Origin of the sequence: Pseudomonas viridiflava (genome assembly GCF_001642795.1) — a bacterium.
GTDB classification, from domain to species: Bacteria; Pseudomonadota; Gammaproteobacteria; order Pseudomonadales; family Pseudomonadaceae; genus Aquipseudomonas; species Aquipseudomonas viridiflava.
Window position 1 is genome coordinate 272,113 of record NZ_LKEH01000025.1, and the last position, 168,110, is coordinate 440,222.

Consider the following 168,110-nt stretch of genomic DNA (forward strand, 5'->3'; position numbering starts at 1 on the left):
ACGCGGAGCGATGGGCACGATCAGTGTTGAGGCGGATTTGTGTATAACGCAGAGCTTGAGAACGATCAGTAAGTTTGACGGAGGCTTTGGTATGACGCTTCAGGATCAGCGAGAGAGCTGAATTGCCGGTTCGCGGCGCTCAGGTCTGTACAGAACGAAGTAATAAACCCCCAGACAGATCAACCAGCAGAACACCGCCGTCCAGAGGTTGTGCGACAGAAAGTGCGCACCCTGCAGCATGCGACCCACTGAAAAGATCGATCCCAGCGTGAAGGCCAGTATCAGCCCGGCTTTGGCCAAGCGTGGCTTGCGGTCGCGAAACATGAAGAACAGCGCGAAGAGGGTAAAACCGGTGGCGGCATGACCACCCGGCCAGCAGCGGCCGGGCTTGTCAGTCTCCGGACGCGGGCTGAGCAGTTCGCTGTAGGTTTCCTGGCCGCCGAACTCGGTCAGGCTCCAGGGGCACTGCACGGAGGTCACAACCTTGAGCGGAGTCACGAAACCGGTGGCGAGGGCCATCGACAGCACCAGACACCCCAGTTCGCGACGCCATGGCATCAGGCGCTCGACCTTGAAGGACGCAGCGAAGCTGATCATCGCCAGTACTCCAATCGCCATCACCACCTGTTTGGCGCGATCATGAAGCACGTCTTCCAGAAAGTAGCTGTGCCTGCCAATGAATGCACCGGCCGTCGGGTCAAAGGCGAGTCTGGCAAGGTCCATGTCCACGGAGGTCAGCTCCAGCAGAACCAGTATCAGGGCGGTGACGGCGGGTATGCCCAAGCATATCCAGAAGTTGAGCGGACGGGAGTACGGCGGGGAGACGGCTTTCAATATGGCAAATCCGGTTTTGGTGGAATACGTACCGCAGTCATGAATTGCGGCAATTTTGTTTCGGAGTGTGTCATGTGAGTTGTGAATTCTGGATGAAAAAATCGTTAGGCCGTTTCGGCGCTGGCCCTGACGTCCACTTCGTCTTAAGCTGCGCCAGCCCAAATTGCATATGAGAGTGCTCCATGCGAATTCTTCTGGTTGAAGACAACCGCGACATCCTGGCAAACATGGCCGATTACCTGGGCATGAAAGGCTACACCGTCGATTGCGCACAGGATGGCCTCTCGGGACTGCATCTGGCCGCCACCGAACATTACGACCTGATCGTGCTGGACATCATGCTGCCCGGTATCGATGGTTACACGCTGTGCAAACGCCTGCGCGAAGACGCTCGTCGCGACACACCGGTGATCATGCTGACCGCGCGTGACCAGCTCGACGACCGCCTGCAGGGCTTTCGCTCCGGCGCTGACGATTACCTGCTCAAGCCATTCGCTCTGTCCGAACTCGCGGCGCGTATAGAGGCTGTGCTGCGTCGTGCCCAGGGCGGCGGACGTCGCACCTTGCAGGTGTCCGATCTGATCTACGACCTCGACACGCTGGAAGTGACGCGGGAAGGGCGGATGCTCAAGCTCAACCCGGTCGGGCTCAAGCTGCTCGCGGTCTTGATGCAGAAGAGCCCGCATGTGCTGCGTCGCGAAATTCTCGAAGAAGCGCTGTGGGGCGATGACTGTCCCGACAGCGACAGCCTGCGCAGTCACGTGCACCAGCTGCGTCAGGTGATCGATAAACCGTTTTCCAAGCCGCTGCTGCAAACCGTACATGGTGTGGGCTACCGCTTGGCCGAGGGCCGGGATGGAGTTTAAACAGAGCCTTGCCCAGCGGATCATCATCGCGTTTGCCCTGATGAGTGCGCTGGTCGCCGGATCCTTTGCAATCGGCATTATTTCCACCGTTCACCTGGTCGAAGAAAAACTGATTTCCGCAGGCCTGGGCGGCGATCTCAACCGCCTGATGCTGATGGACAGCGTTAGCGACTGGAGCCATCGGCCCAAGCCTGACCAGTTGTTCTATTTCACCAACGGTCCTGGCGATTTCGACCTGCCCAAGGACCTGCGTCATCTCGAGCCGGGCTTTCACGAGGTGTTCCGCGGGCCGCTGTCCTATCACGCGATGATCGAAGTGGTCGATGGTCGTCACTACGCCTTGCTGCAGGACCAGAGCGATTTCGAAGAGCGCGAGCGCGTGCTGTTCGCGGTGGTGCTGGTGGGTTTCGTGCTCGCACTGGCGCTGGCCGTTTTCCTGGGCTGGGTGCTTGCCCGACGCGTGATGGCGCCGGTTGTGCGGCTGGCCCGACAGGTCCGTCATCGCGATCAGTTGCTGGGCCTTGCGCCGCCTCTGGCGCCTGACTACGCCGCGGACGAAGTGGGTGAACTGGCCGTCGCCTTCGACGCCACGCTGGGGCGTCTGCGACAGGCATTGATCCGCGAGCGGATGTTCACCAGCGATGTGAGTCATGAGCTGCGTACGCCGCTGATGGTGCTCGCCAGCTCCTGTGAATTGCTGCTGGAGAACCCTGCACTTGACCAGCGTGCGCGTCGGCAGGTGGAGCGCATCGGCCGTGCCTGTGAAGAGATGCGTGATCTGGTCCAGACCTTCCTGATGCTCGCACGTACCCAGCGCGAAGATCCCGCCATGACGCCCAAGGCGACGCTGGTCGGTGTTGCCGAGCAACTGATCTCGCAGTGGCGTGACCCGATAGAGGGCAAAGGGCTGAAGCTGACGTATAACCTGCCACCGGAAGGCCAGGTCTCTGACATCCGCTACAACGCAACCTTCCTTCACGCCGTGATGGGCAACCTGCTGCGCAATGCGCTGCATTACACCGACCACGGTTTCATTACGCTGACGCTGCAGTCCGAAAGCTTCGTCGTCGAGGACAGTGGTGTCGGTATCCCCGAAGAGAAACGTGAAGCCATGTTCGAACCTTTCGTGCGGGGTAACGAGCAACGTGGCGAAGGTCTTGGCCTGGGTCTGTCGCTGGTACAGCGTATTTGTGCCAACCAGGGCTGGAGCGTGAGCCTGACGCCGATGGAGCCCCATGGCTGCCGTTTCAGGGTCACGCTGGACATCGTCAAACCGTAATGCCCTTCCTGATTCGCCATGTGCAGGCCGCTCTCTGACCAGAGGCGGCTCACTTGGCACGCAAGTACCTGTAAACTCTGGAAACATTTGACCGGTCAATGTGACGTTTTTTTCACATTCAGATGACCTGACGATGACGGCGACCTGACTAATTTGGCCGCCATTAACGTCAGGAGATGCTCTCATGAGCGACCGCATTGAACTTGAGTTTTCCCGTAAGTACGACAAGGACCACGCTCGCCAGTACCTGGAAAAACATCAGGACGGTCTATGGCGCAAGTTGTCTCATTATCGTGACGAACAGTTGGCACGAAAGGCACTGCACATGGTCGGAGACCCCGGTCTGGTACTGGATCTTCCATGCGGGGCAGGTCGTTTCTGGCCTTTGCTGGCCGAGAAGCCCAATCGTTCCATCATAGGTGCGGACAACTCCGCCGACATGCTGCGAATCGCCTGTGAATCTCAACCGGCCGATGTGGTGAAAAGGGTACGACCCTTGCAGACATCTGCTTTCGCTATCGACCTGCCTGACAACGCGGTGGACAGCATTTTCTGCATGCGTCTGTTGCACCATGTCGGTCAGTCGAGTGACCGGATGGCTCTGTTACGGGAGTTTCAGCGCGTTACCCGCGACAGTGTGATTGTGTCCCTGTGGGTGGATGGCAATTTCAAAGCCTGGAAGCGCAGAAAGCTCGAGAGCCAGCGCCACAAGGAAAATGGGCAGGAAAGTTACCAGAACCGTTTTGTGTTACCGGTTACTACCGCAGAAACAGAATTTGAAGAGGCAGGATTTCGCATTCAGAAGCGAATGGACTTCCTGCCGATGTACGCCATGTGGCGAGTCTATGTATTGCGTAAAAGGTGAATAGATGGGTCTGCAGTCCTTGAAGGAACCAGTTGTAAACCCGGGAAAGAACGGGTTCAGTCACTTTTGGAGCCAGCGTGGCGAGTGGGTTGAAGAACCCAACGTGCGGCGTGGTGGTGAGAGTGGCGTGCAACGGTTGATCACGGACGATGGACAGACGCTCTACAGCAAACGGCAGACCGGTCATATCTACCGCAGCTGGTTGCACCCGTTCGGGCGCCCGACGGTACTTCGCGAGCGCGACGCCCTGGAAGGTCTGAGCAGACTGGGCGTCAGTGTGCCGCAAATCGTGTTCTGCGGCGCGGAGCGCACCGAAAACGAATGGCGCGCGCTTCTGGTGACCGAAGCACTGGAGGGATTCGAAGAGTTCGAAAAGTGGCTTGCTGCAGGTGGCCGCGAGCAGTATGGCGAACTGTTGTACGAGCAGATGCTCAGTGAAATAGGCAAAACGCTGGCCCGCATGCATTTGGGGCGTTGGCAGCACAGTTGCCTGTATATCAAGCATATTTTTGTGCGTGTCACTGGCGAGGGTGATCAGGCCAGAGCCGAAGTTGCACTGCTTGACCTGGAAAAGGGCCGTCGTCGCTGGACGGCCTACGGGGCTGCGCAGCATGACATGAAGCAATTGAGACGCCATTCGTCATTCAGTGCCGCAGACTGGCAGAAGTTAGTCTATTTTTACCAAGCGGCGTTTGGCAGCTCTATCAAAGGTTTAGAGTCATGAAGCTCGAAATGGCTAGAGGTTTGTTCGTATTCGCGGCGTTGGCGACTGCAACAGTCGCCATGGCAGCGCTTGAACAACCGGGTACGAAGATCCTGAGTGCCCAGCACGGCGAAGGGCACTGCCCTTTGCCTCGTGCAATCAAGAGTGAGGTAGCAGTGAAGCCCGATCATGATTTGCTGCTCCTGATGTACAGCCTGGCACAGGGTACTGGATCGAAAAATTGAACACTTCGTTGACCTGAAAGGCCCCTTGTCGGGGCCTTTGTCGTTTGGCTAGGGATCAATTACTGCCGAACTCACCTGATTGGCCTGTCTGTCAGGCGCTGCCAGCAGGGTGTACACGCAAGGCAGGACGATAAGCGTGAACAGCGTGCCGACTGACATACCGGTCGCGATCACCATACCGATGTCGAAACGGCTGACAGCCCCGGCGCCGCTTGCCAGTATCAATGGCACCATTCCGAAGACCATGGCCGCCGTCGTCATCAGCACCGGACGCAGGCGAATCGCCGCAGCTTCTTGCGCTGCCTCTCGCGCTGGCATTCCCTGATCCCGGCGCAACTGGTTGGCGAACTCTACAATCAAAATACCGTGCTTGGTGATCAGACCGATCAAGGTCACGAGCCCGACCTGGGTGTAGATATTCATGCTCGACACCCCCAGAAACAGCGGGATCAAGGCGCCGCAGATCGACAGCGGAACCGTCACCAGAATCACCAGAGGGTCGCGGAAGCTTTCGAATTGCGCCGCCAGCACCAGAAAGATGATCGCCAGTGCGAGCGCGAAGGTGATCCACAGGGCGCTGCCTTCCTGCACGTACTGCCTGGATGCCCCGGCGTAGTCGTACGCGAACCCTTCAGGTGCTTCTTCAGCTGCAATCTGTCTGACCGTTTCGAGCGCTTCGCCCATGCTGACGATGGGGAAACCCTGAATGATTGCCGAGTTGAGCTGCTGAAATTGATTCAACTGCCGCGGTCGTGCGCGGTCGCTGACCGTGATCAGCGTGGACAGCGCCAAGAGCTGGCCTTCGTTGTTTCTGACGTAATAGTTGTTCAGCCACCCGGGGTTGTCGCGATAGGCCCGCTCCACTTGGGCAATCACCTTGTAGCTGCGTCCTTCGAGGGTGAAACGGTTGATTTCCGCCTCGGCCAGCAAGGTTGCCAGCGTACCGCCAAGGTCCTGCATGGACACGCCCATCTGTGCGGCTTTGGCTCGGTCGATATCCACGACCACTTCCGGTTTATCAAAAGCCAGATCAATGTCCATGAAGGCGAACTTGCCCGAATCCGTCGCGCGCTTTTTGATGCGTTCGGCGACCTCCAGCAGGGCCGGATAGTCATTGGGGGTGTTGATCACGAACTGGAACGGCAGCCCTTCGCCCGTCCCGGGGAGTGAAGGCAGATTGAAACCGAAGATTTGCAGTCCGGGAATCTCCGAGAGTCTGGCCTGGACCTCGGGCAGGATCTCCATCTGGGTGCGAGTCCGTTCATTCCAGGGCTTGAGCAGGAAGCCACCGACGCCGGTCTGCACGCCATTGAAGCCGTTGATCTGGAACGATGAGTAGTACTCGGGAAACGCTTTGAACAGCGTCACGAAGCGGTCGGTATACGCGTTGATGTAATTCAGGTTGGTGGGCTGAGGCGACGTGGCCATCATGAAAATGATGCCTTGGTCCTCGTCCGGCGCCAGCTCCGATTTGGTGAACATGAGCAGCACCGGAATCAGGCACAGCACGATGATTGCAAACACGACTACCACCGGGCGGGTGTTCAATGTGGCATGCAGGATGCGCTGGTAACGCACCTTGAGCCTTTCGAAGGCCTGATCGAGCCTGTGCGCCAGGCCGCTCGGGTTTTCTTCGGGGCGCAACAGCATGGCGCACATCATGGGCGAAAGGGTCAGGGCAACGATGCCCGAGATGACCACAGCGCCTGCCAGGGTCAGGGCGAATTCCCTGAACAGCGCACCGGTCAGTCCTTCCAGAAAACCGATCGGGGCGTACACCGCTGCCAGCGTGATGGTCATTGAAACCACCGGCATCGCGATTTCTCTCGCACCTTCGATGGCGGCATCGAACGGCGTCTTGCCCTCCTCGATGTGCCGGTGGATGTTCTCGACCACCACAATGGCGTCGTCCACCACCAGACCGATGGCCAGCACCATCGCCAGCAACGTCAGCAGGTTGATCGAGTAACCCATCAACTGCATGAAGAACAGCACGCCGACCATGGAAAGCGGAATGGTGACCACCGGGATCAGCACCGAACGCAGAGCGCCGAGGAACAGGAAGACTACGACGATCACAATCAACACGGCTTCGATGAGCGTTTTCACCACCTCATGAATCGACGCCTGAATGAACAGCGTGGCATCGTAGGCGATGGACACCCTGAGGCTCGGCGGCAGCTGGCTTTCCAGCTCCGGCATGATGCGCCGCACTTCCTTGATGACGTCCAGCGGGTTGGAGCTCGGCGTACCCTTGATACCGATGTACACCGAGGGAATGCCATCGAACGAGCTGACGGTGTTGTAGTTCTCGGCACCCATTTCTACCCGTGCCACGTCACCCAGCAACACACGGCTGTCGCCATTGGTCTTCAAGGGGATAGCGGCGAAGGCTTCGACAGATTTCAGTTCGGTGGTGGCGTTGATACTGGTCACCACGTATTCGCCCTTGATCTCGCCAGCCGCCGACAGAAAGTTGTAACGACGCACCGAATCGGTGACATCGGCGGCTGTCAGGCCAAAACCGGCAAGACGCACCGGGTCCAGCCAGAGGCGCATTGCAAACACCTGATTGCCCAGAATCTCGGCCTCGGCCATACCCGGCAGCGTCGCCAACCTGGGTTGGATGACACGTGACAGGTAGTCGGTGATCTGCGGATTGTTCAATTGCGAGCTGTAAAAACTGACGTACATCAGCGCCGAAGCGTCAGCCGCCTCCTTGCTCAACACAGGATCCTCGGCATCCTGCGGCAGCTTGTTCTTCACCTCATTGGCCTTGGCCAGCAATTCGGTGAACAGCCGGTCGCTGTCAGCACCGATGCGTGCATAAATGGAGATGATCGAGAAGTTCTGACGACTCACCGAGGTCATGTAGTCGATGCCCTCGGCGCTGGCCAGGCTCTGCTGCAGCGGCTGGGTGATATAGCCCTGAATGGTTTCGGCGTTGGCACCGGGATACGCCGTCGTCACCGTGATCAGTGCATTTTCCATCTGCGGATACTGGCGGATCACCAGCTTGCTGTAAGCCTGAATGCCCAGCAATACGATCAGCAGGCTGACGACGGTTGCAAGCACCGGGCGGCGAATGAACGGGTCGGTGAAAGTCATGACGGCTCCCTGATCATTGCGCGCGGTTGGCCGGGGCGTTGCTGTCACTGGTTTGCGTGGCATCTGCGCTGATCGCGACATGAGCGCCGTTGTCCAGCTTCAACTGACCGCCACTTACCACCTGATCTCCCGCCTTGAGCCCTTCCAGAATCACCACGTTGCCCTCACGGTGTTCGCCGGTTTTGACGAAGCGTCGCTCGACCGTCAGTTGTGGTTCGTCCCGGGGATTGCTTTCAGGCTTGCCTGCCTCGGTTTGCCTGGCCACCACCACGTAAACCGAATTGCCGTAAAGGCTGTAGGTGATCGCGCTTTCCGGGACCACTACTTGGCTGGGCGCGCTGGGCAGAATGACCTGAAGGTCGACAAACATACCGGGCAGCAGTCTGCCGTCCGGGTTTGGCTGAGTGGCGCGAATCAGAACGTTGCGCGTGCTTTCGTCGACCCTGGGATTGATCGCACTGATCGTGGCGTCGAACGACTGGCCGGGATAAGCCGACACACTGACCTGCACCCGCTGCCCGACGGAGAGTTTTGGCAGGGCCTGTTCGGGCACATGGAAATCGACATAAAGGCTGCTCAAATCCTGCAGGGTCGCAATCACGGTCCCGCTGGCCAGGTAGTCGCCGACATCCACCTGGCGAATCCCGATGGTGCCGCTGAACGGGGCCAGAATCTGTTTCTTTGCCAGCGAGGCCTTGAGCTGCGCCACCGTGGCGCTGGCCTTCTTCAATTGCGCAGCCAGCTTGTCGAAGTCGCCGCGGGAAATTGCCTGATCGCCGACCAGTCTGCTGCCGCGTCCGTGTTCGACCTGTGCCAGCCCCAGGTCTGCTTCGGCAGTTCCCAGCAGTGCCCGCTCCACATCGCTGTCCAGTTGCAACAGCGGCTGCCCGACGCGAACCTTCTGCCCTGACTCGAATAGCAGCGCCTTGACCGTGCCCGCAATCTCCAGGCTCAGGTCCACACCCTGGACGGCTTTCAACGTACCGATGGCAGGCAGCCGACTTTGCCAGGGCAACTCCACAGCGTTGACCACTGCCACGCTGACCGGCGGCTTCGGCGCACTGAACTGCTGAATCTGCCGATAGATGGAAAACGCTTTGTAACCCGCGAGCGCAAGCACGACGAGCATCACAACGCCCAGCATTATCAACATGCGATGACGCAACATGCTTCACTTCCCTGGAAGATTTGAAACGCACAGGATCGCGAACGCGATCCGAACGGCAGTCTTTCAAATCTAGTTGCTAATGCGCTGTTTGGAAAAAATATAAGGGCTGAACGTCGTGAATTTCAGCTCCTGAGGAAGTTTCTTACTTTTTTAAACGACTGTTCCGGCATAACACCGTTTTCTCCTATGTCATCTTTCGTCGGATGTTTATCGAGTCATCAGAATTCGATCAATACGCCCAAGGGAAAATGGCATGGCCGGCATCTGGACGAAAATAGTGACTGCCTTGCGGGGCGGGGCAAACGAGGCGTCGAGCAGTATCGTGGCGCGACAGACGTTGCATATCCTCGATCAGGAAATCCGCAACGCCGAACAACACCTCGACGCCAGCCGCTCCAGTCTCGCGGGCCTGATGGCCAAGAGTCTTCATGCAACACGAAAGGTGACGCAGGCACGGGCACAGGTCGCTTTGCTGGTTCGCGACGCTGAAACGGCACTTGAAGCGGACGACGAAGCGACTGCTCTGGAGACTGCATCAAGGATCGGTCTGCTGGAAAAACTGATGGCCGAGGATGCCCGCATCGCGCAGGGCTATGCGACCGCTGTCAGCAGCCTGAGCGCGAGTCTGCGTGTCGGTGAGCAGAAGCTGTGGGCACTCCGGCAGCAGGTCGAAATGGTGCGGACCACAGAGTTCGTGCAGCAGGCGCAGGGCGGCTGGGCGGTATCCCGCGAGGAGTCGGCCGACAGGCTGCGAAGCGCCACGGATGCCCTGAACGATCTTCGGCAACGTCAACTGGAGACAGAGGCCCGCCTGCAGGTTCGGGAGGAATCGAGTCTTGCCGATGCCGATCTTGAACAGCGATTGCTGGATGCAGGGATCACAGTCGACACCTTCAGCGCGCAAACCGTATTGCAGCGAATAAAGAGTAATCGCGAGCAGCAGTGCGCCTGATTCGAAAGGATGTCGACATGTACCATTTCATCGATACAGCGTTGTCGTTCCCTGTGGTGATTTTCAGCCTGTTGCTGGCGATAACCATGATTTATTGGCTGATGGTGTGCCTGGGCATCCTTGACAGCGGTCCGGTCGATATCGACATGCAGGCTGTTTCAGCCTTCGACAGTGCCAGTGTCGAATCGGGTAAGGGGCTGGTTGCCCGTCTCGGTCTCACCGGCGTGCCTGCTTCCATCATCCTGACACTGATCAGTCTTTCGGGATGGCTGGTCAGCTACTTCGGCCAGCTGCTTTTCATCGACCAGTTGTCACTCGGCTTTTTCTACTACCCCCTTGGGTTTGTCAGTGGGCTTTTGGCCCTCGCGGCCGCTTCGATCTTTACCCTGGTCACCCTTCGCCTTTTCAAACCTCTCGTCAGAAAGATCAGAGGGCCGGAACCGAAGCCGATCTGTGGGCAGGTGGCGGTCGTCACAAGCCAGACCGTGAACTGCAACAGCGGACGTGCACTGATGAGCGATGGCGGCGCAGGGCTGCTGCTTCAGGTTCGTACCTTCGGCACCCCCGAAATCAAACGCAATGACCGGGTGGTGCTTCTTCAATACCTCGCAGACGAGCATGCCTATCTCGTCGTCAGCGAGTCGGAATTCAAGGGCTGAGCCCGTTATGGAGTCATACAGCATGCTGGACATGGCCATGCCATTTCTCATTATCCTCTGCGTCGCAGTTCTTGCCTTGGTCGCTTTGGCATTATTGATCAAGACCTTCTACGTCAAGGTCCCTCAGGGCACAGCGCTTATCGTCAACGATCTGTCGAGTCGCCCCAAAGTCTATTTCACCGGTGCCATGGTGCTGCCTTATCTCTACTTCATGGAAAAGATGAAGATCAGCGTCATCACCCTAGAGATCGATCGAAAAGGCAAGGGTGGGCTGATTTGCCGGGACAACATGCGTGCCGATATCACCGTGGCTTTTTTTCTGCGCGTCAACGAAACCCGTGAAGACGTTCTCAAGGTTGCCAAGGCCATTGGTGTTCAGCGCGCCTCGGACAAGTCGGCCGTCAACGAGCTGTTCAATGCGAAGTTTTCCGAGGCACTGAAGACCGTTGGCAAGCAATTCGATTTCGTTGAACTGTTCGAGGATCGCGTCCGTTTTCGCGATGAGATCGTCAACGTGATAGGTCAGGATCTTTCCGGGTATGTGCTTGAGGACGTGGCCATCGACTTCCTTGAGCAGACGCCCAAGGTTGACCTCGACCGCGACAATATTCTCGATGCGGAGGGCATTCGCAAGATTACCGAACTGACTTCCGTCCACAACGTCATCACCAACGAGCTGGAACGTGATCAGGCGCTGAAGATTCAGAAGAAGAACGTCGAAACCATCGAAGCAAGTCTGGCGCTGGAACGTCAGGAAGCCGATGCGCAGGCGCGGCAGAAGCGTGAAATCGCATCGGTGATCGCACGCGAGGAAGCCGAGACGCTCAAGGTTCAGTCCGAAGAGCATCTGCGAGCCGAGGAAGCCCGCATCGCCGCCGCGCAGCGCATCGATGTCGCAGCGGTCAATCATCAGCGTGAAGTGGATGTCGCAAACCAGAACAGCGAGCGCGTCGTCATGCTCGAGAAGGAAACTGTCATTCGCGCCCAGGCCCTGGCGCAGGTTGATCGCGAACGCGAAGTGTCGCTGAGCCGGATCGAGCGTGATCGGCAGCTTGAAGAAAAGCGTGGGGAGATTGCCAGCGTCACGCGCGAGCGCGTTATCGTCGAAAAGACCGTCGCTCAGGAAGAAGAGGCCATCACCACATTACGTATGGTCGCCGATGCGGACCGCAAGAAAACCGTGGTCGTCACCGAAGCCCAGGCGCAAGCCGAGCGCGATCTGGTGTGTCTGGTCAAACAGGCCGAAGCAGACACAGTGGTGTCGGAATACCGCGCCAAGGAACTGGTAACGCTGGCCGATGCCGACTTGCGCAAGGCCGAACGTGAATCGCAGGCTGCGATCAAGCGAGCCGAGGGCGTACGTGCCGAGAAGGCTGCATCAGGACTGGCAGAGGCCGAGGTTCGCATGCAGATCGCAGAGGCCTCCGAGCGTGAAGGGCAGGCCGAGGCGCTGGTGCTGAAGCAGCGGCTGTTGTCTCAGGCAGAAGGTGATCGTGCCGTGGGTGAGTCCGATGCAGAGGTTCGGATACAGATCGCTGAAGCCATCGAGCGCGAGGGGTTGGCAGAAGCGGCCGTATTGAAGCAGCGCCTGTTGTCCCAGGCCGAGGGCGACAAGGCCATCGGCGAGTCCAGAGCAGCGACCATCCAGGACGTCGGCGCTGCCGAAGCCGAAGTTCTTCAGAAACGTTTCGAGGCAGAAGCGGCGGGACTGACCGAGAAGTTCGAGGCGATGCAGAAGTTGACGGGCGGTGCCCGCGAGCACGAAGAGTTCCGTCTGGCTCTGCAGAACCAGCTCGATATCACCATGGCGAGCATCGCGGCCAACGAGAAGATTGCCGAGCAACAGGCCGAGGTGCTGTCCGCTGCCATGAGCAAGGCCAGCATCCAGTTCGTGGGCGGAGGGGATAACGGCGTATTCGACGCCTTCGTGAAATCCCTTTCGGTCGGCAAAGCCATCGAAGGTCTGAATCAGAGCAGCCCACTTGCCGCTCAGGTCATTCAGACCGGACTCGGGATGCTCTCCAGAGTGGCCACCGAAAGAGCGTCGGACCGCCGTCCCGACGCTCAGTAATGCCCAGGCCAGCGCCCGGTTCGTTTGCCGGGCGCTTCTTCACGACACTGACCTGCCCATCCGGATTGACCCATGTCCCAAGATCAGTTTGAAAACCCGACTCAGGAAGCGTCGAACACGGCGGTCACTGAAAGTGGGGCTTATGAGGTATTGCTCAAACGCCTGCAGGAACAGGGCGACAGCCTGTCTCGGCAGGTCGACACGCTCAATGCCCAAAGGCTTGAAGAGTTCGGGTGCAGCTCGATGGAGGTACTGGGACGAGCTCGGTTACGCACGGAAAACAGCTGCATTCCAAGAGGCATCGTGCGTGTCGGTCCCGACCTTCTGTTCGGCTACAACGTGTCGCCCGGGCTCAATGTGGCAGCCCGAATTGACGATGTGTTTGCGCTGTTCCGTCTGAGCGAGGGCGAGCAGGGTTATGAAACCCACGCTGTTGATGTGGACGGCACCTGGCTGGCCGATCCGGTGTTTCGCAGGGATTTCGAGGAGTTTTATACCTATTACCGCGATGCCCGGTTGCTGGAATTGTCCGTCTCTGAAAACCGCTTGCTGGCCAGTTTTCAGTTCGGCGAACGTCTCACGGATATCCGGGTTTTCCGCTGGTCGATGAGCGCGTCGGGCAACGAGGTACGCTACCTCGATAATCGCGGGGAGCGCGATATCGTTAACGAGCCACGTTACGATTTTGAATGGATTCAGGCGGGTAGGGAGATGATCGTCAACGATCAAACGCCCCGTATGACCATTCTTGAAAGCGTCCATATTCATCTAGAGAACGGCGAGCTGGTTGTCAGGGGCGAGAGTCCGTCAGAAACCGGGATTGAGTTGTACCGTGAGGCGCTCGCTGAAAAGAACCAGTCGCTGCCTGATGTACAAGTGGCCTTCGCCAGACTGGGTAATCTGATCCTCTTGAGTGTCCGGCCCTACAAGGAAGAGCAGTGCCGCTATCTGGTCTGCAATCTGAAGGCGCTTGCGCTGACCCGGATTGATGCGATTGGCCTCGCGTGTCAGCGTCTTCCCGACGATCACGGCATTGTATTTCCCGGAGGGCTCTATCTTCAGAACGGTGAGCACAGGCTGTTCGAGTCTGCGATGCAAGGCATGCATTTCAAGCGTCTGCTGCGCTCGCCCAACGGTGAGGATTTTCTGTACATCTTCCATGACGCGGTCGAGGGGCGTTCGGCCCTGTTCACTTACAACACCATCCGACGGCAGTTGCTGCCGCCCGTATTCAGTCATGGGTATGCGCGTCTCGAAGACGGACGCATGGTGATTTTCTCGGCTGAGGCCGAACCTGCCCGTAACCATCCTGTGCAGATCTGGCAGACCCCTTTCTTCACCGAGGATTACGCAACCGGTCAGCCGTCGAGTCATTCGTTTCTCGGCCGAATCGGCAATGCCGAATTGGTCCGCGGCATTTCCGACCTGTATGACCTTGCCAGAGAATCTGTCGCTACCAGCGCCACGGCGGCTCGTTTCAGTGCACTGGAACGGCAGGTTGCGCTTCTGTTCGACAAGTACCACTGGTTGATCCACGACAGCACGGCTTCGCTGGCATCGATACTGCGCAGCATTGCTGATACCGGCAGTTCGATAGCCGATGAATTCGAAAAAGTCGAGCACTTGCGGGGCCATTCCACCCGATTGATGCAGGAGGCGAGACAGCGTCACGTCGCGCTCGCCAGTCAATTGCGCCTGAATCGTTGCGAGGATATCCAAGGTTTTGTCGCTCGGCTGGATTCGATCACCGGCTTGCGCGGCCATCTCGTGACCCTCAAGGAACAACGCTACATTGACCTGCACGCCATCGAAGAAATGGAGCAGAGCCTGCTGGCCGAGTTTGAGCGCACCTCTGGCGATGCCGCCGACTTCATGTGCCAGGCCGAAGCACTCTTGCCCTATAGCCAGCAACTCGACGATCTGGATCGCCAGGTTCAGGCTGCTGCATCGGTGTTCGAACTGGAGCCGCCCCTGGAAAGCCTCGCAACAATGGCGACCGCTCTGGACCTGTTGTCGGGGCTTGCCAGCTCGCTGGGCATCGAGGACGCGACGCAGCGCACCGGCATTGTCGAGTCCATCTCCAGCGTGTACGCGCGCATGAATCAATCCATGGCGCATGCTCGATCCCGTCGCAAGGCGCTGGTCTCGTCCGAGTCCACTGCGCAGTTTGCTGCACGGTTTCAGTTGATAGGCCAAAGTCTGACCCATGCCCTGTCGCTGGCGAACAGTCCTCAGGCGTGTGATGACCAGCTGGCGAAATTGCTGATTCAACTGGACGAACTGGAAAGCCGCTTTGGTGAGCATGAGTCGTTTCTGAACGATGTCATGGGCAAGCGTGACGAGGTACTGGAGGCGTTCGAGCAGCACAGACAGACGCTGATCAATACCCGCCAGCGCCAGACGCAGGGGCTCATGGATGCGGCCAGTCGTATTCTGGACAGCCTGCCGCGTCGTCTTTCGGGTTGTCTGGACATCGACCGACTGAACAGCTTTTTCGCCACTGACCCGCAGGTGCTGAAGCTGCGCGAGCTTTCTGATCGTCTGCGAATCCTCGAGGACAGCGTCAAGGCTGACGACATCGAAGCACGTCTGAAGGCCGCCCGCGATCAGGCGGTGCGGGAGCAGCGGGACAAGGCCGATCTGTTCGATGCCAGCGGTACGCTCTTGAAACTGGGGACCAGACACCTGTTCAGTATCAACACCCAGGCATTGGACCTGACCCTTTTGCCCCGAGACGAGCACCTCTGGGTGCATATCACCGGCACTGACTTTCATGAGAGGCTCGACGACGACGCCATCGCGTCGTTTCGCGTCTGCTTTCAAGCCAGCCTGGAGTCCGAGTCAGACAGCATCTATCGAAGCGAATACCTCGCAGGCCAGGTGCTCGAGGCTGCGACGCAGTCAGGTATCGACCTTTCGCAGATGACGTTTGAACAACTGGAGCAGCACATCCGGCAGTTCTGCACCCCGCTCTACAAGCAAGGCTATGAAAGGGGCATCCATGACCATGACGCTGCCTTGATACTCCAGCAGGTGATGCCGTGCATGGCGGCGGCCGGTCTGTTGCATTTCAGTCCATCGGCAAGAGCGTTCGCATTGATTGCCTGGCACCTGCCAGGAACATTCGAGGCCAGGATGACGGACTTGCAGCGCCGGGCCCGGTCCTGCGCTGCGGTTCTCAGGTTGTTCAATCACCCGGATGGCATGATCGAGATTCGCAGGGACATTGCGCTGACGCTCGAGTCTTTCGCGGTGGCGACGGGTTTGCCGGTTTCACCCCTGATCGTGTCGGAAAGCGCCGAGTACCTTGCGCACGTCTTGACGCAAGACCGTCCGGTTTTCGAAATCAGTGGGCATGGCTGGGACATTCTCGGAGCGCTCGAGCGGCGTCTGGAGTCTGACGCGTGTGGAGTGGAACTGAGCGATGCGGTACAGGCGATGGCAAACGATCTGCGGGGACAATGGTTGCTCATCGGGCACTGGGTGATGGGCCTCTGCATCGACTCCGGACAGGGCGCGCTTGCTCACTTTGCGCCGGAAGCGACAGCCTTGCTGTTGCTGCGTTTCGCTGGCAAACCGACGCTACGGGTCAATACGTTTTCCGTGAACGTCCGCATTGACGGTCTTCTGGGAGAGCATCCGAGACTCGACTCGGGTTCCCTTGCGTTCTCACTGGATGATTTCTTCACGCGCCTGCGCACGCACCGTGAGCTTTTCATTCCCCAGATGCACCGCTATCAGTCGTGGCGACAATCGGTTCTGCGTCGTGAGCGTGAGGTGCTGCGCATCAACGATCTGCAGGCACGTCCTCTGACCTCTTTCGTTCGCAATCAGCTGATCAACGAGGTCTATCTGCCGCTGATCGCCGATAATCTGGCCAAGCAGATAGGTACCGCCGGAGAGGGCAAGCGCAGTGATCTGATGGGGCTGCTGATGCTCATTTCTCCGCCCGGCTACGGCAAGACCACACTGATCGAATACGTAGCGTTTCAATTGGGTATGGCGCTGGTCAAGATCAACGGGCCTGCCCTGGGCCATCGCACGAGTTCACTGGATCCTGCGCAAGCGATCGACGGGCCTGCGCGCATGGAGCTGGAAAAGCTCAACCTGGCGCTTGAAATGGGCAATAACGTCTGTCTGCTGATCGACGATATCCAGCACCTGTCACCCGAGTTTCTTCAGAAATTCATTTCGCTGTGCGACGGTTCCCGGCGTATCGAAAGCGTCTGGAAAGGTCAGACCCGAACCTGCGACCTGCGTGGCAAGAAGTTCTGCATCGTGATGGCGGGTAACCCTTACACGGAATCGGGCGAGCTGTTCAGGATCCCCGATATGCTGGTCAACCGCGCCGATGTCTACAACCTTGGCGAAGTGTCGGGTGGCAACGAAAGTGCTTTTGCCCTGAGTTACCTCGAAAACTGCATGACCTCCAATCCGGTCCTGGCACCTCTGGCCAACCGGGATATGCAGGACTTTTACCTGTTGGCCGGGCACGCTCAAGGGAAGACGTTCAGCACCAGCGATCTCAGCCATGAATACAGTGGTGCAGAAATCACCGAACTGACTGAAACGATCCGCCGCCTGATGACGATTCGGGAGGTGTTGTTGCGCGTCAACGCAGCCTACATCGACAGTGCCTCCCAGGCGGATGAGTACCGAACCGAACCACCGTTTCGTCTTCAGGGCAGCTATCGCAACATGAACAGACTGGCGGAGAAAGTATCGGCGGTCATGAACGAAGCAGAAATCAACCAGTTGATTTCAGATCACTACCGTGGCGAGTCACAGCTGCTCACCCAGGGTGCAGAAGAAAACCTTCTCAAGCTGACCGAGCTGTGCGGACGGCTGACCGAGGAACAACTCGCTCGCTGGGAGGAGATCAAAAAGACGTTCGTTCGCAATCAGCGCATGGGCGGTGATGACAAGGATGTGGGCAACCGAATCGTCGCCCAGCTCAGCGATGCCGTTGAAGGCATTCGGGCCATTGCCGATCAGGGGCGCCGCGCTTAGGCCAGATGCAGGTGGTTATCCCAGAAACCGGTCGGAAGCTCCAGCGGCGTGGCCAGCAACTCCGGTTTGCGGCAGTCGTAGAAGCGGCAGCGGCCCTGGCCGGAGGTTACGACAAAGCCGTCAGCCACGGCACCGACGCCGGCACAGTCGGGCAGCGGCGCGTCGAGTTTTACGGCACCGCTGTCCAGGTCCCAGATAAAGAAGCGGTTGCCCCGAGGTGCGGTGAGCGCGACCAGGCGCAGGTCGCTGTGTACCGCGACACTGGCGGTGTAGTGATTCATGGCGCGCAGTTGGTCTTCTGCGACCGGAAAGGGCTGGAAAGGCTGTCCTGGCCGCTTGATGGCCAGCAGCTCGGACAACTCGTGCGAGTCCCCCATGAATTGCTGTCCGGAAACAATGGTGCCGTCGCTGGCGATGCCCATGTGGCGCACGCTGTTCATCTGTTGAGACAGGGTTTCCTTGCTCAGCAGTGTGCCGTCGCGCTGCATCAGCACCAGACTGGGCTGCATGGCATTGAGATTCATCTCCACGCGGCTTTCCGCCTCGGTACGAATCCCGCCATTGGCGACCACCAGGGTTTCGCCGTCCGGCATCCAGGACACCTGATGCGGGCCGATTCCGTGGGTTGGAATCTCTGCCGAATGCACCAGTCGTTCATCGACGAATCGATACACGCCCAGCAGCCCGCGGCCTGGGTCGCGGGTATCGTTTTCGGTGGCGTACAACCATTCACCGTCGCGGTGGATGACAGCATGGCCGTAGAAATGACGATCGGGTAGAGAGGTGATGGTCTGCAGCAGGCTCCCGTCGCGCAAGTCGAGCAGGTAGCTTTCGGTGCCCGGACGCCGCGCAATGAACACCGCCAGCGGCAGGGAAGGGTGATTGATGATGTCGTGGCAGCGCTGGCCGACCTGAGTGGCGAACACTTGCGTGCCGTCCAGTCGGTAACCGACCGCGAAATGCCGGCCTTCTGCATCGTCACGGGCAGACAACAGCAGCGGCCCCTGATCCTTCTGCTTGAACAGGGTCCAGCCACCCAGCGTAAAAGCGCTGAGCACCAGACTGCCAACGGCCAGGACCTGACGTCGAAACATCACTTCACCCTCTCGATCAATCGCCGTCGTTGGCGTTGAAACCCAACTGAATGCCCAGCGCCTTGGCCAGTTCGCCTTCGTGCAGACGATGGACCGCGTTCAGGCTGTCGTAGAACGCATTGAGTTGCTGGCGTCCGGCTTCGGTCGCCAGCAAATCGGACAATGGCGGCTTGAGCTCCGCCAGCAGTTTGCGGCTGGCAGCGTAAGCCGCATCGATTTTGTCAGCCAGCGGTTTCTGCTCAGCGGGCAGCAGGCCGCGCAAGCCCTTGTTATCGACGCCGGTCCACACGGTTTCGGCGCTCGCCAGACTGGCTTCCAAGCTGCTGAGCGACGCTTTGCTGCGCCATGCATCAGCCTGGAAAGGCTGCGGCTGGCCTTTGCTCTGGCGACCCAATGGCGTACCGAGCTTTTTCTTGAGGCTGTCCAGCGCTGTCACCTGGACCCGCAGCAGCTCGGCAATGGCTTCGTGAGAGTCGGCGTAACGCTGATTCGGAAACTTGCTGAGTTGCGCGAGCATGCCGTCGTTGCTGTTCCAGCGGCTGAGGATTTCTTCGGCCAGGGTCTTCTGACGATCACCGATGGCCATCAGCAATGGGCAGTAACGGGCTTTCTGCTCGGCATTGGCCATGTCGATCTCGGCGTCAAACAGAATGTATTCGTAAGCGGACAAGCCCTGGACCACGACACTGGCCTTGGACAGCTCTTCTGCGTTGATCTGCGGCTGGGCAGTCACCAGTTGCTCGACCTGACGTCCGACCAGGTTCTTTTTGTCCGGCCAGAACTGCACCTGCCAGGCGCGGTTGCCCTCGGCCAGCGGACCGATCAGCAACGGTTGCAATTCAGCCCAGGTTTTCTGCGCTTTCAGGAAGTCCGCACGTGCCGTTGCCAGATCAGTCTTGCCCTGACAGAACGCCAGCGCACTGCTTGCCAGTTGACGGTCGGCATCCACCCAGCGGCTGTAAGTCGGCAGGATCACCTGTTTGGCGATGGCCGCAGACGTGACGGCCTGAGGGTCGGATGGCGAACAGGCACCCAAGGCGAGAGCCGCAAGGCTGGTCAGCAACAACTTGGGTCGGAACATGTCCGGCTCCTTATGCGTGAAGAAGAGGAAAAAATCACAATGAATTCAGAAAGGCCAACAGCGCCTCGCGCTGTTCGGCGTTGAACGCCAATACCTGTCGCTGTGCCGCCTGGGCTTCGCCGCCGTGCCAGAGTATCGCCTCAAGGGCGTTACGCGCGCGACCGTCGTGCAGCATCTGCGTATGGCCGTTGACTGCAGCCGTCAGGCCAAGCCCCCAGAGTGGCGGCGTGCGCCATTCGCGGCCGGTTGCCTGAAACTCGGTGCGATTATCGGCAAGTCCGTCGCCCATGTCATGCAGCAGCAGATCGGTATAAGGCCGAATCTCCTGATTGGCGAGCTCAGGCTCGGCGGCGTCTACTCGCGTCTTGAAAGACGGGACATGGCACTGTTGGCAGCCTGCCTGGAAAAACAGGTTCTTGCCCGTCAGCACCTGTGGGTCGTCGACGTTACGTCGCGCCGGAACACCCAGGTTACGCGTGTAGAACTCGACCAGCCGCAAAATGTTATCGCTGACCTCTGGCTCGCCGTCCGGACCGTTCCCGTTCGGTGCCGCCAGACAATCGGTCTGGGCCGGTGTGCAATCGTCGAAACGGCGCAGGCTGGTGGTCAGTCCCATGTCGCCGGAGAAGGCGTGCACATTTTGCTGATTGAGGTTGGGTTGTCCGGCTTTCCAGCCAAAACGCCCCATAACGACTTTTTGTTGCGCGTCGTCCCAGACCCAGTTGGCCCGCCCGGAGATGCCGTCGCCATTCTTGTCGTCAGGGTCGGCGTTGGCCAGAACGGCTTCGTCCGCAATCGCCTCCAGCAGACCGAGGCCGATCATGGGCGGCGCAATCCTTGCCGAAACATGGGTCTCGGGATGCATGGGGCCGTAGCCCAGTTGGGTGATACGCAAGGTAGGCTGACGCAACTGTACGGCGGTGCCATCTCGGAACTTCACCGTGAGCGCATCGTACTCCACGCGAACCTTGCCTTCTGGCGTGACGCCTGGATTTGCCATGTCCTGCAACTGACCGCCGTAGTTCGGTTCGGGCAGCACGCCGTTACGCTGTATCAGGTCGGCAAAGGCCGGATTGTCAGGAATCGAGAGCCTGACCAGCATCGACACGGCATTAGTGTCTCCGGCTTCGGGCGGATGGCCGCGACCATCCTTGATGTGGCAGTTCTGGCATGCATTGGTATTGAACAATGGCCCCAGCCCGTCACGCGCGGTGGTGGTCGAGGGCGCAATGACCCAAGGGCTGCGAAAGAAGCTGTTGCCCACGCTGAAGTCCAGGCGACGTACCGGCGATAGATTGGCCGACGGCAGTGAAAACGCATTCTGGTCACTTTTTTTGACGGTGGCACTGCCGCCAGACAGCGCTTCGCCCGGTTCGGCGTGCGTGAAACGCGGGGCGTCATCGCACGCGCTCACGACCAGAGTCGTGAGCAGCGCAAGAGACAGACGAAACCGCGTAGCCATACACATCCCAAAAAGAGGCGAAAATCAGGGCGTGCAAGCTTATCAGCCTCGTGCAATTTGAATAAGAGGGATTATCGTTTGCTGTCACTGAAGCAACGTGTTGTTACGAATTCTCAAGTTCAGTGACGGGGTGTGTTGCCCCCTCAGGTTTCGATTGCATACTGAAATGATCGAACACCGTCAGTCCTTTGCGAAGCGTCTTGCGCACCGCCTCGCTCTGTTCGATCAGCTCGTCGCTGGGGTGTTGCCATTGCTCGGGCGGCAAGGGCTTTGACCAGTCGAGCACGGCCTTGGGAAACGCTTTCTTTGGTAGGCGTTCTACCCAGGCGGCGATGCGGCAGGGCAGGGTCCAGCCGCTGCAGAACTGGATGAGCAGAAAGCCGAACAGGTAGCGTATGTACCAGTGATCGTAGCGGTAGCCTTTGCGGCACATGTGGAAGAACTCCACCGTGCCTTCCTCCATGTTCTCGCCCATCATCGGCAACGGCAGTGCGCTCGGGCCTTCCTCCATATAAGCGCGAATCGCCTCCCACTCGCCGACTGCCATTCCCAGTGTGTAGCTCGGCACGGTCAGCCATACGACCTGCCCGTCCGATGCGTCCCGCAGGCCGATCATCAAGGCGAACTTCTGCTGAGTACCGTATTCGGTGGCGACCATGCTGCTGCTGACGCAGGCGATGACGTCTTCCCATGGGATGAAGCGGGGCGGTTCTCCGCGCTTGGCGACGTAGGCGACTTCGCGGCGTTGACGGTTGAAGCGGGTGGGTGGGATTCTGGAGTGGGGGTAGACGGCGTGGACGAAGAAGCAAAAATACATTAGCGCCAAGCTACCAGAGATTCCCCAAATATAAGGATTTGGTAGAAATAATGTAAGAAAGACTTCAAAAACAGGTGCTCCAAACCGGAAATGATCGTCAATGCCTAGCCCTATGGATACCAGCAGAAACCAAATCACAACGGACATAACTGAACCGATACTACAACGAACTGCAAACTCAATCGTCGCGGCACCCAATCCGAAGTCTAGGTAAACTTCATTAGCATCCTGAAGAAGGCTACGGGAGCTAAACGCGGCAACACCTGTTGGAACTGGGAGTGGTGCGAGGTAGAATACTTCAGTGCCGGGTGCTACTTCAGTGTCACCCACATGTGGAAGTCGGTCGTATTTGTCAGAGGTCATTCAAACGTTCCCTTGTGATCTGTGTTGCTGGAAGTTGACGGTTCTCTACCGGTTCGTCGGTCGATGCGTTGACAGGTTTGCTTACTATGTCCATGCCAAGCGGAATGCGGTAAGTCAGGTAGCCTTCATCGGCTTTCAGATAATTTGTTACCAGTGCAGGTTTGACCGCCACACGCACAACCAGCAGCGCGTGATGGCTTTGCCAGCTATTCGGAACTTCCAGTGCAAGAATCAAGGGAGATACTGCGATTATCGAGAGCCCTTGGCGGAGGACCTCGCTGACGTCCTGTCTATCAGATACGTTATGTAACTCGGCCGACCATCGTAAAGAAGTGTCGTCGAAGCTGGCCCAAGTCAGACCGGGCAATACCAACTGCAGGCTGCGCACAGATTCGCCATCAATCTCGCGACGAATCATTGCCTTGTCGATGAAAGTGGGGCGTAAGTTAGCCTCAGCAAGCTTTTGCGCGTGAGTGGGCCAATCCCAGCCCTGAGGCTCTTTGCCCCAGAGAGAGCCGAGCAACCACCTCTGTTGGTCATCAAGATTGAAATAGTTGTAAAGCGTTTCGCCGCCTAATTGCAGCGCTGCTGAAATAAGCGCCCAAGGGTTCATGTTCATCCAAAATCGCAGGAAGCGTGCGCCTCGGGTTGCCCAGGCCATGTTGGCGACCAGTTTTCGCTCTGCTACAGGTGCTGCTCTGACCTCTCTAAGTAGGCCATATAATTCAATGCCGGCGTTGCCAGTTACTGCCGCAGTAAGAACGGTAGATCCGATATCGCCCACCAGTGCTGCTCCTGCACCGAGCTTTTCACCTGTTGTGCCAGCGCTGAGCGCTGTGTTCCATTTTTCCCAGTTGTTCAATGTTGTTCCTACAGCGCCGGTCAGGCTAAGGGGCAGGATGAATGCACCCAAACCCAATCCTAGTTTTCCCAGTCGGACGGCAAATAATCCTCCCGCTGTGCCTGCGGGGTTGGCCGCCAGCGCACGAAGTGCGTTGTCGACAATCGCGATATGTGCGGATTGATAAACTGAGAGCGCTGCTGCTATGGGAGAAAATAAGGCTCCGCCTATTATTACTATCTCCTTTGCAGACCTATTCCCCTCCGACTTCCTCCAAGCATCCAAAGCATCCCCCAAATTCCCGATCTGCAACATCATCGCCAGCAACGGAAACAAGCTGCCCTTGAACGCGCTCCCTACAGCACCCTGAGTCCCGTACCCCCTTGCCGCGCCAGCCCGATAACGCGCAATTTCGTCTTCCAGAACCCGCAACTGCGCATCGCTGATGTTCAACTTCACCCCGATGGCTCCATTGATGGGTCTGCCGGTAGGGGTGATGGCGTTCTCAAGTTCGCGGCGTACGGCGGCCAGCTGGTTGCGGGTTTGTAGCAACTGCTGCTGGATGTACTGTTTGTCGTATATCAGCTCAGTGCGTTGGGTCGGCGTCAGTGAGCGTTTGCTGCTCAGTTTGCTCAGACGGGTTCGCTCGCGTATCAGATCGTTCTCGGCCTCGATCAGGTGGTTCAGGCGCACGAACGCGTCGCGGTATTTCTGCACATCGGTTTCGTTGGCCACGTTCAGCGTGACGGCTTCCTGCTGCATGGCCACCAGCGCGCCCAGGCGTTGCGCCCGATTGTTCTGCTTCAAAAATGTGTTCAGGTGCTGACGCACTTCCGTGTCGTTCAGTTTGCTGTGCATATCCCGCAGCCACTGCTCCATACGCAGGGCGATGGACGGTATGTAGCTGGCGATGACCGCCTGATGCAGCGGCCGTGCGGCTTCAGGCAGATTCAGGCTCAGGGTCCAGTGATGGCCCATGACATGGCTGACCTTGGTGATACGGTCCTGAGCATCGGCAAGCGCTGCGCCAAAGTTTTTGATGTCATCCAGCAATTTGATCAGATCGCCCGATTTGGAGCGCAGGAACTCCAGATTCAGGCGTCCATAAAACACCGGCAGGACGTAATGCGGGTTGTCGTGAAAATAGTCGCTGACCCTTTGCAGACTTTCTTCCGTGCGGCACAGGTCGCGGGTGCAGTTGAGCTCCATGGCCAGTGCGCTTTTCAGCTGGTCAGGATGGTCCGGGTCGAAGTACCAGGCGCTTCGGTAGAGTTCGCTCTGGGTGAACAGGCTGATCCGGTCATGAGTGATGTCATCCAGTCGCTGGGTCCAGCGCCTTAGGTGCGAACGCTCCTGATTCAGGTAGCTTTGCATCTCGTCGTGACGAACGAGATCGTTGATGCCCCGGGAACCCAGCCCCACACCGTTCAGCGTGCCCTGACTATTTTCATCCAGCGCTTCGATATCCTCTTCGAGCTCCCCATGGAGCTTTTCGCCCAGCGCCGATCTCATCTGCGCCTGCTTGTTTTCCATGTCCAGCCTGGCAAACCGCTGCTGAAAGCGCTCGTTGTAATCGGCGCCCCTCCTGTAGGCATAGTGGCCGTCGGGGGTCCTGGAGGGCTCTGGCCCCAAACGCTTTTCACGGCGCCACTGGTTACGGGCGTTGATGAAGTCGTAGATGCGCGAGCGCTGCTGCGGCGTGGTCTCCTTGAGCAGCTTTGAATCGGGGTTTACCTGACGGGCATTGGTGTCGCCCACGGTCATCAGCGTGTCGATATAGGTGGCAGTGAGAAAGCGGGTTTCGTTGTTGTTTCGCTCACGCCATTCTTCTATCCAGCCGACCACGGTGTCCTGCTCTTCGGCCAGATCGCGCAGGATGCCGATGCTGTCGTCGAGCACCAGATACAAATGGCTTTTCTCGTGCAGCGGCTTGATCAAGTGCTTGAACTCGCCAATGTGGGCTTCGCGAAACAGAGGCTGATGCTCCCAGACGTAATCCTGCTGTTCTGCCTGCGAGATATCGGGTGTGGCGCATTGCTGCGCAGGCTGCTCGGCCAGTTCGGCGAGCTGCTCACTGACCTGCTTCTGGACCTTCAGGTGGACGCCACCTTTCAGGCAGTCAGCCTTTGCCAGATCGACTTTTTGCATGAAGTAGAAACGATCCGCAGCGTTGCCCAGCGCCTGGGCACATTTGGCTGCGGTCCATTGCAGTTCCGAGTAGGCAACATGCAGGACGCTGTCGTTTGGGAAGACCAGCGCGTGTTCTCCCGTGCTGTTCTGCCGAGTGTCCTGAACAACCTCCGCGCCTTTCCAGAGCAGCTTGCTCGGGACGCCGTTTTCAACCCGGTACTCATGCAGGTAGCCGGTGCGTTCTTCGATCACATACAGGTAGCCGTCCCGAAGCAGACGCAGACCCAAAGGGCGTTTGAGGCGCGCGTAAACTTTGGAATCCGGTTTGCTGCCAAGCCTTTCCACCCGTCCGTAGCGCAGTGGAAGCAACTGGATGTTGTTGGTGGGGGCAGGGCAGGTGTTCGGTCTACTGTGCGAATCGACATGTTCTCTGGCCCTGGATTCCCAGTAGGCCTTGTCCTTGGCAGGCAGTGTTTTTGGATTGTCTTGCGGGTTCATTGCGATGCTCCTTCCTGCTGCCGGGCGTCCAGCACCACGAGCCAGTGGGCCCGCTCGATGCGCTGTGAGGGGGTCAACTCAGAGGTGTCGCGCAGCAGTGCCCTGATCTTTGGATGAGCCTCCTCAGGCTGATCGGCGAGAAAGAGGACGACGTTGGCGTAATGGAAGATGTCGGCTTCACTCTTGAAGCCTTGTTCGTAGGCAGTACTGGCCAGCCTGTGCACCTGTTCGTAGCGCGTCTTCAATGACAGGTCGGGCAGGTAATCCGGAAAGAAACGGCGCAGATGCTGATCGAGGTTGACGACGGTCAGGCGAAACATGACGTCGCCCAACGCGTCGATCTGTTCGGCGCTCAAGCGATAAGGGATTTTCGGATCATGGGGCATCGATTCGCCGATGCGTTCGTGACTGCCCCACTGCTCGGTCATCCTGTCGGGTGCGTAGACATGATCGATAGGGCCGAACAGACGATTGTCGAAGTGCCCCGGATGCATGCCGAACAGGGCGTTGGCCAGTGACGTGTCCGAAAGGTTCATGTAGCAGGTCTGGCCTGTCGGCATCTCGACAAACATCAGCCAGCGCAAATGGTCGATGAGGGTTTTCCGGTCTGCCGGGCTGAACAGCAATAGCCCCCATTCCTCGCGCGCATGGTCGAGAAAGCGCGCGAGCATCGGATCATAGGGATCCTCCAGTTGAATCAGCGCAGGAGAGACGTCCAGGCTCTCGCTGAGCCGGGTCTGCAAAAACAGCATCGTGCGGACCCCGCTCAGCTCCCACTCGGCGATCCTCCTGTTCAGGTTCGGAACGCTCATGGGGTTGAGCAGCAGATAGGCATTTTTCGACCACGGCAGGTCGTGGGGACCGGTTTCAAACTCGGGCATGAGCGCGCCTTGAAGAGGGCATGAGGCGCGGATAGTCGGTGGTGCAAGAGGTGCAATCAATACGCTGGAAGAGGTTTGGGAAAGGCCCTACAGGCAGCGCTGAAAAGTCACTGGCAGGTCATGCAAATCGTGTCATCCAGACAAAAAAATGCCGGTCAGCAAGACCGGCATTTGGGTACATCCAGACAGCGACGGTGGATCAGAACTCGTGGTCAGCGTTGTCCGGGTTCAGATCGGTGATGCCCAGCTTGCCTGCGGCCTGCTCGATGGCGCCGGTCTGCTTGACCAGTGCGGCGATGGCGTCACGAACAACCTGATTGCCAGCCGTGTTGCCTGCTGCGATCAGTTGATCGAAGTGCTCGCCCTTGTTGGCATGGTCGACGATGACCTGCAGCTTGGCCTGGGTATCGTCCAGGTCGGCGCGCAGGGTGGCGTCGGTCGCAGGGTCTACCTTGGCGACCAGCGACGACAGGCTCGGGCCGCTGATTTTGGTACCGTCGGTGCGGGTGTATTCGCCCAGGTACACGTTGCGAATGCCTTTGCCGTTGTAGAAGTGCGAGTTGTGCGTGTTGTCGCTGAAGCAGTCGTGTTCGTCTTCGCTGGAGTTGGCTTCCAGCGCCACTTTCATGCGCTCGCCCGCCAGTTCACCCAGCGACAGGCTACCCATGCCGAACAGCATCTTGCGCAGACCGTCGACGCCGGATTCGGCTTCCAGCGTGGCGCGGTAGTTGTCGGCGACGCCGGCTTTCCAGTTGCCGGACATTTCTTCGAGGTCGCTGACCAGCAGGTCGGTGACGGCTTTCAGGTAGGCACGACGACGGTCATTGTGGCCGCCGGTTGCGCCAGCGCCTTCCAGGTAATCGCTGGCTGGACGGTTGCCGGCGCCAGGGCCGGTGCCGTTCAGATCCTGGCCCCACAGCAGGAATTCGATGGCGTGGTAGCCGGTGGCAACGTTGGCTTCGGAACCGCCCAGTTCATTCAGGCTGGCGAGTTTCTCTGAAGTGATCTGCTTGACGTCGACCTTGTCTTCGCCCACCTGGATTTCAGTGTTGGCGATGATATTGGCGGTTGCGCCAGGGTTGCCCAGTGCGTGCTGGTAGTCCTTGGCAACGTAGTCGATCAGGCCTTCGTCCAGCGGCCAGGCGTTAACCTGTCCTTCCCAGTCGTCGATGATGGTGTTGCCGAAGCGGAACACTTCGCTCTGCATGTAAGGAACACGTGCGGCAACCCAGGCGTCGCGAGCGGCCTTGAGGGTTTCGTCGTTCGGCTTGGCCAGGAATGCATCAACGGCAGTGCTCAGTTTTTTGGCACCGGCTTCGGCATCGCTGAAAACAGCGGAAACCATGTTCGCGTAGTTGGCGACCACAGCCTTGGCGGCGGCGTCATCGGTCTGGGCTGCGGCAGGCGTGGCGGGTGCAGCCGGTGCTGGCGCGGCGGCCGGAGCAGCAGGCGCAGCTGCGGCAGGTGGAGTTGCAGCCTTGTCCTTGCCTTCGCCACAACCGGCGAGAGAGATAGCGATGGCCAAGAGACTGGCGGTTGCCAAAGGCATACGAATCATGACGGAATCCTGCGTTCATAGGGGTGAAGGCGCAGAGCGCCCAGAAAATCTGCGACATAATGCGAAAGATTTGCATTCGATGTAAAGGCAAAACGCCTGTCGAGTCGCGAACAGCTACCCGAGAGCTTGTAACAGTCGGTTTCGGGATATTACGAGGACCGCTTTATTCGGCCGTGCAGCAGTGTGAGGCCGGTTCAGAGAATGGCGGCGTTATTGCGCTGATCCAGCTTAAGGAATGCAAGCAACTCCCGTGCGGGCAGCGGCTTGCTGTAGAAATAGCCTTGGCCCTCATGACAGCCCTCAGAGATCACATACGCTTCCTGCTCGACCGTTTCGACGCCTTCGGCAATGACCTGCATGCCCAGACTCTTACCCAGCTGAATGATCGCACGCACGATGGTTGCGTCGTCATCATCGTCGATCAGGTCCTGCACGAAACTCTTGTCGATCTTGATCTTGTCCAACGGCAGGCTTTTCAGGTAGCTCAGGGAGGAGTAGCCCGTGCCGAAGTCATCAATCGCAATCAATGCCCCGGAGCGGCGCAGGCTGAGCAGATGCTGGGCAGCCGTGGTGATGTCCTCCATCAATCCGGTTTCGGTTACTTCCAGCTCAAGGCTGCGGGGTGGCAGGCGGTAGATCTGCAACAGGTTGTTCACCACGCGGGGCAACTCGGCGTGGTGCAGCTGCACGGTGGAGAGGTTGACGGCCATGCGCAGGTCGGTGAAGCCCTGGTCGTGCCATTCGCGCAACTGCCGACAGGCCTGGTCCAGCACCCATTCACCCAGCGCAATGATGGTGCCGTTCTGTTCGGCCAGCGGGATGAACACGTCTGGCGGCACCAGGCCGTGCTCGGGGTGCTGCCAGCGGATCAGCGCTTCCACGCCGACGATCTGATGGTCTCGATAGCTGATCTGTGGCTGATAGACCATGTACAGCTGATTGCGCGGCAGGGCTTCGCGCAGGTCCTTTTCCAGTTCGCGGCGCCGACGCATCTCGCAGTCGACGCTGGCGATGTAGAACTGATAGCGATTGCGCGATCTGGCCTTGGCCAGGGTCATGGTCTGCTCGGCCTTTTGCAGAAGCTTCTCGGGGCTGTCGCCATCCTCCGGGAACAGCGTGATACCGATGGTTGCGCGCAGCCGAATGGACTGGCCATCCACAGTGAACGGAGCTTCGAGTTCATCCAGTACGTTCTGCGCCAGCTCGGCCGCTTCGTAAGGCTCTGCGATGTCTGCCTGGACCAGTGCAAACTGATCACCACCCAGACGTGCCAGCGCACCCAGTCGACCGCTGTGGGCGCGCAACCGGTCCGCCAGGGCCAGTAGCAGCTGATCGCCGGCCTGATAACTGAACTGCTCGTTGATGCCCTTGAAGTCATCCAGGCCGACACACAGCACAGCGACCCGATGCTGTTGCCGTCCGGCGTTCTCCAGAATGTTCTCCAGGCTCATCTGCAACTGCACCCGGTTGGGAAGGCCGGTCAGGAAATCGTATTGCGCCATGCGTTGCAGGTTGTTTTCGGCTTCGTGGCGCAGGTAGGTATTACGTTCGATGGAGGCGAGCAACTGGTTGGCCGTATTGACCCAGATACCCAGCTCGTTCTTTTCATGACCCTTGAGCAGGGGCAACTGATGCTCACTGGGGCGATCAGGGTTGATGGCGGTCAGGTGTTCGATGATTCGCGAGAGTGGCTTGGTCAGCAGCCAGTGATAGACCAGGTACAACACGAGACCCATCGCCAGCGCCCGCAGCACGCCGGAGATAAAAATGATCACGGCATTGATGATGAAGCCTTCGCCATAGTTGGCGGTGTCCAGTGTGATGCGCAGATCGCCATAGTATTCACTGTACGGGCTGCGTCCGACCAATTGCGTGGTAAAGCTGCGCTCCTGACCCAGAATGAGATCCGTGAGCCAGCGGGTTGAAGAGGTTTTCAGCGGTCGGTCTTTTTCGGCCAGCAGGGTTTCGTTCGGATGCCCGATGGAGGCCATGCGCACGGCATTGTCCTGAAACAGGCCTTCGATGACCTGCATGCCCATTTCCCGGTCCAGGCTGTAGACCGCCTGAGTAGAGGGGTCCCTGAACATGTCCAGAATGCGTTCGGCGTCGCTCACCACTGCCTGGCGGGTCTTGTAGGCGTCATAGACGATTTGCGCGCAGCTCAATACCACGCCGACAAAGAACGCCGACAGCAGCACCACGCGCAGCAACTTCACCGACAAGCTGTTCTTGAGTTCCAGCTTCAATGGCCGTTCCTTAATCCAAGTCGCAGGCGTATCGCCCTGTCACCCTCGAAAAACGGATGATCGAGACGGTCTAGCCCGGTTGATCCCTCTTTTCTGCGCCGCTGCCTGGGACCCACGGACTCGTGCAATCCTAGTGTGTCGGGCGGCTGCGCTTGTAACTTGAGCGTAACGCTGTAAAAGAACTGTTGCGTGATATTAGTCAGCTAACGTTTTCTGGCAATACACGACGTTACAGTTGTACATGAAAAACTGCCATATTCACGCATTTGAGTGACACATTCGCGGTGCCTTCACGATATTGAGGGGCTTGCTTCCCGTCACACGCGTGCCGAATGCAGGCAATAAAAAACCCGGCACATGGCCGGGTTCTTGATGACACTGGAAATCAGGCGGCGTATTGCTTGGCCACGAAGTCCCAGTTCACCAGGTTCCAGAACGCTTCTACATACTTCGGACGCACATTGCGGTAGTCGATGTAGTAGGCGTGTTCCCAGACGTCGCAGGTCAGCAAAGGCTTGTCACCGCTGGTCATCGGGTTGCCCGCACCAATGGTGCTGGCCAGCGCCAGGGAGCCGTCAGCTTTCTTCACCAGCCAGCCCCAGCCGGAGCCGAAGGTGCCGATGGAAGTCTTGCTGAACTCTTCCTTGAACTTGTCGAACGAACCGAACGCAGCGTTGATTGCGTCAGCCAGAGGGCCGGTAGGTTCACCGCCACCGTTAGGCGACAGGCATTCCCAGTAGAAGGTGTGGTTCCAGACCTGAGCGGCGTTGTTGAAGATGCCACCCGAGGAAGTCTTGACGATTTCTTCCAGAGTCTTGCCTTCGAACTCGGTGCCTGGCACCAGGTTGTTCAGGTTCACGACGTAGGTGTTGTGGTGCTTGTCGTGGTGATATTCCAGCGTTTCCCTGGAAATGTGCGGCTGCAGAGCATCGTGGGCATAAGGCAGTGGCGGCAATTCAAAAGCCATGGTTTATCTCCTTTCAGGTCATTTGCGGTTATCGCACGGCCGATCACGGGCGGCCGGATACAGCATGCACCGGGAGTTTTACTCTTTTGCGGCGCAGACCCCGGACTATAGCACCGGCCCTGCGGCATAACCACGCAACAACTGTGTGGGAAAGAGGTTCCAGCGTTGTCGACCCAATGGCCATGAAAATCACTCAAGCGCTACGAATCAACTGCACGGCAACGGTAAACATCATCACCGCCACCAGCACGTCCAGCAGTCGCCAGGTTGCTGGACGGGCCAGCCAGGGCGCGAGCCAGGCTGCGCCGATGGCAAGGCTCGAGAACCACAGCAGCGAGGCGCTGGCAGCACCGACCACGTAGGCTTCCGGCACGGCCTGCTGTGCACCGAGCGATCCGATCAGCAACACGGTGTCCAGATAGACATGCGGATTGAGCAGGGTCACGGCCAGCGCGCTGAGCAACACGGCGCGCCGCGACCTCATCCCGGTGGCGGCGCTGTTTTCCAGTCCCTGTGATGAACAGGCACGACGCAAAGCCTGCAGGCCATACCAGCTCAGGAATGCCACGCCACCCCAACGCGCAACGGCCAGCAGGGTAGGGTTCTGCGCCAGCACATTCGCCAGGCCGAACACTCCGGCAGCAATCAGCAGCGCGTCGCAGACAATGCACACCAAGGCCACCGGAACATGGTGCTCACGACGCAGCCCTTGCGCCAGAACGAACGCGTTCTGCGTGCCGATGGCCATGATCAGGCCCGCAGCCACCAGCAGACCGTTTAAATAGCTTTGCCACATCAGATGCGCTCCGGCAGTCAGTTCAGGTGGCGATTCTGGCGTCAGAAGCGGTATAAGGAAAACCAATAATCCTGATCGCTCATTAGGAAAACTGATGTTTGACTACAAGCTGCTATCGGCGCTCGCTGCCGTCATCGAGCAGGCCGGATTTGAACGCGCTGCCCAGGTATTGGGTTTGTCCCAGTCGGCCGTGTCCCAGCGCATCAAACTGCTGGAGGCGCGAATCGGTCAGCCGGTGCTGATCCGGGCCACACCGCCGAGCCCGACCGACATCGGGCGGCGATTGCTCAATCATGTGCAACAGGTTCGGCTGCTGGAGCGTGACCTGCAAAGCCAGGTGCCCGCGCTAGACGAGGAAGGCATGCCGGAGCGACTGCGTATCGCCCTGAACGCCGACAGCCTTGCCACGTGGTGGGCGCAGGCGGTCGGGGATTTCTGCGCCGAGCATCATCTGCTGCTGGACATGGTGGTCGAGGATCAGGACGTCGGACTCAAGCGTATGCGTGCAGGCGAGGTGGCAGCGTGTCTGTGTGGCAGCGAACGGCCAGTGGCCGGCGCACGCAGTCAGTTGCTGGGGGCCATGCGCTATCGTGCCCTGGCGTCGCCGTCGTTCATCGACCGGCATTTTGCCGATGGTGTAAGTCCTGAGAAACTGGCGCGCTCAGCAGCGTTGGTCTTCGGCCCTGATGATTTTTTGCAGCACCGCTATCTGGCTTTGCTTGGGGTCGAGGGCGGTTTCAAGCATCATCTGTGTCCCTCATCCGAAGGCTTCATGCGCATGATCGAGGCCGGACTTGGCTGGGGGCTGGTACCTGAATTGCAGGTCAGCGAGCAGATACGCAGCGGTGCACTGCGCGAACTGCTGCCTGCCCGCTACATCGATGTGCCGCTTTACTGGCATCACTGGCGCAACGGCGGCCAGTTGCTGAACCGCCTGACCGAGCATCTGGCACAAAAGTCCGGGCGCTGGCTGGTGCCGCCTGGCGGCAAGTGAGCGTCAATACGTTCATATATGAAAACAATGCGGGTAGGGTTTGTCCTGTCCCGCAGACGCGTCAATGGAGCGGTAAATGAAGATTCTGGTTACCGGCGCAAGCGGCTTCATCGGTGGACGCTTCGCGCGTTTCGCCCTGGAGCAGGGCATGAGCGTGCGGATCAATGGTCGCCGAGCCGAAGGCGTCGAACATCTGGTCAGACGGGGTGCCGAGTTCGTGCAGGGCGACCTGACCGACCCGCAACTGGTTCGGGCGTTGTGCGATGACGTGGACGCCGTGGTGCACTGCGCAGGTTCTGTCGGTGTGTGGGGGCGGCGTCAGGATTTCATGCTGGGCAACGTGCAAGTCACCGAAAACATTGTCGAAGGCTGCCTGAAACAAAGGGTGCCGAGACTGGTCCATCTTTCGTCGCCTTCGATCTATTTCGACGGTCATTCGCGCCAGGGCATCAAGGAAGAGCAGGTCCCCAAGCGTTTCCACAACCATTACGCCGCGAGCAAGTACCTGGCCGAGCAGAAAGTATTCGGCGCGCAGGAGTTCGGGCTGGAAGTCATCGCCCTGCGGCCCCGCTTTGTCACAGGGGCGGGCGACAACAGCATTTTTCCGCGCCTGCTGCGCATGCAACAGAAGAAGCGCCTGTCCATCGTCGGCAACGGTTTGAACAAGGTGGACTTCACCAGCATGCAGAATCTTAACGAGGCCATGTTAAGCAGTCTGCTGGCCACCGGTTCTGCGCTGGGCAAGGCCTACAACATCAGCAACGGCGCGCCGGTGCCGTTGTGGGATGCCATCAATTACGTGATGCGGCAGATGCAGTTGCCTCAGGTCACCCGTTATCGTTCATACGGACTGGCTTATACCGCTGCCGCGATCAATGAAGGGGCCTGCATGCTGTGGCCGGGGCGACCTGAACCCACGCTGTCGCGTCTTGGAATGCAGGTCATGAACAAGGACTTCACGCTTGATATCAGCCGTGCCATGCATTATCTGGACTATCAGCCACGTGTCAGTCTCTGGGCTGCGCTGGACGAGTTCTGCGGCTGGTGGAAAGCCCAACAATCGAGCTGAGTCGGTAGTGGCACATTGAAATATCATCAGGTGCCATTGGTATACTCGCCAGCTTTGGTTTCAACAGCTTCTTGAAGGGTTGCTCATGCGTAACGATCCATATGACGACATCGATGACGTCCCAAGCCTCAGCGCCAAGGACGACGATGATGATTTCGTGCCGGAAAAAGGCGCACGCGAGCGCACGACGGTCTACTCGCGCACAACGCCGGTGGTCAAGGTCAAGGGACCGAGCACCGGTCCGCTCTGGGCGTTGGTCGGCGCATTGTTCATCGCCTTCTGCGGACTGGGCTGGTGGAGCTTTCAGCAGGTTTCGCTGATGGAACAGCAACTGGTCGCGACGCAGGAAAGTTTTGCGCGCATCAGTGAAGAAGCGGCGGGGCGCCTGCAGGATATTTCCGGCAAGGTCGTGGCGACAGAATCGCTTTCCAGCGACGGCGAAGCGCTCAAGCAGCGGATCAAGCTGCTGGAAGCGCAACTGGAAGATCAGGACAAGCAGCGCGAAGGCGTTGAGGGCCAGCAAAGCAGCCTCGACAAGCGACTGGAACAGATGGCTGCGCAAACCACCCAGCAGCAGACCGAAAACGCTCAGCTGCAGGAACAGCTCAAGGGCGTGGTCACCGAGCTGACCGCGCTTAAGGCCGCCTTGCCTGACCTGAAAACCGCGCAGGCGGATCAGGGCAAGCTGGACACTCAGCTCAAGAGTCTGGCCGCCGATGTCGCGAGCCTGAAGAAACAGGGCAATCCTTCCGCCGCCGTCGAGCGGCTCGAACAGGACCTGATCGTGCTCAAGAGCGAGCAGGAGAATCGTCCGGCCCCTGCGGCTGCTGGCAATACCGCCGAGTTCGATGCGTTTCGTGCTCAGGTGACGCGCAACATCAATACCCTGACCAGCCAGATCCAGAACCTGTCACAACAGCTCAACGCCCGTCGTTGAAGCCATGCGCTACCGGCCGCCGTATGGGCGGTCGGTGGCGTTTTTCTTCTTCCGTACAAAAAAATCCTGCTCCCTAAATAAATATGGAATTGCTAGCAAGAGGCCCCTTTACCCTTGCGTCTCTATTTATTACATGGAGTTTTCGCAATGAAAGGAATCAATACGACACGCCCGGTCACATTGGCGGCTAATGGAACGCTCGATGAGGTGGCATCCACCTCTCCCGCAGCACTGAGCGCCGAACTGGCAGGGCCGCCCGGCAAACCGGTGGTCAAACCGCCAGTCAAGCCACCCGTGAAGCCGCCAGTCAAACCCCCGGTCAAGCCGCCAGTGAAGCCCCCGGTCGAGCCGCCTGTAAAGCCGCCAGTCAAACCTCCGGTCAAACCGCCAGTGAAGCCACCGGTCAAAGCGCCGATCAAGCCACCCGTAAAGCCGACCGAAAAACCACCCGTTGAAATGAAGATGCCTGCCGACCCTGCGCCACCTTCGCGGCTGGATAAACTGTTGAGCATCGTCAATACCGCGACCGGCGTGCTGCAACTCGTTCATCCGCTCAACAGCGTGTTCAACCCGGACGGCACCGTCACTCATCCAGATGGCACTGTTCAGAACATCGATGGCACGACGGTGCACGCCGACGGCAGCACCGAACACCCGGATGGCAGCGTTCTGCACAAGGACGGCACCTGGGTGTTTGCCGACGGCTCGGTCAATTACCCCGATGGTCGCTGGAAACATGTGGATGGCACCGTCACTGACGCAGACGGCACTGTGATTGGTGTCACGGAGCCTGTCGCTTCCAAGTGACCGGATCCGTTTCCCGAGGCAATAAAAAACCCTGACGCTCACACGTCAGGGTTCTTGTGCTGCCAAGCGCCGATTACAGGCGCGGGTAGTCGATGTAACCCACCGGACCCTTGGCGTAGAAGGTCTCCGGGTGCGCTTCATTCAACGGCGCATCGCTGGCCAGCCGCTCCGGCAGATCCGGGTTGGCAATGTAAGGAACACCCCAGGCCACTGCGTCGGCCTTGCCCTCTGCCAACCAGGCATTGGCGCTGTCCTTGGTGAACTTCTCGTTGGCGATGTACACGCCGCCGAAGTCTTTCTTCAACTGTGGGCCGAGGCTGTCGCTGGCGTCACGCTCGCGTGCACAGATGAATGCAATCCCGCGCTTGCCCAGCTCTTTGGCGACATAGCTGAAGGTTTCGGCCAGGTTATCGTCGCCCATGTCATGCAGGTCGGCGCGAGGCGAAAGGTGTACGCCGACACGGCCAGCGCCCCAGACGTCAATGGCAGCGTCCGTCACTTCCAGCAGCAGGCGGGCACGGTTTTCCAGCGAACCACCGTACTGATCAGTGCGCTGGTTGGTGCTGGTCTGCAGGAACTGGTCGAGCAGGTAACCGTTGGCGCCGTGAATCTCCACGCCGTCAAAACCTGCGGCCTTGGCGTTTTCCGCGCCGACACGGTAGGCGTCGACGATGTCACCGATTTCCGCCAGCTCCAGCGCACGTGGCGTCGGATATGACGTGATAGGGCGCACCAGACTCACATGGCCTTCAGGCTGGATGGCGCTCGGCGCAACCGGCGCTTCACCGTTCAGGTACTGCGGGTGAGAGATACGGCCCACGTGCCACAGTTGCAGGACGATACGCCCGCCAGCGCCGTGCACGGCCTTGGTGATGTTGCTCCAGCCGCGCACCTGATCGTTGGACCAGATACCGGGGGTGTCTGGATAGCCGACGCCCATCGGCGTCACGGAAGTGGCTTCGCTGATGATCAGGCCGGCCGATGCGCGCTGTACGTAATACTCGGCCATCAGCGCGTTGGGCACACGGCCTTCGTCGGCGCGGCAGCGGGTCAGCGGCGCCATGATGATGCGGTTTGGCAGTTGCAGATCGCCAATCGTGATCGGGTCAAAGATAGTCGTCATGTGTCGAATCCTCTTAATTGATCAATGAGTTGCCGGGGCCAGATCGGGGTTGCCGGTCTGACGGAAAGTAATCAGGGTGATGAGCAGCGCGAGCACTGCAAGGACCGCGGCGGCCAACGGCACGCGGGTCAGGCCCAGGCCATGGGCAATGACGCTGCCGCCGATCCAGGCACCCAGTGCGTTGCCGACGTTGAACGCGCCGATGTTCAGTGTGGACACCAGATTGGGTGCGGCCTTGCCGAAGGTCACCACGTTGATCTGCAACGCAGGCACAGCGGCGAATGCGGCAACGGCCCAGAGGAATAGGGTGATTTCAGTCGGGATCAACGCAGCGCTGGTCCAGCTCAGCGCGGTGGAAATCACGGCCATGGAAATGAACACGGCAATCAGCGTTGACGACACCTTGCGGTCGGCCATCTTGCCGCCGATCACGTTGCCGACTGTCAGGCCCAGGCCGATCAGCAGCAGCGTCCAGGTCACGCCCTGAGGGGACACGCCGGTCACATCACCCAGCAGCGGTGCCACGTAGGTGAACAGTGCAAACATCGACGCCGAAAACAAGGCGGTCATGGTCAGCGACAACCAGATCCCGGCGCCCTTGAGGGCGGCCAGTTCGGCGCGCATGTCGAGCTTCTCTTCGTCACGATTGGTGGGCAGAAAGCGGATCAGGCCGATCAAGGCAATCACGCCGATGACCGTCACAGCCCAGAAGGTCGAGCGCCAGCCTGCGTATTGACCCAATGCCGTGCCCAGCGGCACGCCCAGCACGTTGGCCAGCGTCAGACCGGTGAACATCAGGGCCACGGCAGAGGCGCGACGGTTGGCGGGCACCAGACCAGCAGCGACCACCGAGCCGATGCCGAAGAACGCGCCATGACACAGTGCAGTCACTACGCGTGCAAACATCAGCACGTCATAGTCGCTGGCCAGCGCGCAAAGCAGATTGCCGACGATGAAAATGCCCATCAGCGTGACCAGTGCTGCCTTGCGTGGCAGCCTGGCTGTGGCCATCGCCATGAACGGTGCACCGATGGCGACGCCCAGCGCGTAACCGGTCACCAGCCAGCCGGCACCGGGAATCGACACACCCAGGTCCGCAGCGACATCGGGCAGCAGGCCCATGATGACGAACTCGGTGGTGCCGATGGCGAAGGCGCTCAAGGCCAGAATGAATAGTGAAAGAGGCACGGGGGCGTCTCCTTGAAAAAGTGGATGGGTCAGGCCGGGTTGTTCAGCTCTTGCACCAGAGCCTCTACGAACGCCTGGATGGTCTCTTCATTGCGCCTGAAGAAATGCCACTGACCGACCTTCTTGCTGCTGATCAGACCGGCTCGTTGCAGGGTCGCCAGATGCGCAGAAACGGTGGACTGGGAAAGCCCGGCACGTTGATCGATCTGCCCGGCGCAGACGCCGTGCTCAATCGAGTGTTCCTGAGAGGGAAACGTGGCGCGCGGGTCCTTGAGCCAGGTCAGGATCTCTCGGCGGACCGGATGGGCCAGCGCTTTGATGATGTCGTCGAGGTCGATGGGCATGTCGTTCTCACAGGCGGTGTAGCGATATATCGCGATGGAACGAACCTTATATCTGTATTTCGCGATATACAAATATGATTTTGGACTTAGCTCATCAAGAATCGGTATATCGGGTTATATCGATATATGGACCTGAGCCTGAAAAGCGGCGTACGCTTGTCCTCATGAATTATCTGGCGCATCTCCATCTTGGCGGTCATCGACCCGCCCAATTGCTCGGCAGCCTGTACGGCGACTTTGTCAAAGGCCCACTGCCGGGGCGTTTTCCTGCGGAGCTTGAAGCGGCTATCCAACTGCATCGCAGCATTGACGCATTCACTGACAATCATCCGTTGATCAAGGCATCCATTGCCCGCTTTCCTGCGCAGCGGCGTCGCTATGCGGGCATCATGCTCGACGTGTTTTTCGACCACTGCCTGGCGCGTGACTGGCATCGCTATGCCGATCTGCCGCTGGAGGTCTTCACGCGCAAGGTTTACGGCGTGCTGGCTGCCGAGCCGCAACTGCCGGAGCGGCTAGCGTTGATCGCACCGCGCATGGCGGCGCAGGACTGGCTGGGTTCGTATCGAGAGTTCGGTGTGTTGGAGCAAGTGTTGGGCGGGATTTCCCGGCGTCTTTCAAGGCCGGAAGGGCTGGCAGGCGGCATGCAGGAACTGCAAGCGCTTTACCAACCCCTCAGTGCGGACTTCGCTGAGTTCTATCCGCAGTTGCAGGACTTCGCTCAGGCGGCCCTGGCAGGGCGCGAGACCACTTCGCTTGGTTGAGCACTTTCGCCGAACAGCGCGACCTGAACCGCTTGTTGTGCCTTGTAGGCCAGAGCGGCGCGTTCCTGATCGGCGGTCTGGATAGGCGCGAGCAAGTGAATATGCACATCGCTCTGTTCGTTGGCGAACAGGCGGCGCAGGTGCGACAGCAGGTCATCGTCACCAATGAACGGCGCAATCGGGTCAGGCTTGCCGTCGCGGGAATAGGCAATCGCGACTGGCTGAATCGCCACGCCCGCTTCGATGGCGCTGGACAGCAAACGACCATGGAACGTGCGCAGGCTTTTGCCGTCGGTAGTGGTGCCTTCCGGGAAGATCAGCAGCGCATTTCCCTGTTGCAGATGACTGCTCATCTGCTTCTGGATCAGGCGACTGTCGCCCGAACCGCGACGAATGAACAGCGTGCCGGCTTTCAGCGCCAGCCAGCCTGCAACCGGCCAGGTCCGCACTTCGGCCTTGGACAGAAACGACAACGGGGCGAGCATGCCCAGCAGAGCAATGTCAGTCCATGACACATGATTGCTGACCCACAGCATCGGCTTGCGCGGCAGCTCGCCTGTGACGGTCACACGAAACGGCAGGGCATGGGTCAGGCGCGCCATGAACCAGCGGCTCCAGCGCTGACGGCGCTCCATGGAACTGCCGACCTTCAAACGCTCCAGTACCGCAAAGGCCCCGGCAATTGTCAGCCCCAGCGCAACCACCAATAGCACTCTGACCACGCGGACATAGCCGCGTACCCGGCTCATCACACCGCCGCCTTGAAGTGACGGGCGTAACGTGGGCACAGGTCGTCGCGCTTGAGCAGGATGAACACGTCGGCGACCTGGAAATCTTCGTCCCAGCACGGCTCGCCGCAGATTTTTGCACCCAGGCGCATGTAAGCCTTGAGCAGCGGTGGCATCTCGCAGATCACGTTGCTTGGAATGTCGAGCGCGGGCAGCGGGTTCTTCGGCTCGGCGCGCAGGTGCTCGTTGCACAGGTAGCGTTCACGCAGGCGCTGCATGATCGCGTGGGCCTGAATGCCGCCGTCCTGCATCGGGATACTTGCGCACCCCATCAGGTAGCTGTAGCCGCCTTCATTCAGCACTTCAGCCAGCTCGCTCCACAACACCGCAATGGTGCCGCCGTTACGGTAGGCCGGGTCCACGCAGGTGCGACCCAGCTCCAGAATCGGGCCTTGCAGATGAACCAGCCCGTGCAGACTGAATTCCTCTTCACTGTAGAAGCGGCCCAGTGTCGTGGCCGCCTTGTGATCGAGCAATCGTGTGGTCGCCACCAGTCGCCCGGTGTTCAGATCACGTACGCCGATGTGCGAGCAATGCACGTCGTAGTCGTCGATATCCAGACCTTGTTCGGCACCGTTGAGGCGGGCGTTGAACTCCTCGCTGAACACGCTGAAACGCAAGGCCTGTGCTTCCTGCAAGGCTCGCGCTCCCGTCAGGCGCTCGGCCTGAAGACGGCGTTCAGAAGTGTTTTCACGAATGCGTGCGATCTGGGTCATACGAATCTCCATGAGCCAGCCTTACGAAATGGCCGGTCGACTGAATTGTCCAAGCGCTTTGCTGTAGTTGCAGGCTAGGGAGATGCCGTGTCATGCCCATGAAGCTTTGGTGATGGTTGTGTGACGGCCGCAGCGCGCGTGATCCTTCGCGCTCTGCGTCTGCTGCTGGAGTGACGCAGAGCGTCACGGGCTGGAGGGTTGATCCTTCTACGCAAATCTCTTGGATAAACACAAACCCCGTGGGAGGCGGCTTGCCGGCGATGGCGTCAGTTCAGTCACTGATCGGTCGCTCCAGAAAAAGCATCGCCGGCAAGCCGCCTCCCACAGTAGTCCGTGGTTGCAGCAAAACTCGGGTGCATGGGCATGATCGGCGTGCTTGAGGTCACTCTGATCGTTCCCACGCTGCGTGGTAACGCCTCCTGGGACGCTCCGCGTCCGCTGTTGAGGTGACGCGCGGAGCGTCACGGGATGCATGCCCACGCGGATAGGCACGATCAGGCATTCAGCCGCACGCTTGTCATAAACCCCTGCTACTGTGCCCGGATCATTTTGCGAGGACTCGTCATGCTGTCTCGGTTGGCTCGCTTGTTTCTGTTGGTAGTTCTGGGTGCAAACGCATTGAACGCACAGGCCGAAACCTGGCCCGGCGAGCAATGGTCTTCCCGACCGGCCCCCCGCAGCGCCGCACTCGATGCACTGGAAACCTACGCCTTCCCGCCCCGCGATGAAGCCAACCGCACAGGCGTGCGCACCGATGCGTTGCTGGTGATCCGCGACGGCGAGATCGTCTATGAGCGCTACGTCGGTGTGACCAACGCAGAAACCCCGCACCTGACCTGGTCGGTCAGCAAAAGCATTCTCGCGACTGTTCTGGGCGTGGCATTCGGGGAAGGGCGCTTTCAACTGGCAGACCCGGTGGCAAAGTTCTACAAGCCCTTTAGCACTCATCCCGACATCACCGTTCAAGACCTTATGCACTGGGCGTCCGGTCTGGACTGGCAGGAAGATTACGAATACGCGCCGCTCAACTCCTCCGTCGTCGCGATGCTGTACACCCGCGGTCGCGACGACATGGCTCGCTTCACCGCCAGCCACAAGGCCGCCACGACACCGGGCACGCGTTACCTGTATTCCAGCGGCGACAGCACCGTGCTGGCCGCAGCGTTGAAAGGCATGGTCGGAGCAGAGGCCTACCCAAGCTATCCCTGGACAGCACTGTTCGAGCCGCTCGGCATTCGCAGCGCTGTCTGGGAAACCGATGCCAGTGGTACCTTCGTAGGGTCGTCCTACGCCTACATGACCGCCCGGGATCTGGCACGCGTCGGCCTGCTGATGCAGCGTGGCGGGCAGTGGCAGGACAAACCATTGCTCAACAAGGCATGGATGGACTTTGTACTGACGCCCTTCAAGGGTGAGCAGATTCAGGCCAAGGTCGAAGTGCCCGGCGGACAGTGGTGGCTCAACCGCACGGCCGACGGAGGCAGCGGCCCTTGGCCCGATGCGCCCGCTGATACCTTCGCCGCGCTCGGCCATTGGGGGCAGGCGCTCTACGTGATCCCCAGCCAGAAACTGGTGATCGTGCGCTACGCCGATGACCGCGACAGCAGCTACGATCACGACCAGATGCTCAAACGCATCCAGGCAGCGTTCGGCAAGGAGAACGGGCAATGAGTAATCGTCGAGCGTTCATCCTGCGTCGTCCCTTCACCAGTCTGCTGCTGTTGCTGCTCGCGGCGCTGGCTGTGCTGATCTTCCAGTACCGCGTCGCCCTGCAGGCGTTTCCGACCATCATCAGCGCGTACACCGCCAAGGAATACTGCTCGTGCCGTTACGTGGTGAACAATCCCGAAGAGTACTGCCGGGCCTACGTCAAACAGTACGTGCCCAGCACGCTGATCGATGAACCCCAGCAGAAACGTGTGATCGCCAGCGGTCTTGGACGTGTCAGCATCGCCGCCTGGCAAGGGCCGCTGGAAGGTTGTCGCCTGTTGCCGGAATCGCCATAACAGACGCTGGACGAACGGAGCGGTTTGCCAGCGGTCTGACAGGCGGATAAGGTGCTTCTCAATTGCCCGCCCGGAGTCTGCATGCTCAACCTGCCTCGCCTGCTGTTGGCCCTTCTGGCCACAGCGGCGCTTCCTGCCCACGCCAGTTGGTATCTGGATAACGAGTCATCACGCCTGTCGTTCACCTCCACCAAAAACGCCGATATCGCCGAAGTGCATCGCTTTCTGGTACTGCACGGCAAGGTTGATGACAAGGGGCTGGCCGAGGTGGAAGTCGAACTGGAATCGGTCAGTACCGGCATCGCCCAGCGTGACGAGCGACTGCGTGATCAAGTGTTTCAGATAGGCCAGTTTCCCGCTGCCAGAATCAACGCCCGACTCGACATGCGCCCCATCAACGCCCTGGCGCCGGGCGCGCAGCTGGAGTTGCGCCTGCCGCTGTCGGTCAGCCTGCGTGGCAAGACCCACACCTACAACGCCGAATTGCTGGCCACGCGTCTGGATGATCGACGCTTCCAGGTCGTGACGCTCGAGCCTTTGGTGGTTCACGCTCAGGACTTCGATCTGGTGCCGGATTTCAACGCATTGCGCACTCACGCAAGTCTGTCGGCGATCAGCCTGTCGGTGCCCGTTGGCGCCGTCCTGATCTTCACGGCGCGCTGACATGAGCAGTGCGATCTTTCCGTGGCGTGAAAACAACCAGTTCAAACTGCTCATCGACGGCCCTGCGTTCTTCCCGCGCATGATTGCCGCCATCGACCGCGCCGAGCAGCAGGTCGATCTGGAACTGTATCTGGTCGAGGCAGGCGCCTGTGCCGACGCAATGGTGCGAGCACTGGTAGACGCCGCCCGGCGTGGCGTCATCGTGCGCTGCCTGTTCGACGACTTTGGCTCCAAAGCCTTCAACGCTGGCCTGCGCAAACAATTGACCGATGCCGGTGTAATCCTGCGCTTCTACAACGCGATCCACTGGCGCCGCGGCCTGCGCAACTTCTACCGCGACCATCGCAAAATATTGGTAGTGGACAAGACCCTGGCCGTGGTCGGCGGCACCGGCGTGACCGACGAATTCTGGGAACCGGACAAGGACGTGAGCCAGTGGCACGAGGTGATGGTGGAAATCACCGGCCCGCTGGTAATGGACTGGCAAGCGCTGTTCAACCGACAGTTTCACGTCAACCCGCGCCGCACCGCCTGGCGACCGAAAGAAAACTTTGGCCTTACGCACCTGCCCAACGCTCCGGTCTCCGGAGAAGGGCTGGGCCGCGTGGCCTACGCTGACTCACGTCAGCATCGCGACATCCTGCAATCACTGGTGCGCGCCCTGAACACCGGCCAGAAACGCATCTGGCTGGCGACGCCGTACTTCCTGCCCACCTGGAAAGTCCGTCGCTCCCTGCGCAGAGCCGCAGCGCGTGGCGTCGATGTGCGTTTGCTGCTCACCGGACCACGCACCGATCACCCGTCCGTGCGCTACGCAGGCCATCGTTACTACCCGCGCCTGTTACGCGCTGGCGTGAAAATCTTCGAATACCAGCCGTGCTTCCTGCACCTGAAAATGGTCCTGATCGACGACTGGGTCAGCATCGGCTCGTGCAACTTCGACCACTGGAACCTGCGCTTCAACCTGGAAGCCAACGTCGAAGCCCTCGACCCGACGCTGACGAAAGACGTCGTCGCCAGCTTCGAAAAAGACTTCGCCCTGAGCGCCGAAACCACCCTGGCCGACTGGAAAGCCCGGCCACTGTGGCGACGCGTGAAACAGCGTCTCTGGGGCTGGATCGACCGGCTGGTGGTCAACCTGCTGGATCAGCGTAACTGAAGGGAAGGGGCCGGCAACGGCCCCGCGTGCGTATCAAGCCGGCTGGACAATACTGTCGAGCGAGCGATCCACCATGGCCTTGGCCAGCTCCGCCATGTGCAACACCGCAAACACCAGATCCCGGCTCGTGCCCTCGGCGTTATCGCCCGACTCGTAAGCGGTGGTGATGATGCAGCGCAACAGGTCCGAGGCGTAGTTGAGCGCTTCTTCCTGGGTGACGGATTGGTTGATGGTGTAGAGCGCGTTTGGTGGATCGGGGATGAGTTTTTGTAGCATCTGTCTTTATCCTCGCTTGTTTAAGGAGCAGTCACCCGTCGCTACCAAACGATTGGGGTGGCGGCCGTGCGCAAGTTGGTAGACCGGCAGCCAGGCGAACCGGTGCGTCCGAAGACGCCGAGCGCACGGCCACCATAAATACAGGCCGTAAAAAAGCGCCTCACAGAGGTGGCGCATTGCGCCGGGCTAGCTCAGGTCTACCAAACCTGATCGCTGATTTTGCAGCGACCGGGCAAGCCTAGAGACCGGAGTAAGCAGGCGCAAGGGGTTGGGATTCTCTCGGAAATTTCACTCAACGGATAGAGAGGCATCCTGCTATTGGCGGCGGGATGGTGGCGTTGAGGCCATTGTTTGGCGGGTTTTGAACGATGGGCCTCATGTTCTTTCGCTGGCTGCCTTTGGAGAGGAGGGGGCCGGCGCGTTGCTCAGCTTCACCTGCATCTCCTCCAGATGCCGTGATATTTGTTGATCGCCTGGCCGCTCCATATTGTCAAAGTCCTCAGTACAAGCGGCTGAGACGTGGAGTAGAAAATGATCAAAAAAGTTATCGCTGGCGTTCTGGAAATCGCTTATCTGGAAACTGGCCCGTCCAACGGTGCCCCTGTTGTGCTGCTGCACGGATTTCCCTACGACGTGCACTCGTACGATGAGGTCGCTAGGATTCTGGCCTCCGAGGGGAAGCGATGCCTCATCCCGTATCTACGAGGGTATGGCCCTACAAGGTTTTTGAGCTCACGCACAATGCGTTCTGGTGAGCAGGCCGCAGTTGGAGCTGACTTACTGGCTTTTCTCGACGCGCTGAAAATCGAAAGCGCTGTCCTGGCTGGATACGACTGGGGTGGGCGGGCAGCCTGTATCGTCGCTGCGCTATGGCCGGAACGGGTCGATGGACTGGTCAGTTGTGGTGGCTACAGCATCCAGAATATTGCCAAAGCGCGCGAGCCGCTTTCTCCTGAAGCCGAACAACTTCTTTGGTATCAATACTATTTGCATGGCGAGCGGGGCTATAAAGGCTTGTCTGCGAACAGAAAGGAATTCTGCAAGCTCCTATGGGAAACGTGGTCCCCTACATGGCGTTTTTCGGAAGAAGATTTTGCCTCAACAGCCCTGTCTTTCAGCAATCCAGACTTTGTGGATGTAGTCACCCACTCATACCGGCATCGTTTCGGACTGGCGGATGGCGATCCAGCCTACGAGCAGATCGAATCGAGACTTGCGGCACAACCTGAAATCTCGGTGCCAACGATAGTGCTTGAAGGCCTGGATGATGCAGTTGACCCGCCAAAGCAAGACGACCCGTTTATCAGCCATTTTGTAGGCCCTTACCGCCGGAATTTCGCAAACGGAGCGGGGCATAACGTTCCGCAGGAGGCTGCTCAACAAGTTGCTGACTGTATCTTGGGGCTTGGACAGAAGGTATAGGACGTTCTTAGGTAACCGTCCGGGGAACACACCTTCCTGAGGTCATCGCTTAAGGCGATGGTGTCCGTCTAAATTTGATTGGACGCCATTTCTAGCCTTTTTAAGCGGACGCCCATGCCACAAGAACGCCGTTCCTATAAAAAAACCCACATCATCGCCGAGTGTGCGCAGGCTGACACCTCGATTACCAACGTCGCGTTGACCCACAACCTCAATGCCAACCTAGTCCATAAATATATTCGCGGGCACAGGTTGCCTAGCAGCAAGCCTCGTTCCGAAAAATATGTCAGCCCCAGACAGTGCTGGGTTGAATCTGTTAACAGATTTCTGCGAAGATCCGCTACGAAGGACACCAATATGGAAGGAGCTAGGCATGATCTGCGCATACTGTAAAAAAGACGCTCCAGCAACTCGTGAGCATGTAATTCCAGCGTTTATATATCGCTTTCAGAAAGAGTTGCAAGCTAAAGTGATTGGCTGGAGTGAAGTCGCTAACAAAATGGTAGGCGGCGAGCACCAAGTGAAAGATGTCTGTGAAAAATGCAACGGTGGAGTGCTATCCAGCCTTGACGCTTACGGAAAAGAATTTCTTATCGCCAATGGGTTCTTGACCCAGAATTACATCCAGCGCCGCGCCGAGCTTTCATATGATTATGACAGGTTAGTACGCTGGCTTTTGAAGATATCCTTCAATTCAACTCGCACTGACCAAGGCCACGTCCATTTATTTGAAAAATTCATACCTTATATTTTGAATGGTTCTCCATCACCTCAAAAGATAGATTTTGCAGTGCTGGCAACTCTAGCAGCTCCAGTAACCACTGAAGAACTAAATGGCAAATACAAAGTGTTTGATGATCTTGCAAACGGATCCGGCGTGGTGAATCCATTTTTAATGAGAATCGCCTATGGGCCTAATCAGTACGAAACATTTACATTAAGGGTGATAATGTTTGGCCCATTGACATTTTTCATGCTTATGTATGTACCAGGCGTGTCGGCTGGTGAAGCGTCCATCGAAACCAAGCGGCTATTCAAAGAGTTTTCAAACCTCACTCAGCTGAAGCCTGGAACCACGAAAGCTTTTCTGACAGCTGGCTCCACAACTTGGCTTGATTACTACGCCCTGCAGGTCGGCAGAGTCAACGCTCTCGGCACTTACGCGCCTTAATGGACATCGCTGCGGCGCCTTCTACCTAGCGCCCTAGTGTCAAAATTCGAGCTTGCCTATTGATTCCAGCGTGCATTCCCGGGTGGTAACAAAACGGTTTGCAATGAATGCGCCCTGCAAGCGTCCGGGAGACACACCTTTCTGATTGCGCCGGCGTCCTGACCTGACTGCACGTGCTCCGCGTATGACCCTAAGGACGGTGGCACATGCTGCAGTTCAGTTGTAGGATTGACGAAAAATGGTTATGGATATCCATATGAACCTTGCGACGCTAGCGTTATTCCTGCCCGCATGCTTTGCCCTGAATATGGCGCCTGGGCCTAACAACCTGCTGTCTATCAGCAATGCAACACGCTACGGATACCGCACATCATGCATGGCAGGTGTTGGTCGCTTGCTGGCGTTCGCGGTGATGATTGCGCTGGCTTCGGCAGGCTTGGCCGTAGTGTTACAAACTTCAGAGCTAATCTTCTATGGGATCAAAATAGTTGGTGCGGCATATCTTTTTTACTTGGCATACCAGTTGTGGAGAGCTGCACCGCAAGCAGAAGCTGAGTCAAAAAACGCCCCGATAGGTCTATGCGCGCTGGCAAGGCAGGAATTCCTAGTTGCCGCAGGCAACCCCAAAGCCATCCTGATTTTTACCGCGTTCTTGCCTCAATTCGTCGACCCAACGGCAGACATTGGTTCTCAGTTTACGTTGCTTGGTCTTTTGTTTTTGGTATTGGAGTGGATTGCGATTGGCATCTATGCGTACATCGGATTGCATATGCGACGTTGGTTCGCTCTGCCCCGTGGTAAGCAAATTTTCAACCGTTGCTGCGCTGGCTTGTTGTCGGCTGCCGCCTCGATGCTATTGATGACGCGTCGAGCTTGATCCGTAGTAAGCAGATGATGGTAAGCGTCTTCGACTCATTTGCGTGGTTGGATGGGTTGCCACTTATGCGGCAGCAACTGATCGATTTCACTCGCCCGCTGCGTCGGCAGGCGCGTAAGAACGTCCTTCAAATCAGCATACGGATCATGCCCATTAAGCCGCGCAGACTGGATTAAACTCATGATCGCTGCTGCCCGTTTGCCGCTACGCAGCGATCTTGCAAAGAGCCAGTTCTTGCGTCCAAGCGCCCATGGCCGTATCTGGTTCTCTGCCCAGTTGTTGTCTATGGGTACAGCCCCGTCATCGAGGTAGCGCGACAGCGTTGCCCTGCGTTTCAGGCTGTAATTCAGCGCTCTGCTGATGGCTGAGCCTTCGGGTACGAGGTAACGCTGGGCAATCATGCAAGGCGTTATGCCCGGACGCTTACTGGCTAACGGAATAAATGCAGGTGGGAGCGTTGGGCTTTTCTGCGCTTGCAGCCGAATCCATTTGTGGACGAGGTTTGCGTTGAGACTATGGCTGAGTGCGACGCTGGCAATCGAAGCGCCGGGTTGGGAACACTCCTGAATGACCTGGGCTTTGAAGGGTTTGGAATAGGAACGGCGTGTTGGCTGCATGAAATACCCGCTTAAAAAGCTAGAACTGGTGTGCACTTAAATTTAAGTGCACACCATGTCTTGGCTTTGCGGGGCTGGATAGATGACTTGGCCGGACGGTTACCGCTCAAAAGCATCTAAGGAAGCAGGGGCGACTCACTTTCCTCTCTGTGCCTGGGTCTCCGGGCCAGTGATTTCAATACTTTTCGACGCGAAGCTGACTCATTGTCTAGCCCCAGCCTGCAAGCTAATCTACGATCAGGCCAGAATGCTGGCAAATATAGTTAGGCCTCACAGGGGATATTCATGCAAGGGGAAAATTTGAGAGCCATGCTGGATGCAGATCCTCATGCCGTCCGCTTAGAACAGGACAATAACGAATACCTAGTGAGCTATCGCTTTGACACAGGCGCCGAGGTGGCGTTTGACCCTCGTACCACCACGAAGTGCTCTGTTTTCGTCAGCAAACTCCCCGAGCGTATGAAGGCCCGCCTCGGCAAAGTCACGTGCTATCCACCTGAAAACCCCTCGACTGCACTTGCCCGGGTCTCTTCTCAACTCGCAGGCGAACGACAACTGTTTAAGATAGACCTACCCTCATCTGATTCCGCTCGTGACCTACTGACGTGGATAAGGTGGGCTTGAGACCTAACAATTCATTCAAGCCGACGCCGTGACTCGAACCGGTACGAGATTGCAGATCAGTTATTTCGAATTGGGGCGCCCTCGTTAAACCCCGCTGAGGTCTTGCCGTGTCTACTCGCCAAGGCACATGAGAGGCTCCTCAATGAACCAGATTTTGGACGGATTTTAGCGGAGGGGCTTTACCGATCCTGGTCAGCCTCAATCTACGACTTTCCAGAAGTCTTGAGCCCATGCGGTTACTTCGACGATGCCTATTCATTGGCTGAGAACGGGGTATATGGGACGACCGATCAGATAACGCGCGAGCTACTTGAGTTCACCTCTCGATTCCAGAAATGCACTGAGCTTTTCAGCGCCTAAATGAAAGATGTGGGGAGAAGGCTACCAGCTGCGAGAGGCCGCTTTCGACCCAAAGCGGCCCTTCGGCAGAGATCGGCACGCGGCAGCCGCTCAAATGGGAGTTACGATATCTACGCCGAACCCTCCTGCTCTACATGGGCTATGCCTTCAACCCACTGGTTCGTGAAGCTGGGTTTCTGGCCTATAGCTGCAATATACGTGATGGTTGAACTTATTGAGGAGCGACTGCACTTTCAATAGTGAAGTCGCCCGTAGCTTTCAGCTAAGTGCAGCGTTTCAATTTGTCTACAAAACTCGAGCATATGCCCTATCTGCAAATTTCGGTTAACAGTTTGATTGAAGTTCTCAATTCGGATTCTGTGAAAGTATTGCCTGAGTCTGGGTGGTGGATGGCATTACGGATATAGGTGCTAAGGGCTTCATATGTTGTCGTGTTATGACTGGAAGGCTTTGCATGCCTTGAAGCGTCGTAGAGTTGGTGGTTTTTTATAAAGTTATCGCATGCTTTGATTGTGCCCACGTTTTCTTTGTCCTGAAGCCAACCGTAGAGTTCAATATGGTAATCATTTGAGGGCACATCGAAAGCTAGGAAGGTCGTCTCCGCTGTAGTTATCGAGGGCAAGATTGAGGGGGCGTCAATATTTCGGCAGGTGATGACATTCTGATTTTCCTCTAGGGTGATGACGATGCTGTTTACCTTATCAATCAAAGCTTCTTTAAGAACATGATCTGAATGAGTGGCGAATATGAGCTGGGCTTTTTGCTGTCCGCTTAAAGAAAATAACCCTTTATAGTAGCTCAGTATTTTTCTCTCCCACTTGGGGTGCATGCTTAGCTCCGGCTCATCTATCATAATGGCGGCGCCATCTAGGATGTTTGAGTTTCTAAGTAGAAATATGCCTCTAAATACAACCTGCTTTTCACCGGTGCTCAGTGAGTCTACGGGTATAAGCTTTCCGCTCTTGGAGAAAAGGATGGTTTTCTCGCCATCGATGTCATCTACCTTTTCATATTTCATTTTGTCAAAAAAACTGTCGAACGCACTTTTAAATCTAAATAATTTTGACGTTTGATAAAAGTCATCCCAAGACTTTGGTTTGTCGCCAAGCGCTCGGTTATCTTCTGAATAGCTAGCGTTGTCCTGATTTACTACGTCGACGATTAGCTGTTTTAGCGAGGTAAAATCCTCTTCAGCGTCTATGTCATGCTTTTTCTTGTCAAGCTCACTAGTAGTGGTTGATTTTATTTTTTGGGTTTTATAATCTGATCGCGCTTTAGAGTAAATACAGCCGTAGTGTCTTGGGTCTTTAGTTTCCGTATCTAACAGACCAGAATTGTTATTCCTGTCATGCCTGATTTTTTGAATACCTCCTCCTTCGTCTATAATATCAAAAAATGGCTTGTGCTGATTTCCGTCAGTTGTGTTCTGCGTCTTATATATCTTATCGTCAACGACGTATTCGATATAGTCGAAGTGCTCATATGGCCCAGCACTGAGAAAGCTGCTGATTGCTTCGAGAATAGTCGACTTCCCAGTCCCGTTTTCACCAGCTAGTAGGATGCTGTTGTAAGGCTCACCAGTATCGTGGTTGACAAAATCGAGAGACAGGTCACCTAGTATTGGATGTTTGTTCCATTTGACTTTTCTAAGCTTCATGCTTTGCCCCGAGAGAAGATACGTCGTGTGATTTATCGTTTGGCAAGTCCCATTCCTACAAAGGGTGCCTACAACCTCTGCAAGTGGATGGAGAGTTTTCCGGGCTGCCAGACGATTATTATGACAATCTTAGATACTTGTCGCTATGCATTCGTGTCCTACTCAGCGAACCCACCTGGTCAATTTCTCAGGGAGAGCCTCGCTCTTAGGTAAGACACTCAAAACGTTTTTGACTCTGAGTGACTGCTTCTGGCCGATAGCAGTCGGTCATAAGGAGACCGCTGCTCGCTGTGGTCGGTTAACACATCAGTCTCGGTACTTGAGGCCAATCGAGGCGCTACAGTTCCGAGATTCGATACTTCCCTGCCGATAAGGCCAGCACGCACGTTCCTTCATGCGGGGCGACTGCCGGACGATTGTCAGCTTCACCTTCTCCGGAGCCGTCCTGTCAGGAGAGAGATCGTAGGCAGCGCGAAGGGCAACGACATTGTCCGCGCCTCTTGGAATATAGTTCTGATCGTTGAATGCGGTTTGTCGAGCTGAGTTGGTTGACAGGTGTATGTCCGATGCTCGAAGCCACGATGAGTCGAGTGATTGCCTTCGCACGGTGTCACCTGCCCGAGTCGATTCCGCATCACTTCCCGCGTAACTGATCGCCTGATTCAACACAGAGTCGACGGTCGAGATTCCGCTACCGAAGTGGAATGCACCTATCGCTGCAGTACTTCCAATCGCCATACAGATGAGCACGTAAAAGATGGTGGGTTTTTGACGTGTTCGAATGACTCGTTTTGGAGCGTCGGTAATGTCCGCTATCATCTTCGGATCGTCCTTGAAGAGCTAAAATCTACCCCATGCTTCGGGCTCCGCCCGTATCGTCCACGATCAAGCTTTGAGAAGCAGGGCTATGATCCACAGCGGTATCAAGAGTGCGAGAGGAACTACAATTATAAGGATTACGCCACGGACGACGTATCTCCAACGGTAAAGCCGACTACCTTCAGGAGCGTCCCTGGCTGCTTTCCAAAAATCCCATAACTCAAATATCCTCAATAAATCTATCAGATCCCCAAGATCGATAAGCATCGATGGCCTCGTTTTATATTTATGATGCATTGGAGTGCTGAAAGTATGCTGCGGGCTGAATGAGTGCAATCTACCCATCGCCGACTCCCAGACATTCAAATCAGATGAGTAGATAATCGACTACTATTCCAGCTATTTCCAGTGCGTATGAAAAACGAATCTTCCCAACATGAATCTACTGGCAGTACAGCCTATAACCTTGCGCAGGCCCACGGTGCCCGGCCCCTGTCCGTTGATGGCTATCATCAAACGGTAGAAATGTGTGGTCGCGTCGCCTGCGGCTGGCTGTTCCGCTACAGAATCATTTGCAGCGTGGACATACCAGAGCATGATCAAGAGTCATTCGCTGGCGCTTGAGGTTGCCTGGTTGCTGACGACGGAGAGATAAGTGATCTCTCGGGTCCGATGTTCATGGACATGCTTCACATGCTGGCATAGCCCGCGTGACTACTTCTGGCTGATAGCTGCCCATCACCATTGGCCGCTATCGACCCAAAGGGGACGGTCGCGACCACCAGGGCTTGGCTGCCCGCGTGTTGACGGAGTTGGAAGTTGACGTAAAATCTTCACCCCAAAAAACGGCGTGCATAGCGAGAAGGAGCTTCGATGCAGCGGGTGATGATTATTGGTCAGCCTGGGTCGGGCAAAAGCACTTTGGCGCGTAACCTTGGCTTACGCACGGGCTTGCCAGTCGTTCATATAGACACTATCCACTGGCAGCCAGGGTGGATTGAACGAAGCCGGGACGAGAAAACGCACCTTTGTTACGAGGTCGAGGCCCGTGATCGTTGGATATTCGAAGGTGGCCATTCAGTCACTTGGGAGAATCGAATGGCCCGTGCAGATATGGTGATATGGATTGATCGTTCAGCGACGCTTCGATTCTGGCGCGTGCTGCTGAGGACGCTGATCCAGCGCGGTCGATCTCGGCCTGATCTACCGGAGAACTGCCCCGAACTGCTGGCGAACCTGCCAGAGTTCTTTAGATTCATGTGGCGGACGAATAAAACAGCGCGGGTGAAGATGCAGCAACTCGTGGCGACTGCACCATCGGCATGCCGCGTTGTTCGTCTGCGCTCTAACCGGGATACCAACACGTTTCTCACGAGCATTGGATATTCGGCGGGTCGAACTCCACGAGATTGATCGACGGCTGATAGCCTTGGTACGGAGGCTGCCGATTGTGAACGGCCGCTTTTGGCCGATTGCTGCCGTTCGTGACGGGCAGCAACCGGCCATCAACCGCAGTCAGAAAACCCAATGCCGCCGGTTAGCATTCGACTGAAATCGGCCGAAAACGCTAGCATCAACAGTGGCTGGATTGATGCTCCACACCGCCTTTCGACAAAGTTAAATACGCTCGAATTTGCCAGCTTTCCAGAAGCACACAGTGGGCGAAAGCGGGTCACCCGGATGTTATCTATTTTCTAGAGCGCTCAACTGGCCGTCACGTGTATGGAGCACCTTGTCGCAATCTTGTGTGCAGCCGCAGCAAAGTCTGTGCATTTGCACGTGACGACTACCACTGCTGCGAAGCCGATTGCCAACAGGCTGGGTCGTACAGAGCCGCTGTCAGTAATCGCTTCCTACTGCTGCGTTGTAGGTAGTTAGCAGCAGGTCGTAACCTGTACGGGCGTCGGCAAGGTCCTTGTTCAATTCCGGGGCGTCTGCACCTGCGGCCCAGTGCTGCTGAAGGCGAGCCAATTGATCGAGCCAGTCTTTGGCCGACGCGGTGGTGACGCTCCAGATCGGGGGCTTGTCGCCCTTCGCACGCAAGCGCGGCAAAGCTTTGACGAATGCGTCGGCCTCAAGTCTGGCGTTATCCAGCGACTGCTGCATCGCGAGCAATTGTAGGGGTGTCAGGCTCGCGCCGCTGCTCATGGCGTCGAGGGCGTTGATGGTCTGGCGGGCAAGCAGCATGAAGCGCAGCGTGTGCCAATGCTGGTCATGACCTGTGCTGGCTTCGATGGTCTGAAGCTGCTGAGCCCGCACCACCAACTGCGGCTGTTCCAATGCCTGGCGAAACGGGATGGACTGAATGCGCGTCTGGTCAATGAGGCGACGCAATTGTTCGTTGACCTCGGGGCTAAACTCGTTATCGAGTCCAGGTCTGAAGAACCTTTCCGCTTGCTCGGCGACGGGGCGTAGCGCCGCGTAAGTTGTTGCGTAATCGTTAGCCCTGGTCTGGGTTTCAGCAAGTTCGTCATGATAAACGCCCCCGGTATTGCAAGGCGAAGCCGCAGCGCCCTTGGGCGGGATGGGTTCGCCCGAGCCCATGCCGAACTCGAGAAACTTGAAGGCAAGCGGATCAGTTTCGCGTTTTGCGATGAGCGCGCGGTACTCGGCATAACGCTGTTCCAGAAGATCGGCGCCGTTCACCAGACAGCCGTTCAAGACTTGCACCGTTGCCCATTGCAAGCTGGCGTAGTTGCCAAACAGTTTGGGCGGCTCCGATACCCGTTTGACCAGCGTCATCATCAATACCAGTACGACAACGGCGGCGCCAAATGTGCGAGTGGTGATCATGGGCGATCCTCCTGCCAGTCTTGGGTCCCATACCACTGACTGCGGTTCAACTCGCTCGGGCAAGGCTCGAGCGTCACTTGTCGGGCGGCGCATATGCGTTGCGGCCATGCCTGCAAGCCTTGGTTCACGGGGAGCGGCGCATGTCTGGCCAGCGCTGCAGCCAGCAGCACCGAGGGCACCAGCATGCCTATAAAGGCACCGAGCAGCACTTCGTAAGTTGCGCTGCTGCACAGGCGTGACAGGGCCGAAGCACAGCGTCTGGAGAGGTCCAGTCTGTTCCACACCGCCATGAGTGTGATGATGCCGACGTAAGTCAGCATCACCCTCTCACCGAACAGAAACAGAAAGGCGCCCAGCAGCCAGATCCACAGACTCTCTCGGATCGGCAGCGGAGTAGGGCGGCGCAGGCTCAGCCAGCGGCCGAAGTGCTTGTTAATCCAATTATCGACAGGCCACAGGCTACGGCCTACAGCGTCTCCGAACCAGGCGAGGAAGCAGGCGATCACCCCGAATATAAGCACCCGAAGCAGCATGCTCAGCAGGCTGCCATAAAAGGTCTCGCCGAGCTGATACTCCTGGAACCAACTGAAACAGGCCGACGCGCCGATCAGAGCCACTGGCACCGCCATAATCGGCGGATCACGGCGTAGGGGGCGCCAGATGTCAGGGTTGAGTGAAGGCACCTCATCAAGCAATTGTGGATAGCGACTTTGCACGGTTTGATATAGAGCTTCGCAAACGTTCCAGTCCGCATACGAGAACTTGAAGCTCAGACGAACCCGGCTGTTTTCACTGAGGTCTTTGAACAGCATTCGTGCCGCGCGAGACTCGCTGGTATCAACTCGTTCAGCGAGGCGCAATTGCCGTTCGAGGAAGGTGTGTCTGTCACTGCGTTGTTGCAGCTGACTCCACCAAGGCTGGGGACAAAGGTGATCGTTGTCTTTCCAGTCCTGCTGAGCACAGATTTCGTCGAACAGGCTCTGCGACCAGACCGGAGCCTGGGCAAGCGCTATGGCCAGCCGCTCGCTCAGCCATCGCCGACCGTCCAGCGACTGCAGCCAAGGTGCCGCCTCAAGTGTGTTCGCGAGTTCAAGAAAGCGTGCGCTGTCACCGGTGGATACCGCCAGTTGTAACCAGGCACGCTCCGTCAGTCTTTCTCGCAATCGTTCGAGTGCAGATCGGGGTAAGTCTATGCGCTGCCATGGGCTCAACCATTGGAAATGTTTGATCGCCAGGTCGGTCAGTTCCAGGTCACCATCGGCCAGACAGTACGACAGTAGACCTTGTTCAAACTCCGCTTCGCAGTCATATAGGCGGGCCTGGGCCAGCCGATCCTCGAAGTTGGCTGGAGTCAGTTCAGCAAGACACTGTTCTGCCAGGCGTCGGGCGGCGAACGGACTCGCAGCCTGCGGTGACTCGCTGTGCAGCGGGTCCTGCGGGAAGTCGAGCTCTGCAGACAGCACCGGCTCAACGGGTCGTTGCGGCGCCAGCGGCTCCAGTAATAGTTCCGGCTCTTGCTCTTGTTCTTGCTGCTTCCGGTCCGCCCATTCCAGCGCCTGATCGTAGGCTTCGCGCAGACGCTGGAAACCCTCGGGATCCTCATCGGGGCGGTGGCGCTTGAGCAGTATCGCGTACTGGCGCTTGATGCTGCGTTTATCAGCGCCAGCGGGCAGGCCCATGATCGACCAGCAGTTCATTGCCATACGCCTTCTTCAAAGGCATCAAGCTGAGCCGTAATCTGCAGGCGCAACGCGCGAATGTCGTGCAGCTCCTGGGTATCGCACACACTTGAAGTGGGCGTGTCGCCCAATGCGTTCGAAACCAATCGCGCTTCGCCGTCGCGCCATGCGGCGGTCAGACGGTGAGTGGTGTCGAGGTCGAGGCCGACGATCATGTACGTTGAAGCTCCCTGATAACCTGAATGCCGCTAGTCGGCCTTTGAGGCGGCTTAGCCTAGCGGAGTTGGATCAACGACCGAAGTAAAATTGAACGCCAATAAACGCCTGGCACTGATTCAGGTGCGAAACCTTAATAACGTTGATCCGGTGTCAGATGATTTTTTCGTAGTACAGAGTGAGTAAACGATTCCAGATTCGTCGTAGCATGTATGCGCCCACCAACCCTCACAGGATATGAAGGTTTCCATGCGTCTGTTTTTCCCACTGGCCATAAGCCTGACCCTTATCGGCTGCGCTACGACTAAAACCGATATTCGCAATGAAGCAAAAATCAGCCAATACGATCCGGCCACCATGGCTCGCGTCCGCCTGATTACGGAGAACACTATTACTGGAGGCTACGTGAGTGGTCAGACCTGCGCGACATTCTTCAACTCCTTGCGTACCAAAACGCATGAGGAAGCTGGCTGGCAAGCTGCGCACGTTGACTCACCGGGTCTTTATCCTTTTCGTGCAACAGACACTCAGAACAGCGTGATCGGCATGCCTGCCAGCGAGGCGAGCAAAGCGATCAACAGTTCGTCCAGGGTGTTTGACGAGCATGTCGTTCTGGCTGGCAAGCCCCTTATCGCACAGATATATATGGGAGGATCGCAAATGTCATGCATCCCCGCGCCTGTCACGCTCATCCCTGAACCCGGCAAAAACTATGAGATGGAGTTTCAGATCATAAAATTCAGCACGTTCAAGGCCGGATGTGTGCTTGCTGTTCGCGAGCTCTCCGCTCAAGCCAATGCGACAGTTGAAACGCCACTGAGGCCACAGATTTGTGCCAATACGCTCTTTGGCTGGCAAACCTCGAATCCCAGGCCGTCACCTTGAGGTTCACTGGTTAGTTTAGAAATTCGTCCTCGCGGAACATGGGTTGAAATTTGACTGTCTCGATCTGCTCTTGAACGAGGCCTTATCTGGCAGGTGCGGCCATCCATGAGCGGTAGGAGTTTGCCAAGCGCTTTTACTCCTTGCCGCTCTGGCCACTTTATATGCCGCGATGACTATCAATGAGGTTTGACGTTTTTCATATAGGTTCGCGTTGGGTGATCCACAAGTTTTTTTGTCAATGCGTCCAGCTCCTGGCTGTGATAAAGATCCAGGCACTTCAAAAAATCAAACTTCACACCTTTTATCTCGGATTCAACCAAGGGGTGCGTGTAATCTCTTGCAAGGTACTTGGCCACCAGCGTGGTTATCAGCGCTGGACTTAGCTCCAAATCATAGTATGTCCATTCACGCATGGCGGTGACACTACTTCCCGCGTCCTTGCTCACGTCTGCGTTGTTGGCATAAGCGGTGTCTATGCATGTCGCGAGCGCCATGTCCTTATAGTTGGTTTCAAAGGTACGGTACATTCCCTCTGGCGATGAGGTAGCGGAAAGGGCAGGTGCGCTGGTTATCGCAGCTACAGAGAGGGCTACGATGGTTTTGCGTAGATGCGCCATTAAGACAGGCTCCAGAAATTTGCTTTATCGGTCCGGTAATTTACCTCGGGTTCGTTAAAGTAACAATGATCGTAACACGTGCTGCCATCGAATAATGTCGCGTGTCCACGTGCATCAAACCATCCTGATATTTCAAATATAATAATTCCTTTTTTGCTTGCTAGTGCCCCACCTCCTGAAGGCGGGTATTTGATGGTGTCGGGGTTGCCCCAAGTTTTTGTTAGGAATTCTTTTACATCATTTATACGAAAAAAATACTGCTTCCGGTCATTTCCGGATACCGTTTTGTTGTGTGTTTTCGGTATGGCCAGTCCTGTGTAATTCAAAATATAGCTCATCCTCACGGCGCAGGTATTACTCCATCTTTGTGATGGCTCAGTGCTGTTTATATTTTGCGCCACATAACCTCCAATCAATTCAGCCACTCTTTTTTCCGGCGCAATCGGGTCGTAGACACGCTGCGAGGCAGCCCAGGCAGCAGAAAAAACAGGTCGTGTCATATATTTCCTAGAACTGAGTAAAGTAGTAAAGTAGTAAAGTAGTAAAGTATCAAGGTCAGGTGTAAATTTGATTGTTGATGCGGTTCCATCCGCCAGAAATATTCCCGCCGCTGGCACCGTCAGATCTTTTCTGGAGTGTGTACGTGGTTTTTATTTTTCCATAATTCAGGCTTATGGTTTCCGTAGGGACACCGTCGTCGGCGCTCTGCGTATAGTTAGAGATAATAACTTCCTCTAGTAATACTTCAAAGTACTTGACCTTCTCTCCACCTGCCCTGTGCAAGGAAAGAACAACTTCTTTCAAATGTTTCCCTGCGCACAATGTCTCGATGAGCTTGCAACTCGACTTATCCAGAGTCTTGGTGAACGTGAAGTCGCTGAGTGACGTGCGGCCAGATGATGCACCGCCTGAAGAGCTGGCAGTCGCTGACGTACTTTGGTTCATTCCGAAAACGTACCCGGTAATCTCGATACAGTCCTTGTAACGATCATCAAGCGCTTCACCAGGTATTCCTTCGATTTTAATGTAAGCGTCAAAAGCCATTGTGGTCTCCATGGGTTGTCCGTGAGTGAGTGGTTAGCTAGTTGTATCTCGTGTCGAGCAGAAGGCTCGTGTTGTTTGGTTAATGCCGAGTTGTCGACGTCGCTGTAGACTAAATTAAGCTGAGGCTTGCTTGTGGCGATAATTATGTTGCCCACACACAGAACTGTCTCTGTATTGTGTGTGAAGTGTCCTACAGATCGTGCTTTTCTGTCGCAAGAGTGTATTGGAATCCTGTGGGCTATTGAGGTAAGTTTTGAGTAGATGCCCAGCAATAAGCTTTTTATTAATAGGTTTGTGATTAATTTGAGCGGATAAAAACGTCGTTCGCAGATGATCAGTCAGCATGCTGAGGTGGCTGGTCGGTTTTGGCCCGATCTTCCATTCTGGCCAATGATGACCGTCGAACCATCCCACCTCCCACTTATCACACACCTGTCAGGTATTGACGGGCGATAACTTTCTGGAGCAATTCCGATGGCTGATAAGCGAAAGATTTTCTGGTACGGCACGGCGGGCGATAACGTATCGAGAGCTTTTCCGGAGGCAATGACGTCATCTACGGTGGGGCGGGCTATGACTACATTGCTCCGGATCGGGGAGGTAACAACGTGGTCATCGGAGGGGCTGGGCGCGATGATTTGGTCGCCAACGGCACGACCGTCTTCCGGTATCTGTCGCTGGAAGACAGTTACCTGAGTGCAACTGGCAGCGATGAAAGTGTCGACTGGATCTCGGGCTTCAATTCGAACAGGGACCGGCTCGATCTCACGGCGCTGGGTTTCACCGGGTTGGGTGACGGCACAAACGGCACGCTCAAGGTCAGCACCGAGGGTGATTATGATCACACCTTCCTGAGAAGCTACGAGGCCGATGCAGACGGCAATACGTTCGTGCTGGAGTTTTTCGACTATGTGGACTTCAACGCTGCGAACTTCCAGCGCCTGATTAGCGGCACCGATACGGCTGACGCGATCCTCGGGACATCGGCAGGCGCCGAAACGCTGATGGGTTATGCAGGCCGTGACACGCTGTCAGGTCTGGCTGGAGACGACCGTCTGGTGGGCGGAGCGGGTGTGACACGCTGACGGGCGGGAAGGGGGCTGACGATTTTGTCTTCAGCGCCATCACGGACAGCGTTCACGCCACTTCAGGCATCCAGACGCGGGACCTGATCACTGATTTCAGCGCAGCTCAGGGCGACATCATCGACCTGGCCGGTCTGAACTTCACGGGGCTGGGCAATGGTTACTACGGCACCTTGAGGGTCGAGCCCAATGCCGCTGGCACTCAGACGATTCTGAAATCAATGGAAACCGACGCCGCTGGCAATCGATTCGAAGTGTTGTTCAACGGCGACCTCACCTCCGATCTGAACCGCAACGCCTTCGACTTCGGCAATCCCACCGGGCCGAAAGTGGTCAACAGCCTGACGCAGGATAATCTGGATGTCGTCGGAACCGCCGGGAACGACACGCTCAATGGCGGTGACTACGATGATCAAATGGTCGGGTTTCAAGGCAACGACCAGATCAACGCCGGTTCTGGTGACGACGTGATAGTGGGCGGTTATGGCAAGGACATGATCAGCGGCGGGGCAGGTCGGGATATTTTTCTCTACTACAACGTCGAGGACAGTTATCGGACGGCAGATAGCAGCTATTCAGACCTGATTACCGACTTCGAAGACGGCGACGCCTTTTATATCCTCGATATAGGCCTGGAGCGTGACGGCAATGGTTACAACGGTACGTTGAAGGTTGAATACAACGAGGAACAGGACCGTACTTACCTGCGTTCCTTTGAAAGCAACGCCAAGGGCCAGCAGTTTCAGGTGGCGCTCAGTGGCAACCATCAGAACATCCCTTTCCTGTTCGACGGGCTGTACCTGGATGAGGCGCCCATTCATATCGTCGGGGTCAATCCGGCGAAGCCTCTGGATGTATTTGGCTGAATTGGAGCGTCTGTTTTAACAACGGGAATAAATGAAAAACCCGGCTTTCGCCGGGTTTTTCATGTCTTGCTGTGCACCGTATGACTTACTGCACTTCCACCGCCAGACTGTCGCTGATCTTCTTCTGCCAGATCGCGGGGCCGGTGATGTGGACGGACTCGCCATTACTGTCTACGGCAACGGTCACCGGCATGTCCTTGACCTCGAACTCGTAGATCGCTTCCATGCCCAGCTCGGCGAAGGCAACGACCTTGGATTTCTTGATCGCCTGGGCGACGAGGTAGGCGGCGCCGCCGACGGCCATCAGGTAGACGGCTTTGTGGTCACGAATGGCTTCGATGGCGGTCGGGCCGCGCTCGGATTTGCCGATCATGCCCAGGAGGCCGGTCTGGTCGAGGATCTGACGGGTAAACTTGTCCATGCGCGTGGCAGTGGTCGGGCCCGCCGGGCCAACGACTTCTTCGCGCACCGGATCAACCGGGCCGACGTAGTAGATGAAGCGACCCTTGAGGTCGACCGGCAGGGTTTCGCCCTTGTTGAGCATTTCGACCATGCGCTTGTGCGCGGCGTCGCGGCCGGTGAGCATTTTGCCGTTGAGCAGGACGGTTTCGCCCGGCTTCCAGCTCTGCACGTCTTCCGGGGTCAGGGTGTCGAGGTTGACGCGGCGGGCCGATGGGCCGGCTTCCCAGACGATTTCCGGGTAGGCGTCCAGCGATGGCGCTTCCAGCGAGGCCGGGCCGGTGCCGTCGAGCACGAAGTGCGCGTGACGGGTGGCGGCGCAGTTAGGGATCATGCACACCGGCAGCGAGGCGGCGTGGGTCGGGTAGTCCATGATCTTGACGTCAAGTACGGTGGTCAGACCGCCCAGGCCCTGAGCGCCGATGCCCAGTTGGTTGACCTTCTCGAACAGCTCCAGACGCATCTCTTCGAGACGGTTCTGCGGGCCGCGGGCCTTGAGCTCGTGAATGTCGATGGATTCCATCAACACTTCCTTGGCCATGACCGCTGCCTTTTCGGCGGTGCCGCCGATGCCGATGCCGAGCATGCCCGGTGGGCACCAGCCCGCGCCCATGGTCGGTACGGTTTTCAGGACCCAGTCGACGATCGAGTCGGACGGGTTGAGCATCGCCATCTTCGATTTGTTTTCCGAGCCGCCGCCCTTGGCCGCCACGTCCACTTCCACGGTGTTGCCCGGGACGATGGAATAGTGGATGACCGCAGGGGTGTTGTCCTTGGTGTTCTTGCGAGCACCGGCCGGGTCGGCCAGGATCGAGGCGCGCAGCACGTTTTCAGGCAGGTTGTAGGCGCGACGCACGCCTTCGTTGATCATGTCGTCCAGGCCCATGGTGGCGCCGTCCCAGCGTACGTCCATGCCGACGCGTACGAAAACGGTGACGATGCCGGTGTCCTGGCAGATCGGGCGATGACCGGTCGCGCACATGCGCGAGTTGATCAGGATCTGGGCGATGGAGTCGCGGGCGGCAGGCGACTCTTCACGCAGATACGCCTCGTGCATGGCCTGGATGAAATCCACGGGGTGGTAGTAGGAAATGAATTGCAGGGCGTCTGCAACGCTCTGAATCAGGTCGTCTTGCTTGATCACGGTCATGCGGCGCGCTCCTCTGTAAGGACGGGAACATTCAATTACGCTATCGGCGACAGTCGGGGACTGCGGCTTGAACCAGAGCTGTCAGGGTAGCCGTAGCGGGCGCAAAAAGGCGCGGCAGTATAACCCGCCCGACAGGCCAGTCTGTACAATCGCCGTTATTTTCTGCACGGGGCGCCTTGATGCCGCATTTGCACGTCGGTGACCGCAGTTGGGCGGTCAGCGAAGCCAGTAATCTGCTCGACGCCTTGAATCAGGCCGGTGTGTCTGTGCCTTACAGTTGCCGGGCGGGCAGTTGTCATGCGTGTCTGGTGCGCTGCGTGAAGGGCGATCCGCTCGACGCCCTGCCACTGGCGCTGCCTGCTGACAAACGCCAGCAGGGTTGGCGGCTGGCGTGTCAGTGTAAGGTGGTTCAGGACCTGACCGTCGAAGTGTACGACCCGATGCAGGACGGTTTGCCTGCGACGGTGCAGAGTTGCGACTGGCTGAGCCCGACGGTGATGCGGCTGCGTCTGGAGCCGGGCAAGCCGCTGCGGTATCGCGCGGGGCAGCATCAGGTGCTGTGGACGGAGCAGGGCGTGGCGCGGCCTTACTCACTGGCGAGTCTGCCGGGTGATGACGGGTTTTTGGAGTTTCATCTCGATTGCCGACGCCCTGGCGCGTTTTGCGATCATGCGCGACAACTGCAGGTGGGCGATGGCGTGAGGCTCGGCGAATTGCGCGGCGGGGCGTTGCGTTACGACCCGGACTGGCAGGACAAGCCTTTGCTGCTGTTGGCGGCGGGCACCGGGCTTGGGCCGTTGTGGGGAATCCTGCGCGAGGCGCTGCGTCAGGAACATCAGGGCGCGATTCGGTTGATTCATCTGGCGCATGACGAGCAGGAGCATTATCTGAAAGCCGAGTTGCAGGCGCTCGCTATCAGTTGCCCGAACCTGCAGGTTCAGCTGATCACTCAGGAAACGCTTCAGGATGCACTGGCCGAGCTGCGCATGCTGTCACGGCATGCGATGGCGCTGGTGTGCGGCAGTCCCGAAAGTGTCGAAATGTTTGCCAAGCGGCTGTACCTGGCCGGGTTGCCACGTAATCAGTTGCTGGCGGATGTGTTTGTTCGGCGGGAATGATGTGACGCGCAGCCAGCGGTAAACACACGGTTCGCTGACAGACTCCGGACTGTGGGAGGCGGCTTGCCGGCGATAGCGTCAGTTCAGCCACTGATAGGGCGCTTGATAAACCGCATCGCCGGCAAGCCGCCTCCCACGATGGATCGTCCAGTCCTGAAAACCATAAAAAAGCCCCGGCTCTCGCGAGTCGGGGCTTTTGCGTGTTGCGCTGGACGTCAGACCAATGGGTCGCCGACATGCAGGATCTTCATGCCGTTGGTGCCGCCGATGGTGTGGTAGCTGTCGCCCTTGGTCAGGATGACCCAGTCGCCTTGCTCGACCAGACCGCGCTTGAGCAGCTCGTCAACGGCTGCCTGGCTGACCTGACCTGGCGGCAGGGCTGCCGGGTCGAACGGTACGGTGTAGACGCCACGGAACATCGCCGCGCGGGCTTGGGTGCCACGGTGCGGGGAGAACGCGTAAATCGGTACCGAAGAGCGAATGCGCGACATGATCAGCGGGGTGTAGCCGCTTTCAGTCAGTGCGATGATCGCTTTCACGCCCGGGAAGTGGTTGGCGGTGTACATGGCCGCCAGCGCGATGCTTTCGTCACAACGGGTGAACGAGTGGCCGATGCGGTGGCTGGAGGTTTTGCCGGTCGGGTGCTTTTCAGCGCCGACGCAGATGCGCGCCATGGCCTGGACCGCTTCGATCGGGTAGGAACCTGCCGCACTTTCAGCCGACAGCATGACGGCGTCGGTGTAGTCGAGCACGGCGTTGGCCACGTCGGACACTTCAGCGCGGGTCGGCATCGGGCTGGAGATCATCGACTCCATCATCTGCGTTGCAACGATCACCGCCTTGTTGTGGCGACGCGCGTGCAGAATGATGCGTTTCTGAACGCCAACCAGCTCGGCGTCGCCGATTTCCACACCCAGGTCGCCACGGGCAACCATGACGGCGTCACTGGCGCGGATCAGTTCGTCGAGCACTTCGTCGTTGGCAACGGCTTCGGCGCGTTCGATCTTGGCGACCAGCCAGGCAGTACCGCCGGATTCGTCACGCAGCTTGCGAGCGTATTCCATGTCGGCAGCGTCGCGCGGGAAAGAAACGGCCAGATAGTCCAGGTCCATTTCCGCAGCGAGTTTGATGTCCTGCTTGTCTTTTTCTGTCAGCGCAGGCGCTGTCAGGCCACCGCCGCGACGGTTGATGCCTTTGTGGTCCGAGAGCGGGCCACCGATCAGGACGGTGCAGTGCAGTTCATCAGCGGTTTGAGTGTCGACGCGCATGACCACGCGACCGTCGTCGAGCAACAGCTCGTCGCCCACGCCGCAATCCTTGACCAGATCCGGGTAGTCGATACCCACGATCTGCTGGTTGCCACTGGTCAACGGGTGAGCGGTGGAGAAGGTGAACTTGTCACCCACTTTCAGCTCTATCCGCTTGTCGGTGAATTTGGCGATACGGATCTTGGGACCTTGCAGGTCGCCCAGCAGAGCGACAAAGCGCCCGTGTCTGGCGGCGATTTCACGGATCAGCTTGGCGCGAGCCTTGTGCTCATCCGGGGTGCCGTGGGAGAAGTTCAGACGAGCAACGTCAAGACCCGAGAGGATCAGTTGTTCGATGACTTCCGGCGAGTTGCTGGCAGGGCCAAGTGTGGCGACGATTTTGGTGCGGCGAACGGTCATGCACAAACTCCTTAATTGAAGCGCAGCGAGAGGCTACTCCTGTCTGTCTCTTTAGTCATTGTTCCTTTGCACTACCTTGCTGCTGGCAGGCAGGGCAATCGGCTGACGGCCGGTGCTCGATCGGCCTGAAGAAATTGGATGTCGAGCCGATAAATGGCAGAGAACAGGAGAGTCCCATGCGTATTGTAACGATTGTTGTATTACTGGCTGCGGTCAGCGGTTGCACCCGTTGGGCAATGAACTCCAATCTGGATCATGCCTACCGTGCTTATCAGGAAGGCGACTGCGATCGGGTGATGCTCGACCTGTCCAAGGTTGAACGTCAGAGTCGCGAGCGGCGTTACGTCCAGCCGGAGGTCTCGATGTTGCGCGGACAGTGCCTGGAGCGTCAGAAGCTTTACGTCGATGCGGCATCGACCTATCAGTTTCTGATGAACCAGTATCCGGCCAGTGAATATGCGTACCGCGCGAAGGCCCGGCTCGACACACTGGCGCAATTGGGCCACTACCCGGCGGCGCAACCCGCCAGAACGATTCCTGCCTCAAAATAATTACACCCGATTGGATGATTGGTGTCGTATACGGGTGGATGTTACAAAGATTTGCGCTAGGCTGACTGTCAAGGGAATGAAAGAGCCTAAGGCTCTGGTCTTAAGGAGTTCCTGCGGCACTGCCATTGTTGAACGCCGCAGGATCAAAGTTCTACGTGACCATGCTCACTGGTCTCTGAAGGCGGCCTGCCATGCTAAAAGAGCGAAAAATCGAACGACACCAATTGCAGGAATATCTTCAGGTTTTCAATAGACACACCGACCGACCACTCGGTTGTCTGGGTAACGTTTCAGAAGAGGGGCTGATGCTGATCAGCAGTATTCCTCTACTGGTCGGTGCCAGGTTTGATTTGCGTGTGAAGATGCCCCGTAGTGGGGGGCTAGATACCATCGACGTCAGCGCGACGTGCATGTGGTGTCATGAAGACGAGACACCCGGCTGTTACGACTCCGGTTTCGAGCTTGTCGAGATGTCCACGGACTATCTCGAGTTGGTTCGTATCCTGCGGCAGTATTTCTGTTTCTACCCCAGCCTCGAGGCTTCGGCCTGACAGGTCAGCAGTCGGAAGAACGGGTCAGAGCGTTCCCGCTTTCTTCCAGCCAAGATAACGAGTCACCAATTGTGCGCCCAGTTCCCCTGGGCGCACGTCCACCACGTTGATGCCATGCGCGACCATCCGGTCGTGCAGCGTTGTGCGCGCGTTCAGAAAACTCACCGTTCCGCAGTAGCTCAGCGCTTCGTCATAGGTCTCGACGGGGGCCTGACGCAGACTGTCGAGCACTTCCTCGCGCAGGCTTGCAACCAGCACACGATGCCTGCGCCCCAGCTGATTGACCGCCGACAGCAGCTCATCGTCGTCTTCATCGCGCAGGTTGGTGATCAGAACCACCAGCGAGCGTCGCTTCTGTCGGGCCAGCAAATGGCGGGCGGCGGCACTGTAGTCGGCGGGTCGCTGGGTGGTCTGCAGGTCGTAGACGGTATTGAGCAACAGGTTCAACTGACCGTGGCCCTTGACCGGCGACACATAGCGGTCCTTGTCGCCAGCGAAGGTCATCAGGCCGATGGCATCGCCCTGACGCAGCGCAACGTAACCGAGCAGCAGGCAGGCATTGAGTGCGTGATCGAAATGGGACAGGTCGCCGTCCTGGCTGCGCATGCGTCGTCCGCAGTCCAGCATGAACACGATCTGCTGGTCTCGCTCGTCCTGATACTCCCGCGCAATCGGTGAGCGTTGGCGCGCTGTGGCTTTCCAATCAATCTGCCGTAGGCTGTCGCCTTCGCGAAATTCGCGCAACTGGTTGAATTCCAGCCCCAGGCCACGGCGCTGCGACTGTCGCACACCGATCTGGCTGAGCCAGTTGTCCACCGCCAGTAACTGACCGTCGTACAGCCGGGCAAAGTCCGGATAAACGCGGGTGCTGCCCGGCAGGTCGAGGCGACGTCGGGTGGACCACAGACGCAAGCCGCTGCGCAGCGCCAGCTCGCAACGTTCAAAGGTGAAATGGCCTCGCTTGAGAGGCCGCACCCGATAGCCAAGTGTGGCCTTTGTCCGTCGAGGCACTTCGATGGATTGCGGCAGGTTTTCGGACTCCAGCCCTGAGGGCAGGTGATCCATGACGCGCACTGCCAGCGCCGCGCCGCCGTCGTGTTCGATGTCCAGTCGTATCTCGTTCCAGCGACTGAGGGCCAGACTGCCCGGCAGATGACGTTGCAAGCGTGGGGAGGGCTGGCGTGTCAGGCGAAATCCGTCGAAGACACTCGCGCCCGCGAGCGCCAGCAAGGCGCCCCAATAAAGGGTGTCGAGCTGCTTTGGATAGTCGATGCCCAGCGCACTGAGTACCCCCAGCAGTACGGCGGCGCCTGCAAGCGCACCCAGCCACTTCAGCAGCAGGGGCGACGGCCTTAATACCTGTTTCAAAGGCGCGGCGCCGGAACCTGATCGAGGATCTGCCTGAGCACCTGATCCACCGATAGCCCTTCAATGTCCAACTCGGGCGACAGCCTCACACGGTGACGCAGCACCGCCAGTGCGCAGCCCTTGATGTCATCCGGGATGACGAACTCGCCGCCGCGCAGCAACGCCCTGGCCCGACCGCCACGCACCAGCGCGATGGAGGCCCGTGGACCTGCGCCCAGGCTTAGCCCCGGCCAGGTACGGGTACTGCGGGCCAGTCTCACGGCGTAATCCAGCACCTGTTCGTCCAGCGGCAGATCACTGGCAATGCGTTGCAGTGCCTGCACTTCGCGGGCCTGCATGATCACCTTGAGCGGCCGTACATCGAGCATGTCGGCCCGGGTCGAGCGCGTGACCTGACGGACCATGTCCAGTTCTTCCTGCGCCTGCGGATAATCCATGCGCAGCTTGAGCATGAAGCGGTCCAGCTCGGCCTCGGGCAACGGGTACGTGCCTTCCTGTTCGATGGGGTTCTGCGTCGCCAGCACCATGAACGGTTGCGCGATGGGCAATGCGCGGCCCTCCAGCGTGACCTGCCGCTCCTGCATGGCTTCGAGCAGCGCAGCCTGGGTCTTGGCCGGGGCGCGGTTGATTTCATCGGCCAGCAGCAGGTTGGTGAAAATCGGGCCTTTGCGCAGTTTGAACTGTTCGGTCGGCAGGTCGTAGACCGCATGACCGGTCACGTCGCTGGGCATCAGGTCAGGCGTGAACTGAATGCGGGCGAATTCACAGCCCAGGCAACTGGCCAGAGCGCGCACCAGCAGCGTCTTGCCCAGCCCCGGCACACCTTCAAGCAGCACATGACCGCCGCCGATCAGCGCCGTCAGCACATCATCGATGACGGCGTCCTGGCCGATCACCGCCTTGCGCAATTCGGTGCGCAACACCTGGGCCAGATGACTGGCGCGCTGGCGTTGCTGGGCCTGCGTGTTGGCTGCGGTGCTGGCGGCGGGTTCGGGGCTCGCCGCAACGACTGGGTCGATGCTGCCTGATGGTTCGGGCGTTTGATCGCTCATAAGGCATTCCTGAGGGTTTGCAGGTGGGCCACCTGACGGGTGAAGTCGCTGTGGGAAAGGCGTTGTTTAGGTCGCGGGCGCAACGCATCGCTGATGGCGCTGGTGGGCTGACGAGTCAGGCGGGACAGTACCTGCCACTGATCGGCGACGGCCAGTGATTCAAAGCCCGGATGAAGCTGCCGGGCGCGTCGCAGGATGTCCTGCTGCAGGCTCTTCAAGAGTACATCCTGTCCGCTGCGTCTGCGCAGAAACTCGGCGCTGGCACGCAGGTGTTCGGTCAGTTGCCGCCGGGCCTGGGAAGCAGGCAAACGGACGGGGCCTTCACGCAGGCCCACATGCCACAGCGTCAGGCCGATCAGTATCGCGAACGCGGTCAGCGCAAGAGCGAAGTGACGCAGTATCAAACTCAACAGGTTGTCATGTTCGGTTTGCAGCAGCAGGGTCACGTCACTGTCCTGGGTCAGGTACCACAGGAGCCAGGCGTTGTCGTATTTGCCGATCGAGCGGTTTTTCCACAGCTCCGCGTCGGTGAGCACAGTAATCAGGCCCTTGCCGTGACTCAGTTGCACCATGTGCGTGGCGTCGGCGCTGTTGGCCCAAGAATCGGCATGGTCCTCCGGGTCTTCCAGATGAAACGCCGGATCGAAACTCATGTAGGCCGGTGCGTCTTCATTTTCCAGATACAACCGCGTGAGTTCCGGCCACTTGGTTCTCTTGGTGGCAGGCGGTGACGCCATCAGCGGTATAGGGACCGTGGGCCGGGCCTCATCGGAATCATCCTGTGCCTTGATGTCTTTCGAGAGGTATTGGCGAATCCCGATCCTGTCGAGCAGCAGGTCGCCGCTGCGGCCTTTCTGTTCGTCCCACAGCTTCTCGGCCACGAACAGCAGGTGTCCTCCCGACTCGGCCCAGTTCAACAGGCGCTCGGTCTGTGCCGGGGTCATGTTTTCACGGTCATTGAGCAACAGCAGCGTCTGTGGTCGTTGTTGCGTGTCGGGCAGGTCGGTGAGCGCGCGGGTCATGTTGACCGGCACCGAGCGTTGCCGGAGAAAGTTGGCGGCGGCCAGATAGGGGTTGGCCCGAGCTTCCGGGGAAGGACCCTGATCGACGGTTTTTTCGTAACGCTCCAGATGACTGGCGGCGTACACGCCGACAACGAGCAGCAGGAGCAGCGCGAGCCCTGCAAGCCAGACGTTACGCCGACTCATGCCCTGGCCCCCGAACCGAACAGGCGACGCCAGCCGTCGCACAATTCCTGTTGCGACCGGGCAGGTGGCAGCCGATGACCATAAGCAAGGTTCTGCCAATGGGTGGTCAGCGTCCGGCTGAATTCATCCAGTTGGGGTTGATCGAGTTGTGCGACGCGCTCCAGCACCTGTCCCTCGGTGTCGGCATTTTTCAATGGCAGGCGGTAATCGGTCAGCAGGCGATTGAGCAGGGCGCGATACAACAGACCCAATGCTTCGCGTGGCGAGTCGGCCCAAAGCCGTTCTGCACTGGTAGCGACATCGTCGGGCAGGCTTTCTGCGTTCACTTGCAGGCCGAACAATTGTTCTGGTGTTTCCCGGTGCAGCGATGTCGGACGCGGCGTGCGAGCGACGAAGGTGCCGAGCCAGGTGCGGTAACGCCAGATCAACAGGCCGATCAGCGTCAAGGCGACAGCCCAGAGCAGAACTTCCAACAGGCTGGCCAGGGCGCTTGCCGCTGACAGCAGACGGTTGAGCCATTTGGCCAACGCGCTGCCGTCGCTCCTCTCGGCGGAAGTCGTCGCCTTCTCATCCCGCTCGGGAAAGCGCCAGCCGGCCACCGTTTTGGGGTTTTTGAACGGCGGCGCCTGCAAAACGTTGTTGATCTCCTTCCGGGCGGCTTCGCTGGTGAGTTCCTGATGAGTGAGGCGTGGCGTGTCAGGTGCTGCACTGACAATGATCGGTTCCATCTGTGTGGCGTCGGGCAATGGACAGCTGTAGGTCGGTGAATCAGCCATGGCAGACTGTGGCGCCGCTGAGAACAGCAGTCCGGCACCGATCAGCAGCATATAGGCGGTGCCCATCAGGCGCTGGCGCAGTCGCCGGAAAGTCAGTTCGATGTCCCACGCTTCAAGCACGGTTCGACGATTGAGGTAGAGCGTAAAACCGCAGGCGACGTAGATGGGTTCCCACAGCACCAGCGCCAGTGCGTAAAACAGGTTGGTCAGGTGTTCCAGCCAGTTCCAGTCGTTCTCGGTGTCGACCAGACTCAGCCATTGCCAGTCGATTTCGATCTGTTGCGGGATGAACAGGTAGAACAGGATCATCAGGCCGATCCACAGCGAGTACTCCAGATGCACGCCCACAAGCGTCAGCAGGCGAGCCGCGCCCTGGCCTTTCTGATTGAGCAGGCTGAGACGACGTGCACGCTCGTCTCCGGCGAGGTTTTCCAACTGCTGCACCGGCAACTGAAAGCTGCGGGTCAGGCTCAGACGGCGCCAGAGCAGGCTGGGGAGCAGCTGGTTTTTCAACGTGGCGGGCCAGGCTTTGAGTGCCTGTTTGAGTGTGGGCGTGTCCCCGAACAGCGCCTGTGACAGGATCATCAGCGGCAGGCGGTCGAAGGCCGGCTTGAGCCACCAGAACACAAACAGCGCAATCGAGGGATAGTCCCAGAGCAACAGGCTGAGCAGGGCGAACAGCGGCAGCGTGACAATCGCCCAACTGCTCATCAGCAACAGGCGATGCTCACGCACCATGAGGACGCCCAGGTCTATGGCTTCCCAGGAGGTACGAGGGCGAATGGCGACGTTCGATTCAGTCAGGCGCATGGGAAGTCCGCCCGGCGAATGTCAGGTAGGCACCGACCAGCATCCAGAGCGCTGCGCCCACCAGATACTTGATGAGCGGCGTCGGCCAGGTCATTGATGACCAGTAGGCTTCGATGAAGGCGGCAATCAGCAGAAACAGCATTACTCCGCCAATCAATTGCACGCTGCCTTGCGCGGCGACCCGTAACGCCTCACCGCGTGTCAGCCGGCCGGGTGCGAGCAATGCCCAACCCAGTTTCAGCCCGGCAGCCCCGGCCAGGGCAATGGCGGTGAGTTCGAACGCGCCGTGGCCGACCACGAACGACCAGAAGGTCTGGCCATAGCCAATGTCGGTCAGATGGCCTGCGACCGCTCCGATCATCAGCCCGTTGAAAAGCAGAAAGAACAGGCTGCCCAGCCCGAACAGCAAGCCGCTGGCATAGGTTTGAAAGGCAATCCCTATATTGTTCATGATGTAGTAGCCGAACATCATCCAGTCATCGTCGGAAGCGCGCTCCAGCGCCTGCCCGATGCGGCTGGCCTGCGGGTCGTACATGCTTTGCATGTCGCTCAGCTGTGCGGGGCTGACGATGCTGTAGATCAGGTCGGGGAAGCCGTAGACCAGAAGGCCCATGCCCACGAGGCTGCCGAAAAACAGCAGGCTGGCGACCAGCACGAAACGCCATTCGGCACGAACGGCTCTCGGGAAACCCGCAAGAATAAAGGTCAGGAACTGAGCGCCCAAAGCGCTGCGATGCCGGTAAAGCTGCTGGTGGCCGCGCATCGCCAGTTGATGAAGCGGATCGATGAGGTGGCTGCTGTAGCCGCGTTCCTGAGCCAGCGCCAGTTGGTGGCAGAGGCGTCGGTAGTCGGCAGGAAAGCGTTCGCTGGTCTTGGGATCGGGCTTGCCACGCTCCAGTGCGGTCAGGCAGTCCTCGAAGTGTTTCCACTCGGTTTGATGGCGGGCTTCGAACTGGGTCTGTTTCATGTCGCCCCCGTCAGGCTGCGCGCGATGCCGTTGACTTGAGCGACAGCCTTGTCGGCCGACAAGTGCAACGGCTCGACCAGAATGGCGGCCAGCTCCTGCTTACGCGCTTCGGACAGGTCACCCTGGCGCTCGGCCAGACTCAGCACGGCGCGCTGTTCCTCCAGTTGCAGGGCGACTGGCACCACGTAGGGCTCGACCGCTGGCAGGGTCGGCCGCTGCACGGGCAGATCGGTATGAACCACCAGCGTTCCGGCCGCCAGATCACCGAGGCGCTTGAAACGGGGATGATTCAGACAGCTGATGGCGCCCACGCTGTAGGCCAGAGGCAGCATGTCGACGAAACGCAGCAGGTTGCGGGTGAGCGAGGCGGCCCAGCCGATCGGTGTTCCATCGTCATTGACCACCCGCAGGCCCATGGCGCGCTTGCCGGGTGTCCGGCCCTGATCGAGGACTTCGAACAGCACCATGTACCACCAGTTGATCAGAAACAGCGCGATAGCGGCCAGCCCCATGCCGAACTTGTCGAACAACTGAAGGATTAAAAACAGTACGCCGATGACTGCGGCACGGATGCCGAGGTCAATGCCGAACGCCAGCGAACGCACCACCAGACCCGCCGGGCGAAGGATCATGTCGATGCCTTCCGGGGTCTCGATGGCGATACGGGTATCCAGCGGCGTCTGCTGCGCTGCAATCCCTTGCGAAGCGGGAGGAGATGGCATGGTGGGGAGGCGTTACCTGAAGGCGAGACCTGATGCTAGCTACCACTGCGGTGCTAAGCAACCGGCGTTGCTAAACAGTGCCTGTAAGAAAAAGTGTCGCAGGCCCACGGCGTGTTCCGATTAGCCAATCGTCTGCTTCGCACCCTACACTTCAAGGGTCTCTTGTTCAGGATCAGCCCGTGACCTCCAGCATCTTCTGGTACGACTACGAAACCACCGGTATCAACCCGCGCAATGACCGCGCGCTGCAGATGGCCGGCATTCGTACCGATGCCGAACTCAATGAAATCGAACCGCCGGTCAACCTCTACTGCCAGCCCAGCGACGACATCCTGCCGCATCCCGCCGCGTGCGTGATAACCGGAATTACCCCGGCCACGCTGGCCGAAAAGGGCTTGTGCGAAGCGGACTTCATGACCCGCGTCCATGCCCAGCTCTCCGCTCCCGGCACCTGTGGCGCAGGCTACAACACGTTGCGTTTTGACGATGAAGTGACGCGTTACAGCCTGTATCGCAACTTTTTCGACCCGTATGCCCGTGAATGGCAGGGCGGCAACAGTCGCTGGGATTTGATCGATGTCGTGCGCGCGGCCTATGCGCTGCGCCCGGACGGCATCGTATGGCCCGAAGAGGAAGGGCGCGTCACCCTCAAGCTCGAGCGTCTGACTGCCGCCAACGGTATTGAACATGGTCAGGCCCATGATGCCTTATCCGATGTGCGCGCCACCATTGCACTTGCGCGCCTGATTCGTGAGAAGCAACCCCGGCTGTACGATTATCTGTTTGCACTGCGCAGTAAGCAGAAGGTTCAGGATCAGATCCGTCTGATGCAACCGCTGGTGCATATTTCAGGTCGCTTCTCTGCGGCCCGTCATTATCTGGGTGTCGTATTACCGCTGGCCTGGCATCCGCATAATCGCAATGCACTGATTGTGTACGATCTGCATCAGGATCCGTCGCCGTTACTGGAGATGGACGTTGAAACACTCAAGCAGCGTTTATATACCCGCCACGACGCGCTGGGCGAAGGCGAGCTGCCGGTGCCGCTCAAACTATTGCATATAAATCGCTGCCCGGTGGTTGCCCCCATGAGCGTTTTGCGTGCACAGGATCAAGAACGCTTGCAGCTCGACATGACCGGTTATGAGGCGAGGGTGGCTTCAGTGACTGAAGGCCTTGAAGTTTGGCAGGAGAAACTGCGTGCTCTTTATGGCAAGGATCATTTCATCGCAAGTGAAGACCCTGAGCAGCAATTGTATGACGGATTTATCGGTGACCGTGATCGTCGTTTATGTGAACAAGTACGCGTTTCCGAGCCTGAGCAACTGGCACGTGATGCCTGGCCGTTTGATGATGCTCGCCTGCCTGAACTGTTATTTCGCTACCGGGCCCGTAACTTTCCGGAAACGCTCACCGCCGAAGAACAACTGCGCTGGCACCAATTCTGTCAGGCGCGCCTGAGCCACGCGGAGTACGGGGCTCCGAATACTTTGCAGGATTTTACGAAGGCGCTGGTGGAGTTGTCGCTTAGTGCCACGCCAGAGCAGTTGGCGATACTGAGGCAATGGCAGGATCACATTGAGTCGCTGCGCAGTAGGCTGAAAATGTGATCGGAAAAATGTAGAAGGTGAACTATAAAAAAACGCCAGCAAGCTGGCGTTTTTCAAGTCGCGGATAAAACGACCGTTGAAGCTTAGCCCAGCAGAGTGGCCCAGCTTTCAACCTCGTCACCGCCCCACTTGGCTTTCCACTCTTTCAGCGTCTTGTGGTTGCCACCTTTGGTTTCGATGACTTCGCCGTTGTGCGGGTTCTTGTACTGCTTGACCTTGCGGGCACGCTTGGTGCCGGTAGTTTTCACTGCGCCGCCACGAGGTGCCTTGTTGACTTTGGAGTCCGGATCCAGCAGAGCAATGATGTCACGCAGCGATTTTTGATATTCGCCCATCAGGGTGCGCAGTTTGCCTTCGAATTCCAGCTCGGTTTGCAGTTTGCCGTCTTGCGACAGGTTGTTCAAACGGGCTTGCAGTTCTTTGATGGCTTCTTCTGTGGCGCGGTATTCGTTGATCAGGGACATGAGGGGGACCTTATGTTGTGAAGGGTGACAGGGATACAGTGACGCAATAATAGTCAGAGGCACTGAGCAAGTAAACATTAAATAAAAGTTTTATTTGAATTATTTAGAAATATACACCGGTCCTACAGACGTGGGAACTAGATCGGTGTGCTGAACCCGACTAAATAGGGTCGCTATAAAGCCCTCATTAAATACCGGTTTTTTATTGGAGCGTCCGCTGGCATCTTGATACTGGCACGGTGCAATCTTTTTCCATCGACGGCCCGCCCCGGCGCCTGAATTCAGGCAACAGAGATACTGCAGTTTTCCTGCGCAGTCGCTAGAATAGCGCCTTTGCGAAGTTCTGGAGTTTCCCCTAATGCGCACTTTTCGTCTGGTGATTGCTTGCCCGGACCGCGTCGGCATCGTTGCCAAAGTCAGTAACTTTCTGGCGTCCCATAACGGCTGGATCACCGAAGCGAGCCATCATTCGGATAATCTCAGTGGCTGGTTCTTCATGCGTCACGAGATTCGTGCCGATACATTGCCGTTCGATCTGGATGGGTTTCGCGAGGCGTTCACGCCGATTGCGCAAGAGTTCGAGATGGACTGGCGCATCACCGACTCGGCTCAGAAGAAGCGTGTGGTACTCATGGCCAGTCGCGAATCGCACTGCCTGGCGGACCTGCTGCACCGCTGGCACAGTGATGAACTCGACTGCGACATCGCCTGTGTGATCTCCAATCACCAGGACCTGCGCAGCATGGTCGAGTGGCACGACATTCCTTATTACCACGTGCCGGTCGATCCGAAGGACAAGGAACCGGCGTTCGCCGAAGTCTCCCGTCTGGTCGGCCAGCATCAGGCCGACGTCGTCGTTCTGGCGCGCTACATGCAAATCCTGCCGCCTCAGCTGTGCCGCGAATACGCTCATCAGGTGATCAACATTCACCACAGCTTCCTGCCGTCGTTCGTCGGTGCCAAGCCTTATCACCAGGCATCGCTGCGCGGCGTCAAATTGATCGGCGCAACGTGCCATTACGTGACCGAAGAGCTGGACGCAGGGCCTATCATCGAGCAGGACGTGGTACGCGTCAGCCATCGCGACAGCATCGAAAACATGGTGCGTTTCGGCCGTGACGTGGAAAAAATGGTGCTGGCGCGTGGTCTGCGTGCACACCTCGAGGACCGCGTACTGGTTCACGACAACAAGACAGTCGTCTTCGACTGATCCGTTGTGGCAGGATCGCCCATGCGGCGCTCCTGCCAACCTCCCAGGCGGACATCTTCATGACCGACCCTCTCGACAAAGCCACATCAACTGCTCCGGCCACTCTGGGCGAGGGCTGTCTGAGTCGTTACGACCCGGATGCGCTGACGCCTGACAACGGCACCGAGTTCGAAGGCGCGGCCGAGCTGTGGCGCGAACTGCAGCAGGACGCCGAAAAACCGACCCCACCCTAGCGATCTGCGCTAGTTGCCGCGTCCAGACTTTCCAGCCATTGGATTTTGGTCATGGGCTGCCTGCCGTCTTCCAGCAGGCGCATGAGCAATTCAATCCAATAGTCGCGTGAAGACCTGTGCAGCATGTCGACAGGGTGCAGTCCAAGTCGGATGGTCGACGCCTCGCGCAGCCGATGTTCCTTGAAATCACTGTAAAGCTTCGACGCCGTGCGTCGCCATGCGCTGCGTGCGCTCCAGACCATGCCCGGCGCGTCGATCGGTGTGAAGTCGGGCAGTCTGAACAGGTGCTGCGGGTCGCTGGTGTAGCTGAGCGGCAACTGACGCAACGCTTCGCGCGTGCCCTGGCTCATCAGCCATGCGGGCGCGACAAAGCCGTGAAGCGGCCAGTCCTGACGGCGAAACATTTCGATGCCCGCTTCCAGACGTGCCAGCGCCTCCTGCGTATTCAAACCATAGAACTCGCCTTCCCACGTGTAGACGCGCCGCATGAAGTAGTCGCGAAGGATTCGTGGCGCGGGGCTGTCGTCGCAATGGTGGTAACCGTGCAGCGCCAACTCGTCGCCGCGTTCCAGGCGTTCATGCATCCGCCGCTGAAAAACCGTGTCGTCGTCCAGCGGGCTGCGTCGGTGAAAATCCGGCACCACCAGCCAGGTCATTCTGACAGTGCCCAGCTTGTCCACCGCTGCGACAAATGGCTCGTACATCGGCCAGCTGTGAGGGGCGACGTCGTGCAGCACCAGCAGCACACTGCGTTCTGATGCGGCGCGAGAGCACTCAACCATGGGCGACGGCCGAGAACCGGCTTCCCAGCACCGCCTGATAATGGTCAAGCAGCCCGCTCACCACCACGTCCCAGCTGTAATGCTCTTCCACGTAGCGTCTGGAAGCCAGGCCCATGGCATGGGCGTCATGGCAGAACAACGCTTTCACGGCATCTGCCATGGCTCTGGCATCGTTCGCTTCGCACAGCCATCCACAGTGTCCGGGAACGATTTCGGTGAACGCTCCGGCCGCGACGGCGACGACCGGGGTTGCGCATGCCATGGCTTCAAGCACCACCAGCCCGAAGGTTTCCTGATCGCCTGCATGAACCAGTGCGTCGGCACTTGCCAGCAGGCGGGCCAGATTCGTGGCCTTGCAGAAGCGATTGATCACCGTAACGTTGTCCGGCACGTTCATGGGCATGTGCGAGCCCACCAGCAGCAGGTGATAGCGCGGGCCCAGCTGTTTCATGCATGCAAGCAGCACCGGCAGGTTTTTCTCCTTGGAGCCACGCCCGGCGAAAATCAGCAGATGGGTGTCTTCGAGCAGACCCAGTTCGGCTTTCAGACCATCGTCCCGGCGCTCCGGGTTGAAAATCTGCAGGTCCACGCCAAGGGGTTGTACATGCACGTTTTCCACGCCCATGCCGATCAGCTTGTCGGCCATGACCTGACTGGGCGCAAGCACCCTGTCGAAGTTACTGTAGAGCTTGCTGATATAAGCCTGAGCACTCATGCCCATCCAGTTGCCCATGCGGTTGCTCACCAGCAGCGGAAGGTCTGAGTGGTAGAAGCCGATGACCGGCGCGTCCAGATACCGACGGGCGTCGAGGGCGGCCCAGGCGGTCAGGTAAGGATCGCCTGCTTCGATCAGGTCGGGCTGCAGGTTGTGCAGCATCTTGCGCCACGGGGCGACCCGAATCGGAAACCGGTAGCCATTGCTGAAGGGCAGGGCAGGGGCCGGAACACTGTAAATGCCGTCGGCGTGGGCCGGACGCGCACCCGGCACCAGCAGGCTGTGGCGCACGCCGGGACGGCGCCCCAGGCGCGGGTGTTTGGCATCGAGATAGGTGCGTACGCCGCCGCTGGCCGGGGCGTAGAACATCGTCATGTCGGCAATGTGCACAGCAACATTCCTCCGCTCTGAGGTCGTCTTTTCTTGACCTCCTTGAAGAATAGTTGTTCGGTCGGGATTCACCGCCTGGCGGGCAAGCGGCAGACGCCAAGAGTCGTTGAGAGCATGATGCGTCATCAGGCCTGAACAAACTGTTGTGGCAATGGCTACGCTCAAGGCCAGCGCGTCTCATGGTGTGGAGAAGGTGAAACATGCACGACTCTCAAGAAATGATTCTGGGTGCCGCTCCTGACGGGCAGCCCGTCTCTCAGGCGTTTCGTCTGGCCAATAGACACGGACTGGTGGCTGGCGCGACCGGGACTGGCAAAACGGTGACCTTGCAACGCCTGGCAGAAGCGTTCAGTGACGCCGGGGTCGCGGTGTTCGCCGCGGACATCAAGGGCGATCTGTGCGGGTTGGGGGCTGCTGGCAATCCCCAGGGCAAGATTGCCGAGCGAATTGCCGGTATGCCTTGGCTTGAGCACACGCCTCGGGCCTATCCGGTCACGTTGTGGGATATCGACGGGAAATCAGGTCATCCATTGCGCACCACGCTGAGCGAAATGGGGCCGCTGCTACTGGGCAATCTGCTGGAACTGACGGACAGCCAGCAGTCGGCGTTATACGCAGCCTTCAAAGTCGCTGATCGTGAAGGGCTGTTGTTGCTTGACATCAAGGACCTCAAGGCACTCCTCAATCACCTGCGTGACAACCCGCAGTTGCTGGGCGAAGACAGCGCATTGATGACAACCGGCTCCAGTCAGGCGTTGCAGAGACGGCTGGCCGTGCTCGAACAGCAGGGCGCCGAAGCGCTGTTTGGCGAGCCTGCCTTGCAACTGGAAGACATTCTGCAGCCTGACAGCGACGGGCGAGGGCGCATTCATCTGCTGGACGCCAGCAGGCTGGTGCATGAAGCGCCCAAGGTCTACGCGACTTTTCTATTATGGCTGCTGGCCGAGCTGTTCGAGCAGCTCCCCGAGCGGGGCGATGCCGAAAAACCGTTGCTGGCGCTGTTCTTCGATGAAGCGCATCTGCTGTTTGCCGACACACCCAAGGCCCTTCAGGAACGGCTTGAGCAGGTCGTGCGCCTGATACGTTCCAAGGGCGTGGGCGTGTATTTCGTCACGCAGTCACCCGGCGACCTGCCTGATGATGTGCTGGCCCAGCTGGGGTTGCGGATTCAACACGGTCTGCGCGCCTTCACGGCCAAGGAACAGAAGTCTCTGCGGGCCGTGGCGGAGGGTTTCAGGCCCAACCCTGATTTCGATGCCCTGAGTGTGTTAACCGAGCTGGGTATCGGCGAGGCGCTGGTCGGTACATTGCAGGACAAGGGTACGCCCGCCATGGTGCAGCGCGTGCTCATCGCTGCGCCCCAGTCGCGTATCGGGCCGCTGACGGCAGACGAGCGGGCGAGCCTGATTGCCGGCTCAGCCCTCGGCAGGCGCTACAACAAGCCGGTCGACCGTGAATCGGCCTACGAAATGCTGGCCGCGCGCAAGGTGGCCGAGCCTGACGCAACCGATGCCGCGAAAACGAATGAAAAGCCTGAAGAGAGTTTCAGCGACAAGGCCGGAGAGTTTCTCGGCGGGCTGGCCGGACAGGCCATGAAAAACGCCATGCGTCAGGCGGCGAGCCAGTTGGGGCGAGAGTTGGTGCGGGGGCTGATGGGGTCGTTGCTGGGCACTAAGAAGCGCAGGTAAAACTGACTCGCTCGGGCGGTGCAAGCGCTGCACCGCCCGAGTGACTTCAGATCAGGACAGCGCCTTGGACGCGATCCAGAACAGGGCGGCAGACAGCGCCACTGTTGCTGGCAGGGTCAGGACCCAGGCCAGAAGAATCGTGCGAACGGTGCCGCCCTGCAGGCCGCTTTTGTTCGCAACCATGGTGCCCGCTACGCCCGAAGACAGGATGTGGGTGGTCGAAACCGGCAGGCTGAACACGTTGGCCATGCCGATGGCACAGGCGGTGGTGATCTGTGCCGACATGCCCTGTGCGTAGGTCATGCCCTGCTTGCCGATCTTCTCGCCGATGGTCAGTACCACACGCTTCCAGCCGACCATGGTGCCGATACCCAGCGCCAGTGCAACGGCCAGAATCACCCAGAACGGCGCGTATTCAGTCGTACCGGTCAGGTCCTTGCGCAGCTTCTCGAGATCGGATTTTTCACGTGCGTCCAGGCCCGGCAACTTGCCGACCTTGCGCGCGGTGTCATCCAGGCACAACAGATAACGACGGACTTCGATACGGCTTTCGGACGGCATCGAATGGTAGTCGGAGACACCTTTCAAGCGGTCCAGCAGGGCGTCGATGGTCGGCTCGGTCTGTTCCGGGTTGCACGCGGAACTGGACGGCAGATCGCCTTTTTCCGCCTTGCCCATCGCCAGGTATTCGCCCAGCGTACTGCTGTTGCGCTGGTAGAACTGGCTGAGGTGCTGGGTGGCGTCGCGGGTACGTTCGATCTGGTACGTCGTGCTGTTGAGGTCCAGTACGAACTGGCTCGGCACGATACCGATCAGAACCAGCATGATCAGGCCGATGCCTTTCTGGCCATCGTTGGAGCCGTGCACGAAGCTGACCGCCATGGCGGAAATCACCAGTACCAGACGGTTCCAGAACGGCGGATGCTTCTTGTCATCCAGCTTGCGACGCTGTTCCGGGGTCTTGTGCATCTTGGACAGTGGTCGCCACCATTTCAATGCGATCAGGACCAGCCCTGCGATCAGAAAACCTGCCAGCGGCGAGAACACCAGCGAGGCACCGATATCGATTGCCTTCTGCCAGTTGACGCCATCGGCCAGCGGGATGTCGTTGATCAGGGCGTTGGCCAGACCGACACCGAGGATCGAACCGATCAACGTGTGGGAACTGGACGCCGGAATACCGAAATACCAGGTGCCCAGGTTCCAGGTGATCGCCGCTGCCAGCAGCGAGAACACCATGGCCAGGCCGTGGCCGGTATTGACGTTGATCAGCAATTCGACCGGCAGCAGGTGAACGATGGCGTACGCAACGCCCACGCCGCCCAGCAACACGCCGAGAAAGTTGAACACACCGGAAAGGATCACTGCCAGATGCGGCGGCATGGCTTTCGTGTAAATGACTGTCGCCACCGCGTTCGCGGTGTCATGAAAGCCATTGATGAACTCGAAGGCAAGAACAAAGGCCAGGGCAAGCAACAGGCTTACAAGCACCCAAGCATCTAGCCCGCTGAATAATTCGATCATGTAGATTTTCTGACCCGGTCTGAAGGGGGCGCGATTATGACAGAAAAAATACGTATCGACTTGTCGGCCTCGACCGGTGTCGCCTGAAACCAAAAAAAAGACGCATGAGCGCCGCCCCTTGGATGAGGCAGACAGGCAATGACACTTCAATTTCAGGTCGTGGTAATGCGGATCAGATCAGCGGGGCTGTTCCAGTCTGACCGTCAGGACTCCTGTTTCAGGTCCTGTTCCATCTTTTGCAATTCCTCTTTGAAAGCCTGATCCCGAAGGCTGGCTCGTTTGCGCCAGGGTTTGCGTTCCGGCTCCGGTTGCGCGGCGTAAGTGGTGATTTCGCCACCGTAGACATCCTTGAAGCGTTGCTCCTGGCGCTCGAGTTCCGCGCGCAGTTCTTCTTTAGTCACTTTATTACCTGATCGAGTCAAATGAGTTCCGGCGAAAACGCAATGCACGGCAAACATGTTCGTTCCAGTGGCTGCCCGAAAAACAGGGCAGGGAATTATGCATCAGCACATTGACTGGAAGAATCTGAACACCTTGCCGGGCCTAGCGGCTACGGACGCCGGAGGAAAACAACTGTCGTAGCGACATGTGGTTCAGGGTTGAAACGCCGGAGGTTCTGTTTGACCGCCGGTTGCAAGGGGCCCGCTACAGCGTTGTACAGGTCCGGTGCGTTGACGCGGCTGCAGCTCGAAGGCTCGTGAGAACGCGAGTCACTGCTGAAGATTTAGCCCGTCAATGGAAAGGTACTATCGCCAAGAAGTTAGGCTGCGTCAACTATAGCGGTTTGAATAATGAGAGAGCCTACTCATTTTGTACGAATGTTCCGAAGTATGGGTGAGTCATGTTTATGACGGAACTTTCATAAAGAAGAATTGACAGGCACGGACAAAAAAACGGCGTCGGAATTCAGTAAGTCCGATGGTGCGACTGTTGGATGTTTGAGGAGGGGGAGTGGGCTCGGAAATTATTCCGGCTTCCGTGTCGGGCGCACAGGATGAGCTGTAATGAAAACGGCCTTGCTTAAAGGGCAAGGCCGCTGCCTTGGACTTCTCAGTGGGTACCTGACCAGTAATTTCCAAGAAGTCACTTCGTGGCAGACCTAAAGGTATAAGTATATTTCCTACGGGTCAATTGCGATTATCGGCCATTGGTTCGATAATCGCACAAGCCGAAGGTTGATCAATGCGCTGCATGGGTCTGAAACCGCCGGTTCACAAGGCCTGAAAGGGTGTATAGAGGTTGCGGCAATGAACGACGAACTGCGTAATTCTTTTTCCTCACTGGCTCCGCCCATCGTGGCATCGCCTGCCAAGCGGATCCAGGCATTGACCGGCGATCCTGATTTCATGACCTCGCTCGCGCGTGGGCTTGCAGTGATTCATGCCTTTCAGGAGCGTAAACGGCACTTGACCATTGCGCAGATCAGCCACCGTACGGAAATTCCCCGGGCGGCAGTGCGTCGTTGTTTGCACACCTTGATCAAGCTCGGCTATGCCACCACGGATGGCCGCACCTACTCTTTATTGCCCAAGGTTCTGACGCTGGGTCATGCCTATCTGTCGTCCACGCCGCTGGCGATTTCTTCGCAGCCTTATCTGGACAGGATGAGCGATCAGTTGCACGAGGCGTGCAACATGGCCACCCTGGAAGGTGACGACATCCTTTATATAGCCCGGTCTGCCACGACCCAGCGGCTGATATCGGTGGATCTCTCGGTAGGCGGCCGACTGCCTGCGTATTGCACGTCGATGGGGCGCATCCTGCTGGCTGCGCTGGATGACGTGTCCCTGCAGGAATACCTGGATCACGTTGACCTGCAGCCCAAGACCAGTCGCACCATTCGCACACCCGAAGCCTTGCTCGAATGCCTGCAACAGGTTCGTCAGCAGGGCTGGTGCATTGTCGATCAGGAACTGGAGCAGGGGCTTCGCTCGATTGCCGTGCCGGTCTATGATGCATCGGGTCAGGTACTGGCTGCGCTCAATGTCAGCACCAGTGCCGGACGGGTAGCCCGCAGTGAGCTGGAGCAGCGTTTTCTGCCGATCATGCTCGACGCCAGCCGTGATCTGAGCACACAGTTGTTCACCTAAGCGGCAGGTTATCGATGATCAGCGAATGGGTTCGATTACCGAACAGTTAGTCGATTATCGGATTGTTTGCGGCAGGGCTCAGGCATAACCTCATTTTCATTCCGGCGCAGGTCTTCGCGCTGATCATTGAACATGATGTTGGGTTCGGAGCACCTCATGGCAGACATTCTTTCTCTACGCGATGCGGTGAAGCAACTGGTCAACGATGGCGACACCGTTGCGCTGGAAGGCTTCACCCACCTGATCCCCACGGCCGCCGGTCATGAAATCATCCGTCAGGGCAAAAAAGACCTGACGCTGGTGCGCATGACCCCCGACCTGATCTACGACCAGTTGATCGGTGCCGGTTGTGCCAAGCGCCTGATTTTCTCGTGGGGCGGCAATCCGGGCGTTGGCTCGCTGCACCGTCTGCGCGATGCGGTCGAAAAACAGTGGCCGCGTGCGATGGAAATCGAAGAGCACAGCCACGCCGACCTGGCCAACGCTTACGTTGCCGGTGCTTCGGGCCTGCCGTTTGCGGTGCTGCGCGCCTACGCCGGTTCCGATCTGCCGAAGGTCAACCCGCTGATCAAGACCGTGACCTGTCCCTTTACGGGTGAAGTGCTGGCGGCCGTGCCGTCCGTGCGCCCCGACGTGACCGTGATCCACGCGCAGAAAGCCGACCGCAAGGGCAACGTGCTGCTCTGGGGCATCCTGGGTGCGCAGAAGGAAGCCGCGCTGGCAGCCAAGCGTTGCATCGTCACGGTCGAGGCAATCGTCGATGACCTCAAGGCACCAATGAACTCCTGCGTACTGCCGACCTGGGCGCTCAGCGCAGTCTGTCTGGTGCCGGGTGGCGCGCATCCTTCCTACGCCCATGGTTACTACGAACGCGACAACCCTTTCTATCAGGCCTGGGACCCGATTGCCCGAGACCGTGAAACCTTCAAGGCCTGGATCGACGAATACATCCACGGCACGGCGGACTTCAGCGAATTCCAGAGCAAGCTGGCTCGCGCTTCGGAGGCAAAATAATGACGTACACCACCAGTGAAATGATGACCGTTGCCGCCGCCCGCCGTCTGCGCAACGGAGCGGTCTGCTTTGTCGGGATCGGCTTGCCGTCGAAGGCAGCGAATCTGGCACGTCTGACGTCTGCGCCGGATGTGGTGCTGATTTATGAGTCCGGTCCGATCGGTGCCAAGCCAACTGTGTTGCCGCTGTCCATCGGCGATGGCGAGCTGGCTGAAACGGCGGACACCGTCGTCGCCACCAGCGAGATTTTCCGCTACTGGCTGCAGGGCGGACGTGTGGATGTCGGCTTTCTGGGCGCCGCGCAAGTCGACCGTTTCGGCAACATCAACACCACAGTCGTGGGCGACTACCACAACCCGAAAGTGCGCCTGCCGGGTGCCGGTGGCGCGCCGGAGATTGCCGGGTCGGCCAAATCGGTGCTGATCATTTTGAAGCAGTCGGCACGTTCTTTCGTCAACAAGCTCGATTTCATCACCTCGGTCGGCCACGGCGAAGGCGGCGATTCTCGCAAGCGCCTGGGCCTGCCCGGTGCCGGTCCCGTGGGCATCATCACCGACCTGTGCATCATGGAGCCGGAAGAGGGCAGCAACGAGTTCGTGGTGACCACGCTGCACCCAGGGGTTACCCGCGAGCAAGTCATCGCCGCAACCGGCTGGGAAGTACGGTTTGCCGACAGCGTGGTCTATTCCGAAGAACCCACCGACGTCGAACTGACCGCTTTGCGGGATCTGGAAGCCCGGACCGCTGCTGCCCACGGTCAGGTCGCAGGAGAAGCGTGATGCGTGACGTATTTATCTGCGATGCGATTCGCACCCCCATCGGCCGTTTTGGTGGCGGTCTGTCCTCGGTACGAGCCGACGATCTGGCGGCCATTCCGATCAAGGCGTTGATGGAGCGCAACCCCACCGTCAACTGGCAAGAAGTCGACGAGGTGTTCCTTGGTTGCGCCAATCAGGCCGGTGAAGACAACCGCAACGTGGCGCGTATGGCTGCGCTGCTGGCCGGCCTGCCGACGACGGTGCCGGGCGTGACGCTCAATCGTCTGTGCGCTTCGGGCATGGACGCCATCGGCACGGCGTTCCGCGCCATCGCAACCGGCGAGATGGAATTGGCCATTGCAGGCGGCGTCGAGTCGATGTCGCGTGCGCCTTTCGTCATGGGCAAGGCTGACGCCGCGTTCTCGCGCAACATGAAACTGGAAGACACCACCATTGGCTGGCGCTTCATCAACCCGGCCATGAAAGCCCTCTATGGCGTGGACTCCATGCCGGAGACCGGCGACAACGTGGCCACCGACTTCTCTATTTCTCGAGCCGATCAGGACGCTTTCGCCCTGCGCAGCCAGCAACGCGCTGCCGTTGCCCAGGCTGCGGGCTTTTTCGAGGAAGAAATCGTGCCGGTGCGTGTGGCGCACAAGAAAGGCGAAACCGTCGTCGACAAGGATGAGCACCCGCGTGCCGACACCAGCCTGGAAACCCTGAGCAAGCTCAAGCCGGTCAACGGGACGGACAAGACGGTCACGGCAGGCAATGCGTCTGGTGTGAACGACGGGGCCGCTGCGCTGATTCTGGCTTCCGCCGAAGCGGTCAAGAAGCACGGCCTGACGCCTCGGGCGCGCGTTCTCGGCATGGCCAGTGCGGCCGTTGAGCCTCGCGTGATGGGCATCGGTCCGGTGCCTGCGGTTCGCAAGCTGGTCGAGCGGCTGGGTCTGGCGGTCTCCGATTTCGATGTCATCGAACTCAACGAGGCGTTTGCCAGCCAGGGTATCGCGGTGCTGCGAGAGCTGGGCCTTGCCGACGATGCGGCCCAGGTCAATCCCAACGGCGGCGCGATTGCCCTGGGGCACCCGCTGGGCATGAGCGGCGCGCGGCTGGTACTGACGGCGTTGCACCATCTGGAAAAGACCGGCGGTCGCAAAGGTCTGGCGACCATGTGCGTCGGTGTCGGCCAAGGCCTGGCGTTGGCCATAGAGCGTCCATAACGCTCCTTTTTCGCTTTGTTCAGCAACCCGGTTCATCGGTCTGTCTCCACGAAAAGACAGGCTGATGGCCCGGGTTGTTGTGCTTGAGGCGGCAGGGTGTTACAGATTGTGTCTTATGGACAGTTTCATTTGGGGACAATAATGACGACAACATCAAAAGCACCGCATTACACCGGCGAGGAGCGAAGCAAAAGAATCTTCGCGATTGTCGGCGCCTCTTCCGGGAATCTGGTCGAATGGTTCGACTTTTATATTTACGCCTTCTGTGCGATCTACTTCGCGCCCGCTTTCTTTCCTTCCGATGATCCGACCGTTCAGTTGCTCAATACCGCAGGCGTGTTCGCTGCCGGTTTTCTGATGCGACCGATTGGCGGCTGGCTGTTCGGCAGGGTCGCGGACAAGCATGGTCGCAAGAATTCCATGCTGATCTCGGTGACCATGATGTGTGCCGGTTCGCTGATCATCGCGTGCCTGCCGACCTACGCCTCGATCGGGGCCTGGGCACCGGCGCTACTGTTGATGGCGCGTCTGCTTCAGGGCCTCTCGGTGGGCGGCGAGTACGGCACCACGGCCACTTACATGAGTGAAGTGGCGTTGCGCGGCCAGCGTGGTTTCTATGCCTCGTTCCAGTACGTGACGCTGATTGGCGGTCAGTTGCTGGCGGTGCTGACCGTGGTCATCCTTCAGCAGTTTCTCACCACTGAGGAGCTGCGCGACTACGGCTGGCGTATCCCGTTCGTCATCGGCGCGGCGGCGGCAGTCATCGCCTTGCTGCTGCGTCGCACACTGAACGAAACCACCACCGCCGAAAGTCGCAAGGACAAGGACGCGGGCAGTATCACGGCGCTGTTCAAGCATCACAAGGCAGCTTTTATCACTGTGCTGGGTTACACCGCCGGCGGCTCGCTGATTTTCTACACCTTTACGACCTATATGCAGAAATATCTGGTGAACACCGGCGGCATGGAGGCCAAGACCGCCAGTTACATCATGACCGGCGCACTGTTTCTGTATATGTGCATGCAGCCGTTCTTCGGCATGCTGGCTGACCGTATCGGTCGTCGTAACTCGATGCTGTGGTTCGGCGCGCTGGGTACGCTGTGTACGGTGCCGATTCTGATGACCCTGAAAACCAACACCAACCCGTTCATGGCGTTTGTGCTGATTACCCTGGCATTGGCCATCGTCAGCTTCTACACCTCGATCAGTGGGTTGGTGAAGGCTGAGATGTTCCCGCCTCAGGTCCGCGCGCTGGGGGTTGGTCTGGCCTACGCCGTGGCCAACGCTGCCTTTGGCGGCTCGGCCGAATTCGTGGCCTTGAAGCTCAAGAGTGCAGGGATGGAAAACAGCTTCTACTGGTATGTCACGGCAATGATGGCAATCGCGTTCCTGTTCAGCCTGCGCTTGCCCAAGGAGCCCGCTTACCTGCATCACGATCATTGATGAGCGCTGTTTTGCAGGCATAAAAAAACCCACCGGATCCGGTGGGTTTTTTATTGGGCGTTGATCAGAACAATCGGATCAGAACAGCTGGATCGACGGCTTCTCTTTATCGATCGTTGCGGTCTGACCGGTCTTCTCGTACCAGCCGCCGCCGAGGGCCTTGTACAGATTGACCTCGCTGGTCAGCTGCGCAAGACGGTCGGTGATCAGCGTCTGTTGCGCGCTGAACAGTGAGCGCTGCGCGTCGAGGAAGGTCAGGTTGCTGTCGATCCCGATGCGGTAGCGACGCTCGGCCAGACGGTAGTAGTCCTGGTTGGCAGTGACAAAGTCACGCTGCGCCTGGAGCTGCTCGTCGTAGGTCTTGCGCGAAGCCAGGCCGTCGGACACTTCCTGGAAGGCGGTCTGAATCGCCTTCTCGTAATTGGCGACGCTGATTTCCTTCTGGATCTTCGAGTAATCCAGGCTGGCGCGCAGGCTGCCGGCGTTGAAGATCGGAATGTTGATGCTCGGCTGGAACAGCCAAGTGCCCGAACCGCCCTTGAACAGACCGGACAATTCGGTGCTGCTGGTGCCCGCGCTGGCCGTCAGGCTGATGCTCGGGAAGAACGCGGCACGTGCGGCACCGATGTTGGCGTTGGCCGCCTTGAGCGTGTGCTCGGCTTCCAGAATGTCCGGACGACGTTGCAGCAGATCGGACGGCAGGCCGGCCGGCATTTCGGTCAGCATGTCGGAGTCGAGCAACTGGCTGGCTGGCAGGTTGTCAGGCAGACCGGTGCCCAGCAACAGCACCAGGTTGTTCTGATCCTGTGCAACCAGACGCTGGTACTGCGCCAGACGGGCGCGGGCGCTTTCGACAGCGGTCCGCGACTGGCTCAGGTCCAGTGCCGAAGAAACGCCGACTTCATTGCTGCGCGAGGTCAGGCGAAAGCTTTCTTCGTAGGTCTTGAGGGTGTCCTGCGTCAGCTTGAGTAGTTCCTTATCGGCCTGCCAGGTCAGGTAGGCATTGGCAACGTTGGCCACCAGACTGATCTGGGTGCTGCGACGTGCCTCTTCGCTGGCGAAGTAGGTTTCCAACGCTTGCTGGCTGAGGCTGCGGACACGACCGAACAGGTCCAGTTCATAGGCGCTGACGCCCAGAGTCGCTGAATAGCTGCTGGTGATGGCCGACTGGCCGGTCTGCGTCTGGTCACCCGGAACGCGCTGACGGCTGCCGCTGCCATTGGCGGAAACCGCAGGCAGCAGGTCCGCACGCTGGATGCGGTACTGCGCACGGTAGGCGTCGATGTTCAGGGCCGCGACACGCAGGTCACGGTTGTTGACCAGCGCGGTCTGGATCAGGCGTTGCAGCGCCGGATCACGGAAGAACTCGCGCCAGCCTTGCTCGGCGGCAGCCATCTTGGCCGCTTCGGCCGGCGAGTACGCCGGACCTTGCGGATATTGAGCGGCGACCGGAGCTTGCGGCTGCTTGTACTCGGGGATCAGGGAGCAGCCGCCGAGAATGAACGCGGTAACTGCCAGAGAGATCAGGGACTTGCTCATTGGCCAGCCTCGGTAGTTTTGACGTGTTGCTTGTTTGATTTGTCTTTGCCTTTGAACACCGACGACACGGCGACGTAGAACATAGGCACCCAGAAGATCGCCAGGATCGTTGCGGTGATCATACCGCCGATCACGCCTGTACCGATGGCGTGCTGGCTACCCGAACCGGCACCGCTGGAGATTGCCAGCGGAACCACGCCGAGAATGAACGCCATCGAGGTCATGATGATCGGACGCAAGCGCATCCGGCAAGCTTCCATCGCCGACTCGACCAGCGATTTGCCCTGCTCATGCAGTTCCTTGGCGAACTCGACGATCAGAATGGCGTTCTTCGCCGCCAGCCCCACCGTCACTAGCAGGCCCACCTGGAAGAACACGTCGTTGGAAAGACCGCGCAGACTGGTTGCCATCAAGGCACCGATGACACCCAGCGGTACGACCAGCATGACCGCAATCGGAATCGACCAGCTCTCGTAAAGCGCTGCCAGACAGAGGAACACCACCAGCATGGACAGTGCGTACAAGGCCGGTGCCTGAGAGCCGGACAGACGTTCTTCGAACGACAGGCCGGTAAACGAGTAGCCGATCCCGGCAGGCAGTTTCTGAGCGATGGCTTCGACTTCCGCCATGGCCTGACCGGAGCTGTAGCCCGGAGCAGGGGTGCCCAGCACTTCCATGGCCGCTACGCCGTTATAGCGCGACAGCTTGGGCGAACCGTAGATCCACTCGCCGCTGGCGATGGCCGACAAGGGCACCATGGTGCCGCTGTCGTTACGCACGAACCACTTTTGCAGGTCTTCAGGCGTCATGCGGCTGAAAGCTTCGCCCTGCACATACACCTTCTTCACACGACCACGGTCGATGAAGTCGTTGACGTAACTGCCGCCCAGCGCGATGGACAGGGTCTGGTTGATGTTGGACAGGGTAATGCCCAGTGCGCTGGCCTTCTCGTCGTCCACAGTCAGTTGATACTGCGGTTCGTCGTTCAGGCCGTTGGGACGTACACCTGCCAGAATCTTGCTCTGCGCGGCCATGCCCAGGAACTGATTGCGTGCATCCAGCAGTTTCTGGTGACCGACACCGCCCTGGTCCTGCAGGTAAACGTCGAAACCGGTGGCGTTACCCAGTTCCAGTACCGATGGCGGCACGACTGCGAAGACCATGGCGTCACGGAAGCTGGCGAAGTGCGCCTGAGCCCGTTCGGCAATCTTGAACACGGTGGTCTCGGCATCACGCTCGTCCCACGGCTTGAGCATCACGAACGCCAGACCGGAGCTTTGACCACGACCGGCGAAGTTGAAGCCGTTGACGCTGAACACCGAGTTCACGCCCTTGCCTTCACCGTTCTCCTTGTCGAGCAGGAAGTCGCGCATGTCATCGATGACCTTCTGCGTGCGCTCTGCGGAAGAACCAGCCGGTGTCTGTACCTGGGCAAAGATGACGCCCTGGTCTTCTTCGGGCAGGAACGCCGCCGGAATACGGGTGAACAGCCAGATCATGCCCGCCACGATGATCAGGTACACGACGAAGGCCGGCAACTTGTGGGTCACCATGCGTTTCACGCCGTTTTCGTAGCTGACCACGCTGCGGTCGAAGGTCCGGTTGAACCAGCCGAAGAAGCCACGCTTGGGTTGGCCGTGTTTCTCCGGGTCGATAGGTTTGAGCATGGTGGCGCACAGCGCCGGGGTGAAGATCAGGGCCACGAGGACCGAGAGCGCCATCGCCGAAACAATGGTGATCGAGAACTGCTTGTAGATCACGCCTGTGGAGCCGCCGAAGAACGCCATCGGCAGCAGTACCGCCGAGAGCACCATGGCGATACCGACCAGCGCACCCTGGATCTGGTCCATGGATTTCTGCGTGGCCTCCTTCGGAGACAGATGCTCCTCGGCCATGACCCGTTCGACGTTTTCCACCACCACGATGGCGTCGTCCACCAGAAGTCCGATGGCCAGAATCATGCCGAACATGGTCAGCGTGTTGATGGTGAAGCCGAACGCGGCAAGGATGCCGAACGTACCCAGCAGTACCACCGGCACGGTCATCGTGGTGATAATGGTCGCGCGCAGGTTCTGCAGGAACAGGTACATCACCAGGAACACCAGCACGATGGCTTCGATCAGGGTGTGAACTACGCCGCTGATGGATTCCGTTACGGTCGGGGTGGTGTCATACGGGTAGACGACTTTCATGCCTGGCGGAAAGAAAGGTTCCAGCTCGCTGATGGTGGCGCGAATCGCTTTGGCTGTGTCGAGGGCGTTGGCACCCGAGGCCAGTTTGATCGCCATACCGGAAGCCGGTTTGCCGTTGAACTGTGCGTCGATGCTGTAGTTCTGACCGCCCAGTTCGATGCGCGCGACATCCTTGAGACGAACCTGCGAACCGTCAGCGTTGACCTTCAGAAAAATATTGCCGAACTGTTCGGCAGTCTGCAGGCGGGTCTTGCCGATAATGGTCGCGTTCAGCTGAGTGCCGGGAAGCGCTGGCAGGCCGCCCAGCTGACCGGTTGCGATCTGCACGTTCTGTGCACTGACCGCGGTGGTCACGTCCACAGGCGTCAACTGGAAGTTGTTCAGCTTGGCCGGATCCAGCCAGATGCGCATCGCGTACTGCGAACCGAACACCTGGAAGTCACCCACACCGGAAGTCCGCGAGATCGGGTCCTGAATGTTGGAAACGATATAGTTGGACAAGTCTTCGCGAGTCAGGCTGCCATCTTCGGCCACGAGGCCGATCACCAGCAGGAAGTTCTTCACCGACTTGGTCACACGCAGACCCTGTTGCTGCACTTCTTGCGGCAGCAGCGGGGTGGCCAGGTTGAGCTTGTTCTGCACCTGTACCTGAGCGGTGTCAGGGTTGGTACCCTGGTTGAACGTCACGGTGATGGTCATGCTGCCGTCGGAGTTACTGTCCGAGGAAACATAACGCAGGTTGTCGATACCGTTGAGCTGTTGCTCGATGATCTGTACCACGGTGTCCTGCACGGTCTGTGCAGAAGCGCCCGGGTAGGTGACCTGGATATCGATGGCTGTCGGCGCGATGGCCGGGTATTGGTTGATCGGCAGCTTCATGATTGAAAGCGTACCCACCAACATGATCACCAGGGCTAATACCCAGGCGAAGATGGGGCGGTCAATAAAGAATCTGGACATCTATCACTCACCTTTGCCAGTGGCAGCAGGGGCAGCATTGGCAGACTGGTCAGCGGTGAGGTTGGTTGCTTCCTTGACCTTCACTTCAGCGCCTGGTTTGACGTATTGCAGGCCTTCGGTGATCACGCGGTCACCTTCGCTCAGCCCTTTCTCGATCAGCCAGTAGGCACCGGTGGTACGGCTGGTCACCAGTTCACGCTGCTCGACCTTGTTGTCCTTGTTGACCACCAGAGCGGTCGGCGTACCTTTCAGGTCGCGGGTCACGCCTTGCTGCGGCGCCAGGATGGCCTTGCTGTTGACGCCAGCCTTCAGCTGAGCGTGAACGAACATGCCAGGCAGAAGCATGTGGTCCGGGTTGGGGAACACAGCGCGCAAAGTCACCGAACCGGTGGCCTGATCGACCGACACTTCGGAGAACTCGAGCTTGCCTTCCTGCGGGTATTCACTGCCATCTTCCAGGGTCAGCTTGACCGACGCAGAGTTGTCACCCGACTTCTGCAACCGGCCGCTGGCCAGGTCGGCGCGCAGTTTGAGCATGTCCGCCGAGGACTGATTGACGTCCACGTAGATCGGGTCCAGTTGCTGGATTGTCGCCATTGCGTTGGTCTGGCCATTGCTGACCAGCGCGCCCTCGGTGACAGCCGAGCGACCGATGCGGCCGGAAATCGGCGCCAGTACCTTGGTGAAACGCAGGTTGATCTGTGGGCGGACTGCAGGGCGGCCTGAGCTTCCTGGGTCGACGCCAGCGCAGTGTCGTACTCCTGACGGCTGACGGCTTGCTCATTCACCAGCTGCTTGTAACGGTCGGACATCGACTTGGCCGACTGCAGGGTCGCCTTGGCGCTGTTGGCGCTGGCTTCATAAACAGAAGGATCGATCTGATACAGCTGCTGACCGGCCTTCACATCACCGCCTTCGGTGAACAGGCGCTTGAGAATGATGCCGTTGACCTGCGGCCGGACTTCAGCCACGCGGAACGCTGTGGTTCGGCCGGGCAGTTCGGTGGTCAGGGTATATGGCTGGGCTTTCAGTGTGACGACACCGACCTCAGGGGTCTGCGGAGGCGGGGCCTCCTGCTCCTTCTTGCCACAACCGCTGAGCAGGGTTGCCAGGGCGACGGCAGTGACCAGAACGGTAACAGCTGGCTTGAATTGCATGAAGATCCTCGGGGCAGGAGCCTGTTTACTCAACAGAGTGTTGAAGTGTTAAAAAATATTTCGGCTAGATAAGTAGCATGCTAAGGAATATACTTACATTCATGGCTGTTTGTAAATACCTTCCCTGTGCAATCATTCGCCGCGAAGGGTGCCATCAGCGGGTTCGGGACAAGGCGAAACAACGGCCGCCCGGTTTTGTCTTCAGGCCGTGAACCGCACAGGTGCCTGAAGAGATTTTTTTGAGGTTGATTGCCATGGCTCGTCGCACCAAAGAGGAAGCTCAGATCACTCGCAGCCAGATACTGGAGGCTGCCGAGCAAGCGTTTTATGAGCGCGGTGTGGCTCGCACGACGCTGGCCGACATCGCGACGCTTGCCGGTGTGACAAGGGGTGCCATCTATTGGCATTTCAACAACAAGGCCGATCTGGTGCAGGCGATGCTGGACAGCCTGCAGGAACCGCTCGACGAAATGTCGCAGGCCAGTCAGGACGAAGACGAAGAAGACCCGCTGGGTTGCATGAAGAATCTCTTGGTTCATCTGTTTCATGAGCTTGCACTTGACCCTAAAACCCGTCGCATCAATGAAATCCTTTTTCATAAATGCGAGTTTACTGACGAGATGTGTGATTTCCGTCGTCAACGTCAAGAGAACGCCATTGGGTGCCACGAGCGTATTCAACTGGGGCTGAGCAATGCCGTGCGTCAGGGACAATTGCCAGAAGATCTGGATACGGCTCGCGCGGCGGTCGCTCTGTTTTCATACGTAAACGGCATTATCTACCAGTGGTTGCTGGTGCCCGACAGCTACTCACTGCCGTCGGAGTCCGAGCAATTGGTCGAAGTCTGCATGGACATGCTGCGTTTCAGCCCTTCACTGCGTGTGCCACAGCTTCTGATTGAAGGCTGACAGAATATAACGCTGTCGGGTTCCAAATGGGCACCCTTCGAATTCAATTAATTGCGGTAAACAAAAAGTTTACCGTTTGCTGACATTTGTCCGTCCGCTTATGTGTCTGCAATACGCTTTTACGGCATGGGATGACATGAGCCTGTAGGAAGTCGGTAGGACATTTCCTGAAACATGTAGCTGATTTCCCAAACTAAATTCCGTGTATTGCTCCGCTTCGAAACTCCCTTCACTCTTCGCTCCCTAATCGACATGGTGAGAGGGAAGTTGCATGTCCAGGCGAAATCTTGCGCCTATATGCGTTGAAAACAAGGACAGTTGTGCAAAAGCCCGCCAGGCGACAATCCGCCTGAGCTGCGCTGGCCGAACCTCATTCCGACGGATGGATCATCCGGACGTTGATGGCTTTGCACAAAGCTCCGCGCCGGTTGTCAGCCGGGGGAGGGCCGAATGATGCCGCAGGCTGTATTGGATTGCATGAGCCCACTGTTAAGGCTGGAGTTACAGGCCGAGCGCATTGCCGTGGACTCGGCACAGGGAATGCCGGTCGTTCGTCTGGGGCTGATCACCACGCTGTATTTCAGAAAAGGCCATACACAGGATGCGAAGCAGCGGGTGGAGGCCTGTTTTTCACGCTTCTACACGGCCTTCAAGCCGGTGCTCAAATGGCAGCTCTATAAACGCATGCGTCGTTTGACACCTTCCGGGTTCGCTTCCTGCCGACGCCAGGTGGTCCATGGTTCACCACAGGACCAGTTCGTCTGGTCGATTGCCAGCGCCACCCAGGCCGAAGTCGCCAGCTACAGCCTGTTTGTCATGAACACCTCTGAAGGGCAGGCCGACAATGATCTTTCCTGTCTGAAAATGGTATTGCCCTGGTCGTACCTGACCGAGCCCGACGGCCTTAAAAACTATGAAGGCTGGATCCGGTACCTGAGCAGCGAAGTGCAGGCCGAACATGGGTTCGGCGGTCTGGCCTGCATCCTTCCCTGTGACGGACATCAGTATCTTTCGTGGGAGTATCGGCTCGCCCAGCAGTATGTGGGGCTGATGGTCGATCCCGGACCGCATATAGAAAGCCTTCGCCTGCTGGACCATATCAAGGGTGTGGGCTGGTATACGGTTCTGGGCGAGTCTTTCGTGAGACGCCTGGGCAGCAGCGACAGGCTCCGGGCTCAGTTGAGCGGGCACAGCGATATCGTCTTCCATGCGTACAGCACCGGGCTGATGATCCGCGCCGGAAACGTCCCTGAACTGGGCGAGCGCGGTCGGCTCCCGCCTGCTTCCTATAGGGCCGTCAACAAGGTGATCAAGCCGATCCGTTTGCAGGACACCGGCAATCTTCACCCCTATCTGGCACCGGGGCTTGGCTTTACCAGGCAGACAACTGCGCAGTGGTTCGCCCGTTTTGACGAAAAGCCTCCTCAGCCGGTGGATGCCGGTCGGGCATGTCCTCAGGCGGGCTACTGGTTCAGCAATGCCAGGGCCCGGTCTCGGCGGTTCTTCAATGAAAGCGAAATCATGCCCGCGTTCGAACACCTGAAAGGCAAGAGAACCCAGTGGTTCTGGGCGGCTCAGTCGGAGTGACCGCCGCCTCGTCATCGGCCGCGACTAGTCACGGCCCCGCAGAAGGTTGTTGGGCATGGCCCAGGCAGCGGCAATACCCAGCAACGAGATGGCCGCGCTGGTGATCAGCAGGTTTCTGAAGGTCAGGGCCAGCTCGGCGCGCAAGGTCTCCAGCGCCGGGCCGGTGGCGGCATTCAGACTGTCGAGCAACACATTCCCTGAAGCGCCTTCATGGCCGATGGCCCCAGGCTCCAGCTGACCGACGCCGGTGTGCTGCAGCATGGCCAGCAGCAGGGCAGACATCAACGCCACGCCGACCGCACCGCCCAATGAGCGGAACAGGTTGGTGGTGCTGGTGGCAACGCCCATATCCCTGATGTCGACCGAGTTCTGTGTTCCTACCAGTGAGGTCGGGAACTGCATGCCTGACGCGATACCGGTCAGGATCATGAACAGACTCATCAGCACGATTGACTGCGGCGGGGTGAACGCCATGCCCAGAATCGCGATGGGCATCAGCACCGCACCGGTGGCGATCAGGGGCTTGTAACGTCCTGTCAGGGCCGTACGCCGCCCGGCGAAATAAGCACCCATCGGCATGCCCATCGCCAGAGGAAGCAGATGAAGCGCCGCGCTGTCTGCGCCACCACCGGTGACCGTCTGGTAGCGCAGCGGCATCAGCACAATCAGCGAGATGGCCTGGAAGCTGGTGAAAAATACCGTGCACCAGCAAAGCACCGCGCTGCGGTTGGCAAACAGGTGCATGGGCAACAGCGGCTCTCTGGCGCGCCTTTCATACCAGACAAACAGCGCAAGGGTCAGCAGGGCGACGCCCAGCAGCGCTTGCACCTGCACGTCATCCAGACCGTGGCCCTGGCCAATCTCGGTAATGCCCAGCAGCAAGGCAGTCAGGCCGATGATCATCAGTATCGTGCCCAGATAATCGATGATCGGTTTGCGTTGCGGAATCGGCAGCCCTTTCAGCGTGCGCCAAGCCACCACCAACGCGAATATCCCCAGCGGCAGATTGATCAGGAATACCCAGCGCCACGACAGGTATTCGGTCATCAGGCCACCGAGCACAGGTCCGGCGACACTGGCGACGGCGTACATGCTGCTGAAATAGCCCTGATAACGGCCTCGCTCACGGGGCGGAACGATGTCGGCAATAATCGCCTGACTGACCGACACCATGCCACCCGCGCCGATGCCCTGCAGCACGCGAGCCAGTACCAATTGCTCCATGCTCTGGGCCAGTCCGCAGAACAGCGAGGCCAGGGTGAACAGCCCGAGGCCGAACAGCATCAGCTTGCGCCGTCCGTACAGATCGCCCAGCTTGCCGTAAATGGGCACGGCAACGGTCAGCGAAACCATGTAGGCGGAGATCACCCAGGCCAGCAGATCGATGTCTTTGAATTGGGCGGAGATGGCAGGCATCGAGACAGCGACAATGGTCTGGTCGAGCGCGCTGAGGAACACGGCCATCATCAATGCGAAAAGAATGCTGCGGATAGCAGTGGGGGTAGGGGGAAGACTGGTCAAGGCAGAACCTGATGGCAGTGTTGACCCGCCGCAAACGTGACGGGAGATGTCTGGCCAGTCTAATCCGATAGGGGGCTAATCGATAGCTCCCTTCATATGATCAGCGATGAAATACATGACTCACTGTCTGTCATCGCAACGCGCTGAAGGTTGAGTTGGTCGGCACGCAATGGCCGAACGAGCAGCTCACGACCGTCGGTGCCTGCCGCGACAACTCAGTGCGCCAGGCACCGGCTGCATAAACACCGAGTACAGCGATAACACCTGCCACCGCCATGCACTTTCTTGTTATGGGTCTCATGTCGCACTCCTCACTTCAGTTGCAAAGCAATTTGAAAGAGCTGATTGGAGTGTAGGACAGGAATGGAGGCTGTACAGAATGCGCCAGCAACACACCGTCAGCCTTACAGGCTAAAATTCGTGCTTTCACTGATTGGCAGGTTCAAGACTGATGGCGCGCAAGGAATACGAAGAATTCGAAGCTGTATCTGCAGTAATGCCCGGCGAGGAGGGTTACCGTGCGGCAATCGCGGTCAAGGCTCGCGCCGGAGGAGCTCCGCGCTTTCACGCGGTTCTGCCGGGGCAGACGTTCAAGACCGCCCACGAGGCCGATCTGGCCGCAACCGCAGAGCTTGAGCGGCTGGCCAGCGTCGACGCCGAGGGTGAACTGGTCTGGTGATACGCCTGATCAGGCGCCCGGTCTGAACATCTTGAACAAAGCTTCAGGACCCAGCTGGAAATAATCCGCAGGTCCGCCGCCGCGCAGAATCGGCTCTGCGGCGGCCGTGTCGTAGACGCCGTCCTTGAGCAGGGATTTGGCGATATGCACCGCAACCACTTCGCCCAGAATCAGCCAGCTGGGCACCAGCTCCTTGTCGGCGCGCTGTAGCTGGACGATCTGCGTGACCTTGCATTCGAACGACACCGGCGTCTCCAGCACGCGCGGCACAGCCACGATGTGCGAAGCCAGCGGCGTCAGGTTGGCCAGTTCGAATTCACTGACGTCCGCACCGACCGGGGCGCAGGTCTGGTTCATGGCTTCAGCCAGCGAACGTGTTGCCAGGTTCCAGACGAACTCTCCGGTCTGCTCGATGTTATTCAGGCTGTCCTTGCGTCCGACGCTGCAAAAACCAATGATCGGTGGCACGTAGTTGAACGCGTTGAAGAAGCTGTAAGGCGCCAGATTCAGCTTGCCGTTGGCGTCCTGGGACGAAATCCAGCCAATGGGTCGCGGGCCGACAATCGCGTTGAACGGGTCGTGAGGCAAACCATGACCTTTGGACGGTTCATAGGAGTGAATAGCGTCTGACATGCTTGTTTCCTGATCAGCTCAATGACGGGGTTGGCTGCATAGTGCTGCGCTTTGGCAGCGGATGCCAGCCTTCAGACACTGAAAAGCCCGGCATGTGCCGGGCTTTGAGGGGTTGTGAAGCGTGTTGCTTAAGCGCGGCGATTGGCACCTACGCGGTCTGCACCATCAGCGGCCAGACGGTTTGCACCGACGTGGTCAGCACCATCGGCAGCCTGGCGGTTTGCACCGACGCGATCAGCACCATCGGCAGCGAGGCGGTTTGCACCAACGTGGTCAGCACCATCGGCGGCCTGGCGGTTGGCACCGACGCGATCAGCACCGTCGGCAGCGAGGCGGTTTGCACCAACGTGGTCAGCACCATCGGCAGCCTGGCGGTTGGCACCGACGCGATCAGCACCGTCAGCAGCTACGCGGATCGACCCGACGTTGGTGTGCTTCGTGCCGCCTTCGGCAACGACAGGGGCGTTCGACAGGTCGCTGGCAGTCACGACTGGCAGTGCGAAAGCGCTCGAAGCCAGAACAGAGAAAGCGAGGCCGAAAATCAGTTTGGTAGTTTTCATGAGGGTGTCTCCAGTTTGGGTCGGGTGAGTTGTCATCCCGGTATGGAGGCAATGCTACGCGCTGGCCGATTATTAAGAAGTTAATCGGATTGCTACCGACCATCGCTGAAAATGATAATTGGCCGGAGCGCTCTGTTTTCGGGCCTTGCAGGGCTGATGGCATCATGATGGTGCATTTTCTGAAAAATCCTGTAATAAAGGCTCTTGACAAATAAAAACAATATCTAATTCAGTGGTTTGGGCCTATTTTTCAGCCAGAATGTGCACCGCCGTGAAACACCTGGAAACATCCGGCCTCTGAATGACAGCCTGATTCGCGCCCGCAAAAAAGGGCAGCCCCGGCTGCTGGCTGCCCTTTATCACTGAGACGCGAGGTCAGTCGGTTTCGATTCGCGAGTGCTTGCGAGTATCCTTCATGAAGACATACACCAACAGCGAGCACGCGATACAGGCCGTAACGTACCAGTAGTAGCCGGTTTCCATGCCGATGCTCTTGAACCACAGCGCAATGTACTCAGCCGTGCCGCCGAAGATCGACACGGTCAGTGCGTAGGGCAGGCCCACGCCCAGCGCACGGATCTCGGTCGGAAACAGTTCCGCCTTTACCACTGCGTTGATCGAGGTATAGCCACTGACGATGATCAGCGCCGCCATGATCAGAAAGAACGCGCCCCACCAGGTCTGGATGGTGTGCAGGGTGGTGAGGATCGGCACGGTGCACAAGGTGCCCAGCACGCCGAACGCGATCAGGATCGGACGTCTGCCGACCTTGTCCGACAGCGCGCCGATCACCGGTTGCAGCACCATGAACAGGAACAGCGTCGCCGCCGAAATGGTCGTTGAGTCCGTGATGCTCATGCCGACCGTGTTCACCAGATACTTCTGCATGTAGGTGGTGTACGTGTAGAACGCCAGCGTACCGCCCATGGTCAGGCCGACCACAGTCATCAGTTCCTTGGGATGACGCATCAGCGTGCGCATCAGGCTTTCCTTGGCCTTTTCCTTTTTCTTGCGGGTGAAGGACTCGGTCTCTTCCATGCCACGACGCAGGAACAGCGCAACCACCGCACACAGCGCGCCGATGACGAACGGGATACGCCAGCCCCACGCGTACAGTTGCTCGGTGGTCAGCGTCTGTTGCAGCACGATCAGCACGCCCAGCGCGATGAGCTGGCCGGAAATCAGGGTGACGTACTGGAAGCTGGAGAAGAAGCCGCGACGTTCCTTGGTCGCCATCTCACTGAGATAGGTGGCCGAGGTGCCGTATTCGCCACCGACCGACAGGCCCTGCAGCAGACGGGCGAACACCAGCAGGATCGGTGCGCCGACGCCGATACTTTCGTAACCGGGCGTGAGGGCAATGATCAGCGAGCCGAAGCACATCAGCAGCACCGAGGCCATCAGCGCCGCCTTGCGACCCTTGTAGTCAGCGTACAGGCCCATCAGCCAGCCACCGATCGGACGCATCAGAAAGCCGACGGCAAAGATCGCAGCCGTGTTGAGCAGCTGGGCAGTGGTATCGCCCTTGGGGAAGAAGGCTTTGGCGAAGTATAGCGAGAAGGCGGCGTAGACGTACCAGTCATACCACTCGACCATGTTGCCGACCGAACCGCTGAAAATGGATTTGAGGCGACTCGAAGTGGTTTTCGGAGCAGCGGCGGTGCTCGCCGACCCCTTCGGTAGGGAGTTGGAAATTTCCATGGTGATCCTTATTCATTATTTTTAGAGGAGGCATTCAATGCCCTGACCAGTTCCATAGCAGGAGCTGTGCCACACCAGAGAGGGTTGTTTTAGAGGGGTTGAAAACGTTGGATGAGCGATAATCCGCTCATCCGGGGTGTCTGGATGAGCGGATTATTGCCGATTGCGTTGTTCGCTCGGCTAACGAGCAGGCCCAGGCCCGAAGATGATCACGGCAATCACGAAGGCAAACATCAATCCCAGCGTGAGCATCACCCATTTGCCGATGTTCCTTGAGCAGACCTCTTTGAACCGGCTCCATCCTCCGGTCTTTGTGCCGACAGCGTCCTTGATCAAAGACAGTCGATAGGGCGACAGGTAAATCCAGATCAGCAGGGCGGCAACATAAGAGGCCAGCGGTATCGGGCCCGAATGCGCGTAGAGGACGCCGACGAGCACTATCGGAATGCCGTGGGCCAGTACCATGGCCTGATAACCCGGCCAACTGAGCGACACGGGCAACACGCGTTCACTCAGCCATTTATCCGTCGATTCAAACGCGTCTCTGAACGGTTGCCAGATGGCCTGTGCGATGTAAAAAGCCGTCATCATCAGCACAGGCGTCATGACGAAACAGAAGAACAGGTCAAACCCGATGGACGTCTTGCCCGGCGGTTGGAAGTACTGCGCGGTCAGGGCGAGAGATACGCCAGCGGCATACACCCTGGCATAAGGGTTGAAACCAACCTGACGGCGCAGTTTTCGCCAGCCATGCAGGTCAGCATCCGGAAACAGTTCCAGGAGTTCCGGATGACGCTCCGACAGGTCGAAGCTCAATCGATTGCAGGCGACCCAGACGTCGTCATCGCATTCCCTGGCAATACGCAACTGCTCTCTCAGCGGGGGTGGATCGAGCAACAGTTGCGCAGCATGAGCGTCGGCGCTGTCCAGAGGACCTGACAGCAATTGCTGCTGGCGTCGGGCAAACTCCTTTTTCTCGCAGCGCTCGATCAGGTGCATCCAGAGCGAGGGTGTGCCGGAGTGTACGTCGTGTTTCCGATCCCAATCGAAGAGACCTGAAATGCGCTCGAAAAGGGAAGCGCTCCATTCATCGGTGTTGAGCAGCAGTGTCATGGTCCAGTGTTCGAGCTGGTCATGTTGATCCAGGGACAACAACCACGGTTGTTGCTCCAGCGCCTTCAACGCGTCCAGAAACTCACGCTCCTGATGCCTGGCGAGCAGGTCGCGAAACGCGGGCAACGAGCTGTCCAGAAGGGCTTGTGTCAGGCGTTGCGTCTGATGCGCCCTGAACTGCAGCTTTTGCAGGGGCGTCAACCAGTGCAACCGGACGACTGCCGCCTGAATCAGCTCCAGATGTTCGTCAGGTTCAAGCAGGCAGCGCTTGGCTAGGTGCTGCTGAAATTCGTCATCACAGCCTTGTTCCCGCGCCAGTTGGTGTTGCGACTCCAGATTCTGTGGCGTGGTCCGCATGGCCTGTTCATACCAGCTTGTCTCGACGACGGCCGGGCGCACAGGTTCGACCTTTGTCAGCGTCGGCATAAGAGGCGGTGCGACAGGCACAAGCTCCAGAGCAGGCCGATGATCCGCAGGCTCTGTGTTCCAGACGCCGGGCGTGGCGAAAAGACTGTCTTCCTCGTCGCTCTCGTCGTCTTCGACGCGATTGCGCGCCCGGTTCAGCGCCTGTTCATACGCCGTGCGCAGAGTCTGAAAGGCCGCAGGGTCATCGTCAGGCCGGGTCGTTTTCACCAGCCTTGAATATTGACGCTTGATACTGCGCTCGTCGGCGTCGCGATCCAGCTCCAGCACACCCCAACAATCCATTGTCGTCACCACTCACCTCGTTCGAAGTGGTCTGCCTGCTGTTCGAGATGTTTGCGCATCTCACCAATCTGGCGCTCATCCTGGGTTTCCAGCACTCGTTGGAACTGAGCGGCCCAGTTGCCGAGCATTTCACGCTGCTCACCCAAATACTCCTGATACAGCCGTTCCAGGCGCGCCATGAGGTGGGTGTTGACCTGCTTTTCGCGAGGATGAACCTTGAGCGCTTCCAGTACCTTGAGTCGATCCTGAATTTCGGCTGGCGTCATGACTCCGGGATTGTTTTCGATCACCAGCCTGTGACTGATGCCAGTGGCCTGGACCGACACGTCGGCCTCGAGCAGCCCGTTGTTGTCGTAGGTGAAGCGCACGTCCAGTTCGATCTCGCCTGCCTTGGCTTTGGGGACCGGGATGTTCAGCTCGCCCAGCGCAATGTTGTCTTTGACCAGTCGGCTTTCACCCTGAAAGATCCTCAGGATGACCTCGCTCTGATTGTCCGAGACCGTGTTGACGGTCTGTACCCGGCTGACAGGCACCACACTGTTGCGCTCGATGATTGGCAGGTAATGCCCGCCCTGATGCCCGTTGAAGACCCGTTGGGAAATCTCGATACCCAGTGTGTAGGGACAGACATCGGTCAGCACGATCTCTTCCAGCGCCGCATCGCGCTGTTTGAGCGCGGCCTGGATCGCAGCACCCTGAGCGACCACCTCATCGGGGTTGAGCGTGATCGACGGGAAGCGCCCGAACATGCCGGCCGCCAGCTTGCGGATCAGCGGCATGCGCGTGGTGCCGCCCACCAGCAGGATTTCATCGAGATCCGCGACGCGAATCTTTGCGTCACGCAGCGCCCGCTCGATAGGTGCGCGCAGGCGCGCCAGTAACGGGGCATAAAGCTCTGCGACCTGTTCCTGGGTAATCGTCCTGCGCCACTCGCGGTCTGCGTGACGCAGGACGAAGTCGGCAAATTCATCTTGCCCCAGCGCCTTGCGAACCCGCTCCGCTTCACGTCGCAGCGAGGGCTCGATCAGCGCTCTTGCGGGAAAGTTGGAGTCGCCCTGATGTGCGCTGACAAAATGGTCGAGCAAGGCTCTGTCGAAATCTTCGCCGCCAAGAAAGTTGTCACCCGCGCTGGCGCGGACTTCCATCACGCCGTCAAACAGCTCCAGGATCGAAATGTCGAACGTACCGCCACCCAGATCGAAGATCAGAAAGGACGTTTCGCCTTCCTTTTGATGAAGCCCGTAGGCCAGCGCCGCCGCCGTGGGTTCGTTGATCAGTTTTTCGACCTTGAGCCCGGCCAGCTCACCCGCGATGCGCGTGGCCTTGCGCTGGGCATCGCTGAAATAGGCCGGCACGCTGATAACGGCTTCGGTCACCGGCTCACCGTAGGCGCGCTCGACATCGGCCTTCAGGCTTTTGAGGACCAGCGAGGACAGCTCTTCCGGACGATAGGTATTGGCGCCCAGACGCACTTGCTGGGCACTGCCCATGTAGCGCTTGAACAGTGCGGTGGTTTTATCGGGATGAGTCTGCAGGCGCTCCCGTGCTGCCTTGCCGACCAGAATCTGGCCCTCGTCATCAAGCCCGACGACGCTGGGGGTCAGGGTGTCTCCCAGCGCGTTGGTGACCAACTCGCTTTTACCATCGCGCCACACGGCGACCAGGCTGTTGGTCGTGCCCAAATCAATACCGACAATCATGTCAAACCTTCTCCTTGCATACGGCTGTCCAAGTGCTCAAAAAGTAAAAGAATGTCCGGTCCGGGCTGAAACGGCGAGCAGTATTTCAGTCCTTCGATTCTGTGCGTCGAGACGCTGCCTTGTGCAGAAGGGTGGCGAGGTCTTCCAGCGCATAGGGTTTCTGCAACAGGTCGAAACGGTGCGATTCGTCCTGAGCGAACTGGGCGAACTCAGTGCTGTAGCCGGTCGTCAGCACGACTGGCATCCATGGGTAGCGCGTTTCGATCTCGGCATACAACTCAAGACCGCTCATGCCCGGCATGGCGATGTCCGAAAACACTACCTGGAAACTCTCGGGGTTGCCCGAAAGCTCCTGCAGCGCCTCGCTGCCGCTGGAGACCCAGACCACCTGAAATCCCAGTTGCTCAAGCATCGGGCGGGTGTAGGTGCCGATGTCCTGATTGTCTTCCACCATCAGCACGCACAGGCCGGGCAGGGCGCTCAGGGTCTGGCCTTTCTGCTCGGGAGCGATTTCATGATTCTGCGCGCTGGGCAGGCACAGCGTGAAGCGGCTGCCACTGCCCAGTTCGCTTTCGACCAGCACTTCACCGCCCGACTGCTTGGCAAAGCCAAACACCTGCGAAAGGCCCAGCCCGGTGCCTTGACCGACGCTTTTGGTGGTGTAGAACGGTTCGAAGATCAGCCCCAGTTTTTCCTTGGGAATGCCCGAGCCCGTGTCGGTCAGGGTCACTGTCACGTAGTCCCCGTCGCTCAGTGACGGGGAAAGTTCGCTGGACGGGCAGGAAGACCGTTCGACCTTGATGGTCAGGCGGCCCGAGCCTGCCATCGCATCGCGGGCGTTGACCACCATGTTGACCAGTGCCGTGTCGAACTGGCTGCCGTCGGCAAAGATGAAACACGGGGCTGCGGGCACATCGATATCGACCTGAATCCGCGACCCGGTCAGGGTGTCCATCATTTCCCCGATACGGGCGACGCTTTCGCCCACGTCGAACACTTCAGGCTGCAACGCCTGTCGACGAGCGAAGGCCAGGAGCTGGCCGGTCAGCCGTGCAGCGCGGTCCACGGTGCTGGAGATGGCCTCGACGTATTTGACCCGCCGCGCTTCGTCCAGATCAGCAGGTTTCAACAGGTCGCTGCAGGAGCGGATCACGGTCAGCAGGTTGTTGAAGTCGTGCGCCACGCCGCCTGTGAGCTGGCCGATGGCTTCCAGTTTCTGTGCCTGATGAAGCGCATCCTGAGAAAGCCTCAGGGCTTCATTGGCTTCTTCCTCAGCCTGGATGTCGCGGCCCACGGCATGGATGAACTGCTGGTCCGGCACCGCCGTCCAGGCAATCGTGCGGTACGAGCCGTCGGCATGGCGATAGCGATTCTTGAAGTGCGGAATGTTCTGGCCGTTCTCCAGCCCACTCATGGCGGTAAGCGTGCTGTCCACATCATCGGGATGCACCAGCGTCAGGAACTGGCCGCCCACAAGCGCCTGCTCGGACCAGCCCAGCGCCTGAGTCCAGGCCGGATTGACGGCATTGATGATGCCGTCGAACTGCGCCACGAGCATCAGGTCGGTCGAGAGTCGCCAGATCCGGTCGCGATCACGGGTGCGCTCCACCACGCGTTGTTCGAGCGATTCATTCAAGGCCTTCAGGGCCTCTTCAGCATCGCGCAACTGCGTCATGTCGCGGGACACGCAGAGAATTTTCTCCGGCTTTCCGTCGGTGCCAAAAATGGGGCTGACCTGCACGTGCCACCATTTGACGGTGCCCGCCATGGTCTGCGCCGAGCCCATGAAACTGGCGCTCTTTCCCGCCCGGGCTGCTTCGACTGCGGCCTTGGCTTCGAGATTGCCCTGGTTCTGCCAGAAATCCGGCCACGGACAGCCGCGGATCGCGTTGAAGTCGCTGACTTCCATGATGCGCTGACCGCCTTCGCTCATGAAGGTCAGGCGCGAGTCCAGGTCCAGCACCTTGATGCAGTCGTTGATGCTCGACAGGACCCGGTCGGTGAAGGCTTCGTTCTCGTTCTGTCTGGCCTGGGCGAGTACGTGCGCCGTGGTCTCGTTGACCCGGCAGAAAACGCCTTCGATCACGCCCGTGTTGCCGTACAGCGGCGAATAGGACAACGACCACCAGGTCAGCTCGGATTTTCCGTTACGGGTCACAGTGCGCTGGATGTTATCGGATCGGCAGCTGTGACCGGCCATCGCCTGTTCGGCCAGATAACGCACGTCTTCCCAGGCATCGCCCCAGACCGAAGCGATAGGCTGCCCTTGTGCCTGGCTGGCTGCGACAGGCAGCACGGCGCAGTAGGCGTCATTGAAGAACAGCGTGAATTCAGGTCCCCACAGCACGTACATGCTGTCCGGGCAACTGAGCATTAAATTCATTGAGGACAACAGTGCCGATGGCCAGTTGTTCCTGGTCCCCAGAGCAGACGTCGACCAGTCTGTCTCTCGGATAAGCCGACCCATTTCGCCGCCACCCAAAGGGAGGTCGAGGGGAGTATTCACGGTAGAAAATGCCCCATGTTTCGGACTGCTGAGGTTGGCTGGAGTATCAAGGTCGGCATGATGTCATTGTGCCTTTCAACTATCCAGCGATCACGACCAAAGGTGGCGTGACAGTATGCAGACCCGGTGCGTCTGGAAATGTTCGTTTCCGGCCAGACAAGTATTTTCGGCCAGTCGTCCTTCAGCTCAGGAACATTTCCCGCATGAGACCGTGACGCTGCATTTTTTCGTTGAGGGTCCGGCGCGGCAACTGCAATTCATGGAGCACCGCTTTGATATCGCCCTTGTGTCGGCTCAGCGAGGCGCGCAGGCATTGGGCCTCGAAGGCTTCCTGCTGAGCCGCCAGAGACTGTCCGGTCGGTTCGGCGTGTGTCGTCTCCACATCTGGCCGGGTCAGACCCAGGGCCTGACGTTCGGCAGCGTTGGCCAGTTCGCGCACATTGCCGGGCCAGTCATGGCTCAGCAACTGGCTCAGCCGGACCGCACTGACCACCGGGGCTTCACGGCCCATGCGCTCTGCCGCCGCACGGGCAAAATGGTTGAACAGCAACGGAATGTCTTCACGTCGTTCACGCAGCGCGGGCAAGCGCAGTTCGGCCACGTTAAGCCGGTAGGCGAGGTCTTCGCGAAAGCGTCCGGCGCGCGCTTCTTCCAGCAGATCCGGCTTGGTGGCTGCAATGATTCGCAGGTCGACGTCGATGCTCTGATTGGAGCCCAGCCGTTCCAGGCGCTTGTCCTGCAGTACCCGCAGCAGTTTGACCTGCTGCGCCATGGGCATGCTTTCGATTTCGTCGAGAAATACCGTGCCGCCGTCAGCGTATTCGAGGCGGCCGATACGCTTGCCCTGGGCACCGGTGAACGCGCCACTTTCATGGCCGAACAGCTCGGCTTCGAACAGGTGTTCAGGAATGGCAGCGCAGTTGAGGGCGACGAATGGTTTGCTGGCGCGAGGGCCGAAGTCGTGCAGGCAGCGGGCAACGAGTTCCTTGCCGCTGCCGGTCTCGCCGCGGATGATGACGTTCACCGATAGCTGTGACAGCTCAAGCACGTGACGGCGCAAGGTCTGCAGGCTGGGGGACATGCCCAGCAACTTGGTATCCAGCCGGGTGCGGGCGTCGGCCTGTTCATGCAGGCGGCGGTTTTCCAGAATCAGCTGACGCTTTTCGAGGGCGCGGCGCAGATTGCTGATCAGCGTTTGCGGGCTGAAGGGGTTTTCGAGAAAGTCATAAGCGCCTTCACGCATGGCCTCGACGGCCATCGGGACATCGCCATGTCCGGTCAGCAGGATGACTGGAAGGTCCTTGTCGACAACCTGCAGGCGTGCCAGCAGCTCAAGCCCGCTGATACCCGGCATGCGCACATCAGTGAGCACCACGCCGGGAAAGTGCTCCGGCATTTCGGCCAGGCATTCTTCAGCTCGGGCGAATACCTGGACAGTGAAACCCGACAGGGTCAGCCACTGTTCCACGGCCTGTCGGATGGGGGCTTCGTCGTCTACCACGATGACCGAGTTCAACATGCCGGGTCAGGTCTCCAGAAAGTCGTTGGGCAGGCTGAACCGGAACACCGCGCCGCTGCCGTGGTTTTCAGCGCTCAATTGGCCGCCCAGTTCATGGATGATTGCATAGGACACCTCCAGACCGAGACCCAGCCCGTCGCCAACCGGTTTGGTGGTAAAGAATGGATCGAAAATGTTGTTCAGGTTTTCGGGTGCGATGCCTTCGCCCGTGTCCACGACGCTCAGTCGCCATTGACCGTCCAGCGGCTCGATGCGTATTTCCAGGCGCGCCGGCGTTCTGCCGCGCATGGCGTCCAGCGCATTGCGCAACAGGTTGATCAGGACCTGCTCCAGGCGGATCGCATCACCGCGCACCCAGGCCGGGCGTGACAGTTGCAGCACGCATTCGACATGCTCTTCATGCAGACGTGGTTCGAGCAGCAGCAAGGCCTGATCGACCACCGTTGCCAGGTCCAGCCGTTCTCGCAGACCGGCCGGGCTCTTGCGTGCGAACGTCTTGAGGTGCCCCGTCAATGCCGCCATACGCGTCAGTTGCTGATCCACCGGTATCAGCGCCTTGCAGGCTTCCTCGATGCGGCCTTGATCCAGCAGCAGACGCACGGTCGCCAGTTGCATGCGCTGTGCTGTGAGGGGCTGGTTGATTTCATGGGCCAGCGCTGCCGACATCTGGCCCAGCGCTGCCAGCTTGGCGGACTGCACCAGACCGTCCTGCGCTGTCTGCAGATCGCGGGTGCGTTCCTGTACCAGACGTTCAAGTTCATCACGGCTGCGCTCACGCAAACGGGCCAGACGCCAGCGCTGGTAAAGGAACAGGCCGAGAAACACCAGTGCCAGCCAGATTCCGGCGGCGGCGATTCCAGCGTTACGGATGTCCTCATTGGCCAACGGTGGTTTGCGCAGCAGGTGCAGCGTCCAGTTTTCGTCCGGCAGCGGCAATGACTGCCACAGATAGTCTGCCGTGCCGTCCGGGCCATCGACGCGGCGCAGCTGGCTGTGTTCCCCGAGCTGATCGATGACCCGGCTGCGCAGCGGTGTCAGCGGTTTCTTGTCGTACTGGCGGGTGCGCAGCAGTTCGCTGCGGTTTTCGAGCGAGATGGGCTCCAGCTCCCGGTAACGCCAGCCTGGCTGGTTGGCAATGAAAACGATGCCTTTATCGTCACTTACCATCAGCAGGTCATCGCCTTGACCCCATTCCTGTTCAAGGGTGGGGAATTCCAGTTTCACCACCATCGCACCGATGAACCCGGAGGCATCGTCCAGCACCGCGCTGGACAGAAAATAACCGGGGATGCCGGTGGTCACGCCGACTGCGTAGAAACGTCCGGTGCCTTGCGCGCGGGTTTGCAGGAAATAGGGACGAAAGCCGTAGTTGTGACCGACATAGCTATTGGGGGTTTGCCAGTTGCTGGCGCCGACAGCCAGACCGTGGCGGTCCAGCAATTCCAAGGTCGATGAGTGGGCGGCAGCGTTGATTTTTTCCAGCTTCAGGTTGAGCCGGTTCTGGACATCTTCGGTAACCGGTCCGCTCAATGCCGTACGGATTTCCGGGTCCAGCGCCAACACAGAGGGCAGGGCACGATAACGTTCGATCAGGGTGTGCAGCGTGTTGGCGTACAACGCCAGTTGGCTATTGGCGCGAACGGCATCTTCCGACAGGGCATGGCGCTGCGCCTGACGCATCGCCAGTCCGGCCGATACGGCTGCGCCAGCCAGAATCAGCATCACATAAAGGGATAGGCGCCAGTAGCGATGCTTGAACGTCATGTTTCTTGCGCTGCCTGAACGTACCGCCTGGGCGCCTTCACGGGCACTCGGCTCGTGAAGGCGCTATCAGCGATTTTTACAACAGATTGAAGGTCGCCTCTTTCACGGTCTGGGAGTCCAGGCCGATCATGACCTTGAACTCGCCGGGCTCGGCGGCGTACTTGAGCTGAGCGTTGTAGAACTTGAGATCGTTCTCGCTGAGCGTGAAGGTAACGACTTTCTCTTCGCCTGGCTCGAGCATGACCTTTTCAAAGTTTTTCAACTCTTTCACCGGACGGCTGATCGAGGCGGCAACGTCGCGCAGGTACAGCTGAACGATGGTTGCACCGGCTACCTTGCCGGTGTTCTTGACCGTCACGCTGGCGGTCAGTTTGCCTTTGCGTGCCATGTTGGCGTCCGACAGCTTGATGTCCGAGACGTCGAACTGCGTGTAGCTCAGGCCATAGCCGAAGGGGAACAGCGGGCCGTTTGGCTCTTCGAAGTAGTGCGAGGTGTAATTGCCCGGCTTGCCTTCATGGTAAGGACGGCCAGTGTTCAGGTGCGCGTAGTAGACCGGCAATTGACCGATCGAACGCGGGAACGACATGGCCAGTTTGCCCGACGGGTTGTAGTCGCCGAACAGCACGTCAGCCACGGCGTTACCGCCTTCGGTGCCCGGGAACCAGGTTTCGAGCATGGCGTCAGCCTGTTCCTGCTCATCGACCAGCACCAGCGGACGGCCGTTCATCAATACCAGAACCAGCGGCTTGCCAGTGGCCTTGAGTGCCTTGATCAGGTCGCGCTGCTTGCCCGGAATGGTCAGGCTACTGCGACTTGCCGATTCATGGGACATGCCGCGGGACTCGCCGACCACCGCCACGATCACGTCGGACTGCTCGGCCACCTTGACGGCTTCGTCGATCATTTCCTGAGCCGGACGTGGATCGATTTCCACTTCCTTCTCGATGAAGTTCAGGTAGTTGAGGATGTGTTCGTTGTCACTGACGTTAGCGCCACGGGCGTAGACCAGTTTGGCCTTGTCGCCGACAGCATTCTGCAGACCTTCATACACCGTCACCGACTGATTGGGACGACCGGCTGCCGACCAGCTGCCCAGCATGTCGAGATGGCTCTGCGCCAGGCCGCCGATCACGGCGATGGTGCCTTGCTTCTTCAGAGGCAAGGTGTCGTTCTGGTTTTTCAGCAGTACCAGTGTCTTGCGTGCCACGTCGCGGGCTTCGGCGCGATGCAGGCGATCGTCGGAGTAGGTGTCGGCCGGATCATCGGCGGCCACGCCAATGCGGCCGTAAGGCGCTGCGAACAGGCCCATATCGTATTTGGCACCCAGCACTTCACGTACGGCGTTGTCGATTTCCTTCATGGAAACCTCGCCGTCCTTGACCAGACCGGGCAACTGCTCGCCGTAGGCCACGTCGTTCATGCTCAGGTCGACACCGGCCTTGATGGCCAGCTTGGCGGCCTCACGGTAATCCTTGGCTACGCCATGTTCGATCAGCTCCTTGATCGCACCGTGGTCACTGATCGTGACGCCCTTGAAGCCCCAGTCCTTGCGCAGCAAATCCTGCATCAACCAGGTGTTGGAAGTTGCCGGAATGCCGTTGATCGAGTTCAGCGCGACCATGATGCCGCCGGCGCCAGCGTCTACACCGGCGCGATACGGCGGCAGGTAGTCGTTGTGCATGCGCGTCATGCTCATGTCCACGGTGTTGTAATCGCGTCCGCCTTCCACCGCGCCGTACAGGGCGAAGTGCTTGACGGCTGCCATGATGCTGTCGTTGGCGGCAACGTTCTTGCCCTGGAACGAGCGGACCATGACGTCGGAGATGCGCGAGACCAGATAGGTGTCTTCGCCAAAGCCTTCGGAGCTGCGTCCCCAGCGTGGATCACGGGAGATATCGACCATGGGCGCAAAGGTCATGTCCAGGCCGTCGGCGCTGGCTTCCTTCGCCGACACCCGGCCGGTCAGCGCAATGGCGTCCATGTCCCAGCTTGCAGCCATGCCGAGGCTGATCGGGAAAATCGTGCGATGGCCGTGGACAACGTCATACGCGAAAAACATCGGAATTTTCAGACGGCTCTTGGCGACTGCAGCTTCCTGCAAAGGACGGTTTTCCGAGCGTGTAATGGAGTTAAACGTGCCGCCGATGCGCCCAGCAGCGATTTCCTTGAGAATCATGGGCTGCGGCATTTCACCGCTGATGCTGATGAGGCGCAGCTGACCGATCTTTTCATCCAGAGTCATTTGTTTCATCAGTTTGCTGATGAACGCATTCTTTGCCTGAAGTGTGGACTTGGCCGAGACGGCAGAAGAGGCCGGAGCGTCAACCGCCGCGGCACTTTGAGCGATCATGGAGTGACTGGCCAGACCGACCAGCAAACCTAATAAACACAGCTTATTCATCAATAAATTCTCAAGGCTTTTGTCGGCAACTCGCGTTTAATATCCGACAGCCAGTTTTTGGGTTATAGACCTTTGGCGTTATTGTTCGAGCTGGGCGCAAGAATAGTTGCTGCCCGCTTCGTTGCACGAGGGCTTTCCAGGGTGTGTACGAAAATCGTCGGTTTGATTGATTTTTGTACACATCCTCGCTCGGTCAACAGTGTCCCGTGCTCGGCATCGGCGATGGATTATGCCGGGGAACTTGTGTTTTGGCTAAGGCGGTCGTTTCAATGGTTTCAAAAAGCACCGGAGGTCAGGTTTGAAGTGCGTGTTACAGATGATGTTGTACGCGGTAATGACGCTGGGCGTGGCATTTCGTGCCCAGGCCGAGCAGCCCGCACTGGTTTTTCCGCCCATGACGGGCAGCGTCGTGGATGCGGCACAGATGCTCGACAGTCAGACGACCGTGCGTCTTGCAAAGTTGCTGCGTGCCTATGAACAGACCACCGGTGAGCGAATTGTCGTCGTCACCCTGGCGGATCTGCAGGGCGCGACGATCGAAGAGTTCGGTGCCCAGTTGGGCGATGCCTGGGATCTGGGGCGGGGCGGCAAGGCCAACAGTGCCCTGCTGGTAGTCGACCGTGAAAAGCGCAAGGTGCTCATGGAGGTCGGCTCCGGGCTTGAAGACCGGTTGAGCGATGCCCAGTCGTCGCTCATCATCAATATGCTGGTCACGCCTGAATTCAATGACAGCCGGTTTGCCATCGGCATCGAGCGTGGCGCACAGGCGATGATCACCGCGCTGGGTGGTCAGGTTCCGGATTACCCTGAACCTGCGGCCCGTCTTGCTGTTTATGAAGAGCCGCTGAGCGATTTCCGTGTCTGGCTGACGGCCATTGTTCTGACCCTCGTTGTGCTGCTGATCGTGTTCGTCAGCATTCGGCGCTCGGTCGGCCGCCTGTGCCCCGGCGAGCAATCTGCAGGCCGCAGTGGCGGCCGATTCGATGGCGGTGGTGCCTCGGGCAACTGGTAATTGACCGATTCGGGAAATGAGAGAGTCATGGCTTTATTGAACAGAGAAGAACAGCGGCAGGTGGCAGAGGCGATTGATCGTGTGGAGCAACGCACCGATGCCGAACTGGTGACAGTACTGGCCGCCCGCGCTGACGACTATGCCTACATGCCGTTGATCTGGGGCGGTCTGCTGGGTCTGCTGCTGCCCGGCACCGTCAATTACTGCCTGCAATGGTTGAGTGCCGATGAGTTGATGCTGGCTCAAATGAGCACGTTCATCGTGGTCGCGCTGATCTGCCGTATTCCACGGGTGACCGGGCATCTGGTGCCCGCTTCGGTGCGGCGCTGGCGAGCGGGCAATCTGGCGCGGCGTCAGTTTCTGGAGCAGAACCTGCACAAGACCCACGACGGAACCGGCATTCTGGTTTTCGTCAGCGAAGCCGAGCGCTACGTTGAAATTCTTGTCGACCATGGCATTGCCAGCCGTCTGCACGACGATACCTGGAAAGCGATGGTCGATGTCTTCACTCAGCAGGTCAGGAACGGTCAGATTCTTGAGGGGTTTTTAGGCTGCATTCATGCCTGCGGCGAGTTGTTGGCCGATCATGTTCCGGTCACCCATGGCCGCAATGAGCTGCCCAATCGACTGGTGGTGTTGGGTTAGGGAGACACAGGCAGGTAATGCCAAGCGCATTCCTGCCCGTGGACGGCGGCAAGACTCAATCGCTGCGCGTGATGCTGTAAATCGACTTCATGTAAGCGCTGAGTTGATCCACGTGAAGATTGACAAGAGTCGGCACTTTCAAAGCGTCGTTTTCCAGAAAACGGTAGAGCGAATCACTGAGCTTTCTGGACTGTTGAACCCAGACCGCCCTGTTATTGTCGAGACTGGCCAGTGTCGCCAGTTCTTCCAGGTTTCGGGCAATCGCCTTCGCCTCTTTTTGCGTGGTTTGAGATTCAGCCAGCAGGGTGTTGTAGCGATGGCGCAGTTGGTCACGCTCGGCGATCAGATCGGAATATTTCAGTGCATTGCTGAGCTTGCCAAGCAGCTTTTGCAGTCTTCCAAGCCCGACTTGCATCACCATGAGGTGGGGTGAGGGAATGGCAACTGTCGACAGCTCCTCCTCGGTAGGCAGCGCTTCCTTGAACACGTTTGCCAGGTTGTGCTGTTCAAACGTCTTGACCGTTTCATCCAGAAGACGACGATCTTCTGCCACGGCATTCATCCTGGCTTCCCTTGCGGCAGACTGCTGATTCAAACCATTTAATTGTTCCTGCAGTTTGCCTGTCAGGTTGCTGTCCTCGAGTTGCAATTTGATCTGCTGAAGATCGTCAGTGGTGCGTGCAATTGCTTGAGCTGCATGGGTTAAAACGTCGCTCAGCTCTACTACCTGACGAACTCGCTGGGCAGCCAGCAGCTTGAGAGCCTGGAGCTTCTGCTCTTCGCTCAGACTCTGGTCCGCCTCGATCTGCAGTTGTTTGCGGTCGATGGCCGTATGATTGAAGGTCTTCAACTGCGCAGTCATCGTGGCCAGGTGATTCACAAATTGCGAGTCGGCGGCGTTGAGCGCTGTCTTGAGTGGCAATAATTTCTCTTTCATGGCGGGCAGGAAGTCGAGCGTCAAAGACGTTATCTGTGTATGAATGTGTTGACGTGCTGCATCCATGATTGCTCTGTCAGGTGCTGCCAATTGTTCAGGTTGGGAGGTGGCAGTATTGGTGATCATGTCCATGTCCTTATGGTTATTTGTGTTGTTGGTTTGAAAACTCATCCAGCGCCTGTTCGAAGGTCAGCAACAGGTGAGTTGTAACGCCCTTTATCTCTTCCCAGGGGGTCACGACTTTTTTGAAATCAAATACGAAGTCCATTAGCGTCTGATGGTCGTTGATCGTCGCCAGTTGTCTGGCGGCGGTCATTATATAAGTGGCCAGCATGGTCCAGAGATCCCGCAGGTTCACGGCGCTCTGATGAGCATCCAGCATACGAATCTTCATGTCTTCGAACAGCACTTCCAGACTGCGTATGGCCGCCGCGAGCGGACGCTTATATCCGAGCACTTCCAGCTTGGTCTTTTTTTCGGCGACCAGTCGGTTTTTCTCACGGCGGATCGCTTCCGCCTGGGTGCCGAATATGCTGTCCGTCACAATAAGCCCGACAATCCCGCCCAGCAGCCCCAGCGTAATATTGTTTTTCGTGGTCTTGTATTCCTGATGCTTCTGATCAATATCGACGGTAAGACGATCAATCTCCTCTTCAAGTGCGATCAGATCCTCGTCCAGATCCGACCGGCTGGCCAGACGCACTTTGTCGTTGATGCCAGGGACCAGATCGACGCTCAGAACGTGAGCAAACTGTTGAATGTCGTCGGCAAGTTTCCTGGATGCCTCTCGACGCTCTTCAATCTGCACGCCCACTTTTCTCAGCGTTTCAGCCAATGACAGACAGACTGTCTTGTCTGTTTTTGTCAGTGGAGCAGGCTTGAGGCTTCTGACTGTTTCGATGGTCAGGTCGGCAACGGTCAGTTGGATTTGCTTGACGAGTTCCATCTTGTCAACGTAGTCCAGAATCTGCTTGCCCTGATTGGAAAACTCACCGGCAAACAGATCAAGTTCGAAACCCTTGGCTTTGATATCGATTTCAATGGCTGACCAGCTTTGGGCGTGCCGGTTGATTGCGCTGTAGGTCAGCAACAGGTCCTTGGGCTCAAGACCGGGAATGCCGCTGTGCGTAAACCCAAGTTGTTGTTCTACCCGGGCAAGGGTGTTGGGCAGGTTCAAGCTGTGTCTTTCGTAACGCTTGATGCTGAGAATGTCTTCCTTGGTCAGAATCAGCGCCGTCGCCCGGCCATTGTTTTGTTCATCTTCCGCCAGGGTCCTGAGAAACTCGGTGGGCGTTATCATTACCTTGGCGTGTACGGGTATTTCAGATTTATTATTTGGGTCATGCATGGTGCACGTTCCTTGTGCAAGTTCAGTAAGGGCTCACTCGACAGCCATGCAGCACGCCGTGAGTCAGCGTGTTTCACTGTAACGGCGTTTTTCGGCTATTTAATATATTTGTATAGTGACCGACGAAAAATTCGTTTTACAGGCATTGCGCCACCGCCGTCCTGTCGGCGTTCATCGTAAGAACCGAAAATAGTCATGCCTGACAGGCGTCGGCACGCTTAAAATGCATGCCTGATTTTTACGAGTCCCTGCGGGGACGCTTGAGGCACCTTTCGATGTCCGTGACACCCACCGCTTCATCCTCTGCCGCGCCGGATCATCGTGCGCAATTTCTCGGCCTGCTGGACACCAGCCTGTCCCAGAATTCTTTGATCAAGCTGGTGCTGGCCAAATACGTGGGCAGCGAAGCCGAGGTGCAGCGGGTGATCATCAAGCCGCTGACGGTCCGCGAGCAGCCTTGCCTGTCTTTCGTGTACCGCTACAAGACCCGCGACATCACCAAGAACTTCCCCCTGGCCGAAGCCGTGGACGTCATCGCTGGCCTGATTCCCGAGTCGTTCAAGAACGCGCATCTGCTGTCACTGACCGATGAGGTGCAGCTGGAATTCAGCAAGAAAGGCAAAAGCACGTTGTTCAAGAGCAAGGCGCAGCAGGAGCGCGAAGCGCCCGCCGCCGGGCATGACCGTGAGAAGAAGCGCTACCTGGAATTGACGCGCCCGTTCCTGACCGATCTTGGCGTGACCAACCGTCAGCATGAACTGATCCCGGCCATGTCGCGCAAATGGAAGCAGATCAACAAGTTCATCGAAGTGTTTTCCCACGCCTTGACGTCTTCCCCACTCAAGCTGGATCAACCGGTCAAGGTCGCGGACTTCGGTTCGGGCAAGGGCTACCTGACGTTCGCCATCCATGACTATCTGCGCAATACGCTGCAGGCGCAGGGCGAGGTGACCGGTGTCGAGTTGCGCGAGGACATGGTGACCCTGTGCAACAACGCAGCGGCGCGCCTCGAGCACCCGGGGCTGGTCTTCAAGCACGGCGATGTGCGTACCGTTGCGCCGAGCGAGCTGGACGTGATGATCGCACTGCACGCCTGCGACATCGCTACCGACTACGCCATTCACATGGGGATTCGCTCCGGCGCGTCGATCATCATGTGCTCGCCTTGCTGCCACAAACAGATTCGTCTACAGATCCAGAGCCCGACCCTGCTCAAGCCAATGCTGCAATACGGCCTGCACATGGGCCAGCAGGCGGAGATGGTCACCGACAGCCTTCGCGCCTTGCTGCTGGAAGCGTGCGGTTACGAAACCAAGGTGTTCGAGTTCATTTCGCTGGAACACACCAACAAGAACAAGATGATCCTGGCGGTCAAACGCGCCGAGCCTGTCGATCCGACTCACCTGCTGGCGCGTATCCAGGAACTCAAAGCGTTTTACGGCATTACCGAGCAGTGCCTGGAAACCCTGCTTCGGGCGGATGGTTTTCTTGGTTGAAGGTTGAGCATATTTGCCCCTGAGCGGCAGGTACACGCCGCTCTATCCGGTCTGCGCCGTCTGTATCAACGTATGCGGTCTGCGCGCGAATCCTGTTTCACGCAACGTCTGCTGATTAGTTTTACTGCATTGAACATTAAGGCCTGCACATGGATACGCTTCGCCCTTACCTCCCAGCAGACAGGGACACCTGTCTGCAAATTTTCGACTCCAACACGCCACGCTTTTTCGACCCGTCCGAGCGCGACAAATTTGCCCGCTTTCTGATTGATCCTGTGGGGTCCTATTTCGTCGTGGAGCGCGAGGGTGAAGTCCTCGCTTGCGGTGGGTATCTGGTGCTTGCCGATCCGTCGATGGCCGAACTCACCTGGGGCATGGTGTCCGGAAATCAGCATGGCAATGGCCTGGGCCGGTTCCTCGTTTTGTCCCGGCTTGACCTGATGAGGGAGCTCCCGCACGTAAGCCAGGCTTACATCAACACCAGCCAGCTGGTTCAAGGTTTTTACGCTGGCCTGGGTTTTTCGCTGACCCGCTTGAAACGGGACGGTCACGGGGTGGGTATCGACAGCGTCGAGATGACGTTGAAGTTGTAACAAAAGAAAACTTATTTATTGAGCAAGTGCTCTAAAACTCAATGTTTGCTTGGTCAAAAGCTGGACGTAAACGTTACAGCTTTCAATAGTTTGTACAAGAATAGAGAGGGCATTAAGTAACGGATGTTCTGATAAATATTTATGTGGAACGCCTGCGGACACCCACTCTCTGAATACCGTCCATTACAAATTATATGAAGCAGGCAATCATGAACGCATACAGACTTTCAACGCTTGAAATCAAGCACATGGTCGAGCAGGCGCTGTTACCTCATCGCTGCACCTGGGACGCTGCAGAGGGTGAATCCCTGACATTGACCCTGACCAATCCCGAGAATCCAGATCACGCCATTTGTGTGACGGGAATCAAACTTGATCGAATGGTATCGAGCCGTGCGCTGTCGGAGCTGGTCGGCGAAGCGCGCATGCTGATGTCCATGAACGAGAATCCGGTCGCCGGTCTGGGTTACCGACAGGCAGCTACCAAGCGCTGGTAACAGCACCAGTCATGGTGAGAGTGACAGCTGATTGTTCCTGAGCCATCAGCGTCCGGAATGAAAGATCACCGCGTGGCAAGAGACGCCTTTTGAAGTTGCAAGTGTGGATGATCGAGTTATCCACACTTGAAGGGGCGGGCAGTGTTGCGTTGGTCTTCAAATGTCGTATTTCAAACGCTGGATCCTCATCGGGCGTGCCAGCTTCGCGGACAAGTCCGCTCCTGCGGGCAACACAGCGCCCGCTCCAGATACTCATCTCGAACAGAGACGCGGCTCAACCTCCAGGTTGTCCCTGCTTCCTGTGAGGGTTATCATCGCGCCGGTCAATCTGTGATCTGACGAAGGAAAATACCTTGCTCCGTTCCAACTGGCTGCCTACGCCGCCTTAGCGCTACGCCCCCCCTCGTAACACCCTGATCGCCTTCTAGCTGCGGTCGCTTTCTGCTGCGCCTGATTGTCGGCCGCAGCGCACCTTCAACACCACTGAAAACAGACGCACCTGCATCGCCCAGCGCCCGCCGCTGCGTGTCATGCCGTGCCTGCATGGGTGAATCAATGCTTGAAAATATCAAGGCTGCCTGGCTATCGAATGTCCGGGCCGACGTACTGGCGGGCCTCGTTGTCGCGATGGCCCTTATTCCCGAGGCCATCGCTTTTTCCATCATCGCCGGGGTCGATCCCCGCGTCGGGCTTTACGCTTCTTTCTGTATCTGTACGGTCATCGCGTTTGTGGGCGGGCGCCCTGCGATGGTCTCCGCTGCCACTGGTGCGATGGCGCTGCTGATGGTGAATCTGGTCAAGGATCACGGGCTGCAATACCTGTTGGCAGCCACGCTGGTTTGCGGCGTTTTGCAGATACTGGCGGGTTATCTGCGGCTGGGCGAACTGATGCGCTTCGTGTCGCGCTCCGTGGTGACTGGCTTCGTCAATGCACTGGCCATCCTGATCTTCCTGGCGCAACTGCCGGAACTTACCAACGTCACCTGGGTGGTGTACGCCATGACCGCTGGCGGTCTGGCGATCATCTATCTGCTGCCACGGATTCCGGTTGTCGGCTCGCTGCTGCCATCGCCTTTGGTGTGCATTCTAGTGCTCACCGCGATATCGGTGTTCATGGGGCTGAAGATTCACACGGTCGGCGACATGGGATCGCTGCCCGACAGCCTGCCGGTTTTCCTGTGGCCGGATGTGCCACTGACCTTCGAGACGCTGTTGATCGTACTGCCGTACTCGGCGGCCTTGGCGGTTGTGGGTTTGCTGGAGTCGATGATGACGGCCACCATCGTCGATGACCTGACTGACACGTCCAGCGACAAGAACCGCGAGTGCAAAGGGCAGGGCGTCGCCAACATTGCCAGCGGACTGATTGGCGGTATGGCCGGTTGCGCGATGATCGGTCAGTCGATGATCAACGTGAAGTCCGGCGGCAGGACGCGTCTGTCGACGCTGAGCGCCGGTGTTTCCTTGCTGGCGCTGATGATCTTCCTCGGAGACTGGCTGGCCCGCATTCCCATGGCCGCGCTGGTCGCAGTGATGATCATGGTGTCCATCAGCACCTTCAGCTGGAGCTCGATTCGCAACCTGCGTCAGTACCCGCTCTCCACCAATCTGGTGATGATCGTCACTGTGGTCGTGGTCGTTGCCACGCATAACCTGGCGTATGGCGTCGTGGCCGGAACGCTGTTGGCGGCGATGTTCTTTGCCAACAAGATTGCGTATTACCTGGACGTCAGCTCGAAGCAAGACCCCGAATACAGCCATCGCACCTATTACGTCAGCGGCCAGGTGTTCTTCGGTTCCGCAGACCGGTTCGCCCGTTCGTTCGACCTGAAAGAATCGCTCGAAACCCTGACCATCGACCTGAGGGACGCGCACTTCTGGGACATCACCGCTGTGGCTGCGCTGGACAAAGTGGTGTTGAAACTGAGGAGTGCCGGGATCGCAGTGGATGTGATCGGCATGAACAGCGCGACCGCGACACTGGTGGACAGATTCGGCGTGCATGACAAGCCTGGAGGTATCGAGGCGTTGATGAAGCACTGAGGTATTTTGGGCCTGAAACCCACAAACGGGCAGGCCCTTTTTATTGCCCCAGCGTTGGGCGCAGGCAGAAAATAAAGCTTTTTTTCGCACCCCTGCGGTGCTGTTACAAATTTAAAGTCCATAAATACAACAAAAACAACATTTGCCACTTGACGGTTTTTTCCACCTGATCAGTAATGCGCTGGCCTGGGCGACGCGCCCATGACTTGCCGGAGCATCCCCATTGATTGAGTCAAAGCGCTTCTCCATGCCCACTGTGATTCAGGCCCGCGAGCAGCTGGACGCAGGCACAATCACGTCTGTGGCGTTGGTGGAAGCGAGCCTTGAAGCGATCAAAACCCACAATCACACATTGAATGCCTTCGGCGATGTTTATGCAGACGCCGCGCTCGAACAGGCACGTCGGCAGGATGACGAGGCAGGCGACGGTCGCGTTCAAGGACCGCTGCACGGCATCCCGTTCGGCGTCAAAGACCTGTTTTCCACGGCAGGTCTGCGGACCACCAAAGGGTCGTTGACCAGTCTGGACAGTGTTCCGCTCAAGGACGCGCCCATCATTCAGCGCCTGAAAAACGCTGGCGCCATCATTCTCGGCAAGACCGCAACCACTGAGTTTGGCTGGACAGGGGCGAGTACCTCGCGGCTTTTCGGCAACGGGCGCACACCGTGGAATCCGAGCCTGACCAGCGGCGGCTCCAGCTCAGGCTCTGCGATTTCGGTTGCGGCGCGCATGGTTCCAGCGTCTCTGGGATCGGACGGCGGCGGGTCGGTGAGGATTCCCGGTTCGTTCTGCGGGATATTTGCCCTCAAGGGTTCACTGGGACGAATTCCCACGTGGCCATGGTCTGCGACTGAAATGCTCAGCCATGCAGGCCCGATGACCCGCACCGTGCGCGATTCGGCGTTGTTGTTCGACATTCTTTCAGGGCCGCATCCGCTGGACCATCAGGCGCTCCCGGCACCAACAGAATCCTGTCTGGCGCGCTGCGACCAGCCGTTTGGAAAGCTGCGCATCGCTTACGTCCCGACGTTGTTCAATATGCCTGTCGATCCGCTTATAGCGGCCGCGGTCGAGGCTGCTGTCGAAAGGATTGCTGCAAACCTGCCAGTGGACGTGAGCGCCCTTGCGCTGGATTGGCCAGACCCGTTGGCCACCTTTGAAACGCTTTGGGTGGCCGGACGCGGCATCGTCTACGGACGCGCGCTGGCCGACAGACTGGACGAGCTTGATCCCGGTTTCGCCCGTCTGATCAAGCAGTCTGCCCGCTACGATCTTGCCGGTTATCTTCAGGCCGTCGAACAGCGTGCCGCTTTCGCCAATCGGGTGCATGCGCTGTTCGACGATTACGATCTGCTGATCATGCCGACACTTCCTGTGCTGCCATTCGATGCCGATGAGGTCGCACCGGACGGCTTTGCCGATCAGGATGGCGCCGTACCGTGGGCACGCTGGACGCCCTTCACCTATCCCTTCAACGTGTCGGGAAACCCGGCGGCAACCATTCCCTGCGGCTTTGCCCCGAACGGGTTGCCCATCGGTCTGCAGGTGGTCGGTCCTCGTTTCGCGGACGCTGATGTCCTGCAATTCTGCGCAGCCTTCGAAGCGATTTCGCCGTGGGATCAATATTTGCCACCGATGCTTGCGCAATGAACACGCCCGACATGAGCAGCCATCAGCCGCCGAAGACAGATGGGTACACTGAACGCCTTTCTTCACAACGGAATGTCAGCCCCATGCTCAATCAGCCTCGTCTGGACGAAATCATGCGCCTGTTGGCTCAGCAACAGCGCGTCAAGGCGTCCGAGCTCGCACAGTCGCTTTATGTGTCGGAAGAGACCATTCGCCGCGACTTCAAGTACCTGGAAGAAATGGGCAAGCTGCGGCGCATTCATGGCGGGGCTATTCTGCCGCAGTTGAATGACGAGCCGCCGTTGCAGGTCCGCAGTCGCATGAAGCCGCAAGCCAAGGCGAGTATCGCCAGCAAGGCGGCAGGCCTGATCAGCGACGGCATGGTGCTGTTTCTCGACACCGGCACCTCGACCCTCGCACTGGCGCAGATGCTGTCCCGGTTCAGCCGGTTGAGGATCATCACCAACTCGCTGGACATCGCTCAGGTGGTGACCCATCAAAGCGACAACCAGGTACTGGTCGCTCCCGGAGACGTGCGCCGCAACGACAACGCGTTGATCGGCCCGCACACCCTGGCGTTCGCCAGCCAGTTCAATTACGACATCGCGTTCATGGGCATCGGCGCCATCGACCTTGAACAAGGCCTGATGGATTACCACGAGCCGGAAGCCATGTTGCGGCGCACGCTGGTCAAGCATTCCAGGCAGCGCGTGATCCTTGCCGACGACGGCAAGTTCGGTCACCGGATTTTTGTTAACACCCTGCCATTCAGTGCAATCACGACCCTGGTCACGAACCGTCCGCTATCGGCTGAGTTTACGGCTCGCCTGGAGAGAGATGATGTCGACATCCTGTACTCATGAATTGCTGACGCCAGATGCCGCCGACCATGCCCGGTTCGAGGCGCTGTTCGCCGAGAGCTCGGCCATTGGCGCGACACCTGCGGGTGGTCTGCACCGGCTCGCTGCATCGGCTGAAGACGGTCAGGTTCGCGACCTGTTTTGCGACTGGCTCAAGGCGCATGACTTTGAGGTGCGCATCGACGCGGTGGGCAATATTTTCGGCCTGATGACCTTCGACCCGCAGGCCCCGTATGTGGTGTGTGGCTCGCACCTGGACAGCCAGCCAAGCGCCGGTCGGTTCGACGGGGTGTACGGCGTGCTCGCCGGGGCCGTGGCGGTTTCCAGTCTGGGGCGCCAGATGCGCGAGCGCGGAGAAAAGCCGGCCTGCAATCTTGCTGTCGTGAACTGGACCAATGAAGAGGGCGCACGCTTTCAGCCGAGCCTGATCGGCAGCGGCGTGTTCACCGGCTCGCTGAGTCTTGAGCAGGCCTGGAACAGTAGCGATGGCGACGGCATCAGCCTCAGGCAGGCGTTGCAGGATATCGGTTATCTGGGCAACGGCCCGGTCAGCCTCGACATCGCGGGTTACGTGGAAATTCATGTCGAGCAGAGCACCGCGCTGGAGAGCCGCAAGCTGTCGATTGGCGTTGTCAGGGAGACCTGGGCCGCGCTGAAGCAACGTATTCGTTTCGACGGCGAGCAGAACCACACCGGACCAACGCCCATGGCCGCGCGCCGTGATGCAATGCTCGCTGCCGCACATGCCATCGTTGCGGTGCGTGCGGAAGCCGACCTGCACGGGTTGCAGATGCACAGCTCGGTGGGGCGCGTGGAGATCTGGCCGAACTCGCCCAACGTGGTGCCGTCTCGCGTGTCGCTGCTGGCGGAACATCGCTCGCGAGACACTGAACTGCTGCGTGCAGCCGCCGAGCGTCTGAACGCCACATTGCATGAGATCGCCGACCGGACCCAGACCCGTTTCGACATCGAGAGCAGCGTGCTGCGCGCCCCCGGTGTACTTCCCGACGGCTTCGCCGAACTGGCGCATGCAGTGGCGACCGAATTGGGTCTGCCCATCACCGACAGCGCAACAGTGGCCGGTCACGATGCGATCAGCATGAACAGCAAATACCCGGTCTGCCTGTTGTTCATCCCCAGTCGTAACGGCCTTTCGCACAACGAAGCCGAGTACACCAGTGACGAGGACATGCACAACGGTTTGAAAATGCTGACTGCCTTGCTTCATCGCGCCTGCACGGCGCCGGATTCCTTTCGCTGAGGGCAGACCATGTTCAAAGACACATCACCGCTGGATCGTCTTCACATTGCATTATCGGAAGCAGGGTTGGGCGACAACCTGAGCGTACAGGACGGGCCGTCCGGCATTGCCTCGCCGTCCAGGCTGGCCACCGAGTGGCTGGGTTATCACGTCACCGACGGCCAGACTGCCAGGTACGCAAAAGTGTTGCAGGCGGACATGGCGCCCTTGATCGATGTCGAGCGCAGCGCGCAGGCCAGCGAGTGTGCGGGCCTGAGCGGCGCAGCACCTCGGTTGATCAGTGCAGACAGGGCCAACGGCGTACTGATTTTCGAAGCCCTGAGCCCGGCAGACTGGCGCTGTGCACGGCTGGACGAACTCATCGCGCCGGGGCGGCTCGAGCAGGTGTGGGATCTGAAACGCGCTGTTCATAACGGAGCCGTGCCAGATTTCATCCGCTCGCCGATGGATGATCTGCAACGCCTGCGGGTGTTGTGCACGCGGGATCGGGTTGTATTGCCGCCAGAACATGCGTGGATTGATCGATGCGTCAACATGGCCTGGGACGCACTGCAAAACCGACCCTTTCACGCAGTGCCGATCCATGGCGATGGCGTCACCAGCAACGTCATGGTGTCGCGGGACGGGAATCTGAAGCTGGTCGACTTCGATTACGGCGGCTGCATGGATGCCTGGTATGACGTCGCAATTACCTTGAATGAGCTGTTTTCGTTTGAGGCGCAGTGGCGCGAAGGCATCGAATCATGGGCAGGCAAATGCCTTGAGGTGGATTACGCCGTCTGCCGTCTGTATGCGCTGATCAACGACTGGTACTGGACGCTGTGGGGGTTCTGGGCGGGCACAGTGTCTGCCCGGTCACTCGAGTTTTCCAAGCTCGGGCAATGGACCTTTTTGCGCTGCCTGCAGAGCACCCGGGATCCGCGCCTGGAAAGCTGGCTGCGTCAGGTTGGGGAGGCGCGCGCATGAACATTTTGGGAGAAGCCATGAGTCTTCATGAACAACAACTCGAGGCGGCGGTGTCCAGCATCAGCCAGTGGCGCGGCAAGCGGATCACGTACAGGCCGGTCAGCGGCGGGATTTCCAACACCAACTGGCGCGTCGAGGTCGAGGGCGCCGATACCGCGTATTTCTTCAAGATTCCGGGGGCGGGCACCGAGATGTTCATCGACCGTCGCACGGCTCATGACGCCAGTGTCGCCGCAGCGGCAACCGGATACGGCGCGCCGGTGTTTGCGTTTCTGGAAGAGTTCGGCGTCGAAGTGTTCGAGTTCATGGAAGGCTGGCGGGCGTCATCGAACCTCGATTTTCTGCAGCGCGACGTGCGTCACAACGCGCTGCTCGGGCTCAAGGCGTTCAATGATCAGGCGCTGTTGTGCCAGACCAAGACCGTGTTCGACATGATCGCCGAACACCAGACCCAGGTGGCTGAGCTCAACGCCTTGAAACCTCAGGATGGTGCATGGTTGTCGCTGCAATACGACAGAGCGAAAGCCGCGCTGCAAGCCTCAGGCATTGATCTGGCGCCGTGCATGAATGACACGCTGGCCGGTAACTTCATGCTCAATGATCGACAGCAAGTCAGGCTGGTCGATTTCGAATACGCATCCAACAACGATCGGCACTACGAGCTGGCGCTCTGGTTTGGCGAAATGTTCTTCACCGACGAGGTGGAACTCGAATTGGTCGAAGACTATTTCGGTCGCGTCGACACCCGGACGCTGGCCCGGATCAAGGTCAATAAAGCGCTCGCGGATATCAAATGGTCCACGTGGGCGATGGTGCAGCACGCCGTGTCGCAACTGGACTTCGACTTCTACAAATACGGTGCATGGAAGCAAATGAGGGCGCGCAATGCCATCAACGATCCACGCTGGGAAACCTGGCTCAGACAGGTCTGAACCTTCGTAATACAAGACCCGACAATCACAAGATCGGGCTATTGGCGGCAACTCTTTTACTGCTTGAGTTTTACTTGATCGATTAATCGCAAGATCCAAAATTCAAGGAGTCTTCCATGGGTACTGTTTCGATTGCGCGGCCCGGGCGTGTGAAAACGCTCGTGTTCGGTGTGTACTTTTTTGCATTGTTGATGATGGCATTGTTCCCGCCGTTCTACCTTCAGGTCAGTGGCAGTACGGTCATCGTGCTGGGTATTCCGCTGCCGATCTTTTACTGGATTCTGAACGCTGCGCTGATGGGCCTCGGTCTTTGGGTGCTTTACAGGGTCGAGTCCGCCAGCGGCGAGATTCCTGAAGACGGTGACGCACAATGATCAGCACACTCGTCAATTCGGACCTGTACATCACCTTCGGGCTCATCGGCCTGTTTCTGGCCGGGATGATCGGCGTGCTGTACGCCACCAATCGCAAGAGTGACTCGTTTTCCGACTATGCTGTTGGCGGCCGTTCCTACGGGCCTTGGTACATCGCGATGTGCTACACCAACTCATGGTGGCCGGGCGCGACGTTCACAGCGTTCTTTGCACTGTCGGTCGGCGGTGCGCTGGGCTTTTACGGCATGGTGTACGCAACCCTCGGGGTCACTGCCATGTACCTGATGGCCAACCGCGCCTGGACCTGGGGCAAGCGCTTCAACCTCACCACACAACCCGACCTGCTGGGCATGCGCTTCGACAGTCCAGCGGTAAAACGCATTGCCTCGATCATCGGCATCATCTCGGTGTTCCCGTGGGTGGTGATGGGGATTCAGGCGCTGGCCACGTTGTTTCAATTCGCCAGCTTCGGGCGTTGGGGCGTGACCACCTGCCTGACGGTTGGCGTGGTGGTTATTCTGATTCGGCAGTACTGGACCGTGAGCATGGGCATGCGCGGGCTGATCATGACCGACATGTATCAGGGGCTGATTGCCTACGTGCTCTGTGCCGCGCTTTGCGTGCTGCTGTTGTTCGGTGATCAGGCGTCGTTTTCCAACCTCGCGCAATTGCCCGCCAGCATGCTGGTGATTCCGGGCGGCGCAGGCAGCACTTACGGCCCGCTGTACATGTTCAGCCTGATTTTCACCGGCGTGATCGGTTCGATGTGCTGGCCGATGAGCTTCCAGCGTATCTACACCGCCAGCGGCGTGCGCTCGGTGAAGAAGGGCACCCTGGTCACCATTCTGCTCGTCGCAGGCTTCTACGGGATTCTGATGCTGTTCGCCGCCGCCGTCAGTCAGGACCCGAACGTCGCTGCGCATCCACAGCATGGCTGGTTCCTGTCGTTGTTCGACATTGGCGGGCCGTGGCTGCTGGCGGTCGCCATCGTGATCGTGCTGGCGGCCAGCATCGGTCACGTGGACGGCTGCGTACAAGTCTGCGGCACGCAGTTCGCCAACGACCTGGCGACCTGGAACGCGCCGCGCACCGACCGGCAGAAGACCATCCTCGCCAAGGTAGGCATGGTGGTGTTCATCAGTGCTGCGTCGGTACTGGCCTACCTGACCTTCGACTATGCCCGGCTACAGCTGCTGGCGCAGATTTCCTATCAGGGCATCATCCAGTTGGCCGTACCGTTGTTCTTCGGCATCTTCTCCCGCCGAGGCAATAAACAGGGCGCGATTGCCGGCATGCTCGTGGGCATCTTCGTGGCCATCGTGCTGACGACGATCTACCCGGACGACATCCCTCAGCTGGGTTCCCTGACCAGCGGGATCATCGGGCTGATCTTCAATGCGGTGATCTTTGTCGCGTGTGCATTCGCCATCAAGCCCAGTGCTGCGGAAGTGAAGCGGGTCGATGATCTGTTCGCGATTGCTGCGCCAGCTCCCAGGGTCGGCAACGCCATTCCCACCATGAATTGATACAGGCGCGCGCCCCTTTCGGGCGCGCTCGTTCAGCGCAGTTCGACTGTTGAGAGGACCCGATGGCTTTAGCGATATTTGATCTGGATGACACCTTGATTCATGGCGACAGCGCCAGCCTCTGGAGCCGGGAAATGATGCGGCTGGGCTGGGTGGAAGACGAAGACTTTCTGAGCCTCGATCAGGAGCTGATGAACGCCTACAGCCAGGGCAAACTGGCCATGGAGGATTACATGGCGTTCAGCCTCACACCGATGGTCGGCCGTACTGTGGGGAACGTGGCCGAGGCCGTCGCGCATTTCATCAAGGCCGTCATCGATCCGCTCGTGTACCGCGAGGCCCGTCAGACCATCGCCAGGCACAAGGCGGCCGGTGACCGGTTGCTGGTGATTTCGGCGACAGGCGTCCATATCGTCTCGCCTGTTGCCGCGCATCTGGGCATCGACGAAGTGTTGGCCATCGATCTGGAAGTGCAGGACGGTCAGTTCACCGGTCTCACCGAGGGCATCCTGACCTACCGCGAAGGCAAGGTGCTGCGGCTGAGCGAGTGGCTCAGGGCACAGGACGAAATGCTGGAAGGTGCGTTCTTCTACTCGGATTCCCGGAACGACCTGCCGATGCTGAAGCTGGTCGACAACCCCATTACCGTGAACCCGGACCCGACGCTGCGGGCGTACGCGCAGGAGCATGGCTGGCCGGTGCTGGATTGGGCGTGAGTGGTGTGTTGTCCATGCAGCACTTGGGATGTGGTGGTGCCTTCCCCAGGTATCGCATCTTCTCAGTCAGTCATCTCTTATCAAACAACACGTAATCTGCTGGATGAACACGTTTTTTGTGGTTAGATGTTTGCTGCGCGACAGCGCTACGTCGAAGACGTGGTGGGGCCTCCCAATCAACTCTCAAGCCCCGCCCAGAACTTCTCTGCAAAATCCCCCAGCGGAATCATTGCCCTGAATATCCGGATTTCGGTCTGGATGTCTGGCAGGGCTATCGAACTGTGGGTGAGACGTCCCGATGCCAACTCCGGTGCCGCCAGGCTCTGCGGCAGCCAGGCGATACCCTTGGCCTGCAACGCCATCGACAGCAGCACCGCCGCCAGGTGCGAGCTGAAAACGGTTTCCAGCGCGGGATGATCAGGGTGGTTCTGCAGGTACGAGGCGATGATTCGACCCAGCCCCGACTCTGCCGTGTAGGACAGAAAAGGCACAGGCTCGCCGGGCTTCAGCTCGGGGGATTGCAAGGCGAGCAGGGCGTCGGCGCCGATCACCTTGCTGTCGAATTGCTTGCTGTCGAACCGGGGCAGTACGTTGGGATACTGATGGCAGATCAGGAACTGCACTTCACCGTTGAGCAGCAACTGCTCACACGCCGCCATGTTGTCGGAGTGAAGCCTGATGCCTTCAATCGGCGCACCGTCTTCCACCTGTCTGATCCAGGCCGGGAAGAAGGTGAACGACAGCGAGTGCGTGGCGGCAAAATGCAGCGTGCGGGTGGCCTTGCCTGCGACTTCCTTCACTTCCGCGCGCATCTGGTAGAGCCTTCGCGTCAGCTCGCGGGCGTTGTCCAGCATGCTCTGGCCCGCTTCGGTCAGCGTCGCGCCCTGGGCGGTGCGCTCGAACAACTCGACGCCCACCCAGCTCTCCAGCGCCCTGATCCGTCGGCTGAACGCTGGCTGAGTGACATGCCGTGCGTCGGCGGCACGTGAGAAATTTCCGCTCTCGGCGAGGGCGTTGAAGTCCTCCAGCCACACGAGTTCCATGGGTGATGCCTTGTACACATAGGGTGCTGCATTAATAGCATTGGCTCCGATTTCGCGTCCAGCCCTACAGTCTGTGCGTACCAACCCGGGGTTCCGGGGATAACAATCAGAGAGGACGCTCCCCCATGCGCATCGTCGAAATTCGTGAAAAAACGGTTTCCATCGCATCACCCATTGCCAATGCCTACATCGACTTTTCCAAGATGACGTGCTCGGTGGTCGCCGTCATCACTGACGTGATTCGTGATGGCAAACCGGTGATCGGTTATGGCTTCAATTCCAACGGTCGCTATGGGCAGGGTGCGTTGATGCGCGACCGTTTCCTGGCCCGCATCAGCGAAGCGGATCCCGAGACGCTGGTCGACAAGGAGCGCGACAATCTCGACCCTTTCGCCATCTGGAAAACCCTGATGACGAATGAAAAGCCGGGCGGGCACGGCGAGCGCTCCGTGGCCGTGGGCACCATCGACATGGCGGTCTGGGACGCCGTTGCCAAGATCGAAGGCAAGCCGCTGTATCGCCTGCTGGCTGACCGCTATCGCGATGGCGTGGCTGACGACAAGGTCTGGGTTTACGCGGCAGGCGGTTATTACTATCCGGGCAAGGACCAGACCAAACTCAAGGCCGAGATGCAGAGCTACCTGGATCGCGGCTATGACGTGGTCAAAATGAAGATCGGTGCCGTGCCGCTGGATGAGGACATTCGTCGCATCGAGGCGGTGCTGGAAGTGGTGGGCGACGGTCGTCGACTGGCCGTCGATGCCAACGGTCGCTTCGACATCAAGACGGCCATCGCGTACGCCGAAGCCATCAAGAAGTACAACCTGTTCTGGTACGAAGAAGTCGGTGACCCACTGGATTACGCGCTGCAGGCCGAGCTGGCCAATCACTATGAGCTGCCGATGGCGACCGGTGAAAACCTCTTCTCTCATCAGGACGCCCGTAACCTGCTGCGCCACGGCGGCATGCGCCCTGACCGCGACTACGTGCAGTTCGACTGCGCGCTGTCCTACGGCCTGGTGGAGTACATGCGCACGCTGGACGTCATGAAAGAGCTGGGCTGGTCATCGCGCCGGGTCGTTCCGCATGGCGGTCACCAGATGTCCCTGAATATCGCTGCGGGCCTGCACCTGGGCGGCAACGAGTCGTACCCGGATGTGTTCCAGCCGTTCGGCGGCTTCGCCGACGGAATTCGCGTCGAGAATGGATACGTCGGCCTGCCGGATATCCCGGGTGTCGGCTTCGAGGCCAAGTCCGAACTCTACAAAGTGATGCGGGAACTCGGCGAAGGCTGACCGGTTTTCATCATGACGCGGCCCTCCACGACAGGGCCGCGCTTGTCCTCATACAAAAACAACACTGAGGTACAGCCATGAACACAGCCACACGCTGGTACAAGCTTCTGTACGTCCAGGTTTTGATAGGCATCGTCATCGGCGGTCTTATCGGCTACCTGATTCCCGACATCGGCGCCAGGCTCCAGCCACTGGCCGACGGGTTCATCAAACTCATCAAGATGCTGCTCGCGCCGATCATTTTCGGCACGGTCGTGGTCGGTATCGCCAAGATGGGCAGCATCAGGGAGGTGGGCCGCACGGGCGGTAAGGCGCTCCTGTATTTCGAGATTGTTTCGACACTGGCGCTGGTCATCGGTCTGGTCGTCGTCAACCTGATGAAGCCGGGTGAAGGCATGAACATTGACGTCAGCACCCTCAACGTCGATGCGATCAAGGGCTATGCCCAGGCCGCCGAGTCGCAGGGCGGTGCCGTCAGCTTCTTCATGAACATCATTCCGACCACCATTGTGGACGCCTTTGCCAAAGGCATCATGCTTCAGGTGATCTTCATTTCCGTGTTGATGGGCATTGCGCTCGTGCAGTTGGGTGAGGCGGGCAAACCGCTGGTCAACATCATCGACCTGTTGTTGCAGAGCCTGTTTCGCATCGTGGCCATGGTGATGCGTCTCGCGCCGATCGGGGCGGGCGCAGGCATGGCGTTCACGATTGGCAAGTACGGAATTGGCACGCTGGTGTCGCTCGGTCATCTGATGCTGGCGCTGTACGTGACCACGCTGTTTTTCATTGTCGTGGTACTGGGCTCGATTGCCCGCTGGTCAGGCGTACCGTTGCTTACGTTTCTGCGCTATTTCAAGGACGAGATTCTGGTCACGCTCGGGACATGCTCCACCGAAGCTGTGCTGCCCAGAATGATGATCAAACTCGAAAAACTCGGCTGCAAACGCTCGGTCGTCGGGATGGTGCTGCCAACCGGTTACACGTTCAATTCGGACGGCACCTGCATTTACCTCACCATGGCGGCGATCTTCGTGGCTCAGGCCACCAATACGCCGCTGACCCTGGCGGATCAACTGGTCGTGCTTGGCGTGCTGTTACTGACCTCGAAAGGATCGGCGGGTGTGGCCGGGGCAGGCTTCGTGACGCTGGCCGCGACGCTGTCGGTGATCCCGGAAATTCCGTTGGTCGGTCTGGTACTGCTGTTGGGTGTCGACCGCTTTCTGAACGAAGCGCGTGCAGTTACCAATCTGATCGGTAACGGCATCGGCACCATCGCCATTGCCAAGTGGGACGGCGCGTTCGATCAGGCGGTGGCTGATCGGGAGATCGAGGCGATGAAGCATCCTCAGGACGTTGCGTCCGCAGCGCCGGTCAAACCTGATACCGCACACTGAAAAATGATGCTCGGCCCCGGAAGCGGGGTCGATGCAGATGCATCCAGCAACTATCCCAACTGCCGAAGAATCGCTGCCAGCAGCCCCGGAAAGCGGGTTTCAAGCTCCTCGCTGCGCAGCGAGTTCATGTGCGTGGTCCCCACATTGCGCGTTTGCACCAACCCGGAATCCCGCAGCACCCGGAAGTGGTGGGAGGCGCTGGACTTGGGTCTTTCGCCGCACAACTCACCACACGTCGCCTCGGGTACGCCTGCCAGATGGCGGACGATTTCCATACGCACAGGGTCGCTCAACGCATACAAAACGCGGTCGAGGGTGAAGGCATCGGGTTCGGGATGTTTTAGGGTTCGCATGGACGGCATGATAACGAGGGGTTTCAATTGCCGCTATATTTCGAATACTATCGAACAATCGTATTTCGACATACCGGGAGATATTCATGTCCGCGCTGTTCCAACCCTACACCCTCAAAGACGTGACCCTGCGCAACCGCATCGCCATTCCGCCCATGTGCCAATACAGTGCCGACGACGGCGTGATCAACGACTGGCACCACGTTCATCTGGCCAGCATGGCGCGTGGCGGAGCAGGGTTGGTGGTGGTTGAAGCGACCGCCGTGGCACCCGAAGGTCGAATCACTCCGGGCTGCGCGGGTATCTGGAATGACCAGCAGGCGCAGGCATTTGTTCCCATCGTGAAGGCCATCAAGGCGGCCGGATCCGTTCCAGGTATTCAGATTGCCCACGCAGGCCGCAAGGCAAGCGCCAATCGTCCGTGGGAAGGTGACGACCACATTGCCGACTCCGACGCTCGTGGTTGGGAAACCATCGCGCCGTCCGCCATCGCGTTTGGTGCGAACCTGCCCAAAGTGCCGCGTGAAATGACCCTGGAGGACATCGCCCGCGTCAAGCAGGACTTCGTCAACGCCGCACGCCGCGCCCTTGAAGCCGGCTTTGAATGGATCGAACTGCACTTTGCCCACGGCTACCTGGGGCAAAGCTTCTTCTCCGAACACTCCAACCAGCGCACCGACGCCTACGGCGGCAGCTTCGAAAACCGCAGCCGTTTCCTGCTGGAAACCCTGGCGGCCGTGCGTGAAGTCTGGCCGGAAAACCTGCCACTGACCGCCCGTTTCGGCGTCATCGAATACGACGGTCGCGACGAGCAGACCCTTACCGAGTCCATCGAACTGGCACGTCGTTTCAAGGCTGGCGGGCTCGACCTGTTGAGCGTCAGTGTCGGCTTCACCATTCCTGACACCAACATTCCGTGGGGTCCTGCGTTCATGGGGCCGGTCGCCGAACGTGTGCGTCGCGAAGCAGGCATTCCAGTGACCTCTGCATGGGGTTTCGGCACACCGCAACTGGCGGAAGAGGCGGTCAAATCGGGTCAGCTCGATCTGGTTTCTGTTGGCCGCGCGCACCTTGCAGATCCGCATTGGGCCTATTTTGCTGCGAAGGAACTCGGTGCCGAGAACGCGTCGTGGACCTTGCCAGCGCCTTACGCGCATTGGCTTGAGCGGTATCGTTAAGAGGCAGTCTTACGCGATTAATCGAGTAGCTTGATTACTCCAGAAACAAAGAAGGGCACTTAAGGTGCCCTTTTTCTTGCCTGGGAGAATCACTGGAACTCCAATCTGCGGTACTGGCGATTTCTATCAGCGGTACTCAGTATGCAGCTCGTTCAATGCCGCAGCGGCCAAAAAGCCAGAGCGTGAGGCGTATCGATGATCGGTTTTGACGCGCTCATCGATTTTGGCCAGCAGGTGTTCCGGAAGTGTCGCGTTGAATCGTACTGACTTGCCAAAATAAGGCGTCACGTCGAACTCGACCACCGCCCAGATACCGTCTTCGTAGTCGGGATTGGCCATATGAATATCAATGGCTCGCGCATCGGGGAGTGGTGCGCCATCGGCCACCAGACCTTCAAAGTGCAGCGATAACGCCTCTTTCACACTTTCCAGTGCTTCCGATACCGAGCTGCCTGCCGAAAAGCAACCAGGCACGTCCGGAACAGTTACTCCATAGTCTGAATCGGCGTCTTTATGCAGAACGACGGTGAATTTCATGAGTTGTCTACCTTTTCTCTTTGATCGCAAGGCTGTCAGCCTGACAGATCCTAAATGCCGTCACACTGAAGACGAGATGCAAGGGTGCCTCTTCTTTTCTGGCGGTCATTTCAATCCCGCTTGCTTCAATATGCTATTCATCGTTTTGATCGGTATATCGGAATCCGGGTGCTTGATCGTTACCCTTCCAGGCTTTGACGAGTGCTTGTATTGATGGTGACTACCTTTGGTCGCCACGAGATACCATCCATCATCCTCAATCGTTCTTATCATTTCCCTGCTTCGCATCACCCAAGCCTATCATTACCCAAGGTGTGTACTATACACACTAGCGATGCATTGATACACATCATACACACCGGTGCGATATTTTTTGCGATTAACGTCTGTAAGGGGAGCGGCGCGATGCCATAGAGGATTGCTCAGAAGGAGGGAGTTGTTCACACGGGAATGGCGGACCTGAAGTCCATTCTGATCCCCCGAGGCTATGGTCAAGAGGTCAGTCAAAGCTCGCGCTGGAAGCCACTCAAGCAGACACTGCCCGAATGGTCATCCAGCCCGAGTGCTCCGGTCAGAAGCGGACCGTCACACCTGCGTTCACCGAATGGAAGCGTGTGTCGGTGCCGAACTGGCCCTGATAGGACAGTCCAAGGTCGGTCTGCTTGTTCAGTCGCACCTTCGCGCCGACTTCAGTCAAGGCCGTGTCGCGGGTTTGAGAAACGCCTTGCACTTCGAAGTTCGGACCACCGGCAAAGGACTGGACGTTTCGCGGATCCAGATCACCGTAGGCGCGTCTCCAGCCCAGCGAGCCGTAAAGCTCGGTGTTGAGGTTTGCCACGTTTGCATGGGTCGATGCGCGCATGCCCACGGTCGAGAACACGGTGTTCTGCTTGTCGCTGGACACATCCAGAGCGGCCGCTCCGCCTTTTTCACGCATGTCGTCCGCGTTGTAGCGCACGTAGGAAAGCCCGGCGAAAGGTTCCAGAGACACGCTGCCGACCGGTATGCGGTAAGCCGCTTCAGTACTGGCCTGCAGCGACTGCGCGTTGCGTTTGCCGGTCAGATGATCGCTGAACCCGGCAAACGCCACGTTCCGCTCGCTTTCTAGCTTGTGCCAGGTGTAGCCGATGTCTGCACTCAGGCGCAGGGCATCGATCTGGGCACCGGTGTAGAGGCCGAGGTGGTAGTTGTCGCTGTGGCCTTCGGCATCAGTATTATCGGCGTCGAACTTCGAACGGCTATAGCCCGCGTAGACACCGCCGCGCCAATCCGGATTGAAGCTGCCGTCTGCCCCGAACAGCACACCGCCGGTGCTTTGGCTCAAGCCGTTGACGCCGTTACGGCTGTCCAGTTGAGTCCAGTTGCCGAAGGGTTGCACCCAGGCGCCGTTTTCGGCGGCTGGCGTGGCCGGCATCAGGTTGAGTGCCATGGCTGGCATGCGCACGGTACCGTTGTCCAGAAGGCCCCGCAGACGAGTGCCCAATACGCCGGACACCACCTGGCTGTTGGCGATCAGAGCCGTCGAAGTACTGCTCAGCGAGTCGCCGGACAGTTGATCAGCCGCATCACGCGCGCTGTCTGCGTCCAGAATCAGCAGGTTGTTGTACAGACGCAGGGACTCGCCGCTCTGCTGGAGTGCGCCGAGCGCGCCAGCGGTATTGAACTGATTGGAGGTCACCATGACCGTCTGGAAGATACCCGGCGCAGGAGCCGGTGTGGGCTCTGGCGTTGGTGTTGGCTCTGGAGTTGGCGTAGGTGTAGGCGTTGGCTCTGGAGTGGGAGTCGGTGTTGGTTCTGGATTTGGTGTCGGTGTCGGTTCAGGTGTAGGTGTAGGCGTCGGTTCGGGAGTCGGGGTCGGCGTTGTATTTTTCTGCTCGATGGTGAGGTTCAGATCGTTGGCCGTGCGCTGCAATCCGACATTCAGGAATGCTGAATTGGTCGCTGCCTGTGCATAGGCTGTTCCTGGCGTGGCGCCCTCGACCAGCCCACCCTGGGCGGAAAGCAGGGTGTAGGTCCTGCCGCTCTGATAACTCTGCGCCGGGTCCAGCGCGGTGACGTTGACCTGAGTTCCACGCAGGGTCGCTGTGCCGCTTACGTTGATTCGGTCTGACGCGCCGTTGCCAGCAATGTCTGCGGCATAACGCGAACCTGCCGCCATGTCCAGGTCGCCTTGGATGGCCAGCGCACCGATGGCGTTTTCACCTGGAGACAACGTGCCGCCTGACGCGACCTGAGTGCTGCCGACCTGACCGACACCGGCCAGAACGCCGCCGTCCAGCACCTGGGCACTGTTGGTGTAGACCCCGAACTCGTTGCGACCCGCAGTGCCGTTGACCACGAGAGTACCGTTGCCGACGTTAAACCGTGAAAGGCTCTGGGTAGTGGCCGTATTGCCGCGTTGGTTGACCTGGTCCACGTTCCCCGACAGCACGAGACGTCCGCCGCGAACGACGACGCTACCGGCCAATCCGGAGGTATCACCGCTCAAGGTGGTGTTTCCGTTGAACGCATACACCCGGCCCGTTCCGCTCAAGGTGTTGGCAAACTGGAGATCGGCGTCCGTATGGTTGAACGCCAGGTATCCGTTACCGGTACCAAAGCGAATGGTGGTTGCCGGATCGACTCGACCGGCGGACTGTGCCGCTCCAGCCGTCGTGGAATCGACATCGGTACGGTTGGGGTCCACTGCGACCGAACCTCCCACAGCGAGCGTGCCCCGTGTTGCCGTATTGAGATCGTTTATGGTGGTGAGGAGTATGCCGTTGGTGGCGCTCAGTTCGGCACCGTCGGACAGTGTCAGGTAAGTGCGGGTGGTGTTGCTGCCGAGTGTGAGGTCTTGTGCGGCGAGACGTGTGCCCTGGCCGGAAATGTTCACTTGATTGCTGGTGCTGCTGATGGCAGACCCCAGCGTCATTGAGTTGGTCGCCAGGACTGCACCGTTCTCAAGCGTCAGATCGCCTCTGTTGCTGAAGGCCCCGCTATTGTCCCAGCGCGTGCCTGCGCCAGATAATCTGACGGTGGAGTTGATGTCTACTGCCTCGCTGTTGATTTTGCCGCCATCATTGGCCGTGATGCTCGACTTATACACAAAGACGCCATTGGCAGTGATGTTGGCTGCATCGACCAGCGAGTTCTGTCCACTCACCAGCAGGTCCGCTTGCGAAAATCGGTTGGAATTGGCCCCAAAAACGTCACCCAGATCCAGATCCCGCACCGACACCTGGCCCCCGTTGCGGACGGTCAGATCACCCTGACCGGCACCACCGATAACGATCGTGTTACCCAGCACGAATGAGGTACGCGGCACGATCCAGCGCGAACCCGCCCCTTCGACCACAACGCTGGCCTTGGCCATGTTGACGCCCGTACTGCTGGCCCGACCAATCATCTCGCCGCCTTCACTGGTCACGGTTGCGCCATTGTTGATCGTGAGACTGGCCGTGTTGCCGTCTGTTGAACGCACTCTGATCTCGCCATCGATCACGCGGTCGCTGTTGAATGTTTCCTGAGCATCGTTAAGAACAAAGTCCGCTGCCTGAGTCTCTGGGAGCAGTGCAAGGGTAATCGCAAAAGCAAGGGGGGATATTCTGAATAAGGGGTTCATAACGACTCCAGATACTCCATAAAAGCCACGACCGTGGCTGCCAGCCTTGAAGGCATTAGCGGTTCCGTTAGGCAGATTGCCAACGGCGGAAGTATCGAGAGGCTAAGTTGTAATGGATATAGCACACATGAACTAGTAGCCACGCGCCATAGTGCGCATAGTACATCTGTACTATTGAGGCTGTTAAAAACGCTGGTTAGAGTTTTTGCCGAAGTTATAAGCCCCTTGTTATTGAATAACGGACCGCCGACCAAAACAGAGGTGAGTCCGCCAGCGGAGTGTGTGGATGAAAAGTGCAGCGTTGTTTCCGTTGATTCTGGCCTTGTCGGGGTGCGCGGGTCTTGATCAGGCCATGTCCGTCACCAACGGCGTGTTCGACCAGACCGGTGACGTGCTGAGCGGCGATTTCAGAGGGTTGATCGAAGCCAAACAGGCGACATTGACGCAGATCTGGAGCGATTGGGAAACAAACGAAGTCACTGCGAAGGAAAAGTGGGACGCCCAGACACTGATCATTCCAGGTGTTGTGCAGCGCATCACCAAGACAGGCAGCGCCATTGGCCAAAACCAGATCGCCGTCATCTTTACGGATCCGACCAATCCCAAATGTCAGGGCCAGGGTTTGACCCGTGATGACTTGCTGGTCAACAAGAAAAAGATCAGCAGTTTCAAAAAGGGTGACAAGGTTTTGATGAAGGGCGTGCTGGGAACTACCGAGTCGAAGTGGACGGATAATACGTCGTGCTGGCTGTCTTTTGACAAGGCTGAGTTTACGTTGCAGAAATAATGGGTGCTGTTGCGGCTGTGACTGGCTATATATTTTAAAAATCCGAAGAGCTATTGAGAGTCAGCAAGGCCTGAGTTTTTTCCAATAACAATGCGCGATGGATGATCGCTGCGCTACAGGCAGAGTGTCAGTGATTTTTCGGGTGTGATGAGAGGGTAAACCAGAGCCGGATCAGTCAACGTTCCCTGACGCTCGGTAGCTTCAGTGGAAAGGTGATATGGAGCGGGTAGAGGGAATCGAACCTTTATTGGACATAGACGCCTGAAAGCGTGTATCCGTGTAGTGATACCCTTCCCTAAAGAGCCCGTTTTACGGGCGAATAGCTCCCTTTTCGATTGTGCACCATGGTGCGCCTTGATACGAAGGTCGGTTGACCAGATCAGGACGCGGTACCCTTTTTTAAAATGTAATTCTCCCGCTCTAGGCGAGCGATCGGTGCTTTGCCCGTGTTCGGATCACGAGAAGACTGGATTAGGATGGGGGAGTCGTTGCCGACTTGGCTGAACAGCGAAATCACCTCGTCAACATCGATGAAGCGCAGAAAATTGTCCCTATCATGATCTGAGGTCAAGAATGCCCCCACTTAGGCTGCTTGCTTCCGAAAGCCGCCCACGCTGGTTCGATACAGGTGGGTCATGTCGTCATGGCCTGACGGGCGCGCACAGGGGGGGCAAAACAACGCCAATGACATCTGCCAGCCCCTCCGCGTACGAGCGAGCCGTAAACTGCCAAACCTCGTTTTCCAGTTCAGCTTTTCCATCGCACGCTCTCAACCAATACCCATCGGATGCAATTTTTAGCTAAATCATGCTCCGGCACCACTGACCGAGGTTGTAATCGATTGCCACACTCAGGGCTGGCTGGTGTAGCTGCAGATCAACTGCGAGATGATGGGCCCTTGTACAAACACAACCGCCGCGCTCAGCAAGGCCATGCCTAGTACCGTAGAGAGCCATGCGCGAGTACCTCCGAAGTCATGAACCTGTCTCTGCATTTTAACGACAACCAAGCCGATGAAGAGCACGTAACCAATTAACACCATGATATCCGACACCCTCGCCGTCGGGCTTTGCAAGATCGCTGTTGTGACCGCCTGGTCGTAGCTGATCGAAGTACAGTTTTGCGCCATCGCCTTGAAGCGTGCCCCGAGTGCCGGCATTTCAAACAGCTTGAGTACCACCAGCCAGCCAGAGACGTAGAAAAAGGTATTCACGCTGACCAATATCTCACGTCGGCTCCCTAGGATCCGAGCGGCCAATGCGAAACACATCCCGTAGAGCGCGACCAGCAACCAGTTAGCTACGGTCATTACCCCGGCAAACTCGATGGTGGGCGTAATGCCCGCCGACCGAGACGCTGGTAACCCCAGTAAACCCAGCCCGATCGCAACAAATATCCCAAACAACCAGGCCCGCGAGCAGATCCCGGTACGTGCTTTCATCCCATCAAAAAATGCTGTATTTGATTGGACGAGCGTCCGCGCGTCGTAGACGGATGCACATACGGTTGGCCACATTTTTTCAAGGAAAAATCCTGCTATTTTTTCCATACTGCGATCCTTATAAGGTTGGCCGCTAAACATCAGTCATGCAGGACTCCTGCCGCTGTCTCATGATGCACAAGCCCGCCGATGAGCCTGAGCACTTCAGGTTGTCCGACATGATAATTGAGTTCACTGAGCTATCCGTACCAAAAATTTGAGCCCACCTTTGCCGTCTTTGGGTTCAGGGGATAGCGGTTCGATCTGGCGTCCTTGAGGCCGATCCTTTAACCCTCTGGCGGTGCTGCTCAGCGGTGCATTCACCACCGAACCCGAACCCGAACCCGAAACGAAAACCTCAAAGACGGCAGAAGGTAGCAAACCGCACCACTGCTTCGAAACTAGAATTTCGCTTATCCTTCGAGCAGACTGGTACTAACTCAACAAAAGAGAAGCTGATGAGCAGCCAAAGCGAGGCGCTGGAAGAGTTGCGGGCAGTGATCGGTGAGCAGTCGAAGCTCCTGACGTTGATTCTCTTCACGATTTCCGAAGGGCCAGTGTTGCGCCAAGGGCAATGGTTGTCCTGCAGCTTGGAAGCTGAACAGGCCCGCGCCACGGCTGCTGTTGCCATGGGCGCCGGCCAATCTTTAGGCACCGTGGTGAAAAACTCTGGTGAAAGGGGGCTTGCTGTGAGAGACCTCTATCCTATCGCTCGAAGCGTAGTTGAGGGGTTTATCAATGCTGCATTTTTCGCGACCCAGCCTGTTCATGTTGCACAGCGGGCTCTCGCGCATATCCCTTACGCAGCCTGGAAACATTCAAATCGGGTGATCGGCTCAGGGGATTTTATGATGACCCTTGGCGATGATCCAACTCCCAAAGCAACTGCAGCTAGACTATTTCCTGATTTCGCGGGGCGAGGGCAGGACTCTTGGTGTTCGCTGGACGCCCCTTCCAGAATCAACCGGATAGGCCAGGTCGTGCAGGCTTCCGGGGGGGCATTTTTGGGGGCTTACGGTGGTATCTACTCCGTGTCCTCGGAAATCATTCATGGATCTCTCTACGGGATGAGCTACTTCATGAGCGCTTACACTGGACAGGCGCGGACAACAGAGGCGTTTCAGCGCGGAACCGAGGGGCAGATGATCGACATTCTGTCAGCCGTTGGGCATGCTGCCAGTGGTTTCATTTCAGCTTATGCAAATATTCATCGATATGGCCCGCTAGCGCTTGAAGAGCACGATTTGTTCAAAAGGCTATTCAAGGCTGCCACTGGGGACACGTGGGTGGGAGGGGATCCACGTGCTGAAATGCCATAGGTCTAGAGGCCTCCCTTTTTGAGGTTGTGGGACGCGGATAGCTAGGTCTTAACGCGTAGGCATATCGTAATCGCTCTGAGTAATTGTCGTATTTTGGTGGTTGTCCGACGTTGGCCTGTAGAAGCCAGCAAAAGATGTTGACCGGCATTCAATGTCGTGATATCAATTTATTATCGGGCTCGGGGCACAATTTAACTTTCCACTGACTATATGCGGTGGCCACTGCAAGGGTAGCTTTGCCTGATCGCGCTATACGGTTACGTTATCGATGGCGACGGTATAAGAGAAAATAGCCCCGAAACCCGGTACTATTAATGGATATCGATAGCATTTTTAAGGATTTATTTGGCCCTGGGTTTCAGAGCCTTGATGGGTTCTGCCGGCTATTGGAAGTTGATCAAAATAAACTTCTCAACTTTCTTTACAATAGGAAAGGTAGCCATTACGTAAGCTTTTCCATATTAAAGAAAAACAAGACCCATCGCTCCATTAAAGCCCCCAAGCGGGTTATGAAAAAAATTCAGCATGCGCTATTGCCGCATCTTGAGAAATTCTACTCTCCCAAATCTTCCAGCCATGGCTTCGTCAAGGGTAGGAGCGTAAAGACTAATGCTCAGGTTCATTCCAGGAAGAGATATGTGTTCAACATTGATCTGAAGGATTTTTTCGAAAGCATACATTTCGGGCGAGTCAGAAATTTATTTATGGCGCACCCATTTAACGCACCCCACAACGTTGCAACAGTGATTGCGCAGATCTGCTGCAGTGAAGGAAAGTTGGCCCAAGGTGCCCCCACCTCGCCGTTAATATCGAACATGATATGCCGTAAGCTTGATTCGCAGCTACAGGCTTTGGCAAAGACAAGTAAATGTCACTTTACACGATATGCGGACGATATCACGTTTTCCTTTACTAGCACCGCAAAACATTTGCCGAAAGACATTGTCGAAGTTTCCGAAGATGGTAGAGCAATACCGGGGCGTGAGTTAGAAGAAATCATTAGAGCCGCTGGGTTCGCCATAAACCCTGAAAAAACTCGTCTTCAGCACCGCACGCAGCGCCAGATGGTAACTGGCCTCGTCGTCAATGAGATGCCCAACGTAACGAGAGAATTCATCCGGTTAACGAGCTCAATGATCAACGCTCTCAAGAGCTATGGGCCCGAGCTGGCAGAAGCCAAGTATCTGGAAATTTTAAAGGCAAAGAACCATACGCTGCAGCCTCGACAGCTTTTGCGAACAAATGACGGTAATGGTGACTTCTTTATCAAAGTGGTCAAGGGTCGACTGAATTACATTCAAATGATTCGCGGGCGAGGTGACAAGATCTACCGTCGGCTAGCATATGAATTGACAGTTGCTCTAGGTAAAGAGAATCCTGAGTTCAAAAAGTCACCCGAGGAGATTCTAGGTAATTCGATTTTTGTCGTGAACAACATTATTAGCGAAAGTCAGGGGACAGCCTTCCTTCTGGAGGGGGTTGGCATTGTTACTAACGAGCATGTGGTGAGCGGGGTATCTAAAACTATCGCCCGTCACTCCATTTCATTTCACCGTGCCGGCGATACGAAAGAATATTCAGCAGAACTAATTCTTTCAGACAAAAAAGCAGACTTAGCTGTCTTTCGTCCCAATGAAGATTTCCGAAATATCCCTGCTTTGAAGAAGTCCGACAAAACAATCGTTCGCGCCATGGATGCGGTTTTATCGATCGGCTTTCCCAAGTATCGAGACGGGACTGCTCACTACATTGCGAGAGGGCATACTACTCAACGTCGCCGACAGGTTGATCTAGATCTCTGGTTAGTTGATTTTATGCTCTTGGAGGGAAACAGCGGTGGCCCTATGTTCAACGATTCAATGGAAGTAATCGGCGTCACAGCTAGAGGCGCTAAAAACAACATCGACGCTGCCCTTTACGGGTTCATCCCGCTAGAGAGCTTGAACAGTTTCATAAGCAGAAGCGATTTTATACTTCTGAATAGGTTGCACGACTATATGGGTAATGGATCACTAAGCCTCTTACCTGAAACTCTTGGCAAGGGGGTTTTGAGCATCACCTACCAAGCGATGCTTCGTAAGCAACGCCTTCAAGACGCTCCGGCAGCTTAATTCATGATCACTCCAAATGGGGGCTTTGGCGCGCCCCAGGCGATGAAACATCCAGTCTTGGCCTGGCCAGCTCCGGCATCCGCTCACCAACAAAGGCCAAGCACCGCCAACCCATAGCCCTGACAGTTCTGCTGTGCGATCACGCAGATCCTGTTACCACAGATACGAAGTGCGTCCAAACTTACCCAGGCCGGGTTTGAAAATGATGGCCGAGATTACCGCTGCCAGTGATCGCCTGGCGTACCATCGCCGTCCATGAATATTAGGTGGTGGGGCAGGGGCTCAAGTGTCCGATGTTTCCCAACTCGGTAAAACGCGGTGGTTTCACTCACCGCCCAGGCCTCCATGCGAGCCGTTGAATTCTCGGGACGCAGGTAGTTTGCATAGACGTAACGCAGACGGGATCCTTCAGACTTGAAATTAAGCATCTCCATAGCGTTGAGGTAATGACGGAGTTCATCCTCTGATGAGCCCCCCAACGCTTCATAGCCTACATGCACGGCACTGGGCAATCCGAGGGTCAACTGCTGCGCAGCGCGCCCCACGGTGCTTCGGAAGTGTTTAGCCTTGGCCATCGCAGCATCGAATGAGGCGCTCCGCCAGCTGACGATGCTTGCGTGATGAACCCGGTCTGCATGCAGCGGCATCCGGGTCGACGGTGTCCATTCGCCGCTGAAGCTGTGCTCGTATGAGAGGTCGTATTCACCTTTGATGAGCTCGACCATTCGGCTTGAACCGAAGTAGACGTCGTCATGGGCCATGACCAAGTCCAGATTTGTCCAGTCGGCATCCCAGATGCGGGCGATTATGTTGTCCTCTTCCATAACAAATCGCGCGCGAGGGTTTTCAATGAACCGCTCGACGTACTTGACCAGGGCATCTAGCGGATAGTCTCTCAGCTCGCGACAGAACTGCACATCAACGACCAGTCGGCGGCGCATGCGTCGAGCCAGGTCATGAATGGATTTGGCCAAAGCCTCGGCATATGCGTGTTCTTCCAGTTCGTAGCCCGAACGGTTGATCCGCTTGCACTCTACCGACCAGCGCCGTCGATCACCGCTTACGACCAGGTCGGGTGTCTTGGAACCGCCCAATTGCTCTGGTACGAACTGAACAGTCGTCCAGCCACGAGTCTTGTACGCACCTGCCACCAGAAGTTCGTAAAGACCAGCATCAGGGGTCTTTCGCCCTTTTTTGAGCAAGGTTTCGATTCGATCATCCACTCCCTCGATCTGCTGGAGGTGGGTCAGGAGGAGCCCGAGTCGGTGCAGCACCGGGGCAATACGGAAGCCTTCGGGGGCAAAGAAATTCCGCCGATCCTGAGCAAACGCGTTAGCCTGATGGATGTACCAGAAGATGGCATCGTCCTTGTCATAAAGCGGGACTTGCTCACCTTGTGCCCACTTCGTGAGGGCGCTTTCGTAGTTGGTCTGCACGGTTTCCAGACGGGCGTCCCATTGACGCTGTTCGAGCAGCGAGCGAAACCATGCGATAGCATCGAGGCATGGTTGGTCAATCCAGTCCTGTCCTTCACGTTGTGCTATCCAAAGCGGTGAGTTCATTCCTTCAGGCCCTTCCTGTGGGTGGTTCAGTGGAGCGGAAATGTAACTGACAAGCTCCAACCGTATTAGCGAACACCAGTCCAACTGACCGACACCAGATGCGAGGCACCGCTCGCCGCCCGGTTACTTTGGCGCGCCTGCATCGTCGGGTAGTACTGCCCCCACCATTTCCATGAGCATCATTTTGTGCAAATAGTACGTGATCTTCTCTGCCGAAATGAAATTAAGCAGCCCGACTGGGTCGCTGGCGAGGGTGACCATTCCAGAGAATTTCCACAGCCCGTCGATATCTGCGATCACCAGCGAGCCGCTCATGCCGTTAAACTTGTGTGGTCGATCACCAGCGACTGTTAAGGTGGAAACCTTCATCTTCCGCCAGGGGGGAACGCGTTAGAAGAGATCGGTATCCCGATCCAAACGCTGCACTGCATGTCTGAGTTGCTGGAGTTCCCAGAAGGTGGCGGTGTGGATGAGTTGGCTGATAACGTACTGCAGAACGAGCAGGCCTGGGAGTTCACTGGGTTCGTCGACAAGAGCTTTGTGAGGCGGACGCTGGTGCCGTCTGATTGTTAGTTGGTGGTTGATTATTCGTGGTTGGTTGCGCGGTGTGCTGGGTTACCGGCTTAATCCCGCCGCCTGGCTGCGACGAAGGTCTAGGGGTAGGGTGGTGGCACTTGGCTTGCCCACCCTGTCTGACCTCGCCATTATCTCTAGCTCAAGGTTTTCGCATGTTTTCGCTGGTTTTTGCGAGGTTAGAGCTGGATGGAAATGACGTCTCTCAGGCTGCTTCATCCCAGCATGATTTCAATCGGTAGCGACATGCAGCAATTTCTGGTGACTAACCGCCTTTACGAGTTCCACGTTAAGGAAGAGCTGGATTCGCTGCGTTACAACTACGGGCTTGACTAGCGACAGCAGGCGGTTGCTTCGCGCTGAAGAATGGCTGCTTTGCTGGACTCTCAGGCGTCAAAGAGTTTTTGGTTCTGAGAAAATTATATGGGGGTGAGTGTGGGGTCGTTGTTTGATTTAGGTTTTGTGCGAAATTCAAAAATCGAAAAAGAGATAGATCGGAAGTCCGTGCTGCATGGGATTTCTGCTGAAAGCATTGCTGCTTACATGGATGTACTGGAAGAATTGTTGGCGGATTACCAAGCTTGTGATGAATTTCGTACGAGGAACGCGCTTGGCGATTTTTTGAGGTGGGAAAAATACTCTCCTCGCGAATGGTTGATAAAAATGCTGTCTGAGGAGGAGCGTGATTACTGGGAGCGCTTTGTGGTTGTTCGCGATAACCTGAAAAATAATAGTTTAGGAGAGACTTATTCTCCAGCAGGACTTGTTGCGCATCTGACTCATTTTTTGGAGGGTGTTTGCGAAAAGACTTGTCTTTCGGGTGAGGTCGTGAAGGCGATTCAAGAAAAATTAAGTGGCTTTACTCGTCTTCGATATCGGTTGGAAGAGTCCGGTGGCGTAATAAATTTATATTTGACTGACCTTAACCATTTATTGTGCGTGGTGAATTCCGGTGTGGGTTATGAAAGCCATACGGAATTTGGTTTGGTTTCGATAATAGTCAATAGTGATGATGTGCTGACCTTGCTTGAAGGAGTCGCAAGGGAGACTAACGTGCTGACAGTATCTTTAAAGAATGAAAGGGGGAGATTTGAAAGGATTCAGACCCGGCACGCAATCGATTGGTGTATCGGGAGGCTTCGTACGCTGATTTGGAAGATAAACAAGGAGGACGATTTATCTCTGGGTCGAAGAGTTCTAACTGACCTGGTTGAATGCAAAGATGAGCTAGAGGTCTTTAAAAGAGCTATTAAGTATGATAATTTCCTTCAGGGGGACGGGCTTGCCAAGACAGATATAAAAAATACTCGTTTGAGGATCCGAAATATATCGTTGCGTTTCAAGGGGGTAACGGAGGATCATGAGCGGCACCATGTTTTCGAGGGGTTAAATTCAATAGAGAATTTTCTTCGGCTTCAATTTAAAATGCTCTTGCAGCGTGATGAGATGTATAGGGATGTGATTTTTTCCTTGAGTGAGATTAAGAGGAATAACACGCTTTACATTGCTTCGAATAAGAAAGGGAAAAAGGTTGAGTTCGCTTTCGGTGAAGAGAATTTGTCCGCAATGCTTGCTAGTAATTTGAAGTGTATGAATTTTCGAGTCAGCAACAATATCACGGTTCGTTGCGAGGCACTTGCTGGTAATGGTCGGTGTGATATAACTGTATATCAGGGCTCTCGCACTATGGCGATTATTGAGTGCAAGCTTGCCCGCGAGGGAGTTAGTATTGAATCTAAAGTTGTAGATGCTTTAGATCAGTTGTATGCTCGGTATAGTGAAAATGAATACGCTGATAGTGGGCATGGGATTCAGTTGTTTTTGATCGTATTTTCGCACGATCGAGTTTTTAGATCTTTGGCGGCTTCGGTCACTGAGGCGCTATGTAAATATGCGGCGCGAAATATTCTTGTCTATGAACAGTTGGGTAGCAGCGAAAATGGTGTGACTTTTTCCTATGAGGAAAAGCGAGGCGAGTTGTTCCTAAGGAAGAAGAGAGTCATCAATTTGATTGTTTCTAATCTTGAAGTTGATTTCCATAGTCGTGCTAAGGATAGAAAGAATTTGAAGCCATACAGCCTTTGAAATACTTGGTATACGAGTTACAAATTATGGTTTTATGTCCAAGGCCTTCAATGTAGTGGCTTTCCTTGGGGCCGGATCTGCAGGCGGTGTCTGGAGTCTTGCCACGAGGCTGATACCGACCAGCATTCAGTCGATGGTTAGATGGAAGCTCTAGTCACGTATCGCTCGTTGGAGCCAAGAGGGCTTGAGACCTCGCAGGAGGAGGATGCTTCCAGTGGAGGGGCGAAAGCTAAGCTTTGAGGCTGTTCTTAATGACCACCTCTGATCTCGGCCAGACAAGGCGGAAAAGACCCTATGCAATCGCGGCACTACCCGTTTGGTTTAAATTTTTCAGGGTCTCAGAGGTGGCAAGTTGGTCTCATCTGTGCTCGGAACACCGGTTTGGTCTTTTGCGGAGTAAGTCAGGATGAGGCCCGATGAAAAGGAAGCTGGAGGGGAGGGCGATTAAACGCCTTTACTCACCACATTTGTGGGTATTAGGTTGAAGTCGTGGATGCATAGGAGGCTTGCCAGCTGACGCGGCCTGGGGCACAGAAAGGCGAGGGATCAACGCTCGAAGGAGGCCTGGAGGCCAGGTAGTACGGGGCTTTGAAGGGTGTGAAAGATGGAGCGGGTAGAGGGAATCGAACCCTCATCTAAAGCTTGGGAAGCTTTCGTTCTACCACTAAACTATACCCGCATCACTAAACGTCTTTACTCACCACGGCGGCCAGTCCAATAAGAACCCTCAACTAAAGCTTGGGAAGCTTTCGTTTTGCCACTAAACTATACCCGCTCGAAGCGGCTGACTTTGTACCAGATGCAGTCGTGCATTTGAAGCGTTAATTCCTCAAAACCTGCATTTATCCGGACCTTCACCCTGGAAGCCGTCCGCCGAGTGCCGCTGTCCGTGCGCTGGCGGAGGATTCCCTGGCTCTGTCGAGCGCTGCTCTCAGAAGGCGAGGGCATGGTGGCTCTGGACCAACTGATACGCGTGACGGGACGACTCTGCCACGGCAGGTTCCGGTTGCAGGAAACTCAGCAGCGCCCGCTTCGAATCGCGGCAGGCGGCCTTGTGTTCCATGTCCAGAAAGTGCCCTGCGGCGTCGATGACGCTGAAGCTGCAGTCCTTTACGTATTTCCCGAAATGCACGGCGTCGTTGGCGGCGGTGTATTCGTCCCAGGCACCGTTCATGAACAAGACGGGTACGTTGATGTTTTTCGCAGCGGTCAGGTAATTGCCCGGATCGATCTCCAGCACCTGGCTGATGTGGTAATGCATCTGGTCGTATTCGTGCAGGTCCAGGCTGCTGATGTGACGATAGTTGAAGCGCTTGAACAACGACGGCAGGTGTTTGCCGATGGTGTTGTTGATCAGGTGGCCGACTTCGTAACGGTTGTGAGCGCCCAGGTGGATGATGCCCCGGTTCAGGTAGTCACTCATGTGCTCGTTGAGCACGGGCGAAAATGAGCTGATGACCGCGCTTTCGATGCGCTTGGGACGATGCGACAGCGCGACCAGCGCCGCAGCGCCGCCCCATGAAAACGACATGACGTGTTCGGCGTTGAAGTGGTCAATCAGCTCCAGCAGGATCTGGCCCTCCATTTCCCGGGTCAGGGGCTTTTCATGACGGTTGTGCGGTTTGGATTTTCCGGCGTACGGCTGATCGTAGAGCACGACGTTCATCGTCGGGTAGAGGTTGCGAACGGTCTGTGCAAATGACGCGGTGGTGGCCAGTGAGCCGTTGACCATGATGATGGTTTTTTCCGCGCCATCTGCGCGATAGAACTCCGTGTAAACCCGAAACTGTCCTTGTATATCAAGCACGGCTTTTTCTGGCGACATAGGTGTAACTCCTGGCGTAACAGGTATGCGTACAACAACGTTGCACGAGTTTCGTGACAGGCAGGCAAAAGCCGATTAAAGGCCCATGTCGATCCGAACGATCTGTCCGACAGGTATTGTTATTGGCGGGCAATTTGTCGCGAGTCCAATGACTCGATACGGCAAAAGGTTTCTTGGAATGGTGTCCTGACTCATCAGTCACATGTGGACTGACGGTTTGGATTCAAGCAGTGGATACTGGAACCCGCAAGTGCCATTCATAGGCTTGTCGCGCATTCCGCCGAACGGTTGTGACTTTTTCAGAATAGCTGGATTTCTGCGGCGTGCAGGGCACGGTAGCTGCCGGGCTCTAGCTCGGGGGGCAGGGACAGATCCCCCATGCGTTCGCGGTGCAGAATCAGCACCTTGTTGTCGAAGTGACCGAACATCCGCTTCACTTGGTGATAGCGACCTTCAACAATACTCAGCCGGGCACAACGAGGTCCAAGGATGGATAACTGCGCCGGTTGCGTGGTGATGTTTTCGAACGGGAAGTAAAAGCCTTCGGCAAACCTGGTTATATACCGTTCGTCGATCAACTGTTCTGTCTTGACGTAATACACTTTGGGCAACTTTGTCTGCGGCTGCGTCAAACGCCGTGACCAGTGACCGTCGTTGGTGATCAACATCAGACCTGTGGTATTGAAATCCAGACGTCCTGCAATATGAAGTTCATGTTTGTCAGGTTCATCCAGCAGATCGAGTACGGTTGGGTGTTGCGGATCCACTGTGGCACTGACGCAGCCTTGTGGTTTGTGCAGCATGAAATAGCGCGGCGCCTTGCCTGCCTGAAGGATCTCGTCGTCGAAGCCCACGCAGCTGAATTCCCGTACGTCATGGTGCGGATCGCGTGTGATCTGGCCATCCACTGTCACACGGCCGCTGACCAGTGCCAGACGCACGTCCTTGCGGTTGAAACGGGGCAGGTTACTGAGGAAACGGTCAAGACGCATGGTGATGGCGACAGGAAGGTTATGAGGGCGCACATGGTACGCGATCTAGCGTACCGGTTGGCCCAGCGCTGCCTGCTCGACACCTGCGCAGCGCGGGCACAGGCAGGCCTTGTTGCGGACTTCGTCGGGTAGCGCTTCGAGCCGTGCCGGGTCAATGGTTTCCGAGAAGCACCAGCACGGCTGGCTGGCAGTGCGCGGGTCGGCCAGGGTGCAACTGTTGCTGAAGCCGCACACCGGGCACAGGTTGGTAACAGCGTCGGTTGTCATGGTGATCTCGGAACCGGGCGAAGAGGGCAGTAAAGTCAGGGCATCTTAACAATCGTCGGCTTGACTGTCGGCGCCTTGTAGACCGGAGCCCGTTGCAGCACCGAGGCTATGGCGGCACAGCGACAGTGCACCAGCAGTATTTTGTCGTAGTGAATGCCTTGAGCCGACAGCGTATCGAACAGGTTCGAAAGCGTTGGCGATGGCATGCCAAAGCGGTTGCGCACCGTCAACACGTCCATTGGCGTGGGCGGTAGATGGCCGAGCAGCGGTGAGGCATTGGCGTTGCGCACGATGTTTGCGATGTCGCCATAGGGTTCGTTGTGAAGCGTCTGAAATTTCGACAGCGTGTAGTTCTTGAACCTGCCGGGCAGTGATGTGCCCGCCATCAGCTTGTCGGTAATGGTCAGTGGTGCGAGCGAAGGTCCGAGCGTCAACGGCGTGTTTCCAGCCGCGCTTGACGCCGCGAAAGGCAAAGTGCGCCTGCTGACGATATTGTGCAGAAAGGGGTCGACGAGTTCGTAGCCGTGGGGCGCGTAGGTACGCAGCTCGGTGCCGTTCGGGATTTTCACATTGGACGTCCAGGGCAGGTAATGGCCGTGCGTGCTCACCACCAGCGTCCTGGCCTGGCCCTTGTCCGAGGTCCAGAGCAGAAACCGGCGCCCCAGCTTCCAGGCGTGGACCGGCACGCCACCCAGGTGCGGTTTACCGACCAGGGTCCAGCGCTTGAGCAATGCCTGGGTGTGGAAGAATGTTTCCAGCCGCGTCGGCTGCCGTGACATCCACTGGCTTCGCTTGACGCTGATGACTCGGGAGGCGTCGGGCAATGGGGGAATCACGCGGGTCGCCTGACGTGAGGGTTTGATGAGCCTGTTCATCGAGCGCAACAGTTTGGGTGTCCGGGGGCCCAGGTGCATCAGCCCCAACGAAAGTAATGCCAGCAACGCCTGGTTCTTTTCCGTCTGACGACCGCCTGGCAGGTGTGCAGACGCGATGTTCAGCGAGACGATACCGATCTCGGTCGCCAGCGAGGCGATCAGTGCCGGGGTGAGCAGAATGGACATGGGGGCCAGCAGAAGCTGCAGCTGTTCAAGGCGGTCCGTCCACTCTTTCAAGGTCACCTGCCCGGACGTGACGATCCGGTCTTCGGCATCCATCAGCGCGTTCTGCTTCAACATCCGGTGCAGGAACGCGAAAGGCGAGCCGTCCATCGGACGCTTGCACAGCACGTGCTGCATGGCCTTGTAGGTGTCCGGGTTGTAGATTTGATCGGTCCAGGGACGCAGGATGGACACCGGTGGATTCGGTGCCTTGACGCCGCCCCATAACTTGAACAGGTACCCCAGTCTCTGGTGATGACGCACCGGCACGTGACGCAAAACGGCTTCGCGCCACTGGCTGTCGGCGGTGGCTACAACGAGATAGGCATTGAGTGCGTCTTCGTCAGCGCACTCGATGAATGCCTTGGGGTGCCCTGCCTGATACAGCACCTTCTGTTTGCCTGAATGCTCAAGCAGCAGCAGTCCGGTGTACTGGGTGTGCATGCCGTCGATGACCGAGCCTTGCACGTAGAAACCCAGGTCATGCCAGCGCAGGTCGTCGTGATTGGACAGGGACGCCACGACCAGGTCGAAACCGGCACGTGTCACGCGGCCCAGCTTCAGGGCAATCAGGGCCTGATGGATGAACGTGGACTGAAAAGCCTGTTCGATACCGGCCTTTTCCTGCCCCCAGAACGTGTCGATGCGTTCGGTCATCAGCGCGAGAAAATCAATCGTCCTTATGTGTTCTTCCACGGCGTAGGGATCAACTGCCAACTCAGTGTCGACCGCCCATTGACCCTGCCTCGTGGTGTCCAGAAACACCACGGTTTTGCCGCCATGATCGATGTAGCCGAGCGGCGTCTGGACCCGGTATTGGGTGACCAGCGCCTCGCTCAGGCTGATCGGTTTTTCGTGGGGCGTATGGACGTGAACAGCAGGGGTGCGGGCGTCACCCAGCGGGGTGGTCGAGGTGCCGCGCCGGTACATGAGGAATACGTGGTCGGGATCGTGTTGCAGACCATGCTGGTCACGCAAGTAGCCTGACATGAGCCGTTTGGCCAGTGTCGAGGGTTCAGGCAACTGTTTCAGAATGGACGGCTGCGACTGCCAAAGGTCCGCGCCACTGGCCAGCGTGAGACTGCGTGTGACCGGCCTCAACAGATCGAATCGATCATAGCGCTCATCACTCAGCAATTCCTCGGCGAGCAATGCCTGGGCATCGGTCAGCTCGGCAAACACATCGCCTTCGACCCGCTTCAACCCCACGGATGCGACGGTCTTTTCACTGCGCTCCAGTCGGTACGAGGCGAACGCGTAGACACCCGCGTCATTCAATGCCGCCAGAAGTTTTCCAGTCATGTGCGCCGGATCGCTGCTGATGTATTCGATGACTGTGCCACGGTTGTCCAGTACATGAATGAAGCAGTGCGAGGTCAACGTTGAACTGACCTGGAACAGCCCGGCCACTGGGTCGCCGTTGAATGTGAGCATGCGGACTTCAACCGTTTCGCCATTTGCGCGCTGTTCGAGAAGCGAGAGGTCTGTGGGAAAGTCTTTCAGACCCAACGCATCCAGCGTCAGAAAATAACCGTAGCGACTGATCTGACCCCTGGCATATTGCCGCGCCAGCGTATCCAGAAAGCCGAGTCTGGACAGTACCCGGTAGTTTTCCGTGTGCCGCGACCAGAATGTCTCCAGTGCAACGGCATAGTCCCGAGTCCAGGGTGCGTCGGCTATCAGGTTGAACATGTCCTGTGCTTTCAAGGCTGGCGCGGTATCCGACAAGGGCTTGTCTTCGAGCGTGCTCTTGCCCAGCGCAATGTAGTGCCGCGGATCGAAGCTGACGAGCGCCAGTTCGGTCAGTGACAGGCGCAGGTGGTCGTCCTCGCGCCCATCATCATGAACGGCTGGATGCGTTTCGTTGATGAAGGTGACGTGCAGTTGATCAGGGTCCAGCGTCTGGCCGGTCCTCTCTTGCAGGAGCATGGCGAGCTGCTCGCGCAGGTACTGGCGTCTGGAGGGCGGTGCGTCCATGTCCAGCTGGCAGGCCTTGAGCAGCAAGGGCGAATTGGCGATCAGCGCAAAGCCGGAACTGTTGCGCAGGGCCTTGAGTCTTTGCTCGATGGCAGCGTTCGAGTCACTCGTCGCGGGCGGTTGATCGGTGGCGGCGGGTGGCTCCGCTGAAGGGGCTGAAGCGAGAAGCGGGGTGTCGTGGGTGAAGGGTATATGAGGAGCGGTCATGGCATCTGGTCAAAGGAAATGATCAGGCACTATGTCGCACCGCCCCGGCCGATCAGACACAACTATGTATCTGATCGACACGGCGGTCGCAGACTTACAGCTGACGCAGGTAGGCGCGCCAGCCGCCCAGTTCGCTGATGTTGCGCGCACCTTCAAGGCCGTACGGCTCACAGATGAAACCGGTTTCCCATCGGCCGTCGGCGAGCTGCACCTTGCCCAGACCCAGCGGTGCTGGAATCCCGGTCAGGAATGAACCCAGCTCGGCACTCGGCAATTCCCAGACTTCCAATTCAATCGCCACGCCGCCATCGGCCACACGCACCATGCCCGGACGAAAAGGCGGGCCGCCTGCCAGTGCGTAGAGCTGATAGTCGGGTGAGCTTTGTGTGGCTTCCAGCAGGCGTGCGCCGCGCTGCTTCAGTTGTCCGTTGAGCGCCAGGCCGTCCAGATGCGCGCCGCAGACCACCAGCCGCGCCATGTCATTGCGCGCGACAGTGGTCGGCGTGGGTGGTGTGTTACCCGAGATCAATGGCAGGGCCGTGTGACGTTGGAAGGCATCGGCGAGGCTGAGCAGGTACTGGTCGGTGAAGGCGCGCCCGAACAATGTCACGCCCCACGGCAAACCGTTATCCATGAAGGTGCTGGGCACGGCGACGGCGGCGTAATCCAGCAGGTTGACGAAGTTGGTGTAGTAGCCCAGTTCGGAATTGCGCAGCACCGGTTCGGCGAGCAGCTCGGCCGATGTCATCGGGCGACCGATGCTTGGCGTCACCACGCAGTCCAGACCTTCCAGTGCCTTGTCGCAAATGGCCTTCAGTGCCTGTAGACGGTAGTGCGCGCGAAAGGTCTCGACGCCTGTGACGGCTGGCGCCTTGGCCAATACCGCACGGATCACCGGCAGTACGGCGGCAGGGTTTTCCTCCATCAGTTGCCCGGCGACGCTGTAGCGCTCGGCGACCCATGGGCCGTCGTACAGCAGGCTGGCGGCTTCGAGAAACGGTGACAGGTCAATGGTCACCGCTTCGCCGCCCAGCGCGGTCAGGTGATCGATGGCGTCACTGAACAACAGCGGCCCTTGAATGCAGCCGAAAAACTCCAGGTCTTCGGCACGCGGAACGCCGAAGCGAAACGGGCGTGGCGCGCCGAATGCGGTTGCGTCGTTCCACGCCGGGTTGCGGCGGCTGTATTCATCGCGCGGGTCGAGCCTGGCGACCAGTGCCAGCAACTGGCTGGCTTCTCTGGCTGTGGCGGTGAACAGCGATACGCAATCCTGAGTGCGACAGGCCGGCACGACGCCTGCGGTCGAGATCAGGCCTTTGCTGGCTTTGGTGCCGACCAGATTGTTCAGCGCTGCAGGCACCCGGCCTGAGCCGGCGGTATCCGTGCCCAGAGAAAAGCTGCTGACGCCCAGCGCGACCGCCAGCGACGAACCCGAGCTGGAACCGCCGGAAGGATATTCCTTCAACACGCTGTTGGGGCACGGGCCGTAGGGTGAGCGGCTGCCATTGAGACCGGTGGCGAACTGGTCGAGATTGGTCTTGCCCATCGGCACGGCACCCAGCGCGATCAGTTGCTCGACAATGGTTGCCGAGCGTTCCGGCGTGTAGGCGTAGTCGGGGCAGGCGGCGGTGGTGGGAATGCCCGCGAGATCAATGTTGTCCTTGATCGCGAACGGCACGCCGTAAAGCGGCAGATCCTTGAGTTCGCGGTTTTCCAGCGCGGCCAGATAGGGTTCCAGTTCATCCGGACTGAGCAGATGGATGAACAGGTGATAGCCGGGGTTCAGCTCGGCGGCCTTTTCCTGCAGTGCCAGGATCAACTGACGGGGCGACAGGGCGCCGGACTGGTAGGCAGTGCGCACGGAATCCAGACGCAGATCAGTCAACAATGGGTTATTGGTCATGGTGATGTTCCCTCAAATTGAGTGATTCGGTTCAGTCCGCGTCGAGCACGACGACGCGCTGGCCTGCGCGCACGGCCGAGCCGGGTTGCACCCGCACGTCGCGCACAATGCCGCCGACTGGCGCTAGGACCGGGATTTCCATTTTCATGGACTCCAGCACCACCAGCACGTCGCCAGCCTCGACCCGTTCGCCAGGCTTGACCTGTACCTGCCAGAGATTGCCGGCGATGTGGCTGTCGATACCTTGCTGGCCCGGCTCGAGAACTGTCTCGTCAGTCGTCGGGGCGATGCTTTCCTCGCTCTCGAAGTTGGCTTGCCCGTTGGCAATCCAGCGCTCGCGTTCGGCGTTGAACGCTGACTGTTGCTGGGCCCGGAATGCGGCGATGCCTTCGGCTTCGTGACTCAGAAAGGTCTGGTAATCGGTCAGGTTAAGGGTGCTGTGTTCGATGTTCAGATCGAATCGGCCCAGCGGGAAATCACGGCGGATGCGCAGCAGTTCCTCAGCGCTGACCGGATAGAAGCGAATCTGATCGAAGAAGCGCAGCAGCCAGGGTTTGCCCTCGAATGCGGCAACGTCTCGATAGCGATTCCACATCTGCAACGTACGGCCCACGAACTGATAACCGCCGGGGCCTTCCATGCCGTACACGCACATGTAGGCGCCACCGATGCCCACCGAGTTTTCCGCCGTCCAGGTGCGGGCCGGGTTGTATTTGGTGGTGACCAGTCGATGACGCGGGTCCAGCGGTGTTGCAACCGGTGCGCCGAGGTAGACATCGCCCAGGCCCATCACCAGATAGCTGGCGTCGAACACGGTGCGCTGCACTTCGTCGAGGTTGGGCAGGTCATTGATGCGCCGGATGAATTCCAGATTGCTCGGGCACCACGGTGCGTCCTTGCGCACGGTGGTCATGTATTTCTCGATGGCCAACTGGCAGGCCGGGTCGTCCCAGGACAATGGCAGGTGCACGATGCGCGAGGCCACTTGCAGGTCCTTCGCAGCGCAGACGGCGTCCCACTCACCCGCAACGATCTCCAGCAGTTGCTTGAGCGGCAGTTGGGCAGGGCGGTAATGCACCTGCAGCGAACGGATACCCGGCGTCAGGTCGATCACGCCCGGCAGGGCCTTGGCTTCCAGCGCGAGCATCAGCGCATGGCCGCGAAGGCGCAGCACCAGATCCAGTTCCGGCGCGCCGATTTCCAGCAGCAGGTGCGTGTCGCCGGACAGCCGTGCCACGAGTCGTTTGTCGTCCTGGCCGATGTCCAGAATGATCGGGCTTTGCAGCTGGTTTATGAACGAGGTGTGGTCTAAAGCGCTTTCGCGGACAAGTCCGCTCCCACGGGGGCTCGCCGTTTCCTGTGGGCGTGAGCTTGCTTGCGAAGAGGCATGACACGCTTCGACGCTCACCGGATGAAACCGGACTTTGTCACCCGCCTTGAGCTGACCCAGTTGCCACATGTCCGCCTCAATGATGGTCACCGGGCAGACGAAGCCACCCAGGCTCGGCCCGTCCGGCCCGAGGATCACCGGCATGTCGCCGGTAAAATCCACGGCGCCGATGGCATACGGGTTGTCGTGAATGTTGGACGGGTGCAGCCCGGCCTCGCCGCCGTCGGCGCGGACCCACTCGGGCTTGGGTCCGATCAGACGCACGCCGGTGCGGCTGGAATTGAAGTGTACTTCCCAGTCAGTGGCGAAAAACGTTTCGATGTACGCTTCGGTGAAGTACTGGGGCGCAGCGTGCGGCCCGTAGATCACACGCATGTCGCGAACTTCGCCAAGCACCTCGAGCGCCTCATCGGCGATGCAATGGCCAGTGCTGCGATCCGTCAGCGGCGCAAGATGCAGCACATCACCGGCCCGCAGCGCACGACCGCCATGGCCGCCGAACTGGCCGAGGGTGAAGGTGCTTTTGCTGCCCAGATAATCCGGCACATCCAGCCCGCCCCGCACACACAGGTAACTGCGTGCACCGGCCCCGGCGATGGTGCCCAATGCCAGTGTCGAACCGGCCTTCACCAGCAGTGCTGTGTTCATCGGGCACGATTCGCCATCCAGGGTCAGTGGAATCGTTGCGCCGGTCACGGCCACCACCGCGTCCGTGTTGAAACGCAGCAGCGGCCCGCTCATGGTGATTTCCAGCGCCGCGCACCCTTCGGCATTGCCCAGCAGCAGGTTGCCCTGACGCAAGGCGCGGCTGTCCATCGGACCGGACGGCGGAACACCGACGGCCCAGTAACCCAGGCGTCCCGGATAATCCTGAACGCTGGTCTGGGTGCCGCCGCTGAGCACTTCGAAGGTGTCGGCGCGATACACCAGATCCTCCAGGCAGCGGGTCCACGGCTGCCCGCTGGCGAATGGCGCATCGGCGATGATCTGTCGCAGGTAATCGCGGTTGGTCTCCACGCCATACAGACGACTCTCCGCCAACGCTTCGGCCAGTGCAGCACTGGCTTCATCGCGGCTCGGTGCCCAACTGATGAGCTTGGCGATCATTGGATCGAAGAACGGCGGGATCTCACAGCCGGCTTCCACCCAGGTGTCGATGCGCAGCGCCTGACCGTCTGCGGGCGGAAAGCTTACGGCGGTCAACAGGCCGGGGCAGGGCTGGAAGTCGCGGCCCGGATCTTCGGCATACAGACGCGCCTGAATGGCGTGCCCGTTCGGTTTCAGGGTGGCTTGCAGCTCCGCAAGCGGCGGCAGATCACCGGCCGCCAGTTGCACCATCCAGCCGACCAGATCCACGCCCCACACCTGTTCGGTCACGCCGTGCTCGACCTGCAGTCGGGTGTTCACTTCCAGAAAATAGAAGCGCTGATCCTGGCTGTCGAAAACGAATTCCACAGTCCCGGCGCTGCGATAATTGACGGCCTTGGCCAGCTTGATCGCCGCCGCACAGAGTTCATCTGCCATGCCTTCCGGCAGGTTGGGCGCGGGGGTTTCTTCCAGGACTTTCTGGTTGCGACGCTGCACCGAACAATCCCGCACGCCCAGCGCCAGCACTTCACCCTGACCGTCGCCGAACACCTGGACTTCCAGATGACGAGCGCGCTGGATGTACTTCTCGATGAACACCCCAGCGTCGCTGAAGTTGTTCTGGCCCAGACGCTTCACCGCCTCGAACGAGTCGGCCAGCTCAGCGGCGCTGCGGCACACGCGCATGCCGATACCGCCGCCGCCCGCCGTGCTCTTGAGCATGACCGGATAGCCGATGGACTCGGCGGCGGTGAGGGCCGCGTCGACGCTGTCCAGCAGCTCGGTGCCTTCGAGCATCGGCACGCCATGCTGTTTGGCCAGGGCGCGAGCGGTGTGCTTGAGGCCGAACACCCGCAGTTGCTCGGGTGTCGGGCCGACGAAGGCAATGCCCGCGTCCTCACAGGCCTGGGCGAACGCAGCGTTTTCAGAGAGAAATCCGTAACCCGGATGAATCGCACCCGCGCCGCTGGCTTTGGCGATGGCGAGGATCTTGTCCACCGCCAGATAGGTGCCGGCCGCGCCGCCTTCACCCAGGCTGTGAGCTTCGTCGGCCTGCATCAGGTGCAGGCTGGCAACGTCGGCTTCGGAATACACCGCCACGCCCTTGACCTTCAAGGTGCGCAGGGTTCGCAGGATGCGGCAGGCAATGGCGCCACGGTTGGCGATCAGCAGTTTGTCGAACATGGCATGACCCCGGAAACCGGACTGAATCGGTTTCGTGATGGGAAGCGGGCCGTCCCGCTAATAAACGTTTCAACGCAACGGTCGTCCGTTGCTGCCCGGATTCGGGGCTTGAAGCATCAACTAGTCGCGAACGACCAACTGCGCAGGCGTCGGGTTGTAGCCGTTGCAGGGGTTGTTCAACTGCGGGCAGTTGGAGATCAGCACGATCACGTCCATCTCGGCACGCAGTTCGACGTATTTGCCGGGCGCCGAGATGCCGTCCTCGAAGGTCAGGCCGCCGTCCGCTGTCACGGGCACGTTCATGAAGAAGTTGATGTTCGGCCCGATGTCGTTCTTGCTCAGACGACCGTCGTGCAGGCAGGCGCGCAGGTAGTTGTCGCGGCAGCTGTGCATGTGGCGTTTTTCCAGGGCGTAGCGCACGGTGTTGCTTTCTTGCGCACAGGCGCCGCCCAGCGTGTCGTGCCGGCCACAGGTGTCATCGACGATGGTCAGCATCGGTTGGCCGAGGTTGGAAAACAACACGCTGCCGGTGGTCAGGTACACGCTGTTCTGGCGGCGCAGGGTGCGTTGCACGTCGTAGCGTTCACGCGGGTTGGCAAGGCTGAAGAACAGCGTATCGACCGCCTGATTGCCTTCCAGGTCGAGGATACGCACGGTTTGTCCGGCTTTCACTTCGGCCAGAAACGGTTCGCCGGCCGGGATGGTTGCGTCGCAGTGTTGATGGTCGTGGGCATGCAGATTCATGACGGGGGTCTCCTCAGGCGAACAGGCGGTCGGTGTTGATGAAGCCGCGCTCGTTTTCCGGGCGTGACGTGCGGCAGTGCTCGGCAATGCTGGCGTCGGCTTTCATCCAGCTCAGCTTGAGCGGCTGCGGCGCATAGGCCGGGTTCGGGTCCATCGGATGTTGCAGCGCGGTCAGCACCACCAGCGTGTCCATCGGTGCATACAGCTCGATGTAATCGCCTGCCTTCGAGTTGTCAGGGACAAAGTGCAGAGTGCCGGTTTCGTCGACGTTGACCCGGCTGAACAGATTGAGGGTCATCAGCAGGTCTGACAGACCCAACCCCCACTTGCCCAGCTCGACCAGCAGGTTGTCGACGCCGTTGCGAAAGAAGCCGTTGCGCAGTTCCTGATAACGGCCCTGGCCGTACTTTTCAGCTACTTCCTGAGCATTGAGCACACCGCCAATGCTATCGCTCCAGCCGCAGGTGTCGGTAACGATGGCGGCCAGCACGCGGCCCATGTCCGAGTACAGGCAGTGACCGGCGCTCAGTCGTGCGGTGTGTTGGCATTTGAGGCTGTCAGGCAGGTTCAGGCGCTCGGTCTTTTCGTGAGCGTTGAGCAGCGTCAGGCTGACATTGGCATTGCCGTGCAGGTCGGTCAGGCGCAGCAGTTCGCCGCGCTTGAGGATGAACGAGCGATGGCCGCCGCCGGGCAGCATTTCTTCGGCGAAGACGGGGTAAAGCGTGGTCGAGTCAGTCATGGAGTGGGTTCCTCTAAAGCAGGTTTCAGCAGATCGAGTGCCGCACGTTCGGCGCGGCGCTCGCTGTTGAGGGGAATGTCGTAGGTGATGCGCGCACCGTAGGCACCGGGGGAGTGCGGGTCGTGGCGGACCTTGTCGAACACCAGCAGGCGCGTACCGAGGTTGAAGCCTTCGGACAGGTCGTGAGTGACCATGAACACGGTCAGTTGCGTCTCGCGCCACAGCTCAAGCAACAGGTGATGCATGTCCTTGCGGATACCGGGGTCCAGGGCGCCGAACGGCTCGTCGAGCAGCAACACGCGAGGCTTCATGATCAAGGCCTGGGCGATCGCCAGTCGTTGCTGCATGCCGCCGGACAGTTGCGAGGGATACTTGTCGAGCGCATGGCCCAGGCCGACCTTGTGCAGCAGCTGCGCCGCCTGCTCCCGAGCGTCCCGCTTGGCCTGGCCGAACAGTCGGCCGATCCACCGTGAGCGGGGCAGCTCAAGGCCCAGCGCGACGTTGTCCAGCACGCTCAGGTGCGGAAACACCGAGTAGCGTTGGAAGACCACGCCACGGCTGGCGTCCGGTTCGTTGGAAAGCGGCTGACCGTCGAGCGTGATCGAGCCACGGCTTGAGGTTTCCTGGCCCAGCAGCAGGCGAAGAAAGGTCGATTTGCCGCAGCCCGACGCGCCGACCAGCGTGCAGAACTCGCCTTCGGCAACGTCCAGATTCAAACCTTCCAGCACCACCTGATCGTCGTATTGCTGCCAGACGTTGCGCACGCAGATAAAGCTCATGCTCGCGCTCCTTCGTACCAGGGAAATGCACGACGGGTCAGGGCTTTCAGGCCCCAGTCCATCAGCCAGGCGAGCAGGGTGATCCAGACCACATAAGGCAGAATCACGTCCATCGCCAGGTAGCGGCGAACAAGGAAGATCCGGTAGCCCAGACCGTCGGTGGAGGCAATGGCCTCCGCCGCGATCAGGAACAGCCACGCCGACCCCAGCACCAGCCGCAAAGCAATAAGCAGACGCGGCAGCAATTGCGGCAGGATCACCCGCAGGATCAGCGTCCAGGTCGAGGCACCGAGGGTCTGTGCCTTGATCAGCAGTTCGACCGGAATTTCACGCGCACGCTGCTCCAGATCCCGCGCCAGAATGGGCGTGATGCCGATGACGATCAGCATCACTTTCGACAGCTCGCCCAGACCGAACACGATGAACAGAATCGGCAGGATCGCCAGCGGCGGCACCATCGACAACACCGTCAGCAAGGGCGACAGCGGCGCGCCGAACATCGGCAGAATGCCCGCTGCAATGCCCAGGCACAGCCCGAGCAAGGCACTGATGCCCAGACCGATGGCCAGCCTTTGAAGGCTGGACGCGGTGTCCTGCCACAACAGGTATTCGCCGGTGCGGACGTCGGCCTTGAACGCCATGCGATTGACCGCATCGGCCATCTGCACCGCGCTGGGCAGCAGTTTGTCGTTGGGGTTTTCCGCAAGCCGGCTGGCCGAGCCCAGAAAATAGGCGAACAGCAGCAGGGCGAACGGCAGGATCACCAGAATCAGGCGACCGGCGCGATCCGGATGGCGGTTTATCAAGCGCATGGCAAAGACCTTTGTGCGGAACGTGAATTACAGCTTGCCGTCGGCGGCCATCTGCACGTAGCTGGGGTCGAAATGCAGCTTGAGATTGCCCTTGTCACCGGTGGTCACACCGTTGGCGAAGGTCATGCCCACCGCCTTGTCATCCTTGGCGCCTTCGCCGAGCAAACCGTGCGCGAACGAGAAGCTGGCGACCTTGCCCATGGTTTCCGGCAGCTGTTTGCTGGTGGCGAACTCAAGCGCTTCCTTGGGCGTGGCGAACAGTTTGGTGGTGTCCAGTTGCGACTGGAAGCCCGCCAGATCGGTGCCCGAGGCCTTCGCCATGTGTTCAAGCGCAGCCTTGCTCTGGGCGTTTTTGGCGTTCATCAGCGCAACCACTTCAAACCATGCGCCGGTCAGGGCCTTGCCCAGCGCCGGGTTGTCTTTCAGGGTCTGGGTCTTGACCACCATCATGTCCATGATCTCGCCGGGAATCTGGCTGGAGTTGAACACTTCAGTCACGCCCGGTTTGGCCTTGATCTCCGACAGCATCGGGTTCCAGGTAGTGACGGCTTGAACATCATCGGTGTTGAAAGCGGCGGCAATATCGGCATCCGAGGTGTTGACCACCTTCAGGTCCTTCTCGCTGAGCCTGGCGCTGTCCAGCGCGCGAGCCAGCAGGTAGTGGGAAACCGACAGTTCGACCAGATTGACGTCCATGCCCTTGAGGTCGGCGATCTTCTTGCCTTCGCCCTTGAGCACGACGCCGTCGTTACCGTTGGAGAAGTCGCTGACGATCAGCGCCGTGCTTTCCACGCCACCGGCGGCCGGAATGGTCAGGGCGTCCATGTTGGTCATGGTGCAGCCATCGAACTGGCCGGCGGTGTACTGGTTGATGGATTCGACGTAGTCGTTGAGCTGGGTGACGTCGATCTTGATGCCGTATTTCTTGGCCCATTTGTCGACGATGCCCTGAGTGCCTGCGTATTCCCACGGCATCCAGCCTGCGTAGATCGTCCAGCAGACGTTGAAGTGATCCTTGGGAGCGGCGTTCGCCGAGAAGCTCAATGCTGCGAGAAGACCGGCGCAGAGCAGGCCTGAGAGACGTGACGTTGACTTGAGCATCGAGAGATCTCCAGTAGTGAAAAGGGCGGCCAGGAGCAACGTGACACCACTGGTGTCCTGTCTCCCGGGCTTTTGTCCCGCCGTGTAACCTCTACTGGAGGTCGCCAACTCTCGGACCAGCCACTTGCCTCTGGCAAGCCGGAACCCTAGTCAGCTATTGCAAATTGTGGTGCCGCGAACCGTGTGTTGACTCCTGCACAGGATGGACTAAGCGAGAGTTGTGCCAACTCGCCGAAAGGCCCGGTTGGCAAGGGTTGCCATATTTCCAGGTGCAGTGAGGTGCAGGAATCTGCCTTGTGCTGGTGCACGAGCGCACCTTGATGAGGCGCTGGTTGAAATGTTTTGTAGCATCTTTGTAAGAAAGCGCTACAGGCCGGAGAGCCTTGATTTCAGCGCTTTTCAGGCTTTCTGGAGTATTTCCAGCGGACGGACGGAGCGTCCTGTTACGCACTGGATCGCGTTTTCAGTGTCTTAACCTTCGTCCGCCAACCGCTTTGGCGGACGCCGACCAGCGTCGCTGGTTTGTGCCCTATCGCGGTCCAGGAGGCCGCCATGTATCGAAGACCCTCGCTAATCGTTTTGCTGACCCTCTTCCTTGCTGGTTGTTATGGAGGCCCTGGTTACTACGAATCCGATGTGTACACGCAACCGACGACGGTGGTCGCTGGCGGGTACGGTTTTGACAATGGCTACCGCTCCACCTATTACCAGGAGCGGCGCATCTACGTGGCGCCTCAACCGCGCTATTACCAACAACCCCGTTACTACGCCCCCGCTCCGCGTTATTACGGTCCACCACCTGGACCGCGCTACTACCAACCTGGCCGCCCACCGGGATACGGCTGGCGTAACGACGGCTTCAGAGGCAACGATGGCTATCGCGGCAATTACCGCGGCGACTATCGCGGCAATCGTGGATGGAGTGACCACGGCGGTGGCCGGGACCATGGCAGAGGCGACGGCCGTGGTCGTGGAGACGGGCGAGGCGGGCATCGCTGATACTCAAGTCCGCCTCAACACTGATCGGGCCCATCGCTCCGCGTGGGCATGCCTCCCGTGACGCTCCGCGTCACAAATGGCACAGACTGCGGATTCAGT

137 protein-coding genes, 1 tRNA gene, 2 pseudogenes and 1 riboswitch are annotated in these 168,110 nt (G+C 58.3%); of the genes and pseudogenes, 64 read left to right on the forward strand and 76 right to left on the reverse strand.

Annotation, left to right across the window (positions count from 1 at the left end; translation table 11 throughout):
• Positions 1-105 precede the first annotated feature (105 nt).
• Positions 106-837, reverse strand: a complete 732-nt coding sequence (locus AO065_RS11975; protein WP_032650778.1) for a phosphatase PAP2 family protein — start codon at positions 835-837, stop codon at positions 106-108.
• Between the two features lie 179 nt (positions 838-1,016).
• Between AO065_RS11975 and colR the strand changes: the two genes are divergently transcribed.
• From colR to AO065_RS12000, 5 genes are all read left to right on the forward strand, one after another.
• Positions 1,017-1,700 carry a two-component system response regulator ColR gene (colR, locus tag AO065_RS11980; protein ID WP_004881475.1) on the forward strand — a complete coding sequence of 228 codons (684 nt, stop codon included), beginning with the start codon at positions 1,017-1,019 and terminating at the stop codon, positions 1,698-1,700.
• Complete coding sequence (locus AO065_RS11985; protein WP_004881474.1) at positions 1,690-2,979, forward strand: sensor histidine kinase; 1,290 nt, start codon at positions 1,690-1,692, stop codon at positions 2,977-2,979. Before colR ends, AO065_RS11985 begins: the two co-directional genes overlap by 11 nt.
• A 184-nt stretch (positions 2,980-3,163) precedes the next feature.
• A complete protein-coding gene (locus AO065_RS11990) occupies positions 3,164-3,844 on the forward strand; it encodes a class I SAM-dependent methyltransferase (protein ID WP_004881473.1) in 681 nt (226 codons plus the stop codon).
• Positions 3,845-3,848: 4 nt separating this feature from the next.
• Positions 3,849-4,568 carry a lipopolysaccharide kinase InaA family protein gene (locus AO065_RS11995; RefSeq protein ID WP_004881472.1) on the forward strand — a complete coding sequence of 240 codons (720 nt, stop codon included), beginning with the start codon at positions 3,849-3,851 and terminating at the stop codon, positions 4,566-4,568.
• Entirely contained in the window at positions 4,565-4,792 is a 228-nt protein-coding gene (locus AO065_RS12000) for a hypothetical protein (protein ID WP_004881471.1), read from the forward strand. Before AO065_RS11995 ends, AO065_RS12000 begins: the two co-directional genes overlap by 4 nt.
• A gap of 48 nt (positions 4,793-4,840) precedes the next feature.
• Here the strand turns inward: AO065_RS12000 and AO065_RS12005 are convergent, their stop codons facing one another.
• Entirely contained in the window at positions 4,841-7,900 is a 3,060-nt protein-coding gene (locus AO065_RS12005) for a multidrug efflux RND transporter permease subunit (RefSeq protein WP_004881470.1), read from the reverse strand.
• A 13-nt stretch (positions 7,901-7,913) separates the two neighbouring features.
• Positions 7,914-9,068: an efflux RND transporter periplasmic adaptor subunit gene (locus AO065_RS12010; RefSeq protein ID WP_004881469.1), complete on the reverse strand. Its 1,155-nt coding sequence runs from the start codon at positions 9,066-9,068 to the stop codon at positions 7,914-7,916.
• 253 nt (positions 9,069-9,321) lie between these two features.
• Between AO065_RS12010 and AO065_RS12015 the strand changes: the two genes are divergently transcribed.
• The 4 genes from AO065_RS12015 (at position 9,322) to AO065_RS12030 (ending at position 17,760) form a co-directional block, all read left to right on the forward strand.
• Positions 9,322-10,020 (forward strand): PspA/IM30 family protein, encoded by a 699-nt coding sequence (locus AO065_RS12015; protein ID WP_004881468.1) that lies wholly within the window; start codon positions 9,322-9,324, stop codon positions 10,018-10,020.
• 86 nt (positions 10,021-10,106) lie between these two features.
• Positions 10,107-10,679: a hypothetical protein gene (locus AO065_RS12020; RefSeq protein WP_155500414.1), complete on the forward strand. Its 573-nt coding sequence runs from the start codon at positions 10,107-10,109 to the stop codon at positions 10,677-10,679.
• 37 nt (positions 10,680-10,716) lie between these two features.
• Complete coding sequence (locus AO065_RS12025) at positions 10,717-12,750, forward strand: flotillin family protein (RefSeq protein ID WP_154846454.1); 2,034 nt, start codon at positions 10,717-10,719, stop codon at positions 12,748-12,750.
• A 72-nt stretch (positions 12,751-12,822) separates the two neighbouring features.
• Positions 12,823-17,760: a DNA repair ATPase gene (locus AO065_RS12030; protein ID WP_004881465.1), complete on the forward strand. Its 4,938-nt coding sequence runs from the start codon at positions 12,823-12,825 to the stop codon at positions 17,758-17,760.
• On the opposite strand, the gene AO065_RS12035 is transcribed toward AO065_RS12030, so the two are convergent.
• The 10 genes from AO065_RS12035 to AO065_RS12080 all read right to left on the reverse strand — a co-directional run bounded on the left by AO065_RS12035 (position 17,757) and on the right by AO065_RS12080 (position 32,494).
• Positions 17,757-18,854: a DUF1513 domain-containing protein gene (locus AO065_RS12035; RefSeq protein WP_004881464.1), complete on the reverse strand. Its 1,098-nt coding sequence runs from the start codon at positions 18,852-18,854 to the stop codon at positions 17,757-17,759. The genes AO065_RS12030 and AO065_RS12035 overlap by 4 nt on opposite strands.
• A gap of 16 nt (positions 18,855-18,870) precedes the next feature.
• Positions 18,871-19,935 carry an imelysin family protein gene (locus AO065_RS12040; RefSeq protein WP_004881463.1) on the reverse strand — a complete coding sequence of 355 codons (1,065 nt, stop codon included), beginning with the start codon at positions 19,933-19,935 and terminating at the stop codon, positions 18,871-18,873.
• Positions 19,936-19,969: 34 nt separating this feature from the next.
• The gene (locus AO065_RS12045; protein WP_004881462.1) at positions 19,970-21,397 is read right to left on the reverse strand and encodes a di-heme oxidoreductase family protein; all 1,428 of its coding nucleotides are present in this window, start codon (positions 21,395-21,397) and stop codon (positions 19,970-19,972) included.
• Positions 21,398-21,500: 103 nt separating this feature from the next.
• The gene (locus AO065_RS27400) at positions 21,501-22,577 is read right to left on the reverse strand and encodes a hypothetical protein (protein ID WP_235811607.1); all 1,077 of its coding nucleotides are present in this window, start codon (positions 22,575-22,577) and stop codon (positions 21,501-21,503) included.
• Positions 22,567-26,046: a toxin VasX gene (locus tag AO065_RS12055; protein ID WP_004881460.1), complete on the reverse strand. Its 3,480-nt coding sequence runs from the start codon at positions 26,044-26,046 to the stop codon at positions 22,567-22,569. Before AO065_RS12055 ends, AO065_RS27400 begins: the two co-directional genes overlap by 11 nt.
• On the reverse strand, positions 26,043-26,927 hold the full coding sequence (locus AO065_RS12060) for a DUF4123 domain-containing protein (protein WP_004881459.1): 885 nt from the start codon (positions 26,925-26,927) through the stop codon (positions 26,043-26,045). Before AO065_RS12060 ends, AO065_RS12055 begins: the two co-directional genes overlap by 4 nt.
• Positions 26,928-27,126: 199 nt before the next feature.
• Positions 27,127-28,485, reverse strand: coding sequence for an imelysin family protein (locus AO065_RS12065; RefSeq protein WP_054540879.1), 1,359 nt, complete (start codon positions 28,483-28,485; stop codon positions 27,127-27,129).
• 194 nt (positions 28,486-28,679) lie between these two features.
• On the reverse strand, positions 28,680-30,731 hold the full coding sequence (locus tag AO065_RS12070) for a putative bifunctional diguanylate cyclase/phosphodiesterase (protein WP_004881457.1): 2,052 nt from the start codon (positions 30,729-30,731) through the stop codon (positions 28,680-28,682).
• A 385-nt stretch (positions 30,732-31,116) separates the two neighbouring features.
• Positions 31,117-31,698, reverse strand: a complete 582-nt coding sequence (locus AO065_RS12075; protein WP_004881455.1) for a superoxide dismutase — start codon at positions 31,696-31,698, stop codon at positions 31,117-31,119.
• 193 nt (positions 31,699-31,891) lie between these two features.
• Positions 31,892-32,494: a LysE/ArgO family amino acid transporter gene (locus AO065_RS12080; RefSeq protein ID WP_004881452.1), complete on the reverse strand. Its 603-nt coding sequence runs from the start codon at positions 32,492-32,494 to the stop codon at positions 31,892-31,894.
• 94 nt (positions 32,495-32,588) lie between these two features.
• Between AO065_RS12080 and AO065_RS12085 the strand changes: the two genes are divergently transcribed.
• From AO065_RS12085 to AO065_RS12100, 4 genes are all read left to right on the forward strand, one after another.
• On the forward strand, positions 32,589-33,488 hold the full coding sequence (locus AO065_RS12085; RefSeq protein ID WP_004881450.1) for a LysR family transcriptional regulator ArgP: 900 nt from the start codon (positions 32,589-32,591) through the stop codon (positions 33,486-33,488).
• 76 nt (positions 33,489-33,564) lie between these two features.
• The gene (locus tag AO065_RS12090) at positions 33,565-34,557 is read left to right on the forward strand and encodes an NAD-dependent epimerase/dehydratase family protein (protein WP_004881447.1); all 993 of its coding nucleotides are present in this window, start codon (positions 33,565-33,567) and stop codon (positions 34,555-34,557) included.
• Between the two features lie 85 nt (positions 34,558-34,642).
• Positions 34,643-35,494 carry a hypothetical protein gene (locus tag AO065_RS12095; protein WP_004881445.1) on the forward strand — a complete coding sequence of 284 codons (852 nt, stop codon included), beginning with the start codon at positions 34,643-34,645 and terminating at the stop codon, positions 35,492-35,494.
• A 147-nt stretch (positions 35,495-35,641) separates the two neighbouring features.
• A complete protein-coding gene (locus AO065_RS12100) occupies positions 35,642-36,301 on the forward strand; it encodes a hypothetical protein (RefSeq protein WP_004881443.1) in 660 nt (219 codons plus the stop codon).
• Positions 36,302-36,374: 73 nt separating this feature from the next.
• Here the strand turns inward: AO065_RS12100 and AO065_RS12105 are convergent, their stop codons facing one another.
• Genes AO065_RS12105 through AO065_RS12115 form a run of 3 tightly spaced genes read right to left on the reverse strand, consistent with a single transcriptional unit; the run spans position 36,375 to position 38,956 of the window.
• Entirely contained in the window at positions 36,375-37,424 is a 1,050-nt protein-coding gene (locus AO065_RS12105; RefSeq protein WP_004881442.1) for an alkene reductase, read from the reverse strand.
• Positions 37,425-37,445: 21 nt separating this feature from the next.
• Entirely contained in the window at positions 37,446-38,612 is a 1,167-nt protein-coding gene (locus tag AO065_RS12110) for an MFS transporter (protein ID WP_004881440.1), read from the reverse strand.
• 29 nt (positions 38,613-38,641) lie between these two features.
• Positions 38,642-38,956: an ArsR/SmtB family transcription factor gene (locus tag AO065_RS12115; protein WP_004881438.1), complete on the reverse strand. Its 315-nt coding sequence runs from the start codon at positions 38,954-38,956 to the stop codon at positions 38,642-38,644.
• A 164-nt stretch (positions 38,957-39,120) separates the two neighbouring features.
• On the opposite strand from AO065_RS12115, the gene AO065_RS12120 reads away from it, so the two are divergent.
• Entirely contained in the window at positions 39,121-39,720 is a 600-nt protein-coding gene (locus tag AO065_RS12120; RefSeq protein ID WP_004881436.1) for an acyl carrier protein phosphodiesterase, read from the forward strand.
• Here AO065_RS12120 and AO065_RS12125 read toward each other — a convergent pair.
• Both AO065_RS12125 and olsB read right to left on the reverse strand, forming a co-directional pair.
• Positions 39,678-40,469: a lysophospholipid acyltransferase family protein gene (locus AO065_RS12125; protein ID WP_004881435.1), complete on the reverse strand. Its 792-nt coding sequence runs from the start codon at positions 40,467-40,469 to the stop codon at positions 39,678-39,680. The two genes, AO065_RS12120 and AO065_RS12125, sit on opposite strands and share 43 nt — an antisense overlap.
• Positions 40,469-41,224 (reverse strand): L-ornithine N(alpha)-acyltransferase, encoded by a 756-nt coding sequence (olsB, locus tag AO065_RS12130; protein WP_004881433.1) that lies wholly within the window; start codon positions 41,222-41,224, stop codon positions 40,469-40,471. The genes AO065_RS12125 and olsB overlap by 1 nt, the downstream gene beginning before the upstream one ends.
• Positions 41,225-41,788: 564 nt before the next feature.
• Between olsB and AO065_RS12135 the strand changes: the two genes are divergently transcribed.
• The 4 genes from AO065_RS12135 to AO065_RS12150 all read left to right on the forward strand — a co-directional run bounded on the left by AO065_RS12135 (position 41,789) and on the right by AO065_RS12150 (position 45,052).
• Entirely contained in the window at positions 41,789-42,895 is a 1,107-nt protein-coding gene (locus tag AO065_RS12135) for a serine hydrolase domain-containing protein (protein WP_004881432.1), read from the forward strand.
• Positions 42,892-43,230: a hypothetical protein gene (locus AO065_RS12140; protein ID WP_004881429.1), complete on the forward strand. Its 339-nt coding sequence runs from the start codon at positions 42,892-42,894 to the stop codon at positions 43,228-43,230. Before AO065_RS12135 ends, AO065_RS12140 begins: the two co-directional genes overlap by 4 nt.
• An 81-nt stretch (positions 43,231-43,311) precedes the next feature.
• Positions 43,312-43,893, forward strand: a complete 582-nt coding sequence (locus AO065_RS12145) for a YceI family protein (protein ID WP_004881428.1) — start codon at positions 43,312-43,314, stop codon at positions 43,891-43,893.
• Position 43,894: 1 nt separating this feature from the next.
• Entirely contained in the window at positions 43,895-45,052 is a 1,158-nt protein-coding gene (locus AO065_RS12150; protein ID WP_004881425.1) for a phospholipase D-like domain-containing protein, read from the forward strand.
• A gap of 33 nt (positions 45,053-45,085) precedes the next feature.
• Here the strand turns inward: AO065_RS12150 and AO065_RS12155 are convergent, their stop codons facing one another.
• A complete protein-coding gene (locus tag AO065_RS12155) occupies positions 45,086-45,328 on the reverse strand; it encodes a DUF6124 family protein (RefSeq protein WP_004881424.1) in 243 nt (80 codons plus the stop codon).
• A gap of 531 nt (positions 45,329-45,859) precedes the next feature.
• Here AO065_RS12155 and AO065_RS12160 point away from each other — a divergent pair.
• From AO065_RS12160 to AO065_RS12170, 3 genes are all read left to right on the forward strand, one after another.
• A complete protein-coding gene (locus tag AO065_RS12160; protein WP_004881420.1) occupies positions 45,860-46,750 on the forward strand; it encodes an alpha/beta fold hydrolase in 891 nt (296 codons plus the stop codon).
• Positions 46,751-47,123: 373 nt separating this feature from the next.
• Positions 47,124-47,921: a hypothetical protein gene (locus AO065_RS12165; RefSeq protein WP_004881417.1), complete on the forward strand. Its 798-nt coding sequence runs from the start codon at positions 47,124-47,126 to the stop codon at positions 47,919-47,921.
• Positions 47,922-48,177: 256 nt separating this feature from the next.
• Positions 48,178-48,798, forward strand: a complete 621-nt coding sequence (locus AO065_RS12170) for a LysE family translocator (protein ID WP_004881414.1) — start codon at positions 48,178-48,180, stop codon at positions 48,796-48,798.
• A 35-nt stretch (positions 48,799-48,833) separates the two neighbouring features.
• Here the strand turns inward: AO065_RS12170 and AO065_RS27790 are convergent, their stop codons facing one another.
• Positions 48,834-49,415, reverse strand: a complete 582-nt coding sequence (locus AO065_RS27790) for an IS66 family transposase (protein ID WP_004881412.1) — start codon at positions 49,413-49,415, stop codon at positions 48,834-48,836.
• Positions 49,416-50,706: 1,291 nt separating this feature from the next.
• Positions 50,707-52,056 (reverse strand): AAA family ATPase, encoded by a 1,350-nt coding sequence (locus AO065_RS12185; RefSeq protein WP_004881408.1) that lies wholly within the window; start codon positions 52,054-52,056, stop codon positions 50,707-50,709.
• 1,692 nt (positions 52,057-53,748) lie between these two features.
• Here AO065_RS12185 and AO065_RS27645 point away from each other — a divergent pair.
• A complete protein-coding gene (locus AO065_RS27645; RefSeq protein ID WP_004881403.1) occupies positions 53,749-54,288 on the forward strand; it encodes a P-loop NTPase family protein in 540 nt (179 codons plus the stop codon).
• Between the two features lie 426 nt (positions 54,289-54,714).
• Here the strand turns inward: AO065_RS27645 and AO065_RS12205 are convergent, their stop codons facing one another.
• Genes AO065_RS12205 through AO065_RS12215 form a run of 3 tightly spaced genes read right to left on the reverse strand, consistent with a single transcriptional unit; the run spans position 54,715 to position 57,562 of the window.
• Positions 54,715-55,668 (reverse strand): DUF3829 domain-containing protein, encoded by a 954-nt coding sequence (locus AO065_RS12205; protein ID WP_004881401.1) that lies wholly within the window; start codon positions 55,666-55,668, stop codon positions 54,715-54,717.
• Positions 55,665-57,365: a J domain-containing protein gene (locus tag AO065_RS12210; RefSeq protein WP_004881399.1), complete on the reverse strand. Its 1,701-nt coding sequence runs from the start codon at positions 57,363-57,365 to the stop codon at positions 55,665-55,667. Before AO065_RS12210 ends, AO065_RS12205 begins: the two co-directional genes overlap by 4 nt.
• The gene (locus tag AO065_RS12215) at positions 57,362-57,562 is read right to left on the reverse strand and encodes a hypothetical protein (RefSeq protein ID WP_004881398.1); all 201 of its coding nucleotides are present in this window, start codon (positions 57,560-57,562) and stop codon (positions 57,362-57,364) included. Before AO065_RS12215 ends, AO065_RS12210 begins: the two co-directional genes overlap by 4 nt.
• Positions 57,563-57,812: 250 nt before the next feature.
• On the opposite strand from AO065_RS12215, the gene AO065_RS12220 reads away from it, so the two are divergent.
• On the forward strand, positions 57,813-58,448 hold the full coding sequence (locus tag AO065_RS12220) for a hypothetical protein (protein WP_004881395.1): 636 nt from the start codon (positions 57,813-57,815) through the stop codon (positions 58,446-58,448).
• 176 nt (positions 58,449-58,624) lie between these two features.
• Here AO065_RS12220 and AO065_RS12225 read toward each other — a convergent pair whose 3' ends face one another.
• Genes AO065_RS12225 through AO065_RS12230 form a run of 3 tightly spaced genes read right to left on the reverse strand, consistent with a single transcriptional unit; the run spans position 58,625 to position 60,109 of the window.
• Positions 58,625-59,065 carry a type VI secretion system amidase immunity protein Tai4 gene (locus AO065_RS12225; RefSeq protein ID WP_004881393.1) on the reverse strand — a complete coding sequence of 147 codons (441 nt, stop codon included), beginning with the start codon at positions 59,063-59,065 and terminating at the stop codon, positions 58,625-58,627.
• Complete coding sequence (locus AO065_RS26625; protein ID WP_004881391.1) at positions 59,065-59,565, reverse strand: type VI secretion system amidase effector protein Tae4; 501 nt, start codon at positions 59,563-59,565, stop codon at positions 59,065-59,067. Before AO065_RS26625 ends, AO065_RS12225 begins: the two co-directional genes overlap by 1 nt.
• Positions 59,566-59,620: 55 nt before the next feature.
• Positions 59,621-60,109, reverse strand: coding sequence for an Hcp family type VI secretion system effector (locus tag AO065_RS12230; protein ID WP_004881388.1), 489 nt, complete (start codon positions 60,107-60,109; stop codon positions 59,621-59,623).
• A gap of 524 nt (positions 60,110-60,633) precedes the next feature.
• Here AO065_RS12230 and AO065_RS27795 point away from each other — a divergent pair.
• From AO065_RS27795 to AO065_RS12240, 3 genes and pseudogenes are all read left to right on the forward strand, one after another.
• Positions 60,634-60,693: pseudogene (locus tag AO065_RS27795) on the forward strand (hypothetical protein); the annotation flags it as partial.
• A gap of 24 nt (positions 60,694-60,717) precedes the next feature.
• The gene (locus tag AO065_RS12235; RefSeq protein ID WP_004881387.1) at positions 60,718-61,194 is read left to right on the forward strand and encodes a calcium-binding protein; all 477 of its coding nucleotides are present in this window, start codon (positions 60,718-60,720) and stop codon (positions 61,192-61,194) included.
• A 221-nt stretch (positions 61,195-61,415) separates the two neighbouring features.
• Positions 61,416-62,060: a calcium-binding protein gene (locus AO065_RS12240; RefSeq protein ID WP_004881385.1), complete on the forward strand. Its 645-nt coding sequence runs from the start codon at positions 61,416-61,418 to the stop codon at positions 62,058-62,060.
• An 85-nt stretch (positions 62,061-62,145) separates the two neighbouring features.
• Here AO065_RS12240 and AO065_RS12245 read toward each other — a convergent pair whose 3' ends face one another.
• Positions 62,146-63,669 carry a fumarate hydratase gene (locus AO065_RS12245; protein WP_004881383.1) on the reverse strand — a complete coding sequence of 508 codons (1,524 nt, stop codon included), beginning with the start codon at positions 63,667-63,669 and terminating at the stop codon, positions 62,146-62,148.
• Between the two features lie 179 nt (positions 63,670-63,848).
• Here AO065_RS12245 and AO065_RS12250 point away from each other — a divergent pair, with 179 nt between their 5' ends.
• Positions 63,849-64,787, forward strand: a complete 939-nt coding sequence (locus AO065_RS12250; protein WP_004881381.1) for an iron-sulfur-binding ferredoxin reductase — start codon at positions 63,849-63,851, stop codon at positions 64,785-64,787.
• Positions 64,788-65,002: 215 nt separating this feature from the next.
• On the opposite strand, the gene pyk is transcribed toward AO065_RS12250, so the two are convergent.
• On the reverse strand, positions 65,003-66,454 hold the full coding sequence (gene pyk / locus AO065_RS12255; protein ID WP_004881379.1) for a pyruvate kinase: 1,452 nt from the start codon (positions 66,452-66,454) through the stop codon (positions 65,003-65,005).
• A 176-nt stretch (positions 66,455-66,630) separates the two neighbouring features.
• On the opposite strand from pyk, the gene AO065_RS12260 reads away from it, so the two are divergent.
• Complete coding sequence (locus AO065_RS12260; RefSeq protein ID WP_004881376.1) at positions 66,631-67,005, forward strand: tetratricopeptide repeat protein; 375 nt, start codon at positions 66,631-66,633, stop codon at positions 67,003-67,005.
• 191 nt (positions 67,006-67,196) lie between these two features.
• Entirely contained in the window at positions 67,197-67,556 is a 360-nt protein-coding gene (locus AO065_RS12265; protein WP_004881374.1) for a PilZ domain-containing protein, read from the forward strand.
• A gap of 24 nt (positions 67,557-67,580) precedes the next feature.
• Here the strand turns inward: AO065_RS12265 and AO065_RS12270 are convergent, their stop codons facing one another.
• The 6 genes from AO065_RS12270 to AO065_RS12295 are packed head-to-tail and all read right to left on the reverse strand — an operon-like array spanning position 67,581 to position 74,459.
• Positions 67,581-68,924 (reverse strand): DUF58 domain-containing protein, encoded by a 1,344-nt coding sequence (locus AO065_RS12270; protein WP_004881373.1) that lies wholly within the window; start codon positions 68,922-68,924, stop codon positions 67,581-67,583.
• Positions 68,921-69,976, reverse strand: coding sequence for an AAA family ATPase (locus AO065_RS12275; RefSeq protein ID WP_004881370.1), 1,056 nt, complete (start codon positions 69,974-69,976; stop codon positions 68,921-68,923). The genes AO065_RS12270 and AO065_RS12275 overlap by 4 nt, the downstream gene beginning before the upstream one ends.
• Positions 69,973-71,184, reverse strand: coding sequence for a DUF4350 domain-containing protein (locus AO065_RS12280; protein WP_004881369.1), 1,212 nt, complete (start codon positions 71,182-71,184; stop codon positions 69,973-69,975). Before AO065_RS12280 ends, AO065_RS12275 begins: the two co-directional genes overlap by 4 nt.
• On the reverse strand, positions 71,181-72,770 hold the full coding sequence (locus tag AO065_RS12285) for a DUF4129 domain-containing protein (RefSeq protein ID WP_004881368.1): 1,590 nt from the start codon (positions 72,768-72,770) through the stop codon (positions 71,181-71,183). Before AO065_RS12285 ends, AO065_RS12280 begins: the two co-directional genes overlap by 4 nt.
• A complete protein-coding gene (locus AO065_RS12290; protein ID WP_004881367.1) occupies positions 72,757-73,737 on the reverse strand; it encodes a stage II sporulation protein M in 981 nt (326 codons plus the stop codon). The genes AO065_RS12285 and AO065_RS12290 overlap by 14 nt, the downstream gene beginning before the upstream one ends.
• Complete coding sequence (locus tag AO065_RS12295; protein ID WP_004881364.1) at positions 73,734-74,459, reverse strand: RDD family protein; 726 nt, start codon at positions 74,457-74,459, stop codon at positions 73,734-73,736. Before AO065_RS12295 ends, AO065_RS12290 begins: the two co-directional genes overlap by 4 nt.
• 179 nt (positions 74,460-74,638) lie before the next feature.
• Between AO065_RS12295 and sbcB the strand changes: the two genes are divergently transcribed.
• Positions 74,639-76,069, forward strand: coding sequence for an exodeoxyribonuclease I (gene sbcB / locus AO065_RS12300; protein WP_004881362.1), 1,431 nt, complete (start codon positions 74,639-74,641; stop codon positions 76,067-76,069).
• An 83-nt stretch (positions 76,070-76,152) separates the two neighbouring features.
• Here the strand turns inward: sbcB and mvaT are convergent, their stop codons facing one another.
• Entirely contained in the window at positions 76,153-76,533 is a 381-nt protein-coding gene (gene mvaT, locus AO065_RS12305; protein WP_004881357.1) for a histone-like nucleoid-structuring protein MvaT, read from the reverse strand.
• Positions 76,534-76,891: 358 nt separating this feature from the next.
• Here mvaT and purU point away from each other — a divergent pair, with 358 nt between their 5' ends.
• On the forward strand, positions 76,892-77,743 hold the full coding sequence (gene purU / locus AO065_RS12310; RefSeq protein ID WP_004881355.1) for a formyltetrahydrofolate deformylase: 852 nt from the start codon (positions 76,892-76,894) through the stop codon (positions 77,741-77,743).
• Between the two features lie 59 nt (positions 77,744-77,802).
• Positions 77,803-77,976, forward strand: coding sequence for a hypothetical protein (locus AO065_RS27305; protein WP_004881352.1), 174 nt, complete (start codon positions 77,803-77,805; stop codon positions 77,974-77,976).
• Here AO065_RS27305 and AO065_RS12315 read toward each other — a convergent pair.
• Positions 77,973-78,758: an N-acetylglucosaminyl phosphatidylglycerol deacetylase gene (locus AO065_RS12315; RefSeq protein ID WP_032650734.1), complete on the reverse strand. Its 786-nt coding sequence runs from the start codon at positions 78,756-78,758 to the stop codon at positions 77,973-77,975. The genes AO065_RS27305 and AO065_RS12315 overlap by 4 nt on opposite strands.
• Positions 78,751-79,848: an N-acetylglucosaminyl phosphatidylglycerol synthase gene (locus AO065_RS12320; RefSeq protein ID WP_032650760.1), complete on the reverse strand. Its 1,098-nt coding sequence runs from the start codon at positions 79,846-79,848 to the stop codon at positions 78,751-78,753. The genes AO065_RS12315 and AO065_RS12320 overlap by 8 nt, the downstream gene beginning before the upstream one ends.
• Positions 79,849-80,063: 215 nt before the next feature.
• Here AO065_RS12320 and AO065_RS12325 point away from each other — a divergent pair, with 215 nt between their 5' ends.
• Positions 80,064-81,551 carry a helicase HerA-like domain-containing protein gene (locus AO065_RS12325; protein WP_004881347.1) on the forward strand — a complete coding sequence of 496 codons (1,488 nt, stop codon included), beginning with the start codon at positions 80,064-80,066 and terminating at the stop codon, positions 81,549-81,551.
• Between the two features lie 51 nt (positions 81,552-81,602).
• Here AO065_RS12325 and AO065_RS12330 read toward each other — a convergent pair whose 3' ends face one another.
• Together AO065_RS12330 and AO065_RS12335 are read right to left on the reverse strand one after the other, a co-directional pair.
• Entirely contained in the window at positions 81,603-83,075 is a 1,473-nt protein-coding gene (locus AO065_RS12330; RefSeq protein ID WP_004881346.1) for an inorganic phosphate transporter, read from the reverse strand.
• 203 nt (positions 83,076-83,278) lie between these two features.
• The gene (locus AO065_RS12335) at positions 83,279-83,476 is read right to left on the reverse strand and encodes a hypothetical protein (RefSeq protein ID WP_004881345.1); all 198 of its coding nucleotides are present in this window, start codon (positions 83,474-83,476) and stop codon (positions 83,279-83,281) included.
• Between the two features lie 846 nt (positions 83,477-84,322).
• Here AO065_RS12335 and pcaR point away from each other — a divergent pair.
• The 5 genes from pcaR (at position 84,323) to AO065_RS12360 (ending at position 89,603) form a co-directional block, all read left to right on the forward strand.
• A complete protein-coding gene (gene pcaR, locus AO065_RS12340; RefSeq protein ID WP_004881340.1) occupies positions 84,323-85,165 on the forward strand; it encodes a pca regulon transcriptional regulator PcaR in 843 nt (280 codons plus the stop codon).
• A 156-nt stretch (positions 85,166-85,321) separates the two neighbouring features.
• Positions 85,322-86,179 carry a CoA transferase subunit A gene (locus AO065_RS12345; protein ID WP_004881338.1) on the forward strand — a complete coding sequence of 286 codons (858 nt, stop codon included), beginning with the start codon at positions 85,322-85,324 and terminating at the stop codon, positions 86,177-86,179.
• The gene (locus tag AO065_RS12350; protein ID WP_004881336.1) at positions 86,179-86,958 is read left to right on the forward strand and encodes a CoA-transferase subunit beta; all 780 of its coding nucleotides are present in this window, start codon (positions 86,179-86,181) and stop codon (positions 86,956-86,958) included. The genes AO065_RS12345 and AO065_RS12350 overlap by 1 nt, the downstream gene beginning before the upstream one ends.
• Positions 86,958-88,160 (forward strand): 3-oxoadipyl-CoA thiolase, encoded by a 1,203-nt coding sequence (gene pcaF, locus AO065_RS12355; RefSeq protein ID WP_004881334.1) that lies wholly within the window; start codon positions 86,958-86,960, stop codon positions 88,158-88,160. Before AO065_RS12350 ends, pcaF begins: the two co-directional genes overlap by 1 nt.
• A 141-nt stretch (positions 88,161-88,301) precedes the next feature.
• A complete protein-coding gene (locus tag AO065_RS12360) occupies positions 88,302-89,603 on the forward strand; it encodes an MFS family transporter (RefSeq protein ID WP_004881332.1) in 1,302 nt (433 codons plus the stop codon).
• A 78-nt stretch (positions 89,604-89,681) separates the two neighbouring features.
• Here AO065_RS12360 and AO065_RS12365 read toward each other — a convergent pair whose 3' ends face one another.
• The 3 genes and pseudogenes from AO065_RS12365 to AO065_RS12375 form a co-directional block, all read right to left on the reverse strand.
• Positions 89,682-91,142 (reverse strand): AdeC/AdeK/OprM family multidrug efflux complex outer membrane factor, encoded by a 1,461-nt coding sequence (locus AO065_RS12365; protein WP_004881331.1) that lies wholly within the window; start codon positions 91,140-91,142, stop codon positions 89,682-89,684.
• Entirely contained in the window at positions 91,139-94,294 is a 3,156-nt protein-coding gene (locus AO065_RS12370; RefSeq protein WP_004881329.1) for an efflux RND transporter permease subunit, read from the reverse strand. The genes AO065_RS12365 and AO065_RS12370 overlap by 4 nt, the downstream gene beginning before the upstream one ends.
• Positions 94,295-94,297: 3 nt before the next feature.
• Positions 94,298-95,451, reverse strand: a pseudogene (locus AO065_RS12375) (efflux RND transporter periplasmic adaptor subunit).
• Positions 95,452-95,705: 254 nt separating this feature from the next.
• Between AO065_RS12375 and pmeR the strand changes: the two are divergent.
• Positions 95,706-96,359 carry an auxin-lysine conjugate-binding transcriptional regulator PmeR gene (gene pmeR, locus AO065_RS12380; RefSeq protein ID WP_004881328.1) on the forward strand — a complete coding sequence of 218 codons (654 nt, stop codon included), beginning with the start codon at positions 95,706-95,708 and terminating at the stop codon, positions 96,357-96,359.
• A 477-nt stretch (positions 96,360-96,836) separates the two neighbouring features.
• The gene (locus AO065_RS12385) at positions 96,837-97,946 is read left to right on the forward strand and encodes a DUF3396 domain-containing protein (protein ID WP_050562157.1); all 1,110 of its coding nucleotides are present in this window, start codon (positions 96,837-96,839) and stop codon (positions 97,944-97,946) included.
• 24 nt (positions 97,947-97,970) lie between these two features.
• Here the strand turns inward: AO065_RS12385 and AO065_RS12390 are convergent, their stop codons facing one another.
• Entirely contained in the window at positions 97,971-99,467 is a 1,497-nt protein-coding gene (locus AO065_RS12390) for an MDR family MFS transporter (protein ID WP_025996802.1), read from the reverse strand.
• A 130-nt stretch (positions 99,468-99,597) separates the two neighbouring features.
• Positions 99,598-99,768: a hypothetical protein gene (locus AO065_RS27310; protein WP_163019242.1), complete on the reverse strand. Its 171-nt coding sequence runs from the start codon at positions 99,766-99,768 to the stop codon at positions 99,598-99,600.
• Positions 99,769-99,918: 150 nt separating this feature from the next.
• On the opposite strand from AO065_RS27310, the gene AO065_RS12395 reads away from it, so the two are divergent.
• The gene (locus AO065_RS12395) at positions 99,919-100,146 is read left to right on the forward strand and encodes a hypothetical protein (protein WP_004881321.1); all 228 of its coding nucleotides are present in this window, start codon (positions 99,919-99,921) and stop codon (positions 100,144-100,146) included.
• A gap of 9 nt (positions 100,147-100,155) precedes the next feature.
• Here the strand turns inward: AO065_RS12395 and AO065_RS12400 are convergent, their stop codons facing one another.
• The 9 genes from AO065_RS12400 to bglX all read right to left on the reverse strand — a co-directional run bounded on the left by AO065_RS12400 (position 100,156) and on the right by bglX (position 114,751).
• Entirely contained in the window at positions 100,156-100,779 is a 624-nt protein-coding gene (locus tag AO065_RS12400; RefSeq protein ID WP_004881319.1) for a flavin reductase family protein, read from the reverse strand.
• A 128-nt stretch (positions 100,780-100,907) separates the two neighbouring features.
• Positions 100,908-101,339: a hypothetical protein gene (locus AO065_RS12405; RefSeq protein ID WP_004881316.1), complete on the reverse strand. Its 432-nt coding sequence runs from the start codon at positions 101,337-101,339 to the stop codon at positions 100,908-100,910.
• A 375-nt stretch (positions 101,340-101,714) separates the two neighbouring features.
• The gene (locus tag AO065_RS12410) at positions 101,715-103,040 is read right to left on the reverse strand and encodes an MFS transporter (RefSeq protein WP_004881313.1); all 1,326 of its coding nucleotides are present in this window, start codon (positions 103,038-103,040) and stop codon (positions 101,715-101,717) included.
• Between the two features lie 180 nt (positions 103,041-103,220).
• Positions 103,221-104,861 (reverse strand): J domain-containing protein, encoded by a 1,641-nt coding sequence (locus tag AO065_RS12415; RefSeq protein WP_032650730.1) that lies wholly within the window; start codon positions 104,859-104,861, stop codon positions 103,221-103,223.
• A gap of 5 nt (positions 104,862-104,866) precedes the next feature.
• Positions 104,867-106,561, reverse strand: a complete 1,695-nt coding sequence (locus tag AO065_RS12420) for a molecular chaperone HscC (protein WP_004881308.1) — start codon at positions 106,559-106,561, stop codon at positions 104,867-104,869.
• 85 nt (positions 106,562-106,646) lie between these two features.
• Positions 106,647-109,028: a PAS domain S-box protein gene (locus AO065_RS12425; RefSeq protein WP_080597903.1), complete on the reverse strand. Its 2,382-nt coding sequence runs from the start codon at positions 109,026-109,028 to the stop codon at positions 106,647-106,649.
• A gap of 220 nt (positions 109,029-109,248) precedes the next feature.
• On the reverse strand, positions 109,249-110,586 hold the full coding sequence (locus AO065_RS12430) for a sigma-54-dependent transcriptional regulator (RefSeq protein ID WP_004881304.1): 1,338 nt from the start codon (positions 110,584-110,586) through the stop codon (positions 109,249-109,251).
• A gap of 6 nt (positions 110,587-110,592) precedes the next feature.
• Entirely contained in the window at positions 110,593-112,350 is a 1,758-nt protein-coding gene (locus AO065_RS12435) for a sensor histidine kinase (RefSeq protein WP_004881302.1), read from the reverse strand.
• A 76-nt stretch (positions 112,351-112,426) separates the two neighbouring features.
• Positions 112,427-114,751, reverse strand: coding sequence for a beta-glucosidase BglX (gene bglX / locus AO065_RS12440; RefSeq protein WP_004881300.1), 2,325 nt, complete (start codon positions 114,749-114,751; stop codon positions 112,427-112,429).
• 319 nt (positions 114,752-115,070) lie between these two features.
• Between bglX and AO065_RS12445 the strand changes: the two genes are divergently transcribed.
• Both AO065_RS12445 and AO065_RS12450 read left to right on the forward strand, forming a co-directional pair.
• Positions 115,071-115,763, forward strand: coding sequence for a TPM domain-containing protein (locus AO065_RS12445; RefSeq protein ID WP_032650752.1), 693 nt, complete (start codon positions 115,071-115,073; stop codon positions 115,761-115,763).
• A gap of 27 nt (positions 115,764-115,790) precedes the next feature.
• A complete protein-coding gene (locus AO065_RS12450) occupies positions 115,791-116,408 on the forward strand; it encodes a TPM domain-containing protein (RefSeq protein ID WP_004881296.1) in 618 nt (205 codons plus the stop codon).
• Between the two features lie 55 nt (positions 116,409-116,463).
• Here the strand turns inward: AO065_RS12450 and AO065_RS12455 are convergent, their stop codons facing one another.
• Entirely contained in the window at positions 116,464-117,471 is a 1,008-nt protein-coding gene (locus tag AO065_RS12455) for an alpha-xenorhabdolysin family binary toxin subunit B (RefSeq protein ID WP_004881294.1), read from the reverse strand.
• Positions 117,472-117,487: 16 nt separating this feature from the next.
• Positions 117,488-118,693, reverse strand: coding sequence for an alpha-xenorhabdolysin family binary toxin subunit A (locus tag AO065_RS12460; RefSeq protein WP_050562155.1), 1,206 nt, complete (start codon positions 118,691-118,693; stop codon positions 117,488-117,490).
• A gap of 275 nt (positions 118,694-118,968) precedes the next feature.
• On the opposite strand from AO065_RS12460, the gene AO065_RS12465 reads away from it, so the two are divergent.
• The 12 genes from AO065_RS12465 to AO065_RS12520 all read left to right on the forward strand — a co-directional run bounded on the left by AO065_RS12465 (position 118,969) and on the right by AO065_RS12520 (position 131,587).
• Positions 118,969-120,189, forward strand: coding sequence for a class I SAM-dependent methyltransferase (locus AO065_RS12465; protein WP_004881288.1), 1,221 nt, complete (start codon positions 118,969-118,971; stop codon positions 120,187-120,189).
• Positions 120,190-120,338: 149 nt separating this feature from the next.
• The gene (locus AO065_RS12470; RefSeq protein ID WP_004881287.1) at positions 120,339-120,782 is read left to right on the forward strand and encodes a GNAT family N-acetyltransferase; all 444 of its coding nucleotides are present in this window, start codon (positions 120,339-120,341) and stop codon (positions 120,780-120,782) included.
• Positions 120,783-120,991: 209 nt separating this feature from the next.
• The gene (locus AO065_RS12475) at positions 120,992-121,279 is read left to right on the forward strand and encodes a DUF1652 domain-containing protein (RefSeq protein ID WP_004881286.1); all 288 of its coding nucleotides are present in this window, start codon (positions 120,992-120,994) and stop codon (positions 121,277-121,279) included.
• A 555-nt stretch (positions 121,280-121,834) separates the two neighbouring features.
• Positions 121,835-123,322, forward strand: coding sequence for a SulP family inorganic anion transporter (locus AO065_RS12480; RefSeq protein ID WP_004881285.1), 1,488 nt, complete (start codon positions 121,835-121,837; stop codon positions 123,320-123,322).
• A gap of 247 nt (positions 123,323-123,569) precedes the next feature.
• The gene (locus AO065_RS12485; RefSeq protein ID WP_004881283.1) at positions 123,570-124,973 is read left to right on the forward strand and encodes an amidase; all 1,404 of its coding nucleotides are present in this window, start codon (positions 123,570-123,572) and stop codon (positions 124,971-124,973) included.
• Positions 124,974-125,056: 83 nt separating this feature from the next.
• Positions 125,057-125,815, forward strand: a complete 759-nt coding sequence (locus AO065_RS12490; protein WP_004881280.1) for a DeoR/GlpR family DNA-binding transcription regulator — start codon at positions 125,057-125,059, stop codon at positions 125,813-125,815.
• Complete coding sequence (locus tag AO065_RS12495; RefSeq protein ID WP_004881278.1) at positions 125,793-127,073, forward strand: Zn-dependent hydrolase; 1,281 nt, start codon at positions 125,793-125,795, stop codon at positions 127,071-127,073. The genes AO065_RS12490 and AO065_RS12495 overlap by 23 nt, the downstream gene beginning before the upstream one ends.
• Before the next feature lie 9 nt (positions 127,074-127,082).
• Entirely contained in the window at positions 127,083-128,039 is a 957-nt protein-coding gene (locus AO065_RS12500; RefSeq protein ID WP_004881275.1) for a phosphotransferase family protein, read from the forward strand.
• Complete coding sequence (locus AO065_RS12505) at positions 128,036-128,971, forward strand: choline/ethanolamine kinase--aminoglycoside phosphotransferase (RefSeq protein ID WP_004881274.1); 936 nt, start codon at positions 128,036-128,038, stop codon at positions 128,969-128,971. Before AO065_RS12500 ends, AO065_RS12505 begins: the two co-directional genes overlap by 4 nt.
• Positions 128,972-129,087: 116 nt before the next feature.
• On the forward strand, positions 129,088-129,345 hold the full coding sequence (locus AO065_RS12510; protein WP_004881272.1) for a hypothetical protein: 258 nt from the start codon (positions 129,088-129,090) through the stop codon (positions 129,343-129,345).
• Entirely contained in the window at positions 129,342-130,871 is a 1,530-nt protein-coding gene (locus AO065_RS12515; RefSeq protein WP_004881270.1) for a sodium:solute symporter family protein, read from the forward strand. Before AO065_RS12510 ends, AO065_RS12515 begins: the two co-directional genes overlap by 4 nt.
• Before the next feature lie 62 nt (positions 130,872-130,933).
• Positions 130,934-131,587 (forward strand): HAD family hydrolase, encoded by a 654-nt coding sequence (locus AO065_RS12520; RefSeq protein WP_004881268.1) that lies wholly within the window; start codon positions 130,934-130,936, stop codon positions 131,585-131,587.
• 176 nt (positions 131,588-131,763) lie between these two features.
• On the opposite strand, the gene AO065_RS12525 is transcribed toward AO065_RS12520, so the two are convergent.
• Complete coding sequence (locus AO065_RS12525) at positions 131,764-132,630, reverse strand: LysR family transcriptional regulator (RefSeq protein ID WP_004881267.1); 867 nt, start codon at positions 132,628-132,630, stop codon at positions 131,764-131,766.
• A 125-nt stretch (positions 132,631-132,755) separates the two neighbouring features.
• On the opposite strand from AO065_RS12525, the gene AO065_RS12530 reads away from it, so the two are divergent.
• Positions 132,756-133,925, forward strand: a complete 1,170-nt coding sequence (locus AO065_RS12530; protein ID WP_004881265.1) for a mandelate racemase/muconate lactonizing enzyme family protein — start codon at positions 132,756-132,758, stop codon at positions 133,923-133,925.
• A 77-nt stretch (positions 133,926-134,002) separates the two neighbouring features.
• Positions 134,003-135,319 carry a C4-dicarboxylate transporter DctA gene (gene dctA / locus AO065_RS12535; RefSeq protein WP_004881264.1) on the forward strand — a complete coding sequence of 439 codons (1,317 nt, stop codon included), beginning with the start codon at positions 134,003-134,005 and terminating at the stop codon, positions 135,317-135,319.
• Positions 135,320-135,369: 50 nt separating this feature from the next.
• Here dctA and AO065_RS12540 read toward each other — a convergent pair whose 3' ends face one another.
• Entirely contained in the window at positions 135,370-135,681 is a 312-nt protein-coding gene (locus tag AO065_RS12540) for an ArsR/SmtB family transcription factor (protein WP_004881262.1), read from the reverse strand.
• A 77-nt stretch (positions 135,682-135,758) separates the two neighbouring features.
• Here AO065_RS12540 and AO065_RS12545 point away from each other — a divergent pair, with 77 nt between their 5' ends.
• The gene (locus AO065_RS12545; RefSeq protein ID WP_004881260.1) at positions 135,759-136,850 is read left to right on the forward strand and encodes an NADH:flavin oxidoreductase/NADH oxidase; all 1,092 of its coding nucleotides are present in this window, start codon (positions 135,759-135,761) and stop codon (positions 136,848-136,850) included.
• 126 nt (positions 136,851-136,976) lie between these two features.
• On the opposite strand, the gene AO065_RS12550 is transcribed toward AO065_RS12545, so the two are convergent.
• The 3 genes from AO065_RS12550 to AO065_RS12555 form a co-directional block, all read right to left on the reverse strand.
• Positions 136,977-137,387 (reverse strand): type II toxin-antitoxin system HicB family antitoxin, encoded by a 411-nt coding sequence (locus AO065_RS12550; protein WP_004881257.1) that lies wholly within the window; start codon positions 137,385-137,387, stop codon positions 136,977-136,979.
• A gap of 105 nt (positions 137,388-137,492) precedes the next feature.
• Entirely contained in the window at positions 137,493-137,675 is a 183-nt protein-coding gene (locus AO065_RS26630) for a type II toxin-antitoxin system HicA family toxin (protein ID WP_004881256.1), read from the reverse strand.
• Between the two features lie 283 nt (positions 137,676-137,958).
• Entirely contained in the window at positions 137,959-140,991 is a 3,033-nt protein-coding gene (locus tag AO065_RS12555) for an autotransporter family protein (protein WP_080597901.1), read from the reverse strand.
• A gap of 286 nt (positions 140,992-141,277) precedes the next feature.
• Between AO065_RS12555 and AO065_RS12560 the strand changes: the two genes are divergently transcribed.
• Positions 141,278-141,778, forward strand: a complete 501-nt coding sequence (locus AO065_RS12560) for a hypothetical protein (RefSeq protein ID WP_004881252.1) — start codon at positions 141,278-141,280, stop codon at positions 141,776-141,778.
• 850 nt (positions 141,779-142,628) lie between these two features.
• Here AO065_RS12560 and AO065_RS12570 read toward each other — a convergent pair.
• Positions 142,629-143,327, reverse strand: a complete 699-nt coding sequence (locus tag AO065_RS12570) for a hypothetical protein (protein WP_004881248.1) — start codon at positions 143,325-143,327, stop codon at positions 142,629-142,631.
• Positions 143,328-143,716: 389 nt separating this feature from the next.
• Between AO065_RS12570 and AO065_RS12575 the strand changes: the two genes are divergently transcribed.
• Entirely contained in the window at positions 143,717-144,577 is an 861-nt protein-coding gene (locus AO065_RS12575) for a hypothetical protein (protein ID WP_004881245.1), read from the forward strand.
• A 314-nt stretch (positions 144,578-144,891) separates the two neighbouring features.
• On the forward strand, positions 144,892-146,688 hold the full coding sequence (locus AO065_RS12580; RefSeq protein ID WP_004881244.1) for a reverse transcriptase domain-containing protein: 1,797 nt from the start codon (positions 144,892-144,894) through the stop codon (positions 146,686-146,688).
• Positions 146,689-146,903: 215 nt separating this feature from the next.
• Here the strand turns inward: AO065_RS12580 and AO065_RS12585 are convergent, their stop codons facing one another.
• Both AO065_RS12585 and AO065_RS12590 read right to left on the reverse strand, forming a co-directional pair.
• Entirely contained in the window at positions 146,904-148,250 is a 1,347-nt protein-coding gene (locus AO065_RS12585; protein ID WP_004881242.1) for a hypothetical protein, read from the reverse strand.
• Positions 148,251-148,373: 123 nt separating this feature from the next.
• Positions 148,374-148,619 (reverse strand): hypothetical protein, encoded by a 246-nt coding sequence (locus AO065_RS12590; RefSeq protein WP_100225901.1) that lies wholly within the window; start codon positions 148,617-148,619, stop codon positions 148,374-148,376.
• Between the two features lie 399 nt (positions 148,620-149,018).
• Between AO065_RS12590 and AO065_RS27065 the strand changes: the two genes are divergently transcribed.
• Together AO065_RS27065 and AO065_RS12595 are read left to right on the forward strand one after the other, a co-directional pair.
• The gene (locus tag AO065_RS27065; RefSeq protein ID WP_162234357.1) at positions 149,019-149,159 is read left to right on the forward strand and encodes a hypothetical protein; all 141 of its coding nucleotides are present in this window, start codon (positions 149,019-149,021) and stop codon (positions 149,157-149,159) included.
• Between the two features lie 99 nt (positions 149,160-149,258).
• Positions 149,259-150,908 carry a PD-(D/E)XK nuclease domain-containing protein gene (locus AO065_RS12595; RefSeq protein WP_157788261.1) on the forward strand — a complete coding sequence of 550 codons (1,650 nt, stop codon included), beginning with the start codon at positions 149,259-149,261 and terminating at the stop codon, positions 150,906-150,908.
• A gap of 605 nt (positions 150,909-151,513) precedes the next feature.
• On the opposite strand, the gene AO065_RS12600 is transcribed toward AO065_RS12595, so the two are convergent.
• The 12 genes from AO065_RS12600 to AO065_RS12655 all read right to left on the reverse strand — a co-directional run bounded on the left by AO065_RS12600 (position 151,514) and on the right by AO065_RS12655 (position 167,012).
• A tRNA-Gly gene (locus tag AO065_RS12600) sits at positions 151,514-151,587 on the reverse strand.
• Positions 151,588-151,839: 252 nt separating this feature from the next.
• Positions 151,840-152,733 carry an alpha/beta fold hydrolase gene (locus AO065_RS12605; RefSeq protein WP_004881234.1) on the reverse strand — a complete coding sequence of 298 codons (894 nt, stop codon included), beginning with the start codon at positions 152,731-152,733 and terminating at the stop codon, positions 151,840-151,842.
• Between the two features lie 299 nt (positions 152,734-153,032).
• Complete coding sequence (locus AO065_RS12610) at positions 153,033-153,725, reverse strand: pseudouridine synthase (protein WP_004881232.1); 693 nt, start codon at positions 153,723-153,725, stop codon at positions 153,033-153,035.
• Between the two features lie 45 nt (positions 153,726-153,770).
• Positions 153,771-153,992, reverse strand: a complete 222-nt coding sequence (locus AO065_RS12615; protein ID WP_004881230.1) for a cysteine-rich CWC family protein — start codon at positions 153,990-153,992, stop codon at positions 153,771-153,773.
• A 35-nt stretch (positions 153,993-154,027) separates the two neighbouring features.
• Positions 154,028-157,273 (reverse strand): dermonecrotic toxin domain-containing protein, encoded by a 3,246-nt coding sequence (locus tag AO065_RS12620; RefSeq protein ID WP_004881227.1) that lies wholly within the window; start codon positions 157,271-157,273, stop codon positions 154,028-154,030.
• Between the two features lie 94 nt (positions 157,274-157,367).
• Entirely contained in the window at positions 157,368-159,176 is a 1,809-nt protein-coding gene (gene atzF / locus AO065_RS12625; protein WP_004881225.1) for an allophanate hydrolase, read from the reverse strand.
• A 31-nt stretch (positions 159,177-159,207) separates the two neighbouring features.
• Positions 159,208-162,837 (reverse strand): urea carboxylase, encoded by a 3,630-nt coding sequence (uca, locus tag AO065_RS12630; RefSeq protein WP_004881222.1) that lies wholly within the window; start codon positions 162,835-162,837, stop codon positions 159,208-159,210.
• Positions 162,838-162,957: 120 nt separating this feature from the next.
• Positions 162,958-163,581 carry an urea amidolyase associated protein UAAP2 gene (locus AO065_RS12635; RefSeq protein ID WP_004881220.1) on the reverse strand — a complete coding sequence of 208 codons (624 nt, stop codon included), beginning with the start codon at positions 163,579-163,581 and terminating at the stop codon, positions 162,958-162,960.
• Positions 163,582-163,594: 13 nt separating this feature from the next.
• Positions 163,595-164,320, reverse strand: coding sequence for an urea amidolyase associated protein UAAP1 (locus AO065_RS12640; protein WP_004881217.1), 726 nt, complete (start codon positions 164,318-164,320; stop codon positions 163,595-163,597).
• A complete protein-coding gene (locus AO065_RS12645) occupies positions 164,317-165,099 on the reverse strand; it encodes an ABC transporter ATP-binding protein (RefSeq protein WP_004881215.1) in 783 nt (260 codons plus the stop codon). The genes AO065_RS12640 and AO065_RS12645 overlap by 4 nt, the downstream gene beginning before the upstream one ends.
• Positions 165,096-165,911, reverse strand: coding sequence for an ABC transporter permease (locus tag AO065_RS12650; protein ID WP_004881213.1), 816 nt, complete (start codon positions 165,909-165,911; stop codon positions 165,096-165,098). The genes AO065_RS12645 and AO065_RS12650 overlap by 4 nt, the downstream gene beginning before the upstream one ends.
• A gap of 27 nt (positions 165,912-165,938) precedes the next feature.
• On the reverse strand, positions 165,939-167,012 hold the full coding sequence (locus AO065_RS12655; RefSeq protein WP_004881210.1) for a putative urea ABC transporter substrate-binding protein: 1,074 nt from the start codon (positions 167,010-167,012) through the stop codon (positions 165,939-165,941).
• Positions 167,013-167,071: 59 nt separating this feature from the next.
• Positions 167,072-167,173: riboswitch (guanidine-I (ykkC/yxkD leader) on the reverse strand.
• Positions 167,174-167,648: 475 nt separating this feature from the next.
• Here AO065_RS12655 and AO065_RS12660 point away from each other — a divergent pair.
• Complete coding sequence (locus AO065_RS12660) at positions 167,649-168,011, forward strand: hypothetical protein (protein ID WP_122588960.1); 363 nt, start codon at positions 167,649-167,651, stop codon at positions 168,009-168,011.
• The last annotated feature ends 99 nt before the right edge of the window (positions 168,012-168,110 follow it).

Coding starts and splice junctions, on each gene's coding strand:
- colR (WP_004881475.1), top strand. CDS start 1,017: ATGCGAATTCTTCTGGTTGAAGACAACCGCGACATCCTGGCAAACATG.
- AO065_RS11985 (WP_004881474.1), top strand. CDS start 1,690: ATGGAGTTTAAACAGAGCCTTGCCCAGCGGATCATCATCGCGTTTGCC.
- AO065_RS11990 (WP_004881473.1), top strand. CDS start 3,164: ATGAGCGACCGCATTGAACTTGAGTTTTCCCGTAAGTACGACAAGGAC.
- AO065_RS11995 (WP_004881472.1), top strand. CDS start 3,849: ATGGGTCTGCAGTCCTTGAAGGAACCAGTTGTAAACCCGGGAAAGAAC.
- AO065_RS12000 (WP_004881471.1), top strand. CDS start 4,565: ATGAAGCTCGAAATGGCTAGAGGTTTGTTCGTATTCGCGGCGTTGGCG.
- AO065_RS12005 (WP_004881470.1), bottom strand. CDS start 7,900: ATGACTTTCACCGACCCGTTCATTCGCCGCCCGGTGCTTGCAACCGTC.
- AO065_RS12010 (WP_004881469.1), bottom strand. CDS start 9,068: ATGTTGCGTCATCGCATGTTGATAATGCTGGGCGTTGTGATGCTCGTC.
- AO065_RS12015 (WP_004881468.1), top strand. CDS start 9,322: ATGGCCGGCATCTGGACGAAAATAGTGACTGCCTTGCGGGGCGGGGCA.
- AO065_RS12020 (WP_155500414.1), top strand. CDS start 10,107: ATGATTTATTGGCTGATGGTGTGCCTGGGCATCCTTGACAGCGGTCCG.
- AO065_RS12025 (WP_154846454.1), top strand. CDS start 10,717: ATGCCATTTCTCATTATCCTCTGCGTCGCAGTTCTTGCCTTGGTCGCT.
- AO065_RS12030 (WP_004881465.1), top strand. CDS start 12,823: ATGTCCCAAGATCAGTTTGAAAACCCGACTCAGGAAGCGTCGAACACG.
- AO065_RS12035 (WP_004881464.1), bottom strand. CDS start 18,854: ATGTTTCGACGTCAGGTCCTGGCCGTTGGCAGTCTGGTGCTCAGCGCT.
- AO065_RS12040 (WP_004881463.1), bottom strand. CDS start 19,935: ATGTTCCGACCCAAGTTGTTGCTGACCAGCCTTGCGGCTCTCGCCTTG.
- AO065_RS12045 (WP_004881462.1), bottom strand. CDS start 21,397: ATGGCTACGCGGTTTCGTCTGTCTCTTGCGCTGCTCACGACTCTGGTC.
- AO065_RS27400 (WP_235811607.1), bottom strand. CDS start 22,577: ATGACCTCTGACAAATACGACCGACTTCCACATGTGGGTGACACTGAA.
- AO065_RS12055 (WP_004881460.1), bottom strand. CDS start 26,046: ATGAACCCGCAAGACAATCCAAAAACACTGCCTGCCAAGGACAAGGCC.
- AO065_RS12060 (WP_004881459.1), bottom strand. CDS start 26,927: ATGCCCGAGTTTGAAACCGGTCCCCACGACCTGCCGTGGTCGAAAAAT.
- AO065_RS12065 (WP_054540879.1), bottom strand. CDS start 28,485: ATGATTCGTATGCCTTTGGCAACCGCCAGTCTCTTGGCCATCGCTATC.
- AO065_RS12075 (WP_004881455.1), bottom strand. CDS start 31,698: ATGGCTTTTGAATTGCCGCCACTGCCTTATGCCCACGATGCTCTGCAG.
- AO065_RS12080 (WP_004881452.1), bottom strand. CDS start 32,494: ATGTGGCAAAGCTATTTAAACGGTCTGCTGGTGGCTGCGGGCCTGATC.
- AO065_RS12085 (WP_004881450.1), top strand. CDS start 32,589: ATGTTTGACTACAAGCTGCTATCGGCGCTCGCTGCCGTCATCGAGCAG.
- AO065_RS12090 (WP_004881447.1), top strand. CDS start 33,565: ATGAAGATTCTGGTTACCGGCGCAAGCGGCTTCATCGGTGGACGCTTC.
- AO065_RS12095 (WP_004881445.1), top strand. CDS start 34,643: ATGCGTAACGATCCATATGACGACATCGATGACGTCCCAAGCCTCAGC.
- AO065_RS12100 (WP_004881443.1), top strand. CDS start 35,642: ATGAAAGGAATCAATACGACACGCCCGGTCACATTGGCGGCTAATGGA.
- AO065_RS12105 (WP_004881442.1), bottom strand. CDS start 37,424: ATGACGACTATCTTTGACCCGATCACGATTGGCGATCTGCAACTGCCA.
- AO065_RS12115 (WP_004881438.1), bottom strand. CDS start 38,956: ATGCCCATCGACCTCGACGACATCATCAAAGCGCTGGCCCATCCGGTC.
- AO065_RS12120 (WP_004881436.1), top strand. CDS start 39,121: ATGAATTATCTGGCGCATCTCCATCTTGGCGGTCATCGACCCGCCCAA.
- AO065_RS12125 (WP_004881435.1), bottom strand. CDS start 40,469: ATGAGCCGGGTACGCGGCTATGTCCGCGTGGTCAGAGTGCTATTGGTG.
- olsB (WP_004881433.1), bottom strand. CDS start 41,224: ATGACCCAGATCGCACGCATTCGTGAAAACACTTCTGAACGCCGTCTT.
- AO065_RS12135 (WP_004881432.1), top strand. CDS start 41,789: ATGCTGTCTCGGTTGGCTCGCTTGTTTCTGTTGGTAGTTCTGGGTGCA.
- AO065_RS12140 (WP_004881429.1), top strand. CDS start 42,892: ATGAGTAATCGTCGAGCGTTCATCCTGCGTCGTCCCTTCACCAGTCTG.
- AO065_RS12145 (WP_004881428.1), top strand. CDS start 43,312: ATGCTCAACCTGCCTCGCCTGCTGTTGGCCCTTCTGGCCACAGCGGCG.
- AO065_RS12150 (WP_004881425.1), top strand. CDS start 43,895: ATGAGCAGTGCGATCTTTCCGTGGCGTGAAAACAACCAGTTCAAACTG.
- AO065_RS12155 (WP_004881424.1), bottom strand. CDS start 45,328: ATGCTACAAAAACTCATCCCCGATCCACCAAACGCGCTCTACACCATC.
- AO065_RS12160 (WP_004881420.1), top strand. CDS start 45,860: ATGATCAAAAAAGTTATCGCTGGCGTTCTGGAAATCGCTTATCTGGAA.
- AO065_RS12165 (WP_004881417.1), top strand. CDS start 47,124: ATGATCTGCGCATACTGTAAAAAAGACGCTCCAGCAACTCGTGAGCAT.
- AO065_RS12170 (WP_004881414.1), top strand. CDS start 48,178: ATGAACCTTGCGACGCTAGCGTTATTCCTGCCCGCATGCTTTGCCCTG.
- AO065_RS27790 (WP_004881412.1), bottom strand. CDS start 49,415: ATGCAGCCAACACGCCGTTCCTATTCCAAACCCTTCAAAGCCCAGGTC.
- AO065_RS12185 (WP_004881408.1), bottom strand. CDS start 52,056: ATGAAGCTTAGAAAAGTCAAATGGAACAAACATCCAATACTAGGTGAC.
- AO065_RS27645 (WP_004881403.1), top strand. CDS start 53,749: ATGCAGCGGGTGATGATTATTGGTCAGCCTGGGTCGGGCAAAAGCACT.
- AO065_RS12205 (WP_004881401.1), bottom strand. CDS start 55,668: ATGATCACCACTCGCACATTTGGCGCCGCCGTTGTCGTACTGGTATTG.
- AO065_RS12210 (WP_004881399.1), bottom strand. CDS start 57,365: ATGAACTGCTGGTCGATCATGGGCCTGCCCGCTGGCGCTGATAAACGC.
- AO065_RS12215 (WP_004881398.1), bottom strand. CDS start 57,562: ATGATCGTCGGCCTCGACCTCGACACCACTCACCGTCTGACCGCCGCA.
- AO065_RS12220 (WP_004881395.1), top strand. CDS start 57,813: ATGCGTCTGTTTTTCCCACTGGCCATAAGCCTGACCCTTATCGGCTGC.
- AO065_RS12225 (WP_004881393.1), bottom strand. CDS start 59,065: ATGGCGCATCTACGCAAAACCATCGTAGCCCTCTCTGTAGCTGCGATA.
- AO065_RS26625 (WP_004881391.1), bottom strand. CDS start 59,565: ATGACACGACCTGTTTTTTCTGCTGCCTGGGCTGCCTCGCAGCGTGTC.
- AO065_RS12230 (WP_004881388.1), bottom strand. CDS start 60,109: ATGGCTTTTGACGCTTACATTAAAATCGAAGGAATACCTGGTGAAGCG.
- AO065_RS12240 (WP_004881385.1), top strand. CDS start 61,416: ATGGAAACCGACGCCGCTGGCAATCGATTCGAAGTGTTGTTCAACGGC.
- AO065_RS12245 (WP_004881383.1), bottom strand. CDS start 63,669: ATGACCGTGATCAAGCAAGACGACCTGATTCAGAGCGTTGCAGACGCC.
- AO065_RS12250 (WP_004881381.1), top strand. CDS start 63,849: ATGCCGCATTTGCACGTCGGTGACCGCAGTTGGGCGGTCAGCGAAGCC.
- pyk (WP_004881379.1), bottom strand. CDS start 66,454: ATGACCGTTCGCCGCACCAAAATCGTCGCCACACTTGGCCCTGCCAGC.
- AO065_RS12260 (WP_004881376.1), top strand. CDS start 66,631: ATGCGTATTGTAACGATTGTTGTATTACTGGCTGCGGTCAGCGGTTGC.
- AO065_RS12265 (WP_004881374.1), top strand. CDS start 67,197: ATGCTAAAAGAGCGAAAAATCGAACGACACCAATTGCAGGAATATCTT.
- AO065_RS12275 (WP_004881370.1), bottom strand. CDS start 69,976: ATGAGCGATCAAACGCCCGAACCATCAGGCAGCATCGACCCAGTCGTT.
- AO065_RS12280 (WP_004881369.1), bottom strand. CDS start 71,184: ATGAGTCGGCGTAACGTCTGGCTTGCAGGGCTCGCGCTGCTCCTGCTG.
- AO065_RS12285 (WP_004881368.1), bottom strand. CDS start 72,770: ATGCGCCTGACTGAATCGAACGTCGCCATTCGCCCTCGTACCTCCTGG.
- AO065_RS12290 (WP_004881367.1), bottom strand. CDS start 73,737: ATGAAACAGACCCAGTTCGAAGCCCGCCATCAAACCGAGTGGAAACAC.
- AO065_RS12295 (WP_004881364.1), bottom strand. CDS start 74,459: ATGCCATCTCCTCCCGCTTCGCAAGGGATTGCAGCGCAGCAGACGCCG.
- mvaT (WP_004881357.1), bottom strand. CDS start 76,533: ATGTCCCTGATCAACGAATACCGCGCCACAGAAGAAGCCATCAAAGAA.
- purU (WP_004881355.1), top strand. CDS start 76,892: ATGCGCACTTTTCGTCTGGTGATTGCTTGCCCGGACCGCGTCGGCATC.
- AO065_RS27305 (WP_004881352.1), top strand. CDS start 77,803: ATGACCGACCCTCTCGACAAAGCCACATCAACTGCTCCGGCCACTCTG.
- AO065_RS12315 (WP_032650734.1), bottom strand. CDS start 78,758: ATGGTTGAGTGCTCTCGCGCCGCATCAGAACGCAGTGTGCTGCTGGTG.
- AO065_RS12320 (WP_032650760.1), bottom strand. CDS start 79,848: ATGACGATGTTCTACGCCCCGGCCAGCGGCGGCGTACGCACCTATCTC.
- AO065_RS12325 (WP_004881347.1), top strand. CDS start 80,064: ATGCACGACTCTCAAGAAATGATTCTGGGTGCCGCTCCTGACGGGCAG.
- AO065_RS12330 (WP_004881346.1), bottom strand. CDS start 83,075: ATGATCGAATTATTCAGCGGGCTAGATGCTTGGGTGCTTGTAAGCCTG.
- pcaR (WP_004881340.1), top strand. CDS start 84,323: ATGAACGACGAACTGCGTAATTCTTTTTCCTCACTGGCTCCGCCCATC.
- AO065_RS12345 (WP_004881338.1), top strand. CDS start 85,322: ATGGCAGACATTCTTTCTCTACGCGATGCGGTGAAGCAACTGGTCAAC.
- AO065_RS12350 (WP_004881336.1), top strand. CDS start 86,179: ATGACGTACACCACCAGTGAAATGATGACCGTTGCCGCCGCCCGCCGT.
- pcaF (WP_004881334.1), top strand. CDS start 86,958: ATGCGTGACGTATTTATCTGCGATGCGATTCGCACCCCCATCGGCCGT.
- AO065_RS12360 (WP_004881332.1), top strand. CDS start 88,302: ATGACGACAACATCAAAAGCACCGCATTACACCGGCGAGGAGCGAAGC.
- AO065_RS12365 (WP_004881331.1), bottom strand. CDS start 91,142: ATGAGCAAGTCCCTGATCTCTCTGGCAGTTACCGCGTTCATTCTCGGC.
- AO065_RS12370 (WP_004881329.1), bottom strand. CDS start 94,294: ATGTCCAGATTCTTTATTGACCGCCCCATCTTCGCCTGGGTATTAGCC.
- pmeR (WP_004881328.1), top strand. CDS start 95,706: ATGGCTCGTCGCACCAAAGAGGAAGCTCAGATCACTCGCAGCCAGATA.
- AO065_RS12385 (WP_050562157.1), top strand. CDS start 96,837: ATGAGCCCACTGTTAAGGCTGGAGTTACAGGCCGAGCGCATTGCCGTG.
- AO065_RS27310 (WP_163019242.1), bottom strand. CDS start 99,768: ATGAGACCCATAACAAGAAAGTGCATGGCGGTGGCAGGTGTTATCGCT.
- AO065_RS12395 (WP_004881321.1), top strand. CDS start 99,919: ATGGCGCGCAAGGAATACGAAGAATTCGAAGCTGTATCTGCAGTAATG.
- AO065_RS12400 (WP_004881319.1), bottom strand. CDS start 100,779: ATGTCAGACGCTATTCACTCCTATGAACCGTCCAAAGGTCATGGTTTG.
- AO065_RS12405 (WP_004881316.1), bottom strand. CDS start 101,339: ATGAAAACTACCAAACTGATTTTCGGCCTCGCTTTCTCTGTTCTGGCT.
- AO065_RS12410 (WP_004881313.1), bottom strand. CDS start 103,040: ATGGAAATTTCCAACTCCCTACCGAAGGGGTCGGCGAGCACCGCCGCT.
- AO065_RS12415 (WP_032650730.1), bottom strand. CDS start 104,861: ATGGATTGTTGGGGTGTGCTGGAGCTGGATCGCGACGCCGACGAGCGC.
- AO065_RS12420 (WP_004881308.1), bottom strand. CDS start 106,561: ATGATTGTCGGTATTGATTTGGGCACGACCAACAGCCTGGTCGCCGTG.
- AO065_RS12425 (WP_080597903.1), bottom strand. CDS start 109,028: ATGGGTCGGCTTATCCGAGAGACAGACTGGTCGACGTCTGCTCTGGGG.
- AO065_RS12430 (WP_004881304.1), bottom strand. CDS start 110,586: ATGTTGAACTCGGTCATCGTGGTAGACGACGAAGCCCCCATCCGACAG.
- AO065_RS12435 (WP_004881302.1), bottom strand. CDS start 112,350: ATGACGTTCAAGCATCGCTACTGGCGCCTATCCCTTTATGTGATGCTG.
- bglX (WP_004881300.1), bottom strand. CDS start 114,751: ATGAATAAGCTGTGTTTATTAGGTTTGCTGGTCGGTCTGGCCAGTCAC.
- AO065_RS12445 (WP_032650752.1), top strand. CDS start 115,071: ATGTTGTACGCGGTAATGACGCTGGGCGTGGCATTTCGTGCCCAGGCC.
- AO065_RS12450 (WP_004881296.1), top strand. CDS start 115,791: ATGGCTTTATTGAACAGAGAAGAACAGCGGCAGGTGGCAGAGGCGATT.
- AO065_RS12455 (WP_004881294.1), bottom strand. CDS start 117,471: ATGATCACCAATACTGCCACCTCCCAACCTGAACAATTGGCAGCACCT.
- AO065_RS12460 (WP_050562155.1), bottom strand. CDS start 118,693: ATGCATGACCCAAATAATAAATCTGAAATACCCGTACACGCCAAGGTA.
- AO065_RS12465 (WP_004881288.1), top strand. CDS start 118,969: ATGTCCGTGACACCCACCGCTTCATCCTCTGCCGCGCCGGATCATCGT.
- AO065_RS12470 (WP_004881287.1), top strand. CDS start 120,339: ATGGATACGCTTCGCCCTTACCTCCCAGCAGACAGGGACACCTGTCTG.
- AO065_RS12475 (WP_004881286.1), top strand. CDS start 120,992: ATGAACGCATACAGACTTTCAACGCTTGAAATCAAGCACATGGTCGAG.
- AO065_RS12480 (WP_004881285.1), top strand. CDS start 121,835: ATGCTTGAAAATATCAAGGCTGCCTGGCTATCGAATGTCCGGGCCGAC.
- AO065_RS12485 (WP_004881283.1), top strand. CDS start 123,570: ATGCCCACTGTGATTCAGGCCCGCGAGCAGCTGGACGCAGGCACAATC.
- AO065_RS12490 (WP_004881280.1), top strand. CDS start 125,057: ATGCTCAATCAGCCTCGTCTGGACGAAATCATGCGCCTGTTGGCTCAG.
- AO065_RS12495 (WP_004881278.1), top strand. CDS start 125,793: ATGTCGACATCCTGTACTCATGAATTGCTGACGCCAGATGCCGCCGAC.
- AO065_RS12500 (WP_004881275.1), top strand. CDS start 127,083: ATGTTCAAAGACACATCACCGCTGGATCGTCTTCACATTGCATTATCG.
- AO065_RS12505 (WP_004881274.1), top strand. CDS start 128,036: ATGAACATTTTGGGAGAAGCCATGAGTCTTCATGAACAACAACTCGAG.
- AO065_RS12510 (WP_004881272.1), top strand. CDS start 129,088: ATGGGTACTGTTTCGATTGCGCGGCCCGGGCGTGTGAAAACGCTCGTG.
- AO065_RS12515 (WP_004881270.1), top strand. CDS start 129,342: ATGATCAGCACACTCGTCAATTCGGACCTGTACATCACCTTCGGGCTC.
- AO065_RS12520 (WP_004881268.1), top strand. CDS start 130,934: ATGGCTTTAGCGATATTTGATCTGGATGACACCTTGATTCATGGCGAC.
- AO065_RS12525 (WP_004881267.1), bottom strand. CDS start 132,630: ATGGAACTCGTGTGGCTGGAGGACTTCAACGCCCTCGCCGAGAGCGGA.
- AO065_RS12530 (WP_004881265.1), top strand. CDS start 132,756: ATGCGCATCGTCGAAATTCGTGAAAAAACGGTTTCCATCGCATCACCC.
- dctA (WP_004881264.1), top strand. CDS start 134,003: ATGAACACAGCCACACGCTGGTACAAGCTTCTGTACGTCCAGGTTTTG.
- AO065_RS12540 (WP_004881262.1), bottom strand. CDS start 135,681: ATGCCGTCCATGCGAACCCTAAAACATCCCGAACCCGATGCCTTCACC.
- AO065_RS12545 (WP_004881260.1), top strand. CDS start 135,759: ATGTCCGCGCTGTTCCAACCCTACACCCTCAAAGACGTGACCCTGCGC.
- AO065_RS12550 (WP_004881257.1), bottom strand. CDS start 137,387: ATGAAATTCACCGTCGTTCTGCATAAAGACGCCGATTCAGACTATGGA.
- AO065_RS26630 (WP_004881256.1), bottom strand. CDS start 137,675: ATGCGAAGCAGGGAAATGATAAGAACGATTGAGGATGATGGATGGTAT.
- AO065_RS12555 (WP_080597901.1), bottom strand. CDS start 140,991: ATGAACCCCTTATTCAGAATATCCCCCCTTGCTTTTGCGATTACCCTT.
- AO065_RS12560 (WP_004881252.1), top strand. CDS start 141,278: ATGAAAAGTGCAGCGTTGTTTCCGTTGATTCTGGCCTTGTCGGGGTGC.
- AO065_RS12570 (WP_004881248.1), bottom strand. CDS start 143,327: ATGGAAAAAATAGCAGGATTTTTCCTTGAAAAAATGTGGCCAACCGTA.
- AO065_RS12575 (WP_004881245.1), top strand. CDS start 143,717: ATGAGCAGCCAAAGCGAGGCGCTGGAAGAGTTGCGGGCAGTGATCGGT.
- AO065_RS12580 (WP_004881244.1), top strand. CDS start 144,892: ATGGATATCGATAGCATTTTTAAGGATTTATTTGGCCCTGGGTTTCAG.
- AO065_RS12585 (WP_004881242.1), bottom strand. CDS start 148,250: ATGAACTCACCGCTTTGGATAGCACAACGTGAAGGACAGGACTGGATT.
- AO065_RS12590 (WP_100225901.1), bottom strand. CDS start 148,619: ATGAAGGTTTCCACCTTAACAGTCGCTGGTGATCGACCACACAAGTTT.
- AO065_RS27065 (WP_162234357.1), top strand. CDS start 149,019: ATGACGTCTCTCAGGCTGCTTCATCCCAGCATGATTTCAATCGGTAGC.
- AO065_RS12605 (WP_004881234.1), bottom strand. CDS start 152,733: ATGTCGCCAGAAAAAGCCGTGCTTGATATACAAGGACAGTTTCGGGTT.
- AO065_RS12610 (WP_004881232.1), bottom strand. CDS start 153,725: ATGCGTCTTGACCGTTTCCTCAGTAACCTGCCCCGTTTCAACCGCAAG.
- AO065_RS12615 (WP_004881230.1), bottom strand. CDS start 153,992: ATGACAACCGACGCTGTTACCAACCTGTGCCCGGTGTGCGGCTTCAGC.
- AO065_RS12620 (WP_004881227.1), bottom strand. CDS start 157,273: ATGACCGCTCCTCATATACCCTTCACCCACGACACCCCGCTTCTCGCT.
- atzF (WP_004881225.1), bottom strand. CDS start 159,176: ATGACCAATAACCCATTGTTGACTGATCTGCGTCTGGATTCCGTGCGC.
- uca (WP_004881222.1), bottom strand. CDS start 162,837: ATGTTCGACAAACTGCTGATCGCCAACCGTGGCGCCATTGCCTGCCGC.
- AO065_RS12635 (WP_004881220.1), bottom strand. CDS start 163,581: ATGAATCTGCATGCCCACGACCATCAACACTGCGACGCAACCATCCCG.
- AO065_RS12640 (WP_004881217.1), bottom strand. CDS start 164,320: ATGACTGACTCGACCACGCTTTACCCCGTCTTCGCCGAAGAAATGCTG.
- AO065_RS12645 (WP_004881215.1), bottom strand. CDS start 165,099: ATGAGCTTTATCTGCGTGCGCAACGTCTGGCAGCAATACGACGATCAG.
- AO065_RS12650 (WP_004881213.1), bottom strand. CDS start 165,911: ATGCGCTTGATAAACCGCCATCCGGATCGCGCCGGTCGCCTGATTCTG.
- AO065_RS12655 (WP_004881210.1), bottom strand. CDS start 167,012: ATGCTCAAGTCAACGTCACGTCTCTCAGGCCTGCTCTGCGCCGGTCTT.